The 223,017-nt window shown below is 71.8% G+C and carries 217 protein-coding genes, 5 tRNA genes, 5 pseudogenes and 1 riboswitch (1 of these 228 only partly in view); of the genes and pseudogenes, 110 read left to right on the forward strand and 117 right to left on the reverse strand.

Annotated elements, in window-relative coordinates:
• Window positions 1-180 precede the first annotated feature (180 nt).
• The 3 genes from ACFYPS_RS13740 to ACFYPS_RS13750 all read right to left on the reverse strand — a co-directional run bounded on the left by ACFYPS_RS13740 (window position 181) and on the right by ACFYPS_RS13750 (window position 2,903).
• Window positions 181-537, reverse strand: coding sequence for a DoxX family protein (locus ACFYPS_RS13740; RefSeq protein ID WP_354967232.1), 357 nt, complete (start codon window positions 535-537; stop codon window positions 181-183).
• Between the two features lie 206 nt (window positions 538-743).
• Window positions 744-1,973: an IS110 family transposase gene (locus ACFYPS_RS13745; RefSeq protein ID WP_354967231.1), complete on the reverse strand. Its 1,230-nt coding sequence runs from the start codon at window positions 1,971-1,973 to the stop codon at window positions 744-746.
• Between the two features lie 528 nt (window positions 1,974-2,501).
• Window positions 2,502-2,903: a GntR family transcriptional regulator gene (locus ACFYPS_RS13750; RefSeq protein ID WP_210916389.1), complete on the reverse strand. Its 402-nt coding sequence runs from the start codon at window positions 2,901-2,903 to the stop codon at window positions 2,502-2,504.
• A gap of 371 nt (window positions 2,904-3,274) precedes the next feature.
• On the opposite strand from ACFYPS_RS13750, the gene ACFYPS_RS13755 reads away from it, so the two are divergent.
• Window positions 3,275-3,493, forward strand: a complete 219-nt coding sequence (locus tag ACFYPS_RS13755) for a flavin reductase (RefSeq protein ID WP_210916388.1) — start codon at window positions 3,275-3,277, stop codon at window positions 3,491-3,493.
• Window positions 3,490-3,663 carry a hypothetical protein gene (locus ACFYPS_RS13760; protein WP_354967230.1) on the forward strand — a complete coding sequence of 58 codons (174 nt, stop codon included), beginning with the start codon at window positions 3,490-3,492 and terminating at the stop codon, window positions 3,661-3,663. The genes ACFYPS_RS13755 and ACFYPS_RS13760 overlap by 4 nt, the downstream gene beginning before the upstream one ends.
• Window positions 3,664-4,660: 997 nt before the next feature.
• Here the strand turns inward: ACFYPS_RS13760 and ACFYPS_RS13765 are convergent.
• Entirely contained in the window at window positions 4,661-5,995 is a 1,335-nt protein-coding gene (locus tag ACFYPS_RS13765; RefSeq protein ID WP_354967229.1) for an MFS transporter, read from the reverse strand.
• Here ACFYPS_RS13765 and ACFYPS_RS13770 point away from each other — a divergent pair.
• From ACFYPS_RS13770 to ACFYPS_RS13780, 3 genes are all read left to right on the forward strand, one after another.
• Window positions 5,985-7,205, forward strand: coding sequence for a DUF5937 family protein (locus ACFYPS_RS13770; RefSeq protein WP_354967228.1), 1,221 nt, complete (start codon window positions 5,985-5,987; stop codon window positions 7,203-7,205). The two genes, ACFYPS_RS13765 and ACFYPS_RS13770, sit on opposite strands and share 11 nt — an antisense overlap.
• Window positions 7,206-7,325: 120 nt before the next feature.
• On the forward strand, window positions 7,326-7,601 hold the full coding sequence (locus tag ACFYPS_RS13775) for a hypothetical protein (RefSeq protein ID WP_354967227.1): 276 nt from the start codon (window positions 7,326-7,328) through the stop codon (window positions 7,599-7,601).
• Between the two features lie 426 nt (window positions 7,602-8,027).
• Complete coding sequence (locus ACFYPS_RS13780; protein ID WP_354966566.1) at window positions 8,028-8,282, forward strand: hypothetical protein; 255 nt, start codon at window positions 8,028-8,030, stop codon at window positions 8,280-8,282.
• A gap of 80 nt (window positions 8,283-8,362) precedes the next feature.
• Here the strand turns inward: ACFYPS_RS13780 and ACFYPS_RS13785 are convergent.
• Together ACFYPS_RS13785 and ACFYPS_RS13790 are read right to left on the reverse strand one after the other, a co-directional pair.
• A pseudogene (locus tag ACFYPS_RS13785) lies at window positions 8,363-8,688 on the reverse strand (type II toxin-antitoxin system VapC family toxin).
• A complete protein-coding gene (locus ACFYPS_RS13790; protein WP_354966565.1) occupies window positions 8,685-8,939 on the reverse strand; it encodes a type II toxin-antitoxin system prevent-host-death family antitoxin in 255 nt (84 codons plus the stop codon). Before ACFYPS_RS13790 ends, ACFYPS_RS13785 begins: the two are co-directional and overlap by 4 nt.
• Before the next feature lie 327 nt (window positions 8,940-9,266).
• On the opposite strand from ACFYPS_RS13790, the gene ACFYPS_RS13795 reads away from it, so the two are divergent.
• Window positions 9,267-10,052, forward strand: a complete 786-nt coding sequence (locus ACFYPS_RS13795; RefSeq protein WP_387324664.1) for a hypothetical protein — start codon at window positions 9,267-9,269, stop codon at window positions 10,050-10,052.
• A 52-nt stretch (window positions 10,053-10,104) separates the two neighbouring features.
• On the opposite strand, the gene ACFYPS_RS13800 is transcribed toward ACFYPS_RS13795, so the two are convergent.
• The 4 genes from ACFYPS_RS13800 to ACFYPS_RS13815 form a co-directional block, all read right to left on the reverse strand.
• A complete protein-coding gene (locus tag ACFYPS_RS13800) occupies window positions 10,105-10,431 on the reverse strand; it encodes a hypothetical protein (RefSeq protein ID WP_354966563.1) in 327 nt (108 codons plus the stop codon).
• Window positions 10,418-10,732, reverse strand: coding sequence for a hypothetical protein (locus ACFYPS_RS13805; RefSeq protein ID WP_354966562.1), 315 nt, complete (start codon window positions 10,730-10,732; stop codon window positions 10,418-10,420). Before ACFYPS_RS13805 ends, ACFYPS_RS13800 begins: the two co-directional genes overlap by 14 nt.
• A gap of 84 nt (window positions 10,733-10,816) precedes the next feature.
• Window positions 10,817-11,149 carry a hypothetical protein gene (locus tag ACFYPS_RS13810; protein WP_354966561.1) on the reverse strand — a complete coding sequence of 111 codons (333 nt, stop codon included), beginning with the start codon at window positions 11,147-11,149 and terminating at the stop codon, window positions 10,817-10,819.
• Window positions 11,150-11,503: 354 nt separating this feature from the next.
• Window positions 11,504-11,842: a hypothetical protein gene (locus tag ACFYPS_RS13815; protein WP_387324668.1), complete on the reverse strand. Its 339-nt coding sequence runs from the start codon at window positions 11,840-11,842 to the stop codon at window positions 11,504-11,506.
• 285 nt (window positions 11,843-12,127) lie between these two features.
• Here ACFYPS_RS13815 and ACFYPS_RS13820 point away from each other — a divergent pair, with 285 nt between their 5' ends.
• From ACFYPS_RS13820 to ACFYPS_RS13840, 5 genes are read left to right on the forward strand one after another with little or no spacing between them, the layout of a single operon-like run.
• Window positions 12,128-12,544 carry a YbaB/EbfC family nucleoid-associated protein gene (locus ACFYPS_RS13820; RefSeq protein WP_354966559.1) on the forward strand — a complete coding sequence of 139 codons (417 nt, stop codon included), beginning with the start codon at window positions 12,128-12,130 and terminating at the stop codon, window positions 12,542-12,544.
• A gap of 3 nt (window positions 12,545-12,547) precedes the next feature.
• A complete protein-coding gene (locus ACFYPS_RS13825; RefSeq protein WP_354966558.1) occupies window positions 12,548-12,868 on the forward strand; it encodes a hypothetical protein in 321 nt (106 codons plus the stop codon).
• A gap of 9 nt (window positions 12,869-12,877) precedes the next feature.
• Window positions 12,878-13,366 (forward strand): hypothetical protein, encoded by a 489-nt coding sequence (locus ACFYPS_RS13830; RefSeq protein ID WP_387324672.1) that lies wholly within the window; start codon window positions 12,878-12,880, stop codon window positions 13,364-13,366.
• A complete protein-coding gene (locus ACFYPS_RS13835) occupies window positions 13,359-13,847 on the forward strand; it encodes a hypothetical protein (RefSeq protein ID WP_354966556.1) in 489 nt (162 codons plus the stop codon). Before ACFYPS_RS13830 ends, ACFYPS_RS13835 begins: the two co-directional genes overlap by 8 nt.
• Window positions 13,844-14,200, forward strand: coding sequence for a hypothetical protein (locus tag ACFYPS_RS13840; protein WP_354966555.1), 357 nt, complete (start codon window positions 13,844-13,846; stop codon window positions 14,198-14,200). The genes ACFYPS_RS13835 and ACFYPS_RS13840 overlap by 4 nt, the downstream gene beginning before the upstream one ends.
• Window positions 14,201-14,346: 146 nt before the next feature.
• Here the strand turns inward: ACFYPS_RS13840 and ACFYPS_RS13845 are convergent, their stop codons facing one another.
• On the reverse strand, window positions 14,347-14,904 hold the full coding sequence (locus ACFYPS_RS13845; RefSeq protein ID WP_354966554.1) for a TetR/AcrR family transcriptional regulator: 558 nt from the start codon (window positions 14,902-14,904) through the stop codon (window positions 14,347-14,349).
• A gap of 116 nt (window positions 14,905-15,020) precedes the next feature.
• On the opposite strand from ACFYPS_RS13845, the gene ACFYPS_RS13850 reads away from it, so the two are divergent.
• The 3 genes from ACFYPS_RS13850 (at window position 15,021) to ACFYPS_RS13860 (ending at window position 18,890) form a co-directional block, all read left to right on the forward strand.
• Window positions 15,021-16,421, forward strand: a complete 1,401-nt coding sequence (locus ACFYPS_RS13850; protein ID WP_354966553.1) for a carboxylesterase family protein — start codon at window positions 15,021-15,023, stop codon at window positions 16,419-16,421.
• 108 nt (window positions 16,422-16,529) lie between these two features.
• Entirely contained in the window at window positions 16,530-17,735 is a 1,206-nt protein-coding gene (locus ACFYPS_RS13855) for a low temperature requirement protein A (RefSeq protein ID WP_354966552.1), read from the forward strand.
• Between the two features lie 111 nt (window positions 17,736-17,846).
• Window positions 17,847-18,890 (forward strand): P1 family peptidase, encoded by a 1,044-nt coding sequence (locus tag ACFYPS_RS13860; RefSeq protein WP_354966551.1) that lies wholly within the window; start codon window positions 17,847-17,849, stop codon window positions 18,888-18,890.
• A 50-nt stretch (window positions 18,891-18,940) separates the two neighbouring features.
• Here the strand turns inward: ACFYPS_RS13860 and ACFYPS_RS13865 are convergent, their stop codons facing one another.
• A complete protein-coding gene (locus tag ACFYPS_RS13865) occupies window positions 18,941-20,101 on the reverse strand; it encodes a low temperature requirement protein A (protein WP_354966550.1) in 1,161 nt (386 codons plus the stop codon).
• Between the two features lie 187 nt (window positions 20,102-20,288).
• Between ACFYPS_RS13865 and ACFYPS_RS13870 the strand changes: the two genes are divergently transcribed.
• From ACFYPS_RS13870 to ACFYPS_RS13885, 4 genes are all read left to right on the forward strand, one after another.
• Window positions 20,289-20,630, forward strand: a complete 342-nt coding sequence (locus ACFYPS_RS13870) for a hypothetical protein (RefSeq protein WP_387324679.1) — start codon at window positions 20,289-20,291, stop codon at window positions 20,628-20,630.
• A gap of 149 nt (window positions 20,631-20,779) precedes the next feature.
• Window positions 20,780-21,013, forward strand: coding sequence for a hypothetical protein (locus tag ACFYPS_RS13875; protein WP_354966548.1), 234 nt, complete (start codon window positions 20,780-20,782; stop codon window positions 21,011-21,013).
• Window positions 21,014-21,114: 101 nt separating this feature from the next.
• Window positions 21,115-21,579 (forward strand): hypothetical protein, encoded by a 465-nt coding sequence (locus ACFYPS_RS13880; RefSeq protein WP_354966547.1) that lies wholly within the window; start codon window positions 21,115-21,117, stop codon window positions 21,577-21,579.
• A gap of 140 nt (window positions 21,580-21,719) precedes the next feature.
• Window positions 21,720-22,346, forward strand: coding sequence for a phosphatase PAP2 family protein (locus tag ACFYPS_RS13885; protein WP_354966546.1), 627 nt, complete (start codon window positions 21,720-21,722; stop codon window positions 22,344-22,346).
• 206 nt (window positions 22,347-22,552) lie between these two features.
• Here the strand turns inward: ACFYPS_RS13885 and ACFYPS_RS13890 are convergent, their stop codons facing one another.
• On the reverse strand, window positions 22,553-23,272 hold the full coding sequence (locus ACFYPS_RS13890; RefSeq protein WP_354966545.1) for an A24 family peptidase: 720 nt from the start codon (window positions 23,270-23,272) through the stop codon (window positions 22,553-22,555).
• Between the two features lie 725 nt (window positions 23,273-23,997).
• Here ACFYPS_RS13890 and ACFYPS_RS13895 point away from each other — a divergent pair.
• The 12 genes and pseudogenes from ACFYPS_RS13895 to ACFYPS_RS13950 all read left to right on the forward strand — a co-directional run.
• Window positions 23,998-24,534, forward strand: coding sequence for a hypothetical protein (locus ACFYPS_RS13895; RefSeq protein ID WP_387325148.1), 537 nt, complete (start codon window positions 23,998-24,000; stop codon window positions 24,532-24,534).
• Window positions 24,528-25,522, forward strand: a pseudogene (locus ACFYPS_RS13900) (hypothetical protein). The gene ACFYPS_RS13895 and the pseudogene ACFYPS_RS13900 overlap by 7 nt, the downstream one beginning before the upstream one ends.
• Before the next feature lie 37 nt (window positions 25,523-25,559).
• Window positions 25,560-26,213 (forward strand): SAF domain-containing protein, encoded by a 654-nt coding sequence (locus ACFYPS_RS13905; protein ID WP_354966543.1) that lies wholly within the window; start codon window positions 25,560-25,562, stop codon window positions 26,211-26,213.
• 2 nt (window positions 26,214-26,215) lie between these two features.
• Window positions 26,216-27,013: pseudogene (locus ACFYPS_RS13910) on the forward strand (ParA family protein); the annotation flags it as partial.
• Window positions 27,006-28,550, forward strand: a complete 1,545-nt coding sequence (locus tag ACFYPS_RS13915; RefSeq protein ID WP_354966542.1) for a CpaF/VirB11 family protein — start codon at window positions 27,006-27,008, stop codon at window positions 28,548-28,550. The pseudogene ACFYPS_RS13910 and the gene ACFYPS_RS13915, both read left to right, overlap by 8 nt.
• 4 nt (window positions 28,551-28,554) lie before the next feature.
• Complete coding sequence (locus tag ACFYPS_RS13920; protein ID WP_387324684.1) at window positions 28,555-29,457, forward strand: type II secretion system F family protein; 903 nt, start codon at window positions 28,555-28,557, stop codon at window positions 29,455-29,457.
• Complete coding sequence (locus tag ACFYPS_RS13925; RefSeq protein WP_387325150.1) at window positions 29,457-30,314, forward strand: type II secretion system F family protein; 858 nt, start codon at window positions 29,457-29,459, stop codon at window positions 30,312-30,314. Before ACFYPS_RS13920 ends, ACFYPS_RS13925 begins: the two co-directional genes overlap by 1 nt.
• A 24-nt stretch (window positions 30,315-30,338) precedes the next feature.
• Window positions 30,339-30,542 (forward strand): hypothetical protein, encoded by a 204-nt coding sequence (locus tag ACFYPS_RS13930; RefSeq protein WP_354966540.1) that lies wholly within the window; start codon window positions 30,339-30,341, stop codon window positions 30,540-30,542.
• Window positions 30,543-30,570: 28 nt separating this feature from the next.
• Complete coding sequence (locus tag ACFYPS_RS13935; protein WP_354966539.1) at window positions 30,571-30,993, forward strand: TadE family protein; 423 nt, start codon at window positions 30,571-30,573, stop codon at window positions 30,991-30,993.
• Window positions 30,990-31,457 (forward strand): TadE/TadG family type IV pilus assembly protein, encoded by a 468-nt coding sequence (locus ACFYPS_RS13940; protein WP_354966538.1) that lies wholly within the window; start codon window positions 30,990-30,992, stop codon window positions 31,455-31,457. The genes ACFYPS_RS13935 and ACFYPS_RS13940 overlap by 4 nt, the downstream gene beginning before the upstream one ends.
• 68 nt (window positions 31,458-31,525) lie before the next feature.
• Window positions 31,526-31,912: a hypothetical protein gene (locus ACFYPS_RS13945; protein WP_354966580.1), complete on the forward strand. Its 387-nt coding sequence runs from the start codon at window positions 31,526-31,528 to the stop codon at window positions 31,910-31,912.
• 14 nt (window positions 31,913-31,926) lie between these two features.
• Window positions 31,927-32,889, forward strand: a pseudogene (locus ACFYPS_RS13950) (LysM peptidoglycan-binding domain-containing protein); the annotation flags it as partial.
• Between the two features lie 556 nt (window positions 32,890-33,445).
• On the opposite strand, the gene ACFYPS_RS13955 reads toward ACFYPS_RS13950, so the two are convergent.
• Window positions 33,446-34,297: a Rieske 2Fe-2S domain-containing protein gene (locus ACFYPS_RS13955; protein WP_354966537.1), complete on the reverse strand. Its 852-nt coding sequence runs from the start codon at window positions 34,295-34,297 to the stop codon at window positions 33,446-33,448.
• 79 nt (window positions 34,298-34,376) lie between these two features.
• Here ACFYPS_RS13955 and ACFYPS_RS13960 point away from each other — a divergent pair, with 79 nt between their 5' ends.
• Window positions 34,377-35,177 carry a crotonase/enoyl-CoA hydratase family protein gene (locus tag ACFYPS_RS13960; RefSeq protein WP_354966536.1) on the forward strand — a complete coding sequence of 267 codons (801 nt, stop codon included), beginning with the start codon at window positions 34,377-34,379 and terminating at the stop codon, window positions 35,175-35,177.
• Between the two features lies 1 nt (window position 35,178).
• Here ACFYPS_RS13960 and ACFYPS_RS13965 read toward each other — a convergent pair whose 3' ends face one another.
• The 7 genes from ACFYPS_RS13965 to ACFYPS_RS13995 form a co-directional block, all read right to left on the reverse strand.
• Window positions 35,179-38,880 (reverse strand): discoidin domain-containing protein, encoded by a 3,702-nt coding sequence (locus tag ACFYPS_RS13965; RefSeq protein WP_354966535.1) that lies wholly within the window; start codon window positions 38,878-38,880, stop codon window positions 35,179-35,181.
• A gap of 84 nt (window positions 38,881-38,964) precedes the next feature.
• Window positions 38,965-41,829, reverse strand: coding sequence for a discoidin domain-containing protein (locus ACFYPS_RS13970; RefSeq protein WP_354966534.1), 2,865 nt, complete (start codon window positions 41,827-41,829; stop codon window positions 38,965-38,967).
• A gap of 153 nt (window positions 41,830-41,982) precedes the next feature.
• Window positions 41,983-43,650 (reverse strand): glycoside hydrolase family 13 protein, encoded by a 1,668-nt coding sequence (locus tag ACFYPS_RS13975; protein ID WP_354966533.1) that lies wholly within the window; start codon window positions 43,648-43,650, stop codon window positions 41,983-41,985.
• Window positions 43,651-43,749: 99 nt separating this feature from the next.
• Window positions 43,750-44,637, reverse strand: a complete 888-nt coding sequence (locus ACFYPS_RS13980) for a carbohydrate ABC transporter permease (RefSeq protein WP_354966532.1) — start codon at window positions 44,635-44,637, stop codon at window positions 43,750-43,752.
• A gap of 12 nt (window positions 44,638-44,649) precedes the next feature.
• Complete coding sequence (locus ACFYPS_RS13985; protein WP_354966531.1) at window positions 44,650-45,603, reverse strand: sugar ABC transporter permease; 954 nt, start codon at window positions 45,601-45,603, stop codon at window positions 44,650-44,652.
• A gap of 87 nt (window positions 45,604-45,690) precedes the next feature.
• A complete protein-coding gene (locus ACFYPS_RS13990) occupies window positions 45,691-47,070 on the reverse strand; it encodes an extracellular solute-binding protein (RefSeq protein WP_354966530.1) in 1,380 nt (459 codons plus the stop codon).
• 373 nt (window positions 47,071-47,443) lie between these two features.
• Window positions 47,444-48,445, reverse strand: a complete 1,002-nt coding sequence (locus tag ACFYPS_RS13995; protein WP_354966529.1) for a LacI family DNA-binding transcriptional regulator — start codon at window positions 48,443-48,445, stop codon at window positions 47,444-47,446.
• A 216-nt stretch (window positions 48,446-48,661) separates the two neighbouring features.
• On the opposite strand from ACFYPS_RS13995, the gene ACFYPS_RS14000 reads away from it, so the two are divergent.
• Window positions 48,662-48,859: a DUF4267 domain-containing protein gene (locus ACFYPS_RS14000; RefSeq protein WP_354966528.1), complete on the forward strand. Its 198-nt coding sequence runs from the start codon at window positions 48,662-48,664 to the stop codon at window positions 48,857-48,859.
• A 32-nt stretch (window positions 48,860-48,891) separates the two neighbouring features.
• Here the strand turns inward: ACFYPS_RS14000 and ACFYPS_RS14005 are convergent, their stop codons facing one another.
• Window positions 48,892-50,367 carry an FAD-dependent oxidoreductase gene (locus tag ACFYPS_RS14005; RefSeq protein WP_354966527.1) on the reverse strand — a complete coding sequence of 492 codons (1,476 nt, stop codon included), beginning with the start codon at window positions 50,365-50,367 and terminating at the stop codon, window positions 48,892-48,894.
• A 90-nt stretch (window positions 50,368-50,457) separates the two neighbouring features.
• Here ACFYPS_RS14005 and ACFYPS_RS14010 point away from each other — a divergent pair, with 90 nt between their 5' ends.
• On the forward strand, window positions 50,458-51,558 hold the full coding sequence (locus ACFYPS_RS14010) for a serine hydrolase domain-containing protein (RefSeq protein WP_354966526.1): 1,101 nt from the start codon (window positions 50,458-50,460) through the stop codon (window positions 51,556-51,558).
• A 38-nt stretch (window positions 51,559-51,596) separates the two neighbouring features.
• Here ACFYPS_RS14010 and ACFYPS_RS14015 read toward each other — a convergent pair whose 3' ends face one another.
• Window positions 51,597-52,517: a phytoene/squalene synthase family protein gene (locus tag ACFYPS_RS14015; protein ID WP_354966525.1), complete on the reverse strand. Its 921-nt coding sequence runs from the start codon at window positions 52,515-52,517 to the stop codon at window positions 51,597-51,599.
• Window positions 52,518-52,582: 65 nt separating this feature from the next.
• Here ACFYPS_RS14015 and ACFYPS_RS14020 point away from each other — a divergent pair, with 65 nt between their 5' ends.
• From ACFYPS_RS14020 to ACFYPS_RS14055, 8 genes are all read left to right on the forward strand, one after another.
• On the forward strand, window positions 52,583-53,725 hold the full coding sequence (locus ACFYPS_RS14020) for a polyprenyl synthetase family protein (RefSeq protein ID WP_354966524.1): 1,143 nt from the start codon (window positions 52,583-52,585) through the stop codon (window positions 53,723-53,725).
• 28 nt (window positions 53,726-53,753) lie between these two features.
• A complete protein-coding gene (crtI, locus tag ACFYPS_RS14025) occupies window positions 53,754-55,235 on the forward strand; it encodes a phytoene desaturase family protein (protein ID WP_354966523.1) in 1,482 nt (493 codons plus the stop codon).
• The gene (idi, locus tag ACFYPS_RS14030; RefSeq protein ID WP_354966522.1) at window positions 55,232-55,852 is read left to right on the forward strand and encodes an isopentenyl-diphosphate Delta-isomerase; all 621 of its coding nucleotides are present in this window, start codon (window positions 55,232-55,234) and stop codon (window positions 55,850-55,852) included. The genes crtI and idi overlap by 4 nt, the downstream gene beginning before the upstream one ends.
• Window positions 55,842-56,786, forward strand: coding sequence for a MerR family transcriptional regulator (locus tag ACFYPS_RS14035; protein ID WP_354966579.1), 945 nt, complete (start codon window positions 55,842-55,844; stop codon window positions 56,784-56,786). The genes idi and ACFYPS_RS14035 overlap by 11 nt, the downstream gene beginning before the upstream one ends.
• 75 nt (window positions 56,787-56,861) lie before the next feature.
• Window positions 56,862-57,656, forward strand: coding sequence for a polysaccharide deacetylase family protein (locus tag ACFYPS_RS14040; protein ID WP_354966521.1), 795 nt, complete (start codon window positions 56,862-56,864; stop codon window positions 57,654-57,656).
• A 154-nt stretch (window positions 57,657-57,810) separates the two neighbouring features.
• Window positions 57,811-57,883, forward strand: a tRNA-Glu gene (locus ACFYPS_RS14045).
• Between the two features lie 31 nt (window positions 57,884-57,914).
• Window positions 57,915-57,988 (forward strand) — tRNA-Asp (locus ACFYPS_RS14050).
• A gap of 99 nt (window positions 57,989-58,087) precedes the next feature.
• Window positions 58,088-58,161: transfer RNA gene (locus tag ACFYPS_RS14055), tRNA-Phe, on the forward strand.
• A gap of 412 nt (window positions 58,162-58,573) precedes the next feature.
• Here ACFYPS_RS14055 and ACFYPS_RS14060 read toward each other — a convergent pair.
• Window positions 58,574-58,900 (reverse strand): hypothetical protein, encoded by a 327-nt coding sequence (locus ACFYPS_RS14060; protein ID WP_354966520.1) that lies wholly within the window; start codon window positions 58,898-58,900, stop codon window positions 58,574-58,576.
• A 176-nt stretch (window positions 58,901-59,076) separates the two neighbouring features.
• Between ACFYPS_RS14060 and ACFYPS_RS14065 the strand changes: the two genes are divergently transcribed.
• The 3 genes from ACFYPS_RS14065 to ACFYPS_RS14075 are packed head-to-tail and all read left to right on the forward strand — an operon-like array spanning window position 59,077 to window position 60,511.
• Window positions 59,077-59,415: a metalloregulator ArsR/SmtB family transcription factor gene (locus ACFYPS_RS14065; RefSeq protein ID WP_354966519.1), complete on the forward strand. Its 339-nt coding sequence runs from the start codon at window positions 59,077-59,079 to the stop codon at window positions 59,413-59,415.
• A complete protein-coding gene (locus ACFYPS_RS14070; RefSeq protein WP_354966518.1) occupies window positions 59,412-59,888 on the forward strand; it encodes an SRPBCC domain-containing protein in 477 nt (158 codons plus the stop codon). Before ACFYPS_RS14065 ends, ACFYPS_RS14070 begins: the two co-directional genes overlap by 4 nt.
• Window positions 59,885-60,511, forward strand: a complete 627-nt coding sequence (locus ACFYPS_RS14075; RefSeq protein WP_387324698.1) for a dihydrofolate reductase family protein — start codon at window positions 59,885-59,887, stop codon at window positions 60,509-60,511. Before ACFYPS_RS14070 ends, ACFYPS_RS14075 begins: the two co-directional genes overlap by 4 nt.
• A 105-nt stretch (window positions 60,512-60,616) precedes the next feature.
• Here the strand turns inward: ACFYPS_RS14075 and ACFYPS_RS14080 are convergent, their stop codons facing one another.
• Both ACFYPS_RS14080 and ACFYPS_RS14085 read right to left on the reverse strand, forming a co-directional pair.
• Window positions 60,617-60,997, reverse strand: a complete 381-nt coding sequence (locus tag ACFYPS_RS14080; protein ID WP_354966578.1) for a VOC family protein — start codon at window positions 60,995-60,997, stop codon at window positions 60,617-60,619.
• A 69-nt stretch (window positions 60,998-61,066) separates the two neighbouring features.
• Window positions 61,067-61,975, reverse strand: coding sequence for a hypothetical protein (locus ACFYPS_RS14085; protein ID WP_354966516.1), 909 nt, complete (start codon window positions 61,973-61,975; stop codon window positions 61,067-61,069).
• A gap of 166 nt (window positions 61,976-62,141) precedes the next feature.
• Between ACFYPS_RS14085 and ACFYPS_RS14090 the strand changes: the two genes are divergently transcribed.
• The gene (locus ACFYPS_RS14090; RefSeq protein WP_354966515.1) at window positions 62,142-62,669 is read left to right on the forward strand and encodes an SRPBCC family protein; all 528 of its coding nucleotides are present in this window, start codon (window positions 62,142-62,144) and stop codon (window positions 62,667-62,669) included.
• A gap of 23 nt (window positions 62,670-62,692) precedes the next feature.
• Here ACFYPS_RS14090 and ACFYPS_RS14095 read toward each other — a convergent pair whose 3' ends face one another.
• The gene (locus ACFYPS_RS14095; protein ID WP_354966514.1) at window positions 62,693-63,397 is read right to left on the reverse strand and encodes a DUF2786 domain-containing protein; all 705 of its coding nucleotides are present in this window, start codon (window positions 63,395-63,397) and stop codon (window positions 62,693-62,695) included.
• A 126-nt stretch (window positions 63,398-63,523) separates the two neighbouring features.
• Here ACFYPS_RS14095 and ACFYPS_RS14100 point away from each other — a divergent pair, with 126 nt between their 5' ends.
• On the forward strand, window positions 63,524-63,964 hold the full coding sequence (locus tag ACFYPS_RS14100; protein WP_354966513.1) for a hypothetical protein: 441 nt from the start codon (window positions 63,524-63,526) through the stop codon (window positions 63,962-63,964).
• Window positions 63,965-64,020: 56 nt separating this feature from the next.
• On the opposite strand, the gene ACFYPS_RS14105 is transcribed toward ACFYPS_RS14100, so the two are convergent.
• Window positions 64,021-64,410, reverse strand: a complete 390-nt coding sequence (locus ACFYPS_RS14105) for a hypothetical protein (protein ID WP_354966512.1) — start codon at window positions 64,408-64,410, stop codon at window positions 64,021-64,023.
• A 155-nt stretch (window positions 64,411-64,565) separates the two neighbouring features.
• Here ACFYPS_RS14105 and ACFYPS_RS14110 point away from each other — a divergent pair, with 155 nt between their 5' ends.
• Window positions 64,566-65,909, forward strand: coding sequence for an ABC transporter substrate-binding protein (locus tag ACFYPS_RS14110; RefSeq protein ID WP_354966511.1), 1,344 nt, complete (start codon window positions 64,566-64,568; stop codon window positions 65,907-65,909).
• 66 nt (window positions 65,910-65,975) lie between these two features.
• Here the strand turns inward: ACFYPS_RS14110 and ACFYPS_RS14115 are convergent, their stop codons facing one another.
• Window positions 65,976-66,722, reverse strand: coding sequence for an enoyl-CoA hydratase/isomerase family protein (locus tag ACFYPS_RS14115; protein ID WP_387324703.1), 747 nt, complete (start codon window positions 66,720-66,722; stop codon window positions 65,976-65,978).
• The gene (locus ACFYPS_RS14120; RefSeq protein ID WP_354966509.1) at window positions 66,719-67,576 is read right to left on the reverse strand and encodes a 3-hydroxyacyl-CoA dehydrogenase family protein; all 858 of its coding nucleotides are present in this window, start codon (window positions 67,574-67,576) and stop codon (window positions 66,719-66,721) included. Before ACFYPS_RS14120 ends, ACFYPS_RS14115 begins: the two co-directional genes overlap by 4 nt.
• A 176-nt stretch (window positions 67,577-67,752) precedes the next feature.
• Between ACFYPS_RS14120 and ACFYPS_RS14125 the strand changes: the two genes are divergently transcribed.
• Entirely contained in the window at window positions 67,753-68,055 is a 303-nt protein-coding gene (locus ACFYPS_RS14125) for a hypothetical protein (protein ID WP_354966508.1), read from the forward strand.
• A 78-nt stretch (window positions 68,056-68,133) separates the two neighbouring features.
• Here ACFYPS_RS14125 and ACFYPS_RS14130 read toward each other — a convergent pair whose 3' ends face one another.
• Window positions 68,134-68,913 (reverse strand): class I SAM-dependent methyltransferase, encoded by a 780-nt coding sequence (locus ACFYPS_RS14130; protein ID WP_354966507.1) that lies wholly within the window; start codon window positions 68,911-68,913, stop codon window positions 68,134-68,136.
• A gap of 53 nt (window positions 68,914-68,966) precedes the next feature.
• On the opposite strand from ACFYPS_RS14130, the gene ACFYPS_RS14135 reads away from it, so the two are divergent.
• Window positions 68,967-69,356: a PPOX class F420-dependent oxidoreductase gene (locus tag ACFYPS_RS14135; protein WP_354966506.1), complete on the forward strand. Its 390-nt coding sequence runs from the start codon at window positions 68,967-68,969 to the stop codon at window positions 69,354-69,356.
• Between the two features lie 70 nt (window positions 69,357-69,426).
• Here ACFYPS_RS14135 and ACFYPS_RS14140 read toward each other — a convergent pair whose 3' ends face one another.
• Window positions 69,427-69,636 carry a BldC family transcriptional regulator gene (locus ACFYPS_RS14140; RefSeq protein ID WP_007073996.1) on the reverse strand — a complete coding sequence of 70 codons (210 nt, stop codon included), beginning with the start codon at window positions 69,634-69,636 and terminating at the stop codon, window positions 69,427-69,429.
• A 250-nt stretch (window positions 69,637-69,886) separates the two neighbouring features.
• The gene (locus ACFYPS_RS14145) at window positions 69,887-70,726 is read right to left on the reverse strand and encodes a hypothetical protein (RefSeq protein WP_354966505.1); all 840 of its coding nucleotides are present in this window, start codon (window positions 70,724-70,726) and stop codon (window positions 69,887-69,889) included.
• Between the two features lie 193 nt (window positions 70,727-70,919).
• Between ACFYPS_RS14145 and ACFYPS_RS14150 the strand changes: the two genes are divergently transcribed.
• Together ACFYPS_RS14150 and ACFYPS_RS14155 are read left to right on the forward strand one after the other, a co-directional pair.
• Complete coding sequence (locus tag ACFYPS_RS14150) at window positions 70,920-72,002, forward strand: Glu/Leu/Phe/Val dehydrogenase dimerization domain-containing protein (protein ID WP_354966504.1); 1,083 nt, start codon at window positions 70,920-70,922, stop codon at window positions 72,000-72,002.
• Window positions 72,003-72,300: 298 nt separating this feature from the next.
• Window positions 72,301-72,516 (forward strand): DUF3073 domain-containing protein, encoded by a 216-nt coding sequence (locus ACFYPS_RS14155; protein WP_074315844.1) that lies wholly within the window; start codon window positions 72,301-72,303, stop codon window positions 72,514-72,516.
• A 143-nt stretch (window positions 72,517-72,659) separates the two neighbouring features.
• On the opposite strand, the gene amcA is transcribed toward ACFYPS_RS14155, so the two are convergent.
• From amcA to ACFYPS_RS14180, 5 genes are all read right to left on the reverse strand, one after another.
• The gene (gene amcA, locus ACFYPS_RS14160; RefSeq protein WP_354966503.1) at window positions 72,660-72,896 is read right to left on the reverse strand and encodes a multiple cyclophane-containing RiPP AmcA; all 237 of its coding nucleotides are present in this window, start codon (window positions 72,894-72,896) and stop codon (window positions 72,660-72,662) included.
• Window positions 72,865-73,968, reverse strand: coding sequence for a cyclophane-forming radical SAM peptide maturase AmcB (gene amcB, locus ACFYPS_RS14165; RefSeq protein ID WP_354966577.1), 1,104 nt, complete (start codon window positions 73,966-73,968; stop codon window positions 72,865-72,867). The genes amcA and amcB overlap by 32 nt, the downstream gene beginning before the upstream one ends.
• Before the next feature lie 131 nt (window positions 73,969-74,099).
• Window positions 74,100-75,254, reverse strand: coding sequence for a phosphoribosylformylglycinamidine cyclo-ligase (purM, locus tag ACFYPS_RS14170; protein ID WP_354966502.1), 1,155 nt, complete (start codon window positions 75,252-75,254; stop codon window positions 74,100-74,102).
• Between the two features lie 62 nt (window positions 75,255-75,316).
• Window positions 75,317-76,855 carry an amidophosphoribosyltransferase gene (gene purF, locus ACFYPS_RS14175; RefSeq protein ID WP_354966501.1) on the reverse strand — a complete coding sequence of 513 codons (1,539 nt, stop codon included), beginning with the start codon at window positions 76,853-76,855 and terminating at the stop codon, window positions 75,317-75,319.
• A gap of 167 nt (window positions 76,856-77,022) precedes the next feature.
• Complete coding sequence (locus ACFYPS_RS14180) at window positions 77,023-77,376, reverse strand: sterol carrier family protein (protein WP_354966500.1); 354 nt, start codon at window positions 77,374-77,376, stop codon at window positions 77,023-77,025.
• A 160-nt stretch (window positions 77,377-77,536) separates the two neighbouring features.
• Between ACFYPS_RS14180 and ACFYPS_RS14185 the strand changes: the two genes are divergently transcribed.
• Entirely contained in the window at window positions 77,537-79,594 is a 2,058-nt protein-coding gene (locus tag ACFYPS_RS14185; RefSeq protein WP_354966499.1) for a hypothetical protein, read from the forward strand.
• A gap of 125 nt (window positions 79,595-79,719) precedes the next feature.
• Here the strand turns inward: ACFYPS_RS14185 and ACFYPS_RS14190 are convergent, their stop codons facing one another.
• The 4 genes from ACFYPS_RS14190 to purS form a co-directional block, all read right to left on the reverse strand.
• Window positions 79,720-80,475 carry a 2-phosphosulfolactate phosphatase gene (locus ACFYPS_RS14190; RefSeq protein ID WP_354966576.1) on the reverse strand — a complete coding sequence of 252 codons (756 nt, stop codon included), beginning with the start codon at window positions 80,473-80,475 and terminating at the stop codon, window positions 79,720-79,722.
• A 4-nt stretch (window positions 80,476-80,479) separates the two neighbouring features.
• Window positions 80,480-83,197 (reverse strand): phosphoribosylformylglycinamidine synthase subunit PurL, encoded by a 2,718-nt coding sequence (gene purL / locus ACFYPS_RS14195; protein WP_354966498.1) that lies wholly within the window; start codon window positions 83,195-83,197, stop codon window positions 80,480-80,482.
• A 106-nt stretch (window positions 83,198-83,303) separates the two neighbouring features.
• Window positions 83,304-83,987, reverse strand: a complete 684-nt coding sequence (purQ, locus tag ACFYPS_RS14200; RefSeq protein ID WP_354966497.1) for a phosphoribosylformylglycinamidine synthase subunit PurQ — start codon at window positions 83,985-83,987, stop codon at window positions 83,304-83,306.
• Entirely contained in the window at window positions 83,984-84,247 is a 264-nt protein-coding gene (purS, locus tag ACFYPS_RS14205) for a phosphoribosylformylglycinamidine synthase subunit PurS (protein WP_030332194.1), read from the reverse strand. The genes purQ and purS overlap by 4 nt, the downstream gene beginning before the upstream one ends.
• A gap of 354 nt (window positions 84,248-84,601) precedes the next feature.
• Here purS and ACFYPS_RS14210 point away from each other — a divergent pair.
• Both ACFYPS_RS14210 and ACFYPS_RS14215 read left to right on the forward strand, forming a co-directional pair.
• Window positions 84,602-85,284: pseudogene (locus ACFYPS_RS14210) on the forward strand (S1 family peptidase).
• 24 nt (window positions 85,285-85,308) lie between these two features.
• A complete protein-coding gene (locus ACFYPS_RS14215; protein WP_354966496.1) occupies window positions 85,309-85,872 on the forward strand; it encodes a YbjQ family protein in 564 nt (187 codons plus the stop codon).
• A 102-nt stretch (window positions 85,873-85,974) separates the two neighbouring features.
• Here ACFYPS_RS14215 and purB read toward each other — a convergent pair whose 3' ends face one another.
• Complete coding sequence (purB, locus tag ACFYPS_RS14220) at window positions 85,975-87,399, reverse strand: adenylosuccinate lyase (protein ID WP_354966495.1); 1,425 nt, start codon at window positions 87,397-87,399, stop codon at window positions 85,975-85,977.
• Between the two features lie 57 nt (window positions 87,400-87,456).
• Window positions 87,457-88,749 (reverse strand): acetyl-CoA C-acetyltransferase, encoded by a 1,293-nt coding sequence (locus ACFYPS_RS14225; protein WP_387324714.1) that lies wholly within the window; start codon window positions 88,747-88,749, stop codon window positions 87,457-87,459.
• 55 nt (window positions 88,750-88,804) lie between these two features.
• Between ACFYPS_RS14225 and ACFYPS_RS14230 the strand changes: the two genes are divergently transcribed.
• From ACFYPS_RS14230 to ACFYPS_RS14240, 3 genes are all read left to right on the forward strand, one after another.
• Window positions 88,805-90,169, forward strand: a complete 1,365-nt coding sequence (locus ACFYPS_RS14230) for a 3-oxoacyl-ACP reductase (protein ID WP_354966493.1) — start codon at window positions 88,805-88,807, stop codon at window positions 90,167-90,169.
• The gene (locus ACFYPS_RS14235; RefSeq protein ID WP_387324717.1) at window positions 90,169-91,134 is read left to right on the forward strand and encodes a MaoC family dehydratase; all 966 of its coding nucleotides are present in this window, start codon (window positions 90,169-90,171) and stop codon (window positions 91,132-91,134) included. The genes ACFYPS_RS14230 and ACFYPS_RS14235 overlap by 1 nt, the downstream gene beginning before the upstream one ends.
• A gap of 229 nt (window positions 91,135-91,363) precedes the next feature.
• Entirely contained in the window at window positions 91,364-91,984 is a 621-nt protein-coding gene (locus ACFYPS_RS14240; protein ID WP_354966492.1) for a DedA family protein, read from the forward strand.
• Between the two features lie 25 nt (window positions 91,985-92,009).
• Here ACFYPS_RS14240 and ACFYPS_RS14245 read toward each other — a convergent pair whose 3' ends face one another.
• Entirely contained in the window at window positions 92,010-92,651 is a 642-nt protein-coding gene (locus ACFYPS_RS14245; protein WP_354966491.1) for a response regulator transcription factor, read from the reverse strand.
• Window positions 92,648-93,793: a histidine kinase gene (locus tag ACFYPS_RS14250; protein ID WP_354966490.1), complete on the reverse strand. Its 1,146-nt coding sequence runs from the start codon at window positions 93,791-93,793 to the stop codon at window positions 92,648-92,650. The genes ACFYPS_RS14245 and ACFYPS_RS14250 overlap by 4 nt, the downstream gene beginning before the upstream one ends.
• 134 nt (window positions 93,794-93,927) lie before the next feature.
• Between ACFYPS_RS14250 and ACFYPS_RS14255 the strand changes: the two genes are divergently transcribed.
• Complete coding sequence (locus ACFYPS_RS14255) at window positions 93,928-94,608, forward strand: DedA family protein (protein ID WP_387324720.1); 681 nt, start codon at window positions 93,928-93,930, stop codon at window positions 94,606-94,608.
• A gap of 11 nt (window positions 94,609-94,619) precedes the next feature.
• On the opposite strand, the gene ACFYPS_RS14260 is transcribed toward ACFYPS_RS14255, so the two are convergent.
• Window positions 94,620-95,258 (reverse strand): TetR/AcrR family transcriptional regulator, encoded by a 639-nt coding sequence (locus tag ACFYPS_RS14260; protein WP_354966489.1) that lies wholly within the window; start codon window positions 95,256-95,258, stop codon window positions 94,620-94,622.
• Window positions 95,259-95,327: 69 nt separating this feature from the next.
• Between ACFYPS_RS14260 and ACFYPS_RS14265 the strand changes: the two genes are divergently transcribed.
• The 3 genes from ACFYPS_RS14265 (at window position 95,328) to ACFYPS_RS14275 (ending at window position 98,667) form a co-directional block, all read left to right on the forward strand.
• Window positions 95,328-95,780 carry an SCP2 sterol-binding domain-containing protein gene (locus ACFYPS_RS14265; protein ID WP_354966488.1) on the forward strand — a complete coding sequence of 151 codons (453 nt, stop codon included), beginning with the start codon at window positions 95,328-95,330 and terminating at the stop codon, window positions 95,778-95,780.
• 1 nt (window position 95,781) lies between these two features.
• Window positions 95,782-96,996, forward strand: a complete 1,215-nt coding sequence (locus tag ACFYPS_RS14270) for an acyl-CoA dehydrogenase family protein (protein ID WP_354966487.1) — start codon at window positions 95,782-95,784, stop codon at window positions 96,994-96,996.
• A 108-nt stretch (window positions 96,997-97,104) separates the two neighbouring features.
• Complete coding sequence (locus tag ACFYPS_RS14275) at window positions 97,105-98,667, forward strand: AMP-binding protein (protein ID WP_354966486.1); 1,563 nt, start codon at window positions 97,105-97,107, stop codon at window positions 98,665-98,667.
• Window positions 98,668-98,673: 6 nt separating this feature from the next.
• Here ACFYPS_RS14275 and ACFYPS_RS14280 read toward each other — a convergent pair whose 3' ends face one another.
• The 5 genes from ACFYPS_RS14280 to ACFYPS_RS14300 all read right to left on the reverse strand — a co-directional run bounded on the left by ACFYPS_RS14280 (window position 98,674) and on the right by ACFYPS_RS14300 (window position 103,835).
• Window positions 98,674-99,498 carry a hypothetical protein gene (locus tag ACFYPS_RS14280; protein WP_354966485.1) on the reverse strand — a complete coding sequence of 275 codons (825 nt, stop codon included), beginning with the start codon at window positions 99,496-99,498 and terminating at the stop codon, window positions 98,674-98,676.
• 13 nt (window positions 99,499-99,511) lie between these two features.
• On the reverse strand, window positions 99,512-100,042 hold the full coding sequence (locus ACFYPS_RS14285) for a SigE family RNA polymerase sigma factor (RefSeq protein WP_387324725.1): 531 nt from the start codon (window positions 100,040-100,042) through the stop codon (window positions 99,512-99,514).
• 51 nt (window positions 100,043-100,093) lie between these two features.
• Complete coding sequence (purD, locus tag ACFYPS_RS14290) at window positions 100,094-101,344, reverse strand: phosphoribosylamine--glycine ligase (protein ID WP_354966484.1); 1,251 nt, start codon at window positions 101,342-101,344, stop codon at window positions 100,094-100,096.
• A gap of 85 nt (window positions 101,345-101,429) precedes the next feature.
• A complete protein-coding gene (locus ACFYPS_RS14295) occupies window positions 101,430-101,711 on the reverse strand; it encodes a DUF559 domain-containing protein (RefSeq protein WP_354966483.1) in 282 nt (93 codons plus the stop codon).
• Window positions 101,712-102,545: 834 nt separating this feature from the next.
• The gene (locus tag ACFYPS_RS14300) at window positions 102,546-103,835 is read right to left on the reverse strand and encodes an adenylosuccinate synthase (protein ID WP_354966482.1); all 1,290 of its coding nucleotides are present in this window, start codon (window positions 103,833-103,835) and stop codon (window positions 102,546-102,548) included.
• Window positions 103,836-103,959: 124 nt separating this feature from the next.
• Here ACFYPS_RS14300 and ACFYPS_RS14305 point away from each other — a divergent pair, with 124 nt between their 5' ends.
• Window positions 103,960-105,036, forward strand: coding sequence for a hypothetical protein (locus ACFYPS_RS14305; protein ID WP_387324728.1), 1,077 nt, complete (start codon window positions 103,960-103,962; stop codon window positions 105,034-105,036).
• A 340-nt stretch (window positions 105,037-105,376) separates the two neighbouring features.
• Here ACFYPS_RS14305 and ACFYPS_RS14310 read toward each other — a convergent pair whose 3' ends face one another.
• Window positions 105,377-105,853 carry a hypothetical protein gene (locus ACFYPS_RS14310; protein ID WP_354966480.1) on the reverse strand — a complete coding sequence of 159 codons (477 nt, stop codon included), beginning with the start codon at window positions 105,851-105,853 and terminating at the stop codon, window positions 105,377-105,379.
• Here ACFYPS_RS14310 and ACFYPS_RS14315 point away from each other — a divergent pair.
• Entirely contained in the window at window positions 105,771-107,684 is a 1,914-nt protein-coding gene (locus tag ACFYPS_RS14315; RefSeq protein WP_387325155.1) for a chromosome partitioning protein, read from the forward strand. The genes ACFYPS_RS14310 and ACFYPS_RS14315 overlap by 83 nt on opposite strands.
• Window positions 107,685-107,735: 51 nt before the next feature.
• On the opposite strand, the gene ACFYPS_RS14320 is transcribed toward ACFYPS_RS14315, so the two are convergent.
• The gene (locus ACFYPS_RS14320) at window positions 107,736-108,164 is read right to left on the reverse strand and encodes a DUF3151 domain-containing protein (protein WP_354966478.1); all 429 of its coding nucleotides are present in this window, start codon (window positions 108,162-108,164) and stop codon (window positions 107,736-107,738) included.
• A gap of 248 nt (window positions 108,165-108,412) precedes the next feature.
• Between ACFYPS_RS14320 and ACFYPS_RS14325 the strand changes: the two genes are divergently transcribed.
• A complete protein-coding gene (locus ACFYPS_RS14325; protein WP_354966477.1) occupies window positions 108,413-109,612 on the forward strand; it encodes a hypothetical protein in 1,200 nt (399 codons plus the stop codon).
• A 52-nt stretch (window positions 109,613-109,664) separates the two neighbouring features.
• On the opposite strand, the gene fbaA is transcribed toward ACFYPS_RS14325, so the two are convergent.
• Together fbaA and ACFYPS_RS14335 are read right to left on the reverse strand one after the other, a co-directional pair.
• A complete protein-coding gene (gene fbaA / locus ACFYPS_RS14330; protein ID WP_089018268.1) occupies window positions 109,665-110,690 on the reverse strand; it encodes a class II fructose-bisphosphate aldolase in 1,026 nt (341 codons plus the stop codon).
• Between the two features lie 162 nt (window positions 110,691-110,852).
• On the reverse strand, window positions 110,853-111,236 hold the full coding sequence (locus ACFYPS_RS14335) for a phage holin family protein (RefSeq protein ID WP_354966476.1): 384 nt from the start codon (window positions 111,234-111,236) through the stop codon (window positions 110,853-110,855).
• A gap of 121 nt (window positions 111,237-111,357) precedes the next feature.
• Here ACFYPS_RS14335 and ACFYPS_RS14340 point away from each other — a divergent pair, with 121 nt between their 5' ends.
• On the forward strand, window positions 111,358-111,570 hold the full coding sequence (locus tag ACFYPS_RS14340) for a hypothetical protein (protein ID WP_354966475.1): 213 nt from the start codon (window positions 111,358-111,360) through the stop codon (window positions 111,568-111,570).
• A 1-nt stretch (window position 111,571) separates the two neighbouring features.
• Here ACFYPS_RS14340 and ACFYPS_RS14345 read toward each other — a convergent pair whose 3' ends face one another.
• Together ACFYPS_RS14345 and ACFYPS_RS14350 are read right to left on the reverse strand one after the other, a co-directional pair.
• Complete coding sequence (locus ACFYPS_RS14345; protein ID WP_354966474.1) at window positions 111,572-112,636, reverse strand: LCP family protein; 1,065 nt, start codon at window positions 112,634-112,636, stop codon at window positions 111,572-111,574.
• 2 nt (window positions 112,637-112,638) lie between these two features.
• Entirely contained in the window at window positions 112,639-113,118 is a 480-nt protein-coding gene (locus ACFYPS_RS14350; protein ID WP_387324733.1) for a SigE family RNA polymerase sigma factor, read from the reverse strand.
• 168 nt (window positions 113,119-113,286) lie between these two features.
• On the opposite strand from ACFYPS_RS14350, the gene ACFYPS_RS14355 reads away from it, so the two are divergent.
• Both ACFYPS_RS14355 and ACFYPS_RS14360 read left to right on the forward strand, forming a co-directional pair.
• Window positions 113,287-114,882 carry an LPXTG cell wall anchor domain-containing protein gene (locus ACFYPS_RS14355; RefSeq protein WP_354966472.1) on the forward strand — a complete coding sequence of 532 codons (1,596 nt, stop codon included), beginning with the start codon at window positions 113,287-113,289 and terminating at the stop codon, window positions 114,880-114,882.
• 143 nt (window positions 114,883-115,025) lie between these two features.
• Window positions 115,026-115,847, forward strand: a complete 822-nt coding sequence (locus tag ACFYPS_RS14360; RefSeq protein WP_354966471.1) for a DedA family protein — start codon at window positions 115,026-115,028, stop codon at window positions 115,845-115,847.
• 170 nt (window positions 115,848-116,017) lie between these two features.
• Here the strand turns inward: ACFYPS_RS14360 and ACFYPS_RS14365 are convergent, their stop codons facing one another.
• The 9 genes from ACFYPS_RS14365 to ACFYPS_RS14405 form a co-directional block, all read right to left on the reverse strand.
• Window positions 116,018-116,395 carry a helix-turn-helix transcriptional regulator gene (locus tag ACFYPS_RS14365; RefSeq protein ID WP_007454255.1) on the reverse strand — a complete coding sequence of 126 codons (378 nt, stop codon included), beginning with the start codon at window positions 116,393-116,395 and terminating at the stop codon, window positions 116,018-116,020.
• A gap of 57 nt (window positions 116,396-116,452) precedes the next feature.
• Window positions 116,453-116,992 (reverse strand): orotate phosphoribosyltransferase, encoded by a 540-nt coding sequence (gene pyrE / locus ACFYPS_RS14370; protein ID WP_354966470.1) that lies wholly within the window; start codon window positions 116,990-116,992, stop codon window positions 116,453-116,455.
• 168 nt (window positions 116,993-117,160) lie between these two features.
• On the reverse strand, window positions 117,161-117,970 hold the full coding sequence (locus tag ACFYPS_RS14375; protein WP_354966469.1) for an SDR family oxidoreductase: 810 nt from the start codon (window positions 117,968-117,970) through the stop codon (window positions 117,161-117,163).
• A gap of 9 nt (window positions 117,971-117,979) precedes the next feature.
• Window positions 117,980-118,645, reverse strand: a complete 666-nt coding sequence (locus tag ACFYPS_RS14380) for a hypothetical protein (protein ID WP_354966468.1) — start codon at window positions 118,643-118,645, stop codon at window positions 117,980-117,982.
• 72 nt (window positions 118,646-118,717) lie between these two features.
• Window positions 118,718-119,557, reverse strand: coding sequence for a hypothetical protein (locus ACFYPS_RS14385; protein ID WP_354966467.1), 840 nt, complete (start codon window positions 119,555-119,557; stop codon window positions 118,718-118,720).
• A 92-nt stretch (window positions 119,558-119,649) separates the two neighbouring features.
• Window positions 119,650-120,270: a DUF4178 domain-containing protein gene (locus ACFYPS_RS14390; RefSeq protein WP_354966466.1), complete on the reverse strand. Its 621-nt coding sequence runs from the start codon at window positions 120,268-120,270 to the stop codon at window positions 119,650-119,652.
• Between the two features lie 143 nt (window positions 120,271-120,413).
• A complete protein-coding gene (locus ACFYPS_RS14395; RefSeq protein WP_354966465.1) occupies window positions 120,414-120,794 on the reverse strand; it encodes a hypothetical protein in 381 nt (126 codons plus the stop codon).
• A 125-nt stretch (window positions 120,795-120,919) separates the two neighbouring features.
• Window positions 120,920-123,511 (reverse strand): ATP-dependent chaperone ClpB, encoded by a 2,592-nt coding sequence (gene clpB / locus ACFYPS_RS14400; protein WP_354966464.1) that lies wholly within the window; start codon window positions 123,509-123,511, stop codon window positions 120,920-120,922.
• 86 nt (window positions 123,512-123,597) lie between these two features.
• On the reverse strand, window positions 123,598-124,251 hold the full coding sequence (locus ACFYPS_RS14405; protein WP_354966463.1) for a helix-turn-helix domain-containing protein: 654 nt from the start codon (window positions 124,249-124,251) through the stop codon (window positions 123,598-123,600).
• 85 nt (window positions 124,252-124,336) lie between these two features.
• Between ACFYPS_RS14405 and ACFYPS_RS14410 the strand changes: the two genes are divergently transcribed.
• From ACFYPS_RS14410 to ACFYPS_RS14425, 4 genes are all read left to right on the forward strand, one after another.
• On the forward strand, window positions 124,337-125,473 hold the full coding sequence (locus ACFYPS_RS14410; RefSeq protein ID WP_354966462.1) for an epoxide hydrolase family protein: 1,137 nt from the start codon (window positions 124,337-124,339) through the stop codon (window positions 125,471-125,473).
• A 251-nt stretch (window positions 125,474-125,724) separates the two neighbouring features.
• Window positions 125,725-126,225, forward strand: coding sequence for a TrkA C-terminal domain-containing protein (locus tag ACFYPS_RS14415; RefSeq protein ID WP_354966461.1), 501 nt, complete (start codon window positions 125,725-125,727; stop codon window positions 126,223-126,225).
• A gap of 5 nt (window positions 126,226-126,230) precedes the next feature.
• A complete protein-coding gene (locus tag ACFYPS_RS14420) occupies window positions 126,231-127,436 on the forward strand; it encodes a cation:proton antiporter (RefSeq protein ID WP_354966460.1) in 1,206 nt (401 codons plus the stop codon).
• 211 nt (window positions 127,437-127,647) lie between these two features.
• Window positions 127,648-128,079 carry a hypothetical protein gene (locus tag ACFYPS_RS14425; RefSeq protein ID WP_354966459.1) on the forward strand — a complete coding sequence of 144 codons (432 nt, stop codon included), beginning with the start codon at window positions 127,648-127,650 and terminating at the stop codon, window positions 128,077-128,079.
• A 92-nt stretch (window positions 128,080-128,171) separates the two neighbouring features.
• On the opposite strand, the gene ACFYPS_RS14430 is transcribed toward ACFYPS_RS14425, so the two are convergent.
• From ACFYPS_RS14430 to dnaK, 5 genes are all read right to left on the reverse strand, one after another.
• Window positions 128,172-128,351 (reverse strand): hypothetical protein, encoded by a 180-nt coding sequence (locus ACFYPS_RS14430; protein WP_387324743.1) that lies wholly within the window; start codon window positions 128,349-128,351, stop codon window positions 128,172-128,174.
• A 165-nt stretch (window positions 128,352-128,516) separates the two neighbouring features.
• Entirely contained in the window at window positions 128,517-128,957 is a 441-nt protein-coding gene (locus ACFYPS_RS14435) for a heat shock protein transcriptional repressor HspR (RefSeq protein WP_203173989.1), read from the reverse strand.
• 30 nt (window positions 128,958-128,987) lie between these two features.
• A complete protein-coding gene (dnaJ, locus tag ACFYPS_RS14440; RefSeq protein ID WP_354966457.1) occupies window positions 128,988-130,169 on the reverse strand; it encodes a molecular chaperone DnaJ in 1,182 nt (393 codons plus the stop codon).
• An 85-nt stretch (window positions 130,170-130,254) separates the two neighbouring features.
• The gene (gene grpE / locus ACFYPS_RS14445; protein WP_354966456.1) at window positions 130,255-131,019 is read right to left on the reverse strand and encodes a nucleotide exchange factor GrpE; all 765 of its coding nucleotides are present in this window, start codon (window positions 131,017-131,019) and stop codon (window positions 130,255-130,257) included.
• A 48-nt stretch (window positions 131,020-131,067) separates the two neighbouring features.
• Window positions 131,068-132,936, reverse strand: coding sequence for a molecular chaperone DnaK (gene dnaK, locus ACFYPS_RS14450; protein WP_354966455.1), 1,869 nt, complete (start codon window positions 132,934-132,936; stop codon window positions 131,068-131,070).
• 220 nt (window positions 132,937-133,156) lie between these two features.
• Between dnaK and ACFYPS_RS14455 the strand changes: the two genes are divergently transcribed.
• The 3 genes from ACFYPS_RS14455 to ACFYPS_RS14465 are packed head-to-tail and all read left to right on the forward strand — an operon-like array spanning window position 133,157 to window position 137,958.
• Window positions 133,157-134,995, forward strand: coding sequence for an ABC transporter (locus ACFYPS_RS14455; RefSeq protein WP_354966454.1), 1,839 nt, complete (start codon window positions 133,157-133,159; stop codon window positions 134,993-134,995).
• Window positions 134,992-136,677, forward strand: a complete 1,686-nt coding sequence (locus tag ACFYPS_RS14460; protein ID WP_354966453.1) for a GTPase — start codon at window positions 134,992-134,994, stop codon at window positions 136,675-136,677. Before ACFYPS_RS14455 ends, ACFYPS_RS14460 begins: the two co-directional genes overlap by 4 nt.
• A gap of 57 nt (window positions 136,678-136,734) precedes the next feature.
• Window positions 136,735-137,958, forward strand: a complete 1,224-nt coding sequence (locus ACFYPS_RS14465; protein ID WP_354966452.1) for a hypothetical protein — start codon at window positions 136,735-136,737, stop codon at window positions 137,956-137,958.
• Window positions 137,959-138,038: 80 nt separating this feature from the next.
• On the opposite strand, the gene ACFYPS_RS14470 is transcribed toward ACFYPS_RS14465, so the two are convergent.
• On the reverse strand, window positions 138,039-138,662 hold the full coding sequence (locus ACFYPS_RS14470; RefSeq protein ID WP_354966451.1) for a phosphoesterase PA-phosphatase: 624 nt from the start codon (window positions 138,660-138,662) through the stop codon (window positions 138,039-138,041).
• Between the two features lie 96 nt (window positions 138,663-138,758).
• On the opposite strand from ACFYPS_RS14470, the gene ACFYPS_RS14475 reads away from it, so the two are divergent.
• The 7 genes from ACFYPS_RS14475 (at window position 138,759) to ACFYPS_RS14505 (ending at window position 149,086) form a co-directional block, all read left to right on the forward strand.
• A complete protein-coding gene (locus ACFYPS_RS14475; RefSeq protein WP_387324750.1) occupies window positions 138,759-139,415 on the forward strand; it encodes a hypothetical protein in 657 nt (218 codons plus the stop codon).
• 644 nt (window positions 139,416-140,059) lie between these two features.
• A complete protein-coding gene (gene pdhA, locus ACFYPS_RS14480) occupies window positions 140,060-141,235 on the forward strand; it encodes a pyruvate dehydrogenase (acetyl-transferring) E1 component subunit alpha (protein WP_354966449.1) in 1,176 nt (391 codons plus the stop codon).
• The gene (locus ACFYPS_RS14485; RefSeq protein ID WP_354966448.1) at window positions 141,235-142,224 is read left to right on the forward strand and encodes an alpha-ketoacid dehydrogenase subunit beta; all 990 of its coding nucleotides are present in this window, start codon (window positions 141,235-141,237) and stop codon (window positions 142,222-142,224) included. Before pdhA ends, ACFYPS_RS14485 begins: the two co-directional genes overlap by 1 nt.
• 5 nt (window positions 142,225-142,229) lie before the next feature.
• The gene (locus ACFYPS_RS14490) at window positions 142,230-143,684 is read left to right on the forward strand and encodes a dihydrolipoamide acetyltransferase family protein (RefSeq protein WP_354966572.1); all 1,455 of its coding nucleotides are present in this window, start codon (window positions 142,230-142,232) and stop codon (window positions 143,682-143,684) included.
• Between the two features lie 218 nt (window positions 143,685-143,902).
• Complete coding sequence (locus ACFYPS_RS14495) at window positions 143,903-144,040, forward strand: hypothetical protein (protein WP_199723474.1); 138 nt, start codon at window positions 143,903-143,905, stop codon at window positions 144,038-144,040.
• Window positions 144,041-144,377: 337 nt separating this feature from the next.
• On the forward strand, window positions 144,378-147,113 hold the full coding sequence (locus ACFYPS_RS14500; RefSeq protein ID WP_387324754.1) for a hypothetical protein: 2,736 nt from the start codon (window positions 144,378-144,380) through the stop codon (window positions 147,111-147,113).
• A gap of 140 nt (window positions 147,114-147,253) precedes the next feature.
• Window positions 147,254-149,086 carry an NHL domain-containing thioredoxin family protein gene (locus ACFYPS_RS14505; RefSeq protein WP_354966446.1) on the forward strand — a complete coding sequence of 611 codons (1,833 nt, stop codon included), beginning with the start codon at window positions 147,254-147,256 and terminating at the stop codon, window positions 149,084-149,086.
• Between the two features lie 54 nt (window positions 149,087-149,140).
• Here the strand turns inward: ACFYPS_RS14505 and ACFYPS_RS14510 are convergent, their stop codons facing one another.
• The 3 genes from ACFYPS_RS14510 to ACFYPS_RS14520 are packed head-to-tail and all read right to left on the reverse strand — an operon-like array spanning window position 149,141 to window position 151,399.
• Window positions 149,141-149,890 carry a 5-oxoprolinase subunit PxpA gene (locus ACFYPS_RS14510; RefSeq protein ID WP_354966445.1) on the reverse strand — a complete coding sequence of 250 codons (750 nt, stop codon included), beginning with the start codon at window positions 149,888-149,890 and terminating at the stop codon, window positions 149,141-149,143.
• A complete protein-coding gene (locus ACFYPS_RS14515; RefSeq protein WP_387325158.1) occupies window positions 149,874-150,836 on the reverse strand; it encodes a biotin-dependent carboxyltransferase family protein in 963 nt (320 codons plus the stop codon). The genes ACFYPS_RS14510 and ACFYPS_RS14515 overlap by 17 nt, the downstream gene beginning before the upstream one ends.
• Window positions 150,734-151,399, reverse strand: coding sequence for an allophanate hydrolase subunit 1 (locus ACFYPS_RS14520; protein WP_354966571.1), 666 nt, complete (start codon window positions 151,397-151,399; stop codon window positions 150,734-150,736). The genes ACFYPS_RS14515 and ACFYPS_RS14520 overlap by 103 nt, the downstream gene beginning before the upstream one ends.
• A gap of 106 nt (window positions 151,400-151,505) precedes the next feature.
• Between ACFYPS_RS14520 and ACFYPS_RS14525 the strand changes: the two genes are divergently transcribed.
• Window positions 151,506-152,183 (forward strand): hemolysin III family protein, encoded by a 678-nt coding sequence (locus ACFYPS_RS14525; protein WP_354966443.1) that lies wholly within the window; start codon window positions 151,506-151,508, stop codon window positions 152,181-152,183.
• A gap of 70 nt (window positions 152,184-152,253) precedes the next feature.
• Here the strand turns inward: ACFYPS_RS14525 and ACFYPS_RS14530 are convergent, their stop codons facing one another.
• The gene (locus ACFYPS_RS14530) at window positions 152,254-152,541 is read right to left on the reverse strand and encodes a DUF6458 family protein (protein ID WP_354966442.1); all 288 of its coding nucleotides are present in this window, start codon (window positions 152,539-152,541) and stop codon (window positions 152,254-152,256) included.
• Between the two features lie 112 nt (window positions 152,542-152,653).
• Here ACFYPS_RS14530 and ACFYPS_RS14535 point away from each other — a divergent pair, with 112 nt between their 5' ends.
• The gene (locus ACFYPS_RS14535) at window positions 152,654-153,193 is read left to right on the forward strand and encodes a histidine phosphatase family protein (protein ID WP_354966441.1); all 540 of its coding nucleotides are present in this window, start codon (window positions 152,654-152,656) and stop codon (window positions 153,191-153,193) included.
• Window positions 153,194-153,235: 42 nt separating this feature from the next.
• On the opposite strand, the gene ACFYPS_RS14540 is transcribed toward ACFYPS_RS14535, so the two are convergent.
• The 4 genes from ACFYPS_RS14540 to ACFYPS_RS14555 form a co-directional block, all read right to left on the reverse strand.
• The gene (locus tag ACFYPS_RS14540; RefSeq protein WP_074315731.1) at window positions 153,236-153,505 is read right to left on the reverse strand and encodes a DUF6458 family protein; all 270 of its coding nucleotides are present in this window, start codon (window positions 153,503-153,505) and stop codon (window positions 153,236-153,238) included.
• Between the two features lie 191 nt (window positions 153,506-153,696).
• A complete protein-coding gene (locus ACFYPS_RS14545; protein WP_354966570.1) occupies window positions 153,697-155,553 on the reverse strand; it encodes an acyl-CoA dehydrogenase in 1,857 nt (618 codons plus the stop codon).
• 137 nt (window positions 155,554-155,690) lie between these two features.
• On the reverse strand, window positions 155,691-156,818 hold the full coding sequence (locus ACFYPS_RS14550; RefSeq protein WP_354966440.1) for a PP2C family protein-serine/threonine phosphatase: 1,128 nt from the start codon (window positions 156,816-156,818) through the stop codon (window positions 155,691-155,693).
• Window positions 156,819-156,919: 101 nt separating this feature from the next.
• Complete coding sequence (locus tag ACFYPS_RS14555; RefSeq protein WP_354966439.1) at window positions 156,920-157,543, reverse strand: septal ring lytic transglycosylase RlpA family protein; 624 nt, start codon at window positions 157,541-157,543, stop codon at window positions 156,920-156,922.
• Window positions 157,544-157,730: 187 nt separating this feature from the next.
• Here ACFYPS_RS14555 and ACFYPS_RS14560 point away from each other — a divergent pair, with 187 nt between their 5' ends.
• From ACFYPS_RS14560 to ACFYPS_RS14570, 3 genes are read left to right on the forward strand one after another with little or no spacing between them, the layout of a single operon-like run.
• Complete coding sequence (locus ACFYPS_RS14560; protein WP_387324760.1) at window positions 157,731-158,282, forward strand: phosphoribosyltransferase family protein; 552 nt, start codon at window positions 157,731-157,733, stop codon at window positions 158,280-158,282.
• 33 nt (window positions 158,283-158,315) lie between these two features.
• Window positions 158,316-159,389 carry a questin oxidase family protein gene (locus ACFYPS_RS14565; RefSeq protein ID WP_387324762.1) on the forward strand — a complete coding sequence of 358 codons (1,074 nt, stop codon included), beginning with the start codon at window positions 158,316-158,318 and terminating at the stop codon, window positions 159,387-159,389.
• Between the two features lie 57 nt (window positions 159,390-159,446).
• Window positions 159,447-159,878 carry an ASCH domain-containing protein gene (locus ACFYPS_RS14570; RefSeq protein WP_354966436.1) on the forward strand — a complete coding sequence of 144 codons (432 nt, stop codon included), beginning with the start codon at window positions 159,447-159,449 and terminating at the stop codon, window positions 159,876-159,878.
• 25 nt (window positions 159,879-159,903) lie between these two features.
• Here ACFYPS_RS14570 and ACFYPS_RS14575 read toward each other — a convergent pair whose 3' ends face one another.
• Entirely contained in the window at window positions 159,904-160,782 is an 879-nt protein-coding gene (locus ACFYPS_RS14575) for an LLM class flavin-dependent oxidoreductase (RefSeq protein ID WP_354966435.1), read from the reverse strand.
• A gap of 56 nt (window positions 160,783-160,838) precedes the next feature.
• Here ACFYPS_RS14575 and ACFYPS_RS14580 point away from each other — a divergent pair, with 56 nt between their 5' ends.
• The 4 genes from ACFYPS_RS14580 (at window position 160,839) to ACFYPS_RS14595 (ending at window position 163,010) form a co-directional block, all read left to right on the forward strand.
• Window positions 160,839-161,033, forward strand: a complete 195-nt coding sequence (locus ACFYPS_RS14580; protein WP_354966434.1) for a hypothetical protein — start codon at window positions 160,839-160,841, stop codon at window positions 161,031-161,033.
• 34 nt (window positions 161,034-161,067) lie between these two features.
• Complete coding sequence (locus tag ACFYPS_RS14585) at window positions 161,068-161,499, forward strand: hypothetical protein (RefSeq protein ID WP_354966433.1); 432 nt, start codon at window positions 161,068-161,070, stop codon at window positions 161,497-161,499.
• Window positions 161,500-161,615: 116 nt separating this feature from the next.
• Window positions 161,616-162,320: a dihydrofolate reductase family protein gene (locus ACFYPS_RS14590; RefSeq protein ID WP_354966432.1), complete on the forward strand. Its 705-nt coding sequence runs from the start codon at window positions 161,616-161,618 to the stop codon at window positions 162,318-162,320.
• 45 nt (window positions 162,321-162,365) lie between these two features.
• The gene (locus ACFYPS_RS14595) at window positions 162,366-163,010 is read left to right on the forward strand and encodes a dihydrofolate reductase family protein (protein WP_354966431.1); all 645 of its coding nucleotides are present in this window, start codon (window positions 162,366-162,368) and stop codon (window positions 163,008-163,010) included.
• Window positions 163,011-163,149: 139 nt separating this feature from the next.
• Here the strand turns inward: ACFYPS_RS14595 and ACFYPS_RS14600 are convergent, their stop codons facing one another.
• Together ACFYPS_RS14600 and ACFYPS_RS14605 are read right to left on the reverse strand one after the other, a co-directional pair.
• The gene (locus ACFYPS_RS14600) at window positions 163,150-163,707 is read right to left on the reverse strand and encodes a DUF3592 domain-containing protein (protein WP_354966430.1); all 558 of its coding nucleotides are present in this window, start codon (window positions 163,705-163,707) and stop codon (window positions 163,150-163,152) included.
• A gap of 51 nt (window positions 163,708-163,758) precedes the next feature.
• Entirely contained in the window at window positions 163,759-164,148 is a 390-nt protein-coding gene (locus tag ACFYPS_RS14605; protein ID WP_354966429.1) for a hypothetical protein, read from the reverse strand.
• A 182-nt stretch (window positions 164,149-164,330) separates the two neighbouring features.
• Between ACFYPS_RS14605 and ACFYPS_RS14610 the strand changes: the two genes are divergently transcribed.
• Complete coding sequence (locus ACFYPS_RS14610) at window positions 164,331-165,035, forward strand: VOC family protein (RefSeq protein ID WP_354966428.1); 705 nt, start codon at window positions 164,331-164,333, stop codon at window positions 165,033-165,035.
• 199 nt (window positions 165,036-165,234) lie between these two features.
• Window positions 165,235-165,969: an alpha/beta hydrolase gene (locus ACFYPS_RS14615; protein WP_354966427.1), complete on the forward strand. Its 735-nt coding sequence runs from the start codon at window positions 165,235-165,237 to the stop codon at window positions 165,967-165,969.
• Between the two features lie 119 nt (window positions 165,970-166,088).
• Here the strand turns inward: ACFYPS_RS14615 and ACFYPS_RS14620 are convergent.
• Window positions 166,089-166,162 (reverse strand) — tRNA-Gly (locus tag ACFYPS_RS14620).
• Window positions 166,163-166,409: 247 nt separating this feature from the next.
• On the opposite strand from ACFYPS_RS14620, the gene ACFYPS_RS14625 reads away from it, so the two are divergent.
• Window positions 166,410-167,393 (forward strand): zinc metalloprotease, encoded by a 984-nt coding sequence (locus ACFYPS_RS14625; protein WP_387324770.1) that lies wholly within the window; start codon window positions 166,410-166,412, stop codon window positions 167,391-167,393.
• A gap of 78 nt (window positions 167,394-167,471) precedes the next feature.
• Here the strand turns inward: ACFYPS_RS14625 and ACFYPS_RS14630 are convergent, their stop codons facing one another.
• Window positions 167,472-168,029, reverse strand: coding sequence for a pyridoxamine 5'-phosphate oxidase family protein (locus tag ACFYPS_RS14630; RefSeq protein WP_354966425.1), 558 nt, complete (start codon window positions 168,027-168,029; stop codon window positions 167,472-167,474).
• Between the two features lie 99 nt (window positions 168,030-168,128).
• Between ACFYPS_RS14630 and dcd the strand changes: the two genes are divergently transcribed.
• Window positions 168,129-168,707 (forward strand): dCTP deaminase, encoded by a 579-nt coding sequence (gene dcd, locus ACFYPS_RS14635; RefSeq protein WP_089018323.1) that lies wholly within the window; start codon window positions 168,129-168,131, stop codon window positions 168,705-168,707.
• Between the two features lie 86 nt (window positions 168,708-168,793).
• On the opposite strand, the gene ACFYPS_RS14640 is transcribed toward dcd, so the two are convergent.
• Complete coding sequence (locus ACFYPS_RS14640; protein WP_354966424.1) at window positions 168,794-169,834, reverse strand: NlpC/P60 family protein; 1,041 nt, start codon at window positions 169,832-169,834, stop codon at window positions 168,794-168,796.
• Between the two features lie 12 nt (window positions 169,835-169,846).
• Window positions 169,847-169,982, reverse strand: a riboswitch (cyclic di-AMP (ydaO/yuaA leader).
• A gap of 230 nt (window positions 169,983-170,212) precedes the next feature.
• On the opposite strand from ACFYPS_RS14640, the gene ACFYPS_RS14645 reads away from it, so the two are divergent.
• Entirely contained in the window at window positions 170,213-170,692 is a 480-nt protein-coding gene (locus ACFYPS_RS14645) for a hypothetical protein (RefSeq protein WP_354966423.1), read from the forward strand.
• 48 nt (window positions 170,693-170,740) lie between these two features.
• A complete protein-coding gene (locus ACFYPS_RS14650) occupies window positions 170,741-172,195 on the forward strand; it encodes an N-acetylmuramoyl-L-alanine amidase (RefSeq protein WP_387324774.1) in 1,455 nt (484 codons plus the stop codon).
• A gap of 64 nt (window positions 172,196-172,259) precedes the next feature.
• Here ACFYPS_RS14650 and ACFYPS_RS14655 read toward each other — a convergent pair whose 3' ends face one another.
• From ACFYPS_RS14655 to ACFYPS_RS14675, 5 genes are all read right to left on the reverse strand, one after another.
• Window positions 172,260-173,258: an NlpC/P60 family protein gene (locus tag ACFYPS_RS14655; RefSeq protein ID WP_387324777.1), complete on the reverse strand. Its 999-nt coding sequence runs from the start codon at window positions 173,256-173,258 to the stop codon at window positions 172,260-172,262.
• 182 nt (window positions 173,259-173,440) lie between these two features.
• On the reverse strand, window positions 173,441-174,442 hold the full coding sequence (locus ACFYPS_RS14660) for a hemolysin family protein (RefSeq protein ID WP_387324780.1): 1,002 nt from the start codon (window positions 174,440-174,442) through the stop codon (window positions 173,441-173,443).
• On the reverse strand, window positions 174,435-175,748 hold the full coding sequence (locus ACFYPS_RS14665) for a hemolysin family protein (protein ID WP_354966569.1): 1,314 nt from the start codon (window positions 175,746-175,748) through the stop codon (window positions 174,435-174,437). Before ACFYPS_RS14665 ends, ACFYPS_RS14660 begins: the two co-directional genes overlap by 8 nt.
• Before the next feature lie 94 nt (window positions 175,749-175,842).
• Complete coding sequence (locus ACFYPS_RS14670; protein WP_354966419.1) at window positions 175,843-178,041, reverse strand: (Fe-S)-binding protein; 2,199 nt, start codon at window positions 178,039-178,041, stop codon at window positions 175,843-175,845.
• Between the two features lie 291 nt (window positions 178,042-178,332).
• On the reverse strand, window positions 178,333-178,596 hold the full coding sequence (locus ACFYPS_RS14675; RefSeq protein WP_354966418.1) for a cell division protein CrgA: 264 nt from the start codon (window positions 178,594-178,596) through the stop codon (window positions 178,333-178,335).
• Between the two features lie 221 nt (window positions 178,597-178,817).
• Between ACFYPS_RS14675 and ACFYPS_RS14680 the strand changes: the two genes are divergently transcribed.
• Genes ACFYPS_RS14680 through ACFYPS_RS14695 form a run of 4 tightly spaced genes read left to right on the forward strand, consistent with a single transcriptional unit; the run spans window position 178,818 to window position 182,089 of the window.
• Window positions 178,818-179,621, forward strand: coding sequence for a DUF881 domain-containing protein (locus ACFYPS_RS14680; protein WP_354966417.1), 804 nt, complete (start codon window positions 178,818-178,820; stop codon window positions 179,619-179,621).
• Entirely contained in the window at window positions 179,618-181,147 is a 1,530-nt protein-coding gene (locus ACFYPS_RS14685) for a class E sortase (protein WP_387324784.1), read from the forward strand. Before ACFYPS_RS14680 ends, ACFYPS_RS14685 begins: the two co-directional genes overlap by 4 nt.
• 4 nt (window positions 181,148-181,151) lie before the next feature.
• Entirely contained in the window at window positions 181,152-181,436 is a 285-nt protein-coding gene (locus ACFYPS_RS14690) for a hypothetical protein (RefSeq protein ID WP_387324787.1), read from the forward strand.
• A 2-nt stretch (window positions 181,437-181,438) separates the two neighbouring features.
• Entirely contained in the window at window positions 181,439-182,089 is a 651-nt protein-coding gene (locus ACFYPS_RS14695; RefSeq protein ID WP_354966414.1) for an aminodeoxychorismate/anthranilate synthase component II, read from the forward strand.
• Between the two features lie 30 nt (window positions 182,090-182,119).
• Here the strand turns inward: ACFYPS_RS14695 and ACFYPS_RS14700 are convergent, their stop codons facing one another.
• From ACFYPS_RS14700 to ACFYPS_RS14735, 8 genes are read right to left on the reverse strand one after another with little or no spacing between them, the layout of a single operon-like run.
• Window positions 182,120-182,824, reverse strand: a complete 705-nt coding sequence (locus ACFYPS_RS14700; protein WP_354966413.1) for an ElyC/SanA/YdcF family protein — start codon at window positions 182,822-182,824, stop codon at window positions 182,120-182,122.
• A 31-nt stretch (window positions 182,825-182,855) separates the two neighbouring features.
• Window positions 182,856-184,685 (reverse strand): Stk1 family PASTA domain-containing Ser/Thr kinase, encoded by a 1,830-nt coding sequence (gene pknB / locus ACFYPS_RS14705; protein ID WP_354966412.1) that lies wholly within the window; start codon window positions 184,683-184,685, stop codon window positions 182,856-182,858.
• Complete coding sequence (locus ACFYPS_RS14710; RefSeq protein WP_354966411.1) at window positions 184,682-186,097, reverse strand: protein kinase; 1,416 nt, start codon at window positions 186,095-186,097, stop codon at window positions 184,682-184,684. Before ACFYPS_RS14710 ends, pknB begins: the two co-directional genes overlap by 4 nt.
• Window position 186,098: 1 nt before the next feature.
• A complete protein-coding gene (locus tag ACFYPS_RS14715) occupies window positions 186,099-187,604 on the reverse strand; it encodes a peptidoglycan D,D-transpeptidase FtsI family protein (RefSeq protein ID WP_387324791.1) in 1,506 nt (501 codons plus the stop codon).
• Entirely contained in the window at window positions 187,601-189,091 is a 1,491-nt protein-coding gene (locus ACFYPS_RS14720) for an FtsW/RodA/SpoVE family cell cycle protein (RefSeq protein WP_354966409.1), read from the reverse strand. Before ACFYPS_RS14720 ends, ACFYPS_RS14715 begins: the two co-directional genes overlap by 4 nt.
• A 30-nt stretch (window positions 189,092-189,121) precedes the next feature.
• A complete protein-coding gene (locus ACFYPS_RS14725) occupies window positions 189,122-190,600 on the reverse strand; it encodes a PP2C family serine/threonine-protein phosphatase (RefSeq protein WP_354966408.1) in 1,479 nt (492 codons plus the stop codon).
• Window positions 190,597-191,082: an FHA domain-containing protein gene (locus tag ACFYPS_RS14730; RefSeq protein ID WP_088959602.1), complete on the reverse strand. Its 486-nt coding sequence runs from the start codon at window positions 191,080-191,082 to the stop codon at window positions 190,597-190,599. The genes ACFYPS_RS14725 and ACFYPS_RS14730 overlap by 4 nt, the downstream gene beginning before the upstream one ends.
• Before the next feature lie 6 nt (window positions 191,083-191,088).
• Window positions 191,089-191,877 (reverse strand): DUF3662 and FHA domain-containing protein, encoded by a 789-nt coding sequence (locus tag ACFYPS_RS14735; protein WP_074315673.1) that lies wholly within the window; start codon window positions 191,875-191,877, stop codon window positions 191,089-191,091.
• Window positions 191,878-192,084: 207 nt separating this feature from the next.
• On the opposite strand from ACFYPS_RS14735, the gene ACFYPS_RS14740 reads away from it, so the two are divergent.
• From ACFYPS_RS14740 to ACFYPS_RS14750, 3 genes are all read left to right on the forward strand, one after another.
• A tRNA-Leu gene (locus tag ACFYPS_RS14740) sits at window positions 192,085-192,170 on the forward strand.
• A 65-nt stretch (window positions 192,171-192,235) separates the two neighbouring features.
• Complete coding sequence (locus tag ACFYPS_RS14745) at window positions 192,236-193,351, forward strand: NAD-dependent epimerase/dehydratase family protein (RefSeq protein WP_354966407.1); 1,116 nt, start codon at window positions 192,236-192,238, stop codon at window positions 193,349-193,351.
• On the forward strand, window positions 193,348-194,154 hold the full coding sequence (locus ACFYPS_RS14750; RefSeq protein WP_354966406.1) for a WecB/TagA/CpsF family glycosyltransferase: 807 nt from the start codon (window positions 193,348-193,350) through the stop codon (window positions 194,152-194,154). Before ACFYPS_RS14745 ends, ACFYPS_RS14750 begins: the two co-directional genes overlap by 4 nt.
• Window positions 194,155-194,220: 66 nt before the next feature.
• Here ACFYPS_RS14750 and ACFYPS_RS14755 read toward each other — a convergent pair whose 3' ends face one another.
• Window positions 194,221-196,092 carry a S8 family serine peptidase gene (locus tag ACFYPS_RS14755; protein ID WP_387324798.1) on the reverse strand — a complete coding sequence of 624 codons (1,872 nt, stop codon included), beginning with the start codon at window positions 196,090-196,092 and terminating at the stop codon, window positions 194,221-194,223.
• A gap of 213 nt (window positions 196,093-196,305) precedes the next feature.
• Between ACFYPS_RS14755 and ACFYPS_RS14760 the strand changes: the two genes are divergently transcribed.
• Complete coding sequence (locus ACFYPS_RS14760; RefSeq protein WP_354966404.1) at window positions 196,306-196,905, forward strand: hypothetical protein; 600 nt, start codon at window positions 196,306-196,308, stop codon at window positions 196,903-196,905.
• On the opposite strand, the gene ACFYPS_RS14765 is transcribed toward ACFYPS_RS14760, so the two are convergent.
• The 3 genes from ACFYPS_RS14765 to ACFYPS_RS14775 form a co-directional block, all read right to left on the reverse strand.
• A complete protein-coding gene (locus ACFYPS_RS14765; RefSeq protein WP_354966403.1) occupies window positions 196,873-197,274 on the reverse strand; it encodes a hypothetical protein in 402 nt (133 codons plus the stop codon). The two genes, ACFYPS_RS14760 and ACFYPS_RS14765, sit on opposite strands and share 33 nt — an antisense overlap.
• A 216-nt stretch (window positions 197,275-197,490) precedes the next feature.
• The gene (locus ACFYPS_RS14770) at window positions 197,491-197,712 is read right to left on the reverse strand and encodes a DUF397 domain-containing protein (RefSeq protein WP_354966402.1); all 222 of its coding nucleotides are present in this window, start codon (window positions 197,710-197,712) and stop codon (window positions 197,491-197,493) included.
• On the reverse strand, window positions 197,682-198,563 hold the full coding sequence (locus tag ACFYPS_RS14775) for a helix-turn-helix transcriptional regulator (RefSeq protein WP_354966401.1): 882 nt from the start codon (window positions 198,561-198,563) through the stop codon (window positions 197,682-197,684). Before ACFYPS_RS14775 ends, ACFYPS_RS14770 begins: the two co-directional genes overlap by 31 nt.
• A 626-nt stretch (window positions 198,564-199,189) precedes the next feature.
• Between ACFYPS_RS14775 and ACFYPS_RS14780 the strand changes: the two genes are divergently transcribed.
• Together ACFYPS_RS14780 and ACFYPS_RS14785 are read left to right on the forward strand one after the other, a co-directional pair.
• Window positions 199,190-199,474 (forward strand): hypothetical protein, encoded by a 285-nt coding sequence (locus ACFYPS_RS14780; protein WP_354966400.1) that lies wholly within the window; start codon window positions 199,190-199,192, stop codon window positions 199,472-199,474.
• A 98-nt stretch (window positions 199,475-199,572) separates the two neighbouring features.
• On the forward strand, window positions 199,573-200,016 hold the full coding sequence (locus ACFYPS_RS14785; protein WP_354966399.1) for a hypothetical protein: 444 nt from the start codon (window positions 199,573-199,575) through the stop codon (window positions 200,014-200,016).
• Between the two features lie 7 nt (window positions 200,017-200,023).
• Here ACFYPS_RS14785 and ACFYPS_RS14790 read toward each other — a convergent pair whose 3' ends face one another.
• Together ACFYPS_RS14790 and ACFYPS_RS14795 are read right to left on the reverse strand one after the other, a co-directional pair.
• The gene (locus tag ACFYPS_RS14790) at window positions 200,024-200,827 is read right to left on the reverse strand and encodes a PASTA domain-containing protein (RefSeq protein ID WP_354966398.1); all 804 of its coding nucleotides are present in this window, start codon (window positions 200,825-200,827) and stop codon (window positions 200,024-200,026) included.
• Window positions 200,828-200,933: 106 nt separating this feature from the next.
• Window positions 200,934-201,632, reverse strand: a complete 699-nt coding sequence (locus ACFYPS_RS14795; RefSeq protein WP_387324805.1) for a PASTA domain-containing protein — start codon at window positions 201,630-201,632, stop codon at window positions 200,934-200,936.
• 122 nt (window positions 201,633-201,754) lie between these two features.
• On the opposite strand from ACFYPS_RS14795, the gene ACFYPS_RS14800 reads away from it, so the two are divergent.
• Window positions 201,755-203,173 (forward strand): hypothetical protein, encoded by a 1,419-nt coding sequence (locus ACFYPS_RS14800; protein WP_387324809.1) that lies wholly within the window; start codon window positions 201,755-201,757, stop codon window positions 203,171-203,173.
• 52 nt (window positions 203,174-203,225) lie between these two features.
• Here ACFYPS_RS14800 and ACFYPS_RS14805 read toward each other — a convergent pair whose 3' ends face one another.
• Window positions 203,226-204,704: a glutamate--cysteine ligase gene (locus ACFYPS_RS14805; protein ID WP_354966395.1), complete on the reverse strand. Its 1,479-nt coding sequence runs from the start codon at window positions 204,702-204,704 to the stop codon at window positions 203,226-203,228.
• A gap of 295 nt (window positions 204,705-204,999) precedes the next feature.
• Complete coding sequence (locus ACFYPS_RS14810) at window positions 205,000-205,581, reverse strand: YceI family protein (RefSeq protein ID WP_354966394.1); 582 nt, start codon at window positions 205,579-205,581, stop codon at window positions 205,000-205,002.
• Window positions 205,582-205,680: 99 nt separating this feature from the next.
• Here ACFYPS_RS14810 and ACFYPS_RS14815 point away from each other — a divergent pair, with 99 nt between their 5' ends.
• On the forward strand, window positions 205,681-206,199 hold the full coding sequence (locus ACFYPS_RS14815) for a MarR family transcriptional regulator (protein ID WP_354966393.1): 519 nt from the start codon (window positions 205,681-205,683) through the stop codon (window positions 206,197-206,199).
• A 304-nt stretch (window positions 206,200-206,503) separates the two neighbouring features.
• On the opposite strand, the gene ACFYPS_RS14820 is transcribed toward ACFYPS_RS14815, so the two are convergent.
• The 3 genes from ACFYPS_RS14820 to ACFYPS_RS14830 all read right to left on the reverse strand — a co-directional run bounded on the left by ACFYPS_RS14820 (window position 206,504) and on the right by ACFYPS_RS14830 (window position 212,095).
• On the reverse strand, window positions 206,504-209,197 hold the full coding sequence (locus ACFYPS_RS14820; RefSeq protein WP_387324814.1) for an ATP-binding protein: 2,694 nt from the start codon (window positions 209,195-209,197) through the stop codon (window positions 206,504-206,506).
• A gap of 140 nt (window positions 209,198-209,337) precedes the next feature.
• Window positions 209,338-210,486 (reverse strand): acyl-CoA dehydrogenase family protein, encoded by a 1,149-nt coding sequence (locus ACFYPS_RS14825; RefSeq protein WP_354966391.1) that lies wholly within the window; start codon window positions 210,484-210,486, stop codon window positions 209,338-209,340.
• A gap of 76 nt (window positions 210,487-210,562) precedes the next feature.
• Entirely contained in the window at window positions 210,563-212,095 is a 1,533-nt protein-coding gene (locus tag ACFYPS_RS14830; protein ID WP_354966390.1) for an acyl-CoA carboxylase subunit beta, read from the reverse strand.
• Window positions 212,096-212,283: 188 nt separating this feature from the next.
• Here ACFYPS_RS14830 and ACFYPS_RS14835 point away from each other — a divergent pair, with 188 nt between their 5' ends.
• Window positions 212,284-212,859, forward strand: a complete 576-nt coding sequence (locus ACFYPS_RS14835) for a snapalysin family zinc-dependent metalloprotease (protein WP_354966389.1) — start codon at window positions 212,284-212,286, stop codon at window positions 212,857-212,859.
• Between the two features lie 60 nt (window positions 212,860-212,919).
• On the opposite strand, the gene ACFYPS_RS14840 is transcribed toward ACFYPS_RS14835, so the two are convergent.
• From ACFYPS_RS14840 to ACFYPS_RS14860, 5 genes are all read right to left on the reverse strand, one after another.
• Window positions 212,920-213,831 carry a hydroxymethylglutaryl-CoA lyase gene (locus tag ACFYPS_RS14840; protein ID WP_354966568.1) on the reverse strand — a complete coding sequence of 304 codons (912 nt, stop codon included), beginning with the start codon at window positions 213,829-213,831 and terminating at the stop codon, window positions 212,920-212,922.
• A gap of 218 nt (window positions 213,832-214,049) precedes the next feature.
• A complete protein-coding gene (locus tag ACFYPS_RS14845; protein ID WP_354966388.1) occupies window positions 214,050-215,387 on the reverse strand; it encodes a biotin carboxylase N-terminal domain-containing protein in 1,338 nt (445 codons plus the stop codon).
• 72 nt (window positions 215,388-215,459) lie between these two features.
• On the reverse strand, window positions 215,460-216,059 hold the full coding sequence (locus tag ACFYPS_RS14850) for a TetR/AcrR family transcriptional regulator (RefSeq protein ID WP_387324819.1): 600 nt from the start codon (window positions 216,057-216,059) through the stop codon (window positions 215,460-215,462).
• Between the two features lie 71 nt (window positions 216,060-216,130).
• Window positions 216,131-219,022 carry a hypothetical protein gene (locus tag ACFYPS_RS14855; RefSeq protein ID WP_387324822.1) on the reverse strand — a complete coding sequence of 964 codons (2,892 nt, stop codon included), beginning with the start codon at window positions 219,020-219,022 and terminating at the stop codon, window positions 216,131-216,133.
• Between the two features lie 2 nt (window positions 219,023-219,024).
• Window positions 219,025-220,812 carry an HSP90 family protein gene (locus ACFYPS_RS14860; RefSeq protein ID WP_354966386.1) on the reverse strand — a complete coding sequence of 596 codons (1,788 nt, stop codon included), beginning with the start codon at window positions 220,810-220,812 and terminating at the stop codon, window positions 219,025-219,027.
• Between the two features lie 119 nt (window positions 220,813-220,931).
• On the opposite strand from ACFYPS_RS14860, the gene ACFYPS_RS14865 reads away from it, so the two are divergent.
• Entirely contained in the window at window positions 220,932-222,125 is a 1,194-nt protein-coding gene (locus tag ACFYPS_RS14865) for an MFS transporter (RefSeq protein ID WP_387324825.1), read from the forward strand.
• Here the strand turns inward: ACFYPS_RS14865 and ACFYPS_RS14870 are convergent.
• Window positions 222,122-223,017, reverse strand: partial view of an FAD-dependent oxidoreductase gene (locus tag ACFYPS_RS14870; RefSeq protein WP_354966384.1) — the 3' portion only. Its footprint extends 262 nt past the window's final position; only the last 896 of its 1,158 coding nucleotides appear in the window; the start codon falls outside the window, past its right edge — the gene reads right to left on this strand; its stop codon occupies window positions 222,122-222,124. The genes ACFYPS_RS14865 and ACFYPS_RS14870 overlap by 4 nt on opposite strands.

The raw sequence follows: 223,017 nt of genomic DNA on the forward strand, positions 1-223,017 counted from the left end.
GGTGGGGACCAGGTGCGCCGACGACCCGAGATCGCCGGCACCAGACACGGTGCCCGACGAGACCGCCGACAGGAAGAGTCTGCGCAGTGAGCGGACGGTGGTGAACCGGGACATCAATCAAGGCGCGAGGTCCACGCGGTGGACCAGCACCAGGCGACCGTCTCGCCGGCAATCCGTAGGTCAGGACTTCGACCAGGACGTGATGGAGTTGGGTCTCGTCAGCAATTCCTGCCGGCGCAGTAGCAAGATGGCCAGCGCCATGACTGCGAAGGCAAGAGCGCTGAGCGGATTGGTGCCTAGCACCGCGACGTTGGTGACGGTTGCGCCGAGGAGCAACACCAGCAGGCAGAGTGCGGCCAGTGCTCGCACACGTGGGATGACTAGGCCCACCCCGCCCGCTACTTCGAGTGTGCCGACCACGAAGCGCAGCCACTGGCCGGCACCGATGTCATGGAACATCTCGACCATGCTCGGATCGCCGGTGAGCTTGAGCAGCCCGCCCCCGGCAATGGCGAAGCCGAGCACGATCTGCAGCACCCAAGCTGTGATCATGGCGGCTCGGTGGGCTCCCGGGAGCGCGTTTTGCCTTGACATGGCCTCTCCTGTCCTCTGCTGGCACCTCAGTAGTGCCCCTCACCAGAGACGTCGGAGCCAGCGGCCCATCCCGGACATTTACCTGCCAGCAAGTACCGAGGGGTGACTGTCGACAGCAACGGTGACAGACATCCCATGAGGTTTGGGTGTCAAGCAGCGGCCGGTTGGTCGTGCTGTTCGTGGTGTTGCCAGGCGGTGGTTTCGTCGTAGGCGGTGCCGGTTTTGAGGCAGCCGTGGAGGATGCCGACGAGGCGGTTGCCGAGTTGGCGTAGTGCGGCGTGGTGGCCGAGGCCGCGGTTGCGTTGGCGGTCGTAGTAGGCGCGGGCGCCGGGGGAGGCGATCAGGGCGGCGAAGGCCTGTCGGCCGAGGGCGTCGATGAGCCGGTCGTTGTGCACGTAGCGGGCCAGGACGATCTTTTTCTTCCCGGACTGGCGGGTGATCGGGCTGGTTCCGGCGTAGTTGCGGCGGGATTTGGCGTCGGTGTAGCGGGTGGAGTCGTCGCCGAATTCGGCAAGCACCCGGGCGCCGAGGATGCGGCCCAGGCCGGGCTGGCTGAGGTAGATCTCAGCGTCCGGGTGCTGCCCAAAATGTGCCTCGACCTGCTGTTCCATTGCCTTGATCTGGGTCTGCAGTGTGCCCAGGATCGCGACCTGGGCGCGGACGGTGGCCGCGTAAGCCGCGGTCACCGCGGGCGGCTGGCCGAGCTGCTGGCTGCGCAACGCTGCCCGTAGCTTCTCGGCCTTGGCCGGCACATCACGGCGGCGGGCCCGCTTCAGCGCGGCGGTGATCTGCGAGGTCGTCAACCGGGCCGCCGTGGCAGGGTCGGGGGCCTTGCCCAGCAGGTGCAGGGCGTCCGTGGCGGTCAGGTCGTCGAACGCGGCCAAGGCGGCGGGGAAGAACTCCCGCAGCGTCTGCCGCAGCCGTAGCGTGTGACGGGTGCGTTCCCAGATCAGCGTCTGGTGCGCCCTGGCCACCACTTTGACCGCCTCGGCGCCGGCGCTGTCGCCGGCGACCGGTCGTAGCTGATGCCGGTCGGTGCGCACCATGTCAGCCAGGGCGTGCGCGTCACCGGCGTCGCTCTTGGCACCCGAGACGACGCGCCGTTCCCGGTACCGGGCGACCTGCAGCGGGTTGATCGCATAAATCTGGTAGCCGGCGGCGATCAGCGCCTGCACCCACGGGCCCCGGTCGGTTTCGATGCCGATCACCACTTGGACCGGCTCATCGTCGTCACCCAGCTGCTCACCCAGCAGCGCGTGCAGGCGGGCAATGCCGCTGATCCCCTCCTCGAGTTTCGCCTTGCCCAGCCGCCGACCCGCGTCGTCTTGTACCTCGACATCGTGGTGGTCCTCGGCCCAGTCGTCTCCCACGAACAGCACACCAGCCTCCCAAGTCCACAGCGGACCTCAGGCAGCCTTCGGGAGACCTCCGCAAGCTAATGAACAAGTGCTCACCCCGGCGAGCGGCGGGCACGACATCCCATCAGCGGTCTCGTCTCCCGACCACCGGCAGGGGCACGATCTGTCACTAGGGCTGCCAGAGCGCCCTGCAACCGGGAGTGCTCACCCGCCAGCGGCTACCGGACCCGAGTCTGCCGCAACCGACCCGGTAACTCTCATTAGCAACCGCCTCGGACGAGGACGCTCCTCGGCAGCCGAGTACGGCCAGTCGCCTGAGGTCGCGAACACGGAGAGATGACGCCAAACGACCCGCACAGAGCTTGTAAGCGAGGCGTCAGCCAACGAGGCAGCAAGAAGGCAGCGGCAGCGTCGACGCGGGTCGACCCTGAACGTGAATCGACGACGTCCGGCACCTGCTCATTGACGCGGGCCGGCACCGGCTGGCAGTGGCCGACAGATTGAGTCCGCATCCCCCCGGCGGGGCTCGCTAACGGCGGCGGGGATCGGTCAGCGGCCGACGCGGATGCGGTCGGCAGAGTACACCTGGCGCGAGCCGTCGGCGCGGAAGATCACGATGACCGGGATGCCCTCACCGATCTCCAGCTCGCGCCGTTCGGCGGGGGTGGGCATCCGAGCGGTGGCGGTGTCGCCCTTGAGGAGGGTCACCGTTTCGGTCGGCTCGTCGGCGCGGACGAATGTGCCGCGCGGTGGTTCCACGATCACGAGCCCTTCCGACCGGAGTAGCGCTACAGCCTGTCGGACGCTCGTGCGGCTCAGCCCGTACTCCTGAGCCAACCGCAGCTCGCTGGGAAGCGAGGCCCCGGGCGCGAGGTCGCCAGACGCGATCCGGTCTCGCAGAAGGTCTGCGAGCTGCCGGAACACGGCGCGATCCGCGCTGGGGTCGATCACGAATGTGACGCTACATGTCCAACAGTTCTACATCTTATTGTATCTACAGTCCTACGTCGTTACGGTGACATGAGCTGGGGCAACAGCCAACGGCCGGCTCCACCTGCCCGTGAGATCGAAGAATGCCCGAGGGGAGACCTGGTGCCTCGCGTGTCGTACGAGGAGTACTTGGTGGCTGTCGCGCTAACCCTGGCGAGGCGGCACCGGCCGGTCTGGTCATGGCAGCGATGGCGGAAGGTCTGCCGATGCGGGGGCGAGTTGCCCTGCCATGCGAGGCATCGAATCCCGATCAACCGGGGTCACTGGCCCTCAGAGGACGGCCGGCTATCCGCTCCGTCATCGGAACCGCCGGCCGAGCAGAGGGAGCCGAAGTGACCAACCACCTCCCGATCACGCCGGCCTGGACCTGCGGTGGCTGCGGTGCCGACTGGCCCTGCCACACCCGCCGTCGAGAGCTGCGAGCGGAGTACGACCGAGCCCCGGTGTCGCTCACCCTCTACCTGGCAGCCCAACTCGTCGAAGCCGCCCACGACCTGACCCACGTCCCCGCAGGCCACCTGCACTACCGCTTCCTCGGCTGGACTCGATGAGCATCCTGCGACCCAGTGACGAGAAGTTCCACTACAGCGACGGCTCGCACAAGTGGATCCCGCCAGACCCGGACTACGACCAGGAGGTCTGGGACGAGCAGGTCCGCCAGCACAAGCAACGCCACCTCAGGAACGAGCGTGCGAAGGTACGCATCCAGCGTCTCGTCTGATGCCAGCACTACAGCAGCGAAGTACAGCAACCGTGCCAGCCGAACCCGGCCGAGACGCACGCCAGCAGCCCGGATGACCTCGTACCGCACCCGATCCGGCTGGCTCGCCGGCAATCCATAGGTTCAGGTTTCGAGTCCCTGGCGGCCCACTTCTCCGCAGTTCAACGGCCCTTTGTGGGCCCGCTGGTGCCGCGATCTTGGCCGGTACAGCAGCGAAGGTCGGGGCGGGACGGCCGGCTGCCAGCCGATGTGGGAGGACTTTCTGTACGTCTATCAAGGCGGCCCGCAACGGGCCGCACGCGCCGCAGCCTGGGCGCGCGCCGGACGCCCGGCGGCTGGCGCGGAAAGCGGGAAGCCCGGAGGGCCGCCGCAGAACGACAGACCGTTGACCGATGAGGGGTGCGGCCGGCAGCCGGCCGGGCCGCGCGGCCACAAGCCCGCGCGGCGCAGGGAAGCGCACTCCGGCCACGTCGGCGAGCTGGCGTCGGTCGCGGGGTTGCGGTCAGGGCGCCTCCGGCGGGGGCGCCCCGGCTCCAGGATGGCAGGGGCTCTGTCGGCGGGTCGCGGTCCGTGGGTGGTTGCGGTAGGCCATCCCGCCGTCGTCGACCACGGAACGAGCCGAGCAGACCACCGCCCGGCACGCCAGCGTCCGAACCTGTGTCAAGGTCCGCTTGACGTGGCGTGCCGGGCGGCGGCCCGCTCCCCGCAGGGCGGGTTGACGGCGACGGGATGGCAGTTCGAGCCTGTGGCTTGCGACAACTAGGACTCGGTCGAGGCCTACTATGAGCGGCGAGCGGTACAGACGGCCTGTCAACGAATCAGCCGAACTGGCGGCTCGCCGGACGCAAAGTGACTGCCTTTGCACTTCAGCTTCCGTCTGGCGTCGCCGGCGGCATGCCGAGCGGACGGTGGCCTCGGCACGGTGGCGGAGGACTTCACGATCAGGGTGAGCCGGGACCAAGCGTTGGTGCTCTCAGGTCGAGTAGCCGGGAGAAGTCTAACCTCCGGCTTTCACAGATCTGGACGTAACAGTCTCACCGTGAACGCTCTTGATCAGGGGACCATCGACGGCCGGGCTCCCGCCATCTGCCACGGCATGACTCATGGACTGCCCACGCGAACGGTGCAGACGATGCCGTCGAGTGCCCAGGCGCACCGTCGCTGCGCCCAGCAGGGTCGCGGCGGCCAGCGGCAGCCACAGCGCCGCCGCGCCCAGGCTGAGCAGACCGGTGATGATGATGGGATCGACGGCCCGGGCCAGGCCGTAGCTGAGCTGCCAGCGGGCGAGCGCGCGCCCCATCAGGTGTGGCGGTGCTGACTCGATCACCAGCGGCACGCTGCTGCCGGTGTAGAGGATTTCACCCAGCGTGTAAGGCACGATGACCAGCGCGACGAGCACCGTGCCGGGGCCGCCGCCGGTCGCCCCGCCGAGCCAGAAGGCGAGGTAGGAGGCGGCGAGCAACAGGCCGGACCAGAAGAGCACGGTGCGGTGCGGCCACTTCGCGAGGCGCACTACCACGACCAGCTGCAGCGCAATCACCATGACGGTGTTGGCGACGAAGATGCCCGAGGGCCACGCCAGGGACGCGTGCAGGCCCTGCACCAGCAGCAGCGGCAGGGCGATCTCGAGGATGTCGGCGTAAAACGCGTACGGAATGCCGGCCAGGGCCAGGATGGTAACGGTGCGTAGGCCGGCACCGCGCGCTTCCTTCGTTGCCGCAGCCGGGGCGGGGGCCGGAACATCTTGGTGGGGCAGCGGCACCCGGGCGATCACCGCCGCGCCGAACGCGCACCCGAGCGCCGTCGCCAGCGCGAGCCAGCGGAGCACCTCCGGCCCGCTCGCGACCAGAACCGTGCCGAGCAGGGCGCCGGCGCCCAGGCCGGCGTTGCGCAGCGAGCGGCCCGCGGCCAGCGCCGCCGCACGCTGGGCCGGGCCGGCCAGCGCGGCGACCAGCGCGGAATTGGCGGGTGGAGCGATCTGCGTGCCGACGCCGATGAGCACCGCACCGATCGCGAATCCGGCGATGCCGGGCACCAGGCCAAGCAGCAGCGACCCCACCGCTCGCACCAGTAGCGCGGCGACGGCGGGGGCCCGCCGCGCTCCGCGGTCGATCCACCGTCCGGCGAGCGGGACGGCGCCGAGGCCGGCCAGCATGCCGACGGTCAGCGTCATACCGGCCTGCCACGCGCTGAGCCCGATCAGCACGGCGTAGATCACGATGAACGGGCGCAGCATCCCGGAGGTCGCTGCCTCGACTGTGGCGCTGAGCGCGTAGCGGCCGCCGCCCGGGATGCGTACCAGCTCACGAAGCGTCGTACGGGTGGTCGTCACGGCTCCGATCGTCCGGCCATACGGCTGCGAAGGGACCCGGGTTGGCCAGCGTCGTCAATCCATGCCTCGTCGATTGATAAACGACGTCAATCGGTCTGCCCGGGCGCGGACCCCTGCCATGATCAGTACTGTGGTTACCTCGGTCGACATCGCCGGCGTACCAGCCGATCGGATCCGGATAACGCCGTCGCCGCTCGCAGAGCTCGGCGCGGTGCTGCACGTGCTCGCGGAGCCGCAGCATCATCCGGACACCGCCGCGGCGGTTGCGATGATGGCGGCTGCCCTTCCCGCAGAGCTGGCTCCAGACCTCGAGGAATTTGGTCTGCTCTGGCACTCCGGCCGGGCCGACTTTCTGTTCCCGCCCGATCCACGGCCGAGCCTGCGCGAGGAACTGGACGACGTCGACCGCCTGGACGACGAGCGCTGGGTCGCTGCGGCGCTCGCCGCCCATCGGGCCGTCTCACCGGCGCCGCGAATGTGGTCGCCGCTGCGTGACCCGATCGTGCGGCAGCGGGCGCTGGCCGCGGCCCGCGCCCGAGGGCCGCGGCAGGCGGCGTGGGCCGAGCGGTTGCTCGCCGATCCGGCCGCCGAGCGCGAGCGGGTACGACGCTTTCTGCTCGCCTGCGAGTCCGCCTTCTTCGGCACGGTCTGGAAACGCGTCCGCCCAGCGCTCGCCGAGGAAGCCGACCGTCGACGCTTCGACCTGGCCCGCGAGGGTATCGGCGCCCTCGGCCGGATCTCGCACGCAATCGGGGTCGACACCGAGCGCGGCATTCTGACGATCGACAAGCTGCAGGACCAGACCGCAGACGGTCGCGGCGGCGGGATGACGCTCATCCCGAGCGCGTACGGCGCACCGCATATGACCGTCGTGTACGCGCCCGGCTGGCTGCCCGTGCTGCAGTACCCGGCACCGGGCTGGGACCCGCGCCCAGTGTTGCGGGTGGACGAGCTGGATGCTCGGCTGACCGCGCTTGCGCACCCGCTGCGGCTACGTTTCTGCCGCACGCTCGCCCGAGGTCCGCACACGACCGGCGAACTGGCCGACTTTTGGCGGGTGACGGCGCCGGAGGTATCCAGGCACCTCGCGGTGCTAAAGGCGGCCGGGCTGCTGATCTCGGCGCGCCGCGGCCGCTACGTGACGTACCGCCTGGACATGGAGGCCTGCACCGGCCTGGGGCAGCAACTGGCGGACGTCCTCGGCCGCTGAACAGCCAGGACGCGTACGTGGGCAGGAAGACGAGCTCAAAGCGTGGCCCGTCCAGTTCGGATGCCTATGACTGGCAGGGGGATCAATACAACGCCAAGTGAACACCTGTAGCCTCTTTTCATGCCGGACAACCTCCACAAGGCGTTGATCGAGAGCTTGTTGGCATGTCTGGCCTTCCTGGAGCAGAGCGACAGCGACACGGTGGACCCCGACTCCGCAATACGTGCGCTGGAGGATGTCGCCTACCCGCTCCAGAGCCTGTCCGATGCCGATCGCAGGTCCCTGCTAGCGATGTTCGAGCGAGTGGCCGCCGAGGAGACGGACACCGGGTGGCGCGAGTTCATCCGCCTTCAGCCCCGTGGCTTGGGCCTCATGGCACCCGATGAGGTCGAGTGACGGACAGGGCTGGGCCGTTGTAAGCAGCATCCGGGCCAAGTGGGTGACAAACTGGGTGACGATCACGACGGACACCCGTGGACGCACCGGGACGCTGTCGGATCGTCTCCGCAGCTCACTCGCCGTATTAGGCCAGCCGCTGGTAGTGCGGCAGCGGCCCTTAGTTCCGCTTCAACTCACCTCCGTCGAACGTCGCCAGGCGTCGGCGGGCCGCGTCTGGTCCGCCCCGTGGGGAGCGGTTAGCTTCTAAGTTGTGAAACTGACGGGTTGGTTGCGGGCGTTACTGGATAGGGGTCCCAGCGATCGTCCCGAGGAGTCCTCTGGCGCCGAGCCCGTCGCCCCGGAGTGCATGTCGCTGCTTGAGTTGGCCCGGTTGCTCGCTGGTCGGGGTATAGCGAGAGCGTTGCCAGTGCGTACGTCGAGGTGGTGACCTTCGCATCGGCTGACGAGATCGTGGCGATGCTGAAGGTGATGCTGGAGGAGGACTGGATGGGTCTTCCGGTCTGGGCGCGAAACCTCGCCTTCCGGCTGGCCTGCCTCCAGCGGCCGGCGGATGTCGAGCTGTTGCGGGTGGCGGCTAACGACCTACATGCCTTCGGTCCCGATTGGGATGACATAGCTGCGGAACTTCACCGTCGAGCCGGCCGATTGGAGGCTGGACAGGAGACCAGTCTTCCCTGACTCCTCTGCCAGCCGAACCAGACCGAGAGGCGCGCCAGCAGGCCGCACTTTGGCGTCAGGCGTTGATCGAGCCCGTCCGATCACACCTTGAGGACGTCCACGTCGTACAGCGCTATCGACGCGTCGCGGGAGGCCAGGGTCAAACTCTCGGTGATCGCCTGTGCCACCAGCATGCGGTCGAAGGGGTCGCGGTGATGCGGCGGCAGGCGGCCGGCGGCGATGGCGTGGGCGTGGTTCACCGGGATTTCACGGAAGCCCATGTCCCTTACCCGTTCGGCGAGGTCAGGCTGACCGGGGAGAGGAAGATGTCCGGCTCACGGCGTAGCCGGTCGAGAAACTCAGTGCCGAGAGTCGCGTCGCCGGTGATGGCCCAGAGCACGACGTGGGTGTCCAGCAGCAGGGTCATGCGCCGATGCCGAAGTCGGCGGCGATCTCGGCATTGGTCTGTGGAGAGTCCCAGCCACCGGAAAGGCCCAGTTGCCCGGCAAGGGAGCCGACCGCGGTGCGGTTGGCCCGACGCACCACCGGAACGACCTTCGCCACCGGGGTGCCGGCCCGGTCGATGATGATCTCCTCGCCGTGTTCCACCCGTTCGATGATGCGCGACAGGTGGGTCTTGGCATCATGCATGTTGTAGTGCACGGCCTCAGCCGACATGGCGCAACCCCCTCGGTTAGCTAAGAGCTTAGTTAGCCTGCGTGGCTCCATGCGCCAGCGGTTCGACTGCTCCGGTCGAGGTCCGGCGACGACGATCCGAACCATGGCGATGGAACTGGTGATGGCGGTTGCTCGTCCAATCACCTCAGGTCCGGGCCGCTCAACCGCCCGGCGGGCGTCGGGGCGGGGGAGAAGATGAGCGGGAGCAGGTACTTGATAGCTGTCGCGGCGGTCGGGCTGTTGCTCGGGGGCTGCAACGAGCCGGTCGGCTCGGAGACAGCGGCTCCAGGTGGTTCCCAGGCCGCCGCTACGGACCCTGCACCGGCCGTGTCGCCAGCGGCCGATCCTGTCGCGCTGATCGGTTCCTGGAAGCTGGCGGAGGTCGACGAAGGAGCGGGTGACATTCTGCAGCTCACACCCGACAAGCACGACGGCCTGCTGTTGTTCGACCGTTGCGGCGTGGTGATGGGGACGTGGCGGGCCAATGTCAACGGCCTCTTCGTCGCCGGCGCCTCCGGACGTTCGGTTTCCGGCAACGACGCCCGGAACTGCCGTCCCGGTCCTGAGCTCACCCCTGCCTGGCTGGGTCGGGCCGGCGCCTTCCGCGTCGAGGGCGACAGCCGCGTTCTGCTCGACGACCAGGGCGGGCACGTCGCCCGGCTGCTGCCCGGCGCTAAGCCCACCCCCGGGCCGAACCTGTTGCCGTCTCCGGCGGAGCTGCCCGTGGTGACCGACGAGGTCCGGCGTGCCTTCGCGCCGGCCGCCGCGCTGCCGGCGGCTCTGACGCCAGCGTCCCGTGAAACCCTGCTCGGTCGATGGGTGCCGGTTGATGCTCGGCCGGGCAGGTTCAGGTCCGGGGGGCCGTACGTGGAGCTGCGCGACGACGGCTCATGGCGCGGTTCCGACGGCTGCAACGGTGAGCGAGGGCGATGGGTCGCCGGACCGGCGGGCGACTTCCTCGCCACCAGCGGACCCACCACGGCGATTGGCTGTGAGAACGTTCCGGTGGGTTTCTGGCTCATGAAGGCGTGGCGGGCAGGGCTGGACGGCGACGTGCTCGTGCTCTTCGACGCCCAGGGCGGGGAGACGGGCCGGCTGCAGCGCGACGAATGAGGTCGCCGCTGTGCACTCGGGGTCCGACAGGGTCCAGCCCGGCCAGTGGCGCCTACTGCTGTTCCTGAGTGCCCAGGTCCGCGGCGAGTTCGGTCGCTTGGTCGGTGATGCGTTGCCGCTCGTCGGGGTCCAGGTCCTGTTCCCAGTCTCTGAACCGGTGGTAGCGGTCGAGGAGTTCTCCGCCATAGGCGTCATTCGCGGCGATCTGGCGTAGGTCGGCGTGGCCGGCGAGGACGTCGCGGGCCATCTCCTGGAGGTCGCCGCCGGCGGCTCCCTCGCGTAGCCGGGTGAGGCTGGCGTGGAGGAGCCTGGCCAGGCCCGGGTCGCCTTCGGTGAGGTCGAGGAACTGCTGCTCTGGTGGTGGTTCAGGTTGGGTCACGGACCACCGGGCTCGTGTAGGGCTGGTCGGGCAGGGGCACCTTGGACAGGTCGCCGCCCTGCTCGGCGAGGGTCTTGATGAAGCTGAAGAAGCCGAGGATCGCGGTGCCGGCGGCTTGGATCTTCAGCGCGGCGTCGTTGACCTTCTTGACCAGTTCGATGGCTTGCCAGGCGGCGACCCCGTAGCCGACGACGGCTCCGGCGCCGGGTTCGATGAGCGCCGTGCCTGCGGCGGCGCTGACGCCGATGATGATGGCTTTGTCGATCATCATCTTGACGAGGCCGTCGATCATGTCGGCCAAAAGCCAGATGGCGCGCGCCGCTTCGTGGTACTTCTCTTTGATCTCGATGAGGACGAGGTTCTGCAGAACGAGTGCCTTGGTGAGCTAACGGAAGTAGACGAAAGCCGCGTCACCGGCCTGGCCGTCCCACTGCTGATCCATGTGCGAGGCGGTCGGACTGACGTTCTGACCGAGGGCCTGCAGGCTCTGGCCGAGGTTGCCGTAGGCATCGCCCGCCTTGTAGAAGCTCTCCCAGTCTCCGACCAGGGCGTTGCTGATGGTGCCGATGACGTCGTAGCCGGCGCAGTCCTTGATGATCTGGTTGACCCAGTGCGAGATGGAGATCGCGTCCAGGACGCCGATCGGGTTGGCGAAGCCCTTGGTCATTGTGGGATCGGGTTCGCCGGGCTCGACGAGGAAGTCGGTCGGCTCTCTCACGGCAGGTTCCACCCGTCGGGTGACCACGGGGAAGCTCATAGCCGCTGCGGTCGACGGTCGGGTAGGTCGCGTCCAGCCGGGCCGCGCTGCCGGTGTCGGTGCGCCGGTAGTAGTCGGCGGTTTCCTGAAGTGCGTCGCGTGACTTGCCGAGCAGCTCCATCAGGTGGGTGAGCCGCTTGTTCATCTCGTCGACGAGCTTCTGGTGTGCGGGCCACGCTTCGTTGAGCAGGCCCTGACCGTGCCACGGCAGGTCGGTGTGCTTGAGCGTGTACGCCTTGGCGGTCTGGGCGTCGAGGGCGGCGTCGTTGAGGCGGGAGACGGCGCGCTCCAGGGCGCTGGGGTCGACCGAGAAGCTCACGACAGGCGATCCCCGATGATGCCCGTCACCACGAGCAGGACCGCGGCAACGAGCAACGCGAGAGCCATGATCCGACCGCGCCGTTTCGACTCCGCATTGGTGCTCGCTCGGTGGACGCCGAGGCCGGCCACGGCAGCCACCCCGAGGGGTGTCGCCACCGACATGAAGCGGAAGAACGACCAGACGCTGAAGGTACCGTCGTCCCCCACGATCGCCAGCTGGTAGACCAGGAAGCCGAGGCCGACCACGCAGAAGAAGAACAGCACCATCGACACCAGCGCGACGCTCTTGCGGAAGTCGTGCCACTGATCGAGCTTGTCCGGCACCGCCGTCACCGGATCCGTCCGCCCCGTCTCGCCCACGACCGCACCATGCCACAGCCCGACCACGCACCGCGACCCCGCCGTCACCCGCAGACATGAGAGGTCGGGGCCGAGCGCACCGGCACGCCTGGGTCTCGGAAGACGCCGCATGCGCTGCGGGCGTCCCGCGCGGCGGTGAACGATCGGGTACGGTCCGTTCCGAGCCGTTCACCAGTGGACAGTACGAGGGCCACGCGCACTGTCCACTGCGGCGGGTCGCTGCCGGGAAGCCGCCGGCCGGTCGGAGAGGAGCCCTTCATGACGGCCAGCGCAGACGAGTTCCGCCAGTCGATGGACGACGCTCTGCGTACCCTGCGCGAGTTGCGGGCCAGCCGCCCCGCGGAGGAGAGCGTCGAGACCCGCGGCGAGGCCAGTGCGGCAAACGGCCTGATCACCGTGGTGGCTGCTCCGGGCGGTCGGATCGAGTCGATCACCGTGTCGCCGCAGGTGCTGCGTGAGGGCGGCGACTACCTTGCCGAACAGTTGACGATCTCCGTCAACGCCGCCCTCGACGACCTGCGGGCCCGCACGGTCACCGACGCACCGGACGTGCCGGATCCGTCCGTGCTGCTCGAGCGCCTCGAAGGCGTCCAGCAGCAGTCGGTGCGCCAGATGCAGTCGTTCCTGAGCACGCTCACCGCCGCTCAGACCCGAATCGCGCGGTCAGGAGGCTGACCGATGTCCTTGGAGATCGATCCGGATCAGGTCCAGGCGGCCGGCACCCGGCTCGTCGACGTGGGTGAGCGCCTGGCGACGGCGATCGAGGGGCTCGACGCGCGGCTGAAGGGCTTGGGCGAGCCGTGGGGCGGAGACATGCTCGGCACCCTCGTCGCCGCTTCCTTTCCGGTCATCTCCGGCTATCTGCTGGAGTGCTGCGCCGCGATGGCCGACGAGTACCAGAGCAGCGGCGAGGATCTGATGGCCTTAGCGGACGACATGACAGCCGTCGAGGAGGAGCTGGTCGGCCGCTTCCGCGCGCTGGCCGGGGAGTTGGGCTGACCGTTGGGCATGACGATCCCGGGTGAACTCGCCTCGCTGCTCGCCATGATCGGGTACGACTGGCCGGAGGGCGACGAGGCGAAGCTCTTCGATCTCGGGCAGGTCTGGATGGACTTCGCCACCACCGTCGACGAGATGGGCCGGAAGGCCGATGAGCTGGCCGCAGAGGTGACCGGCGCCAATCGGGGGGAGGTCGTGGCCGCCTTCAACGCGTACTGGTCCGGCGGCGAGGGGCCGGGCGGCGTGCTGGCCGGAAACACCACCGCCACCACCGTGCTGGGCGCCGGCTACGTGGTGGTCGCCGCGGTCGTACTGGCGCTGAAAGTCCAGATCATCGTTCAGTTGATCATCCTCGCCGTCCAGATCGCCCAGGCGGTCGCCACGGCGGTGGCCACCTTCGGTGCGTCCCTGCTCGAGATCCCGATCTTCAAGATGATCACCAGCTTGATCGTCGACCAGCTCATCGACATGGCCCTGCAGGCGATCCTCGGTGGGTAAGCGCAACCGCAACCGACACCTGCGCGATGCGGCGGTGCCGCCCGAGGTGGAGTCGGCGTTGGTCAAGCCGGTCGCCCAACTTGCCAGGACCCCTCGGGTACGCCGCGAGTACCACGTCGGCGACGAGCAGCGACCCAAGCACCGGGACACTGACCGGAACCTGGCCATGGGCAGCGCGAGCCGCGCTCCGGCCAACGGCCAGACCGCGCTGGACCGCTCGGTGCAGATCAAGGAAACCAACGAGCGTCGCCGAATCGGCGTCGACCACGAGACCGGCGAGATCGTCATCCTGGACCGGCACCGCCGCATCGAGCCGAGCAATCCCGGCGAGGACGTCGTCGAGATCTACCACGGCCACGTCCGCGGCTGGGATGACCACAGCTCGGACGGCCTGAACGACGACATGCGCAACGCGCTCAAGCGGAGCGGGCTGGTAGACAAGAAGGGCCGGCCGACCGCGCCGCCGAAGGACGAGGAATGAGCACACAGCGCAGCTACTACGAGCCGGCACCGGCGACCCACGACGGCGCCACGGCCGCGCTCGCCGCGGGTGACATCGACGCTCTCACCGACTCGATGGTCGGGCTGGCCCTGCACGACGCGGACTGGCGCTGGTGCCAGGACTTCTACCTGCGGCTACTGGACCACCCGGAGGAGGACGTCCGGGCGACTGCGGCGATCTGCCTCGGTCATCTGGCCCGCATCCACCATCGGCTCGACACCGACCGGGTCATGCCAGCCCTGCGCGCCCGGCTGCGCGACCCGGCCATCGGCGGCACGGTGGAGGACGCCATCGCCGACATCGAGCAGTTCCTCGGCCTGCCGCCGGGATAGGCGACCCGTTCGTCAAGCCGCACACGTTCCGGTCAACGCGCGAGTTGAAGCCTTCTGACACAGGTGGCACCGAGCACCGTCTTGCCGCGCCTCGGGTCCGCCGTGGCTCTCGCTGGCCTGACCTGGCTTCTAGTCCACCTGGACGCTCAGAGCAGGAAGTCGTACAGGTCCCGGGGCACAGGGGTCGTCGCCTGCTTGGCCCAATCGGTGGGTAGCCCTCGCGCGTCAAGCGCCGCGATGTCGTTGAGCAGCATCCCGAAGGCAATGAACGTCTTGACGCGCAACGGGTCGAGGCCGCTGATGGCGGCGACGCGCGACCAGAGCCGGCCGAAGGCGTCGCGAACCGCGTCGCGTACGTCGGGATCCCCGCAGGCGGCGAATCCCTGCATCTGCAGCATGAGCCGCTGGCGGTCGACAAGCAGCTGCTTGTACTCCGCACCCATCAGCATGAGCGCATCGACACCGGTGGCGTCGCCCGCGGCGGCGACCATGCCGTCGGACATGGCGTCAAAGGCCGCGGTCACGACGTCGATGAACAGTGCGCGTTTCGTGCCGAAGAGCCGGAACACGTACGCCTCGCTGATTCCGATCTCGCTGGCGATCAGCTTGACCGATGTGCCGTGCAGGCCGGCGCCGGCGAACGCCGCGGCGGCCGCCTGCCGGATCTGCGTACGCCGCTCTTCAGCCGTGGCCCTTCCCGACATGGCACCCCCCACTTGTGAGTAGTAACTCACCATAGGTCGCCGGGTTCAGCTTGCTGTGAGTGGGTACTCACAATTACGTTGTGAGTGGTCACTCACAACGCGCCTGAGGAGGAACGATGGACGACAGCACGAGCGTCGTCGAGACCACGAAGGGTGCGGTACGGGGCCGGAGCACCGGCGGTGTCAGCGCCTTTCTGGGTATCCCCTACGCCGCGCCGCCGCTCGGACCGAACCGGCTCCGGGCGCCACAACCGGTACAGCCGTGGACCGGGGTCCGCGACGCGACCGCGTACGGCCCGACCGTGCCGAAAAGCGACTACCCCGCGCCCGTCGTCCCACTGCTTCCCGAAGTTACGATTCCGGGCGAGGACTGCCTCAACCTGAACGTCTGGACACCCGGCACATCGCCGTCCGACCGTCCCGTCTTCGTGTGGATCCACGGTGGGTCGTTCACCAGCGGCTCCGGGGCGAACGCCGAGTACGACGGGACCGCCTTCGCCCGCGACGGTGTGGTCTGCGTGACCATCAACTACCGGCTCGGCGCGGACGGCTTCCTCGAACTGCCCGACGCCGACACGAACCGCGGGCTACGCGACATGATCGCCGCCCTCGAGTGGGTACGCGACAACATCGCCGCGTTCGGCGGCGACCCCCGTCAGGTCACGCTCGCTGGCGAGTCGGCAGGCGCGATGGCCGTCGCGCCGCTGATGGCGGTGCCCGCCGCCCGCGGCCTGTTCGCCCGCGCTGTGCTGCAGAGCGGCGCAGCCTCGAACGTGCTGACCGTCGATCAAGCCGCCCTGGTGGCAGAACGGCTCACGGCGGGACTCCGCATCCCGGCGACAAGAGAGGCCGTCGCCGGTGTACCGATCGACCAGCTCATCGGCGCCGTCACGCAGCTGGGACTGCACGTACGGGCCCCCGGCACGGCTGCCGGATGGGGTGACATCGCGCGGCTGCTGCCCTTCGCCCCCGTGGTCGATGGCGACCTGCTCCCACACCCGCCGATGGAGGTCGCAACCACCCAGGTGCCGGCATTGATCGGCACCAACCGGGACGAGGGTCGGCTCTTCTTCGTCCCAGGTCGAGCCATCGACGTCATCGACGAAGCCATGCTCGCGGGATTCGCCGCGAACAACGGGATCACCGATCTCGCACCGTTCGTCGGCACGACGCCCGGCGAGACGTTGGTCAACGCCTACACCCACGCCCGTTTCGTACGGCCAGCGACCCAGCTGGTCAGGGCCAGGGGTGCGGTGCCGACATGGAGCTACCGATTCGACGGGCTCGACCTCGAGGACAACGACGGCCTCGGCTCCTGTCACACAGCGGAGGTGCCATTCGTCTTCGCCACCACCGGTCTACCGCAGATGCGACCGCGGATCGGCGCGCATCCGTCGGCTGCCGTGGCCGACACGATGCACTCCACCTGGGTCCGCTTCGCAACCACCGGCGACCCAGGCTGGGCACCCGGCACGACGGCGCACCTGGCGAGCCACCCTACGGGGAGTGTGGTCTAACGATATTCGGATCGGCGCCCTCGGACATAGGTTGATTTGCCGGGAGCTGTCCCGAACGTCCGCGCCAGGGCGGGCTCCGCCACGTGGTACGAATGCCTCAATAGGGGCATGAGCCACAGGACGGGCGAGCCGATGACGACGAGCAGGGCGGGCAAGCTGCTGCGGAAGCCCGAGGATCCGCAACGGGCGACGTTCCTGGAGCTGTTCTTCGACCTGGCGTTCGTCTACGTGCTCACCCAGCTCTCGCAGGTGCTCAGCCGGGACCTCACGTGGCGCGGCGCCTTCCACACGCTGGTGCTGCTGCTGGCGGTGTGGTGGGTCTGGTGCAGCACGGCGACGGTCCCGGACAGGTTCGACCCGCAGCGGCCGACGATCCAACTGCTGGTCATCGCGACCCTGGTCGGCAGCCTGGTGATGGCTGTCGCGCTGCCGGCGGTGTTCGGCGCGCAGGGCCTGGTCTTCGCGGGCGCGTACGTCGCCGTCCAGGTCGGTCGCAGCCTCGGCCTACTCATCGCCCTGCGGGGTCACGAGTTGCAGCGCGGTGCCCTACGGGTGCTCATCTGGTTCTGCGCATCCGCCGTGCCGTGGATCGCGGGGGCGCTGGTGCACGGCACGGCCCGCGAGGCACTGTGGACGCTGGCGGTGGCCATGGACTACCTGGCGGGGAAGCTCCGCTACCTCACCCCAGGTCTGGGCCGCTCACCGCCCGCGGAGTTGCCGAGCGCGGCCGAGCACCTGGCCGAACGCCACCGACAGTTCTTCATCATCGCGCTCGGTGAGTTGATCCTGGTCTCCGCTTCGACCCTCGGCGGCAGCGGCTTCGCGCCCGACCGGACCGCGGCGTTCGTGGTATCGATCGCCACCACGGTGCTGCTCTGGCGTATCTACATCTACCGGGCGGGCGAGCTGTCGGCCGCGGCCATCGCGGGCTCCGCCGATCCGGCCCGCCTCGGCCTGTCGGCGTTCTACGCCCACCTGGTCATGGTGGCCGGCGTCGTCGTCACCGCGGTCGGTGCCGAACTCGTCATCGCCCATCCAACCCGGCACGCCCAAACGGCCTGGATCGCGGTCATCCTCGGCGGACCCGCGCTGTTCCTGGCCGGGCGTGCCCGCTTCGAGTACGCGGTCTTCAGCCGGGTGTCCCGGGATCGACCGATCGGGCTGCTCGCGTTGGCCGCGCTGGCACCGGTGATGCTCCTCGTACCACCGCTCGTGGCCGCCCTAGCCGCCACCGCGGTCCTGGCCGGGGTCGCCGTCTCGGACGCCGCCGGCGCGCGAGGGCGTCCACCTGAGCCGCCGTCGCCACCCGGATAACCCGAAGCGCGCCCGGTTGGCCACCGTCGTGTGGATGCCACCACACCCGGCCGGAAAGATTCCGCGAGGATCCCCGCATCGCCGCAATGTGACAACGACGACAGGAGCTTCATGGACCAGTTGAGCCGCCGCGCCCGCGACCTCGGGATCGTCGTGGGGGCGCTGCCCACGGGGCGGGACAACGCGATCACCGACGTCGACGGAGTCCTGGTCGGGCACACCACCATCGACGACGGCGCCGACCTGCACACCGGCGTCACCGCCGTCGTACCGAGTCAGCTCGGCCCCGGACGATGGACCCTGCCGGCCGCCGTGTTCTCCGGCAACGGCCACGGGAAGCTGGTCGGCTCGACACAGGTGGACGAACTCGGCGTGCTGGAATCACCGATCGTCCTGACCGCCACGCTGTCCGTCTTCCGGGCCGCGGACGCGCTGCTGAGCCACCTGATGGACCGTCGCCCCGAGGGTCTGTCATTCAACCCCCTGGTTGGCGAGACCAACGACGGCCACCTCTCCGACATCCGCCGCCGCCCGATCAACGAGGGACACGTGCTCGCCGCCGTCGCGGGGGCGTCCGGCGGGCCACCGGTGGAGGGCTGCGTCGGGGCCGGCACCGGCACCACGGCGCTGGGCTTCAAGGGCGGCATCGGCACGTCGTCGAGGACGGTGCGGGTCGCCAACCGACCGGGGACGATCGGTGCGCTCGTCCAGTCCAACTTCGGCGGAGTGCTCACCGCCCTCGGCGTGCCGCTGCCGGTCGGTGAGCTGATCCCGGACGCCGACCGGGCCGAACCACCCGGCAACTCCTGCATGATCGTCGTCGCCACCGACGTACCCCTGGACGCCCGGCAGCTCGGACGACTAGCCCGGCGGGCGGTCTTCGCGATGGGCCGGGTCGGGGCGTCCTACAGCAACGGCAGCGGCGACTACGCGATCGCGTTCAGCACGGCGGAGCCGGACCAGCAGCCCATCCCCGACGGGGAGATCAACCCGGTCTTCGCGGCCGTCCTGGATTCTGTCGAGGAGGCGCTGCTCAACTCGCTCTTCACCGCCTTCACCACCACCGGTGTGGCCGGTCATACCAGTCGTGCCATTCCACACGGGGCGGTGGTCCGGCGATTGGCGGCGGCCGGCCGGCTGGCGACGCCAGCCTGATTCACGCGGTGGAGTTGACGCCGGCCGGACAGCGAGTGGGGTACCGATCGTCAACGGGCTCGGGTGCGAGCGGCGGTGACGATGCCCGCACGGTCCAGGACGGCCACCACGATCAGCACCCCGGTGGCGGTCGCGCTGGCCGCGACCAGCGGCAGTCGCAGGACGATCGCCGCGCCGGACAGGACGAACAGGCCGATCACCCGCGGCCAGGAGAGTCGCCGGTGGATCGCCAGGGAGAACAGGATCCGCCCGACGAGGAAGAGGGTGGGCCCGCTCAGGATGACCACGACGGCGGTCGTGTCACCGATCTCGGTGGGGTGGGCGATGCTCAGTTCGGCCCCGACGGCGGTGACCACTATGCCGGCGATCATCACCAGGTGCAGGTAGCTGGTGGCGACCCCTAGCCGGGACGGGTCGGCGTTCTCGATGGCCGGGCCCAGACGCTGGCCGGCCGGCGTCACGTAGAGCAGACCGATCAGCACAGCGGTGGTGAAGACCAGCAGGAACGCGGCTGTCTCCGGGAGGTTGAGGCGGGTGCGGGCGTACGTGAGGCCGGCGACCAGGACGAGTTCGCCTAGCGCGATGATCATGATCTGCTGGTACCGCTCGGCGAAGTGCTCACCGGCGAGGTGCAGCTCCTCCTGTCGGGCCCGACCCAGCCGGGGCGTGGGCCAGCCGAGTCGTGGGCCGATGAGGTCGATCGCGAGAGCGAGCACCCAGAGCGGCACCCGCCACTCCGGCAGGAACGCGCCGGCCAGCCACGGTACGGCGGAGACGCCGTACCAGCAGAGGATCCGCAGCGCCCGGCTCTGCCGCGGGTGACCGCGCAACATGAGGCCGGTGACCGTGCCCCGGGCAAGGTGAACCGCGACGTACGCGCCGGCGAAGAGCAGGCCTCGCCCGTCCAGCGCCTGCGGGATCGCCACCCCGGCCAGCAGGCTGCCCAGCGTGGCGCCGATCAGCAGCCCACGCAGCGCCTGAGTCTCCGGGTCGTACCAGTCGGCCAGCCAGGTGGTGGTCACCCAGATCCACCAGACCCCGGTCAGGAGCAGCGCGGTGCGCAGCGCGCCCACCAGGGTGAGGTCGGCGAGGAGGTGCTGGGCCAGTTGGCTGAGGGCGAGGACGAACGCCAGGTCGAAGAAGAGTTCCAGGAAGGAGGCGCTGAGCGGGACGTCCCTTCCTCGCAGCAGCCGTTCGGGCCTGCTCACCATCAGCGCTCCTCCCGGCGGCATGCCCTGCGTCCGTCGTACCACCCGGGACCGGCCGCCGCGGCGAAAGCCGGCAACGGGCGCGGTCGGGTGGGGAGGAAAGGTCGCCGGTTCGCCACCTGTCGCCCGATCCGGGCGGCTGGTCTGCTGGTGGTGCAGCTCAGGTCCACCAGAGAAAGCAGGGTTTTCCATGTCGACTCTCCGCCGTACCCTCGCCGTCACCGCGACGCTCGCCGCGGCCGCCGCCACCTCGGTGTTCACCGCGTCGCCGGCGATGGCCAGCACGCCAGCCAGCTGCTCCAGCGTCCGCCAGATCGGCACGACGCGGGTGCTGACAGTCGGCGGGATGGAGGCCGCCTCGGTCAAGCAGTACTACGGCTGCGGCTACAACTACGCCTACATCTACGTCTGGGAGCAGTACCGCAACACCCACTCCAACTGGGACCTGTACGTGCACGTGATCGACCACAGCGACAGCGGCTCCGACTACGGCGTGGGCGAGCTGAACAACACGACCCGCGCGGAGCTGTGAGGCGCGCCCGCGAACACGGCCGCCCACTGCACGCACGTCACCGGTTACCTGAACTCGACGGGCGGCTCGACCAGCAAGGTCTGCTGACGCCCCCAGACCATGCACGTCGAGCCGGCGTCCCCGCCGCCCGGACGCGCCGGGAGCAGGAGGTGCTGACCGTGCTCTGCCGCCCGTTCGTCGAGGGTGGGGTGCCATTCCCCGAGCCACCTCCGGTGCGGGCGATCGCGGCCACCCTGCACGTCACCGAGAGCGCCGTGAAGAAACACCTGTCGCGGCTGTACGACAAGTTCGACCTCACCACAAACGACGACCGCCGCCGCTCGCGGCTGGCCGGCGAGGCCGTCCGTCGGGGTGCGGCCGGTCCAGCACCGGCCGCACCCTGACCTTGCGGCAGGGGCTGGTCGCCCCGCCGTGTCGTTGATCCGGTTGTAGCCTGCCCCACCAGGGACGACGGTGGGAGCACCGACCGTCGAGGGGGACGCCGATGACCAGTCAGCGGGAGACCGTGCAGGTCGACCACGACCTGTTCCGCGCCGTGTACGACTCACCCGCGTCGCTGCCCGGCCGACACCGGTGGACCACCCCGGAATCGGACGTCCGGCGGCTGGAGAAGCTGCTCGGCATGCCGGCGCGCACCATCGGCGCCCCGCTCTGGGTCAGCGGCGACGAGCCGGACTGCCCGAAGTGCGGCCGGCGGATCACCTGGTACGACATCGTCTCGTCGGCGCTCTCCGGCCTGCACGACAAGAACATGATCGCCACCGTCATCCTCGGCGAACGCAAGTACGTCAACACCGAGATCCCGGACGCCATCCCCGGAGTGCGCTGCGCCGACTGCCACACGACCATCGACGGCCTGCGCAGCTTCAAGTGCCACAACTGGGCGTACGCCTTCGAGGCGCTGGAGGCCGTCCGCGAACGGATGGCCGGCGGCCTCGGGCCGACCTGAGGCCACCAAGCAGAGCGGCTGTGCGGTCGCTGGACGAAGGTCGGTAAGCCGTCCCGACCTTCGACTCCTGCGCGGCCGCCTGCTGCGTTCCTACCCTTTCTCCCAGATGAACGGGGTATGAACATCTGGTGAGGTGATGCATGGTCGACACCGGCAACATGGACGTTCCGGAGATCAGCGCCGAGTGGTACCGCGACGTGATCGGCGTCGCCGCCGACAGCCCGCCCCCGGTGCAGTGGTTCGTCGGGCACGCCACCGAGGGGATGATCCTGCTGCTCGGCGCGCTGCTGCTGGTTGCCGCGCTGAGCCGCCTGTCCGGCGGCCCGCACGACCGGGCACTCGCCCTGGTCGCGCCGGTGCCGACCCTCCTGGCGTACGCCGGCAGCGAATGGCTCAAGACCGTGGTGGACGAGGAGCGACCGTGCCGGACGGTGGGCCGGGCCATCATCGCCGGCAGCTGCCCACCACCGGGCGACTGGTCGTTTCCCAGCAATCACGCAACCCTGGCCGGCGCGCTGGCGATCACCACGCTGTTGCTCTCCCGCCGACTCGGACTGGTCGCGCTGCCGCTGGCCGCGCTGGCGGCGATCTCGCGGGTCTTCGTGGGCGTGCACTATCCGCACGACGTGATCGCTGGGCTGCTCCTCGGCGCCCTGGTCGCCGCGCTGGCCACCCCGGTGCTGGCCCGCCCGACCACCGAAGCGCTACGCCGCCGCGCCGACGCCCGTCGCCCGGTCCCCGACCTGGCGGGCCGGCCCCGCCCCTGATCCCGCCCGCCCCGCGTCGCCCGGGCGCTACGCCCCGCGCACGCCCTCCCGAGCGTGACGACGTCCCACCCGACGGCATCTGGCCGCCGAAGATCGTGCTCGATCCTGGTTGTAGTGGTCTCAGGCGCGGCAGAGGCAACTACATCGTGAATCGAGCACGATCTTGAGCGGCGGGCGGCGGGCGGCGGGCGTCCCACGGGCGGCAGTCAGGTGGCTAGCAGGAGGGTGCCGAGGGTGCCGAGCAGGAGGAACGGGCCGAACGGAAGGTGGGTGGACCAGCGGGCCCGGCGGGCGGCCAACAGGCCCAGGCTGACCAGCGCGGACAGCCCGAACGCGAGAAGCAGCCCGAGCAGCAGGAACGGCCAGCCGTACCAGCCGAGCAGCGCGCCCACGCTGAGCGCCAGCTTGGCGTCGCCCAGCCCGAAGCCGCGGCGGCCGAGCAGCAGCGTGCTGCCGGCGAAGAGCACCGCCAGCCCCGCGCCCGCGGCGACGGCTCGCAGCCAGGGCCCCGGCTCGGGGTCGCCGAGCGCGGCCGCGCCGAGCAGCAGCCACGTCCCGGCCGCCGCCGGCAGGGTGAGCCGGTCCGGCAGGCGGTGCACGGCCAGGTCGACGAAGACCGCCGGGACCGTCCAGCCGAGCCACCAGGCCAGCGCCGGCAACGCCCCACCTGGCGGACCGGCCAGCGCCAGCAGCAGCACCACGGCGAGCCCGGCGATCGCGGCCAGCTCGACGGTTCCCGGCGGCGGGCCGACCCGGGCGCGGCAGCGACCGCACCGGCCGGCCGGGCCGAGCGCGGGCCAGGGCCGGGTCAGCCCGACCGGCGCCCCGCACGCGTCGCAGCCGGTCCGGCTGGCGGTGCCCGACGGTACGGCGTGACGCAGGACGGCCAACCGCAGGAGCGGGCTGACCGCCACGGTCGCCAGCACGGCGGGGAGCCAGGCGCTCGTGGCACCGGACGGCGGGGGTGCGGGGTGCCGATCGGGTGGATTCTCCTGACCCGGTACGGCCGCCGGAGGGCCGGTCAGCGGCATGTCGACGCCCGCACGGCCCGTGCGTCGAGCGCGAAGGCGAACACGGATCGTGACTGAACGATCGCTTGGGTGTAGCGGATGGCGCAGAAAGGGACGTGGGCAGCCGGTCGTCCGACGGCCTCCCGGGCCGGGCCCGGGCCAGCCATCCCGCCGGCCGGTGCGGCTCCTCGATCGGACGCCGGCTCCGCCCGGATGCCGGGATGACGCCGCGATGTCCCACTCTCGGGACCGGCGGAGCGGTCCCTGCCGACCCGTTCGGCCCGGAGTGGGCAGGCCGTGGCCCGCCCGTCGGTCGGCCGATGCTCGGAGCGCGGCACAGACACCCCTCACCACCACCTGTCATCACGCAGAGTGTTCACTTGAATTGCCTCTGTTGCATCGGCGAGCGTCAGCCTATGCTCGCCCCTTGGGTGTGACGCAAGCCTCACTGCAACAACCGACCGACACAGGACCATCCATTTGTAAAAGATCCGTAACGGTGAATGCAGAAGCGCAATGAACGGCTCCGGATGTGCTGATCCGGGCGCGCTTCCGCATGCCCGGCGGCGGTGATCCGTCGCCGCACCGGGCGACCACGAGGAGGCTCGACGGTGCGCGGACGACAGCTCAGGCGAGCAGCAATCTGCCTGCTAGCGGTCGTGGCGGCGGTGTCAGTCACCGCCTGCGGCAGCGGACGGGAGGCCGTCGAACGGCCGGCGCCGGCCCGGAGCGACGGACAACAAGCGGACCGGGAGGTCGAAAGGCGGGCTGCGGAAAAGGCGGCGCTCGACGCGTACTCCGGTTATCTCGCCGCCTCGCGTACGGCGAGTCGACGCAGTGATCCGCGCGCGCCGGAACTGTCCCGGTATCTCGCCGATCCACTGCTCACTCGGGTGCGAGTGTCCATTCGCGAGGCAAAGGAGCACGGCGCGATGCGTACCGGGGCGGTGAAGTCCGACCCGACCGTGACCTCGATCAGCCTGGACTCGGCCCCGGCCACGGTGGAGATCCAGGACTGCCTGGACGCGAGCGGTTACCGGCTGGTCTACGCCAAGGACAAGCGGGTGGTCCCGGGCAGTGGCGGCGGCAGGCACCTGGCCACCGCCACCGCGACCCGCTATCCCGACGGCCGCTGGCTGATCAACTCCAGTGCCGCGCACCGGGACCAGCCGTGCTGACCTGGGGAGGAAGGGGCGCCCCGGCCCGTACCGCCCGGGCCGGGACGCCCCGCCGGGCACTCACCGGGATCGGCCTCGCGCTGCTGCTGGTGGTCGGTGCAACCGTGCCGGCCGGCGCCGCCCGGCGCGCCGACCCCGGGGCGGAGTGCCCGCTCGACCAGCCGGACTGCAGCGTCTGGGACGACGAGCCCGGCACGCCGGGCGGTCCCGGCGGCGGCGGCGACAACGGCGGCGGGGACTCCGGCGGCGGGGACTCCGGCGGCGGGGACTCCGGCGGCGGAGGTGGTGGCGGCGTCTGCCAGTGGGGCGGGCGGACCATCCCCTGCTACGACGACCTGCTCGGCCGGTTCAACAACGGCGACGGGTGCTACTACAAGCTGACCGAGGGGGACGTCGAGCCGCCCGAGGGCCAGCAGTGGTATCTGCAGACCTGCAACGGCGGCGACCTGGGTGCCCAGGACATGGTGCTGCTGGATGGGCCACCGCCCGGCTACGGCGCACCGCCCGACCCGGAGGAGCTGGCCCGCCGCGCCCTGGCGTCGATCAAACTGTTGCCGGCGCGGCTCAGGGTGGCACCCCGCAAGAGCGTCGGCCCCGGACTGGTCGGCCTGCCGGTCTGGATGTGGGCGACACCGAGCGCCAATTACTTCGGCCCGCTGCACGCCTCCGCGTCCGACCGTGGGCTGACCGTCTCCATCGAGGCGAAGGTCGACCGGATCGTCTGGGACATGGGCAACGGCGACAAGGTCACCTGCCCGGGCGCCGGCACCCCGTACGACGCGAAGGGCAAACACGCCGGCCAGCCGTCCCCGGACTGCGGCTACGACAGCGGCTACCCGAAGGCCGGCACCTACCGGGTCGGCGCCACCACGTACTGGACGGTGCGGTGGTGGACCAACGGCGGCGTCCAGGGCGAACCGATTCCGCAGACCGGACCAGCGGCACCGTGCCGATCCAGATCAACGAACTCCAGGTGGTGACGCGATGAGCGGGCGGAACGAGTGGCTTTCGACGGAGCTGGTCCGGTGAGCCTCGCGACACGCAACGGAACCCCGGTGGACGCGCCGGTCAGCCCGCCCAAGGTGGTCCGGCAGCGCCGGATCCGCCCGGGGCTGCTGGGTCTGGCTGTACTCCTGATCGCGCTGGGCGGGCTGGGCGCGGCGTTCGCGGTCACCTCGGTCCGGGCTACCGGCAGCTACCTCGCGGTGGCCCGGCCGGTGGAGGTGGGGCGGGAGATCAGCGCCGCCGACCTGATCGCCGTGCAGGTCGCCGGCGGTCAGGGACTGCGTCCCGTGCCCGCCGGGCGGCTGGACGAGGTGGTCGGCAAGCGCGCCGCCGTGGCGCTGGTCCCGGGCACCCTGCTCACGCTGGGGCAGGTCACCGACGACGCGCTGCTAGGCCCCGGCCAGCAGCAGATCGCGCTCGGCCTCAAGACCGCGCAGGTGCCAGCGCGTGAACTGCACCCCGGCGACAAGGTCCTGCTGGTCAGCACCCCGGACGACAACGCCACCGGAGCGGCTGCCGCGGGCACCCGCTTCTCCGCCACCGTGATCGACATGGTGAGCCCGGCCAACGACGACAAGGTGCTGTACCTGACGCTCACCATCCGGGACGTGCCCGCGGTGGTGGCGCTGGCCGCGCAGGAGCGGATCGCCGTCGTGCTGACCGAGGCGGCCTGAACATGGCGATCATCGCGCTGGTGTCCGCGAAGGGTTCGCCCGGCGTGACCACCTCGGCGCTGGCCTGCGCGCTGGCCTGGCACCGACGACTGGTGCTCGCGGAGTGCGACCCGGCCGGCGGGTCGATCCTCGCCGGCTACCTGGGTGGTCAGCTGGACGGGCCGCGCGGCATCGGCGAGCTGGCCGTCGGGGAGCTGCGCGACGGCAGCCTGGAGACCGCCTTCTGGTCCCAGCTGGTCGACCTCGACGCGCCCCGGCGGGAACGGCTGCTGCTGCCCGGGCTGGTCGACCCGACGCAGGCCGGCAGCGTCACCCCGCTCTGGCAGCGCTTCGCCGACTACTTCAACGCCCTGGACCGCGGCACCCCCGGCTACGACGTGCTGGTCGACTGCGGCCGGCTGCACGTCAACGGCCCGCCGTGGCCGGTGCTGCGGGCCGCCTCGGTGGTGCTGCTGGTGACCCGGGCCGAGCTGCCGGATCTCTCCGGCACCCGGGCGGTGGTCACCGCGATCGAACGGGACTTCGCCGAGCACCGGGTGCCGCCGGGCACCCTGCGGCTGCTGCTGGTCGGTGGTGGGCAAGGTCGGGCCGAGATCAGCCGCGCGCTGAAACTGCCGGTGATCGCCCGGCTGCCGCACGATTCGCGTACCGCCGGGGTGCTCAGCCTGGGCGGGACGGTACGCGCCGGACGGCCGCTGCTGCGCGCGGCGGCCGCGCTGGAGGTGCCGGTCGGCGCGCTGCTGGAACGGCGGCGCGCCCGGCTGGCCTGGCCGGTGCAGCAGGGAGTGCCGGATGCGGTTGGAACCGGTCTCCGCCGACCCGCGCCAACAGCCGCCCGGCGTCACCTCCACGACGCCGCCGCTGGCCGCGCCGAACGGCCGGCACCATTCGGTGCCACTGCCGGCGCCGCCTCCGGCACCCGCGGCCAGCCCGCCGCCGGAGCCGCCACCCCGCCCCCGGATGGACTTCCAGGTGGTCCGGGAGCTGCGCCGGGAACTGACCGAGCGGCTCACCCTGTGGCAGCGCGGCCGTGAGTTCACCGTCGACGAGGAGGACACCGAGCGGGCCCGGCTGGCCGTCACGGTGGTCGCCGAGTACGCGGACGCGGTCCGCCGGGCCGGCACGCCGATGGCCGCCGGTGAGGAACGCCTGCTGCTCGACCAGGTGACCGCCGAGCTGGTCGGGTTGGGTCGGCTGCAGACCCTGCTGGTCGACGACACCATCGAGGAGGTGCACATCCTCGGCTGCGACCAGGTACGCATCACCCGGCACGGCGGCGGGGTCGACTGGGCGGAGCCGATCGCCGACAGCGACGCGGAACTGGTGGAGATCCTCCAGGCGGCGGCACGCCGTGCGGGCGCGACCGAGCGGTCACTGTCCACCGTGAAGCCCACCCTCGACCTGCAACTGCCCGACGGCAGCCGGCTGGCCGCGGTGTTCCTGGTCAGCCACCGCCCGTACGCGGTGATTCGCAAACACAACACCCTGGACGTGAGCCTGGACGACGTGGCCGGCGCCCGGGGTGACCTGGACGAGATGATCGACCCACTGCTGCGCGACTTCCTCCGCGCGGCGATGCGCGCCGGGCTGAACATCATGGTCGCCGGGCTGGCCGGCGCCGGGAAGACCACGATCATCCGGGCGCTGATGAACGAGATCCCGCCCGACGAGCCGTACGTGCTGCTGGAGGAGAGCCGGGAGCTGCTGCCGGCCCGCCGCCGGGAGCGGCACCGGGCGGTGATGAGTTTCGAGGCCCGCGAGGGGCACGGCGAACGTGGCTTCGACGGCCGGCCGGCCGGCGAGGTGACGATCGCCGACCTGATCCCGCTCTCGCTCCGGATGGGCGTACTGCGGATCATCGTGGGTGAGGTGCGGTCCCGGGAGATCGTGCCGATGCTCCAGGCGATGACCACCAGCCGGGGCTCGATGTGCACCATCCACGCCCGCACGTCCGCCGGCGTCGGTGAACGGATCGTCGAGCTGGCGCTGGCACACGGCCGCGAGATGACCGTCGACCAGGCCCGCCGGATGGCCGGCAACGCCCTGGACCTGATCGTCTACGTCACCGTCGAGGACGAGACCGCGATTGGCGGCCGTAAGCACCGGTTCGTCTCGCACGTGGAGGAGGTGATCGGGGCTGGCGAAGCCGGGCGCATCACCACCACCACGGTCTTCGGGCCCGGCCCCGACGGCCGCGCGGTCCCCCGGCACCTGCCGGAACGGGTCCGTGAGCAACTGCTGCGGGTGGGCTACGACGCCCGGCTGCTGACCCGGTGGATCGAGGCTGGCACCGGTGCCTGGCGCCGCCCCCGGCAGACCCGACTGGCCCGGCGGTGATCCGGTGCGGGACAACCTGGAACTGATCGCGGTGGTCTCCGGCGCCGCCTGTGTCGCCGGTCTGCTGCTGGCCGTGGTCGCGCTGATCGGCACCCGGCGGCCCGCCGGCCCAGGCCCGGGCGCCGGACCGGGTCTGAGCCGGCTCTGGCGCGGCTCCGGCGCCACCCCCGGCGAGCGACGGGCCTACCAGGCTCTGCTGATCACCGCGTTGGTCGCCGGCGCGCTGGCCTTTCTGCTGACCGGGCTGCCGGTGGTGGGTCTGCTGGTGGCGGTGGCGGTGCCCGGCACCCCGTGGCTGTTCGCGGTGGGCAAGGCCGAGCAACGGGCAATCGCCCGGATCGAGGCGGTCGGCGAGTGGACCCGCCGACTCAAGGACGTCTCCGGCACCGGGCAGGGCCTCCAGCAGTCGATCATCGGCACGATCGGCAGCGTGCCACCCGGCATCGAGGACGAGGTCCGGCTGCTCGCCGCCCGGTTGCAGGCCGGCTGGATGGCCCGCTCCGCGCTGCTGGCGTTCGCCGACGACATCGGTGACCCGGTCTGCGACCAGGTGGTGGCGGCGCTGATCCTGCACCTCAGCGACCGGGGCGAGCGGCTCGGTGACGTACTCGGCTCGATCGCCGGCGCGGCGGCGGCGGAGGTCGCCACCCGCCGGGAGATCGAGGCCAAGCGCACCCAGCCCCGGTTCGCGGTCCGCTTCCTCACCGGCATGACCCTCGCCACCCTGGCGTACGGGCTGATCAACACCGAGTACATCGAGCCGTACGGCACACCGGTGGGTCAACTCGTGATGGCCGCCCTCGGTGCCGCCTTCATCGGCCTGCTGGCCTGGGTGCGGTCGATGAGCCAGCCGCAGCGGCCGGCCCGGTTCCTGCCGTCGCCGGACCCGCAGGAGGTGATCGCGTGATCGTGAACTGGCACCTGGCCATCGCGGTGTGCGGTGGAGCTGCCGTGGGGCTGGGTCTGTTCCTGGTGGTCCGCGAGCTGGTGCCGGCGACCCCGGCGCTCGGACCGGCACTGCGCCGGTTGCACCAGCCGGCCGGCACCGGCCGGGTCGCCGCTCCCGCGTCCCGGCAACTGGACTGGTTGACCGGGCTGGCCCGCTGGCTGCGGCCGCCGCACCGGCAGCTCGCCCTGATCGGCCAGACCTCCGAGCAGTACGCGCTGTCGGCGCTGATCGGGCTGGCCGTGCCGACCCTGCTCGGGGTGGCGCTGTTCGTGCTGGGTATCTCGCTACCGCTGGTCGTACCGGTGCTCGGCAGCCTCGGCATGGCGCTGATCGCCGGGCTGCTGGCGCACCGGTCGGTGCTCGCCAAGGCGGACGCCGCCCGGGACGAGTTCCGCCAGGCCGTCTGCACGTACCTGGATCTGGTGGCGTTGCAGCTCTCCGCCGCGCACGGGCCCGTGCAGTCGCTGGAGCGGGCCGCGGCCGTGTGCGACGGCTGGGTCTTCGACCGGATCCAGGAGTCGCTGCGGATCGCCCAGATGCAGATGCACGCGCCCTGGGACGAGCTGCGCGACCTCGCCGACAAGATCGGCATTCCGGAACTGGGCGACGTCGGCGCGATCATGCGCTCCTCCGGGAGTGAGGGAGCGCAGGTGCACGAGACCCTGCGCAGCCGGGCCGACTCGCTACGCGACCAGATCCGCACCGACAACCTCGCCCGCGCCGAGGGGGTGACCAGCAAGCTCGACATTCCGGGCGCACTGCTCGTCTTCGTGCTGCTCGGCTTCGTCGTCTACCCGTTCATCGCCCGCGTCTGACCCCACCCCGAGAAGGAGTACGCCATGTCCATCATCAGCTACCTGCACGTCGTGATGACGACGCGTCTGGCCGAGCTGCGCCGCGACGGCGAGCGCGGCGACAGCCCGGTGCCGACCGCGGTGATCATCTTCGGTCTGGTCTTCGTGGCGACCATCGTCACCGGCCTGGCCCTGGGCAAGGCCAACGACTGGATGAAGGCCATCCCGAACCACACGAACCCGAAGTAGCCGGCGTGCGCCGAGTCGCGTTCCCGAGGTGGCGCCGGGTGATGGCCGACGCCCGGCGCGCCACCTCGCGGCCGGCGACCGGGAGCGGGGAGCCAACCCGGTGGAGCTGGCGGTGGTGATGCCGCTGATCCTGGTGCTGCTCTTCGCGTCGCTCCAGGTCGCGGCCGTCTTCCTGGCCCGCTCCACGGCGTTGAACGCCGCGCAGAGCGGGGTCAACGCCCAGCGGCTGTACGACGCTCCGGACGACGCCGGGGTCGCCAGCGCCACCCGCTTCCTGAACGCCACCGGCGGCTGGCTGGTGGGCTGGGCAAAGACCGGCCCAAGCTGCGTGACCACCGACACCGAGGTGACCTGCACGGTGCGCGGCCGGTCCCTGTCGGTGGTGCCCGGCGTGGACTTCGCGGTGCGGCAGACCGCGCACGGGACAGTGGAACGGGTGACCACGCCATGAGCCGCGGCGTCGAGCGGGGCTCGGTCTCCATCGAGGTGGCGGTGCTCGCACCCGCGTTCATCGCGCTGATGGTGCTGGCCGGCGTGGCCGGGCGTAGCGCGGTGGCGGCGGAGGCGATCGACGCCGCCGCGCACGACGCGGCCCGCGCCGCCTCGATCTCCCGGAATGCCGACACCGCGCGGACCGCGGCGCGGGAGGCCGCCCGCAAACAGCTGGACTGGCACGGGCTGGCCTGCAGCAACGACCTCGACCCGACGTTCACCGGTTCGGTCGCCGGCAGGTCCACCAGCTTCGACGCCGCCTTCAGCAGCCCGCTCGGTGCAGACGCCACGGTGACGGTGGAGATCAGTTGCCTGGTGTCGTTCAAGGACATCTCGCTGAGCGTCGTGCCCGGTATGCCGACCGACAACCGGATCACCGCGGACTTCACCTCTCCGCTGGACCGCTACCGGAGCCGGCAGTGACCGCGTTCGCTCCCCGGCCTCCGCACACCGGTGAGCACGGCCGGGTCAGCATCTTCCTGGCGGTGGCGATGACCGGCGTACTGGCCATCGTGGGCCTCTCCTTCGACGGCGCCGGGCAGCTGCGCACCCTGCAACGTTCCGACAAACTGGCCGCCGAGGCGGCCCGGGCCGGTGGGCAGGCCATCGACCGGGCCACCGCGATCGAGGGCGGGCCGACGCGGCTCAACCGGCCGCAGGCCCGCGTCGCGGTCGCCAACTACCTGGCCGCCGCCGGCACCACCGGCCACACCGTGAGCTTCCCGGAAGTCGCCGGGGAGACCCTCGTCCGGGTTCGCGTCACGATCACCTACCGCCGTTCGATGCTCGGGCTGTTCGGCTTCGCCCGCACGGTCAGGGTCACCGGCGAGGCGACCGCGCGAGCCATCACCCGCGAGCCATCACCGCAGGAACCGTAGGAAGGAAGGCAGCCATGCCCGCATCGGGTGGGTCCGTCGTACGGCGGACCGGACGGATCCTCACCGGCTTTGGCGCGCTGATCGTGCTCTGTACGCTGCTGGCCGGCGCGCCGGTCGCGCTGCTCGCCTTCGCGGGCAACCCTCTGCCCGACCACCTGCCGAGCCTCGCCGAGGTGGGCACCGCGCTGACCAGCAGGGATGACGGCCAGCTCTTTCTGCGGGCGTTGGCGCTGGCCGGCTGGTTCGGCTGGGCCACGTTCGCATTCTCGGTCCTCGTCGAGCTGGTTGCACAAAGCGTGCGTCGGCCGGCGCCGAAGCTGCCCGGGATGAGCCGGCAGCAGAAGGCCGCCGCCGCCCTGGTCGGCTCGGTGGCGCTGATCCTCGCGGCCAGCCCGGCCGCCGCCAGCGCCGCCGCCGTCTACGCCGGCACGCCGTACGCCCACCCGGACTCGCCGGCCGTCGCCACCCTGGCCGGTCCGGCGTCGGCGTCGGCGTCGGCCGCGAGTGACGAGGCGTCTCCGGTGTACCGCGTGGCCCGGGGCGACTACCTCGGCGAGGTGGCCGAGCGTTACCTGGACGAGTTCGCCGACTACCGACGGCTGGCCGAGCTGAACCGGCTCGACGACCCGGACCGGATCCGTCCCGGCCAGTTGCTCCGATTGCCCGCCGAGGCCACCGACCAGGGTGCCCGCTCGCACGCCACCGGCCGGCTGGTCGCCCGGCCAGCGCCCAAGCCGCCAGCGCCCCGCCCGGCACCCGAGCGGGCCGCACCGGAGCGGGTGGCACCCACACCGCCCGGTGGTACGGAGTCCGCCGGTCAGCCTCCCGCGATGACCGTCGGCGCCGCCCGGCCCGGCGCTACCGACCCGGTCAACCGGCCGCTGGCGGTCTCCGCTGTGCTGGCCGTGGCGAGCATCGTCGGCGCCCAGATCGGCGCGGTGCTCGGGCTGCGCCGCCGTCCGGCCACCGCCGGTGCGGCCCCTCGGCTGGCCGCATCCACCCGCACGCCCCGGGGCGCCGCGGGCCGGAGCATCGGCAGCACAGCTGGGACCACGACCCGGGCCGCCCGCATCACCGCCGGACCGAGCGGCGGAATGGCACCGACCGGCGCGCCCGGGCGGGCCGGCGACGAGGGTTGGGGCGGCTACGACGAACACGGTGGCCTGCTGGCCGGCGGGCCCGGCCTGGACTCCGTTCCGGACGGACCGCAGGTTGGTCGGCACCGGCGCGGCTGACCGGCGCCCGCCCGTCCCGGTCGGTCCCCACCATGGTCGCCGCCGTGTGGCGGTCAAGCGACGGACTCCCGACGTCCGCCAGGTTGGTGGTCACGCCGGGCTGGCGGCACGTTGGGTCCCGAGAGCGTTATGCCTCACAGGTATAAATATGACTCTGAGGTATATCCGCTGAAAGCAACACCGTCCCCGCAGCGCGGACACAGGGCCAGGCGGCGCAGGGTGAGCAGCGATCGGCAACCCGGCAGCCTGGCCCGAGCGCCGGGCACCAGGCCCCGGGCGGATACCCGTTCGCCGGATGTCAGGGCAGGCGGGTCTGCAGCACGCCGTTCTCGATCCGGGTGGGCAGGATCTGCTGGTCGTTGCCGGACGGCCCCTGCACGACCTCGCCGCCGTTCAGCCGGAAGGCGCTGCCGTGCCACGGGCACACCACGCAGGCGTGGCCGCCGATCTCCTCCACCTCACCCTCGCCGAGCGGCCCGCTCTGGTGCGGGCAGCGTTCCAGCATCACGGTGACATCGTCACCGTGCCGGTAGAGGATCACCGAGACGTCGTCCACCTCGCGGGTGACCAGTGTGCGTTGCGGCAGCGCGGCCATGTCGACCAGCGAGTGCCAGCCGTCGCTAATCAGGTGCATCTCGGAGATGCTCTGGTTGACCTGCGCACCCTGCTTGTACGCCAGGTGACCGCCGATGTACGCACCGAGGCTCACGGCGGAGAGCCCGAGAAAGCCGAGGGTACGGCCGACGCCGTGCCGCCCGGACATCCGTGCGGCGAGCGAACCGGCGTAGAGCGTCACTCCCACGGTGTTCGCGACGGCGTGCACCAGGCCGACCCGGCGCTGGTCCCGGGAGAGTGCCGCCCAGTCGTTCAGCCCGGCGACCGCCGCCGGCAGCGCGCTGACGGTGCCCAGACCGACCAGCACGGTGGCGGGACGGCGCTGCCCGGGCATCAGGTCCAGCACCGCGGCGCTGATCCAGGCGCCCACCGGCACCTGCACCATCGCCGGATGCAGCGGATGCCCCAGCGTCACTCCGTGCAGCAGGTCCCGCAGCCGCCGCGGACGCAGCGTGCCGAGGACCGCCCGCTGGAGCCGGTCACCCACCCGGTCCAGCCTTGAATCCTGCTCAACTCTCGTCAATAGCGCTCGCACCCGTACCGACTTCCCGGCGAACGCGGTCGCAAACCGGTCGGCGGTGACAGACCTGCGGCGCGGCGGGCATGCTGGGCCGATGGGTGTACGGGTGGAACGCGCCGGGCCGGTGACGACAGTGGTGCTGGACCGACCGGCAGCCCGGAACGCCGTCGACGGGCCGACCGCGCGAGCCCTGGCCGACGCCTTTCGAGCCTTCGACGCCGACCCCGGCGCGGCGGTGGCCGTGCTCTGGGGTGCCGGCGGCACGTTCTGCGCCGGCGCCGACCTCAAGGCGATCGGCACGCCGAGCGGCAACCGGGTCGAGCCGGAGGGGGAAGGCCCGATGGGCCCGACCCGGATGGCGCTGAGCAAGCCGGTGATCGCGGCGATCTCCGGGTACGCGGTGGCGGGCGGCCTGGAGTTGGCGCTCTGGTGCGACCTGCGGGTCGCCGAGTCCGACGCGACGCTCGGCGTGTTCTGCCGCCGCTGGGGAGTGCCACTGATCGATGGCGGCACGGTCCGACTGCCCCGGCTGATCGGTGAGAGTCGTGCGATGGATCTGATCCTCACCGGCCGACCGGTGCCGGCCGATGAGGCGTACGCGATGGGGTTGGTCAATCGGCTTGTGGCGCCCGGCCAGGCGCGGGCCGCGGCCGAGGAGCTGGCGGCGGGGATCGCCCGGCACCCGCAGACCTGCCTGCGCAACGACCGGGCGGCGGTGCTGGCCGGAGCGGGCCAGCCCGAGTCGGAGGCGATGGCGACCGAGCTGGCGTACGGGATGGTCTCGCTGGCCACCGACGCGGAGGCCGGCGCAGCCCGGTTCGCCGCTGGTGCGGGCCGGCACGGCACGATGCCGCCGGGAGGGGGGAACCTCCCGGCGGCATCCGGTGCGGGCTAGATCAGTTGCGGTTGATGGTGAAGGTCGACGTGGTGTTGCGGATGTCCTGGTAGTTGTTGGTCAGCCGCAGGTTGTTGAAGGTGACCGAGCCGACCGCCGGGCCCTGACCGGGTTCCGGCATCTCGTTGGCCCAGATCGCGTAACCGGACTTCGCGTCGAACGCGTCACCGCTCTTACGGACGCCGCTGATCGAGACGTTGGTGAAGACCGTGTCGGTGATCGGGTTCTCCGGCTGCGGTCCGTTGTACTTGGTCTGGAACATGATCCCGGTGTACGTCGGGTCGACGATGTCCACGTCGGACACCCGGATGCCGCGGAACTCCTTCGAGGCGGAGAAGACCCAGATCGCGGGGAATGTCTGCGCTCCCCAGAAATGCCCACCCGCCCGGATCAGCGAGATGTTCTGGAACTGGGTCGGTGGGCTGGCGCCGAACCCGATGAACGGGTAGCCGAAGTCCAGTGAGCTGATGGTGAGCCCCGAGTACGTCAACATGTCCGCGATGTACAGGTTGCGGAAGATGTTGTTGTAGCCGCCGTAGACCGCCAGCCCGGCCGCCCGCCAGGTCAGCGTGGCCGAGAGGTTCTCGAACACGTTGCCATTGTTGGAGGTCGACGCACCCTGGTCGGTGGCCGAGAAGAGGGCGAACGCGTCATCGCCGTTGGACCTCCCCTCGGTGTTGGTGATCAGGTTGTTGGTGCTGCCGTTGGTCAGGTTCACACCGTCGGCGAAGGTGTTCCGGAAGCGGCTGTTGCGGATGGTCAACCCGCTGACGCTCACTCCCCAGTACGCGCAGACGGTGTGCTCGACCCAGACGCTGTCCAGGGTCATGTTGTCGACGTCCTTCAACTCGCCCCAGACCTTGCCCGGTCCGTCCTGCCGGACGGTGTAGTTGCCGAAGAAGGCGATGTGCGAGAAGGACGACCCGCTGGCGGAGGACTCCACCCGGAAGCCCGCATCGGTGTTCGACTGGCTCGTCGGCGTCTGGAAGCGGGTGTACCACATGCCCGCGCCGACCACCGAGATCGGCTTGCCGTACACCTGAAGCTTCTGCGCGGTCTCGTACGTGCCGGCCGGCAGGTAGACGCCGATCAGGTTGCCAGTGGTGTCCATCCGAACCGCGTCCAGCGCGTTCTGCACGTCCTGGTGGCTGAAACCGGTCGGCACCCGGTACCGCGCCGGGTCCGGGTTGGCGCGCGGCGCGACCAGCTCCAGGTTGACGAAGTCGATCGCGTACGTGGTGGTGTTGGCCGGGTCCTTCTGCAGACGGATCCTGCTGCCGGCCGGGATGGTCGAGTTCAACATCACGTTCGCCTCGTCGTACAGGTGCCGGGGCGGGCCGGCGCTCGGCGAGTCACTCGGGCTGGCCTCCGCGCCGTACAGCCAGATGTGCTTGGAGGTCAGGTTGATCGGCTTGTGCAGGGTGCCGTTGACGTAGATGTTCAGCGTCGAGTCGATGCCCCCGCCGCCCGGCGAGTCGGGGATGGAGAAGCGGGTGACCAGCGTGTTGGTCGCCGCCCGGGTGGTCCACTCGACGTACGAGCCGGTGCTGTTCAGGGTCACCGCACGACGTCCGGACGCCTCACCGCCGAGATTGCCGATGTCCCGGTTCGGCCCGACCTGCCCGGCGCCACCGCCGGTCGTGCCGTCCTCGGCCTCGTACATGTCGTAGCCGAGGTTGGCGCCGCGCCCCACGAAGAGCGGGCGGTCACTGGTGTTGTTGGTCTGCTTGACCGGCAGCTCGTTGCCGTCGGCGGCGAGCACCACCCGGACGGTGTACTTGCCGTTCGCGGCGGTCCAGGTGCCGAGACTGATCGGGCCGACCGTCGCCCCGGCGTTGATCACACCGGAGTACGAGCCGGTCAGGGTACGGACCACGGCGCCGGACTCGTTGAGCACGGTCAGGGTGACGCCGTGCGCGCCGGACGCGGACGCCTGGTTACCGGCGTTGCGGATCGAGACGGAGAAGTTCACCGTGCTGCCGGGGGGCGGGTTGCCCGGTGACCAGTCGACGGCCGAGGCGACCAGGTCGGAGCTGGCGACCGCGCTGACCACCAGCGGGCTGGGGTTGGTGTAGCTGTTGTTGGTGTCGTCCTGCTCGACGACGGTGTTCGACTCGTCGACCTTCGCGCTGAGCGGGTAGCTACCCGAGTCACGCGTGCCGATGGCGGCGCTGACCGTGGTCGAGGCGCCGGCGGACAGGCCGCCGACCGACGCGGTGCCGACCCGGGTGGCGCCCAGGTAGAAGTTGACGTTGGTGGCGCCGGAGGCCGCCGAGCCCGCGTTGCGCACGGTGGCCGAGAGCGTGATGGAGCTCGTCTCGACCGGCGCGGACGGGGTGAACGACATGCCGGTCACGGTCAGGTCCGGGTTCGGTGCCGGGGTGCCGATGACCTGGAACTCGGCCACCTGTCCGGCCGGGGCGCCGGTGTTCGAGGCGATCGAGAGCCGTACGTCGGCCGCCGCACCGGAGACCGGGATGGTCACCGTGTTGCCGCTGGCCGGGTTGAAGCTGTAGTTCGCCGCGCCGACCAGGGTGGTGAAGGTCGACGAGCCCTGGTCGCGGCCGAGCACGGTGATGTTCTGGGTACGCGCCCCCCAGGCCGCGTCCGGGTTCAGCTTCAGCACGATCTGGCTGAGGCTGGCGTTCGCGCCGAGCTGCACGGTCAGCGTGCTCGGGTTGCCGTTGCCCTCCCAGTAGGTGGCCACGTTGTTGTCGTTGGCGTTGGTGGCCACGAACGTGTGCACGTACCCGGAGGCGGTGATCGGCTTACCGACCGCCAGGTTGGTGCCGACCGGCGGGTTGCCGGTGCCGGTCCGGGTCACGGTGTTGCTGTTCGCCGACTGGTTGCCGGCCGCGTCCTTGGCCCGCACGTAGTAGGAGACCGTGGCGCTGTCCGGCTGGCTGTCGGTGTACGTCAGGGTCGAGGCGTTGACGCTGCCGCGCAGTCCGCCGTTGGCGTAGACGTCGTAGCCGGTCACCCCGACGTTGTCCGTGGACGCGGACCAGGTGAGCCGGATCTGCCCGCTCGAGGGCTGGGTGTACGAAAGGTTGCCGGGGACGCTGGGGGCCTGCGTGTCGGGGCTGCCGACGGCGCCGTAGACCTCGACCTCGGAGAACTGGGCGGCCGGCCAGCCGGTGTTGCCGGTGACCTGCACCCGCACGTAGCGGGTGCTGGCGGCGGTGAAGCTGACGGTCGCGGTGTTGCCGGTGGCCGGGTTGAACGTGTAGCCGGCCGACGCCTTCAGGGTGGAGAACGACGAGCCGTTGGTGGAGCCGAGCACCGACAGTGTCTGGGTGCGGGTCTGCCAGGCCGACGCGGGCGGCAGTTTGAGCACGACCCGGTCCACGCTGACCGTGGCGCCGAGGTCAGCCTGAATCCACTGCGGGAACGCGTTGTTGGCGCTCTCCCAGTAGGTGTCCGCGTTGCCGTCGTTGGCGTTGCCCGCCACGTAGTTCTGGTTGTGGGTGCTGGCGGTCATGGTGGCGGAGAGTCCGGCGAGCATGGCCACGCGCGCGGCGGCCGCGGACGGGTCGGCCACCGGTGCCGCGCTGGCCGTGGGGGTGACGACCGGGGCGGTGACGAGGAGCGTCCCGGCGAGTACGCCGGCGAGCAGCCGCCGGTGGCCGGTGCGGGTGGTTCGGGGGACGGAACTGGGCGCGCCGGTTGGCGGCGTGCCTCGTCTGGTGCCGTTACTGGACATGGGGTCGCTACACCTCTTTCGGGGGTGGGTGGGGTGTGGTGCCCGGAGCCGGTGCCCCCGCCCCGGCTGGGCGGGGCCGCCGACCTAGCTGGAGTGGACCTCGAACTCGCTGAGCTGACCGGCCGGCCAGCCGCTGTTGCCGGTGACGGTCAGCCGCAGGTACCGCTGGCTGGTCGGCGCGAACGTCACGGTGACCGTGTTGCCGCTGGCCGGGTTGAAGGTGTAGCCGGCGGACGCCTTCAGGGTGGTGAACGACGAGCCGTTGGCGGAGTTGAGCACCGACAGCGTCTGGGTGCGGGTCTGCCAGGCCGATGACGGCGGCAGCTTCAGCACGACCCGGGACACCGACCGGGCGGTTCCCAGGTCCACGGTCACCGACTGTGGGAACGCGTTGTTGGCGCTCTCCCAGTAGGTGCTCGGGTTGCCATCCACCACGTTCAGCGCGGCGTACACGTCGACGTGGCTGGTCTCGGTGACCGGCCGCCCGGCCGCCAGGTTGCCGGTGGGTGGCGGCGTGGTCGGGGGCGGAGTCGTCGGGGGCGGCGTCGTGGGCGGCGGCGTGGTGGGCGTGCCGCCGTACACCTCGACCTCGGAGAGCTGTGCGGCTGGCCAGCCCGTGTTGCCGGTGATGCTCACCCGGATGTAGCGGCGATCACCGGCGGGCAGGCCGATCGACACGCTGTTGCCCGTGCCGGGGTCGAAGACCCGGCCGGCGGAGGCGGCCAACGTGGCGTACGACGACCCGTCGGTGGAGCCGAGCACCGACAGGGTCTGGGTACGGCGCTCCCAGCCGGCGGGCAGCTTGAGCACCACCCGGTCGACCGACCGTGCCGAGCCCAGGTCGACGGTCACGGTCTGTGGGAAGGCGTTGTTGGCGCTCTCCCAGTAGGTGGCCGCGTTGCCGTCCACCGCGTTGCCCGCGGTGTAGCTCTGGTTGGTGCTGGTGGCGGTCGCCGGCCGGTTCAGCGCCAGGTTCCCCCCGGTGGGCGGTGGGGTGGTGGGTGGCGGAGTGGTGGGTGGCGGGGTGGTCGGCGGGGTGCTGGGTCCACCGCCCCACTGCGGGTCGGGCCACGGGCCGCAGTACGGGGTCGGGGTGTACCAGCCGGAGTTGCCGGCGCCCTGGGTGATCTGGAAGCCGCCGCCCACGCAGTTGTGGATCGGGTTGCTCTGCGCGATGTTGGTGGCCCGCACGTTGGTGAACGACACCTGGCTGGGCGCCTGCACCTGGAGGGCGTACGTGCCGGCGCCGTCGATCCGTACGTTGTTGAGGTTGATGCCATTGGTCTGGCCCTCGATCCAGTGCAGCGCCGCGTACGAGCTGTCCAGGATGTCGGTGTCGGTGATGTTGATGGTGGGCTGCTGGAACGCCTCGTTGAGCGCGGAGAACCAGACCGCCCCGACGCCGAAGTTCCAGTTGTAGTCCGAGTTGCCGTTGCGGATCAACGTGTTCCGGGCGATCGTCCAGGTGCCCTGGACTCCGGTGGCGCCCTGCACGCCGGGGTAGCGGTTGGCGACGTGGATGCCGCCACCGTTGGTCAGCGAGTCGGCCGTCACGTTGTCGGTGATCTTGATGTCCCGACCGCCGTAGCTGACCAGGTGGTTCGCCAGCAGGGTCACGCCGATGGTGTTGTGCGTGAAGGAGTTGTTGACGTTCGGCACGCTCTGCGCCCACATCGCGAGCGCGTCGTCGCCGGTGTTGCGGACGAAGGTGTTGGTCACCGTCGAGTTGGTCACGCCGGTGTGGAAGTTCACCCCGTCGGCGGTCTGGTCCAGGATCCGGCTGTTACGGATGGTGAAGTTGTCCATCGGGCCGTCCATCCAGGCCCCGACCTTGGTGTTCTCCAGCCAGAGGTTGTCCACCACCGAGTTGGTCATCGCCCCGCCCAGCGCGTTGACCTGGTCGTCGTCCACCCGTTCCCGGATGTCGCCGATGATGGCGAAGTCCCGCAGCGTCACGTTGCGACTCGGCCCGCCGGCCTCGTGCGGGCGGACCGCGCCGGTGTACCCACCGCCGGGGACGTACTTGCCGTAGATGCCGGCGGCCCGCTTGCGGTCGGTGGGGTGCCGGCCACCGAGCACCGAATACCACGGGCCGGCGCCGCGCAGGGTCACCCCGTCGACCACCACGTGGTCCCAGAGGGTGAAGGTGCCGGTCGGGATCCAGACCGCCCGGCCCTGGGCCTTCCCGGCGTCGACCGCCGCCTGGAACTTCGCGGTCGAGTCGGTCGCGCCGCTCGGGTCGGCGCCGAAGTCGGTGACCACGTCGAGCACACCGGTGGGCTTGTCGAGGGGCCCGCCGACCAGCTCGAAGTCGGCCAGGTCGATGGTGAAGCTGGGCGACTGGGCGGTCGAGGAGACCTGCAACCGGATCTTGGCGCCGGCCGGGTAGGTGCTGCCGAACATCGCCCGGGTCTCGTCGTAGAAGTGGTGCGGGTTGGTGTCGCCCGGGTTGTTGTTGAACGGGTAGCCGCCGTAGTACCAGCCGTACTTCGAGGTCACCGGAACCGACTTCAGCAGGTTCCCGTTGGCCCGCAGGTCGATGGCGGCGTCCCGGCCGGTGCCGGCCGGGCTGTCCGGCAGGCTGTGCCGGAAGGTGACCGCGTTGGCGGGGGCGGTGAGGGTGAACTCGACGTACTCGCCGACGGAGTCGAGGGTGACCGCCTCCCGGCCGGACGCCTCGGACGGCAGCGTGCCGTAGCGCCGGTCCGGGCCGATCTTCGTGCCGGTGTGGGCGGCCTTCTCGGCCTCGTGCTCGACGAACGGGACGGTGGCGCCCCGGCCGGGGATGTCGAAGGGGGACAGCCCGGCTGCCGAGGCCGGGGTCGCGGTGCCGGTGATCGCGAGGGCGGTCACCGATGTCGCGGCGAGCAGGGTGGCGACGATGGCGGCCAACGCTACCCGGGTCGGGTGTCGGAAATGGTGCGGGGTGCCGGTGGTGTGGTTGGCCATGAGCTGCGCTCTCCCTTTCGTCAGGCAGGCCAGATCCCCCCGTGTCCGTGCGGCGTGGCGTCCCCCGTTCCTCCTTCCTCCTCGTCGTCCGGCGCGGGGCCGGGATGGTGGTGTGGTGCCGGCGGCCGGGACGGGCCGCCGGCACCACGGCGATCAGGTCAGGCCAGGCCCGTCCGCCGCCCGCGGCTCGTCCGCAGGTTGGGCGGTACGCAGCCAGACGGCGGTGTCCGACGGCACCAGACCCTCGTCGAGCGGCCCGCTGGCCAGCAGCAGGTCCCCGTCGCCGGGCAGCGGCACCGGGGCGTCGGTGAGGTTGACCAGGCAGCGGAAGCCACCGCCACGGCTGAAGGCGAGCACGCCGTCCGGTGCGGGCAGCCAGCTCATCTCGCCGTCGCCGAGCGCCGGGTCGGCCCGCCGGATCTGGATCGCCGCCCGGTACAGCTCCAGCATCGAGGCGGCGTCGCCGGTCTGCGCCCGGGCCGTCCGGTCCTTCCAGTCGGCCGGCTGGGGCAGCCATGGCGTTGCGGCGCCGTCGGGGCTGAACTCGAACGGGGGCTCGTCACCGGCCCACGGCAGCGGCACGCGGCAGCCGTCCCGACCGGGGTCGACCCGGCCGGAGCGTTCCCACATCGGGTCCTGGCGCAGCGCGTACGGGATGTCCTCGACCTCCCAGAGCCCCAGCTCCTCACCCTGGTAGACGTAGGCGGCGCCGGGCAGCGACAGCGACAGCAGCGCGGCGGCCCTAGCGCGGCGGGTGCCCAACTCCAGGTCGGTGGGGGTCCCCTCGCGCTTGGCGGCGAAGCTGAACGTGGTGTCCGCCCGGCCGTAGCGGGTCACGTGCCGGGTGACGTCGTGGTTGGAGAGCACCCAGGTGGCCGGCGCGTTGACCGGCGCGTGCGCGCTCAGCGTCCCGTCGATGCTCTCGCGTAGGGCCGAGGCGTCCCAGGCGCAGCCGAGGAAGTCGAAGTTGAACGCGGCGTGCAGCTCGTCCGGGCGCAGGTAGTTGGCGAACCGCTGCCGATCCGGCAACCACACCTCACCGATCAGGGCCCGCTCGCCGGGGTACTCGTCGGCGACGCGCCGCCAGCCCCGGTAGATGTCGTGCACCCCGTCAAGGTCGTGGAACGGGTGCGGCAGGTCCGGGTGGACCTCGGGCAGCGTCCCGTCCTTGACCAGCAGCCCGGCCGAGTCGATCCGGATGCCGTCCACCCCCCGGTCGAACCAGAACCGCAGGATGTCCTCGAATTCGGCGCGCACCCTGGGGTGGTCCCAGTTGAAGTCCGGCTGCTCGGGGGCGAACAGGTGCAGGTACCAGTCGCCGGGGCTGCCGTCCGGGTTGGTGGTCCGGGTCCAGGTCGGGCCGCCGAACTCACCGACCCAGTCGGTGGGCCGCTGGTCGCCGTTCGGGCCCCGGCCGGGACGGAACCAGAACAGGTCCCGCTCCGGCGCGTCGGGCCCGCCGACGAGCGCGGCCTGGAACCAGGGGTGCACGTCCGAGCAGTGGTTGGGTACCACGTCGACGATGGTCCGGATGCCCAGCGCGTGTGCCTCCGAGATCAGCGCCTCCGCCTCGGCGAGCGTGCCGAAGACCGGGTCGATGTCGCGGTAGTCGGACACGTCGTAGCCGGCGTCGGCCATCGGGGAGGGGTACCAGGGACTGAACCAGATCGCGTCGATGCCGAGCGCGGACAGATGATTCAGCCGGGACCGGATACCGGCGATGTCGCCGATGCCGTCGCCGTTGCCGTCGGCGAAGCTACGCGGATACACCTGGTAGATCACCGCTCCACGCCACCACGGACTGCTGTCTGCTGTGGACACGAGCACCTGCTTTCTGTTTCAGTACGTCGGCGGGTTCGCCGGACCTGAGAGTGTGTCGGGCGAACGGCTGTTGTTCGCCACGGGAGGTTGCGCTGGTCGCTATCCCTTGAGGCTGCCTGTGGTCAGACCGGACATGATGTTCCGCTGGAAGATCAGGAAGACGATGACGGTCGGGACCGCGGCGATGACCGACGCGGCGATGACCACGTTCATGGGCGTACCACCCGCGAAGGCGTAGATGCCGACGCTGACGGTCCGGGTCTCCGGCGACGGCATGACCAGCTTCGGCCACAGGAAGTCCTTCCAGACGGCCGTCACGGCGAAGATCGACACTACGCCGAGGATGGGACGGGACATCGGCAGGATGATCGACCACAGCGTGCGCAGCGGCGTCGCCCCGTCCACCAGGGCCGCCGCCATCAGCTCCTCGGGGATCGAGTCGAAGAACCGCTTCAGCAGGAAGATGTTGAACGCGTTCGCGACCAGGGGCAGCCAGATCGCGAACGGCGAGTCGAGCAGGTTGATGTGCAGGATCGGCAGGTCGATCACGGTCACGTACTGCGGGACGATGAGCACCATCGCCGGAATCATCAGCGTCGCCAGCATCAGCGCGAGGATCACGTTGCCGAACATCGGCCGAAGCTTGGACAGGGAGTACGCGGCGGCGGTGTCGAGGACGAGCTGGAACACCACCGCGCCGGCGGCGTAGTAGAACGTGTTGAACAGCAGCTTGGCGAGGTCCAGGTTGTTCCAGGCGTCGATGTAGTTCTGCGGCTGCGGGTCCTTCGGGAACAGCGACGGCGGCGTCTGGGCGATCTCCTGGCCGGACTTGAGCGCGCCGGTGACCATCCAGTAGAGCGGCCCGAGGAAGACCAGCGTGAAGCCCACGACGACGACGGTGAGCAGAGCCCAGTAGATGAACCTGCCGCGCCCACGGCGGAGCTGCGCGTGAGAGATGAGGGTCCGGGTGCCGGAGTCCTGTGCCATGTCTCGCCCGTCCTAGTCCTGTTTCGCGCTCAGCCGCAGGTAGGCGGCGGAGAAGCCGGCCAGCACCACGAGCATGAGCACGCCGAGCGCCGCGGCGCCGTTGAGGTCGTTCTGGAAGAAGCCGTGCTGGTAGATGAGGTACGCCACGGAGGTCGCGGAATCCTCCGCGCCCGCGCCGTTGGCGAGGATCAGTGGCTCGATGAAGAGCTGCATCGTGGCGACGATCTGGATCATCGCCAGGAGCGCGAGGATCAGCCGGGTCTGCGGGATCGTCACGTGGCGGATCCGCTTCCAGATCCCGGCGCCGTCGAGCTCGGCAGCCTCGTAGAGTTCGCCCGGGATGTTCTGCAGCGACGCCAGGTAGATCAGCACGGCGCCGCCCATGTTCATCCAGGTCGACGCGAGCACCATCGCCGGCATCGTCATGTCGGGGGACTGCATCCACTGCGACGTGGGCAGGTGCAGCGCCTTGAGGATCGCGTTGAAGAGACCCGCCTCGCTGGGGTCGTACGCGTAGAACTTGAAGAGGTACAGCGCCGAGGCTGGTGGCAGCATCACCGGCAGGTAGACCAGGATCCGCAGGTATCCCTTGGCGTGGCGGAACTCGTTGAGCAGGATCGCCACGAAGAACGGCACCGCGTACCCGAGGACGAGCGCGAGCACCGTGAAGTAGAGCGTGTTCTGCCAGGCGGGCCAGAAGCTGGGGTCGGCGATGATGCGGGAGTAGTTGTCCCAGCCCACCCAGGTGGTCTCGCCGCGCCGCGTGCGCTGGAAGCTCATCACGATGCCGCGGATCATCGGGTACCAGGAGAAGACGACGAAGCAGAGCACCGCCCCGATCAGGAACGCGTGACCGGTGAGGTTGTCCCGCACCTTGCGGCCGAGGCTCGTACGCTGCGGCCCCGTGTAGGGCGGCGTGGGACGTCCCGGCTTTCTGGTGGTACCCGGGACGGTGGTGATCGCCAAGGCAACTCCTGGGTGAGTCAGTGACCGGACGGTGTGGCGCGGATGGGGTGGGGGCCGGGTCGGCGTACCGGCCCCCACCTGACCGGATCAGCTCTCGGCAGCCAGGAGCTGGTTGACCTTTTCCTCGGCCGTCTTGAGCAGCGCGTCGATGTTCGAGTTCGGGTTCGTCAGCACCCCGGACATCGCGGCGTCGAGCACCGCGTAGACCGCCTGCGCGTTGCGCGGCTCACCCTTGATCGGCACCGGGGTCGCCTCGAAGATCGCGAAGTTCGCGGTGTCGACGTTCGCGTTGGCCTTGCGCAGTTCGAGTTCCTGCTTCTGCGCCTCGCTGCCGTTGGCGAAGAGCAGCGGCTGGGGCAGACCCACCGGGTAGTTCTGCGGCTTGGCCCGGACGTAGTCGAACTGGCCCTTGCCCGGCGTCAGCTTCTGGTACGCGATCCACTTCAGACCGGCCTTGACCTGCTCGGGGGTGAGGTCCTTCTTGAAGAAGTAGCCCTCGCCGCCACCGAGCGTGCCCTTCGCCGCGCCGTCCTGACCCGGCAGCGGGCTCATCGCCCAGTCCTGGAACTTGCCCTGGAACTGGCTGACGATCGCCTGGGTGGCGTCCGGCGCGCCGATGAACATGCCGACCTTGCCCGCACCGGCGTTGGTCAGCAGGTCGCCCCACTGCAGCAGCTGCCGGGCGCCCATGCTGTTGTCGCCGTACCGCATGTCCTTGATGTTCTGCAGGACCTGCTTGCCCATCGCGTTGTTGAAGTCGGCCTTCTTGCCGTCCGGCGTCAGCACCTGGCCGCCCTGCGAGTAGAGCAGGGACGTGAAGTGCCAGCCGCCGGTGTTGCCGGCGCTGTACTCCGAGTAGCCGGCGATGCCGTTGCCGAGCGCGGAGATCTTCTTGGCGGCGGCCCGGACCTCGCCCCAGGTCTTGGGCGGGCTGTTCACGTCGAGCCCCGCCTGCTGGAACAGGACCTTGTTGTAGACCAGGCCCATCGAGTAGTTCTTCACCGGGACGGCGTAGAGCTTGCCGCCGTCGGTGAAGACCTCCTTGAGCGCCGGGTCGACGCTGTCCCAGGTCGGGATGGCGTCCTTGTTGGCGTACTGGGAGATGTCCATCGCCTGGCCGGAGTCGAGCACCTGCTGGAGATCGGTCATGTACCCGTAGAACACGTCGGTCACGGTGCCGCCGGCGAGACGGGCGGTGAAGTCCGGCGGGTTGTTGCACTGCTCGCCGACGCTCACGCTCTTGATGACGATGTCCGGGTTCTGCCGCTGGAACTCGGCGACATCATCGTTCCAGTTCTTCAACAGCTCTTTCTGAGCGCCGACGGGTTGGCAGTCGACCGTGATGGTGACCTTGCCGCCTGCGTTCGTGTCCTTGTCGTCGCTCTTCGTGGAGCATGCCGTGAGGCTGAACCCCAGGCCGGCCACGAGCGCTAACGCCGCAGCCTTTCGGTATTGCGGTACGGACATCTGTCCATCCCTTCGGGAACGGGTGTCTCCATGACGTTCGATGAGCTGCGGTGATGCGACCTGACCGCCGGTAACTGCGCCGGAGCCACGTGTGAGTGGAGTCACTGTAACGAGGCCGACTCATTTCGGCAAGGTATCGATGCTGTAGTGAAAGGACACGACTTTCTAACGGCAAATGTCGACAGGACTTCGAAACGGGCCCGAGATGATGACCTTTGGTCCCTTATGGCCCGTCAGCAGACCAGGCCGTCGCTGCGGTATTCGAGCAGCAACGAGAACGGCCGCCGACCGCGAGAAGCGGTCGACGGCCGGGAGGTCGTCTCAGCGATCCGGGGGCGGGGCCGGGACGGTCAGTCGGCGGCCCGCCTGCCGATCAGCGGCCCGGGGCGGGGGCGGTGGAACCACGCACCACCAGCTCGGGCTCGAACAGCAACTCGTCCTGCAGCACGCCGACACCCTCGATCTGGGTGACCAGCAGGTCCACCGCGGCCTGCCCCATCGTCTCGATCGGCTGCCGCACGGTGGTCAACGGCGGGTCGGTGCAGGTCATGAAGGCCGAGTCGTCGAAGCCCACCACCGACACGTCGGTCGGCACCACACGACCCAGCCGGCGCGCGGCCCGGATGGTGCCCAGCGCCAGCACGTCGCTGGCGCAGATGATCCCGGTGACACCACGCTCGACCAGCTTCGTCGCGGCGACCCGCGCCCCCTCCATCGAGAAGCTGGAGCGCTCGACGCACTCCGTGTCGTCGGTCCAGCCCGCGGCGCGGATCATCGCGTCGAGCTTGCGCCGGGACGGCACGTGCCCCTCCGGGCCGAGCACCATCCCGATCCGGTCGTGCCCCAGCGAGCGCAGGTGCCCGTACGCCTGCTCCACCGCCACCGCGTCGTCCGTGGAGACCCGGGGGAAGCCCAGCTCGTCCACCCCCGCGTTCACCAGCACCACCGGCAGGCCCCGGTCGGTAAGCCGTCGGTAGTGGTCGTGCCGCGCGTCGGCCAACGCGTACGAGCCACCGGCGAAGATCACCCCGGAGACCTGGTGGTCGAGGAGCATCTCCACGTAGTCCATCTCGGAGACGCCACCGATGGTGCGGGCGCAGAGCGCCGGGGTGTAGCCACGCTGGGCGAGGGACCCGGTGACCACCTCGGCGAGCGCCGGAAAGATCGGGTTCTGCAACTCGGGCAACACCAGCCCGACCAGCCGGGCACGCTCGCCGCGCAACTTGGTCGGCCGCTCGTAGCCGAGCACGTCCAACGCGGTCAGCACGGCCGTCCGGGTCGCCTCGGAGACCCCGTCCCGGCCGTTGAGCACCCGGCTGACGGTGGCCTCGCTGACGCCCGCCTTCTTGGCAACTTCAGTCAACCGCTTGGTCACGGCCGCAATCGTACGTCACAGAAATGAAAGAAATGAACAGGGAACTGCCGGGCAGTTGCTTCTCCGCTGCGGCGGGTGGCCCTGCTCAGAGCCTTGGCCTTCAGTTGCCACTTGATGCTTCATCGGGGATGCCGGCGATCTGAGTGACGAGGAAGTCGAGCCGTCCCTCCTGGCCGTCCGGGGGATGCGGCCACTGTCCGACAGGACAGCCATGCCGTGCAACGCGCTCCAGGTGACTTGGCTGGAGCGACACCCCACCTGTTGGGTTGGTTCATGCTGGTCGCCACCGTCATACCCGTCGGCGACGCGCTGATCGTGCTGCGCAGCAACGGTCCCAAGGTTGCCGTCTACGGCATCCACGGGATCACGGCCGTGGTGATGCTGGCGATCAGCGTGCTCCTGCTCGTCGCGTAACCGGTTGTCACCTGGGCGACGTCGGGCACACGTCACCGCAGGTTGCGCAGGGCGTCCTCGATGGCCCGGTGGAAGGTCGGATAGGCGTAGATCATGTGCCGGAGCTGGCTCAGCGGCACGGCCGCGTGCACCGCCACCACCAGCGCGGAGAGCACCTCGCCGCCGGCCGGGCCGGCCGAGGTCGCGCCGATCAGCACGCCCCGGTCGGCGTCCGCGATCAGCTTGATGAACCCCTCGTCGCCGACCCGGTGGATCCAGCCCCGGGTCGAGCTGCCCAGCTTGGTGTACCCGATCTGCACGTTGATGCCGCGCTCCCGGGCCTGCTGCTCGGTCAGCCCGACCGCGCCGACCTCGGGGTCGGTGAAGGTCACCCGGGGCAGCGCGCGGTAGTCGGCGCGCGGCACACTGCCCGCGGATCCGCTCGACGCGCTGGAGCCCAGCGAGCTGGCCGCGCCCATCGCGCCGCCGACCACGCTGGCGGTGCCGCTGGCGTCCGGCCCCGCGTTCGCCTGCCGAGCCTGGGCCAGCACGTCGGCGATCACGATCGCCGCCTGGTACATGGCGATGTGGGTGAACGCCCCCTCGCCGGTCACGTCACCGACCGCCCAGATGCCATCGGTGACGCGCAGCCGATCGTCCACCGGCAGGTAGCGCTGGGCGGCGTCCACCCCGACCGTGTCCAGCCCCAACTCCTCCAGGTGTGCCCGGCGGCCGGTCACCACCAGCAGCCGGTCCGCGGTGAACTCCGCCCCGCCGGCGCCGTGCAGGGTGAACCGGCTCCCGTCGTGCTCGACCCGCTCGGCTCGTACCCCCGTGTGGATCTCCACGCCGTCGGCGCGCAGCGCCGCGGCGGCCACCTCGGACGCCTCCGGTTCCTCGACGGCCAGCACCCGGTCCAGCGCCTCCACCACCGTGACCCGCACCCCGAACCGTGCGAAGACCTGGGACAGCTCCAACCCGATGGCGCCACCGCCGAGCACCAGCAGTGACTCCGGCAGTTGCTCGACCTCGATCGCCTGACGGTTGATCCAGTACGGAGTGTCGGCCAGACCTGAAATCGGCGGCACCGACGCTCGGGTGCCGGTGCCCAGCACGATCCCGTGCCGGGCCTGGAACACCTGGTCGCCGACCCGGACCCGGCCCGGGCCGTCGAGTCGGCCGCTGCCCCGGACGAACCGGCCACCGCGGTCCGTGAACCGCCGCACCGCGACCGTGTCGTCCCAGGTGTCGGTGGCCTCCTCGCGGATCCGCTTCGCCACCGGCGCCCAGTCCGGCTGGACCTGCGCCGTCCCGGCCAGCCCGTCGACCCGACGCGCCTCGGCGAGCGCGTTGGCCGCTCTGATCATCATCTTGCTCGGGATGCAGCCCCAGTACGGGCACTCCCCGCCGACCAGGTCCCGTTCGACGCCGACGACGCTCAGGCCGGCCTCGGCGAGCCGCCCGGCCACCTCCTCGCCGCCGACCCCGAGCCCGACCACGACCACATCCACCAACTCCGGCTCCGCCACCCCGACAGCATCCCCCAGCGGCCCGGCCCCGACCACCGAGGCCGGGAAAAGCCGGCGCGCGCACCGGGCCGGAGCGCCTACGGTGGCCGGATGCACGCGCGCTTCGCCCCGGTCCGGGACTGCTTCCACGACCTGCTGGCCGCCGGTCGGGAGACCGGTGCCAGCCTGACCGTCTGGTACGACGGCCATCCGGTGATCGACCTGGTCGGCGGCTCCCGCACAACCTCCGGATCCAGCGATGGGGCCGACGGTCCGGCCGACGGCGACCCGTGGCGACCGGACACGCTGGTCAACGTCTACTCGGTCGGCAAGCCGGTGGCCGCGCTCTGCCTGTTGATGCTGGCCGACCGGGGTCGGGTCGATCTCGACGCGCCGGTCGCCCGGTACTGGCCGGAGTTTCGCACCCCGGCCACCGTGCGTCAGGTGTTGTCGCACACCGCCGGGCTGCCGGCCTTCCCGGTGCCCCGACCGGCCACCGCGATCGTCGACTGGGCGCTGCTCACCGGCGACCTCGCCGCCGCCGACCCCGAATGGGCGCCCGGCTCGGTGGCCGGGGAGCACGCCTGGACGTACGGGCACCTGGTGGGCGAACTGGTCCGCCGGGTGGACGGCCGTTCGGTGGGCCGGTTCCTGGCCGAGGAGATCGCCGGCCGGTGGCTGCTCGACCTCGGCTTCGGGCTGTCCGAGGCCGACCAGCGGCGCTGTGCGGACCTGCGCTACGGCGACCCGGAATGGCCGGTCCGGATGCTCGGCGAGCCCGGCTCTCTCCGTGCCCGCTCGATGGACAACCCGCCCGGCGGACGGGACCTGGCCATGCTCAACAGTCCGCTCTGGCGGGGCGCCGAGGTCCCCGCGGTCAACCTGCACGCCACCGCGTCCAGCCTGGCCCGGCTCTACGCCGGCCTGCTGGCGGGCGGTGTCCTGGACGGCGTCCGGCTGGTCAGCCCGGAGCTGGTGACCGAGGCGACCCGGGTCCAGTACGACGGGCCGGATCTGGTGCTGGACCGCCAGGTCCAGTGGACGCTGGGCATGCAGTGGGAGCCGGACGGCAGCTGGGGCATGGGCGGCATCGGCGGCAGCAGCGCGTGGGCCGACCCGGAGCGCGGATACACCTTCGCGTACGCCACCGCGCAGTTGGCCGAGCACGACCGGGTCGACGAACTCGTCGAGGCACTGCACTCGTGCCTGTGACCGGATGTTAGGAAGGGCCCCTTGTACAACACCAGGCGTTAATAAGGTGCCCTTCCTTTCGGGCCGGGGATGGTGACCGGGGTGCCGGCGGGGGTGAGCAGGGCGCGGGCGGCCACCGCCATCCGGCGCCGCTGCGGCACCAGGGCCCGCCGGGCGAAGACGTCGTATCCCTGCGCGGCCACTTCGTCCAGCATGCCGCCGTAGAGGGCGTACGCGGTGCGCATGCAGGCCTGCGAGGCCGGCGCGAGCATGGTGATGCCGGGCGCGGCGGCAGCGTAGTGCGCCTGGGCCCGGGTCACCTCGTACTCGATCAGCTCGCGGATCCGGGGCGTGCCGCGACCCCGGGCGCGGGCCTGGGCCAGCTCGTCGTTGGTGACGTCGAACTTCGCCAGGTCCTCGTCCGGCAGGTAGGTGCGGCCCCGGTCGAGGTCCTCGGCGACGTCCCGGATGAAGTTCGTGAGCTGGAAGGCGAAGCCGAGCTGCCGAGCCGGCTCCCGGGCCTCGGCCGGGTCGGAGCTGCCCAGGATAGGCAGCATCATGGTGCCGATGACCGCCGCCGAGCCTTCCATGTAGTCGAGCAGGTGGTCGTAGGTCGGGTACGCGGTGACCGTCAGGTCCATCGCCATGCTCTTCAGAAACGACGCGAAGTCGTCCCGGTCGAGGTTGAAGACGGCGATCGTGTGCAGCACGGCCGGCAGCAGCGGGTCGTCGACCGACGCGCCGTGCAGGCCCGCCACGAAGCGGCTGGCCCAGTCGTCCAGCCGGGCGGCCCGCTCGGCCGGCGGCAGGTCCTCGGTGCCGTCCACGATCTCGTCGGCGTAGCGGGTGAATCCGTAGAGGGCGTGCACGTGCCGCCGTTTCCAGGCGGGCAGCAGCCTGGTGGCGAGATAGTAGGTGCGACCGTGGCGTCTGTGCAGTTCACGGCACTGGTCATAGGCAGCGGTGAGATCGGCGTCCACCGGCCCTCCTCATTTATCGACGCACCAATCGACGCAACTCGTAACTCTAGGGTACGCTCGGCCGCATGGCCAACGACGCAGTTGCCGGTAGCGCGATCCGCGTGACGCCGGCACGGCCGGGCGATGGGGCCAATCCAGTCCGCGCCGTGCTGGCCGCGTACACCCAGGACCTGATCACGGCGGTGGACGACACCCTGACCACCTTCCTCAACGGCGAGGTCGACTCGCTCGCCGAGATCGACGCCGCGATGGGCGACTTCGCGGCCTCCGCGCGAGGGGCCGTGCTGGCCGGAGGCAAGCGGATCCGGCCCACCTTCGCCTACTGGGGCTGGCGCGGGGCGGTCGGCGGCAGCGAGCCACTCCCCCCGGTGCTACCCGCGTTGGCCGCCCTCGAGCTGCTGCACACCTTCGCGCTCGTGCACGACGACGTCATGGATTCCTCCGCCACCCGCCGAGGCCGGCCCACCACCCACGTCGCCCTCGCCGCGCAACATGTCGCCGCCGGCCGCCGGGGCGACCCCGGCCGGTTCGGCGAAGCGGTCGCGGTGCTCATCGGCGATCTCTGCGTGGTCTGGGCCGACCGGCTGCTGGCGCACGCCACCGTGGCGCCGGCCCGGCTGTTCGAGGTCCGCCGGTGCTACGACCAGATGCGGGTGGAGACCATCGCCGGGCAGTATCTGGACGTGCTCGGCGAGAACGACGTGGTCAACTGGTCGACCGACCGGGCGCTGCGGGTGGCCCGCTACAAGACGGCGAGCTACACCGTCCAGCGACCGCTGCTCTACGGCGCCTGCCTGGCCGGGGTGCCCGCCGATGACCCGCTGGCCACCGCGTACACCCGCTACGGCCTGGCCGTCGGCGAGGCGTTCCAGCTCCGCGACGATCTGCTCGGCGCCTACGGCGACCCGGCCGCCACCGGCAAGCCGGCCGGTGACGACCTGCGCACCGGCAAGCCGACCACGCTGCTCATGCTGGCCCGGCAGTTGGCCACCCCGACCCAGCTCAAGGAGCTGGACCGGGCCCGCGAGGGCCGGGTCGACCGGCTGGCCGAGCTGATCGCCGACACCGGGGCGGTGGCGCGGGTGGAGCGGATGATCGCCGAGCGGGTGGGTGACGCGCTGGCCGCGCTCGACGCCACACCCGTGGACCGGACGGCGCGAACCGCGCTGACCGGGCTGGCCACCGCCGCCACCAACCGGCGGGCCTGATGAACGACTTCTCCAAGGAGGTGGCCACGTGCGGACGGTGACAGGACGGACGGACCGGGTGGTGGTCGTCGGCGCCGGGTTGGGCGGGCTGGCCTGTGCGCTGCACCTGGCCGGCAGCGGCCGGCAGGTGACCGTGCTGGAACGTGAGCCGGTGCCGGGCGGGCGGGCCGGGCGGCTCGCCGCGGACGGCTACGAGTTCGACACCGGCCCGACCGTGCTCACCATGCCCGAGCTGATCGCCGAGGCGCTCGGGGCGGTCGGGGAGGAGCTGGGCGACTGGCTCGACCTGACCCCACTCGACCCGGCCTACCGGGCGTACTACCCGGACGGCTCGACCCTCGACGTGCTGACCGACACCACCCGGATGGCGGCCGAGATCTCCCGGGTCTGCGGCCCCCGCGAGGCCGACGGCTACCTGCGCTTCGTCGACTACGCGCGGGAGCTGTGGCGGCTGGAGCGGGCCGACTTCATCGAGCGCAACCTGGACGCGCCGACCGACCTGATCACCGGCAACCTGCTCAAGCTGCTCGCCGGCGGAGCCTTCCGCCGACTCCAGACGAAGATCAACCAGTTCTTCCGGGACCCGCGCACCCAGCGGATCTTCTCCTTCCAGGCGATGTACGCCGGGCTCGCCCCGCACGACGCGCTGGCCATCTACGCGGTCATCGCGTACCTCGACTCGGTGGCCGGGGTCTACTTCCCGCGCGGCGGCATCCACGCGGTGTCCAAGGCGATGGCCGGCGCGGCCGAGAAACACGGCGTGCAGATCCGGTACGACACCACGGTGACCCGGGTGGAGACCGCGAACGGCCGGGCCACCGGCGTACTCACCGCCGACGGCGAGCTGGTGCCGGCGGACGTGGTGGTGCTCAACCCCGATCTGCCGGTCGCCTACCGGGACCTGCTCCCCGCCGCCCGCCAGCGGCGGCTCACCTACTCGCCGTCCTGCGTCGTCCTGCACGTCGGGTCCCGGCAGGGATATGCGAAGATCGCCCACCACAACATCCACTTCGGGCGCGCGTGGAAGGGCACCTTCGATGAGGTCATCCGCCGGGGCGAGCTGATGACCGACCCGTCGCTGCTGGTCACCAACCCGAGCCGGACCGACCCGTCGGTGGCCCCGCCGGACCGGCACACCTACTACGTGCTCGCCCCGGTGCCCAACCTCGACCGGGCCCCGTTCGAGTGGCGCGGCGACCTGACCCGGCGCTACGGCGACCAGCTGGTCGGCACCCTGGAGGAGCGCGGCTACGTCGGCTTCGGCGCCGGGGTCGAGGTGCTGCGGGCGATCACGCCCGCCGAGTGGGCGGAGCAGGGCATGGCCGCCGGGACCCCGTTCGCCGCCGCGCACAGCCTCTTCCAGACCGGTCCGTTCCGCCCCTCGAACCTGCACCGCGACCTGTCGAACGTGGTCTTCGTCGGTTCCGGCACCCAGCCCGGGGTCGGCGTGCCGATGGTGCTGATCTCCGGCAAGCTGGCCGCCGGCCGGATCACCGGGGAGGGCCGGTGAGCAGCCGCGAGGAGCACCTCGTCGAGCTGGTCGACGACGCCGGCCGGGCTCGTGGTGAGACCACCGTCGCGGCCGCGCACCAACCGCCGGGGCATCTGCACCGGGCCTTCTCGGTGCTGCTGGTGGACCCGGACGGTCAGGTGCTGCTCCAGCGGCGGGCAGCGGTCAAGACCCGGTTCCCGCTGCGCTGGGCCAACTCCTGCTGTGGCCACCCCCAACCGGGCGAACCGCTCGCCGAGGCGGCCAACCGGCGGCTGCGCGAGGAACTGGGCACCGGCCCCGTCGAGTTGACCGAGGTGGGCGTCTACGTCTACTACGCCGAGGACCCGGCCACCGGGCGGGTCGAGTTCGAGTACGACCACGTCCTGCGCGGCGAGTTCCGCCCCGCCGCCCCGCTGCTACCCGACCCGGACGAGGTGGCCGAGCTGCGCTGGGCTGACCCCGCCGCCCTGGAGGCCGAGCTCGACCGTGATCCCCGCTCATACGCACCCTGGCTGGGCGGGGTGGTGAACCGGCTGCTGCGCCCCTCGGAGCCGACGTCCGGCGTACCCGGCCCGGCGGTGACCCCGTCCGGATCGTCGGCGGATGACGCGGCGGAGCGGTCAGGTGGTCGATGAGGCACTGAGCGCGGGCGCGGTCGCACGTCGGCTGGGGGTCGCGGTCACCACGCTGCGCACCTGGCACCAGCGCTACGGGCTCGGTCCCAGTGAACACATCCCGGGCCACCACCGCCGGTACACGCCGGCCGACCTGGCCCGTCTCGAAATCATGCGACGGCTCACCGCCGAGGGGGTGAGCCCCGCCGAGGCGGCTCGTTGGGCCCGCCAGGCGCCCGATCCCACGCCCGCCGACGCCGTCGCCCGGAGCCGAATCCGCCCCCCGGGTCGCGACGGCGGCGGAACCATCCCGGTAGGCCGCGCCGGCCCGGCCGCCAGAGGACTGGCCCGGGCCGCCATGCGGCTGGACGCGGCGGCGATCAGCGAGACCATCGCGCAGGCCCTGGCCGTCGGCGGAGTGGTCGCGACCTGGGATCACTTGCTGCGCCCGGTCCTCGTCGGCATCGGTGACCGGCACGCCGCCACCGGCGGCCTGATCGAGGTGGAACACCTCGTCTCCCGCTGCGTGTCGGAGGCGTTCGCGGCGAGCAGCCGGGCCGCCGCGGCCAGCGGACCGGCCCGGATCCTGCTCTCCTGCGCCGATGAGGAGCAGCACAGCCTGCCGCTCGAAGCACTGGGCGCCGCGCTCGGCGAGGCCGGGCTCACCTACCGGATGCTCGGCGCCCGGGTGCCGGTGGCCGCCCTCGTCGAGGCGGTGACCCGGACCGGGCCGGCCGCCGTGGTGCTCTGGTCGCACACCCGGGCCACCGCGGACCCGGCTCAGCTCAGCGCGCTGCTCGCCGCACCCCGCCGCCCGCTGCTGGTCCTCGCTGCCGGCCCCGGCTGGCGGGCCGAGACTCTGCCCTCCGGGGTGGTGCGGCCGGCCGACCTGACCGAGGCGGTCTCGCTCGCCGTCGCGGTCCGTGACTCGCTGGACCAGGCGAGAGGGGCCTGACCGGGGCTGTCGGCCCTCAGCGGCGTCCACTAGCGTCGGGGCGTCCGCCTACCCCGACCCCCCGGGAGCGAACAGATGCAAGCCCGCGCCCTCCTGGCGTCCGCCCTCACCGTGGTGCTGGCCCTGGCCGGCTGTGCCCAGCCGGACGGCACCCTCGCACCCGTCGGCGCGCCGCAGCCGGTCGAGTCGACCATGCCGCCCACCCCGAAACCCACTCCGTCGCCACACCCCACCCTCGCCAAGCCGCCGAAGCCCATCCTGCGGCCCCTGCCGGCCAAGCTCCCGGCCGGCCTGCGGCGCAGCACCGGCGTACGCCCGGTGGCCCTGACCTTCGACGACGGGCCCAGCCCGGCCTGGACGCCCAAGGTGCTCAACCAACTGCGGGCGGCCCGGGTGACCGCCACCTTCTGCCTGGTCGGCCGTGAGGTGCAGCGCCACCCGGAGCTGGTCCGGCGCATCGTCCGGGAGGGGCACCAGCTCTGCAACCACAGCTGGCGGCACGACCTTGAGCTGGCTCGCCGGCCGGTTGCCGAGATCCGGGCCGACCTGTCCCGGACCAACAAGGCCATCCAGGCGGCTGCCCCGGGCGCGAAGGTTCCCTTCTACCGTCAGCCGGGCGGCCGGTGGACGCCGGAGGTGCTGGAGGTGGCGAAGGATCTCGGCATGCGGCCGCTGCACTGGAACGTCGACCCGCAGGACTGGGACAAGCCGACCGCTGCCACGATCACCAAGCGGGTCCACTCCGCCGCCCGTCCCGGCGCCGTCGTGCTGCTGCACGACGGCGGCGGCAACCGGGCCGCGACGCTCGCCGCCTGCCCGCACGTGATCGCCGACCTGAAGCGACGCTTCGGCGTCACCCGATTGCGCTAGACCGGCCCTGACCTGCGGTTATGCGTCGAACTGAGGCTCCGGCCATACCGGTTTTGTCGACCGACCACGCATCACGTATGCTTTCTAAGCCTCCGGCGGGGCCGGATGGGAGCAAGTCCGCTTGAAGTTGCGAATGTGCAATGATGGCGGGGCCGCCCTCATCGTCTAGCGGCCCAGGACGCCGCCCTTTCAAGGCGGTAGCACGGGTTCGAATCCCGTTGGGGGCACGACCGGCGCAAGCCGGAGCAACACAAGCTAGGTCCTGTGGAGCAGTTGGAGTGCTCGCCGCCCTGTCAAGGCGGAGGTCGCGGGTTCAAGTCCCGTCAGGACCGCAGCGCCGACGCCGCGCCCAGCGCGGCGTTCTGCGTATCGGAGCGTGCAACCCTGCCAGCGGCCCACCCTGTTGGCGGGTAGCATGAGCCGAGCGATACGGCCAGGTAGCTCAGTTGGTACGAGCGTCCGACTGAAAATCGGAAGGTCGGCGGTTCGACCCCGCCCCTGGCCACATAGCCTTTCGCCGGGCTACAGAAGCGCCGATCAGCGGAGACGCCGGTCGGCGCTTTGCTTACCACCCCGCCAGCCCGTCTGTCCGGTCTGACCATCGTTGACCCCGGAATCCCGCTGGTGGCCGACTCCTGTCGCACGTGGATTGCACGGACGAGCCGGCGCGGCCCGGTTGCGGGCCGCCTTGATGATTTGACCTTCCACGACCTGCGGCACACCGGGCAGACCCTCGCCGCGCAGACCGGCGCGACACTGGCGGATCTGATGAGCGACTCGGGCACTCGTCCATGGCGGCGGCCCGGCGGTACCTACACGCCGTCGACGGCCGTGATCGTGAGAGCGCTAAAGCCCTGTCAGAACTCGCGGCGCACGGTGATGTCGCACCGCTGCCCCGGCACATTCACCATGCGCAGCTAGCGACGGAGCAGCGAAAACACTCCCGCCGCCGTCAGCACCAACAGCAGTGAACCCGCGAACAGGGCGCGTCCAAGCGGAAGGGGCATGGAGATGAAGAACGGTGCCTGCTGGACCAGAAAGCCCGCACCGATCATGGCCTGGGCCATGCCCACCCGCACGGGCTGGGACCGCTCTCCCGGCTTCAGGCGTGCGAGCCGAACCCAGGCTGCGGGAAACCGTCGTGACACGGCCACACGCACCCCGAGTACAACCGAGCCCAGGCTGAGGACCACGACCCCCACGCGCAAGGCGATCGTGCCCGGGTCCTCGTCATACAGGCTCATGCGCCCATCATCGGAGGGGCGTCAAGCGCGCAATTGCAGGACAGATCGCACGGCAGCCTCCGCCAACTTCCTGCCCTGGCATGGCCACCGTCGACGGCCCGATCGTGAGCCTCAGTTCGGAGCTGTAAACACTTAGCCCTTGCGCTAAGTGTCGGGCCGAGGCAATACTTAGCCACATGGCACAGTATGCGGCGGAGCTCGACGGCGTGTTCGTCGCGCTCGCCGATCCGACTCGGCGCGCTGTCGTCCGTCGCCTCGGTCGCGGGCCCACGAGCGTCGGCGATCTCGCGCGCGAGTTCCCGATGACCCTTCCCTCGTTCATGAAGCACGTGCGGACGCTCGAGTCGACCGGGCTGATCCGCACCGTGAAGTCGGGCCGGGTGCGCACCTGCGTGCTCAACCACGAGCGCCTCGTCCTTGTCGACGACTGGCTCGCGGAGCAGCGCCGGATCTGGGATGAACGCACCGACCGCCTGGAGCAGTTCGTCACCAATCTCAAGGAGAACCAGCAATGAACCCGGACCTCGACCTCAGCCTGGAGCGGGTCATCCGCGCCCCTCGGACAACCGTGTGGAGCGCGTGGACTGACGCGTTCCGCCTCGAACAGTGGTGGGTGCCCGCTCCGGCCGTGTGTCGTGTCGACCGCCTGGAGGTTCGGCCGGGCGGCGCGTTCGTGACGCGGCTGAGCGACGACGGAACCACGTTCGTTCCGCACGTCAACGCGTGCTTCCTCATCGTCGACGATCTCGAGCGCATCGTGTTCACGAACGCCATCGACAGCGAGTGGCGACCCACGAGCCCGGCGCCGGTGCTGATGACCGCCGAGATCACGCTGAACGATCATCCAGAGGGCACGCGATACCAGGTCGTCGTCCGCCACGGCGATCCCGCCGCTCGCGCTCGTCACGAGGAGGTCGGCTTCTCCGAAGGCTGGACGTCGGTCACGGAACAGCTCGCTGGGCTCGCCGAGAGCGCGGCCCTACGATGAAGATCGCCCTAACGGAGTTCATCACGCTCGATGGGGTCAGTCAGGGGCCAGGCTCGGCCACCGAGGACACGAGCGACGGCTTCGCGAGAGGCGGCTGGCTGGTCCCCTACATGGACCAACTGTTCATCCAGCGCGCCTCTGATTGGCTCGACCTCGCCGACGGCCTGCTGCTCGGGCGCCGGACGTACGAGGCGTTCGCGCGCGACTGGCCGCAGATCACCGCGCCGGACGATCCCTTCACCGGGCGGATGAATTCGCTGCCTAAGTACGTCGTGTCGAACACTCTCACCGCGGGGAGCTGGAACCCCACGACCGTGCTGCGGGGCGACCCGGTCCAGACGGTCAGGGCACTGAAGGCGCAGCCGGGGCGGGAACTCCAGATCCACGGGAGCGCACTTCTGGGCAACTCGCTGCTGTCGGCGGGCTTGGTCGACACACTGCGGCTCGTCGTCGCCCCTACGGTCATCGGGTCCGGGCGCCGACTGCTCGCCCACCCGAGCGAGTCTGTCGGCCTCCGGCTGCTGCATCAGGAGGTGACGGCGAAGGGTCTACTGCTCCTCGAATACGAGACCGTCGGCGACGCACCCAGCGGAGAATACGAGGGGGTCGCCGCCTTCGCGTAGACGCGCTTCCAAGTATCTGACCACGTCCTGCTGCACGCTGGCCGTACATCTGCCGTCCCCGGGAAGGACCGGGCCTCTGGAAGGCATGATCCTGACGCCGAGGGATCAGAGCGGCTGGACGATCTGGATCGGGTTGCCGTCAGGGTCGGCGGTCCATGCGATCAGCAGGCGACCGAGCCATTCGTGGGGGGACGCCAGCGCGGGAGCCCCGCTCTCGGTGACCTGGGCGTACGCGGCGGCCGTGTCATCGGTCCACAGGATCACGGCGGCCCGCTGCCCCTCGGGCACCGGGTCGAGGCCGTGGTCATCACGGGTGGAAGCGACCGACGCGATGCCGATCTTGTAGCCGTCGAGCACGAGATCGACGTGAATCGGCTCGCCCTCGGTCGGGACCCGGAACGTCTCGGTGAACCCGAGACGCGAGTAGAACCCGACGGCGCGCGGAACGTCCGCACTGAAGAGGATGATCTGCGGCGTACGGAACATCGACACGGCCGGACGTTATCAGCGCTCCCGCGTCACCGCAGTGGAGGCGAGTCGCCGGGCTGAGCGCCGTCAGCCGTCCCGGTGCCCTTGCTGACGGTGCTGCGCCATGCCGCCCTGGATCGCCTCCCACACGCTGCGCCCGGCCTGCCGCAGGGTCTCCCCCGCCTGCTCGGCGAGCTGCGCCGCACTCTGTGCGGCGGCCTGCGCCCCACCTGAGACGCCACCGGCACCGTCCTGACCGCCGCCGCCACCTCCCGACGGTCCGGGACCGGGGGCCGCCGATCCGCCGCTCTGGTCGCGGGCCTGCCGCTCAGGTCCCGCCCCCTCGGCACCCTGCCGCTGAGCCCCCTGCCCCTCGGGTCCCTGGCCGGCACGCCCCTGGCCGGCAGGCCCCGGGCCCTGCGGCCCCTGCCGCTCAGGTGGGCGGCCCTCCGGGCAGCGTCCGCCCGGACCGGCGGGCTCGGCGCGGCCCGGCTCGCCCAAGCCGGGACGGCTGGGGCCCGGTCGGGGCCGGTCGGCGGCCGCGCCGCCCTGCCGGCCCTGGTCGAGTACGTCGCCGGAGCGCTGCGCCGACCCGGTGACCTCGGCCGCCCCCGAGGCCAACTGCTGGGCGCTGCGGTTGACGTCGTCGATCGCCACGCCGGCCGTCCGGGAGATGGCGTCGATGATCTGCGGGTTGTTGTCGATCGTGTCCAGCGCCCGGCCGAGAATGGCCACCAGTTGCTCCAGCCGCACCCGCAGCTGCGCCTCGGCGTGCACCCCGTTGATGTCCAGCTCCACGCCCTGCAGGTGCACCCGTACGCCGGCGTCGAGCTGAAGCAGGTTGGCCAGCCGGGCCCGCAGGGACAGATCGGCGTCCAGCCCGTCCACGGCCAGCCGGATCGAGTCGACCGAGACCTTCGGAATGTCGAGCAGGACGTCCGGATCCCCACCGCCGTCGGCCCGGCCCGGCTCCCGCTGCTGCGCGCTCTCGCTCATGCTCTCCCGCTCCGCCGCACTCTCGCCCGGCTCGTCCGGGCCGTCCGGCGCGCTTACCCGCTTTCCCGCGGGGCATCCCGTCCGTGACGGACCGGCGACCGACTGTCCGGAACCGGGCACTTCGCGAAGCTGCACACCCGAGCATGAGCCGGTATGGTCCGGGCCTATGGGACAGGGGATGACTGATCCGGCCGACATCCGGCAGGACCTGGAACGGTTCTCCTTACGGTGCACCCTCCTCGTCCCGGGTCCCGCCGAGCACGCGTTCGCGGTTTTCACCGACGACCTGGCCGAGTGGTGGGTCACCGAATACACCTGGTCCGGCCCGGAGGCCCTGGCCGAGCTGGGCATGGAGCCGCGGGCCGGCGGCATGCTCTACGAGATCGGCCCGTACAACTTCCGCGCCGACTGGGGCCGGGTGCTCACCTGGGATCCCCCGCGACGGCTGGTCTTCGTCTGGCAGCTCGGCCCGGACCGGGTGCCGGTGCCGGACCCGGCCCGGGCGAGTGAGGTGGAGGTGCTGTTCCTCCCCGACGGCCCCGAGCGGACCCGGGTCGAGCTGGAGCACCGCCACTTCGACCGGCACGGCGAAGCGGCCGAGGGATACCGCAAGGCGCTCACCGCCGGCTGGCACGAGCTGCTCACCCGCTACCTCGCCACGGTGTCGCGCCGCGACCCCACCACCCCCGCCTGACCGACAGCCCTCACTCCGGCAGGTCAGCGCCCGAGTTGTCGTTCGGTGGCCGAGCCGCCGAGGTCCCGGCCGCCCAGGTCCGCGCGGCGTCCCGCCTCCGCCCCGGGCCCGAAGCCGGTGCCGGCCAGCCGGCGTGGCGGCGCGGTGCGCAGCCGGGGGTACTGCTCGGCGAGTCGTCGCTGCACCCGGTCGGAGCGGTCGGCCAGCACGAGCGCCACCGACGGTGTGCCCGAGCCACTGGCCGCCGCCGTCTCGGCCATCCAGAGCCGTCCCCCGATCACCTGCGCGAACCCGGCGAGCCAGGACCGGCGGAAGGCGGCCGGATGCTCGCCGGCCGGCACCGCCGTGCCGGCCAGGCCGTGCGCCGCCTGCACGAGCAGCGACGTGAAGAGCAGGTCGACCCGTTCCAGGTCGCTGGCGAAGCCGAACAGGTGCAGCGCGAACCCGTTGCCCTGCCGACGGCGTACGCAGCGGCAGCGCAACGGTTCGGCGACCGCGGCGAGCAGGCCGACCTTGTCCCGGGCGTACGGGGCGACGATGTCCACCACGCGGTCGCCGACCGGGTCGGTGGTCGGGTCCCGGGCGGCGAGCAGCGCCCGGTCCACGCCGTAGCGGGCGATCAACTCGGTCGCCTTGGCGGTGAACGCGGCGGACTCCGCGGGCGTGCAGGCCTGGTCCTCGGCCTGGGCCAGCAGCTTGCGCACCTTGCTGAGCATCGCCTCGGACATGCCCCCAGAGCTATCACATCCACCGTCCGGCACGGGGCCGCGCCGGCATCGATCGATACGTATCATCGTCACGATCAGCTCCACCATCCGATACGGATGGTCAGACCAACTGTTCCGGAGGCATGCATGTCATCCCCGAGCGCCCGACTGCTCGCCACCGCCACGGCCGCCGCGCTGTTCTCGATCGGCGCGCCCGCCGGGGCCGCGCAGGCCGCCCTCGCCCCCGCCCCCGCCCCCGAGGTGAACCTCTACGCCCCGCTCGCCACCTGTTACGGCGGGGCCGTCCGCTCCTACTTCCAGACCGGCGGCTACGGCGGTCAGGCCGGCACGTACCGCACCACGAGCCGCTGCGGCGACATCAACGTACGCAACGCCAGCGCGTACGGCACCGAGGCGTGCGTGATATTCGTCGACAAGACGGGTGCCTGCAACTACTGGACCTACCTGCCGGCCAACTCAGGCTGGACCGTGGTGGCGACCAACGTCCGCGACGGGGTCAACTTCCGGGTCCGCTTCGACAACCTGCGCTACGAGTACGAGCCGCTGGTCGCTTACCACGCGTTCTGAGCGACCCACCCGTCGCGACGTCCGGCCCCGGCGGGCGTCGCGACGGGGCGACACCGTCAGGCGGCCCTGCTGCGCAGGGTGGCGATCGTCGACCCGGCGAGGGTGAGCAGGCAGTCGGGGAGCAGCCCGTCGGCCTCCGCCGCGCCGAACAGCGCCTCCCCGGTCGGCACATCCCGGTTCGCGTACGCGCTGACGAAGCGTGCGACCCACCGGGTGTCGTAATCCGCCTGGTCGATCCCCGGGAAGTCCAGGGCGCAGCCGCTACCGGGCGGCGCGTCACCGAGCATCGTCGCGGCCAGGCACCAGGCGACCCCGTAGGCGCCGCTCAGGCCGGCGCGTTCGACGACCGCGTCGAATGTCCCCACCACCGCGTCGCCATCCCCTGCGAGCGCCGAGCGGAGCACGGCGGCCGCGTCATCGAACGTCTGCTGTGGTAGGTCCGTCACTCAGCGCACAGTAGGAGAGGCGGTCAAGGGCCCCGCCGACCGTCACTCTCCGTGTTCAAGGCGGGCGACCTGCGCATTACGCCACCTCCACAGTCCCGCCGCCGGCCCGGGCACGCTAATGTGCGCAGCGGACCTTCGCCGGAGGAAGGACGACCATGCTCGTATCACGCCGCTCGCGGGTGGCCTCACTGGCCGCCTGCGCGACGATCCTGCTTGCCACAAGCGCCTGTGGGAATGACAAGGCCGAGGAGAAAAGCGCCCAACAGGTGCGCCTCTATGGCACGGACGGCAACATGCTCAACTCCTACCCTGCGGAGTTGAAGGAACGTGCCAATCTCGTCGATGGGATGAAGGGAACGACGCCGCTCACCCCGCTACCGGAGGACTTCAAGAGCCGGCTACGGTCCGTCGATCCGGCGCTGACGGACTACCTCTACTCCGCCGAGACGTACGACGCGGTCGTGATCGGGGTGCTCGCCGCCCAACTGGCCGGGAGCACCGACCCGGCGGCCATCGCGAAGCAGATCGTCGGCGTGACCAACAACGGTCAACGCTGCGAGGACCCGGTGACCTGCCTGGCGCTGGCCCGCGCCGGGCGCGACATCGAGTACCGCAGCGTGTCGCTGACCCGGGCGGGCTTCACCGACAAGGGCGAGCCGGCCACCGCGAGCTACGCGACGCTGACCTTCGACGGGCAGCAGATCAACGACGGCAAGACCGAGTTCGTCGGGGCGGGCACCGAGTCGGCGGCGAGCACCAAGACGCCGCCGAAGCCGAAGAAGCAGCCCTCGGGAAAGAACCCCGACCAGGAGCCGCTGATTCTGGGCGGCCTGCTGCCGAAGACCGGTGACCTGGCGCTCTCCTACGCGCCGATGGCGGCCGGCGCGGCGCTGGCGATCAGAGAGGTCAACGCCGCTGGCGGCGCGCTGGGCAAGCCGGTGACCTGGGTGGACGGCGACGACGGCACCAACCCGGCGGTGGCCAAGGCGACCGTGGCCAAGCACGTGGCGGACGGCGTCAGCCTGATCATCGGCGCCGGCGCATCCGGTATCTCCCGGGCGGTGCTGCCGGACGTGGTGAAGGCCGGAATGATCCTCTTCTCGCCGTGCAACACCGACGCCGGCCTGACCGACGTGGAGGACAATGGCCTCTACTTCCGGACCGCCCCGCCGGACAGCCTCCAGGGCCGGGCGCTGGCCGACGTGATCCTCCGCGACGGGTCGCAGAAGATCGTCATCGTCGCCCGCAAGGACTCCTACGGCGAGGGCCTCCAGGCCACCGCCCGCGACGAGCTGCAGAAGGCCGGCATCGCCGAAGACCGCATCAAGCTGCTCACCTATGAGCCGCCGGCCGATGCCAAGGCTCCTCCGGTCGACTTCACCGGTGGTGCGAAGGAGATCAAGGACTTCGGCGCGGACGCCGTGCTGGTCATCGGCTTCGGCGAATCCGCCCAGGTGATCCGGGCGCTCGCCGACAGCGGAGTGCAGATCCGGCACTGAGCACCGACCGCGGACCTCGACGGCCGCACCGGCATCCCGCCGGTGCGGCCGTTTCCGTCCGGGGGGTCAACGGGGCCGGCGGCGCTCCAGAAACTCGGTCATCCGGCGGTGCTTCTCCTCGTCCTCGAAGAGCACCGCCTGGCTGACCAGGTCGAGCTGCGGGTGCGCGGCGGCCGGCGCGTCCACCGCCAGCTTGGTCAGCCGCAGCGCCAGCGACGAGCCCTGGGCCATCTCGTCCAGCAGCCCGTGCGCCACCGCCAGCAGGTCACCGGGCTCGTCCACCACCCGGTTCACCAGACCGATCCGCAGCGCCTCCGTGGCATCCACGCGCCGGCCGGTGAAGAGCAGCTCCTTGGCCCGGGCCTCGCCGATGAGCGCGGGCAGCCGGTGGGTCGCGCCGGCGCCGGCCAGGATTCCCAGCCGGACCTCCGGCTGGCCGAAGACGGCCCGCGCGGTGCACACCCGCAGATCGCAGGCGTACGCCAGTTCCGCGCCACCGCCCAGCGCCGGACCGTCCACGGCCGCCACGCTCGGCATCGGCAGCGCCCTGATCCGGGCGAAGGCGGCCGAGTTGATCGCGGCCAGGGCGTCCGTACGGCCCCGCTCGCGGAGCTGACCGATGTCGGCGCCACCGGCGAAGATGCCCGCCGCGCCCCCCGTGAGCAGCAGCAGCCGGGGGTGCGCCTCCAACTCGGCACAGACCTGGTGCAGCTCGGTGATCAGGTCGGCGTCGATGGCGTTGCGCTTCTCCGGCCGGTCCAGGGTGACCACCAGCCGGTCCGGCCGCTCCTCGATCCGCAGTCCCCCGCTCACTGCTTGGCACCGCCGTCCCACCGGTAGAAACCGTGCCCGGACTTCTTGCCCAGCCGTCCGGCGGCCACCATCTCGACCAGCAACGGCGGCGGCGCGAAGCGATCCCCGTACGCGGCCTGGAGGGTGCGGGCGATGTCCAGCCGCACATCCAGGCCGACGAGGTCGGTCAGCTCCAGCGGCCCGACCGGGTGCCGGTAGCCCAGCACCATCGCCTTGTCGATGTCGGCCGGGCTGGCCACCCCGTCGGCGACCATCCGGATCGCCTCCAGGCCGAGGGTGACCCCGAGCCGCGAGGTGGCGAAGCCCGGCAGGTCGCGTACCACGACGGGGTCCTTGCCCAGCCGGGCGGCGAGCGCGACGGCCGCGGCGGTGGTCTCCTCGGCGGTGGCCGGGCCGACCACGATCTCCAGCAGCGCCATCGCCCAGACCGGGTTGAAGAAGTGCAGACCGAGGAAACGCTCGGGCCGGTCCAGACCGGCGGCCAGGTCACCGATGGCGATGCTGGAGGTGTTGCTGGCCAGCAGCGCCGGGTGCAGCGCGGCGGCGTCACGCAGCACCGCCCGCTTCAGGTCGAGCCGCTCCGGCACCGCCTCCACGATCACCTCGGGCGCGGGGGCGACCTCGGCGAGAGTCGGACGCAGCGTCACCCGCTGACGGTTCGCCGCGGCTTGGTCGGCGTCCAGTTTCCCGCGCTGCACGGCCCGCTCCCACAGCTCGGCGAGCCGGTTCAGCGCGGTCGCGCCCCGGTCGGGGTCCACCTCGACCAGCTCGACGGCGTGCCCGGCGCCGGCCGCCACGTACGCGATGCCGAGCCCCATCGTGCCCGCACCGACGACCACGAAACGATCGCTCATCACGCCTCCCTGTCCCGCCCGGCGGCGCGCGGGGTCCCCGCCACGCCGGCCCGGGTGATCCGCCTGGTCCGCTCGCTCATGGTGCGACCCTATTCAGCACGTGGAGCCGGCCCATGCGTGGGGGAGCGTGGGATCGGGTACAGACGGCCCGTCAACCGAGGGAAGGACCAGTCGACATGAGCCAGGCACCGGAGAGCGTCACCGACCCGGGCAGCACCGACGGGGAGACCGTGGAGACCCGGGGAGACGAGCGGGTCGACCTGCTGCGCGCCGACACGAACAACGACGGCCAAACGGACGTGTGGGTGGTGGACACCGACGGCGACGGCAAGGCCGACCTGTTCCAGTTCGACACCGACGGTGACGGCAAGGTGGACATCACCATGGTCGACATCGACGAGGACGGTACCCCCGACGAGGTGGTCGATGGCGACGGCGGCCTCCCGCCCGAGCAGCTCCCCCCGACCGTCCAGGTCTGAGCCGTAAGGAAGGGCCCCTTGTTATCGCCTGGCGATAACAAGGGGCCCTTCCTAACACTGGGCGGGCGTGCCGGGCGGTCAGTTGGCGAGGCGCAGGGTGGCCAGGTAGTACGGGGCGTCCCGGTCGTCCACATCGGTCAGCCGCCAGGCGCTGCCCCGCACCAGCTCGGCGAACTCGTCGGCCGAGCAGACCAGGTAGTCGAACCACTCGGTGCCCAGCTCCCGGTAGCGCAGGCGGAGCCGGAGCTGGCCGCCGAGCCTGCCCCGGCGGCGGTTGCGCTCGTGGTAGCCGGTGTGCAGCGGGTCGCGGGTGCCGTACGGGTCGGTGCCGTGCGCGATGATCTGCGCCCCCGGCCGGGCCAGCGCGGCGAGAGCGGCCAGGAACTGCGGTGCCCGCTCCCGCCCCTCGAACAGCCCCAGGTTGTTGCCGAGGAGCAGGAACGTGTCGTACCGCTGGCCGTCGGCGACGTGCGTGTCCACGGTGCCGTGCACCAGCCGTTGGACCCCGCGGCGCCGGCTCACCGTCAGCGCACCCGCCGAGGTGTCCAGCCCGGTGACCGGTACGCCGCGCTCCTGCAGCAGCAGCGCGATCCGGCCGGCACCGGTGCCGATGTCCAGCGTCTCGCCCCGGACCCGGTCCACCGCCCGGTGGTCGTACGGCTGCCAGTCCGCTGGCCCGTCCAGGTAGTGCGCGGCCGGCGCACCGTTGATCAACCCGTCGTCCCGCTCGATGATCTCGATGACCGGCCGGGGCAGCCGCCCGCCGACCAGCGGTCGGGGGCCCACCCCGGTGGCCACGGCGAGCGTGTCCCGCAACAGTTCGCCGATCACGTCACCGACTTTAGGCTCCCCCGTCATGACGTCACGCTATCCGGCCACTCAGCGGCCCGCAGCGGCCGTATCCTGGCGGCGTGACCATGCTGGACCGGCTGTCGGTTGAGAAGTACATCCTGCTCACGACCTTCCGCAAGGACGGTCGGGCGGTGCCGACGCCCGTCTGGTCGGTCCGTGACGGCGAGACATTGGCGGTCTGGACCCGGGCCGACTCCGGCAAGGTCAAGCGGATCCGCCGCAACGGCGACGTGACCGTGGCGCCGTGCGACGTGCGGGGTCGGCCGCACGGGGCGGAGGTGACCGCCCACGCGACGATCTGCGACGGCGGCGACACCGGCCGGATACGCGACCTGCTCAAGCACAAGTACCGGCTGATCGGTCGACTGAGCCTGCTCGGCAGCCGGCTGCGCCGGGGTGAGGGTGGCACGGTCGGCATCCGGGTGACGCTGGCCGAGGAAAAGGGCTGAGGCCGGCCGGGCATGGAAAGGGGCGGTGGATCGCGATCCACCGCCCCTTTCCCGGAAAACTACTGCCGGCTCAGTCGCCCTGCCGCTGCTGCGGGATCTGGCCCTGCAACAGCGCCCTGACCTCCGACTCGCGGTATCGACGGTGACCACCCAGCGTGCGGATGGCGCTGAGCTTGCCAGCCTTGGCCCACCGGGTCACCGTCTTCGGGTCGACACGGAACATCGACGCCACCTCGGCCGGCGTGAGTAGCGGCTCTGGTTCGTGCGTTCGCGATGCCATCGGTCACTCCTCCACATGTATAGACATCGGCCGGGGTCCCGCCGGCCGACGCGTCTCCCATGGTCCGGCTAGTCCCCGATGTCCGACATGGGCCGAACGGATGAAGGTCCCTAGACGGACGGATGAACCATGCCCGATTTTTACGACTTTTACACGGAAGAAAGTACCTTATTCGGACTCATGATCACGGTTCGTGATGCGTCAACTACGAGCGCACCTCGCCTTGGGAGCGCTGTGCGGGTGATTTGCCTCAGTTGCACCGCTCCAGCAGCTGCACCGCGCGCCACCGTGCCACCAGCTTGTCGTACGCGGCGGACGCCTCGTCGGCCTCACCACGGGACAACCCGGCGAGACCGCCGGCGACCAGCTCAGGGGAATCGTCCGCGGCCAGCGTCTCATCGGAGAGCAGGTCGACCAGACCGCCGTAGTCCAGCTCCACCACCGAGCGCGGGTGGAACTCCTCCAGCCAGCGGGCCGCCTCCTCCACCGCCTCCGTGATCGGCGCCTCGCCCACCGACTTGCGCAGCACCGAGAGCGCCCGCGACGAACGGCGGCGGGCCTTGGATATCTCGGTGCGGTAGCGCAGCGCGCGGCGGCCCGGCTGGGTGACCAGGTCCCGCTCCGCAGGGTCGAAGAGCACGAACCAGCGCAGCGGCACGCCCCAGGTGGCGATCTGCTCGTGCACCCGGGGCACCCCGTGCTCCAGCACCCGGGCGCCGCTGCGCCAGTCGTCCACGACCGCTCTGGCCTGCCCGGCCAGCACCTGCGGCACGAAGGCGTCGGCGAGCACCGAGGGCACCCCGTCCCGGGCGCTGAGCGCCGCCTCGGCGACCCGGATCCGCAGGTTCCATGGGCAGACCAGCAGGCTGTCGTCCGTCTCCAGGACGTACGCCTCGTCCGGCGGGTCCGGCAACCGCGTCCAGCCCGCACCCAGTGCCTCGATCACCGCCGTCCGCTGCCGGCCGGGGCCCTCCACCGGGGCCACCGCCCGCCCCTCGGAGACGTAGCGACGCCAGTAACTCTGGCGGTCCCGGTCGAAGGCGGTCAGCGGTTCGTACACGCGCAGGTAAGAAGCGAAGAGCGACGGCACGGCGCGATCCTCCCACGAACCGCACCCCTACGCGGTCAGCGGCCGGACCACGCGCGCCGCAACGTGAGACGGCGGCGGCGCGTCGGGCGACGCCACGGCGGCCGATACTAGGCTCGACCACACCGGCAGCATCCCCGCCGGGGTCCACCAGGTCCGCGTCCCACAAGGGCGCACACCACTCCAGGAGCAAGCCATGGGCGTATTCGCGAGCACCGACGACCCGGTATCGACCGGTCACGAACAGATCGTGTTCTGCCAGGACAAGCAGAGCGGCCTGAAGGCGATCATCGGGATCTACTCCACCGCGCTGGGGCCGGCGCTGGGCGGCACCCGCTTCTACCCGTACGCCAACGAGGACGCGGCGCTCGCCGACGTGCTCGACCTGTCCCGCGGGATGGCGTACAAGAACGCTCTCGCCGGGCTTGACCTGGGCGGCGGCAAGGCGGTCATCTGGGGCGACCCCGAGCAGATCAAGAGCGAGGCGCTGCTGCGCGCCTACGGCCGCTTCGTGGAGTCGCTGGCCGGCCGCTACTACACCGCCTGCGACGTCGGCACGTACGTGGCGGACATGGACATCGTGGCCCGGGAGACCAGCTACGTGACCGGCCGCAGCGTGGAGCACGGCGGTGCGGGCGACTCCTCGATCCTGACCGCCTGGGGCGTCTTCCAGGGCATGCGGGCCGCCGCCGAGCACGTGTGGGGCACCCCGAGCCTGCACGGCCGCCGGGTGGGCGTGGCCGGCCTGGGCAAGGTCGGCAAGTACCTGACCGGGCACCTGCTGGAGGACGGCGCCGAGGTGGTGGCCACCGACGTCAACCCCAAGGCGCTGGAGTGGGCACGCACCAACCACCCGCAGATCACCCTGGTGGACGACGCCGCCGCGCTGGTCGCCGCCGACATCGACGTCTACGCCCCGTGCGCGCTGGGTGGCGCGCTGAACGACGAGACCGTGCCGGCGCTGCGGGCCAAGGTTGTCACCGGGGCCGCGAACAACCAGCTCGCCCACCCGGGCATCGAGAAGCTGCTCGCCGACCGGGGCATCCTGTACGCGCCGGACTACGTGGTCAACGCTGGCGGCGTGATCCAGGTGGCGGACGAGATCGAGGGCTTCAACTTCGACCGGGCGAAGCTGCGCGCCACCCGGATCTACGACACCACCCGTCAGATCCTGCACCTGGCCGATGCCGAGGGCGTGCCGCCGGCGGTGGCCGCGGACCGGCTGGCGGAGCGGCGGATGGCCGAGGTCGGCCGGCTGCGCACGATCCACCTGCGCTGAGCGTTCCCGGAGGCGGACCGACCGGATCCGCCTCCGGGCCCCGCGCCGGTCCGCGATCGGTAGGCTGGGGTCGGGTCAACTTCAGGGTGTTTGTCCGGTGTCACGGGTGCTCTCCGCTCCGCTCCTTACCAGGTACACTGGGTGACGGCCGGTTCGCCGCGACTCGCAGAGCCGGCTGACGGTAACCCGAGGTGCCGAACGATGGCATCCCCATGTACCGTAAGAGCCACGAGAGATGCCTGACGTCATCGGGGCCCGCCTTCGGGCTGCCCCGCATTCTGTGCGAGGGGGTCGAGCCATGGGGCGCGGCCGTGCTAAGGCCAAGCAGACGAAGGTGGCCCGGGAGTTGAAGTACCACTCCCCGAACACCGACCTCACCGCCTTGCAGCGTGAACTGGCGGGTGCTGGTAAGTCTGAGCACCACTTCGACGACGACTCTAAAGAGTTCGTCGACGACGATGATGAGGATCACGCGGACGACGACCCGGATCCCTGGATCCGTCCGACCCGCTGACCTCTCGACGTAGCTGAGCACGCGGTGACCCCCGCGTGCTCACGCATGTGCCCGTCGGGAGCGACACCGGTGCCGACGATCAGGGGCCTGTCCTGGCCGGAGACCACTCCGGCCGGCCGACAGGCCCCTGATCGCGGTCACCGTCAGCGCGGGCGGTTGTTCCAGTTGTAGAAGGTCGGGATGTTCTCGAAGTGGTTCCAGGCGCAGACGGCGCTGGTGCCGCCTCCGCCCGGCACCTCCGCCCGCAGCCGTCGCGCGTCCTCGGCCTCCTGCAGGAGCGCGACGAGCCCTGGGGCCGCGTCCCGCACCCGCTCGGCGACGCCGTCCGGAGCGTCATCCGCTCCGCGCTCAGGGCGCCGGTGACTGGTGGTCTCGGGCATGCTCCAACACTCCCTCCAATAGGCGGATCTTGCTGTTGCGGCAGTGCTCGGTCTCCGTGCCGTCGAACCGCCCCAACTCGAAGTAGCGGTTGGCGGCATGACCGCCGCCGCAGAACCCGAAGTACGAGCAGGAGGCCCGACACGCCTCCACCCCGGCCAGGAACTCGCCCACCCACGGGGTCGCCCCGGCGCCGGTGAGAATCTCGGCCAGCGGGGTGGTCAGCACGTTACCGCTGCTGAAGTCGCCGTAGCGGGGGTCGGTGAAGCCGGCGAGTTCCGGGGAGAGCACGGTCACCGAACCGTCGTGCCCGATGGTCGGGATCGGGTCCAACCGGCGGGGCAGCACCGCGTCCGCCGAGTCATCGAGCACCGCCGCCGCGTAGCGCAGTGACCACTCGATCTCGCGCAGGTGGATCCGCGGCTCCCGGCGCCAGACCGCCACCAGCTCCGCCCAGAACGCGGTCACCGCCGCCCGGTCGTGGCGGTTGTCCCGGGTGTTGACCCCCTCGGTCTCCTCGATGTTGATGCCCAGCACGTCACAGCCCAGGCCGAGGAAGTAGTCGTACAGCTCGGCGGCGAGCCCCGGCTCCGGCCGGGACACCACGGCCAGCGCGGAGAAGGGCAGGCCGTGTCGGCGCAACGCGTCCACCCCGCGCAGAATCCGGTCGTACGCGGGCTGACCACCCCGGTTGACCCGGTCGCCGTTGCGCTCCCGGGGCCCGTCAACGCTCACGCTCACCCGCACGTCATGCTCCGCGAAGAAGGCGCACCAGTCATCGTCGATCAGCGTGGCGTTGGTCTGCACGTGGTGCTCGACCTCTGGCCCGAACGGCGCGATCAGGTCGCCCAACCATTCCCGGCCGGCCGCCAGCGGCTCTCCGCCGTGCCAGACCACGGAGAAGCGGCCGGCCGCCGCCCACGGGTTGACCACCGCCGCCACCGCCTCGGCCACCGACACCGGCATCCGCCGGTCGGCGGCCCGGAAGGGCAGGTAGCAGTACGCGCAGTCGAGGTTGCAGAGGGTGGTGGGCTGCATGACGACGTACGACGGGACCGTGGCCAGGCCACGCATCCCGCTGAACGACCGTCCCCGAGCAGCCATCGCCCTCCTCCACCTAGCCTGAGGGGTGCCCTTCAGGCTAGGCGGCGTTGGCCACTCGGGTGAAGCCCTGATCAGGTGCCCGTACGATCACCAGAGCGTGATCAGCCGCGGGTGTGCTGGCCAACCATCTGCACCTTGCCGGTGCCCTCGATGATCTCGCCGGCCTGCCACGCCTCGACCCCACGGCCGGTCAGCGTGGCCAGCGCCCGGTCGGCGTCCTCGGCCGAGACGATCGCGAACATGCCGACACCCATGTTGAAGGTCGACTCCATCTCCGGGTCGTCGATCCGGCCCTTCGACTGGATCAGGTCGAAGACCGGCTGCGGCTTCCAGGTGGACCGGTTGACCACCGCGTCGACGTGCTCCGGCAGCACCCGGACCAGGTTGCCGGGGATGCCACCACCGGTGACGTGGGCCAGCGCCCGCACCTCGGCCTCGGCGATCAGCTTGAGGCAGTCCTTGGCGTAGATCTTGGTCGGGGTGAGCAGCTCCTCACCCAGGGTCCGCTGCCGGCCGAAGTCGTCGATCACGATGTCCAGCCGCATCCGGGCCGCGCCGAGCAGCACGTGACGGACCAGCGAGTAGCCGTTGGAGTGCAGGCCGGAGGAGCGCATGGCGATCACCACGTCACCCACCTCGACCCGATCCGGGCTGAGGATGTCGCTCTCCTCGACCACGCCGACGCCGGTCGCCGAGATGTCGTACTCGTCCGGGCGGAGCACACCCGGGTGCTCCGCGGTCTCCCCGCCCAGCAGCGCGCAGCCGGCGTACCGGCAGCCGTCGGCGATGCCCGCGCCGATCTCGGCGACCTTGTCCGGGACAACCTCGCCGGTGGCGATGTAGTCGAGCAGGAAGAGCGGCTCGGCACCGCAGGCCACCAGGTCGTCGACGACCATCGCGACCAGGTCGATGCCGACCGTGTCGTGGATGTCCATCTGTTGGGCGATCACCAGCTTGGTGCCCACACCGTCCGTGGAGGAGGCCAGGATCGGGTTCTTGTACTTCGTCGTGTCCAGACGGAACAGGCCCGCGAAGCCGCCGAGGTCGCCCAGTACCTCGGGGCGACGGGTCTGGCGCACCTTCGACTTGAGCAGTTCCACCGCGCGGTCGCCCGCGTCGATGGAGACACCGGCGTCGGCGTACGAGACCGAGCGTTTGCGCGCCTGACGGCTGGCGCCGGCCGTCCAGAGCTGGCGGTCGCCGCCGGCGCCGGTCGGGCTGCTTCCTGCGCCGCTGCGCTCGGACACGTGCGTCACGGTTCTCCCCTTTGTGGTTCTCGGTGCCGCGCCGGCGGTGGCCGGGCCGCGCCAGTTTGGTGCTACGGGCGGTTTGCGGTCACGCCACCTGGAGTGGCGACGAGCGGGCCGTCGGTGTGCGGGGCCTCCGGTGCCGAGTTGGCGACCCGTCGGCCCACCCCTTCGAGCACGTGCTTGCCGATCAGGTTGCCAGCCGGCAGCTCGATCGGGTACTCCCCATCGAAACACGCCCGACACAGCCGGGTCTTCGGCTGCTCGGTCGCGGCGATCAGGCCAGGAAGCGAAACGTAACCCAGCGTGTCGGCACCGATGGACCGCCGGATGCCGTCGTTGTCCAACCCGTTGGCCAGCAGCTCCGCCCGGGTGGCGAAGTCGATGCCGTAGAAGCACGGCCAGCTGACCGGCGGGGAGGAGATCCGGACGTGCACCTCCAGCGCCCCCGCCTCGCGCAGCATCCGCACGATGGCCCGCTGCGTGTTGCCGCGGACGATCGAGTCGTCGACGACCACCAGCCGCTTGCCCCGGACGTTCTCCCGCAGCGGGTTGAGCTTCAGCCGGATGCCGAGCTGGCGCAGGGTCTGCGACGGCTGGATGAAGGTGCGCCCCACGTACGGGTTCTTCATCAGGCCGGCGCCGTAGGTGATGCCGGACGCCTCGGCGTAGCCGATCGCGGCCGGGGTGCCGGACTCGGGCACCGGGATCACCAGGTCGGCCTCGACCGGGTGCTCCTTGGCCAACTGCCGGCCGATCTGCACCCGCGCCGCGTGCACGTTGCGCCCGGCGATCGTGGCGTCCGGGCGGGCGATGTAGACGTACTCGAAGAGGCAGCCCTTCGGCTCCGGCGACGCGAACCGGGTCGAGCGCAGCCCGTCCTCGTCGATCGCGATCAGCTCGCCCGGCTCGACCTCGCGCACCACGCTGGCGCCGACGATGTCCAGCGCGGCGGTCTCGCTGGCCACCACCCAGCCGCGCTCCAACCGGCCGAGCACCAGCGGGCGTACGCCGTGCGGGTCGCGGGCCGCGTAGAGCGTCGTCTCGTCCATGAAGACGAAGCTGAACGCGCCCCGCAGCTGCGGCAGCACCTCCAGCGCGGCCGCCTCGACCGACAGGTCCGGACGGCTGGCCAGCAGCATGGTCACCAGCGAGGTGTCGTTCGTCGAGCCGTCCGCGACGAGGCCGCGCTCGGCGACCTCCTTCTCAAGCTCGGTGGTGTTGACCAGGTTGCCGTTGTGGGCCAGGGCGATGGTCGTGCCGGAACTCGTCGACCGGATCGTCGGCTGGGCGTTTTCCCAGTTCGAGGCGCCGGTCGTGGAGTAGCGGGCGTGCCCGATCGCCAGGTGGCCGCGCAGGCTGGCCAGGGTGGGCTCGTCGAAGACCTGGGCCACCAGGCCGAGGTCCTTGTAGACCACCACGCCGGAGCCGTCGCTCACCGCGATGCCCGCCGCCTCCTGGCCGCGGTGCTGCAGCGCGTAGAGACCGAAGTAGGTCAGGTTGGCGACCTCTTCACCGGGGGCCCAGACGCCGAAGACGCCGCAGGCATCCTGGGGGCCGGGTCGTTGGGGGTCAAGGTCGTGGCTCAGCCGGCCGTCGCCTCGGGGCACTACCGCTCCCTCATGCTGGTCTGGACCGGCTTGGCGGGGATCACGGGTGGATCCACACTCCTCTGCCGGGACCACTGTCGTCGCCTGACAGTGTACGCGAATCGCCGTCAATACAGAAAGTCACGATTTCCCTGCCGAGCGTCACGGAGAGCTGGACATCCGGGCAGCTAGAGGGGCAGATATGCCGAGAGGTCCGCCCGGACTCCGCTCACCTGGATGCGACCCTCGGTGACCGCCTCGACCCAACCAATTCGCCCGGTGGCCAGCGCCAGCCAGGTGTCCGGGGCCATCTCGACCACGTTTGGCGGGTTTCCCCTGGTGTGTCGAGGGCCAGGAACGCACTGGATCGCACCGTATGGTGGGACGCGCACCTCCACCGATCGGCCGGGGGCGCGCTCCGCGAGGCCGGCCAACAACGACCGGACCGCCTCCCGGACTACCGGCCTTTCGGGCGTACGCCCCTCGTCGAGCGCCGACAATACCGCCGCAACGGCGGCGGACTTTCTGTACGGAGAGGACACGACGGGACGATACGACCCGCGGGCAGAGTGCCCGACGTTGGCCCTGGGTCGCGCCGATCCAGTCAGACAAGGCATAGTTGCCGACGGCGTATTCGTACCGTGATAATCCCCGGCCCGGCGCCCCGCCGGTCAAGGGAAGTCAGTCCGGAAGGCGGTGGACGTGTCAACACACCGACGTGCCTGGAAGCAGCGGGCCGGTGTGGTCGTAGCGCTGGTTGCCGGCGCTCTGCTCGCCGTCCCCGCCACACCAGCCCTGGCCGCAAGTGTCGACGTATCACCTGGGTCGGTCACCGTGAGCGCCGGCAGCGACGCCACGATCACCGTGCGCGTCACTCCCGATGACAGCGACCGTAACGCGAAGATCAGCCTCTCCGGGCTACCGTCGGGCGTCAGCTGCGCCAGCGGGTGCGGCGACGTCGATTTCCCCGGCCTTGGCAATCCCCAAGCGAAGTCGGTGCTGGTCAGGATCGCGGCCAACGACAACGCGGGCGACGCGACCGCCACCGTCACGGTGGCCGTCGAGGCCGACTCCGGCCCGGACACCAAGACCTTCTCGCTGACCGTCAAGGGCAAGGCCGCGCCACCACCGCCGCAGGCGCAGACCGTGAAGTCGGTCTCCGGCAAGGTGATCGTGCAGGCCAACGGCGACGCCGTGCCGAACGCCGTGGTGATGCTCCTGGACAGCGCGGGCAAGCGCCACGACACCACCAGCGACGGCAGCGGTAACTTCCGCTTCACCGGCACCACCGGCAACCCGATCGCGCCCGGCAGACTCGAGCTGGGCGCCAGCTTCGACAACGTCCTCGGCCGGAAGACCATCAACGCGGGCGCCGGGCAGTCCGTCACCGGCCAGCGGGTCAGCCTGGCCCTCAAGGTCGAGGTGACCCCGAGCCCCACCCCGTCCGCCAGCGCCGAGGCCACCCCCACCGAGGAGCCGGTCGAGGAGGGCACCGAGGAGGAGGCCACCGAGGAGGCCAGCGCGGGCGCCCCGGCGAACGCCTCCAACGAGGAGGACGGCGGCGGCCTCAGCTCGTACCTGATCATCCTGCTCGGCGGTCTGCTCGTCGCCGCTGGTGTCGGCACGATCGTGCTGCTCTGGATGAAGCGCAAGGAGAACGGCGACGAGGACGACGACCCTGCCGGTGCCGGCGCCGTGCCGGCGGCCCGGGGCGGGTTCCGCGGGGCCGACGACCAGACGCGGGTGGTCAACCGCCCGCTCGGCGCACCGGACCCGACGATGGTCGGCGGTGCGGGGCTGAGCGAGGCGCCGACGATGATGCACCGCCCGGTGGTCGACGACGTCCCACCGGACCCGTACGGCGCGCCGGCGCAGCCGTACGGCGCGGCGGGCCAGCAGAGCTGGGGCGGCACCGGCTACGGCGACGAGCCGGCACCCGGCGGGTACGGCGCGGGCGGCTACGGCAACGCCTCCGCCTCGGGTGGCGGCTACGGCACGGCGGCAACCCCCGAGGGTGGCTACGGCGCAGCCGGTGACGGCTACGGTGCGGGCGCAGCTGGCGACGGCTACGGCGCTGGCGCGGCTGGCGACGGCTACGGCGCGCCCGGCTCCGGTGCGGGCTATGGCGGCGCACCGTCCTCCGGCGGCGGCTACGGCGGCACGCCGTCCTCCGACGGCGGCTACGGGAGCCGCGACTACACGGCCCCGGCCGGTGCGGCCGGCTATCCGCCGGCTCCCGCTGGCGGTGCGGGCTACGGCGAGCGTTTCGACGAGCCGACCGGCCGGTACACCGGCGACAGCACGCAGTACCCGGCTCCGGCCGACCCGTACGCCACCGGCGTCTACCAGCCGGAGCAGGGCCAGGGGTACGGCCAGTCCGACCCCGCCCCGTACGGCGGTCGGGCGGCAGAGCCGACCGGTGGCTACGGCCAGCAGGCCGGCGGGTACGACCAGGGTGGCTACGGTCAGCAGCCCGCTGGCGGGTACGACCAGGGCGGCTACGGCCAGGAGCCCCCGGCCCAGCGCGGCGGCGGCTACGACGACCGCGGCTACGACCAGAGCGGCTACGGCCAACAGGCCGCTGGCGGGTACGACCAGGGCGGCTACGGCCAGGAGCCCCCGGCCCAGCGCGGCGGCGGCTACGACGACCGCGGCTACGACCAGGGCGGCTACGGTCAGCAGTCCGGCCGGGCTCGGCCGGCGGACAGCCCGCCGCCGACTGAGCGGGGGGGTCGACGCCTCGACTGGCTGGACGACTGACCCGGCACGCACTGCCTACGGCACAGCGAAACGGCCGCCCGGAGATCCGGGCGGCCGTTTCGCTGTCGGAAGGTTCACTCGTGGACAGTGAGGTCGGGGTGTAACGGCAGGCCGACGCCCGGCGGTCAGGCGGCGGAGAACACGCCCTGGCGGAGCACCGGAACGACGTCCGACACGCCGACCTGGACGGCGACGTCGACGTCCTCGGCGAAGCCACCCTCGGTCAGCTCCCGGCCCGAGACGCTACCTCTCACCGCGGCGGGCACGTCCGGAGTGCTCGCCAGGGCGGCGAGCGCCATGGCCGCCTCCACGGAGAGCCCACCCGGCACGCCGGAGAGGCCGTCGAGCACGCTGGCCGCGCCGAGCTGGTCCTCCACCGACGGGCGCAGCGAACCGTCCGGCCACCGCTCCCCCGACGCGATCACGCCGATCGGGGCGTCCGTCGTGCCGTACCCCTGGCGGCGCAGCCAACGCCCGACGGCCCCGGCGTTGCGCAGGCACGCCGCGACCACCGGCAGCCCGGTGGCGCTGGCGGCGGCGCTGATCGCGGAGCCGTTCGGCGAGGGCAGCACCAAATCCGCCACCACCGGCGCGGTGCTCAGCGCGGCGGGCGAGAGCGACCACGGATGCTCCGCTGTCACCCGCCGACGGCCCACCGCGGCCACCGCGCCGACCCGCAGCGCGTACTCGGCGGCCTGCTCACCCCACGGGAACGGGTGCACCCGCATGCCCCGGCCGACCGCCACCTCCACCGAGGTGGTGAACGAGAGCACGTCCACCACCACCAGCGCGGCGCAGACCCGACCCAGCTCCGCCGCCCCGGTCAGCCCCCAGTCGAACCGGGCACCGGAGCCGGGTTGGCCGTAGACGGCGGCCGCCAACGCCTCAGCGCTCGTCAGGCGACGGCTCGGTGACACCGGAGTCAGCCTCGGACGACTCACCGGGCCCGGCGGGCTCGGTGTGCTCGACCGGGCTCTCGGCAGCCTCGGCGACCGGCTCGACGGCACCGGCCTGCGGAACCGGGCCGGCCGACGCGATCGGCTCGGAGACCACCGCCGCCACATCAACGGGCTCGGCAGCAACCAGCTCGGCCTGCGCGACCGGCAGCGGCACGGCCTCGACCGCCCCCGCCACGCCAGCAGCCGGTGCGGGCACCTCGACGGCGGCGGCGCCGCCGAAGAGGCGCGGCAACGTCTCGGTGTGCGCGGCGCGCAGCTCGTCCAGCCCGATCCGGAACTGGCCGTGCACCTCCAGCGCGCCGCCGGCCGGGTCGGTGACGCCGATCAGCTCGAACGGCACCCAGCGCTCGGCGCAGAGCGCCGCGAACGCCTTGTCGTGGCCGCGCGGCACCGACACCAGCGCCCGTGCGGCCGACTCGCTGAACAGGTACACGAACGGCATCGAGCCGCCGGCGAAGTGCTCCGGCACCGCGATCCGAGCGCCGACGCCGCGGCGCAGGCAGGCCTCGACCAGGCTCTGGGCGAGGCCACCGTCGGAGAGGTCGTGCGCCGAGGTGAGGTGGCCCACCCGGGCGGCCTCGGCCAGCAGGTCGGCCAGCGCCTTCTCGCGGGCCAGGTCGACCTGTGGCGGGATGCCGCCGAGGTGCTCGTGCGTCACCCAGGCCCACTCCGAGCCGGAGAGCTCCACGTTGGTCTCACCGAGCAGGTAGAGCTGGTCGTGGTCGCCACCGGCGCGCGGGACGAAGCCCATCGGGACCCGGTCGGCGACGTTGTCCAGCACGCCCAGCACGCCGACCACCGGGGTCGGGTGGATGGCCGCCGCGCCGGTCTGGTTGTAGAAGCTGACGTTGCCGCCGGTGACCGGGATGCCCAGCTCCAGGCAGCCGTCCGCCAGACCGCGTACAGCCTCGGCGAACTGCCACATCACGCCCGGGTCCTCCGGGGAGCCGAAGTTGAGGCAGTTGGTCACGGCGATCGGCTTCGCGCCGGTCACCGCCACGTTCCGGTACGCCTCGGCCAGCGCCAGCTTGGTGCCGTTGTACGGGTCGAGCCGGGCGTACCGGCCGTTGCCGTCCACGGACAGCGCCACGCCGAGCCCGGTCCGCTCGTCGATCCGGATCACGCCGCCGTCCTCCGGCTGGGCGAGCACGGTGTTGCCCAGCACGTAGCGGTCGTACTGCTCGGTGACCCAGGTCTTGTCGGCCAGGTTGGGCGACGCGATCATGCGCAGCACGGTCTCCCGCAGCGCCTCCGGGTCGGCCGGGCGGGGAAGCGTCTCGGCCCGGTCGGCCTGGAGCAGGATCAGGTCGGCCGGCTCACGCATCGGCCGCGCGTAGACCGGACCGTCGTCGACCAGCGAGCCCGGCGGCACGTCGACCACCAGGTGGTCCTGCCAGGTGATCAGCAACCGACCCGGGCTGCCGTCCGGCTCCGGCGCGGTGACCTCGCCGATGGCGGTGGCCAGCACGCCCCACTTCTCGGCAGTCTTGAGCACCGCGTCGAGCTTGTCCGGCTCGACGACCAACAGCATGCGCTCCTGGGACTCGCTGGCCAGGATCTCGTGCGGGTCCATCGACGGCTCACGCAGCGGCACGCGCTCCAGCCAGACCCGCATGCCGGTGCCGGCCGCGGCGGCGGTCTCGGTTAGCGCGCAGGTCAGCCCGGCGCCGCCGAGGTCCTGGATGCCGACCACCAACTGGCCGTCGTACAGCTCCAGGCAGGCCTCGATCAGCAGCTTCTCGGTGAACGGGTCGCCGACCTGCACGGCGGGGCGGCGCTGCTCGCTGCCCTCGTCGAAGGTGGCGCTGGCCAGCACCGAAACACCGCCGATGCCGTCCCGGCCGGTCTTGGCGCCCATCAGCACGACCACGTTGCCGGGGCCGGCGGCGGCCTTGTTCTGCAACCGGTCGACCGGCAGCACACCCAGGCAGAGGGCGTTGAGCAACGGGTTGCCCTGGTAGGAGGGGTCGAAGACCAGCTCGCCACCGATGTTGGGCAGGCCGAGGCAGTTGCCGTAGCCGCCCACGCCGGCGACCACGCCGGTGAGGACCCGGGCGGTGTCCGGGTGGTCCGCGGCGCCGAAGCGCAGCGGGTCCATCACCGCGACCGGGCGGGCGCCCATGGCGAGGATGTCCCGGACGATGCCGCCGACACCGGTCGCCGCACCCTGGTACGGCTCGACGAAGCTCGGGTGGTTGTGCGACTCGACCTTGAAGGTCACCGCCAGCTCGTCGGAGACCTGCACCACGCCGGCGTTCTCGCCGATGCCGGCGAGCAGCCGGTCGCTGTGCGGGGCCTTCTCACCGAATTGGCGCAGGTGCACCTTGCTCGACTTGTAGGAGCAGTGCTCGCTCCACATGATCGAGTACATCGCCAGCTCGGACTGGGTGGGCCGACGGCCGAGGATCTGCCGGATGCGGTCGTACTCGTCGTCACGGAGCCCCAGCTCGGTGTACGGCTGGAGCTCTCCCGGGGTGCCACCGGCGCGCGGCACGGTGTCCACGCCCTCGGTCCAGTCGACGGCGGCCGGCTGGGCGGGAGCGGTCGCCGGGGCGGCGGGCTGCGCCGGGCTCGGCTCGGTCGGCTGCGCCGGGGCGGAGTACGCCTCCGGTGTGTCCCGTACCGGGTCCGGATGGGTGGTCATGACCTCTCCTCGCTGCGCTCGTGCCCGCCCGACCGGCGGTTGAGCTGACCGATGATCGTGCCGCCGGTCACCGCCCCACACTTCGTTCGCGGTTCACTCCTCGCGCTCACGCCGGCGCCCCCACCAGGTGCTTGAGGACCGAGGTGAAGAAGCCGAGGCCGTCCAGCGAGGGGCCGGTGAGCGCCTCCACCGCGTGCTCGGGGTGCGGCATGATGCCGACCACGTTGCCGGCGGCGTTGGTGATCGCGGCGATGTCACGCTGCGACCCGTTCGGGTTGCCGCCGACGTAGCGGGCGACCAACCGACCCTCGGCCTCGAGCTGATCCAGCGTGGCGGTGTCGGCGACGTAGCAGCCCTCGCCGTTCTTCACCGGGACGAGCACCTCCTGGCCGGGCTGGAACGCGTTGGTCCACGCGGTGCCGGCCGACTCGATGCGCAGGATCTGGTCCCGGTTGCGGAAGTGCAGGTGCTGGTTGCGGGTGAGCGCCCCGGGCAGCAGGTGCGCCTCGCAGAGGATCTGGAAGCCGTTGCAGATGCCGAGCACCGGCAGACCGCCCTGGGCGGCGTCCACGATCGTCTCCATCACCGGAGCGAACCGGGCGATGGCGCCGCAGCGCAGGTAGTCGCCGTAGGAGAAGCCGCCGGGCAGCACGACCGCGTCCACCCCGTGCAGGTCCGGGTCACCGTGCCAGAGCCGGACCGGCTCGGCCCCGGCGATCCGGACGGCTCGGGCCGCGTCCCCGTCGTCGAGCGAGCCGGGGAAGGTGACCACACCGACCCGGGCGGTCACGAGCGGGCGTCCGCGGTCTCGTCGGCCTCGACCAGGCGGACGGTGAAGTCCTCGATGACCGGGTTGGCGAGCAGTTTGTCGGCGATCTCCCGAGCTCGGTCCAGGTCCGGTTCACCGGTGAACTCGATCTCGATCCGCCTGCCGATCCGAACCGAGGCGACGTCGCTGACGCCGAGCCGGGGCAGCGCGTTTGCGACGGCCTGGCCCTGCGGATCGAGGATCTCGGGCTTGAGCATGACGTCGACGACGACGCGAGGCACTGGGCACTCCTGACTGTGTACGCAGTTGGGTGCCGACCCACAACGGGCGAGCGCAGCCAGCGTACCTGGCAGATACCGCCGCGGCCGCACCGGCCGGCTGCAGTTCAGGCAGTGCTCGGCACAACCGGCGGCCGGGACGGGCCGCCACGCGGGACACGCGGCCTCACCAGGGCATATACGGCGCTGAGGGTGGCCGAACCGTTACATTGGTTAACCTCGATCGAATTCTTGAAAACAGTCGCCGGGGGCTCTACTGTATCGACATCGTTCGATGTCAGCGACGGCGGGGACCCCCGCTGTCGCCCTCCCGCACCCGGCGACCCCGGGGTCCGCCCCGCCCAAGGAGTCCACCCGATGCGCATCCGTCCCCTGCTCGCCCTGCTCGGCATCGCGCTCGCCGGCGTCCTCGGCGCCGCGTCCGGCGCGACCGCCGCCCCGGCCGGCCCGCAACCCATCATCGGCGGCGGCACCGTCTCGTCCGCCCCCTGGGCCGCCGCCGTGATGAGCAACGGCTCGTTCACCTCCTCCGGCAGCGTCATCGCCCCGCAGTGGGTGCTCACCGCCCGGCACTGCATCAGCGGCACCATGTCGGTCCGGGTCGGCAGCGTCTACCGCTCCTCGGGCGGGGTCACCCGTACCGTCAGCGCCACCTACACCCGCAACGACCTGGCCCTCATGCGCCTCTCCAGCGCGGTCAGCACCTCGGCGGTGAGCCTGGCCAGCAGCAACCCGCCGATCAACTCGACCAACTCGATCTACGGCTGGGGCATGACCTGCTACAGCGGTTGCTCGGCGTCCAGCCAGCTCAAGACCGCCACCGTCCGGGTGACCAGCAACAGCGCCACCGACGCGTACGGCGGCCAGGCGATCCGCAGCAGCAGGATCAACGGCAACGCCTGGCGGGGCGACTCGGGCGGCCCGCAGTTCTACAACGCCAGCAGGTCGGGGTGGCCTCGACGGCCGACGGCTCCAGCATCCAGAACTACGGCAGTGTCGCGTACAACCGGGCCTGGATCACCTCGGTGGCCGGTGTCTGACGGTTAGCGCCCCACGCGGCGTGGATGGCAGGCCCTGCGCCGGCCGTCCGCGCCGCGTCGTTTTGCAGCATCCGATCAGGTGAACAATGCGCACGATCGGGTCACGCCGCTCCTGACAGCATCGGAATCGTGCTGGTCGTGACGACGGAGCAACTGCCCGGCTACGAGATCCGCCAGATTCTCGGTGAGGTGGTGTCATCGATGGCCAGGACGCGCAACCCGTACCGCGAGGGGGTCAAGAACCTGCGCGGCGGCGCGTACGACCCGATGGCCCCGGACAACCTGACCCGCTGGCGCACCGACTCGGTGGCCCGGCTCGGCGAGGAGGCCCTGCGGCTCGGCGCCAACGCGGTGATCGGCATGCGGTTCGACAGCCGGGACTGCGGCGAGATGTGGATGGAGATCTGCGCGTACGGCACTGCGGTGATCGTCGCACCCGTCATGCCGGACGTCATGCCCGCCGACCAGCCCGCCATCGCTGCGGAGACCGCGCAGCAGCCAGCAGTCGTGGAGGCACCGGGCGGCATCGCCGAACCAGCCAGCGCCCCCAACCTCCGCACCGCGCCCGAAACCCCCACCGGCGATTGACCCAACCGCCCCGGCCCAGCCCGGTAATCATGAAGTTAGTGCCCTTCGCCTCGGCGTGTCGGGGCAATAACTTCATGATCAACCAGTGAAGGGTCCAGGGGGTTAGAGGATGGGGGGCGGGGAGTAGGTGGCGGCTTCGGGGTGGGCCGTGACCACCTCGGTGATGCGGCGGGTTACCGCTGCCACCTGGGCGGAGGCGGCGCCGACGAAGGCGGTGCGGTCGGCGACCAGGGTGTCGACGTCGGCGCGGGACAGGTTGAGTCGGCCGTCCGCCGCGAGCCGGTCGAACAGGTCGTTCTCCGGCGAGCCCTTCTCGCGCATGGCCAGCGCCACCGCGACCGCGTGCTCCTTGATCACCTCGTGCGCGACCTCCCGGCCGACGCCGCGTCGGACCGCCGCCACCAGGATCTTCGTGGTGGCCAGGAAGGGCAGGAACCGCTCCAGCTCCCGGTTGATCACGGCGGGGTACGCGCCGAACTCGTCGAGCACGGTGAGGAAGGTCTGGAACAGCCCGTCGGCGGCGAAGAAAGCGTCCGGCAGGGCGACCCGGCGGACCACCGAGCAGGACACGTCCCCCTCGTTCCACTGGTCACCGGCCAGCTCGCCGACCATCGACAGGTAGCCCCGGATGATCACGGCGAAGCCGTTGACCCGCTCGGACGAGCGGGTGTTCATCTTGTGCGGCATCGCGCTGGAGCCGACCTGACCCGGCTTGAAGCCCTCGGTGACCAGCTCCTGGCCGACCATCAGCCGGATCGTGGTGGCCAGCGACGACGGCGCGGCGGCGGTCTGCGCCAGCGCGGCCAGCACGTCGAAGTCCAGCGATCGTGGGTAGACCTGCCCGACGCTGTCCAGCACCCGGGAGAAGCCCAGATGCTCGGCGACCCGGCGCTCCAGCTCGGCCACCTTGTCGGCGTCGCCGTCGAAGAGGTCGAGCTGGTCGGCGGCTGTGCCGACCGGCCCCTTGATCCCGCGCAGCGGGTAGCGGGCGATCAGTTCCTCCAGCCGCTCGTACGCGATGAGCAGCTCCTCTGCCGCCGACGCGAAGCGCTTGCCCAGCGTGGTGGCCTGCGCCGCCACGTTGTGTGAACGGCCGGTCATCACCAGCTCGGTGTGCTCGTGGGCGAGCCAGGCGAGCCGGGCCAGGGTGGCCACCACACGATCCCGGATCAGCTCCAGCGAGGCGCGCACCTGGAGCTGCTCGACGTTCTCGGTGAGGTCCCGGGAGGTCATCCCCTTGTGCACGTGCTCGAACCCGGCGAGCGCGCTGAACTCCTCGATCCGTGCCTTCACGTCGTGCCGGGTGACCCGCTCCCGCTCCGCGATGGAGGCGAGGTCCACCTGGTCGAGCACCCGCTCGTACGCCTCGACCACGCCGTCCGGCACGGCCACACCGAGATCGCGCTGCGCGCGGAGCACGGCCAGCCAGAGCCGCCGCTCCATCCGGACCTTCTCCTCCGGTGACCAGAGGGCGACCAACTCGGGCGAGGCGTACCGGTTGGCGAGCACGTTGGGGATCGTCGTCACGTACCTCATTGTCCCGCACGTGCCGGCCAGCACCCGGACCGGGCCGAGGATGCCCGCTCAGCGTTCGAGGATGGCCGTCACGCCCTGACCTCCGGCGGCACAGATTGAGATCAGCCCGCGTCCGCTGCCCTTCTCGGCCAGCAGCTTGGCGAGGGTCGCCACGATCCGCCCGCCGGTGGCGGTGAACGGGTGCCCGGCGGCCAGGGAGGAGCCGTTGACGTTCACCCGGTCCCGGTCGATGGCGCCGAGCGGGGCGTCCAGGCCGAGCCGGTCCTTGCAGAACTCCGGCGACTCCCAGGCGGCGAGGGTGGCCAGCACCTGCGAGGCGAACGCCTCGTGGATCTCGTAGTAGTCGAAGTCCTGGAGCGTCAGCCCGGCCCGGGCCAGCATCCGGGGCACCGCGTACGCGGGGGCCATCAGCAGCCCCTCGTCACCGTGCACGAAGTCCACCGCCGCCGCCTCCGACCAGCTGAACCAGGCCAGCACCGGCAGGTTGTGCGCCTTCGCCCAGTCCTCGCTGGCCAGCAGCACCGTGGACGCGCCGTCGGTGAGCGGCGAGGAGTTGCCGGCGGTCATGGTGGCCTGCTCGGCGTCCGGGCCACGGGTGCCGAAGACCGGCTTGAGCGTGCCCAGCTTGTCCAGGCTGGTGTCGGGGCGGAGGTTCTGGTCGCGGGTGAGGCCCAAGTACGGCGTCATCAGGTCGTCGAAGAAACCCCGGTCGTACGCGGCGGCCAGCCGCTGGTGCGAGCGCAGCGCCAGCTCGTCCTGGGAGCGCCGGTCGATCTGCCAGCCCAGCGCGGTGCGGGCGGCGTGGTCTCCCATGGACAGCCCGGTACGCGGCTCGGCGTTGCGCGGGATCTCCGGCTTGAACGGCTGGAGCGGGCGCAGCTTCGCGGCGATCTTGAGCCGTTCGCCCAGGGTGCGGGCGGAGTTGAGCTTGAGCAGGGTCCGGCGCATCTCCTCGTTGACCGCCAGGGGCGCGTCGGAGGTGGTGTCGACGCCACCGGCGATGCCCACGTCCAGCTGCCCGAGGGCGATCTTGTTGGCGACCAGGATGGCCGCCTCCAGGCCGGTGCCGCAGGCCTGCTGGATGTCGTACGCCGGGGTGTGCGGATCGAGCCGGGACCCGAGCACGACCTCCCGGGTCAGGTTGAAGTCACGGGAGTGCTTGAGCACCGCCCCGGCCACCACCTCGCCGACCCGCTGCCCGGCCAGCCCGTACCGGGCGATCAAACCGTCCAGCGCCGCGCCGAGCAGGTCCGCGTTGGACGCTTCCGCGTAGCGGGAGTTGGAACGGGCGAAGGGGATTCGGTTGCCCCCGATGACCGCGACCCGCCGGATGCTCTGCACGATCCGCCTCCTCGACATGTGTTGCTCGAACCCTACTCGCCAGTAGGCTACGCCCATGACCGACAGGTACGCGAGCTTCGTCCAATCGGCCGCCGGTCGCACGCTGGTCAAGCGCCTGGGGCTGCCCGACCCGCCGCGACTGCGCCGACACCACCCCGGCGACCCGCTGCTGCCCGGGCCGGCGCTGCTCGGCGCGGCCACCGGCGGCCGGCTCGCCGAGCCGGTCGCCAGGATCCTGACCACCGCCGGGGTCGAGCTGGCCGACCCGGCCGCCGCGACCCACACCGACACCCCGCAGCGGTACGGCGCACTGCTCTTCGACGCGACCGGAATCACCGACTCGACCGACCTGCGCCAGCTCTACGACTTCTTCCACCCGCAGGCCCGGGCCGTGCTGCCCAGCGGTCGGGTGATCGTGCTGGGCACCCCGCCGCGGGAGTGCCCGACGCCCCGTGCGGCGACCGCCCAGCGGGCCCTGGAGGGGCTGGTCCGCAGCATCGGCAAGGAGTTCGGCCGGGGCGTCACCGCCCAACTGGTGTACGTCACGAAGAACGCCGACGCGGCCACCCAGGTCAGTCTGGAGTCCACGCTCCGATTTCTTCTGTCCGGCCGGTCCGCGTACGTCTCGGGGCAGGTGATCAGGGTCGGCACCGGCACCGCGAGCGCGCCGGCCGACTGGGACCGCCCGCTGGACGGGCAGGTCGTGCTGGTCACCGGCGCCGCCCGGGGTATCGGTGCCGCGCTGGCCCGGGTGCTGGCCCGCGACGGCGCCCAAGTGGTGGCGCTGGACATTCCCGCCGCCGGGGACGCCCTCGCGGCGGTGGCGAACGACATCGGCGGCACCGCCGTCCAGCTCGACCTGACCGCGCCGGACGCGCCGACCCGGCTCGCCGACCACCTGGCCAGCCGGCACGGCCGGGTCGACGTGGTGGTGCACAACGCCGGCATCACCCGCGACAAGACGCTCGGCCGGATGGACGCCGACCGGTGGGACCAGGTGATCGACGTCAACCTCTCCAGCCAGGAGCGGATCAACGACGTGCTGCTGGAGCGGAAGCTCATCCCCGCCGGCGGGCGGATCGTGTCGGTCTCCTCGATCGCCGGGATCGCCGGCAACCGGGGGCAGACCAACTACGCCACCAGCAAGGCCGGCGTGATCGGTCTGGTCGACTCGCTCTCCCCGGCCCTGCACGACCGGGGGATCAGCGTCAACGCGGTGGCCCCCGGCTTCATCGAGACCCGGCTGACCGCGCGCATCCCGCTGGTGGTCCGCGAGGCGGGTCGGCGGATGAACAGCCTGGCCCAGGGCGGGCTGCCGGTCGACGTGGCCGAGACGATCGGCTGGCTCGCCTGGCCGGCCAGCGGCGCGGTCAGCGGCAACGTGGTCCGGGTCTGCGGCCAGAGCCTGCTGGGGGCGTGATGGGCGCGCGGAGGAAGCCGGACGACGACGTCTCCCTGCACGAGCTGATCGACGGCCCGACGGAGGCGCTGTCGGCGGAGACGCTGGCCGCGGCAGGCTTGCCGGAGTCGGGCGGCCGTACCCGGGTCGAACTGCCCCGGATGCCGGAAGCCGGGGCGCTCTACCGGCGGGCGTTGCTCGGCGCGCTGCCCGGCCTCGGCGGCGGGCGGCGCGGGCCCGGCCTGCCGGCGGTCGAGTTGGCCGCGAGCGGGGTCACCGTCGACCGGGCGCACCTGGCCGACTACGACCGGGTCTGCGGGTTTCGGCTCACCGACCGGCTGCCCGCGACGTTCCCGCACGTCATGGGCTTCCCGCTGGCCCTGCGGCTGATGACCGCGCCGGAGTTCCCCATTCCGCTGACCGGCGTGGTGCACGTGGGCAACCGGATCACCGTGCGCCGCCCGATCACCGCCGACGAGACCCTCGACTTCACGACGTACGCCCAGGACCTGCGCCCGCACGACCGGGGGCGGCAGGTGGACGTGGTGCTGGTCGGCTCGGTCGACGGGGAGGAGGTCTGGCGCGGCGTGTCGACGTACCTCGGTCGGGAGCGCAAGCCCGGAGGCGGTGAGCGGCGCCACCAGAGCGGACGCCCCGAGGCGCCGGTCGCCACGGCCCGCTGGCGGGTGGAGCCCCGCGTCGGCACGCGGTACGCGCGCGTCTCCGGGGACCACAACCCGATCCACACCTCCCTGCTCGGGGCGCGGCTGTTCGGCTTCCGCCGACCGATCGCGCACGGCATGTGGAGCAAGGCGCGCTGCCTGGCCGCACTGGAGAACCGGTTGCCGGACGCCTACACCGTCGAGGTCGCCTTCAAGTTGCCTGTACCGCTACCGAGCACGGCGAGCTTCGCCCTGCTACCGGACGGCGGGTTCGCCCTGCACGACTCGCGCGGTCGACCACATCTGGCGGGTCTCGTGAGCTGACGCCCCCGCCGAGTCGGATTCGGGCTTGGCAGGACCCGACCCTGCCGCTGGCCGACCCCCGCAGCCGGTGGTACTGACCTCGGACGGTCCCACCGCTGGCGACAAGACCCCGCACGTCCCACTGCTCGCCCCACCGGCTCTGGCCCGCTCGGTCTGACGCTCGTGGCCACACTCGGGTGATCCGGCGACTCGGCCACCCCGCCGGGTCGCACCCGGCGAGCATGAAGGCATGGATTCCGCGCTCGACCTGCTCCGACAGCTGGTCACCTCACCCTGGGTGTACCTGCTGATCTTCGGGCTCACCGCGGTCGACGCGTTCTTCCCCGCGGTGCCGGGCGAGGCGGCGGTGATCACCGCAGCAGTGCTCGCCGCCAACGGCGGCCACCCCAACCTGGCCCTGGTGATCATCAGCGCCGCCCTCGGTGCGCTCGTGGGTGACCACATCTCGTATGCCGTCGGGCGGGGCGGCGGCGCGCACCGGCTCGCCCGGTTTCCCGCCGGCAGCCGCCGGCAGGCAAGCACCAAGTGGGCCCGACGCGCGGTGGACCGGCGCGGCGGGGTGATCCTGACCACCTCCCGGTACGTGCCGGGTGGCCGGACGGCGGTCACCCTGACCATGGGCGCGGTGCGGTATCCCCGCCGGACGTTCCTGCTCTACGACACGATCGCGGCGATCACCTGGGCGCTGTACTGCGGTCTGCTCGGCTACTTCGGTGGACTGGTCTTCGAGCGCCACCCCATCAAGGGAATCCTCGCCGGGATCGGCCTCTCGGTGGCGATCACGTTCCTGCTGGAGTTGATCCGCTGGCTACGCCGCCGGGCGCGTCGCCACCCCACCCCCCGCCAGTGACCGGGCCGGGGTGGGCTGCCACCGCTCACAGCAGGTCCGCGTCGTGCACCAGGATCGCCAGCTGCACCCGGTTGTCCGCCTGGAGCTTCGCCAGCGCCCGACTGACGTGCGCCTTCACAGTGGCCTCGCTCATCGTGAGCCGCCGGGCGATCTCCGCGTTGCCGCGCCCGCGCGCCACCTCCCGGACGATGTCCAGCTCGCGGTCGGTGAGCCGGGTGAGCCGCTGGCGGGCCGCGTCCCGACGGGCGGGACCACGCTCGGCGAACGAGCTGATCAGTCGCCGGGTCACCGTCGGGGCGAGCATCGCGTTCCCGGCCGCCACCGTGCGGACGGCTGCGGCCAGCTCCCGGGGAGGGGTGTCCTTGAGCAGGAAGCCCACCGCTCCGGCCCGCAACGCCCGGTGCACGTACTCGTCGAGGTCGAAGGTGGTCAACATGACTACCTTGGGGCCGGCGGCGACCACCTCGGGCGCGGCGGTCAGCCCGTCGATGCCCGGCATCCGCACGTCGAGCAGCATCACGTCGGGGCGTAACCGGTGGGCCTGCTCCAGCGCGCCGGCACCGTCCGCCGCCTCGCCCACCACCACGATGTCCGGCGCCGCCTCCAGAATGAGCCGCAGCCCGGTGCGGACCAGTTGCTCGTCGTCGACCACCACCACCCGGATCACGCCGCACCCGCCACCGGGAGCAGGGCACGGACCAGGAACCCACCTTCCACGGGCGCCGCCTCCAGGCGGCCGCCGAGCAGCTCCACCCTCTCGCGCAGCCCGAGCAACCCGTGGCTGGCACCGGGCAGGGCCCGCCCGCCCGTGGACGGGCCGTTGCGGACCGCCACCTCCAACCCGCCCGGCAGGTAGCGCAGGCAGACCGTCGTCTCGGCGTCGGCGGCGTGCTTGCGCACGTTGGTCAGCGCCTCCCGCACCACCCGGTACGCGGTGCGTCCCACAGTTGCCGGCAGCGTCGTCGCCACGCCCTCGTCCCGCCGGGACACCCGCAGCCCGGCGGCGCGGGACTCCCCGATCAGTTCGTCCAGCGCGTCGAGTGCCAGCTCGGGCACCGGGGTGGCCTGTCGCAGCACGCCCAGCACCTCGCGCAGGTCGGTGAGCGCCTGCCGACCCGTCTCGCGGATCAGCGCGGCGGCCTCGACGGTCTCGGGGTGGGTGGCGGTCACCTCCAGCGCCCCGGCGTGCACCACCATCAGCGACACCCGGTGCGCCACCACGTCGTGCATCTCCCGGGCGATCCGGGTCCGCTCCTCGGCGCGGACCCGGTCGGCGCGGGCCTCCTGTTCGCGTTCAAGCCGCTCGGTTCGGTCTCGCAGGGCGGCGAGCGTGTCCCGACGGGCCCGCACCCAGAGGCCGACGACCAGGGGAAGCCCCACCAGGCAGGCGGTCAGCAGCAGCACGTTGCCGAAGGTGGCGGTGGTGAGTCGACGCACACCGCCCACTGCCAGCCCGACCAGCACGCCACCGGTCAGCACCAGGGCGACCCCGACGAGGTACCTGGTGAGCCGGCGGCCACGCAGCCGCAGGCCCGCCTGGTACGAGGCGACCACTCCGGGTGCCGCGGCGGCGAGCACCAGCCAGCTGACCGCGGCGGCCAGGAACAGTGGCCAACGGCGGGTCCGAACCAGGCCGACCGCCCAACCCGAAGCCAGCGCCACAAGCAGTGCGACGACCCCCGGCAACGGCGAGCGGACCCCGATCGCGCCGGTCGCGCTGGCCCATACGGCGGCGGCGACCACGACGGCGAGCAGCAGCGGGGCGTACCGGTCGACGACCCACCGCAGGACGACGGCTTGGGAAACCACGCAGCGAGCGTAGGGCTCCACTGCCGGATCGTGCCGTCCGCGCCCGACAGACCCGGGTGCGGTGGGGGAAGACCCCTACCCGCCGTCCGGGCCGGACGCTACCTAAGTCGTGTCGCTCGGCTGACCACTGGCCGATGGCGGCGGCCGCCGCCGGCACCAGCATCGGGATCATGGACCTGCTCGACCTGCTGCACCAGACAATGTCCTCGCCGTGGGTGTACCTGGCGATCTTCGCGATCGCGGTGCTCGACGGCTTCTTCCCGGTGGTGCCGAGCGAGACCGCAGTGATCACCGCCGGGGTGTTCGCGGCATCCGGCGCGCCATACCTGCCCGCGGTGATCCTGGTTGCCGCCGCCGGGGCTCTCGTCGGCGACCACGTCTCGTACGCCATCGGTCGGCGCGGTGGCGGCCGGCTGATCGACCGGGTGCCGTCCGACGGACGGCGCCGGGCCGCCATCGAGTGGGCCCGTCGGGGGATCGCCAACCGGGGCGGCCTGATCCTCACCGTGGCCCGCTACGTGCCGGGCGGTCGAACCGCGGTCACCCTCACCATGGGAGCCGTCCACTACCCCCGTCGACGCTTCCTGGCCTTCGACGCGCTGGCCGCCGGCTCGTGGGGGCTCTACTCGGCGCTGGTCGGCTACCTCGGCGGGATGGCCTTCGAGCAGGACCCGGTGCGCGGCCTGCTGCTCGGTCTGGGTCTCGCCCTGACGGTGACCCTGGTCGTCGAGGTGGTCCGCTGGCTCCGCAACCGTCGCCGATCCGCGGGACCGGCTCAGACGGCCGAGCCGGTGGGTCGGACACCGGTGCGGTGATGTCCGGGCGGTCAGTCGGCCGGCGGACGCCAGGTGACGCCGTGCAGGAGTTGGCCGGCGCCGAGCCAGGCCACGTTCATCATCCGGGTGGCGGTCTTCTCCGGGTCGGCCTCCGGGTGGTCGGCGAGCCAGTCGGCCAGCGACTCGGTCGCGCCCACCAGGGCGTACGCGACGACCTCCAGGTCGACGGCGGTGACCTCGCGGCCCTCGGCGCGCAGCGCGTGGTCCAGCATCCCGGCGACCACCTCGACCAGCCGGGCCCGCATGGTGGTGAGCTCGCCGGCGAACGGCTGCTCGCCCCGGGCCTGCCGGTAGAGCACGGCCCAGCCGTCGCGGTACGCGCCGACGAAGCCGAAGAACGCCCGCAACCCTCGCCAGAGCCGTTCGTCGGCCGGCAGGTCGGGCGCGGCGGCGCCGGCGATGGCCTGCATCATCCGGGTGCCCTCCCGGTGCAGGCAGGCGACGAAGAGCTCCTCCTTCGTGCCGAGATACGCGTAGACCATCGGCTTGGAGATGCCGGCGTCCTCCGCGATCTCGTCCATGCTGGCGGCGTGGAAGCCACGCCGGGAGAAGACCTTCACGGCCGCGTCGAGCATCTGCTGCTCACGGACGGCCCGTGGCAGGCGCTTGAAGGCGGGAGCGGTGGACACCTTGCGAGCATACCTACTCGTGCGTAGGGTTACGCGCGAGTAGCCAAATCTTCCCGGAAGGCGCGTCTCATGACTGACTTCGACCCGGCCACCTTCGCCAACGTGGGCCCCAAGGAATTCGCCCAGCTGGTCAAGTCCACCCCGGACGACAAGATCGCCCAGGTGATGTCCGGTGATCTGCGCGGCAAGGTCCTGGGCGAGGTGTTCGACCGGATGCCGTCGCTGTTCCGCGCGGACCGGGCCGGCTCCACCAACGCGGTCATCCACTGGGTCATCACCGGTCGCCCGGACGGCGGCAGCGACACCTACGAGGTGGTCATCGCGGACGGCAAGTGCGACGTGAACGAGACCCCGCAGCACGACCCGAAGCTGAGCCTGACCATGGGCCCGGTGGAGTTCCTGAAGATCGTCTCCGGTGGCGCCAACCCGGTGATGATGTTCATGACCGGCAAGTTGAAGGCGAAGGGCGACCTCGGTCTGGCCGCCAACATCGCCAACCTGTTCGACATCCCCAAGGCCTGAGATGGCCGAGTTCTCGCTCGACCTGACCGAGGAACAGCGGGATCTGCGCGACTGGGTGCACGGCTTCGCCGCCGAGGTCGTGCGCCCGGCCGCCGCCGAGTGGGACGCGCGGGAGGACACCCCGTGGCCGGTGATCCAGGAAGCCGCCAAGGTCGGCCTCTACGGCTTCGAGTTCCTCGCCACCTGCTGGGCCGACCCGACGGGGCTCTCCCTGCCCATCGCCAGCGAGGAACTCTTCTGGGGTGACGCCGGCATCGGGCTGAGCATCTTCGGCACCGCGCTCGCCGTCGCCGCCATCTACGGCGCGGGCACCCCCGACCAGATGGTCGAGTGGGTGCCACAGTGCTTCGGCGACGTCGACTCGCCGGCCGTCGCCGCGTTCTGCACCAGCGAGCCGGAGGCCGGCTCCGACGTCGGCGCGATGCGCACCCGGGCGGTCTACGACGAGGCCACCGACGAGTGGGTGCTGACCGGGCAGAAGGCGTACGCCACCAACGGCGGGATCGCCGGGGTGCACGTGGTCACCGCCTCGGTCGACCCCACGCTCGGCTCCCGGGGCCAAGCGGCGTTCGTCGTACCGCCGGGCACCCCCGGCCTGGCCGCCACCCGCAAGCTGCGCAAGCTGGGGCTGCGCGCGTCGCACACCGCCGACGTCTTCCTCGACGACGTACGCGTGCCCGGGCGCTGCCTGCTCGGCGGCCGGGACGCCCTGCTGGAACGCCTGGACCGGGCCCGCTCCGGGCAGCGGGCCAGCGGGCAGGCCGCGATGCGCACCTTCGAGCTGTCCCGACCCACCGTCGGCGCGCAGGCGCTCGGCGTGGCCCGGGCCGCCTACGAGTACGCCCTGGAGTACGCCAAGGAGCGGGTCCAGTTCGGACGGCCGATCATCGAGAACCAGGCGGTCGCGTTCGCGCTGGCCGACATGCGGATGGAGATCGACGCGGCTCGGCTGCTGGTCTGGCGGGCCTCCTGGATGGGCCGCAACAACCGCCCGTTCACCGCCGGCGAGGGGTCGATGTCCAAGCTCAAGGCCGGCGAGGTCGCGGTGTCGGTCACCGAGAAGGCGGTGCAGTTGCTCGGCGGAGCCGGCTTCCTGCGCGACCACCCGGTGGAGCGCTGGTACCGGGACGCGAAGATCTACACCATCTTCGAGGGCACCTCCGAGATCCAGCGGTTGGTGATCTCCCGGGCGATCTCCGGAATGCAGATCCGCTGATCACAGCGGTTGGGCAGCCCGGCGGATCCGGTGCATGATCGACAGCAGAGTCCGAGGATGGGCCCCTCCGGGGGCCCATCCGTGCACCACTGAAGGAGGCCCAAGGGCATGGACCTGCCGTTCGTCGTCGCCACGCTGACCCGACGCGGCCTGCTCACCCCCGGCCGACCCATCCGCGTCGCCGCACAGCTCAACGCCCTGCGCACCTGGGGCTGGAGCCTCGCCGGTGAGCTGCGCCAAGCCGCCGCCCGGGACCCCGGCCGCCCGGCGGTGCTCGACGAGCACGGCACCCAGCTGACCTATCAGGAGCTGCTCGACCGGGCCGAGCGGCTGGCCCGCGCGCTGCGCGCCGCGCTCGGCGTACAGGCCGGCGACCGGATCGGTCTGCTCTGCCGCAACCACCACGGCCTCATCGAGACGATCGTGGCCGCGACCCTGCTCGGCGTGGACTCGGTCCTGGTCAACACCGGCCTGTCCGCCGCGCAACTGGCCACCGTCGCCGAGGAGCAACGACTGCGGGTGCTGGTGCACGACGACGAGTTCGCCGAGCTGGTCCTCGGGCTCCCGGCCGAGCTGCACCGGGTCGACGAGCGCGCCCACGCGGAGCTGATCGCCGGGGCACTGCCGGGCGAGCTGCGCCCACCGGAGCGGGACGGCCGGATCATCGTGCTGACCTCCGGCACCACCGGCTCGCCCAAGGGCGCCCGCCGGCCCACCCCGAACGGCTTCGGCCCGCTGGTGTCCATCATCGACCGGATCCCGCTGCACACCCGGGACACGGTCATGATCGCCGCACCGATCTTCCACACCTGGGGGTACGCGGCGCTCCAAGTGTCCTTCGCGCTGCGGGCCACCATCGTGCTGCACCGCCGCTTCGACCCGGCCGCCACGCTGGCAACGCTCGCCGCGCACGGGTGTGACGCCCTCTTCGCCGTACCGGTGATGCTCCAACGGCTGCTGGAGGTGCCGCCACCGGACCCGCGGCCCGCGCTGAAGGTGGTCGCGGTCAGCGGCTCGGCGCTGCCCGGCGGGCTCGCCCCGGCGTTCATGGATGCCTACGGCGACGTGCTCTACAACCTGTACGGATCGACCGAGGTCTCCTGGGCCTCCATCGCCGGTCCGGTCGACCTGCGGGAGGCACCCACCACCGCCGGCCGACCCCCGCACGGCACCCGGTTGGAGATCCTCGACGACAACGGCGAGCCGGTGCCCGGCGGCCGGGTCGGCCGGATCCTCGTCGGCAACGAGATGCTGTTCGAGGGGTACACGTCAGGCGCGACCCGGGAGACCCACGACGGCCTGCTCGACACGGGCGACCTCGGCCGGGTCAACGCTGACGGCCTGCTCTTCGTCGACGGCCGCGCGGACGACATGATCGTCTCCGGTGGTGAGAACGTCTTCCCGTCCGAGGTGGAGGACCTGCTCGCCCGGCTTCCGCAGGTTCGTGAGGCCGCGGTGATCGGAGTGCCCGACCCGGAGTACGGCCAGCGGCTCGCCGCGTTCCTCGCCCTGCACCCCGGCGAGACGCTCGACCCCGAGGCGGTCCGCGAGTATGTCCGGCACTACCTGGCCCGCTTCTCCGTACCCCGTGACGTGATCTTCGTGAAGTACCTGCCGCGCAACGCCACCGGCAAGGTGGTCAGCCGCGAACTGCGCCGCTACTACGGCTGAGCCCGGTCAGGGATAGAGCGTCAGGCCGGGCGTGGTGGCGATGGCCGTCAACTGCTCCATGCTGATCAACCGCGGCGGGGCGGGATCCAGCGAGCGGGGACCGTCGGGATTCTTGTCGAGGTTCTCTACCATGGTCAGGAAGTTGCTGGTGCTCACCAACACGTGGGTGCCGTCGGTTCGCCACACCTGCGCCGAACGCTGGTCCACCCCCTTGTGCATCGGATTCAGCGCTGTGCTGGTAGTGAGAAGGCTGCCATCCGCAAGACGGGTGCTCGTGCAGCTGCTGCCATCCGTCACGGCATCGCATCCCCGCGGCTCGTCGACACCCGCCGGGCCCAGCGTCACGGACAGATCCTCGACCTGCTCTCCCCTCCTGACTTCCGGGCTGGTCCCGTAGGACGGCGTGCTCGGGGAGTAGCGGAACTGGACCAGGTCACAGGTGGGCTGCCGATTGGTGATTGTCAGCCCGGCCGGCAGGTGCTCCTCCAGGGCCCGTCGCAGCACGCCGGTCAGCCGGGCCACGCCCTCGTCGGGTGGCTCGGTCGGGCGGGCGCGCACCGTGTCGTACGTCTGAAGTGGCGGTTCGGGCCGATTGGACGGCCGTTTCCATTCCGCACAGAGCGACGGGCCGGCGGACGGTGAGCCGCCCGGCAGCTTCAGAGTGTCCGGAACCGGCCCGACCACCAGTGCCGATGTCAGCGCGAGCGCGACAACCGCCGTCCCCGTACCCGCCATCGCCCAAGCACGGTGGCGGCGGTGCTGCCGGTCGTCGGCGATCAGCCGGTCGACGTCGATTCCGGTGGGCGGCGACGACGCCACCGCCGCGCGCATCTGGTCGGAGAGTTCATCCATCGGTGCCTGCCTCCTCGGCTCGCGCCGACGCACCGACGAGGCGCCCCCGCAGCGCCTCGATCGCCCGCGCCGACTGGCTCTTGACGGTGCCCGGGGTACAGCCCAGTTCGCGCGCGGTCTCCTCGACGGACAGGTCGCAGAAGTAGCGCAGCACGAGGACCGCGCGCCGGCGTGGTGGCGGCTCGGCCAGCAGGGCGAGGATGGTCAGCCGGTCCGCCGTGCCCTCGGTGCCGCCGCCCGTCGCCGGACGGTCCGGCACCTCCGCCCAGGCGGCCTCCCGCCGCCAGGGCCGGCGCCGCTCGTCCAACCAGACCCGCAGGAGGGTACGGCGGACGTATGCGTCCGGACTGTCCATCCCGGACACACGGCGCCAGTGCCGGAGCAGCTTCACCAGCGTCGCCGACACGAGGTCGTCGGCCGTGTGCCAGTCACCGCAGAGCAGGTACGCGGTGCGGCGCAGCGGCTCCAGCCGCGCACCCACGTGCTCGCGGTAACCCTCGATGTCGGCCGGCAATCCAGCCACCTCCTCGCCTCACGGTTCAAACGGAGGCGGGACGGGCGAGGGTTGCCCGAATCAGCCGGGAATTCTGATCCGGCCGTCGATTGCAGCGGCGGCGATGTCGGTGCGGTGCTGCGAGCCGGCCAATTCCACCCCGTCCACCAGGGCGTACGCGGCAGCCCGTGCGGCGGCCAGGTCGGTGCCGGTGGCCGTACCGCAGAGCACCCGGCCACCGGCGGAGACCAGGGCCCCGTCGTCGGCTCGGCGGGCGGTGCCGGCGTGGATGATGCCCGGCCGGTCCGCGCCGGTGATCACGTCGCCGGTACGCGGCGCGGCCGGATAGCCCTCGGCCGCGAGCACTACGGTGACCGCGGCGCCGGACCGCCAGCGCAGCGGCGGGTGCCCGGCCAGCGTGCCGGTGGCCGCCGCGTGCAGCAGCCCGCCCAACGGCGTCTCCAGCAGCGCCAGCACCACCTGGGTCTCCGGATCGCCGAACCGGGCGTTGAACTCGATCACCCGGGGGCCCGCAGCGGTCATCGCGAGCCCGACGTAGAGCAGGCCGCCGAACGGGGTGCCGCGGCGGCGCAACTCGCCCAGGGTGGGGTGGACCACGTCGCGCATGACCTCGTCGACCAGGCCGGGCGAGGCCCAGGGCAGCGGCGCATACGCGCCCATGCCTCCAGTGTTCGGGCCGGTGTCGCCGTCGCCGATCCGCTTGAAGTCCTGCGCGGGCAGCAGCGGCAGCGCCGCCTCGCCGTCGGTCACCACGAAGAGGCTGACCTCCGGCCCGTCGAGGAACTCCTCGACCACGACCCGGCCACACTCGCGGGCGTGCGCCAGCGCGACGGACCGGTCGTCGGTGACCACCACGCCCTTACCGGCGGCGAGCCCGTCGTCCTTCACCACGTACGGCGCGCCGAACTCGTCCAGCGCCCGTCCGGTGCTCTCGTCATCCGTGCAGGTGTAGGCCCGCGCGGTCGGGACACCGGCGGCGGTCATCACGTCCTTGGCGAACGTCTTGGAACCCTCCAGCCGGGCAGCCTCGGCCGACGGCCCGAACACGGCGATGCCCTTGGCGCGTACCGCGTCGGCGACCCCGGCGACCAGCGGCGCCTCCGGCCCGATCACCACGAGGTCCGCCGCGGTCTCCACGGCCAGCGCGGCCACCGCGGCCGGGTCGGTCGGAGTCACCGCCCGCAGCTCGGCCACGCTGGCGATCCCCGGATTGCCCGGCGCCGCGATCAGCGCGGTAACGGCCGAATCGTTGGCCAACCCGAGCGCGAGCGCATGCTCCCGCCCCCCACCACCCACCAGAAGAACCCGCACGACCCAGGATCCTACTGTCCCCCACCCCCACCCCCGTTGATCATGGGGTTGGCGGGCCCATTGGCGATCCACTGAGCCGCCAACCTCATGATCGACGAGAGCGGGCGGCGGCGAGGGCTTGGCGGACTGTCCAGGGGATGTAGTCCGGCTGGAGGGTGTCCGACCAGGTGAAGCGGAGGACGGTCCAACCGGCGTTGACCAGGCGGTTCTGACGGCGGCGGTCGGCGAAGGCCGCCTGCGGCGAGGCGTGCGCGTCCCGGCCGTCGGCCTCTGCGATCACCCGCGGGGCGCGCCAGCCGAGGTCGCCGATTCCGAGCAGATAGCCGTCGACGTCGCGGATCTCTAGCTGCAACGCGTCGGGCGGCACTGCCGTCGACGCAGCGGAGTCGGGTACGGGTCTCCAGCGGCGACTGCGCCCGCCCGTCCGCCTCTGCCAGACAGACCCGCGCCGCGACCGCACCCCGCCGGCCGCAAATCAGGCTCGGGATCATCGCCAGTTGCGCTGAGGTGAGCCGGCCCTGGTTCAGTGCTGAGTCGAGGACGGAGACCGCTGGGTAACGATCGACTTGGAGAATGACGTCGGAGACGTTCTGGAGCGGGGAGGTGGCACGGACACCCGCGACCACGGTGATGTCGCCGGGACCGACGGTCAACTGGTGCACGACGAGCCACGGCGCCAAAGCGCGCTGGGATCGTGGCCGGTCAATCGCAACCGAGACGTGAACCTGCGAAGCCCGGCGAAGCCCCGCGATGCCGTACAGCTCCAGTGCGGTGTCGAAGACAGCGAAGGCACCTGGGCCAAGGCTTGTCACTGCTGCCCGAACCCGCGCCCGGTGCAATGCCGCGTCACTCAACTCGGCGGTCGGCACGAAACAGCTCCGGACGAGGCGTTGCCACCTGCCGGATCGGCAAAGCTGTCGGACCTGGTCCCGGGTCAGGCCGGCGCGTAACGCTTGCGCCAGGGTGACCATCCCATCCTGCTCGGCCGCGACGTCGCGAAGAAGCTGGTGTGGTCCCACCGCCCCACTCTGCCCACGCACCCCACCCCACCAAAGCCCCTGTGGATAACCCCCACAACCCTGTGGAGAACCAGTTCCCACACAGTTGACCAAGAGGTTCGCGTCAGTTTGGAGCCGGATCCTGACGCAAACCTCTTGATCAGCGGGGTGAGAGGCCGGGGGGCCGGGGGCCCGGGGTGGGGTTAGGGGAGGAGGGGGTGGAGGAGGACGTTTTCGTCGCGGCCGGGGCCTACGCCTACGACGCTGACTCTGGTGTTGCAGAGTTCCTCTACGCGGGCGATGTAGCGGCGGGCGTTCTCCGGCAGTTCGTCAGCCGTGCGGGCCTTGGTGATGTCTTCCCACCAGCCGTCGAGCTCCTCGTACACGGGCGTGGCGTGGTGGAAGTCCGTCTGGCTCATCGGCATGTCGTCGACCCGGACGCCGTTGATCTCGTAGCCGACGCAGATCGGCACCTTGGGCAGCCCGGTGAGCACGTCCAGCTTGGTGATGACCAGGTCGGTGACGCCGTTGAGGCGGCAGGCGTACCGGGCGACCACCGCGTCGAACCACCCGCACCGGCGTTCCCGCCCGGTGGTCGTGCCGTACTCCGCGCCGATCTTGCGGAGGTGCTCGCCGCTGGCGTCGAACAGTTCGGTCGGGAACGGGCCCGCGCCGACCCGGGTGGTGTACGCCTTGCTCACCGCGATCACCTTGCTGATCGCGGTCGGCGGGATGCCGGCACCCACGCAGGCGCCACCGGCCGTCGGGTTGGATGACGTCACGAAGGGGTACGTGCCGTGGTCCATGTCGAGCATGGTGGCCTGGGCGCCCTCGAGCAGCACCGTCTCGTGCCGGTCCAGCGCGTCCCAGAGCATCGCCCGGGTTTCGGCGATGTACGGCTTGAGCCGCTCCGCGTATCCCAGGTACTCCTCGACGGTCGCCTCGAGGTCGATCGCCTTGCGGTTGTAGACCTTGAAGAGGATCTGGTTCTTCTCGCGCAGCGCGAGTTCCAGCTTCTTGCGCAGGATGCCCGGGTCGAGCAGGTCCTGGAGCCGGATGCCGATCCGGGCCACCTTGTCGCCGTACGCCGGGCCGATGCCCCGGCCGGTGGTGCCGATCCGGGACGAGCCGAGGTACCGCTCGATCACCCGGTCCAGCGCCCGGTGGTGCGGCATGATCAGGTGCGCGTCGCCGGAGATCCGCAACCGGGACACGTCCACGCCCCGCTCGGCCAGCCCGTCGATCTCGGTGAGCAGCACCTTCGGGTCGACCACCACGCCGTTGCCGATGACGATCATCGCGCTCGGCGAGAGCGCGCCGGAGGGCATCAGGTGCAGTGCGTACTTCTGGCCGTCCGGGGTGATCACCGTGTGGCCCGCGTTGTTGCCACCGGAGTAGCGCACGACGTAGTCGACCCGCTCACCCAGCAGGTCGGTAACCTTGCCCTTGCCCTCGTCGCCCCACTGAGCGCCGAGGAGCACGATCGCTGGCATCTTTTCCGCCTCCAGAAGGCTCGGGTGCCAGGTGGCGACCGGTTGGCGAGCCCGGGGTGTCAGGTTAACAAGTAGTGACGGCGCGGCCGGCAGGGGTCGCGGCGAGAGGCAGGAGGCTCCTTCGGTGTACGACGTGGTGCTGCTCACCCTCGGTTCGGAGCGGGACGCTTCCGGGGGGTGCGGCAGCGGCGGGACCTGCTGCGGCGGTGCGACCGGAGCCGACACCGACCCGGTAACCGGCGGTGACACGACCGGCGGTGACACGACCGGCGGTGACACGACGGGTGACGGCGGTGGGGCGCGGGGCGATGCGGACGGGTGCGCCACCGAGCGGCCCCGGGTGCCGGTGCTGGCCTGCGCCGACGCCCTGACCGCCCGGGGCGCCCGGGTGCAGACGGTCACCGCGCGTTCGGACGCCGAGATCGACGAGGCGCTGTCCCGTCTCGACGGTCCGCCGCGCCCGGACGGCCTCACCTGGCCGGACCCGGACGGCAAGACCCGGCTGGTCGTCGCCACGGCCAGCGACGGGCAGTTGCGCGCAGTGCTGCGCCGGCTGGTCCGGCGGTACGCGCCAGCGCCGAGCCGCCGCCCGGCGGACCTGCCCGCTGATCGAACCCTGCCCGACCTGCCCCCGGTTGCCGTACTCCCGCTCGACCCGGCGCGCGGCGGCACCCACCGGGACCTGGCCGCGCAGCTCGGGCTGCCCCGCGACCCCGCTGCGGTGGCCGCCGCGGTGCTGGACGGCACGCCGCGCCGGCTGGATCTGCTGCGAAACGACGGCGGCTCGGTGACCCTGGACGGCGCCCTGTTCGGCGCCGCCGACGACGCCGGCCGGCCGCTGCACTGGCGGGCCCGGGTCGAGGTGGACGACACCGTCCTCACCGACGGTGACGAACTGTTGCTGGCCTGTGCGATCGGTAACGCCGGTGGGTACGCGATGCTCGACGACGTGACGCTGCTGGCCGCGCCGGACCCGGCCGACGGCCAGGTCGAGGTCGCGGTGGCCGTGCCGGTGGTCGGCCGCTCGGCGCTGGGCAGGAAGCGGGTACGCCTGGAGGTGCGGCGTGCTCGCGGGCGGGCGGTGTCGGTGCTGCCCCGGGAGGGAAAGGTGCCCTACCTCGACGACGGTGTCGAAGGCGAGCTGACCCGGAAGCGGTCCTGGTGGATCGAACCGGGCGCCTGGGCGATCTGGGCGATCTGACCCCGGCTGCGCCGACCGACCCTCGTCGGCCGGTGGGCCTATCCTCGCAGGAGGACTGGGGAGGAACCGTAATGGACGAGAACGCCGACCGGGCGCAGCTGCCCGGCCAGCAGCCGGTGCCGGAGCGGGACATCGAACCACTCTGGCCACCGGATCCGGCCGACCCGGGAGCGGATGCCGCGGCACCGCCATGGGCGTCGATCTCCGAGCAGCGAGGTGGCCCGCCGTCGGCCGCACCGCCGTCGACCGTGCCGCCACCTGTGGCCGCGCCGCCGATGGGCCGTCCTCCGGTACCCGGGCAGCCCGGGGCAGCGGCGCGGACTCCACCGTCACCGTCCGACTATCCGTCGCTCACGGGTGCCGTGCCGGCGCCCGGCGGCTGGGGCGTCACCGGCCCCTCCGGCGGCGCGTCGGGCTGGGCCCCGGCCCGGCCGAGTTGGCCACCGCCGGCCGACCCACCGACCCCCGACGCTCCCGGCGGGACGGCTGACGACGCCCGACCGACGCCGTCGACCACCGGTGCCGCGCCCAGCACCCCGGCGACCGGCCCAGCCCCATCGACCGGCCCTACCCCGGCTACCAGCCCGGCCCCGGCTACCAGCCCTGCCCCGGCGACCGGCGCGGTGGTCGGGGCCGCCGGTTCGGCGACCGGCTCGACCAGGCCCGCGAGCAGCAGCACCGACACACCCGGCGGCAACGGTGGCCCGGCCAGCGCCGCGACACCGAGCACCGCGCTGACGGCCACGAACAGCCCGCCCGGGCCGGCAGGCAACGCGTCCGCGGCAGCCAGCTCCACGCCCGAGGCGGCCAGCGCCACGCCGCAGGCACCCGGCCCCGCGCCACAGGCAGCCAGCCTCGCGCCGCAGGCGGCCGGTCCCACGTTCGAGGCAGCCAGCGCCACTCCGCAGGCAGCCGGTCCCGCGCCGCAGGCAGCCACTCTGCCCGGGTCGGAGCCTTCCGCGTCGGGAACGGCACCGGGGCGGGCCGACAATCCGGGTCCGGTCGCCGTCCCGGCCCCGCCGATCGTGCCGGGTGGCGTCGACCTGGACCTGCCGTTCTCCCTGGACCGCCCGGCGGCGTCCGCCGCGCCCGCCGCCGGCCCGGATCCGGTCGCACCGGCAGCACACGAAGTCGCGACCGCGGACCCCACCACGGCTGGGCCGGCGGCGAGCCGGGCCGGCACCGGTGAGGACGGATCTGCCGGAACGGCACGGCCGGCGACCGAGTCGCCCTGGGCGTATCCGCCGCAGCGGCCGGCCGGCGCGACCGGGACGGCCCACGACGAGGCGGCCGCCGGAACGCCGCCGGTCCCCGCGCCTCCCGTCCCACCGCCACCGCACCCGGCCGCCCCGAACGCCGGGCCCGGCCAGACGCACCCCGGCCAGACGTATCCCGGCCAGACGTATCCCGGCCAGGCGTATCCCGGCCAGGCGTACCCGCCGGCGATCCCCGGTCAGGCCGGCCCGGCACCGATCCCGCCCCCGCCCGGCCCGACGCAGTTCGCCGAGCCGCCGCACGGCAGCCCGGCGCCGCAGCAGGCTGGCCCGGTGGCCCCGCCTCCGGGGCCGTTCCCGCCGTCGCCGGGCTGGTATCCGCCACCCTGGCAGCAGAGCGCCCCCGGAGCACCCCCAGCGCAGCCGCAGTCGTATCAGGAGGCCGCGGGGGTGACCCGGGTGCCGGCCACCGGCTATCCGGACGCCACCTGGGAGCCGGAGACCACCGCGGCGCCGACCGCGGAGGACTTCGCCCGGCGCCGACAGGTACGGCCGGCCGATCCGGTGGCCACGATGGGCGTCCGCGCGGTGGTCAACAAGATGGGGCTGCTCCGGCTGGCTCCCGGGCGGCACGAGCAGGAGCTCAAGCGGGACATCGAGATGGTGCGCCGCAACTTCGGCGGGCTGCGGCAGGTGACCGTGGTCAATCCCAAGGGCGGCGCCGGAAAGACCGTGGCCATCCTGCTGCTCGCGATGACGTTCGGCCAGAAGCGCGGCGGCTACGTGCTGGCCTGGGACAACAACGAGACCCAGGGCACTCTCGGGATGCGGGCCCAACAGGACTTCCACTCCCGCACGGTGCGCGACATGCTGCGCGACCTCGGGCAGTTCCAGGGCGCCCACGGGCGGGTCGGCGATCTGTCGCAGTACGTCCGCTCGCAGGGCGAGGGGATGTTCGACGTGCTCGCCTCGGACGAGTCGGCCACCGGCGGCGAGATGCTCACCGCGGCCGCGTTCGCCGAGATCCGCGAGGTGGTCAGCCGGTTCTACAAGCTGATCTTCGTGGACACCGGGAACAACGTCCGGGCGCAGAACTGGCAGGCCTCGATGGACGCCACCGACCAACTGGTCGTCACCATGTCCGCCCGTAACGACTCGGCGGAGACGGCCGCCCGGATGCTCGACCACCTCGAGCAGAGCGGCCGGCAACGGCTGGTCCGGCAGGCGGTGACGGTGGTGTCGATGCCACCGTCCCGCAAGGAGATCGACCTACCGGCCATCCAGGAGCACTTCGCGGCCCGGACCAGGGCGGTGCTGCTGGCGCCGTACGAGCGGCTCATCGACAGCGGCGAGCCGATCCGGTACGGGGGGCTCTCCTCGGCCACCCGGGACGCCTGGCTCAAGATCGCCGCCGCGGTCGCCGAGGGTCTGTAGCCCGCCGTCGGCCGGCCCGGACGTGTGCCGGACCGGCCGTCGGGTCGGGTGTCAGTTGCTGGCCAGCGCGTCCGCCGCCGCCGGGTCACAGTCGCGGAGGAACTGGGCGCAGCGGGCCGCCTCGTCGGCCTCGCCGATCTCGTCGGCGGCCCGGGAGAGCACGTACAGGCAGCGGAGGAAGCCCTGGTTCGGCTCGTGCGACCACGGCACCGGGCCGTGGCCCTTCCAGCCGCTGCGGCGCAGCTGGTCCAGGCCCCGGTGGTAGCCGGTGCGCGCGTAGGCGTACGCCGTCACCACCTGGCCCTGCGCGAACGACCGGGCCGCGAGCTCGGCCCAGGCGGCGCTGTAGGTCGGGAATCGGGCCGCCACCTCGGCGTACGCCTGGTCGCTGGCTGCCTGTTCGGCGGCGGCCAGGGCTGCGTCGGCCTCGTGGTTCGCGGGTAGGAGGGTGGCCGGTGGCTCTGGCAACAGGTTCTGCATCGTCCCATTCAACCCGCTGGACAGGGCGACACGCGAGCGGGTCGGCCGACGTGCTCCGCTGAACGGCTGAGGAGTTGGTCACGCCTGCGGCCTATGCCGCCGCCAGGTGTTTTCCACTACAACTAATGGTCCGGAGCCTCCCCAGGACCCGGTTACGCAGGAGCCCGGTGGCCACGGCCGCCGGGCTCCTGTCGGTTCCGCCCCGGCCCGGGGTTTGGCTGGTCCCGGCGGACGGGCAGGATGGCCGGGTGCCGACCCCACCTCCCGCGGACATCATCGAGCCGCACCTGCACGTCAACGAGGTCCAGACCCGCGACGAGTTCGACCAGCAGCTGGCCACCGGCCGCCTGACCGGCCTGACCGTGCAGGGGCTCCGCCTCGACCTGGCCCCGGTGCCCGACCTGACCGGCGTCGAGGTCACCGGCACCCTCTTCGTCGGCTGCCGGTTCGCCTCCCGGGAGGTCGGCGCCGACCTGGTCCGGCGTGGGGCGAACGTCGTGCCGCCGTTCTCCGGGCTGCCGTACCCGACCCAACCGGCGCACCTCTACACCCCGGAGGAGCTGGCCGCCGGGTTCGCCGAGGGCGGGTTCACCGGGATGTACGACACCCGGGTGTACGAGCACTACCGGGCGCACGGCGGCGCGCTGCCGGACGTCAAGGAGGCGCTCGGTCAGCGTCTGCACGACCACGGCGTGGACAACGCGTTGACCGACGCCACCCGGGCCTGGCTGGACGAGCACGGGCCGCAGTCGGTGGTGGGCATCATGGGCGGGCACGCGGTGCGGCGCGGCAGCCCGGCGTACCGGATGGCGGCCGTGCTGGGTTGGGAGCTGGCCCGGGCCGACCGGCTGGTGGTGACCGGCGGCGGTCCCGGGGTGATGGAGGCGGCGAACCTCGGCGCCTACCTGGCGGACCAGCCGGCGGCGGAGTTGACCGCGGCGATCGACCTGCTGGCCACCGCGCCCGACTTCACCGACCACCAGCGGTACACCGCCGTGGCGCTGACGGTCCGGCAGCGGTACGCGGGCGTGCCCCGGCAGCGCGGCGCCGACGCGGGATGGGCGCGGGCCGGCGGGCTGGCCATCCCGACCTGGCTGTACGGGCACGAGCCGGCGAACCTGTTCGCGGGGCGGATCGCCAAGTACTTCTCGAACGCGATCCGGGAGGACACCATCCTGCGGCTCGCCCGGGGTGGCATCGTGTTCGCCCCCGGGCGGGCGGGCACGGTGCAGGAGGTGTTCCAGGCGGCGACCAAGACCTACTACGGCACCGACGGTGTCAGCGGCGCCTACGTCTTCCTCGACCGGGCGTACTGGACCCGGGAGCTGCCGGTGGAGGCGCTGTTGCGCCCGCTGCTGGCCGCGTCCCCGTTCGGCGACCTGTCGTCGACGATCCACCTGACCGACGACGTCCGCGAGGCCGTCCGCCTGCTCACCGCGTCCGCCTGACGAAACGACGACGGCCGGCTCCCCGAGGGGGCCGGCCGTCGGTGGGACGTCGTTACTTGGACATCGTGGTGCCGGTGGAGCGCAGGTGCTCGCACGCCTCGACGACCCGGGCGGCCAGGCCGGCCTCGGCGGCCTTGCCCCAGGTACGCGGGTCGTACTGCTTCTTGTTGCCGACCTCGCCGTCGATCTTCAGCACGCCGTCGTAGTTGCGGAGCATGTGGTCCGCGACGGGCCGGGTGAAGGCGTACTGGGTGTCGGTGTCGATGTTCATCTTCACCACGCCGTAGTCCAGCGCCTCGCGGATCTCGCTCAGCAGGGAGCCCGAGCCGCCATGGAAGACCAGGCTGAGCGGCTTGTCCTTGCCGTACTTCGCGCCGACCGCGTCCTGGATCTGCTTGAGGATCTCCGGCCGGAGCTTGACGTTGCCCGGCTTGTAGACGCCGTGCACGTTGCCGAAGGTCAGGGCCGCCATGTAGCGGCCCTTCTCGCCGAGGCCGAGCGCCTCGACCATGGCCAGGCCATCCTCGACGGTGGTGTAGAGCTTGTCGTTGATGGCGTTCTCGACGCCATCTTCCTCGCCACCGACGACGCCGACCTCGATCTCAAGGACGATCTTGCCCTTGGCGGCCTCGTCGAGGAGCTGGGAGGCGATCTGCAGGTTCTCCGCCACCGGCACGGCCGAGCCGTCCCACATGTGCGACTGGTACAGCGGCTGCTCGCCCCGCTTGACCCGCTCCTGCGAGATGCCCATCAGCGGCCGGACGAAGCCGTCCAGCTTGTCCTTCGGGCAGTGGTCGGTGTGCAGCGCGATGTTGACCGGGTACTTCTTGGCCACCTCGTGCGCGTACGCGGCGAACGCCACCGCGCCGGTGACCATGTCCTTGATCGAGGGGCCGGACAGGTACTCGGCGCCACCGGTCGAGACCTGGATGATGCCGTCGCTCTCCGCGTCGGCGAAGCCCTTGAGCGCCGCGTTCAGCGTCTGGGAGGAGGTGACATTGATCGCGGGGTACGCGTACCGGCCAGCCTTGGCGCGGTCCAGCATCTCCGCGTAAGCCTCGGGGGAAGCGATGGGCATATCGAACGCTCCTTACTTACCACTCTCGGCCGTGCTGGCCGCTGTTGTTCACGGGTGCGCCGGACCGCGCTGTCCTCCGCCCGGCAGTATCCCGTAGGTGAGGTGCGCCGAAACAACCGACCCGGCCCTGGCCCACCCGTCGGGCGGTGGCAAGGGATCCGGTCACCGGTTGCCCAGGCGGTCCGGCACGATGACGCTGATCAGCCAGGTGACCACGGTCATCACGATGGCGCCCCAGAACGCCGCCCAGAAACCGTCCACCTGGAACGGCAGGTCGAGCCCGCGGGCGATCCGGTCGGTGAGCAGGAACAGCAGCGCGTTGACCACCAGCGCGAACAGGCCCAGGGTCAGCAGGTAGAACACGCAACCGACGACCTTGATCACCGGTTTGAGCACCGCGTTGATCACGCCGAAGATCAGCGCGACCACGATCAGCGTGAGCACGGTGTTGCCACCCGAGCGTCCGTGCACCTCGACCCCGGGCACGATCAGCGTGGTCACCCACAACGCGACCGCGGTGATCGCCAGCCGGATGAGGAAGCCCACGGCCCCATCCTGGCACCGGGCCGCGCCGCCCATGGGTGATTCGACCGACTCGACTTCCGCGCGGCGCCGGCACAGCCCGTACGGTGGGTGGGAACCGTGCACCGAGCCCCCGGGAGGAACGATGGGTCAGCCCGATGAGGACTTCACCCCCGGCGACCACCTCGCCCCGGACGAACGCGACCCCGAGGCGGAGCCGGCCGACGCGGTCGAGCAGGCCGCGGTGGTCGGCCCCGCCGACGTCGACGGCGAGCCGCACCGCGGCCTGGAGGTCGACGACTGGGACGCGATGGAGCAGGCCCGGGTGGTCACCGGGGACGAGGACGACTACCGCTGAATCAGCGGCCGGCGTCGACCAGCTTCGGGTGACGGGCCGTCCATTCGTCGAGCCGGTCCTCCCGCAGCGCGGTCAGGAACTCCGGGGCGAGCTTCGGGTTGAGGCGCAGGTACCGGTCCTGCCCTGTCGGCTCGACGACCGGCAGGCTGAGCCCGACCGGCTCGACCGATCGCAGCGCGGGGACGAGCCGCAGCAGGTCCAGCACGGCGGCCCGGTCGGGTGACACCACGAGGTCCGGGCCGACGGCGGCCAGCAGTCTGGTGAGGCGTACCGGATCGGTGAGCACGCCCTGGTCGGTGGCCTGGCGGACCAGACCGGCAGCGAAGAGCCGGGCGTTCCGGTCCCGGTCGTGGCCGCCCTCGGGCAGACCGTAGCGCTGGCGGAGCAGGTCGACCGACGCGGCGCCGCCGAGACGCTGACAGCCCGCCGGGAAGACCCGCTTCGTGTGGACGGAGAGCACCCGCTCGGGCAGACAGACCGGCACTCCGCCCACGGCGTCGGTCAGCGCGCGCACGGTGGGGTACGTCAGCACCACACCAGCGTCCACCCGGATCCCGGTCAACTCGGTCACCGTACGCCGAGTCAGCTCGTAACCCTTGGTCATCTCCGGCCGGGTGAACCCGGCACCGAACGGAAACGCGGCGTTCAACTTGTTGGTGCCGTAGCCCGGGATCGGCACCCCCAGGTCACGCGGCAGCGAGATCAGGTACGGACGACTGTGGTCGGCCGGGATGTGCACCAACAGCATCGCGTCAGTTCGCGACACCTCCCGCCGGTCGCCGTCGAGGCCGAGCAGCAGGATGTTCAGCGCGCCCGTCGGCACCGGCCGACCGGACTCGCCGATCAGATCGGCGGCGGGCGGCGGTCCGGCGCGCTCCGGAGTCAGCAGGGGCACCCCGATCCCCAGTGCACCGAGCAGCGCCAACGCCGCACTGCCGGCCTGCCACCGGCGGCGACGACGCCGCCGCCGGGTCACCAGGCGGTCGATCGTGGCCCGCAGCGGACCGGTCGGCGGGGTCATCGGTTCGTGCCGGGCGAAGGCGGCACGCAGGTCATCCTCGATCATGTTCACGCCTCCACGTACTCGGCCCGGAGCGTGGCCAGGGCCCGGGAGATGGACGAACGTACGGTCCCGACGGCGCAGCCGAGGATGTCGGCGATCTCGGCGTCGGGCAGGTCCTCGTAGTAGCGCAGCACCAGGGTGGCCCGTTGCCGGCGCGGCAGCCGGGACAGCCAGGACCAGATCTGGTCCCGGTCGACGGCGGACTGGGCGTGGTCGACGGGTGCCGCCAGCGCCTCATCGGGCTCCCCGCGCAGCAGCACCCGGCGCATCCAGGAACCGCGCTTCCAGTCGACGTACTGGTTGGTGAGCATCCGGCGCACGTAGCGCTCGGGTGAGTCCGCTCGGGCGACCCGTCGCCAGTTGAGCTGGACCCGGACCATCGTCTCCTGCACCAGATCCTGCGCCTGGTGCGGATCGCCGGTGAGCATCACCGCGTACCGCAGCAGCGGGGCCAGTCGCGTGTCCGCGAACTCCTCGTACGTCACTGCACCTCCCGGGGCTCCTGCCTCAGATGACGGAAGCGGGGCGATCGAACGTTGCGGTGACGCCGATCAACCTTTCGGCCGGTCTTGGCATTCGGGGCGGCGGCCAACCTTAGCGATTCCTTAGGATCCGCAGGCTCCACCTGAATCCCCCACTGGAGGAACCCCCACATGCTCACCCACTCCACCCGGCGTTTGCTCGCCGGACTGGGCGTAGCAGGCGCGTTCGTCGCCGCCTCCGCCAGTCCGGCCATCGCCGATCCGGCTGCCGAATTCGACCTCTACTTCCAGGACGTCACCGTCGCGGCCGACTCGCCCGGCGTCGTCCGGGGGCCGAAGCTGTTCGGCTCTGAGCCGACCGTCCTCAACGAGGTCACCGTCCGCTACGACTACCGCTCACTGGCCGACAAGATCACCTTGGCCGGCGACACGGGCAACGACTGCTCCGCCGACGATGCCGGAGTGCTGGTCTGCACGGAACCTTTCCCGGTGGTCGTCGACGAGCTGTACGGAGGATTCCTCGGGGACGTCATCATCGCCCCGACCGACAAAGCGGCTACCGGCGACGCCGGCGAGCTGAAGGTCAGCCTCCAGACCGCCGGCAAGGACGTCGCCAACTACGTCTCCCGCATCCGCGTCGGCGAGGGCGTCGACCTGGCGGGCGGACCCGAAACCCAGGTCAAGGCAGCGCCCGGTGCCGCGTTCCAGGCCCCGCTGACTGTCCGCAACGTCGGCAAGACCGACATCGAGGGTGTGGTGGCGTTGTTCGACAACGACTACGGCATCCGGACCAAGGAGCGGTTCGACAACTGCTACTACGCCGAGGACTTCCTGTTCGCCTGCGAGTTCGACGAGAAGATTCCGGTCGGTGAGGGCGCTACGACGACCCTGAACTACGAGCTGGCCAAGGACACCTACGCACCGAGCACCGAGTTCGGCGACATCTGGTTCATGACCACGGGAGACTTCGAGGACTTCGCCGGCGTCCGCGAGGAGGCCGGCGCCAAGGCGGCCCGCCTGGGTACGGGCAAGACCTTGTCGCTGACCCAGGCCCCGGGTGCGAGCCGCGCCATGCAGACGGACACCGACCCGAGCAACAACCACAGTGCGCTGCGGGTGGAGGTCACCGGCAAGAACGGTACGGACCTGGAGGCCGTCGGCGCCAAGTTCACCGGCGCCAAGGGTGCGGTGGTGACCGCCGCCCTTGGTTTCCGCAACAACGGCCCGGCCACCCTGGAGTACATCCGCACCGAGACCGACGTCACCTTCGTCGACGTCACGGTGCCGACCGGCACCACCGCGGTGGAGGTGCCGGCCGAGTGCGCCCCGCGTACCGGTGAGGACGCGGAGTGGGAGGACGCCGGGACTCCCGGCGCTGCCGAATACCGCTGCTATCCCGGGCCGTTCGCCCCGGCCGGCGAGGAACTGACCGGCGAGTTCAAGTTCCGTATCGACAAGGTCATCGCCAACGCCACCGGCGCGGTGAAGGTCAACGTCCCGTGCGAGTGCGAGGGCGGCTTCTACGCCGACCTGAAGCCGGCCAACGACACCGCCAAGATCCTGGTGAACGCGTCCGGCGACCAGGGCGACCAGGGCGACCAGGGCGACCAGGATGGCAGCGGCGGCCAGGGTGGTGACGACGGTGGCGCGCTGCCGATCACCGGCCAGTCCACCGGCCTGATCGCCGGCATCGGCGCGCTGCTGCTCGCCGCGGGCGTCGGCGGCTACCTGGTGGCCAAGCGCCGCCGGACCCGCTTCGTCGCCTGATCCAACCCGCACCACCGGTGCCCCGCCGACCATCCCGGTCGGCGGGGCACCGTCGTTGCGACACCCTTCGCCTCGGGGGATGCGCCAGCGGGTGGTGTGGGTACGGTCCGGCGCGGCAAGAGACGCGGTCTTCGGTACCCTTTGTGGCCGTGGACACAGCTGAGAAGACCCGCACGCTCGCGGAGAGCGTCGCCCTGAACCCGCTCGATCCCAAGGAGCTGTTGCAGACCTTCGGGCTGATCGGCGTCTGGGTGATCCTCTTCGCCGAGACCGGCCTGCTGGTGGGCTTCTTCTTCCCGGGCGACTCGCTGCTGTTCCTGGCCGGGGTGGCCGCCTCGCCCGTGGCGGACGCCATCTTCGGCGACGGCACCCGACTCTCCCTGGCCGGCCTGCTGATCGGCGGTCCGATCTGCGCGATCGTCGGCGCCCAGGTGGGGCACTGGCTCGGCGCGCGGTACGGCCGGCGGATGTTCGAGCGGCCCAACTCCCGGCTCTTCAAGAAGGAGTACGTGGAGAAGGCGGAGTACTACTTCCAGAAGTTCGGCCCGGCGAAGGCCGTGGTGCTGGCCCGCTTCATCCCGATCGTCCGGACGTTCCTCAACCCGGTCGCCGGCGCGCTCGGCATGCCGGCCCGGCAGTTCCTGCTCTGGAACATCGTCGGCGCGGTGCTGTGGGTGGACGGCATCCTGCTGATCGGCTACCTGCTGGCCGAGCAGATCTACCAGGCCATCGGGGACAAGATCGACCACTACATCCTGCCGGTGGTGGCCCTGATCATCGTGATCTCGGTGCTGCCGATCTTCTTCGAGTTCCTCCGCGACCGGCGGGCACGCAAGCGTGGCGAGGCGGTCGCGGTGGTCGCGGCGGCCAGCGCCGTCGGCGCGGTCGAAGCAGTCCGCGAGACGTTCGACCACGACGAGCACCCGCACGGCCGCCAGCGTCCGGAGCACGGGCAGGAGCGCTGAACCCTGGGTACGACGACGGCCGGCCCCCTGGTGAGGGGGTCGGCCGTCGGCATGTCGGACCCGGCCTCCGGCGGTGCGGCCGGGGACGAGCAGGCGTCACCGAGCGGTGGCGCCACCCCTGGCTCGCCACCGAACACCATCCCGGCGCGGGACGGCGTGCAGCGCCTGCTTCAGCGGGCCTTCTTGGTGGCCCGCTTACGCGGCGGGGTCAGCAGGTCGGCGATCGTCGCGATCGCACTCGGGACCAGCCGGTAGTACGCCCAGACACCGCGCTTCTCCCGCTCCAGCAAGCCGGCCTCGGTGAGGATACGCAGGTGGTGACTGACCGTCGGCTGAGAGAGGCCGAGCGGCGCCGTCAGGTCACAGACGCACGCCTCGCCCTCAGGGGCCGACTGGATCAGGCTGAGCAGCCGCAACCGAGCGGGATCGGCAAGGGCCTTGAGGACCCCCGCGAGACGCTCGGCATCGGCACGTTCGATCGGCTCACCGGCAAGCGGCGAGATCTGAGGCATAGTCATTTCGGCCAACGCAGTTCCCACGTATTCCATCCTTCCACCAGCAGCATCGATCCGCCTGCATATCAGCAGATCCGAATCGGCAAACTTTTACGCCACAAGGCCGAGGTCAGCCAACGTATAGGCCGCCCTGTACGGCAATCCGGCGGCTCGCACCGCGTCGCCGGCGCCTCGATCAACAATAACCGCCACGCCCACGACTTCAGCCCCGGCCTCACGAAGCGCCTCGACCGCGGTCAACACACTTCCGCCTGTCGTGGACGTATCCTCCACCGCCAACACTCGGCGGCCGACCACCTCCGGTCCCTCGATGCGCCGTTGTAGACCGTGCGCCTTACCCGCCTTGCGCACCACAAAAGCGTCCAGGGCCCGACCGGTCGGAGCAGCGGCGTGCAGCATCGAGAGCGCGATGGGGTCCGCGCCCAGGGTGAGCCCGCCGACGGCGTCGTACTCCCAGTCGGCGGTGAGGTCGAGCAGCACCCGGCCGACCAACGGGGCGGCCCGGTGATGGAGCGTGACGCGACGCAGATCGACGTACCAGTCTGCCTCCCGCCCCGAGGAGAGCACGACCCGTCCGTGGACCACAGCCAGGTCGGTAATGAATTTACGCAGGTCGTCGTGGTCCCCCATGGCGATAGAGGTTACTGCGCAAGTCTGGACGCCGCGTGTGGGGTCCACCCTGATCAGCCCGCTGGGGGACAGATGGTTGGCGATGTCCGACTACGCTCAGCAATCGGCCCGATCGCGGTGAGCCAACGTACCGGCACTGGCGCCGGGAGACCGGGCGGCCCTGGGTGCTCAGCGCTCGTCTCGACCGATCCTGCCGCGGGTGTCCCGGGCGACCGCCTGGAGCAGCCTTCGCGGCGCGTGCCGCAGGCCGGCAACGGCCACTTTGTACTTCCACGCCGGAATGCTGACCAACTTGCCTTTGCCCAGGTCACGCAAGGCTTCGTCGACCACATCCTCGGCCCGCAGCCACATCCACTCGGGCGTCTTCGACATGTTGATGCCGGCCCGCTGATGGAACTCCGTACGGGTGTAGCCGGGGCAGAGGGCCATCACCCGGACCCCGAACGGCCGTGCCGACTGGCCGACGGACTCACTGAAATTGGTGACCCACGCCTTGCTGGCCGAGTAGGTCGATCCCGGCATCACCGCGCCGAATCCGGCAACCGAAGAGACATTTATCACTGCCCCATCGCGCCGTTCGGTCATCGGCCGCAGCGCCGCCAGGGTCAGCCGCATGACCGCGTGCACGTTGAGCCGCAGCAGGCGGGCCTCGTCCTCGGCAGAGGAGCGCAGGAACGGTTTGTTGAGGCTGATCCCGGCGTTGTTGACCAGCAGGTGCACGGGGCCGCCGTCCGTGAGCCGCTGCTCCACCACGGCGCAGCCGTCGTCGGTGGACAGGTCCGCCGAGATCGTCTCGACCTCGCGGCCGTGTCGGGCACCCAGCTCGGTGGCCAGTTCGGTCAACCGGCCCGCGTCCCGGGCGACCAGCACCAGGTGCCAGCCGTCAGCGGCCAGCCGGCGGGTGAACGCAGCGCCGATGCCGGCGGTGGCGCCGGTGATCAGGGCCCGTCGCTCGGCGATCGCGGGGTCGAGCGTCACGGGCGGTCCTCACCTGGGCGGGTACGGGGGCGCGGTCTGCGCCGGCGGGGGCTGGTGCGGGGCGGGTGGGAACCCGGGCGGAGCGGACGGCACGGTAGGCGTTGTCGGACGGTGCCGACCGAACCAGGCGTTGGCCGCCGGCAGGGCCAGCAGCGTAGCTACCACAAGGTAACCGAGGCCCTGTCCAACCGAAAGTCCGGCGTTGAGCGGGATCCACCACGACGGGTACGCGTCACCGATCAGGCCCAGCAACTCGGCGGTGGCCCGCTCGCCGGCGCCCAGCCGCAGCGGCGCGGCCCGTTCACCGATGAGCACCGCCACGCTGCAGCAGCCGGCGAGCAGGCCGAGCCCGCAGACGACCCAGGTGGCCACCCGGACGCCGGCACGACCCGCCAGCAACCCGACGGCCAGACCGGCGAGCACCGGCGTGGAGAGCGCCGCCACCACCGCCGAGACTGCCGCGGACACGCGCAGCAGGGTCACCACATCGTCGACCTGCTGCGGACTCGCCGAGGTGTCCCGGGCGGCGGAGCGGAACGCGTCGACCGTGCGGCCGAGCACCGCCAGGTCGATGACGGTGTACGCGAGTGCGGCGATCGCCATCACCAGCAGCACGGCCGCGGCCAGCAAGACCACGGCCGGCCGGCGCGCCGGTGCCGATTCCGGGTACGACACGACGAATCCCTCCGGTAGGCGTCGGGTTGCAACCTACTCGGAGGGATCGTCGGCGTCGTGGTTATCGAACGGTCAACTCGTCGACGGCGGGGTCGGCCCGGGACGGTCGGCCGGCGGCGTGTCGTCCGGTCGGTCCGTGCCGGACGGGCCCGACGAGGGCGACGGGCCGGGCGGCGGCGGGTAAGCCGGCTCCGACCCGGTCGTCTGGCCCGGCGTCGACGGGTAACCCGGCTCGCCACTCGACGGGTTGCCCGGCTGTCCGGGGGCCTGCGGGTAGCCGGGCTGGCCCGGCGCCTGCGGGTAACCCGGGTAGCTGGCGCCCGGGGTCGGCGGCTCCCAGCCCGCGGTGGGCTTGCGGAAGTACTCGTTGGCCTTCGGAAGCGCCAGCAGGATCAGCGCCGCGAGCAGCGCGAGCAGGCTGATCACGCCGAGCAGGAGGCTGACCGGGGTGATCCAGGAGGGCAGCGCCTCGTCCAGCCGGCGCTGGATCTCCTCGCCGCTCGGCATGTCGCCGCCGGTGTCCACGCCGGTGGTGAAGCTGCCGGCGGCCCCGCTGAGCAGGGTGCCGCCCACGCAGCAGACCATGATGCCGCCGATGATCCAGGTGGTGATCCGGGCGCCGTTGCGACCCTGGTTGTTGAGCAGGGCCAGCACGGCCAGGGCGACCGCGAGCAGCAGCAGCACGATGCTGCTGCCGATGCCGAAGGCGAAGAAGAAGTCCGCCACCTGCTCGGCACCGTTCGCGGAACTGCCCTCGTACGCCTCGCGGAGCACGTCACGGGTCTTGCCGATGGTGGCGAGGGTGAGGATCAGACTGATCACCTGGCACGCCAGGAACAGGAAGAGCAGGTAGCTGGAAATCGTCACGATGGATGGCCGCTGGCGGGCCGGCGTGCTCTGGGAATCGACCACGATTCTCCTTCCCTAAGATCGCGCCCACACCGTATCGGCAACTGGCCACTCTGGCATGCCGTGGCCAACCCGGCGCGCCCGTCGGGACCGGCTCAGCGCTCTTGGGTGGTGGGTCGAATCGTCAGCTCGGCGGGGTCGAGCAGGTCGCCGCCGGCGACCCGCCAGCCCTCTTCGCCGTACGCCTCGAAGGAGAGTCGCGCGCCGCCGCCGGACTCGTAGTCGTGGTAGCGCATCGTCCCGGCCGCCGGCAGCCCGGTCTCGCCGGTGGCGGTGTACCGCGCCTGCCCGGTCTCGGCCCAGGTGTAGCGCCGCCCGCCGAGGTCGATGGTCGGGGCGCCCGGGGTGACGGTCGCGCCGGGTTCGGCGGTCCAGAGCACCAACTCCAGGTCGGGGCCGTCCTCCACGGACAACCGGTGGCGGGTGCCGGAGGCGTCGTCGAGCAGGTGCTGCACCCAGCTCCAGTCCCCCTCGACCAGGCGGATCGTGCCGCTCACCGCGTACTCCCGCTCGCGGATCCGCACGCGGTCGCCGGGGGCCAGACGGTGCGGGCCACCGCGCAGCGACTCCGCCGCGCGGCCGCGCGGCGGCCGCCCGCCGGGCACCGCACCGCCGGGCCGGGTCGCCGCCCGTCGCCGGGCCCGCACGATGATCACGAACACGGCCACCGCGAGTACGGCCACCGCCGCCACCAGGTACGTCACCGACCCGTCCACCGACCACCTCCCCAGGTACGTCGGCGCAGACGGTAACAACCCCCGACACCGAAGCGACTCGCGTCGTGACGGAAAGCTCAGCTACTCACGGCGGCCGGGGCGTTGCCGCGCGTGGCCGTCTGCACTGTGGACAGAGCGGTGGATCACGCTGCGGCGAGTCGTTGGGTGGCGTATTCGCCGAGGGTGGAGCGCCCCATCACGCAGCCGACGAAGGTGGTGAACTCCGTCGGGTCGTCCCGCAGTGACGTCCAGGTCGCCCGGGCCGCCGTCGGGTCGATCCGCTCCAGCAGCGTGGCCGCGTACGCCCGGCCGGCGGGTGAGCCCTCGGCCAGCACCCGGTCGAGCTGCCGGCGTACCTCCTCGGGGTGGTCGTCGAGGGCGGCCTCGACCCGCTGGTACGCCTCGGTCACCGGCAGCAGCGTGCCGGCGAAGCCGACGCCACCGAAGGCAAGCGTGTCGGCCGCGACCAACTCGTCAACGGCCGAGCCCAGTTCCCGTTCCCACTTCTTCCCGATGCCGAACATGCCCCCATCCTTTCCCCGCCCACCCCCGCTCCACCCTGTTGATCAAGAGGTTTGCATCATGAGAGGACATCTCGATGACGCAAACCTCTTGATCACCGCGGGTTGGGCCGGGAGGCGGGGTGGGGTCAGGCCGGGGTTACCGTCAGGGTGTTGGTGGGGGTGGTCAGGTCGACCTTGACGGTGTCGCCGTCGCGGATCGTGCCCGAGAGCAGGGCCTTGGCCAGCTGGTCGCCGATCGCGGTCTGGACCAGGCGGCGTAGCGGGCGGGCGCCGTAGATCGGGTCGTAGCCGTGCTCGGCGAGCCACTGGCGCGCGGACTCGGTGATGTCCAGCGCCAATCGACGGTCCGCGAGACGCTTTCGCATCCGGTCCAGCTGGATGTCCACGATGGAGCGCAGATCGTCCCCCCGCAGCGAGGCGAAGACCACGATGTCGTCCAGCCGGTTGAGGAACTCCGGCTTGAAGTGCGACCGGACCACGGCGAGGACCCCCTCCCGGCGCTGCTCATCGGCCAGCGTCAGGTCGCTGATCACCGACGACCCGAGGTTGGAGGTGAGGATCAGGATCGCGTTACGGAAGTCGACCGTGCGGCCCTGACCGTCGGTGAGCCGACCGTCGTCGAGCACCTGGAGCAGCACGTCGAAGACGTCCGGATGGGCCTTCTCCACCTCGTCCAGCAGGATCACCGAGTACGGCCGACGGCGCACCGCCTCGGTGAGCTGGCCGCCCTCCTCGTAGCCGACGTAGCCGGGCGGGGCACCGACCAGGCGGGCCACCGAGTGCTTCTCGCCGTACTCGCTCATGTCGATGCGGACCATCGCCCGCTCGTCGTCGAAGAGGAACTCGGCGAGCGCCTTGGCCAGCTCGGTCTTGCCGACACCGGTCGGGCCGAGGAAGAGGAAGCTGCCGGTCGGGCGGTCCGGGTCGGCCACGCCGGCCCGCGCCCGGCGCACCGCGTCGGCGACCGCGCCCACCGCCTCGGCCTGGCCGACCACCCGGCCGCCCAGCGACTCCTCCATCCGGAGCAGCTTGGCCGTCTCGCCCTCCAGCAGCCGGCCAGCCGGGATGCCGGTCCAGGAGGCAACCACCGCGGCGATGTCGTCCGCGCCGACCTCCTCCTTCAGCATCGCGCCGTCGGCCTGGAGCTGGGCGAGCTCCTCCTCGGCCTGCTTCAGCTCGACCTTGAGCGCGGGGATCCGGCCGTAGCGCAGCTCGGCGGCGCGCTCCAGCTCCCCGTCGCGCTCGGCCCGCTCGGCCTCGCCGCCCAGGCGCTCCAGCTCCTCCTTGGCCGTGGAGAGCTTGGTGATGTGGCTCTTCTCCGTCTGCCAACGCTCGGAGAGCACGGTGAGCTGCTCGCGCTTGTCCGCCAGTTCCTTGCGCAGCCGCTCCAGCCGCTCGGCGGACGCGGCGTCGGGCTCCTTGGCCAGCGCCATCTCCTCGATCTCCAGCCGGCGAACCGCCCGCTCGATCTCGTCCACCTCGACCGGCCGGGAGTCGATCTCCATCCGGAGCCGGGACGCGGACTCGTCGACCAGGTCGATCGCCTTGTCCGGCAGGAACCGGTCGGTGATGTAGCGGTCGGACAGCGACGCGGCGGCGACCAGCGCGGCGTCGGTGATCCGCACGCCGTGGTGCACCTCGTAGCGCTCCTTGAGCCCGCGCAGAATGCCGATGGTGTCCTCGATGGTCGGCTCCCCGACCACCACCGGCTGGAAGCGGCGCTCCAGCGCCGGGTCCTTCTCGATGTGCTCCCGGTACTCGTCCAGCGTGGTGGCGCCGACCATCCGCAGCTCACCGCGGGCGAGCATCGGCTTGAGCATGTTGCCGGCGTCCATCGAGCCCTCACCCTTGCCGGCACCGACGACGGTGTGCAGCTCGTCGAGGAAGGTGATGACCTGCCCGTTGGAGTTCTTGATCTCCTCCAGCACGGACTTCAGCCGCTCCTCGAACTGGCCGCGGTACTGGGCGCCGGCGACCATCGCGCCGAGGTCCAGTGAGACCAGCTTCTTGTCGCGCAGCGACTCGGGCACGTCACCGGCCACGATCCGCTGGGCGAGCCCCTCGACGATGGCGGTCTTGCCGACGCCGGGCTCGCCGATCAGAACCGGGTTGTTCTTGGTACGTCGGGAGAGCACCTGGATCACGCGGCGGATCTCCGAGTCCCGGCCGATCACCGGGTCGATCTTCCCGTCGCGGGCGCTGGCGGTCAGGTCCACGCCGTACTTGGCCAGGGCCTGGTAGGTCTGCTCCGGGTCGGCGGTGGTGACCCGCCGGTCCCCACCCCGGACACTCGGGAAGGCGGCGACCAGGGTCTCCTCGGTGGCGCCGACCGACGTCAGCGCGCCGGACACCGCGCCGCCGACCCGGGCCAGGCCGGCGAGCAGGTGCTCGGTGGAGGTGTACTCGTCGCCCAGCGGCCGGGCGATCTGCTCGGCGGCGCCGATGGCGTTGACGAACTCCCGGGCCAGCGTGGGCTCGGCGATGCTGGAGCCCCGCGCGGCCGGCAGGGCGTCGACCGCGCGCTGGGCGGCCCGGCGCAGCTCGGCGGGGTCGGCCCCGACCGCGCGCAGCAGGCCGGCGGCGGTCGAGCCGTCGGTGTCCAGCAGTGACAGCAGCAGGTGCCAGGGCTCCACGGTGGCGTGGCCGCGCTGGTTCGCCAGGGCGACGGCACCGGTGATGGTCTCGCGGCTCTTGGTGGTGAGGCGTTCGGTGTTCATGGGCTCCCCCGGATCGGCGTTGTCCATTGGGTTGGACCCAACCAGAGTTGAGCGTATTCCGCTCAACCCTAACGCTGTGACGCCCATCACTCCCGGCGACGCCAGCGCCAGTCGAACTCCCCGGCCGCCGGTGGCGGGCCGGGCAGCGGGTCGGTGTCCGGCCCGGTCGACAGTCCGGCCAGCAGCACCGCGAGCTGACGGCGGCGCAGCTGCCCGGTCCGCTCCGGATCGGGTACGCGCACCGCGGCGCACGCCTCCAGCAGCAGCCCCAGGTCCTGCACGACCACGTCGGGGCGCAGCCGCCCGCTGGAGCGGGCCCGCTCGAACAGGGCGGTGGCCAGCTCGCTGGCGCGCATCGCGTCCCGGCCCATCTCCTCGGTCGGAGTGAAGGTGCCGGCCAGGTGAACGGTGAGCGAGTGCACGTCGGCGTCGACCACCCGGGCCAGGAACCCGGCGAACGCGGCCCAGTCGTCCGGCTCCGCCATGGCGGTCTCGGCTTCGGCGATGTAGTGGCGCAACCCGTCGTGGCAGAGCTGGCGCAGCAGGTCCTCCTTGCCCGCGTACCGCCGGTAGAGCGCGCTGATGCCGACGCCGGCACGTTCGGCGACGGCGGCGATCGGCGCCTTCGGATCGTCGAGGAAGACCGCGCGGGCGGCCTCGAGGATCACCTCGTTGTTGCGGGCGGCCTGGGCACGGCGGCCGGCCAGCGGCGCGTCCGTCTTTCCGCGGGGAGGTGGCATGCCACCAGAATAGCAGTGGAACGGACCGTTCCGGTCTGCTACTGTGGTAGCGGAACGAAACATTCCGTTCCGAAGGAGTACCGAGATGACCGGCACCGCGATCCGCCCGTTCCGCGTCGAGGTCCCGCAGACCGCCCTCGACGACCTGGCAGCCCGGCTCGGCCGCACGGTCTGGCCCGCCGACCTGCCCGGCGCCGGTGCCACCTACGGGATGAGCACCGACCGGGTCCGCGCCCTCGTCGACCGGTGGCGGGACGGGTTCGACTGGCGCGCAGTCGAGGCCCGACTGAACGGGTACCCGCAGTTCGTCACCGAGATCGACGGCGAGCAGATCCACTTCCTGCACGTCCGGTCGTCCCGGCCGGACGCCACCCCGCTGGTGCTCACCCACGGCTGGCCCGGCTCGGTGCTGGAGTACCTGGACGTGATCGCCCCGCTCACCGAGCCGACCGCACCGGACGCGCCGGCCTTCCACCTGGTCATCCCGTCGCTGCCCGGCTTCGGGTTCAGCGGCCCGACCCGCAGCGCCGGCTGGAACCGGTACCGCACCGCCCGCGCCTGGGCCGAGCTGATGAGCCGACTGGGGTACGACCGCTACGGCGCGGTCGGCAACGACGCCGGCTCAATGGTCGCGCCGGAGTTGGGCCGGATCGACGCGGCGCACGTGCTCGGCGTGCACGTCACCCAGCTCTTCTCGTTCCCCTCGGGCGACCCGGCCGAGTTCGCCGGGCTGTCCGAGGCGGACCAGGCGGCGCTCGAGCACCTCCAGTGGTTCTACGAGAACAAGTTCTCCTTCAACCAGGTGCACAGCCAGCAGCCGCAGACCCTGGCGTTCGGGCTGGCCGACTCGCCGGTCGGGCTGCTGGCCTGGAACGCCCAACTCTTCGACGAGAGCCTCGACGCCGACTTCATCCTGGCCAACGTGGCGCTCTACTGGTTCACCGGCACGGCCACCTCGGCGATCCGGTTCTACTGGGAGGACGCGCACGCCGGCGACGCGCCTACCGGGCCGACCACCGTGCCGACCGCGCTGGCCATGTTCCCCGGTGACTTCCAGTCGATCCGCCGCTTCGCCGAGCGGGACCACGCGAACATCGTCCGGTGGACGGCGTACGGAACGGACGTCGAGGGCCGCGGCGACGTCGGCGGCCACTACGCCGCCCACCAGGCCACCGACGTGCTGGTCGCGGATGTCCGCGAGTTCTTCGCCAGCCTTCGCTGACCGTGGCGCGCCCGGGTGCCCACCCCGCTCTGCCGGGGTGGGTACCGGCGCATCCCGAGTGGTAGGTCCACTCCGCTTCCCGGAAGTCGGGGCGTCCGGACTGCCGGGACACCGCGACATCGCCGAAACCGAGTCGATCAACGAGGGCCTCAGATCGAGCGGGAGCCATCGATCTTGGAAGGAGGTGGCCCCTGGAGGGGCCGAACTCGACCAAGATCTGGGCTTGGTTCACTAGGCGGTAGCCTTGGCGGGTGCGAGTACGAGTCGAGCAGACCGCCCTTCCCGGGATCGGGGTACGTCACGATCTGGTGACCGAGTCCGGACGCCGCCTGGGCGTGGTCTCCCACCGCAATGGCCGCCGGGATCTTGTCCTCTACGACCCCGACGATCCCGATTCCTGCCAGGCGGACATCCCGCTGACCGACGACGAGGCGGAGGCGCTGGCCGACATCCTCGGCGCGTCGCTGATGCTCGGCCAGCTCTCCGGGCTGCGCGAGCAGGCCGCCGGTCTGCTCACCGAGCAGATCGCCATCACGGCGGGGTCGCGGTACGTCAATCGGAAGCTCGGTGACACCAAGGCGCGTACCCGCACCAGCGCCTCCATCGTGGCGGTGTTGCGCGACGGCGAGGTGATCGTCTCGCCGCTTCCCACCTTCCGCTTCGCAGCCGGTGACGTGGTGGTCGTCGTGGGGACCCGCAAGGGTCTCGACGGTGTCTCCGCCATCCTCGCCGACAGTGACCCGGACGGCTGAGGCGGATGCACGACTCCACCACACTGCTCGTCGAGGTCGGCGCGCTGCTGTTGTTGCTCGGTGTCCTCGGTCGACTCAGCCGCCGCGTCGGTCTTTCGCCCATCCCCCTCTACCTGCTCGCCGGGCTGGCGTTCGGGCACGGTGGGCTGCTCCCGCTCGCGGCCAGCGAGGAGTTCTTCGCGGTCGGGGCCGAGATCGGCGTCATCCTGCTGCTGGTCATGCTCGGCCTGGAGTACTCGGCCAACGAACTGGTCGGCAACCTCCGGTCGGCGGCCCCGGCCGGGCTGATCGACGGCGTACTCAACGCACTGCCCGGCGCCGCGTTCGCCCTGCTGCTCGGCTGGGACTGGGTGGCCGCCCTGGTGCTCGGCGGCATCACCTGGGTCTCGTCCTCCGGAGTGATCGCCAAGGTCCTCGGCGACCTGGGCCGACTCGGTAACCGGGAGACCCCGGTGATCCTCTCGGTCCTGGTGATCGAGGACCTGGCGATGGCCCTGTACCTGCCGCTGGTCACCGCGGTGCTGGCCGGCACCGGCCTGCTCGGCGGCGGCATCGCGCTCACCGTGGCGGTGGGAACGGTGCTGCTCGTGCTGGTGCTCGCCATCCGGTACGGCCATCTGATCTCCTCCGCCCTGTCGGCGAAGGATCCGGAGGCGCTGCTGCTCGGCGTACTCGGGCTGACCCTGCTCATCGCCGGTCTCGCGGCGAAGCTCCAGGTGTCGGCGGCGGTCGGCGCGTTCCTCGTCGGCATCGCGCTCTCCGGGCCGGTGGCACACCACGCCACCGAGCTGCTCTCCCCGCTGCGGGACCTGTTCGCCGCGGTGTTCTTCGTCTTCTTCGGGCTGGTCACCGACCCACGGGACATCCCACCCGTGCTGCTGCCGGCGCTCGCGCTGGCCGTGGTCACCATGGCGACGAAGACGCTCACCGGTTACCTCGCGGCTCGCCGCGTCGGCATCGCCGAACCTGGTCGATGGCGGGCCGGCCTGGCACTCGTACCCCGCGGTGAGTTCTCCATCGTCATCGCCGGGCTCGCGGTGGCCGCCGGCAGCGTCGAGCCGCGGTTGGCGGCGCTGGCCACGGCGTACGTCCTGATTACCGTGGTGACCGGGCCGATGCTGGCCCGACTGCCCGACTTCCCGTGGTTCAAGCGGTGGCTGCGCACCCGTGCGGCGGCCGAGCGGCGGGAGCCGGTTCCGATCCACGACTGACGCGCCACCGCCGTTGACATGGTCCCGATCGACACGTCAACGGCGGTGGGCGGGCCCTCCGACCATCCGGTGGACCAGGCCAGGCCAACGGTTGCTGAATTGCTCCCTGCGGGGACTACCGCAGCACCCGACGGCGGGTTACCGTTTCGCCCCAGCAGCCAAGGTCCGCGGGTGGCCAGTGCCAACGCGGGCGAAAGTGGAAGGTTGGCCGGTGAGCGTGCAGGAGTCGACGTTCCACGGCTTCGCCAACCCCGTCGATCCGACTCCGGCGGAGTTGCGAGCTTGGGCGTACCAGCCCGATTCGGTGCCCTTGGCTTCGATGCCGCCGGATTGGGACCTACTGGTCTCCGGCGACCGGCTCATCCTGACGCTCTTCGAGTTGGCGATGGACCCGACCTGCCCGGCCCGCCGCTTCGCGCTGCACTGCCTCTACATCTACGCGGCCGACGGCATCCGGACGAACTTCCGCGCCCACCCCAAGCGCCGCTTCCGCAAGCTGGTCGAGCAGGCCGAGCGCGACGGCGACGAGCTGATGAAGATCTGGGCACACAACGGCCGCGTGCTGCTGGCCCGACCGGATCTCTTCGTCTACCGGGACTGGTGCGAAGGCGGCCTGGTCCGCGAGAACCGCCGCCTCGGCTGACGCCGCCCCACCGCGGGCGTCACTGCGTCCCGGCCCGCACTCAGGACGACGAACGGGCCGGGACCCCCCGTGGGTCCCGGCCCGCACGTCGGTTACCGGTCGGTCTGCTTTCGCTGGGTCTCGGCCCGGGCCTGGTCGACGCCGTGGTCGACCTGGTCGGCGAACCGCCCTTCGGTGATCCGGTCCCGAAAGCTTCCCTCGGTCACCTTGTCGAACTTCTCGCGGACGGTGTCGGCCAGGTCTTCGAGCCGGTCCTCCGTCTGCTGAGCCATTTGCTGGGCCATCTTCTTCGCCGGCTCCGCCATCGCTCCCCCTGCTATGCCGGTAGGTCCGAATTAAGCCGATAGAACCCGTATCGACAGGCTAGCCGGAACGGCCCGGCCCGCGCCGGGAAATCCGGTGCGGGCCGGGCCGAAGAAAGGAACCGGAAGAGCAGGTCAGCGATCGGGCGTACGGCGGGGTCGCCAGACCACCAGGGCGGTGGACGTGCGGTTGGTGGGCACCAGATCGCGGCCCGGGAAGCGGGCCAACGACTCCAGCTCGGCCACCCGGCGGTACGCGGCGTCCAGCTCCGCCTCCAGCCGGGCCACCCGCTGCTGCGCCTGCTCCAGCAGCCGCTCCAGCCCGATGATCCGCTTGACTCCGGCGAGGTTGATCCCGTCGTCCTGACTGAGCCGCTGCACCTCGCGCAGCAGCACCACGTCACGGACGCTGTAGCGACGCCCGCCGCCGGCCGCCCGGCCGGGCTGCACCAGGCCGAGACGGTCGTACTGGCGCAGGGTCTGCGGGTGCATCCCCGCCATTCGTGCCGCCACCGAGATCATCAGCACCTTGGCCTCGTAGGCAGGGTCACTCGAACCGAGGAATTCGCCCGACATCCCGCTCACCTCCGCGTCCATCCCACCGGACTAACTGACCCGACGCACCCGAGCGTCGAGATGTTCCCTGGCCGCCGGCGGACTCTGCTCGGCGAACGCCTCCAGTGCCGTCCGCGCCTCGTCCGACAATCGAGCCGGCACCACCACGTCCAGCGTGACCAGCAGGTCGCCGGCCTGCCCGTCGCGGCGGACCACACCCTTGCCCCGGGCCCGCAGCACGCGCCCGCTCGGCGTGCCGGGCGGGACCCGCAGGGTCACCGCGCCGTCGAGCGTCGGCACCCGCAGGTCCGTGCCGAAAACGGCCTCCGCGAAGGTGACCGGCACGGTCAACGTCAGGTCGTCACCGGTACGACCGAACAGCTCGTCCGGCCGGACCTTGACCTGCACGAACAGGTCACCGGCCGGGCCACCGCGCTCACCCGGCTCGCCCCGCCCGGCCAGCCGGATCCGCTGGCCGTCGGCCACCCCGGCCGGGAAGCGCACGTTCAGCGTGCGGGTCTTGGTGACCCCACCGCTGCCGTGGCACTCCGGGCACTTCTCCTCGACCACCGTGCCGACGCCCTGGCAGGTGCGGCACGGCTCGGAGAAGCTGAACGACCCCTGGTTGCGGGTGGTCACCCCGGCGCCGTGGCAGGCCGGGCAGGTCCGCGGCTGGGTGCCGGGCTTGGCGCCGTTGCCGTGGCACGTGTCGCAGACGCCCGGGGCGCGCAGCGTCAGCGGCAGGGTCACGCCCCGCACCGCGTCGCCGAAGTCCAGCGCCACCTCGGCTTCCACGTCCCGACCCCGGGCCGGACCGCGCGGCGCGGACTGCCCACCGGCCGAGCCGCCGGAGAAGATCGAGCTGAACAGGTCCTGGAAGCCGGCCCCGCCGAAGCGACGGTCGCCCCCCGCCCCGCCGCCGAACATGTCGGAGACGTCGAACGGCATGCCGCCCGGCTGGCCGGCGCCCCGTGCGTTACGCCGGAACGCGCCCGAGCCGAACAGCGAGCGCATCTCGTCGTACTCCCGGCGGCGGCTGCTGTCCGAGAGCACGTTGTACGCCTCGGAAACGGCCTTGAACCGCTCCTCGGCCTTCGGGTCGCCCGGGTTGTGGTCCGGGTGCGACTCCCGAGCCAACTTGCGGTACGCCTTCTTGATGTCATCCGCGGAGGCGGCCTTGTCCACGCCGAGCACGGCGTAGAAGTCCTTCTCGAGCCAGTCCTTCGAACTCACCGGTCCACCCCCTTCCGACCTTCGTGGCCCGGCCGTCCCGCCCACCGCATCGCGGCGGGCGGGACAAACCGGTCACCGTCTCGCACTATTCCGGATCCGCGACCGCTACCAGCGCGGGGCGCAGCAGCCGCTCACCGAGCTGGTAGCCGCGCCGCATGACCTGCACGCAGGTCGGCTCGCCGACCTCGGCCGAGGTCTGGTGCGCGACCGCCTCGTGCCGGGTCGGATCGAACGGGTCGCCCTGCTCGCCGAAGGCGGTCAGGCCGAACTTGCCCAGCGCGGTGGTGAGCTGTTCCGCCACCGATCCGAACGGCCCGACCAGGTCGCCGTGTTCCCGGGCCCGGTCCAGGTCGTCCAGGATCGGCAGCAGTGCGGCCAGCACCGAGCCGGTCGCCTGCTCCTGCACCAGGCTGCGGTCCCGGTCCACCCGCTTGCGGTAGTTGGCGTACTCCGCCGACACCCGCTGCAGGTCCCGCGTCCGCTCGTCCAGCTCGGCCCGGAGCGCCTCCAGCTCGGCACCCAGCGGCGAGCCGGTGCCGGTGCCGGCACCGTCGACCGGCTGCGCCGGGGCGTCCACCACCGGCGGACTGGACGGCGCCGACCCGTCGACCAGGGTGGCCTCGATCTCGATCTCGTCGACCACGACCTCGGCGTCCTCGACCAGGCCCTCGGCCGGAACGTCGCTGCCCGCGTCGGCGGCGGCCCCCTCGGGCTCCGTGGTGTCGCTGAGCTTGCGGTTGTTGCGGATGACGACCCGCTCCCCGTCGCCGGTGGCCGGCTCGGTGGGCGCGGAGCCACCCGGCGCCGACCCGGTGTCGCCCGGGTCGGCGGCTCGTGGCTTCTGCGTCATGCGGCTACCTCATCCCCTTCGCAGTGGATACGTGTCGGAGGCCGACGGTCACTTCTTGCCGTCCTCGTCCACGATCTCCGCGTCGACCACGTCGTCGGCGCCACCGGCAGCGCCGGCCTGCGGGCCGGTCGCCCCGGTCGCACCCGGGCCGGCCTCGCCACCCGGCTGCTGGTCCTGCTCGGCCTGCTGCGAGTAGAGCAGCGAACCGGCCTGCTGGGAGACCTGCGCGAGCCGCTCGTGCGCCGACTTGATCTTTTCGATGTCCTGACCGCCGAGGGCGCCACGCAGCTCGCCGAGCGCCTCGTTGAGCTGCTCCCGGGTCTCGCTGGGCAGCTTGTCGCCGCTCTCGGCGAGGAACTTCTCGGTCTGCCACTGGAGCGCCTCGGCCACGTTGCGGGTCTCGGCGTCGTCGCGGCGGCGCTTGTCCTCCTCCGCGTGCTCCTCGGCGTCCCGGCGCATCCGCTCGATGTCGTCCTTCGGCAGCGAGGAGCCGCCGGTGATCGTCATCTTCTGTTCCTTGCCGGTGCCCAGGTCCTTGGCGTGCACGTTGACGATGCCGTTGGCGTCGATGTCGAACGCGACCTCGATCTGCGGCACGCCGCGCGGCGCCGGCGGGAGGCCGGTCAGCTCGAAGGTGCCGAGCTTCTTGTTGTAGGACGCGATCTCCCGCTCGCCCTGGAACACCTGGATCAGCACCGACGGCTGGTTGTCGTCCGCCGTGGTGAAGACCTCGGAGCGCTTGGTCGGGATGGTGGTGTTGCGCTCGATCAGCTTGGTGAAGATGCCGCCCTTGGTCTCGATGCCCAGGCTCAGCGGGGTCACGTCGAGCAGCAGGACGTCCTTGACCTCGCCCTTGAGCACGCCGGCCTGGAGCGCGGCGCCGACGGCGACGACCTCGTCCGGGTTGACGCCCTTGTTGGGGTCACGGCCGGTGAGCTGCTTGACCAGGTCGGTCACGGCCGGCATCCGGGTCGAGCCGCCGACCAGGATCACGTGCTCGACGTCGGAGATCTTGATCCCGGCGTCCTTCACGGCCTGCTCGAACGGGCCCTTGCACCGGTCCAGCAGGTCCTGCGTCATCCGCTGGAACTCGGCGCGGCTGAGCGTCACGTCGAGGTGCAGCGGGCCGGCGGCGCCGGCCGTGATGTACGGCAGGTTGATGTTGGTGGTGGTGGCGGCCGACAGCTCGATCTTGGCCTTCTCGGCGGCCTCACGGAGCCGCTGCAGGGCCATCTTGTCCTGGCTTAGGTCGATGCCGTGCTCACCGCGGAAGGTCTTGACCAGGTGGTCGATGATCCGCTGGTCCCAGTCGTCGCCACCGAGCTGGTTGTCACCGCTGGTCGACTTGACCTCGACGACGCCCTCGGCCAGCTCCAGCAGCGACACGTCGAAGGTGCCGCCGCCGAGGTCGAAGACCAGGACGGTCTGCTCCTTGGAGCCCTTGTCCAGCCCGTACGCCAGGGCGGCCGCGGTCGGCTCGTTGACGATCCGCAGCACATTGAAGCCGGCGATCTCTCCGGCCTCCTTGGTCGACTGGCGCTGGCCGTCGTTGAAGTAGGCCGGAACGGTGATCACCGCGTCGGTGATCTGCTCACCCAGGTACGCCTCGGCGTCCCGCTTGAGCTTCATCAGCGTCCGGGCCGAGATCTCCTGCGGGGTGTACTTCTTGCCGTCGATGTCGACGGACCAGTTGGTGCCGATCTCCCGCTTGACCGAGCGGATCGTCCGGTCCGGGTTGGTCACCGCCTGGCGCTTGGCGACCTCACCGACGAGCACCTCGCCGTTACGGGCGAACGCGACGATCGACGGAGTCGTCCGCGAGCCCTCAGCGTTGGCGATGACGGTGGGCTCACCGCCCTCGAGAACGCTGACGCAGGAGTTCGTCGTGCCGAGGTCGATACCGACCGCACGTGCCATCTTCGCTTCCTCGCTTCGTAAGGTTGTGCAGGTGACGGGCACCGCCCGCGGACTGCCTGGCGGGCACCGCCCGCAGCGGGCCCACCACAAGTTGAGTGAACTTGACTCAATAGTGCCACGCCCCGGCCAATCGTCAAGTTGAGTTGAGCCGACCCGACGCAACCCAGCCGTTATTACCGTCCGGTTGTCTTCTCTTGCATCGGTCGGGCACGCTTTAGCGGTGACGACGCACGGCGATTCCGCCACCCATTCCGGAGCGCCCGCCGTCGCAGCCCGCACCGGCCCGCCGGACGCCGCGGAGGAGCCGCCCGCCACCACCGGGGACGACAGCCTCCCCGGCGCGCTGCCGGGTCTCCGGGCCGCGATCGGCGCGACCCGGTATCCGCTCGCCCTGCCTTCCGCCGGGCCGGCCCGGCACACCGCCAGCGCCCTCACCGACCAGCTCGACGACTACCTGCTGCCCCGGCTCGCCCGGCTCGACGCGCCACTGCTCGTGGTGGTCGGCGGTTCCACCGGCGCGGGCAAGTCGACCCTGGTCAACAGCCTGGTCAAGGCCCGGGTCAGCGCGGCCGGCGTGCTCCGGCCGACCACCCGCTCACCGGTGCTGGTCTGCAACCCGGCCGACGCGGCCTGGTTCCGGCAGGGTGAGCTGCTGCCCGGGCTCACCCGCACCACCGAGCCAAGTGAGGACCCGCGCTCCCTGCACCTGGTCACCGCCCCGGCGCTGCCCGCCGGGCTGGCCTTCCTCGACGCGCCGGACATCGACTCGGTGGTCGACGCCAACCGGGCACTCGCCGGCCAGTTGCTCGCCGCTGCCGACCTCTGGCTGTTCGTCACCACCGCCGCCCGGTACGCCGACGCGGTGCCGTGGGAGCTGCTGCGCAGCGCCCGGGCCCGCGGTGCGGTGATCGCCATGGTGCTGGACCGGGTGCCCGCGGAGGCCACCGACGAGATCTCCGCACACCTGGCCGAGATGCTCACCGCACAGGACCTCGGCCGGGCGCCCCTGTTCGTGCTGCCGGAGACGTGGGTCGACGGTCAGGGGCTGCTGCCCGAGGGTGTCACCGCGCCGCTGGCCGACTGGTTCGCGCGGCTGGCCGGCGACGCCGACGCCCGGGCCGCGGTGGTCCGGCAGACCCTGGACGGGGCGCTGGCCGCGCTGCACCCGGCCGTCGAGGAGCTGGCCGACGCCGCCGACGAGCAGGTCGCCGCCGCCGACAGTCTGGACGAGCGGGTCCGGGCCGCCTACCGGGGCGCCGAACGGACCGTCGAGCAGGGCCTGCGGGACGGCCGCCTGCTCCGTGGCGAGGTGCTCGCCCGCTGGCAGGAGTTCGTCGGCACCGGGGAGCTGTTCCGCACCCTGGAGGCGCGGATCGGGCGGCTGCGGGATCGGATGGTGGCCGCCGTCACCGGTCGGCCGGCACCCGCCGCCGAGCTGCGCAACGCCATCGAGTCGCAGCTGGTCACGCTGCTGCGCGGGGTCGCTTCGGAGGCCGCCGAGGCCGCGTACACCGCGTGGAAGGCGCACCCGGCGGGAGCCGGGCTGCTCAACCCGGGGCTCGCCCACCCCGGCGGCGACCTGCCCGAGCGCGCCGAGCGGATGGTCCGGGACTGGCAGCGCGGGGTGCTGGAGCTGGTGCGGGTCGAGGGCGGCGACAAGCGGATCGTGGCCCGCACCGCCGCGTACGCGGTGAACGCCACCGGGCTCGCCGTGATGATCGCCGTGTTCGCGTCCACCGCGTTCATCCCGACCGGGCTGGAGGTGGCCACCGGGGCCGGCACCACCGTCGCGGCCCAGGCCGTACTCCAGGCGATCTTCGGCGACCAGGCGGTGCGTACCCTCGCCGCCAAGGCCCGTGCGGACCTGCTGGACCGGGTGCGGACGCTGCTCGACGCGGAGGCCGACCGCTTCCTGACCCGCACCGCCGAAGCCCGCCCCGCCGCGGACGCCGGCGACGGGTTGCGCAGGGCCGCCGGCCGGGTCGAGCTGGCCCGGCACCGCAGCGGCCTGGCAACCGGCGACACACCGCCGGCCGCCGACGAGGATGGCTCCCGGTGAGCAACATCGCCGGCCGGGTACGCGAGGCGTTCCGGGGTGACCAGCGGATCGACCCCGATGCGCTGATCGCCCGCCTGGACGCGGTACGCCGGTTCCTGACCGCGGTGGACGGCCTGCTGCCGGACTCCGAGCTGGTGCCCGCGCACACCCTGGTCGAGCGGGCCGGCACCCGGCTCACCCTGTCCCGCGACCACACCGTGGTCGCCCTGGCCGGCGCCACCGGCAGCGGCAAGTCCAGCCTGTTCAACGCGCTGGCCCGGCTGGAGCTCTCGCCGGTCGGGGTCCGCCGCCCGACGACCGGCGTCACGCACGCCTGCGTGTGGGGCGCGCTGGAGGGCGCCAACCGACTGCTCGACTGGATCGGTGTGCTGCCCCGGCACCGCTTCGTCCGCGAGAGCGCGCTGGACGCGGACGACGAGACCGCGCTGCACGGGCTGATCCTGCTCGACCTGCCCGACTTCGACTCGGTGCAGCGGGCCCACCGACTGGAGGTGGACCGGCTGCTCGGCCTGGTCGACCAGGTGGTCTGGGTGGTCGACCCGCAGAAGTACGCCGACCGGGTCATCCACGACAGCTACCTCCGCGAGTTCCACCGCCACCGGGACGTCACCCTGGTCGTGCTCAACCAGGCCGACCGGCTGCCCCCGGCCGAACTGCCCCGGGTCCTGGACGACCTGCGCCGGCTGCTCGATGCGGACGGGCTGACCGGCGTGCCGCTGCTGGCCACCACCGCCATCGATCCGGCCGGGATGGTGGGGCTGCGCACCGCGCTGGAACGGACGGTCGCCGAGCGGCAGGCGGCGCTGCGACGGCTGGCCGGCGATGTCGACACGGTGGTCGCCGCGCTGGACGAGCTGGTCGGCTCCGCCCGACCGGCGGGCGGACCGGACGACACCGCCGTCGACGGGTTGAACCGGGCACTGGCCGGCGCGGCCGGAGTGCCGGCGGTGACGGAGGCGGTGGAGCAGGCGTACCGGCACCGGGCCGGCGCGGTCACCGGCTGGCCGGTGGTCCGGGGCTGGCGGCGGCTGCGACCCGACCCGCTGCGCCGCCTGCACCTGCCCGGCCCGGCCGGCGATCAGGCCGACCCGGCGGAGAGCCTGGTCGCGGCAACCTCGGTACCGGACCCGACGGCCGCCCAGCGCTCGGCGCTCGGTCTGGCCATCCGTGCGGTGGCCGATCGGGCCGCCGCCGACCTGCCTGCCGCCTGGCCGGCGGCGGTCACCGCCGCCGCCCGGTCCCGCCTCGGCGACCTGCCGGACGCGCTGGACCGCGCGATCGCCGGCACCGACCTGGGCCTGGGCCGTCGACCCGTCTGGTGGCGGCTGGTCGGCGGTGTCCAGTGGCTGGTCACCCTGGCCGCCGTGGTCGGGCTGGGCTGGTTAATGCTCGGCTACGCGCTGCGGGCGCTCGGCCTGCCCGCACTGGACAACCCGATGGTCGGGCAGGTGCCACTGCCCACCCTGCTGCTGCTCGGCGGGCTGCTGGCCGGGCTGCTGGTGGCCGCGCTGACCCGACCGGTGGTGCGCTGGGCGGCCCGGCTTGCCCGAAGCCGCGCCGAGCAGCGGCTGACGGCCGAGGTCGCCCGCGTGGGCGAGGAGTACGTGCTCGCCCCGGTGCGGATCGTGCTCGCCTCGTACGCGCAGGCACGCGACGCGCTGCGGGATGCCGCCCGCCGCTGACGCTCAGCACGGCTCGCTACCCCTCTGCACATCCCCCGAGCGGCGTAGGGTCGGAGCATGGCCACGCCTCAGACCCCCTACGACGCGGTGCTGCACGCCGCACGCGACGTGACCAAGCTGGAGTCGGCGCTGGACGCCGAGATGCTCGGCAGCGCCCTCCTGGGCAGCGTCTACGCGATCGCGGAGACCGACCGCGACACCGCCGTACGGGAGTTCGTCACCGGGTTCCTCGCCGCCACCGCCCGCCGCCGGATCGCTGCGGCGACCACCATCCGGCAGGTCTTCGCCACGCTCATCCCCGACGCCGAGGGCACCGAACGGGTGCGCCCGGGCAGCCAGGCGCCAGCCTGGACGGGTCAGCTCGGCCGGGTGCACCTCACCGGCAGCTGGGCGTACGGCGACGTGTACGGCGATCAGACCTCCTACCTCGCCACCTTCGCCTACGACGACGCGGCCGGCGGCCCCGAGCACGCGCTGGTGGCCCTGGTCGACCACAACATCGGGATCACCAAGGACATCTTCGTCGGCGGGCCGGCGGAACGGATCCTGGACCAGGTCCGCCAGATGTGCGCGGACGACGAGCTGACCTGGTTCCGTACCGAGGATCCTGCCCAACTGCGTGGCGAGGTGGCCCGCCACCTCGCCGTCACCGACGAGCTGAGCGAGCTGCCCGGCGAGGGCTCACTCGCCACCGATCGGGCGCTGGTCGGCGCCCGGCTGGCGCTGCTGCCCACCGCCGCCGCCCCAACCAGCCCGGCCGAGGTCGAGCCGCTCTCCGCCGCCGAGCGCACCGAGCTGGTCCGGCGGTTCCTGGCCGCGCCGGAGGCCGCACGGTTCGGGCTCGACGCCGTCGACGGCGCGGAGCTGGCCTCGCTGCACTTCTGCCTGAGCCTGCTGCTGGACCATTCGGCGACCTTCCCGGACGCCGACCCGATGCGGTGGAGCCCCGCGGTGTCCGGGCTCTTCCTGCTCGACTGGGTACACCGCCGGGCGGTACTGGACATGGACGACGCGGCGATGCTGCCCCGTGTGCTGCGCGCCTGGGCCCGGTACGCGTCGCGCCAGCGTGGACTTTCCGAAACGGCCGCGACGCGCACCGACGAGGCGATCGAGGAGATGGTGGCGGAGTTCGCCCGCCTCTACTCGACCGGTGAGCGGCGTAGCCCGGCCACCGCGGCGGTGGCCCAGCTGATGGCCGACGGGGTCGACCCGGACGACCCGGCCGCGCTGGACGCCTGGATCGAGGCGAACCGGCACCGTCTCGCCGACGACGGCGCCTGACGGCATTCCGGGCGGGCGGGCACGTCGCCGCCCGCCCGGACCCCGCCGGCACAGCGGACCCGGTCACCGCGCCGGCCCGGTCAGCGCAGCAGACCGAAGACCACTCCGGAGATAATTGCGCCGAGCACGCCGCCGGCCAGCACCTGCGCCACGGTGTGGTCCCGTAGCCGCACCCGGGCCCAGCCGACCACGCCCAGCAGTGGCACGGCGACGAGCAGCTCGGTCCCGAAGGTCAGCACCAGGATGATCAGCGTGCCGGCGGCCACCGCCGAGTGGATCGACATCTTCCACCAGTGGCTCACCGACACGGCGACCACCAGTCCGGCCAGCCCGGCCACCGCCAGTGCCAGCAACGGACGGGGTGCTCCGAGCACCGCGAGCAGGGCCAGCCCTGCGGCGACCGAGCCGAGGCCGACCAGCAACGGCACCCGGCGCTGGTCCCGGCGACCGATGTGGTGGTCCGTGAGCCGGCCACGGCGTACGCCGCCGACGATGTAGGCGAACGGAATGCCGGTGACGAAGAGCGTGGCGAGCAGACCCCACGCCAGGCCGTGACCAGGGTTGCGGGAGCTGTGCCAGCTCACGGTGACCATCAGCACCGACACCAGCACGGCGGGCGCGGTCAGCTCGGTGACCAGCCGGGCGATCCGCAGCCCCGGCCCCTGCCGGGCGGTGACCGGGCGGAGTTCCGCACCGCCGCCCACGCCACCCCCTCCGGTACGCCCCTATCGCCGACCGCCGCCGGCACCGGGTCGGTCGCGCCTGACCGTCACCGTACCGCCGGGGACACCGTGGAGTACGTGTGTCCGGCCAGCGGCGTTGGACTGGCCGTGGGGGTGGGTCGGTCGGCCGGGAACGTCGGGGATGTCGCGACGGTCGGGTGGGGCCGGCTCGGCGATGAACTGGGCGTGGCGGGTGGCGTGGTCGTGGCGGGTGTCGTGGTCGTGGTGGCCGGCTCGGACAGGGTGCTGGTCGGCACGGCGGTCGCGGTCGGGGAGTCGGTCACGGTGGGGGTCGACGGCGGGGTCGGTGTCGGGGTCGGTGTCGGGCTCGGGTCCGGCGGGCGGGTCGGCGAGGGTGCCGGGGACGGGCTGGTCGGGGGCGAGGCCGGGGGCGTACCCCCGGTGGGCCTCGGCGAGGGCGGGGGCACCACGCGGACCGGCCCCGGATCGGCCTCGGTCGGGCCCGGGTCCGTCCGGTCCTGGTCACGTCGGGGAGCCGTGGGTAGCCAGCCGGCGGTGGCGGTCGGACCGACGTCGGGCGTGGCGGGTGGCGGGAGCGCCGGTTGGCTGGTCGCCGGCACCGGGATCACCACCGGCCCGACCGACGGGGTCGGGATGAACGGGGTGCTGCTGTCCGGCAGCGCGGTGCTGCCCGGCGTGGCCGAGCCCGCGCTGATGGCGGCGAGGATGGGCATCGACGCGGTGCCGGCCAGCAGCGCGACGGTGAGCAGGTAGCCCCGGGAGGGGCCGCCGGCGCCGGGAGCGCGGTGCGCGCCGACCACCCGGCGGTAGCCGTCGGCCGACCGCTGCCGACCGAGTGCGGGCGTGCCGGGACCGTCACCTGGCTCGTACACCACACACCCCTTGTCGTCAGCCGTCGGAGGGCGCGGATGGACGTCGCCGGCTGGAGAACCCCGGCAAATCACCCGATCGGCGCGATCCTGCGGGAAACAGCCTCGCCCAGTTACCGTCCGTCAGCCAACCTCCACTGCGTGTCGACACGCGGAGACGGGCCGAACGGTGACGAACCATCGCCGTAACGCCTGGTTGGCACCGTCGGGCACGATGGCGACAAACGACCTCAAACGGGGGGCGGTCGGAACGTGGGGCGGGCGTACTGTGGGCGCGCTCACCTGCTCTGCGAATATGGAGCACGACGGCAACGCAGCCGTGACCTCCGCGCACCCTCGCGGCAGGCGCGGTTGAGCGCCGGCGCTCCCGAACCGGGTTCGGCCAGAATCCGGCTCATGCCGCGCGGCAACCCCCACCGGGGCTAGGCGCGGCCGCCAGGAACCGGTCCGGCAGCAGCCGGACAGGCGCACGAGTTGCGCGGCCGGGTGACCCCCCGGTGCCGACGCAGACACGACAGGGAGAGACGGATGGCAAAGGGCGACCCCGGGGGCACCACCCGCAGCAGGCGGGCAGCACCCCGCTCCAGGAAGAGCGCGGCCGGCGACCCCGAGCTCGTGCAGCTGCTCACCCCCGAAGGCGAGCGGATCGAGAGCGTCACCGGGCCGGACGGCAACGAGTACCGCGTCGACTTCACCGACGAGGAGTACCGCGGGCTCTACCGCGACCTCGTGCTGGTCCGCAAGCTCGACGCCGAGGCGACCGCGCTCCAGCGCCAGGGCGAACTGGGCATCTGGGCCAGCCTGCTCGGCCAGGAGGCGGCGCAGGTCGGCTCCGGGCGGGCGCTGCGCACCCAGGACATGGCCTTCCCGACCTACCGGGAGCACGGCGTCCTCTACTGCCGCGGCATCGACCCGATCATGCCGCTCGGCCTGTTCCGCGGCGTCGACCAGGGCGGCTGGGACCCGAACGAGTTCAAGTTCAACATGTACACGATCGTGATCGGGGCGCAGACCCTGCACGCGACGGGCTACGCCATGGGCATCACCATGGACGGCAAGACCGGCACCAACGACGGTGAAGCGGTGATCGCCTACTTCGGCGACGGGGCCACCAGCCAGGGTGACGTCAACGAGGCGTTCGTCTGGGCCGGCGTGTTCAACGCGCCGATGGTCTTCTTCTGCCAGAACAACCAGTACGCGATCTCCGAGCCGCTGGAGCGGCAGACCCGGATCCCGCTCTATCAGCGGGCCGCCGGCTTCGGCTTCCCCGGCATCCGCGTGGACGGCAACGACGTGCTGGCCACGTACGCGGTCACCCGCACCGCGCTGGACAACGCCCGGCACGGGCAGGGCCCGAGCCTGATCGAGGCGTACACCTACCGGATGGGCGCACACACCACCTCCGACGACCCGACCCGCTACCGGATCGCCAGCGAGGTCGAGGCGTGGAAGGCCAAGGACCCGATCGCCCGGGTCAAGGTCTTCCTGGAGAAGCAGCAGATCGCCGACGCGGACTTCTTCGCCGAGGTCGACGAGCAGGCCCGCCGCGAGTCGGTGCACCTGCGCGAGCGTGTGCTCGCCATGCCCAACCCCGAGCCGGTGACGATGTTCGACCACGTCTACCCGAACGGGTCTCCGCTGCTCGACGAGCAGCGCGCGCAGTTCAGCCGGTACATGGAGTCGTTCGAGGGGAGCGCCCACTGATGGCCACGGAGACGCTCACCCTCGGCAAGGCCCTCAACACCGGCCTGCGCCGCGCCCTGGAGAACGACCCCAAGGTCGTCATCATGGGCGAGGACGTCGGCAAGCTCGGCGGCGTCTTCCGGATCACCGACGGGCTCCAGAAGGACTTCGGCGACCAGCGGGTGATCGACACCCCGCTGGCCGAGTCCGGCATCATCGGCACCGCGGTCGGTCTGGCCATCCGTGGCTACCGGCCGGTCTGCGAGATCCAGTTCGACGGCTTCGTCTATCCCGCGTACGACCAGATCGTGTCGCAGGTGGCGAAGATGCACTACCGCTCGCGCGGCAAGCTCAGCATCCCGATGGTGATCCGCATCCCGTTCGGTGGCGGCATCGGCGCGGTCGAGCACCACTCCGAGTCGCCGGAGGCGTACTTCGCGCACACCGCCGGCCTGAAGGTGGTGTCCTGCGCCAACCCGCAGGACGCGTACGTGATGATCCAGCAGGCCATCGCCTCCGACGACCCGATCGTCTTCCTGGAGCCCAAGCGGCGCTACTGGGAGAAGGGGCAGGTCGACCTGGACGCGCCGCTGTCCGACGCGTACCCGCTGCACTCGGCCCGGGTGGTCCGGCCCGGCACCGACGTGACCGTGCTGGCGTACGGGCCGATGGTCCGGACGTGCCTGGAGGCGGCGACCGCCGCCGCCGAGGACGGCCGGGAGCTGGAGGTCATCGACCTGCGCTCGCTCTCCCCGCTGGACCTTGCCGCGGCCTACGAGTCGGTGAAGCGCACCGGCCGTGCGGTGGTGGTGCACGAGGCGCCGTCCAACATCGGCCTCGGCGCCGAGCTGGCCGCCCGGATCACCGAGGAGTGCTTCTACTCCCTGGAGTCGCCGGTGCTGCGCGTGACCGGCTTCGACACCCCCTACCCGGCCGCCCGGGTGGAGGAGGAGTACCTGCCCGACCTCGACCGGGTGCTCGACGCCGTCGACCGCACCTTCGGCTGGTGAGCGGCATGTCCCGGATCAAGGAGTTCAACCTGCCCGACCTGGGCGAGGGGTTGACCGAGGGCGAGATCCTGTCGTGGCTGGTCAAGGTCGGCGACACCATCGAGCTGAACCAGCCGATCGTCGAGGTGGAGACGGCGAAGGCGGCCGTGGAGATCCCGGCGAAGTGGGCCGGCCAGGTCCAGGCGATCTTCCACCCGGAGGGCACCACGGTCGAGGTCGGTACGCCGATCATCGCGATCGACACCGACCCGGGCGCCGGCCCGCTGGACGCGCCGTCGACCACGGCCACGCCCGGTGGTGACCTGCCCACCCCGTCGGCGGCCTCGCTGGCAGCCGTCGAGGTGGCACCGGCCGAGGGCATGGTCGAGCCCGGTCTGATCGGCGGCCCCGCCCCGGGTGGGCGGACCGCGGTCCTGGTCGGCTACGGCCCGCGTACCACCGCCGCGAAGCGCCGCCCCCGCAAGGGTGGCGTCCCCGCGCAGGCCGCAGTGGCGCCCACGGCCGCTCCGGCGCCGGTCGCGCCGGCTCCGCAGCCGGTGGCCGCGCCGACGCCGGTCGCTGCGGTGACCGGCGGGCTGGTGCTGGCCAAGCCGCCGGTGCGCAAGCTCGCCAAGGACCTCGGGGTTGACCTGAGCACGTTGACCGGGTCGGGTCCGCTGGGCTCGATCACCCGGGAGGACGTGCAGCAGGCGGCGAGTGGCGCCGTGGCCGAGCCGATCAGGGCGGCGGCGGTGGCGACGAGCGCGGCCAGCTTCGGCGCGGACCGCGAGCAGCGCATCCCGGTCAAGGGGGTACGCAAGCTCACCGCCGAGAACATGTCCCGCTCGGCGTTCACCGCCCCGCACGTGACGGAGTTCCTGACCGTCGACGTGACCCGGGCGATGAAGGCGCTCGACCGGCTGCGCGGCCGGCGGGAGTGGCGCGACGTCCGCGTTTCGCCGCTGCTGCTGGTGGCGAAGGCCGTACTCCTGGCGGTCAAGCGGCACCCGATGGTCAACTCGACCTGGGCCGGCGACGAGATCGTGGTCAAGGAGTACGTCAACCTCGGCATCGCCGCGGCCACCGAGCGTGGCCTCATCGTGCCGAACGTCAAGGACGCGGGCCGGCTCTCGCTACGCGAGCTGGCGGACTCCCTGAACGACCTGGTGCAGACGGCGAAGTCCGGCCGGACCTCGCCGGCGGACATGTCCGGCGGCACCCTGACCATCACCAATGTGGGGGTGTTCGGGGTGGACACCGGGACGCCGATCCTGCCGCCGGGTGAGTCGGCGATCCTGGCCTTCGGCGCGGTGCGGGAGATGCCCTGGGTGCACAAGGGCAAGGTCAAGGCGCGCCAGGTCACCACGCTGGGGTTGAGCTTCGACCACCGGATCATCGACGGTGAGCTGGGCTCGAAGTTCCTGCGCGACATCGGCGACTTCCTCGCCGATCCGGAGGCGGCGCTGCTCGCCTGGACCTGATCGTCCGAACGCCAGCCACGGCCGGTGTGCCACGGGTTAACGCCCGGCACACCGGCCGTGTCCGTTGGGCGACGAAACCGTCGGCGAAACACCCCTCAGACCTTTGATTGTTAGGCAGGTGTCCCAACTCACCTAACAATCGATGGAAGTTAGCCGGGTTCTGCGGTTCAATAGATGCATCAGGGGCCGACAACCGAATAGCCAGGAGGACACCCCCAATGAGCATGATCGAGCGAATCCGCAGTCACCGCGACGCCACCCGCCGCGCCCGTGCCATCGAGCACGCGCTGCGCTCGGCGAACTCGCCGGCCGTCCGCGAGGAACTCCTCATCATCGCCCAGCGTCACATGGGCTGACGCTCCACCGACATTCCTCACCTCCTTCAGATCGATGGCCCGCCCGGCCGACCGGGCGGGCCATCGGCGTTTCCTCCCCTCCCGGCACCGGGATTCCGCCGTGCGGCAGCGCCCGGTACGGTGGGCTTCGGTCGCCGCCCGCCGGGCCGGCACCGGCGGAGCCGATAGAAGCTGCTCGACACCGACCGGCCACGCGGAGTGACGACCGGTGCTCCTTGGACGCCCCGTGTGGTCACCGGATACGGTGCGGGGAGCCCGGCACGCCGGTGACGCCGGCAGCCATGCCGAGGAGACCGATCGGCACCGGCGGCCGACATGTGATGGAGGAGGCGCACCGATGACGTCCGAGGGCCCGCACCGCCCCGGCCAGGAGCCGGACGAGGTGTCACCGGGCGCCGGCGGACCGGCGCCGTACGGCGACCGCCCGGCGCAGCCGGACAACGGCTACAACGCCGCCGGCCCCGACCTGGGCTGGGCACCCCCGCCGCCGGCGCGGCCGAACCCGCCGGCCCCGGCATGGGCCGCTCAGTCTGAGCAGCAGCCGAACCCCGCCTGGGGTGCCGCCGCCGCGCCGCAGCCCACCGAGCCGGCGCAGCCCGCCTGGGCAACCGGCGGTGGCGCGAACGAGCCGCCGCAGCAGCCCGGCACCTGGACCGGCGCGGGTGGCGCACCCGACCACACGCAGCCCGCCCCGTGGGCCGCCCAGCAGCAGGGCTGGACGCCAGCCGAGCAGAGCGCACCCGGGTGGACCCCCGGGGGCGCCGAGCAGCCCGAGTGGGCGCAGGCCCAGCCGGCCGCGCGGGGTGCCGCGCAGGTGCCGCCCGCCACCGCAGCCTGGCCGGCTCAGGACGACCCGGCCCGCTCCGGCGGCTGGAACGCCGACGCCCAGCAGGACGACCCGGCCCGCTCCGGCGGTTGGAGCGGAGCGGCGCAGGCCAACCCGCCCGCCGGCGACTGGCGCGGCGGCGAGTCGCAGCAGGCAGAGTCGGCGCAGGGCGCCGGTTGGGCCACCGGCGCCGCCGGTCAGGGCGATCAGCCGATGTGGACGCCGGCTGAGCAGTCACCACAGACCTGGGGCCAGCCCGCCGAGTCGACCGAGCAGGCGGCCCCCGGGTGGGGCCAGGCCGAGGCGGCCGCCTCCCGGGGCTCGGCTCAGGTGCCGGCTCAGGCGCCGGCGCCGAACTGGCCCGGCCAGGACGACCCGGCCCGCTCCGGCGGCTGGGCCGGACAGCAGCAGCCGGCGCAGCCCGGCGGGTGGGGCGACGGCACCGACGTGAAGCAGGACGAGGCCGCGCAGCCCGCCGCCTGGGGTGGCGCCGAGGGTCGTCCGCAGCAGCCGGACTGGGTGCTCTCGCCGCAGGACCAGCCGGCCGAGCGGCCGGAATCGGCGGAATGGACCGCGGACGCCACCGGCACCCCGGCCCGGGCCAGTGCCAGCGTTCCCAGCAACGACGGGACGCCCGCCTGGGCCGCCGCCCCCGACAACGCCGCCCAGGGCAGCGCCGGCGTGCCGGACGCCCAGCCGTGGGCGCCCGGCGAGGTATGGGGTCGCGCCGAGGCGGAAGCCTCGCAGTCCCGCGGTGAGTGGGAGGCGGGCCGGGGCGACGAGTCGCCGGTCTACCAGCCCGCTCCCGCACCGGGCATCTCGCCCGCGAACGCCGTGCCACTGCCCCCGCAGGAGCAGCGCGTGCCGGGGGCCAGCCTGGCTGCCGCACCGCCGGCCAACTACGGGCCGCCGGCCCAGTACGGCGCTGCCTCCGAGCAGCCGGCGTACGCCGAGCGGGAGAACCCGGACGCCGCCGCGCAGTACGAGGCGGAGCCGGCCGGCTGGGGCCGGGCCGAGGAGGCTCCGGCGGCCGGCGCCGTGGTGCCCGCCCCGCGGGTCTCCCCGGAGGCCGGAGCAGGCCGCGCGGTAGTACCGGCGCCGGATGCCGAGTCGGCGGCCGGCCGGGCGTCGGCGAGTGCATCGGTTCCGTTGGCCAGCCGGGTGATGCCCCCCACCGACCAGGCCGTACGACCGGCCGGCGCGCCCGCGCCGCAGCCCCGGGTGTACGGTCGCCCGCCCCGCCCCGAGCCGGAGAACGAGCCGGAGCAGGCGGCGCCGGAGGCGTTCCAGGCCGCCCCGGGTCCCGAGCGCCCGAGCGCACCGGACTGGCAGAACGGCCCCGACCGGCAGGTCACACCCGACTGGCAGACCGGCGCCGAGCGCCCAAGCGCACCCGACTGGCAGAACGGCGCCGAGCGCCCGGGCGCACAAGACTGGCAGAACGGCCCGGAGCGACAGGGTGCCGCCCCCGCGTGGGGCGGCGAACCTCCGGCCGAGCCGCGCTTCGACGACCGGGACGTGCCGGCCGCTCCGAACGGATTCGGTGCGGCGGCGTCCCCGCCTCCGGCCTTCCCGCCGGGTGTGCCGTCGTTCGTCGACACCCCGGGCAGCAACCGGCCGATGAACGGGGTCCGGCCGCAGGCCGGCGCCGAGCGCACGGCCGAGCCGTTCGGCGCCCCCGGGTCACCGGTCGCCGGCACCGCCGGAATGAACAGCGCGCCGGGCTTCGGCGGCCCGAACTTCGGCGGCCCCGGCTTCGGGGGGCAGTCCACCGAGCCGGCACCGGGCGGCGGCTTCCCGCCGCCGGCCTTCCCGCCGGCGCCCCAGCAGCCTGCACCATCGTGGGGCCAGGCAGCCGGCGAGTCGGACCAGGGCCGGTTCGACGCGTACAAGCCGGACGCCGACCAGCCGCAGGCGGAGCCACCGGTGCCGAAGGTGCGCAACGGCCGCGTGCTGGCGGCGGTGCTGATCGCCGCGGTGCTCATCCTGGCGGTGCCGCTCGGCCTGCTGATGCTGCTGGGCAAGTTCGGCGGGGACGACACGCCGGCCTTCGACCCGGCGGTCGGCACCTGCGTGAAGCAGTCCGGCCAGGGCGCCTCGGCGGTGGACTGTGGCGAGGCGGGCGCGTTCACCATCGTTTCCAAGGTGGATGCGAAGGACAAGTGCGCCGATCCGGCCCAGCCGCACGTGGTGCTGCCCGGCGACGGCACCAACCGGGTGCTCTGCCTCAAGCCGGCCACCAAGTAACGCGAACCGACGGCGGGGCCACGGGTGACCGTGGCCCCGCCGTCGTCGTCCCACCAGCGGGGATGAGGCGTACGCGCCCGGATCTGGGCGGCTCGCCCCCTCCGGCCGGTGACGGGCCGGTGATCAGGCACGATGGGGGCATGAGTGCACGAGTACGGGCTCCCGAGCTGCGGGGTCGGGGCTGGCTGAACACCGGTGGACGCGATCTCAAACTCGCCGACCTGCGCGGCAAGATCGTCCTGGCCGATTTCTGGACCTTCTGCTGCATCAACTGCCTGCACGCGCTCGACGAGCTGCGTCCGCTGGAGGAGAAGTACGGCGACGTGCTCGTCGTGATCGGTGTGCACTCGCCGAAGTTCGAGCATGAGAAGGACGCCGACGCGCTGGCCGCCGCCGTGGAGCGGTACGGGGTGCACCATCCCGTACTCGACGATCCCGATCTGGACATGTGGCAGCAGTACGCGGCCCGGGCCTGGCCGACCCTGTCGGTGATCGACCCGGAGGGGTACGTGGTGGCCACCATGGCGGGCGAGGGGCACGCCGAAGGGCTGGCCCGGTTGATCGACGAGCTGATCGCGACCCATGAGGCCAAGGGCACCCTGCACCGGGGCGACGGCCCGTACGTCCCGCCGCCGGCACCGGAGACCACGCTGCGTTTCCCAGGCAAGGCGGTGGTGCTGGCGGACGGCAACCTGCTGGTCTCCGACTCGGCCCGGCACTCCCTGGTCGAGTTGGCTCCGGACGGCGAGACGCCGGTGCGCCGGATCGGCTCGGGTGAGCGGGGCCGGGCCGACGGGCCGGCCGGCGCGGCGACCTTCTCCGAGCCGCAGGGGCTCTGCGTGCTGCCACGGCAGGTCGCCGAGGTGGCCGGCTACGACCTGGTGGTCGCCGACACGGTCAACCACCTGCTGCGCGGCGTACGCCTGGCGTCCGGCGAGGTGGTCACGGTGGCCGGCAGCGGCAAGCAGTGGCGCGCCTCGGTCGACGACCACGCGCACGACGCGCTCGCCGTGGATCTCTCCTCACCGTGGGACCTGGCCTGGTACGACGACAAGCTGATCATCGCGATGGCCGGCATCCACCAGCTCTGGTGGTTCGATCCGATCAAGCGGACCGCCGGCATGTACGCCGGCACGACTGTCGAGGCACTGCGCGACGGCCCGCTCGCCGAGGCGTGGATGGCGCAGCCGTCCGGGCTCTCCGTCTCCGCCGACGGCACCCGGCTCTGGATCGCCGACAGCGAGACCAGCGCCGTTCGGTACGTCGAGAACGGGGTGCTGGGCACCGCCGTCGGGCAGGGCCTGTTCGACTTCGGTCACGTGGACGGGCCGGCGGAGTCGGCGCTGCTCCAGCACCCGCTGGGCGTGTGCGCGCTGCCGGACGACTCGGTGCTGATCGCGGACACCTACAACGGCGCGGTGCGCCGCTTCGACCCGTCGACCGGTCAGGTGTCCACGGTCGCCGACGGGCTGGCCGAGCCGAGCGATCTGGTCCTCACCCCGGCCGGCGAGGTGCTGGTCGTGGAGTCCGCCGCGCACCGGCTGACCCGGCTGGCCCCGGGTTCGCTGTCGACGGCCGGTGCCAGCACGGTGGACGGCCCACGGCACCGCACCGAGCGGAAGCCCACCGACGTCGCGGCCGGTGAGGTCACCCTCGACATCGTCTTCACCCCCGCGCCGGGGCAGAAGCTGGACGAGACGTACGGGCCGTCGACCCGGCTGGTGGTGTCCGCGTCCCCGCCCGAGCTGCTGGTGGAGGGCGCCGGCACGGGCACCGAGCTGTCCCGCCGGCTGGTGCTCAACGGCGAGGTGACCGGCGGGGTGCTCCAGGTGACCGCGCAGGCGGCGACCTGCGACGCGGACGTCGAGCACGCGGCCTGCCACCTGACCCGCCAGGACTGGGGCGTTCCGGTCCGCGTGGTCGACGGCGCCGCGGCCCGGCTTCCGCTGGTGCTGCGCGGCCTCGACTCCTAGCTGTTAGGAAGGGCCCCTTGTACAACAAAATCCGATAAGAAGGGGCCCTTCCTTTCACGCGAACGGGGTTAGTGGGACACCGGCGTCGATCAGCGTGGCGCGGACCAGCTCGGTGGCGGAGACCGCGCCGGGTGTGTCGCCGTGTACGCAGATCGAGTCCGCCGGGCAGGGAATGACGGTGCCGTCCACCGCCACCACGGTCCGTTCGGTGGCGATCCGTATCGCCCGGGTGGCCACCTCGTCGGGGTCGGTGATGAGCGCGCCGGGGGTGCCGCGGGGCACCAGCACCCCGTTGGGCAGGTAGCCGCGGTCGGCGAAGGCCTCGGCGACCACCGGCAGGCCGGCGCCGACGGCGAGCTGGGCGAGCGTGGTGCCGGGCATGCAGAGCACGGGCAGCTCGGGGTCGTGGCCGGTCACCGCGGCGACCACCGCCGCCGCCTGGGACTCGTCGATGGCGGCCGCGTGGTAGAGCGCCCCGTGCGGCTTGAGGTAGCGGACCCGGGTGTTGAAGAGCTGGCAGAACGCGCTGAGCGCCCCGAGCTGGTAGGTCACCTCGTCGCGTAGCTCGGCGAAGTCGTACGCGATGTGCCGCCGGCCGAAGCCGGCCAGGTCGCGATAGCCGACCTGCGCGCCCACCGCCACCCCGCGCCGCGCCGCGCCCTCGCAGACCCGCCGCATGGTGGACGGGTCGCCGCCGTGGAAGCCGCAGGCGACGTTGGCGGACGTGACCAGGTCCAGCAGCGCCTCGTCGTCGCCGAGTCGCCAGATGCCGAATCCCTCGCCCAGGTCAGCGTTGAGGTCCATGGAATCTGACGGTAGTACCTGGCCGGGCGTGCGCGAGCGGGGTCGCGTCGCTGACCACCCCGATGACCGGGTATCCGCCGGTGGTCGGGTGGTCGGCGAGGAAGATGAGGGGTTGTCCGTCCGCCGGCACCTGCACCGCGCCGAGCACGATGCCCTCACTGGGCAGTTCGCCGGCGACCGCGCGGGGCAGCGGCGCGCCGGTGAGCCGCGCGCCGACCCGGTTGCTCACCGGGCTGACGGTGTACGGGGTGCCGAGCAGCCGGTCGAACGCGGTCGGGGTGAACCAGTCGTAGCGGGGACCTCGGTGCAGGGCCAGGTGCAGCTCCGGTGCAGGTGCGGGGCCCACGGTCACGTCCACCGGCGCGGGCTCGCCGACCGGCTCGCCGAGCGGCAGCCGGTCGCCATCCCGCAGCGGGGACGGCCCCAGCCCGGAGAGGGTGTCGGTGGCCCGGCTGCCGAGCACCGCCGGCACTTCGATCCCGCCCGCCACGGCCAGCCAGCTCCGTACGCCCCGACGCGCCGGGCCGATCCGCAGCACCGTTCCGGCCGGCACGGTGAGCGGGCGTCCGGTGTCGCCGGGTCGGTCACCGGCACGGATCGGCACTTCGGCTCCGGTGACCGCCACGGTGGTGGCCCGGGTCAGCCGCAGCACGCAGCCGGTCAGGGTGATCTCCAGGCCGGCGGCCCCTTCCGGGTTGCCGACCAGCCGGTTGGCCAGCCGCAGGGCCGCCGGGTCGAGGGCCCCGGACCGGGGTACGCCCAGGTGTGCCCAGCCGGGCCGGCCCAGGTCCTGCACGGTGGTGAGCGCGCCGGCGCGGAGCACCTCGATCTCGGCAGGACGGGTCACGCCGCCGCCAACCGGACCCGGGTGCCCGGGCCGAGCCGGGCCGGCGGGTCGGCGTGTACGTCGAAGAGGACCAGCTCGGTCCGGCCAACCAGCAGCCAGCCGCCGGGGGACGCGCTCGGGTAGATGCCGGCGTACGGGCCGGCCAGGGCGACCGAGCCGGCCGGCACGCGGGGGCGCGGGGTGGCCAGGCGGGGCAGCGCCAACTCGGCGGGCAGCCCGGTCAGGTAGGGGAACCCGGGGGCGAAGCCGCAGAAGGCGACCCGGAACGGGGTGCCGGTCAGCCGGCGCGGTACGGCCGGCACGTCGACCCCCCAGTGCTCGGCGACCGCCGGCAGGTCAGGCCCGTCGAAGTCGACCGGGACGACGACCTCGTCAGAGCCCCGCTCGCGCATCCGTTCCGCCGCGCCTGCGGTGTGGTTGACGGCCGTGGCGACCGTTGGTGCCCACCGGGACAGCAGGTCGGCCGTGGCGGCCGGGTCGGGCAGGCCGTCGAGCAGGACGGTGCTGGCGGCCGGCACGATCTCGACGGCGGCCAGTTCGCCCCGCTCGCGGCGGCGCCACAGCTCGGCCCGCCACGCGTCGACGAGGTCGGTCTGAGTCGCGTCGGCGGGCGCGGAGAAGTCGAGCAGCAGGGCGTGCGCCCCGGCGGGTCGGATCCGCATCCGTTCATCCTCGCCGATGTCGTGCCGGCGGGTGTTCACGGGGACGGTGCCGGGCGTCACCAGCGCGACTACTTGCAAGTAACCTACGGTGCCGTAACCTGATGTCGTGACCACCTCCGCCCCGCTTCGACTGAAGCCGGTCGACATCGGTAAGCCCCGGATGCGCGGCTGGCTGCACACGTACGCCTTCTTCGTCGCCCTGGTCTGCGGCATCGTGCTGTGCTCGATCGCCGCCACCCGGCCGGGGTGGGCACCCCTGGTGAGCTGCGTCATCTACAGCCTGACCGTCTGCGGGCTCTTCGGCACCAGCGCGCTGTACCACCGTCGCGTGTGGTCCGAGCGCGGCTACCAGGTGATGCGCCGGATGGACCACTCGATGATCTTCTTGTTCATCGCCGGCACGTACACCCCGTTCTGCGCTCTGCTGCTCGCGCCGCGACCGGCCACCGTGATGCTGGCCCTGGTCTGGGGTGGTGCGCTGGCCGGCGTGGCGCTCAAGGTGGTCTGGCCGCACGCCCCACGCTGGGTTTCCGCGCCGCTCTACCTGGCGCTCGGTTGGGTGTCGGTGGCCATGCTGCCGGAGATCCTGCACGGGGGCGGCGTCGCGGCGCTGGTGCTGCTGATCGTCGGCGGCGCGATCTACAGCGTCGGCGCGGTCTTCTACGCGTTGCGCCGGCCCAACCCGTGGCCGACCGTCTTCGGCCACCACGAGTTCTTCCACGCCTGCACCCTGCTGGCCGCGCTGTGCCACCACATCGCGATCTACTTCGCGCTGTTCGCCTGACCCCGACCGGCACAGGACGCGAGCCGGGGCCCCGCGACGCTGCGGGACCCCGGAACGCGTGATCGTGGGGTCAGACCGGCCGACCCGGCCGGCGCACCTCGCGGTACTCCCGCATGACCCGGTCGTCCTGGACCGGCACCACGCGGTCGGCCACGACGCGGTCCTCCCGGACCGGCGCGGCGACCACCGTGCGGCGGCGGCTGTTCCAGAAGTAGAGGGTGGCGAGCAGGCCGGCGACGCCGGCCAGCATCAGCACCCAGCCAACCACGGCCAGGTTCAGCCAGCCCAGGTCGGCCTCCACGGCGAATGCGAAGATCGCGCCCAACGCGATCAGGAAGATGCTGCCACCAATGCCCATGTCTCGCTCCTCGGCTCCAACCTGGCGTACGTCGCGCCGCGGCCGTCGGTAGGGGTGCGGCACCCATCGACTTACCCCGGCACGGAGATCGCCAATCGGGCAAGCTGGGGGTATGACGGACGCCCATCCCGAGACACGGACTCTGGTGCTGCTCCGGCACGCGAAGGCCGAGCAGGGCGGCGAAGGGACCGACGACGCCCACCGGCCGCTCTCCGCGCGGGGGCACGCCGACGCGGCGGCGGCCGGTGCCTGGCTGGCCCACAACGGGCTGCTGCCGGACGTGGTGATCTGCTCGACGGCGCTACGGACCCGGCAGACCTGGCACGGGGTGGCGATGGGGATGACCGGTTCGCCACCGGAGGGCGGCCCAGCCGGTCCCCGCCCGACCGTCCGCTACGAGCCCGGCGCGTACGACGCCCATCCGGAGGAGTTGTTGGCGCTGGTCCGCACCATCGACGCGGCGGCACGGACGGCGTTGCTGATCGCCCACAATCCGGGCATCTCGCTGCTCTCCGCGCTTCTCGACACGGAGGGGGCGGACACGGAGGGGTTGCGGACCACCGAACTGGCGGTGCACCGCGGCGCGCTGAGCTGGACGGAGCTGGCCCCGGCTCGGGCACCGGTCATCGCACGGCACGTCGCACGCGGCTGAGCCACCCGCCGATGGTCGACGGGTGGCCCGGGCGTACGCGGCTCAGGAGGGTGGCGCGGTCGGCGGCGGCGGGTCGGGCGGCGGCGGCATCATCGCCGTCGGGTGCGAGAGCCGATTCTCCTCGACGATGAGGGTTCGGGCCCGCTTACGCCGGTCCTGCCAGAACCAGAGCGTGGTCAGCAGTACGGCCAGCCCCGCCAGGATGAACACCCAGCCGACCGCGCGCAGGTCTATCCACCAGACGTTGGCTCGTATCGCGAACGTCAGGATGGCGCCGATCGCGATGAGAAAGATCCCGCTTCCTACACCCATGTGCGCTGCACTCCCCCGTGCGGTGGCTCTGGGCGTTCCCTGTCGTGACCACGCGACGGTTACCCGCCCCGCTGCCGGCCTACCGGGGTCGGGCCACCGAATAGCGGGCAGCGCGACGGCCGGCGGGGCAGATGCCCCACCGGCCGTCGGTGTCGGATGACGCTCGGAACCTTCAGGCGTGCCGGGCACGCTCAGAAGGCCTCCTCCGGCAGGTCCATGATGTCGAGGTCCGCACCCTCGATGATGCGCCGGTCCGCGCCGATGCGCGGCAGCACCTCTCGGGCGAAGAACCGGGCAGCCGCCACCTTGCCGGTGTAGAACGCCTTGTCGGTGGCGGAGACCTCACCGGCCAGCGCCGTGAGCGCCACGTCGGCCTGCTTCTGGAGCAGCCAGCCGACCACCAGGTCGCCGATGGCCAGCAGGAACCGCCGGCTGCTGAGCCCGACCTTGTAGAGGGCGCGGGTGTCGCCGCCCTGCGCCTCGCCCAGCCAACCGGTCAGTACGCCGAGCATGTTCTGGATCTCGGCGAGCGCCTTGCCGAGCGCCTGCCGCTCCTCCTTGAGCTGGCCGTTGCCCGCCTCGGAGGAGATGAACTCCTGGATCTCGCCGGCGACCGCCATCAGCGCCCTGCCGTTGTCCCGGACGATCTTGCGGAAGATCAGGTCCAGGCTCTGGATGGCGGTGGTGCCCTCGTACAGGGTGTCGATCTTGGCGTCCCGGACGTACTGCTCCAGCGGGTAGTCCTGGAGGAAGCCGGAGCCGCCGAAGGTCTGCAGCGCCTCATGCCCGAGCAGCTCGTACGCCCGCTCCGAACCGACACCCTTGACCAGCGGCAGCAGCAGGTCGTTGACCCGCTTGGCCAGCTTGGTGGCCTTCTCGTCGCCGGCCGCCTCGGCGATGGCGATCCGGTCCTGCCAGGTGGCGGTGTAGAGGACCAGGGCGCGCAGGCCCTCCGCGTACGACTTCTGCAGCAGCAGCGAGCGGCGCACGTCCGGGTGGTGGGTGATCGTGACGCGCGGCGCGGTCTTGTCGGCCTGCTGGATCAGGTCGGCGCCCTGCACCCGGTTCTTCGCGTACTCCAGGGCGTTGAGGTAGCCGGTGGAGAGGGTGGCGATCGCCTTGGTGCCGACCATCATCCGGGCGTACTCGATGATCATGAACATCTGCCGGATGCCGTCGTGCTTGTCGCCCAGCAGCCAGCCCTTGGCCGGCACACCGTGCTCGCCGAAGGTCACCTCGCAGGTGTTGGAGACCTTCAGGCCCATCTTGTGCTCGACGTTGGTGGCGTAGACGCCATTGCGCTCGCCCAGCTCGCCGGTGGTCTCGTCGAAGTGGTACTTCGGCACCACGAAGAGCGACAGCCCCTTGGTGCCCGGGCCGCCGACACCCTCGACGCCCACCGGGCGGGCCAGCACGTAGTGGACGATGTTGTCGGTCAGGTCGTGCTCGCCCGAGGTGATGAAGCGCTTCACGCCCTCGATGTGCCACGTGCCGTCCGGCTGCTGGATGGCCCTGGTGCGGCCGGCGCCCACGTCCGAGCCGGCGTCCGGCTCGGTGAGCACCATCGTGGAGCCCCACTGCTTGTCGATGAAGAGCTTGGCCCACTTCTTCTGCCGCTCGGTGCCCTCGACGTGCAGCACGTGGGCGAAGGACGGGCCGGAGGCGTACATCCAGACCGGGGCGTTCGACCCGAGCACCAGCTCGGCGAGGGCCCACCAGAGAGCGCGCGGCGCGTTGGTGCCGCCCAGCTCGGGCGGCAGGTCCAGCCGCCAGAACTCGGAGTCCATGAATGCCTGGTACGACTTCTTGAACGACTCCGGGAGCGGGGCGGTGTGCGTGGCCGGGTCGAAGACCGGCGGATTGCGGTCACTGTCCGTGTAGCTGGCGGCCAGATCCTCGCGGGCGAGTCGGTCGACCTCGGCGAGGAAGCTGCGGGCGGTGTCGGTGTCGAGTTCCGAGTACGGCTCCTGGCCGAACGCCCGGTCAGCCCCGAAGACCTCGAACAGGTTGAATTCGAGGTCCCGGAGGTTGCTCTTGTAGTGGGTCATGCTCACTGGCCCCGCTTCCGGACAGGTGTTACCGATCAGTAACCCCGACTCTATTACTCGCGGGTAGCTAGCGACAACCCAATCACCCAAGTGACAGGCATTACACACTTCCGAGGCGCGCCCGCGTCCGGCCGGGTTCAGCCCTCGGCGGCGCCGACCTCCCAGCTCGGCACGGCCGCCGCCGCGCCGGTCCGCTCGCCGGCGTACTCCATCAGGACCAGGGCGATGTCGTCGTCGAGCCGGCCGTGCACCCACTCGACCAGGGCCGTCTCCAGCGAGGCCAGCCCGTCGGCGACCGTGCCGTGCCCGAGCAGTCGCCAGGCCCGGTCCGCCGTCGGGAAGAACTCGCCGTCCCGCCGGGCCTCACCGAGACCGTCGGTGAACAGCAGCAGCCGGTCGCCGGGCTCGAGGCGTTCCACCCGCGGGCGCACCACCGGCATGAACCCGAGCGGAGGCGCCGGCGCGGGTGGCTCCAGCGGGATCACCGCGCCCCGGCGCAGCAGCAGCGGCGGCGGGTGCCCGCAGTTGACGATGGTGAGCGTGCCACCACGCTCCTCTACCAGTGCCGCCGTCACGAAGTCCTCGTCACCGACGTTACGGGCCACCGCGCGATCCAGATCGGCCACCACGGCGCGCAGGTCGGCCCGCTCGTACGCCACGTGCCGGTAGGAGCCGAGGACGATGCTGGCCAGCCGGACCGCGTCCAGGCCCTTGCCGCGCACGTCACCGATGATCATGCGAACCCCGTAGGGCGTGTCGATCGCCTCGTACAGGTCCCCACCGATCTCGGCCGTCGCGGTGGAGGAGATGTAGCGGCCGGCCACCGACAGCGTGCCGACCTGCGGGCCGAGCGAACGCAGCACCGCCTGCTGAGCCACCGAGGCGAGCTTGGTCAACTCGCCGATCTTCACCGCCTGCCGCTGCCGTACCCAGGCCACCGCCATCGCCAGCCCGGTGACGAACGCGACCCCGACCACGTTGACCGAGGTGACCAGCGACATCTCCGGCTCGATCAGGGCGAAGCCGGCCCCGATCAGGGTCGCCGCGGCGCCCACCCCCAGCACCACCTGCCACGCGGCCAGCGCGGCGGCCAGGACCGGGGCGGCCGCCAGCAGCGCGACGTAGTGCGCGGGCCGGCCGTCCGCCAGCTCCACCGCCGAGACGATCGCGAGCAGAACGAGGGCCGCGCCGAGGCCGGCGCGGGATCCGGGGCTCAGCGGGCGACGGCCCGACTGGAGGAGTCGCGTGGGTACGAGGGACAGCATGCCTGATCCACGTGAGCGGGTGAATGAACCTGACCCGTCGTCCGAGGAGGTTCTGTCCGGCTGGCGGGGGTGTCCGGCCGGAACGGCATCGCCCGCCCCGCTCAGCCGAGGACCTCGTACCTGACGGTGAGCGCGCCCACGTCCACCGAGGCGATGGTCGCGAACGCGGCCCGCGAGAGGTCCAGGCAGCGGCCGTCGATGAACGGGCCACGGTCGTTGATCCGTACCACGACCGACTTGCCACTGGCCGGGTTCGTCACCCGGACCTTGGTGTTGAACGGCAGGGTCTTGTGCGCCGCGGTCAACTCGTTCGGGTTGAACGACTCGCCGTTGGCGGTGAGCTGCCCGTCGGAGTAGAAGGAGGCGCCGCACGATCCGCTCTCCAGCACCTTCGCGGCCACGGTCTTCTTCTTCGCGGTCGGGCTCGGCTTCGGTGGTGCAGCGGTACGGGTCTTGTTCCGGGAGGCGGCCTGCGGCGACCGGCTGGCCGTCACGCTCGGCGAGGCGCTGGCACTCGGGGAGGCGGCCGGGGAGCTGGCGGCAGGGCTGCTGGCGGCGATGGTCGGGGCGAACTCGATGGTGGCCTGCTCCGGCTGCGCGGAGCCCGAGGTCAGCTGCACGGCGCCGACGGTGCCCCCGACGGCGAGGGCGACGGCGGCCGCTGCAGTGGCCGCGATGCCCGCCGGGGAGGAGAAGATGCGGGTACGGGAGTGCCTGCCTGCCACCGGCCCGGTCCTTTCGTCGACTGAACAAACCGGGTCGGACCGTAACGAGAGAAGTACTTCCGAAGTCAACGTGATCATTGTGGTATGCCCGTATTTGCACTGGTACGTGTAGCCGATCATCCGAGCCGGGATGGGCCGGCCGGCCCGGGTGCCCGCACCCCCGACGCGGGTGCCGCAGGATGGACCGATGCCAGCCGAGCTGACCGAACGCCTCGCCGCCCTGTTCCGGTGGATCGACCCCGGACCGGGCACCAGCCACCTGGTCAGCGACATCTCCGGTTGGTGGCGCGACCCGGCCGTACTGGCCGAGCTGGGACCGGCCCTGGTGGCGCCGTACCGGTCCGCCCGGCCGACCGTGGTGCTCGCCCCCGCGGTCACCGGGCTGCTGCTCGGGCCCTTGGCCGCCACCGCCCTCGGAGTCGGCTTCGTGGCCGCGCACAAGCCTGGCGACGGGCGGCTGCCGGCCGGGCCGCTCACCTGGGCGCAGAGCCCGCCGGACTACCGGGGCCGGCAGGTCGACCTGGCCGTACGGGACCGGCACCTCGGCCCCGGCGACCGGGTCCTGGTGGTGGACGACTGGGTGCGCACCGGAGCGCAGATCCGCGCCCTCTACGACATCTGCGCGGCGCGCGGAGCCGAGGTGCTGGGCAGCGCCGTGGTGGCCATCGACTGCCCGCCCGACGTCGCGACAGAGCTCCGGATCACCGGCCTGATCAGCGGCGCCGATCTGCCGTCTTGACCTGAACCGTGGTTCATCTCCGACGATCGACGCATGGACGACGGGATCCTCGACGAGGCGTACGAACGGCTGCATCGCACCGGCCCCGAATACGAGGGCTGGCTGACCAACCACGGGCCGATGGCCGTCGAGGCGCTGGCCCGGCACGGGCACCAGCAGCGGGTGCACCGCTGGCTCGACGACTACCTCGGTCGCCTCAACGAGCTGCCCCGTGGGCTGCGCCCGATCGACGACTGGCGGGCGGCGCTGGGCGACGCGAAGCGGGCCGGTGACTGGCTGGCGTACTTCGACCGGGAGCTGCGCGAACGCCCGTGGCGGGAGGTGCTCGGCACCTGGTGGCCGCGGCTGCTGCCCGGCATCGCCGCCGGCGCCACCCACGGCGTGATCCGGGTCGGGCACGCCGTGCGCGCGCTCGACCCGGCCGGCGCCAACCCGCAGCGGCTCGCCGAGCTGGGCCAGGCCCTCGGCTACTGGGCCGCCCGCTGGCAGCCGGTCCCCGGAGAAGACCGACTGCTCCACCCGGCCGCGTCGGTCGGCTCCGTCGCTGCCGAGGCGGGCGGGACGGGCACCGACGCGATGGACGTGGATGCCGCGCTGGCCGGCCTGCCCCGGATCGACGACCAGTCCGGGGGCATCCTGGCCCGGCTGGGCCGGCTTCCGGGCGTACCGGGATGGGAGCCGGCACTCGCGGCGCTGCGCCCCGCGCGAAGCCCGGCCGAGGCGGAGCGGGGGCTCGCCGCGCTGGTGCACCGGGCCGGCCTGGACTACCTGCGCTTCGGGCACGCCGCGCCGGTCATGCTGGTGCACGCGGTCACCGCGCCGACCGCGGTGCTGCGTACCCTGCCGGCACTCGATCGGGCGCTCTGGGCGCCGAGCCTCGCCGCGGCCTGGGCCGCGACGGCGGCCGTGACCTCGGTGTACGCCCCGACGGACGGGATGGCACCGCCGACCGTGCCGGCGGCGACCCCGGCGGAGGTCTTCGCCCGGGCAGCCCGCCACGGTGACGAGCACGTGGTCAAGCTGGCCGACGCGGTGCTCGACGCGCACGCGGCCACCGGCGACGAGCGGCTGCTCACCGCCGCGGGCTACGCCGGCCAGCTGATCTGACCAGGGGCCGGCATATTGCGGCGGCGGTACGGGTCGAGCTGGCCTAGCCTCGGCAGGATGTGGCCTCGGATCGGTGAACTGCGCACCCTCGCCCTCGGCACCCCCGGCGAGCTGCGGGCGACCCTGAACACCCTGGTGCTGGCCGGCGTGAAGACCGCCACGGCCGGCCGGCTCGCCGAGTACGCGGAGGAGGGCGAGGAACTGGAGCGGGTCGGCGAACGGCTGGCCCTCGTTGACGACGACGATGCGCTGGCCGGCGTCGTGGAGATCACCGGCATCGAGGTGGTCCGTTTCGCCGACGTGCCCTGGGACTTCGCCCGCGCCGAGGGTGAGGGTGACCGCTCGATCGAGGAGTGGCGGGCCGGACACTCGGCCTACTGGGCGCGACTCGGCACCCCGGTCGACGACGACACCCCGATCGTCTGCCTCCGCCTACGGCTGGTGTCCGGCGGCGAGGGCGGGGTGGCTGGCGGCGACCTCGGCACCTGACCGGTTGTCGCTGGCGGCGCGATCCTCAGCCGCGCAACTCCGGCAGCAGCCGGGTCGCCACGTCCACCAGGACCGCCTCATCGCCGGCGTACCAGCTGCTGGCCCTCGGCCAGTGCGTCACCACGTCGGTGAAGCCGAGGTCAGCGGCCCGGCCGACCTGGTCGGCGAAGAACTGCGCGCTGCTGAGCGAGAAGACCGGCGCCGCGTCCAGCGAGAGATACCGGTCCAGGGTGGCCGGATCACGGCCGGCCTCATCCAGCGTCCGGTCCATCCGCGCGGACAGCGCCGACACGGTGCCCCACCAGCCCTCCACGTCGTCGGCGTCGGTGCCGGTGGTCACCCAGCCCTGGCCGAACCGGGCCACCAGCCGCATCGACCGCGGCCCGTTGGCGGCCACCACGAACGGCACCCGGGGCTGCTGCACGCAGCCAGGATTGTTACGGGCGTCCACCGCGGCGAACCAGTCACCGCGCCAGGTGGTGCCGTCCTCCCGCAGGATCAGATCCAGCAGTTCGGTGAACTCGGCGAACCGGTCGACCCGCTGACGCGGTGGCAGCGTCTCGCCACCCAGCACCGCCGAGTCGAAGCCGATACCGCCCGCGCCCAGGCCGAGCAGCAGCCGACCGTCCGAGACATCGTCGACCGTGGTGATCTGCCGGGCGAACGCCGCCGGGTGCCGGAAGTTCGGCGACGCAACCAGGGTGCCCAGCCGGATCCGGGAGGTCACCGTGGCGGCCGCGGTCAGCGTGGTCATCGAGTCGAACCACGGGCCGTCCACAAGGTCCCGCCAACCCAGGTGGTCGTACGTCCAGGCGTGGTCGAAGCCCCACTCGTCGGCCTGCCGCCAGCGACGCTGCGACTCCGTCCAGCGCTGGTCCGGCAGGATCACGATGCCAATTCGCATGATCGCCAGCCTAGCCGGGGGCACCACGGGCGCCCGGCTTTCGCTACCGTTCTCCGATGGACCTACGGTCGCGTCGGGCCGACACGGTACGAGCATTCGGCACCATGTCGCTGGTGGCTGGCTTCCTGACTTCGCTGCTCACCATGCCATCCGACTACGACGGGCTCAGGCCGCAAATCCTCGCCGCCCTCCTCGTCCTGACGGGCACCGGTCTGCGGATCGAGGCGGCGATCATCGACCGTAAGTCGTAGTCCCGCCGTCGCTGGCGGCCCGTACCCTCCGGTCATGATCGCCCAGCCAGCCGCTGCCCGCCCACCTCTGGGTCGCCGGTCACGCACACTCTTCACGGCGGCGATCGTGATCGCGGTGATCGCGCCGTCAATGGTCTTTCGCGAGCTGATGGAGGCCCGGTTCGGCCGCGGGCCGCTGGCCGACCTCAGCGCGATCGCGGTGCCCGTCGTGGTGACCGCCTGGCTGGCGCCGCACGCCTCCTACCGCCGCCGCGATGCCCTGCTGTGGCTGGTCGGCCCGGGCATCTGGATCTTCGCGGTGATCGCCTGGCGGCTGGCCTTGCTGCCGTACCGCGACTGGAAGCCCCGCCCCGAGGAGGTGCCCCGCATGCGCTGGCTGAGTGGCCCGGAGTACGCCGGGATGTGGGACCTGCCGACGGATGACCGCCAACCGGACCGGTCATCGGAGAGCAATCCCGCGCACTGACCTGTCGCGCTGTGGTCCACGTCACACTGCCTTCCTGTAGGGAGTTCTCCGGCGGCTCCGACCCATCGGTGAGCGGGCACCCGAACGGGTGTCGCCCGAGGAGAGGACAACGCGAGATGACGAAGGTGACCGCACAGGTGTCGGTGTCGATGGACGGGTTCTACGCCGGCCCGCAGTTCGCCGGCGAGGGCGACTGGATGGACTCGGCCGAGAGCGCCGGATTCTTCCGGGTCACCCGCTGGGTGACCGACGCCGGGGCGTGGCGCGAGCGACAGGGCTTCGCCGGTGGTGAGCGGGACACGAACTCGGACGTGGTCGCCGAGTCGTTCGAAGCGGCCGGCGCGTACGTGATGGGGCGGCGGATGGCCGACGGCGGTGAGGTGCCCTGGGGCGAGGAGCCGCCGTTCCGCGCGCCCGTCTTCGTCGTCACGCACCGCCCCCGCGAGCCCCTGCTGCGCGGCGGTGGCACCAGCTTCACCTACGTCACCGATGGCGTGGCCAGTGCGGTCGAGCAGGCGCGTGCCGTGGCCGGCGGCAAGGACGTGGCGGTGGCCGGCGGCGGCAGCCTCGTACGCCAGGTCCTCAAGGCCGGCGTGCTCGACCAGTTGGAGCTGCACGTCGTACCGGTCGTGCTCGGCACCGGCCTCCGGCTGTTCGACGCGGACCTCGACCTCGGCGAGAAGGAGGCGATCGAGCTGACGCCCACCCGGGTCATCCACACGCCGCAGGTCACCCACATCCGGTACGAGGTGCGCGGTCGCGCCCCGCTCGTCCTCGACGACCGGGGCCGCGGCGGCGGCCCGACGGTGACCACGAACTGAACCGCGCCGACCGGATACGGGACCATCAACCCAAGAGGAGATCCCATGCCGCAACTGTTGCGGGTGCAGTGCTTCAACGTTTCGCGCGACGGGTTCGGCACCGGTGAGGGGCAGGGCCTGGAACGACCCTTCGGCCACGCGGACCCCACCCCGCTGTTCTCCTGGCGTGCCGCCACCGCCAGCTTCGTGTATCGCACCGAACCGGGCGGCACTCGCGGGCTGGACGACTACCTGACCCGCGACGCCGAGTGCAACATCGGCGCGGAGATCATGGGTCGCAACAAGTTCGGCCCACAGCGCGGCCCCTGGGAGGACCACGAGTGGCAGGGATGGTGGGGTGACAACCCGCCGTTCCACACGCCGGTCTTCGTACTCACCCACCATGTGCGGCCGTCGTTCACCCTGGCCGACACCACGTTCCACTTCCTCAATGCCAGCCCCGCCGAGGCGCTGGCCCGGGCGAAGCAGGCAGCCGCCGGTCGGGACGTACGCCTCGGCGGTGGGGTGGCGACCATCCGCGAGTTCATCGAGGCCGACCTGGTCGACACGATGCACATCGCCGTCGCGCCCGTCGACCTCAATCGGGGCGAGCGCCTGTGGGACAGCCACACCGATCTTCTCGACCGCTTCCACCTCGAGTCGGTGCCCAGCCCCAGCGGAGTCACCCATCTCCTGTTCTGGAAACGATGACCGCCAACACGATCACAGCATGCTGACCCGTTGCCCTGAGCACGGTCGCCTACCGGCGGGACAGCACCAGCATCCAGTAGCCGTCGGATGTCAGTGGCCGTGTCAGGATCGTGTCAGGGGGTGACAGGCCCGGCGCCGCTCAGTGCCGGCCGACCCGCTTGTGCTTGGAACGGCTGGTGAACCCGGCGCCGCCACTGTTGGAAGCGCCGGGCCGCCGCGGCGCCGTGCGCCGGGGGAACCATCTCCGGAACGGGATGCGGGAGATCGTCAGCAGAACCGCCACGACCAGGATCACGAACCCGGCCGCGCCGATGACACCTTGGATGCGGCCCCGGTGTCCACTGAGCGCGTCGAAGTCGGTGACGAAGTCGCTCGGATCGGTGGGGTTCACCCAGATCGGCACGACATCGCCGGGTGGCAGACACACCTCGAAGCAGCCCAGCTCCTGCTCGTACGTCCGGCCGGCCATCTCGTACCGGAGATACATGGTGGTGGAGCTGCCACCCCGCTTGCTCTCCCGGTCGTAGACGACGGCCCGCGCCGGCACACCTTCGGCCCGCAGTTCGGTCTTCCAGTCGTCGAGTGCGTACTGGGTGTGCAGCGGCAACCAGAGCAGGGCACCACCGGCCACCACCAGCAACACGCATCCGACGGTCACCCAGACCGGGCGCCTCAGCAACATGATCAGGCGGCTCACCGGCTCATCGTGCCGCTCCGACGCAAGGATCACGCCCGCTGTCGCTCGAAGTCAGATGATCTGCGTCAGTGCCAGATGACAGGAGAACAGGAGCGCCGCTGTCGCGATCGGCCACGGCCACCAGCGGCGGGGTCGGGGAAGCCGGATCAGCGAAGTCACGAGGCAGAGCGCTCCCGCGAGCCCCGTCGCGGCGGCCACGATCCAGAAGGTCCGCAGCTCCGGATGCCAGCAGGCTTCCAACCCGTCGACGGCGGGATCGCACGGTTCGGGACCCGGGCCGGTGAGCGCACGCACGAAAAAGCTCAGGTTGAAGGCGAACACCAGCAGGAGCGGAAAACCGACGATCGCGAGAGGGATCGCCACCCCGAGGCGCAAGGCGCGAGTGCGGGCACGGATGGTTACCCGCTCAGGGCCTGCCGGACGGCCATCTACGGTGGTCACTCCGACATCATGGTCGCCGGCACGCCGCTCGTCGTCATCCGACCGTTCGGCATTACGAGATCAAGTTGTCAGGTCCGCCGGCCCGGGTGCATCTCCGGACCAGCACGACCGGCGCCGCCCTGTCGAGCCGACCTCACCGAAACCACGTTGTTGTTCTGCTGGCCCGTGTCTACGGTGCAGTGATGCTCTCGCGAATGCTGACGGTGACCTTCGATGCGCATGACCCTGCTCGCCTGGCGCAGTTCTGGGCCGGAATGCTCGGCCGGGAGGTCGTCGAGGACGCCGATCGTGCGCTCCTGCCCGGCGACGACACTCAGCTCAGCCTCCAGTTCGTCCCGAGCCGCACGAAGAAGGTGGGGCCGAAACGCCTGCACCTTCACCTGACCAGCGCCAGCGACGCCGCCCAGCAGCACACGGTGGCGCGGGCACTGGGGCTCGGCGGCGGTCACCTCGACGTCGGGCAGCGCCCCGAGGAGGGGCACATCGTCCTTGCCGACCCCGAGGGCAACGCGTTCTGCGTCATCGAGTCCGGCAACGGCTTCCTCGCCGGGTGCGGCCTGCTCGGGGAAATCGCCTGCGACGGCAACCGGGAGGTCGGCCTCTTCTGGAGCGAGGCGCTGGGCTGGCCGCTGGTGTGGGACCAGGACGAGGAGACCGCGATCCAGTCACCGCACGGCGGCACGAAGGTCGCGTGGGGTGGCCCACCCGTGGCCCCCAAAACGGCGAGGAACCGGCAGCGCTTCGACCTCGCCCCGGCCGGTGGCGATCAGCAAGCCGAGGTCGATCGGCTGGTCGCCCTCGGGGCCACTCGGCTCGAGGTCGGTGCGGACGGCGCCGTCCTACTGGCCGATCCCGACGGCAACGAGTTCTGCGTCAGAGGACGCTGACCGCAGCGCGGCGCCCCGCGAGCCCCCGCAAAACCGGTTGGCGGACCGCGGCGACACTGCTACTTTTCCGGAGGCCGTGCGAGAGATCGAGGAGGTGGTACCCGTGAACGTATCGACATGGGTGCTCCCCTCCGGGGTCACGGTCGGGCGATAGGTCGTCCGGGAGCGCCGTTCACGAGCACTCCCGAAAGGCACGACCATGCGATTCACTTCCGAGCAGCGCCTCGACGACGGCGTCCTCGAACGCGAATTCACCCTCGGCGAGATCCCCGGCATCCTGTGGACGCCCGGATCCGCATCCGCACCGGTCCCGCTGATCCTGCTCGGCCACCCCCCGCTCGGACTGCGCAAGATGTACCCCCGTCTGGTGGCTCGGGCCCGGCACTCTGCGGCGGAGGGCTTCGCCGCGGCCACCATCGAGCTCCCCGGCAGTGGTGACCGGCCCCGTTGGGCCGCCGTCGAGCAGGCCCGCGCCGACCTGCGCCGGGCGCTGGAGGCCGGCGAGCCGGTCAGCGACGAGATCATCGACGCCCTCATCCTCCCGCTCGTCAACAAGGCGGTCCCGGAATCGCAGGCCGCCCTGGATGCCCTCCTGTCGCTGCCCGAGATCGGCGGCCCGGTCGGGTACTCGGGGGGAGTGATCTCCGTCGGCATCCGGCTCGCGGTGGTCGAGCCGCGCATCGTGGCCGCCGGCTTCTTCGCCGGGAGTTTCGTGCCTCGCACCATGTTCGAGGAGGCCCGACAGGTCACCATTCCGCTGCATGTCCTACTGCAGTGGGATGACGAAGGGAACGACCGGCAGGCGGCCCTGGACCTGTTCGACGCCTTCGGCTCCAAGGAGAAAACGCTGCACGCCAACATGGGCGGACACACCGGTGTCCCGCAGTTCGCAGGAGAGGACGCGGCCGGGTTCTTCGCCCGGCATCTGCGCTAGCCGCAGGCCCGGCCCGCCGTCAGGCCATCGGGCCGTACCGGCCGGTCGTAGCACGGTCGCTGACCTTGGAATATCGAAGGCCCTGGCTGGGACTTGTGTCCTGGCCAGGGCCTTGATCGTGGAGCGGGTGACGGGAATCGAACCCGCACTGTCAGCTTGGGAAGCTGATGTTCTGCCATTGAACTACACCCGCGAGCGGCACCACTGTACCTGAGTCACCCAGCCAGTGCACCCAGGTACCCCGCCCCCACGTGACGGCCGACCACCCGCCCCACCGCGGAGAACCACCATTGCCCCCCTGAGCCACCGTGCACGGAAAGTAGTTTCCTTATGACAAGATATGGCCATTCTCAAATGCATCGATGAGTTGTAACGTCTGCCACACCTTGCCAGCCACGGCGTGACACACCCCCTGCCACGTCGCCAAAAAGAGGTGGCCCATGGGACTTCGTCCCAACCTGCTGACCCGGCGTGCCGCCGGTGTCGCTTCGACGACTCTCGCGCTGCTGCTCAGCACCGCCGCGGTGGGCGTCGTTCCGGCTGCTTCGGCGTTCTCCGCAGCCCCCGGTGGCGCCTGCGTGGAGCCGACCGGCAGCCACGCCAACGCCCGGATGAAGCCCGGCGCGGCGGCGAAGCACGACCCGAACGAGCTGACCGCGAAGCAGGTACGCGAGCGGGACGCCGACCTGGCGGCGGCGCTGCGCGAACGCGCCAACTTCCGGGTCGGTGCCGGTGCCACGGCACTGGCCACCGTCACCATCCCGGTGGTGGTGCACGTGATCCAGGAGAACAGCACGCGTGCGGGTGGCAACATCCCGGACTCGCTGATCACCGCCCAGATCAACGTGCTCAACCAGGCGTACTCCGGTGCGACCGGCGGTGCCGTCACCGCCTTCGCCTTCCGCCTCGACAAGATCAACCGGGTGACGAATCCGTCCTGGTACCCGATCGTGCAGGGCTCGTCGGCGGAGCGGTCGATGAAGTCCTCGCTGCGGGTGGGCGGCAAGAACACGCTCAACATCTACCTGGGCGAGTTGAGCAACGACCTGCTGGGCTGGGCGACCTTCCCGCAGCGGAACCTGAGCAGCATGGACGGCGTGGTCGCGTTGAACGAGTCACTGCCGGGCGGAACGGCCACCAACTACAACCAGGGCGACACCGGCACCCACGAGGTGGGCCACTGGCTGAACCTCTACCACACCTTCCAGGGCGGCTGCGGTGGCTCGGGTGACAGCGTCAGCGACACCCCGGCCGAGGCGTCGCCGGCGTACGAGTGCCCGACCGGGCGGAACACCTGCTCGGCGGCCGGGCTGGACCCGATCACCAACTTCATGGACTACACCTACGACTCGTGCATGTACCAGTTCACGCCGGGCCAGGCCAGCCGCATGCTGACCGTGTGGAACGCGTACCGCGCCGCGTAGCTTTCCCGCGTACCACCGGTGCCGGCTCCGTCACGACGGAGCCGGCACCGGCGTCTTTCCCCAGGACCCCGGCCCCGGTCAGGCGGCCGAGCGTTGGACGTCACGGTTGCGGCGGACCGGGCGGGTCTGCGGTACGGGGGCCGGGCCGGCCGCCGCAGGCGGGGCGTGCGGATCGAGCCAGACCTGGACCGCCGGCCGGCCCTGCGCGCCACCCGTGATGCCCATGCCGTGCTGGTCGCGGCGGGTCAGCATCGCCACGTCGACGGTGAACTCGAACAGCCGCCAGTCGACCTGCGGCTCGGCCCGGGCGCTCTGCGCCAGCCGCGCCACCCGAGCCGGATCGGTCACCGGCCAGGCGTGCCCCGCCACGTACGCCTCGTCGTCGCTCTCCTCCGGCGGGAACGAGTGCAGCGCGTAACGGCCGTCCCGTTCGAGGTCACGGCGCTTCGGAGAGTCGATGACGAAGCAGAACAGACCCTCGTCGGTGATGACCGGGGAGACCGGGTGGACCCGGGGCCCGCCGTCGGCGCGGACCGTGGCCAGATAGCCGAAGCCCGGCCCGTACTGCTGAAGGAGAACGCGGATCCCGTCGGCGAGTCGGGGCTCGTCGGCGGCGAATTCGGACCAGGAAGCCATGTGGACATTCTATCGAACAAATGTACGATCAGCGACCTCGACGCGCTGGTCACCGGCACCGAATCCTGTCACTGCGGCAAACGCCGCTATGGTGGTCCGATGCTGCTCTCCGACCGCGACCTGGTCTCCGAGATCAAGGCCGGCACGCTGGGCCTGGAGCCGTTCGAGCCCACCCTGGTCCAACCGTCCAGCATCGACGTACGACTCGACCGGCTGTTCCGGGTCTTCAACAACCATCTCTACACCCACATCGACCCGGCAATGCAGCAGGACGACCTCACCTCGGTCGTCGAGGTGCCTGACGGCGAGCCGTTCGTGCTGCACCCGGGCGAGTTCGTGCTGGCCTCGACGCTCGAGGTCATCTCACTGGGCGACCAGCTCGCCGGCCGGCTGGAGGGCAAGTCGAGCCTGGGCCGGCTCGGTCTGCTCACGCACTCCACCGCCGGCTTCATCGACCCGGGCTTCTCGGGGCACGTGACGCTGGAGCTGTCCAACGTGGCGAACCTGCCGATCACCCTCTGGCCGGGCATGAAGATCGGGCAGCTCTGCATCTTCCGGCTCTCCTCGCCGGCCGAGCACCCGTACGGCTCGGTGGTGTACGGCTCGCGTTACCAGGGGCAGCGCGGGCCGACCCCGAGCCGCGCCTGGCAGCACTGGCGCACCTGGCCGACCCGCTGAAGCCACTCGTCGGGCAATGCGCCCGCCGTGTTAGTAAGGGGCCCCTCCTATACCGGAGGCGTTAAGAAGGGGCCCCTGCTTACATCTCAGCCTGGGCGGCCGTAGCTGTGGATCGGGCCGTCGTCGACCTTCTTCATCTTGATCGGCTGACCGGCCTGCGAGGCGTGCACGACCCAGCCATTACCCACGTACATCCCGACGTGGTGGATGTCGCTGTAGTAGAAGACCAGATCACCGGCGCGTAGGTTGGCCCGGCTGACGTCCTTGGTCACCCGGCTCTGCTGGGCGGCGTTGTGCGGCAGCGACACACCGGCCTTGGCCCAGGCGGCCAGCATCAACCCGGAGCAGTCGTACGAGTTCGGACCCTCGGCACCCCACACGTAGGGCTTGCCGATCTGGGCGCAGGCGAACTTGACGGCCACACCGGCACCGCCGCCGGGGTAGCTGGCCGGGCAGGGCGCCGGACGCAGCGGACCGCCGCCACCGTTGCCGTAAACCTTCAGGCGCAGCTTCTGCAGGCGGTCGATCTCGTCGTTGATCTGCTTCTTCTTGGCCGCCAGCTGGGCCTCGGTCCGGGTCAGCTGGGCCACCATCTCGTCCAGTGGCGCCTTCTGCGCGGCCAGTTGGTCACGCAGGTCGGCCACCTGCCGCACGTCCTGCTGCTGGTTGTGCGCAAACCGGTCGAGCATCTCGAGCTGCCCGACCACGTCGCTCGGTGACCGGCTGCCCAGCACGGCGTTGACGGTGGAGACGTTCTCGCCCTTGTACGCGCGCACAGCCAGGGAGCTGACCTTGTCCATCGCAGCGTCGACCTGGCGCTCCAGCGGGGCGATCCGGGCGGCCAGCGCGTTGGCCTGCTTGCGCTTCGCGGCCAGGTCGGCCCGGGTGGCGTTGTGCCGTTCGATGATCGGTTCGAGCTTGTTCCAGTCGGCGTCGATCTGGCGCTCGATCTCGGCGACGGAGGGGTCGGCGTGGGCCGCCGTGGCGCTGCCCGTCAGGACGACGGCAACGCCGACCAGGGCGGCGAGGGCGGTGGTGAAGCGGGACCAGCGTGAGCGCGGCACGATCGACGTCGGGCCGGCTGACGCCGACCGCTCGGACGACGGCCGCGGGGCATGGTGAGCCACCGGGTTCCGTACTCCTTCTTCCCGACCGCCTACCGGGTTAGCTGACGGGTTCGGGCGGGAAGGTGGACGCCCTACCGCAGTGGCTGCGGATTCACCCCAGAAACCTGGGTCCCCGGCTCGCTCGGAAGCGACTCGGCGGTGTCGGTCCGTTACCGCCCGGGTGGGCGGAGCTGCTGTCGGCCCGACGAATGACCAGAGTAGAGACGACCGTTACCGATCCGCAACCGGTGGGGCCGTGACACTCCGTACCGATTGCCGGCGACGACGGCCGGGAACGAAGGTTTCCTTCCACGAACCTCGGTAGGTCGAAAGGTATTGACGGGAGCCCCGGGCGGGGCGAAGGTGACCTCACTTCGCCCTTCAGATCTAGGGGGTTCGATGCACGGTCCAACCCTGTCCACCGGCCGGCGCGCGCTGCTCGCCGCCGCCGTGGTCGCCGCCGCGACCGCGGTTCCCCTACCCGCCGGCCCAGCCGTGGCCGCACCCACCGCCGACCGCCAGCAGCAGTACGCCGCCGCGGCGACCGAGTACGGCGTACCGGCCGACGTGCTGCTCGGCGTCTCCTATCTGGAGTCACGTTGGGACAGCAACGCCGGCACGCCGAGTACCAGCGGCGGCTACGGCCCGATGCACCTGACCGACGCCCGGCACGTGGCCGCCCTACCGGGGCGCAGCCACCACGACGCCGGCACCGAGGACCCGCGCGGCGACGACTCCCGCCCCGCACGGGAGATGGCGCCCCGACCCGCCGAGGATCCCGCGCCGCCCGCCGCAGCGTTGCAGACCATGGACGCCGCCGCCGCACTGACCGGCGCCGCCCCCGAGTCGCTGCGCACCGACCCGAGCGTCAACATCTGAGGCGGCGCGGCACTGCTGGCCGCGTACCAGCGGGAACTGGGCGCACCGGTGGGGGCCGGCACCGACCCGGCAGCCTGGTACGGCGCGGTGGCCCGCTACGCCGGCGCGGACAGCGCGGACGCCGCGGCGGCCTTCGCCGACGAGGTGTTCACCACCATCGGCGCCGGCGAGTCCCGGGTGACCGACGACGGCCAGCGGATCACGCTGCCGGCCCGGGCAATCCAACCGCAGCGCTCCTGGCTGGACCGGCTGGGACTGCGCCGGCTCGCCCGCCCCGACGGGCTGGAGTGCCCCCGCACCATCTCCTGCGAGTGGATCCCGGCGCCCTACGAGGCGTTCGGCGCCGGGAACTACGGCAACCACGACCTCTCCGACCGACCCGGCCGGCAGAAGATCGAGTACATCGTCATCCACGACACCGAGGCGAGCTGGGCGACCACGCTGCAACTCGTCCAGGACCCCACCTACGTGAGCTGGCACTACTCGCTGCGCTCGGTGGACGGGCACATCGCCCAGCACGTGAAGACCAAGGACGTCGGCTGGCACGCCGGCAACTGGTACGTCAACGCCAAGTCGATCGGGCTGGAACACGAGGGCTTCGCCGCGCAGGGCACCTGGTACACCGAGGCGATGTACCGGACCTCCGCCAAGCTGGTCCGGCACCTCGCCCTGCAGCTGGGGATCCCGCTGGACCGCCAGCACATCATCGGCCACGACAACGTGCCCGGCACCGTCGCCTCCACCGTGCGCGGGATGCACTGGGACCCGGGCCCGTACTGGGACTGGACGCACTACTTCACGCTGCTGCACGCGCCGCGGCTGGACACCGGCATCCCGGCCTCCGGGCTGGTCCGGATCGGCCCCGACTACGCCACCAACCAGCCGGCGTTCACCGGCTGCGTCACCGCCGGTGTGCCGTGCGCGCCGCGCGGCTCATCGTCGGTGGTGCTGCGCAGTGCGCCGTCCGCGGACGCGCCGCTGGTCAACGACATCGCACTGCGCCCCGACGGCACCCCGAACACGATGGAGGTGTCGGACCACGGCACCCGGGCCTCCGCCGGCCAGACGTACGCCCTCGCCGGTCGGCAGGGCGACTGGACGGCGATCTGGTATCTCGGACAGAAGGCGTGGTTCCACAACCCGGCGTCGGCGCCGACCGCCACCTGGACCGTCGGCGTGGTGGCCACCCCGAAGCCCGGACGGGCCACCATCCCCGTGTACGGGCGGGCGTACCCCGAGGAGGCCGCCTACCCGGCCGGGGTGCCATACCAGCCGATCTCGCCGCTGCAGTACACCCTGGCGGCCGGCCAGCGGTACGCCGTCGGCGCGGTGCTGCCGGGCGAGTACTACCGGGCCACCACGTTCGACGGCTCCTCGCCGGGCGACTGGACGGTCATCCGCGGCCAGAACCGGTACGCGCAGATCCAGTTCGGTCACCGGATCATGTACGTCGACCTCGCCGACGTGCAGCTCCTGCCGTCTCCGGTGGACGCACCGCACTGAACCGTGTTGAACGGCACGAGGGCCCCCGGTCGTCCGACCGGGGGCCCTCGTCGTGGCTGCTGGATCAGCCGGGTCTGCGGAACCCGGCGACCGGCATGTTGTTGATGCTGGCCACCTGCACCGGTTTGCCGGCGCGTGGCGCGTGCACCATCTTGTCGTTGCCCAGATACAGGCCGACATGGTGCAGGTCGCTGAAGAAGAAGACCAGGTCACCGGGGCGGGCGTCGGCCCGCGAGATGGCCTTGCCCTCGTGCCACTGGTCACCCGTGTGGTGGGTCAGGTAGATCCCGGCCGCCTTGTACGCGTACTGGGTCAGGCCCGAGCAGTCGAACGAGTTCGGGCCGGTGGCGCCCCAGACGTACGGGTCACCGACCTGCTGGCAGGCGGTCTTGATCGCCTTCTGGGCGGCCGCGTTGGCCACCCCGTTGATGGTCGGGCAGCCCTCGGTCTTGATCGTCGTCTTCGGCAGCGAGGCCTCGAGCCGCTTGATCTCGCCGTCGATCTGCTTCTTCTTCGCCGCCAGCTCGTTCTGCTGCTTGGTCTGGGTGGCGATCAGCGCGTCCAGCTTCTGCTTCTGGCCGTCGTACTTGGCCCGGACGGCCAGCACGCCCTCGACCTCCTTGCGCTCCCGCGCGGCCAGCCGGTCGAGGACGGTGAGCTGCTCGGTGAGCGTGTCCGGCTTGGCGCTGATCAGCAACGCGCCGATGTCGTGGGAGGGACCCGACATGTAGTACCGGGAGGCGAGGTCACCGACCCGGTTGAGCGCCAGCTCGCTCTGCAGCGCCAGCGGCTCGATCTTCTTCTGCAGCTCGGACGACTTCTTCCGGTTGGTCTTCAGCTGCGACCGCACCTTGTTGTACTGCTCGATGGTGGGCTCCAACCGCTCCCACTGCTTGTCGATCTGCGCCTCGATCTCGTCGACCGTGGGCGCGGCCTGCACGGGCGCGGAGAGCACGCCAGCGCCGACCGCCGCGGCGGCGACCAGGACGAGTAGACGGTGGGCGACCCTGCGCAGACCGCCCGACCGAGCGGGCAGTCCCGGGGCGTGACGATGAGGGGGCATGGTTGCCACCGGCACCGACTCCTTTGCAACCGACCGCCGGGCGCCTCGCGTGAGGGAAGGGCCGAGGCAGACGACCCACAGCGGTCGGTGCCTCACATTAGGGAAGCGCAGCAGCGGAATCAAGGCGGGAGGCGTCACCGTCACTGTCGCGCAACCGCTTGCACACCAAGGGTATCGGCCGATCAGCCAACTATCGCAGTCAATACGTCGTCGAGCGTGACCACACCGAGCGGGCGCCGGCCGTCGCTGACCAGCACCATGTGCCTCCGCTCGCGGCGCATGGCCAGCAGCAGGTCGGCGAGCGTACGCTCCGGCGGCACCACCGCCAGCGGCCGGTAGACCTCCGCCGGCACCGCTGCCCGGCGAGCCTGCCCCGAGTACCCGAGCACGTCCTTGACGTGCACGAAACCGAGCACCCGCCGGGTGGACCGCTGCACCACCGGGAACCGGGACCGGCCGGTGCGGGTCGCCAGCACCTCCAGCGACGCGGGCGAGACGTCCTCGGCCACCGTCACCACCGTCGACCACGGCTGCCACGCGTCCGCCGCGGTCCGGGTGTGCAGGGCCAGGGCGCCGGTGATCCGGGCGTGCTGCTCCGCGTCGAGCAGCCCTTCGGTGCGCGCCTGGGAGACCAGCCCGGCCAACTCCTCCGCGGTGAACACCGTCTTCACCGCCTCGGACGCCTCGATCCGCCAGACCGCGAGGACCCGCCGGGCCGCCCACTTCATCGCCAGCAGCAGCGGCTTGGTGGCCACGCAGAACGCCAGCATGGCCGGGCCGAGCCAGAGCGCGGAGAGTTCCGGACCGGCCAGCGTGATGTTCTTCGGCACCATCTCGCCGACCACCGTGTGCAGGAAGACCACCACGCCCAACGCCAGCACGAACGCCACCGGGTGCACCGCCCGCTCGGGCAGGCCGGCCGCGTGGAACGGCGACTCCAGCAGGTGGGCCAGCGCGGGCTCGGCGATCGCGCCGAGGCCCAGGGAACAGACCGTGATGCCGAGCTGCGCCCCAGCGATCATCAGGGGGATCTGGTTCATCGCCGACAGCGCCCAGCGGGCCCGCTTCGAGCCGGCGGCCAGCGGCTCGATCACCGTCCGCCGGGACGCGATGAGCGCGAACTCGCTACCCACGAAGAACCCGTTGCCGAGCAGCAGCAGCACGGTCACCAACAGCTCAGGCATCGTCGTCCGGCTCCGCCGGGCGCAGCACCCGGACCTGCTCGATCCGGTGCCGTTCCACCTCCACCACGGTGAACTCCCAGCCACCGGCCTCGACCGTCTCGCCGGCCAGCGGGATGTGCCCGAGCCGGGCCATCAGGTACCCGGCCAGCGTCTCGTACGGCCCCTCGGGCAGCCGGAAGCCGGTCTGCTCGGCCAACTCGTCGGAGCGCAACACCCCGTCGACCAGCACGGTGCGCTCCCCGCCCGGCACGGTGAGCTCGACCGGGCCGACGTCGTCCACGCTGGCCGGATCGAACTCGTCGGCGATCTCCCCGACCAGCTCCTCGACCAGGTCCTCGATGGTGACCACGCCGTCCGTGCCGCCGTACTCGTCGACCACGATGGCCAGGTCGGCGCCGGCGGCCTTCAGTGCGGCCAGCACGCCGTCCAGGTCCAGGCTCTCCGGCACGTACACCGGCTCGCGGGCCACCGAGCCGACCGTGGTCGACGCCCGGGCGGCCAGCGGAACCCCCAGCGCGTCCGGCACCCCCGCCACACCGGTGACCAGGTCGAGGGTCTCCTCGTACACCGGGAACCGAGTCCGCCCGGTCTCCCGGGACAGCTCGAGCAACCCGGCCACCGTGGCCGTGGCACGCAGCGCGACCACGTCCACCCGGGGGGTCATCGCCTCGGCCGCCCGCTTGTCGCCGAAGCGGATGGTGCGGCGCAGCAGCATCGCGGTGTCCGGGGGCAGTGCCCCGGCCCGGGCGGAGATGGCCGCCAGCAGGCCCAGTTCCTCCGGCGAACGGGCACTCCGGAGCTCCTCCTGCGGCTCCACCCCGAGCGCCCGGACGAGCCGGTTCGCCGAACCGTTCAGTCCCCGGATCACCCAGCCGAACGTCCGGGAGAAGGAGTGCATGGGGCCGGCGGTGGCCAGCGCGGTCGGCATCGGTCGAGCCAGCGCCGCGTTCTTGGGCACCAGCTCACCGAAGAGCATGGAGATCAGAGTCGCCAGGGCCAGCGCCAGAAACGGGGTGAACCGCTCCGTGCTGTCCCCGGCCACCGGGCGCAGCAGCGGGGTGAAGACCCGGGCCAGGGCCGGCTCGGCCAGATAACCCGTGAGCAGCGCCGTGATGGTGATGCCGAGCTGCGCGCCGGAGAGCTGGAAGGAGAGCTCGCGCAGCGCCGTGCGTACCCTCAGGGCGGCCTCGTCGCCGGCGCCGGCCCGGCGGTCGATCTCCGCGCGATCGACCGTGACCAGGGCGAACTCGGCCGCGACGAAGAACGCGTTGCCGGCGGTCAGCGCAGCGAAGCCGACCAGGGGCAGCAGCGTGGCCAGGACAATCCCGTCGATGTTCGCCTCACCTCGGCGCGATTGTGCCACGGCGGGTGCCCAGCCACCGGCCGGGCCGGCCGACGGCTCAGCCGGCGACCGGCGCGGCCTCCTTGCCGCGCTGCGGCTGCTCCGGCTTGACCGAGCGGAGCAGCACGCTGGCCACGTCGATCACCTCGACCTGCTCGCCGGCGCCCTTGCCGTTCACCCCGTCGTTGAGCATCGTCGAGCAGAACGGGCAGCCGACGGCGACCGTCCTCGCCCCGGTGGCCATGGCCTCCTCGACCCGGTCCACGTTGATCCGCTTGCCGATCTTCTCCTCCATCCACATCCGGGCGCCGCCAGCGCCGCAGCAGAAGGAGCGCTCGCTGTTGCGCGGCATCTCGGTGATCTCGCCCTCGATGGCGTCCCCGAGCACCTCACGGGGAGCCGCGAAGATCCGGTTGTGCCGGCCCAGGTAGCAGGGGTCGTGGTAGGTGACCCCGCCGTCGACGGGCTGCACCGGGGTGAGCTTGCCGGTGGACACCAGGTGGGCCAGCAGCTGGGTGTGGTGAACCACCTCGAACTCGCCGCCGAGCTGGCCGTACTCGTTGCCGAGGGTGTTGAAGCAGTGCGGGCAGGTAGCGACGATCTTGCGCTTGGCCTTCTCCCGGCCCTCGAACGCCTCGTTGAGCGTCTCCACGTTCTGCTGGGCGAGCATCTGGAACACGAACTCGTTGCCGATCCGCCGCGCCGGGTCGCCGGAGCAGGTCTCGCCCTCACCCAGGATGGCGAACTTGACGCCCGCCTCGTTGAGCAGGGTCGCCACCGCGCGGGTGGTCTTCTTGGCCCGGTCCTCGAACGCGCCGGCGCAGCCGACCCAGAACAGGTACTCGAAGTCGTCCACCTCGCCGACCCGGGGCACCTCGAAGTCGAGACCCTTGGTCCAGTCCTCGCGGGTGTTCTGCGGGGCGCCCCACGGGTTGCCCTTGTTCTCCAGGTTGCGCAGCATGACGCCGGCCTCGGAGGGGAAGCTCGACTCGATCAGCACCTGGTAGCGACGCATGTCGACGATGTGGTCCACGTGCTCGATGTCCACCGGGCACTGCTCGACGCAGGCACCGCAGGTGGTGCAGGACCAGAGCACGTCCGGGTCGATGACGCCGCCCTCCTCGGCGGTGCCGATCAACGGACGGTCGGCCTCGGCCAGCGCCAGCACGTCGACGTGCGCGAGTTGCGCCGCGGTGGCCTTCTCCTCGCCGGTCAGGTCCTTGCCACCACCGGCCAGCAAGTAGGGCGCCTTGGCGTACGCGTGGTCGCGCAGGCTCAGCACGAGCAGCTTGGGCGAGAGCGGCTTGCCGGTGTTCCAGGCCGGGCACTGCGACTGGCAGCGACCGCACTCGGTGCAGGTGCTGAAGTCCAGCAGACCCTTCCAGCTGAACTGCTCGACCTGGGCGACACCGAACTGGTCCTTCTCCGGGTCGGCCTCCTCGAAGTCGAGCGGCTTGCCCTGGCTCGTCATCGGGCGCAGCGCGCCGAGGCCGGAGCCGGCCGGCCAGGCCGGCTCACGCTTGAAGAAGATGTTGGGGAACGCCAGGAAGCGGTGCCAGGCGACGCCCATGGTGACGTTCAGCGAGATGACGATCAGCCAGGTCATCGAGATGACGATCTTGATGAGGGCGGCGATGCTCGCCCCGTCCTGCCAGTCGGGCAGCACCGCGCCGACCGCGTGGCTGACCGGGGTGGCCCAGAGCGGGTACTCGAAGTGGTCGGTGGCGACCTTGAAGCCCCGGATCACGAACCCGAAGATCAGGACCAGCAGCACGATCCACTCGACGAAGTAGCCCTGCCACATCGTCGAGCCGGTGAACCGGGAGCGACCACCCGGCCGGTTCGGCCGGTTGCGCAGCCGGATCGCCATCAGCACCAGGATGCCGACCAGACCCAGCACGCCGATGATCTCGGTGGCCAGCCCGAAGACCACCCAGTGCCCGATGATCGGCAGCCCACCGGTCGGGGTGACCACCTCGAAGTACGCCTCGAGCACCAGCAGCGACAGCACGATGAAGCCGACCATCACGAACCAGTGCGCCGCACCCACCACGCCCCACTTGAGCATGCGGGTGTGGCCGGCGGTCTCCACCAGCATGGTCTTCGTACGGCTGACCTTGTCGGTGAACCGCTCCGGCGCGGGCTGGCCGAGCCGGATGACTGCCACCATCTTGAGGACCGCGCGTGCCGCAAGCCACACCGCCACGGCGGTGATGGCGGCCGCGAGGATCGTGGTGACGATCTGGACGCTGCCCATCGAGTTGGCCTCCCCGGTCTGCTGCCTGTCGAGCGGCTCGGCGACCGGGACCGGGTCAGGACGGAGCCGGCGTCGCGCCGCTGCCGCACCTGCGACCGGACCGGTCGATGACCTCGCTCCGCTCGGTCATGCAGTGCAGCCTACGCGCAAGGTTACCCAGCAGTAACGTGAGTCATCTCGCAGCGGGCCACGCCGCCCTGCGGACACCATAGGGTGCCCCGCCCGGTCCTGCCGGGCAGGGGCTCCGTGGGGTGACGTGAATCCTCCGGCGTGGCGACGCGCCGGGCCGGCTCAGCGCCAGCGGGAGAGCAGCGCCAACGAGGCGACCATCGCGCCGAAGCCCACCGCGAGGTTCCAGTAACCCCACGCCATGATCGGGTACTGCTGCTCGGAGAGGTAGTAGACCACCAGCCAACCGATGCCAGCGACGATCAATGCGACCGCGGTGATCGGCAGCCACACCGGGCTAGGCTTGCGCGACGATGCCGCCGTCGTCGGACGGACGTCCGTCGGCGGGGTGTACACCTTCTTCTTGCGGACCTGAGACTTGGGCACGACGCTCTCCAGAGGGGTGACGACCTCGTCCGGCCTGACAACCGGGCGCGGGGGCGACGGTCCATGGCCAATAATGTTCGAAAGCTAGCGTAGTCCGGAACGCCCGCCCGGACCACGAATGGGGTCAGGCCGGTGCACGGAGTGACCGAAAAAGGCGGGACTGTTCGCATCACCGGCCCGGCCGGGGCGGACCAATCCCCGAAACGCGGAAGGAACGCTCGGTGGAGTACACATCCGGCGCCGCCTCCTGGCAGAAGGTCCTTCGACGGGCCGGTGCCGGGCTGCTGCCCCGGCGACCGCGTCAACGCCGACCGGGCTGGTCGATCGGGGTGCCCCTGATCGCCGCCGCGGCGGGGCTGCTCTTCACCACCACCGCGACCACGGCCGGCGGCACCGCGCTACGAGAGGACCGTCGGCCCCAGCTCAACCAGCTCATCGAGGACCGCCGCGAGCAGGTGGCGGCGAGCGAGCGCCGGGCCGCCACACTGCGCGACGAGGTCGAGGAGCGGACCGACGCGCTGGCCGACTCGGACAGCCCGATCAAGGCTCAGCAGGACCGCGCCCAGGGCAGCCTCCAGGCCGCCGGGTTCACCAAGCTGACCGGCACCGGGGTGACGGTGGAGCTGAACGACGCGCCGCGACGCACCGACCAGACCCCCACGGACGCCAGCAACGACGACCTGGTGGTGCACCAGGGTGACGTGCAGGCGGTGGTCAACGCGCTCTGGGCCGGCGGGGCGGAGGCCATGTCAATCATGAACGTCCGCGTGCTGGCGACCAGCGCGGTACGCTGCGTCGGTAACACCCTGCTGCTCCACGGGCGGGTGTACTCCCCACCGTTCAAGATCGTAGCAATCGGCGATCCCGCTGCCCTCCAGCAGGCCCTCGCCAGCTCTGAGGGAGTCCGGTTGTTCAAGGACGCAGTCGACGACTACCAACTCGGATACAAGGAGACCGTCTCCGCGGTGACAGTCCCGGCATTCGAGGACTCGACCGCCCTGCGCTCGGCGACGGTGCCCCGGTGAGCGGCCCGGACGACCGGCGCGACGGGCGACACCGGGACCAGGCCGACGAACCGACGGCGTTCCTACCCAAGGTCGACCGGCCCGAGCGCGGAGCTGACCGGCCCGGCCTGGCCGGCAACTGGCCCGATCCGATGCTGCCCGCCCGACCCCGGGCGACGCGCCCAGCGGCCGTACCCGAACCGCCGGCCGCCCCCGGGCCTCCCCGGGGCGACGGGGCGCCGCCGCCGGCCGGCCGCGCCGACAACCTCCCGCGCGCCGACCGCCCGGCCCAGCCGAACGCCGGCCGGCCCGACCAGCAGCGGACCCCGACTCACCCGGGCACCGGAGCGCCTCCGCCGTGGCCCGGTGCCACCCCGGCCGGGTCGGGCCCGCACGGCGGGCCCGTCCGTCCCCCCGCAGCCACCGGCGGCCGACCGACCGCACCCGACCAGGGACCGGTCCGGCCGGCCGCACCCGACAACGCCCCCATCCGGCCGCCGGCGCCGCCGACCGCCCCGACCGCCCGCCCGCCGGCCGCCGGTGTGGACGCGCCCACCGCGTTCATCCCCACGGTCGGACCCACGCGCGCAACCGGCTCCCCGGCCGGGCCGGACCGCCCCGCCGACCCGGCCGCCACCGCGCTGATCCCGGCCGTGCCCGCCAGGCCCTCGTCCCGCCCGCCGGCCATGGACTCCACGGCGCTGATGGGTGCCGTCCCCCGCACCGCGGCCACCGACGAGCCGGCCGGCGCCGCGGACAGTCCCGCCGAACCACCGCGGCCCCGACGCGGCGAGCGGGTGGTCCAACTCCGGCCCCACCAGACCGGTGAGGGCTACAAGAGCGTCTACTCGGAGCTCACCCGCCCCTCGCTCGCGTCCCGGCTCCGCACCGGCGTCCGGCTCACCGGCGAGGTTCTGATCACCTTCGGCCTCGTGGTGCTGCTCTTCGCGGGTTACGAGGTCTGGGGCAAGTCGGCCATCGTCGACGCCCACCAGAACGACCTCAGCCAGCAACTCGCCCAGGCGTGGGGCCCGACCGACGACCCCACGGTCGTCCCGTCGGCCACCCCGAGCGTCAAACCGTCGCCGCCGGTTCGCGGCAAGCCCATCGCCGGCCTCTACATCCCCAAGCTCGACAAGAACTGGGTGGTGGTCGAGGGCGTCACCCAGGCCGACATCCGGTACGCCCCGGGCCACTACCCGGCCAGCGCGCTGCCCGGACAGGTCGGCAACTTCTCCGTCGCCGGCCACCGCAACCGGGCCACCTTCTGGCGGCTGGACGAGCTGGACGACGGCGACGCGATCGTGGTCGAGGGCAAGACCGACTGGTACGTCTATCGGGTGTCGCAGACCCGGATCGTCAGGCCGACGCAGGTTGAGGTGGTGGCACCGGTCCCCGGTGATCCAGACAAGAAGCCGACCCGGCGGATGCTCACCCTGACCACCTGCAACCCGAAGTTCGACAACTACCAGCGCTTGATCATCCACGCCGAGCTGGACCGGACCCAACCCAAGTCAGCGGGCCGCCCGGCGGAGCTGGGAGGCTGACCCGATGTACGCGTTCATCTGGCGCAAACTGCCGTTCGGCCTGGCCGGCAAGCTGACCGGTTCGGTGCTGCTCGCCGCCGCCGCGGTGGCCCTGCTCTGGTACGTGGCCTTCCCGTGGGCCGAGCCGCTGCTGCCCTTCGACGACGTGCAGGTCACCCAGGACTCCGGCGTACCCGGTGAACCGGGCAGCGGCGACGCGGTGACCGGGGAGACCCCGGCCGGCGACGAGCACGAGCTGCCGTACGACACCGACCGGAACAACTCCGCGCCGCCCTCGCCGAGCAGGTGACCATGCGCGTCCTGGTGATCGACAACTACGACTCGTTCGTCTTCAACCTGGTGCAATACCTGGGCCAGCTCGGGGTGGACTGCGAGGTCCGCCGGAACGACGAGATCGACGTCTCCGACGTGGGCAGGGTGGGTGCCGCCGGCATCCTGCTCTCACCCGGGCCGGGCAGTCCCGACCGCGCCGGCATCTGCCTGGACGTCATCCGGGAGTACGCGGGCGAGTTGCCCATCTTCGGCGTCTGCCTCGGCCACCAGGCGATCGGCGAGGCGTTCGGGGCGACCGTCACCCGCGCGCCCGAACTGCTGCACGGCAAGACCTCCGAGGTACGGCACCAGTCGGTCGGCGTGCTCACCGGTCTGCCCGACCCGTTCACCGCCACCCGCTACCACTCACTGGCCGTACTGCCCGAGACGCTCCCCGACGAGCTGGAGGTGACCGGCTGGACCGGCTCCGGCGTGGTGATGGCGATGCGGCACCGGACGCTGCCGATCGAGGGCGTGCAGTTCCACCCGGAGTCGGTGCTCACCGAGGGCGGCCACCTGATGCTCGCCAACTGGCTGGCCGGCTGCGGTCACCCAGAGGCGCTGGAGCGGGCCCCGGAGCTGGCCGCCGAGGTCGACGCCCGCCGCCGCGCCGCCTTCGCCACCGCCTGACGCCGGCCAGGCCGACTTCAAACCGGACGCTCAGCCCCGCAGCGCGTCCTGGACCGCGGGACTCGCGGGCGAGCGCACTGCCGGTGCCCGGCCCAGGGCTGCGTCCCAGGCCGCCTTGCCACTGGCGAAGTAGTCCCGGACCGACTTCTCGACCAGCAGGGCGGGGCCGCAACCGGTGCAGCGGGCCGTGACTCCGTCGACGTCGAGGCCGAGGTGCCGGCACAGCGTCACGGCCCGGGACACGTGGTAGGACTGGGTCACGATCAGGGCCCGCTCGACCCCGTACACCTCGCGCGCCCGGGCACAGCTGTCGTAGGTGTCCAGGCCGAACGGGTCGGACACCACGCGACGCGGGTCGACACCGAGCTCGGTCAGGTACGACGTCATCACGGCCGGCTCGTCACCCGACGTGCCACCCCCGTCGCCTGACACGAGGACCACCCGGGCCCGCCCACTGTTCACCAACTCGGCGGCGGTCTCCAGACGGCCGGCCAGCCGGTCCCCAGGTCGAGTTCGATCAGCCGCCACGGCGGTGCCGAGAACGATCACCACGTCGGCGGCCGGCGCGTCGGCCTCGTCGTACACGTGACCGCGCGCGGAGATCGTCGTCCAGAGCCACGGAAGGCTGGCGAGGAGCAGCGCGACCAGCCCCAGGGCGACCACCCGGGTCAGGCCTCGCCGCCACCGACGCTCGCGACCCGGAGGGCCGGTCACCGAAGCTTCGGCGGCGGTCACGCGGACGGTCCCGGAGCCCGAGCCACCGGGTCTACTGCTCGTTGAGCCGAGTGGGTGGGGGAGGGAACGGCAGCCCGGAACCGCCACCGTTACCGTCGCCCGGCTTGGTCGGCGTGGCGGTCGGCGTCGGCGTCGGCGTCGCTGGCGGACTCGGAGTCTCGTTCTCCGGCTCCGGCTGGGAGACGATGATCGTCACCGTCTTCCCCTGGGCCAACTGCGTGCCCGGCCTGGGGTTCTGGTCGGTCACCTTGCCGGCCTCCGCTGCGGGCACAAGGTCGCCGAGATCGACGTTGACCTTGTAGCCCGCCCGCTTCAACTCCTCCTCGGCCGCCTCCTGGGAGGAACCACGAACGTCCGGAACGCCACGGATGTTGCCCTTGGAGTAGGTGACCGTCACCTCGGTAGCCTCGGCCACCCGAGTCCCGGAGGTCGGCGACACGTCCAGGACGATGCCCTCGCTCTCCTTGTCGTCGCGCGGCTTGGGCTTGACCCTCAAGCCCAGGCCCTCAAGCCGAGCCTTGACCGAGTCGTACTTCGAGCCGACGAGGTCCTTCGGGATTACCACCTCGGGCTTGCCACCACACACCTGGACGGTCACCGTGCCGTTCTCCCGCAGCTGCGTCCCGGCCTCCGGAATCTGCGTGACGACGGTGTTCTTTTCGCAGGTGCCGTTCAGCACCTGGTCTCCGGCCTGCGGCTGGAAGCCGAGGCTGCGGATCTCGGCGAAGGCGGCCTCCTGGCTCTTGCCGGTGAGCGTGGGGACCGACTTCAAATTCTTGTCCGGCTGCTGACTCCAGAGCAGGGCGGCGACCAGGGCGATCACCGCCAGCACGCCAACGGCGCTGAAGGTCGCGATCAGCAAGGAGGACGCCTTGCGCTGGCGCGGGTCGCCGACCCGGGCCGGAATCTGGCGGGTCTGCGGCCCACCGCCGGCGGGCGGGTAGCCACCGCCGCCGCCGGCCGGAGCCATCGCCACGGTCTCCGCCTCGCGCATCACCGGGGTGGCCAGCACGGGACGGCCAGCGGCGGCGCGGAGCAGGTCGGCCCGCATCTCGCCGGCGCTCTGGTAGCGGTTGAGCGGATTCTTGGACAGCGCCTTGAGCACGATCGCGTCGACCGCGGGGTTGACGTCCGGGTTGATGTCGCTCGGCGTGGGCGGCGTCTCCCGCACGTGCTGGTACGCGACGCTGACCGGGCTGTCCCCGACGAACGGCGGGTGCCCGCAGACCAGTTCGAAGAGCACGCAGCCGGCCGCGTACACGTCGGAGCGGGCGTCCACGGCCTCACCGCGCGCCTGCTCCGGGGAGAGGTACTGCGCCGTGCCGATCACCGCGCTGGTCTGCGTCATGGTGGTCGCACCGCTGGCCAGCGCCCGGGCGATGCCGAAGTCCATCACCTTGACCTGGCCGGTCTGGGTGAGCATGACGTTGCCCGGCTTGATGTCCCGGTGGATGATGCCGTGCCGGTGGCTGAACTCCAGCGCCGCGCACATGTCGGCGCAGATCTCCAGCGCCCGGCGGGGCTGCAACCGGCCCTCGGCGCCGAGCACCTCCTTCAGAGTCCGTCCGTTGACGAACTCCATGACGATGAACGGCAACGTCTCACCGGTCGGCGCGGTCTCCTCGCCGGTGTCGTAGACCGCCACGATCGCCGGGTGGTTGAGCGAAGCCGCGTTCTGCGCCTCCCGACGGAACCGCATCTGGAACGTCGCGTCCCGCGCGAGGTCGGTGCGGAGCATCTTGATCGCGACGTCCCGACCGAGCCGGAGGTCGCGACCGCGGTGCACCTCGGCCATGCCGCCGTAGCCGAGCAGCTCGCCGACCTGGTACCTGCCACCGAGCAGGCGGGCCTGCGCTGTCATCGCGTCTGTCGTCCTTCGCTCGTCATCGTCCCGCCGTCGTCCGGCTGGAGCCGTACCTCAAGACGGTACGACGTCCGGGTCGCATCGTCGCGTCCGTCGAGCCGCAGCACGCCGGACGTCACGGTGTGCGGAGCCAGCGCACCGGGTTCACCGGCTTGCGACTGCTTCCGCAGGTTGTAGGAAATCACGCCGGAGCAGAGCAGGACCAGCACGGCCAGCAGGATGGCGAGGAGCACCATGCCGGGCCGGGACCGGCGCGGATCGGGTGCCGGCAGCGCTGGGCCGGCCTGCCGGGCGTACGCCTGCTGATACTCCTGCCGGACCGGTGCCTGCGGCACCGCGGCGGCGCCGCGCGGGTAACCGGCGGGGCTGACGGGCGGGCGTGCGTGCGGGACGGCCGGCGCGACGGCGGTGGGTCGGGGCTGCTGGGCCGGCGCGACGGCGGTCGGCCGCTGCCCGGCGACCGGCGGTCGGTGCGGGGCGCCCGGCGGGCGAAGCTGCTGCGCGGACGGCACCTGGGCCCGACCGGGTGCGGCGGGCGACGCCGGCGCCGCGGAGACCGGCCCGGAGTTGCCACCGGCCCTGGCCTGCTGGGAGAGCGCGGCCTTGAGCTGGCGGGCGACCCCGGCGAGGGCGGCGGCGCTGGGCCAGCGGGCTGCCGGGTCCTTGGCCAACGCCCGCTCCACCACGGCCCGGACCTGCGGCGGGATGTCCGCCGGCAACGGTCGGGGCGTCTCCCGGACGTGTCGCATCGCGATGTCGAGCGGGTTGTCGCCCTCGAACGGTCGCCGCCCGGCCAGGCACTGGTAGGCGACCACGCCGAGCGCGTACACATCGGAGGCCGGGGTGGCCACGCCACCGGTGGCCTGCTCCGGTGAGATGTACGAGGCGGTGCCGAGCACCGAGCCGGCGGCGGTGAGCTGGCCGACCATGTCGGAGCGGGCGATACCGAAGTCGGTCAGCACCAGCGTGCCGTTCGGCCGGACCAGCAGGTTGCCCGGCTTCACGTCGCGGTGCACGATGCCCTTCTCGTGCGCGGCGTGCAACGCGTCCGCGGCCTGCGCGACCAGGGCCATCGTCCGGGCCGGAGTGAGCCGGCCGACCCGGCTCAGCGTGGACGACAGGGCGTCGCCCTCGACGTACTCCATGACCAGGAAGGCGATCTGCTGGTCGTTGCCGAAGTCGTAGACGTCCACCACGCCGGGGTGGTTGATGGTGGCCATGGTCCGCGCCTCGCCGCGGAACCGCTCGGCGAAGTCCGGATCGTCGAGCAGCGCGGGGAGCAGGCTCTTCACCGCGACCGTCCGGCCGAGCACCTGGTCGGTGCCGCGCCAGACGTCGCCCATGCCGCCGCTGGCGATCCGCTCGTCGAGACGGTAGCGGTTGCCGAGCTGGACGCCGGGGCTGAGCATGTCAGCGACCCCCCGGGTCGGCGATGGCGGCCCGCATGATCTGACCGCCGATCCGGGCCGCCTCGGAGCTGCCGCCGCTGCCGGCCTGCTCCAGTACGACGCAGACCGCGGAGACCGGGGTGCCGTTCTTGTCGAGCGCGAACCCGATGAACCAGCCGTGGTCGGGCCGGTCCGGGGCGGACTGCGCGGTGCCCGTCTTGCCGCCGACCGTGTAGCCGCTGATCGCCGCGTTCCGGCCGGTGCCCTTCTGCACCACGCTGACCATCATGTCGCGGAGGTCGCCGGCGACCTGCCCGTTGACCGGCTGGCGCAGCTCCCGCGGCTTCGCGGTGTAGTAGCTGGTGGTCCGGTCCGGGGCGAGCAGCTGCCGGACCAGGTACGGCCGCATCTGGCTGCCGCCGTTGGCGACCGCCCCGGCGATCATGGCCCCCTCCAGCGGGGTCATCCGGACGTTGTTCTGGCCGATCGAGGACTGGGCCAGTGCGGCCGGGTCGGTGCTTCCGTCCGGGTTCTGCATGTCTCCGGTCCGGCTGGCCGCCGTGCGCAGCCCGTCCTCGCCGAGCTGGCCGACGGTGAGGTCGTCCTGCTCGAAGCCGAACTGCTGGGCCTTCTCCTTGATGGTGTCGGCGCCGAGCCGCACGCCGAGCTGGGCGAAGCCGGTGTTGCACGATTCGGTGACCGCGTCCAGCAGGGTGACCTGCGACTTCGGGCAGATCGACGGGTGGGCGTTACGGATCGGGCTGCCCGAAGTGGGCGGGGTGTAGCTCGACCCGGCCGGGATCGAGGTGGATTTGCTGATCCCGTTCTCCAGCGCGGCCGCGGCCACCACGATCTTGAAGGTGGAGCCCGGCGGCAGCGTCTCGGAGAGCGCGCGGTTCTTCAGCGGGCCGTCCGGGTCCTGATCCAGCTTGTTGAACGCCGCCGCCGCCTCAGTGCTGTCGTGGACGGTCAGCGGGTTCGGGTCGAAGCTGGGCATGGAGACCAGCGCCTGCACCGCGCCGGTGCGCGGGTCGATGGCGATCGCCGCGCCCTTCTTCACACCCACCTGGTTGTTGCGCAGCTGGTCGTACGCCACGTCCTGGGCCCGCTTGGAGAGCGTGAGCAGCACGTTGCCGCCACCGGTCTGGTCGCCGGTGAACATGTCCTTGAACCGGTCGCCGATCAACTGGTCGCTGGTGCCGGCCAGGAAGTCGTTCTCCACCCGTTCGATGCCCTGGTCCGCCAGGTTGACCGGCTTGTAGCCGAGCACGTGGGCGTACTTGGCGCCGCCCGGGTAGGAGCGCAGGAACTTCAGCTTGCCGGTGGTCTCCTTGCTGGTGGCCACCGCCGTGCCACCGGCCTCGATGTTGCCGCGCTTGCGCTTGTAGTCGGCGACCTGGACCCGACCGTTGTAGTCGCTGGTGCGGTACTCGTCGGCCTTGTACGCCTGGATCCAGTTGAGGTTCGCGAAGAGCAGACCGAACAGGACGATGACGACGACGCCGACACGGCGCAGGGGTGCGTTCACGGCTTGATCACCTCCGTGGGAGCACCGTGCAGCTGCTCCGGCGGGCCGCCGGTGGGCCGGGCAGCCTTGCCACCGCTCCCGCTGACCGGCCGGCGGGCTCCGTCGGAGACCCGCAGCAGCACCGCGATGAGCAGCCAGTTGGCCATCAGCGACGAGCCACCGGCGGACAGGAACGGGGTGGTCTGACCGGTGAGCGGGATGAGCTTGCTGATGCCGCCGACGATCACGAAGACCTGCAGGCCGAGGGTGAACGCGAGACCGCCGGCGAGCAGTTTGCCGAACGAGTCCCGCACCGCGAGCGCGGCACGCAGGCCCCGCTCCACGATCAGCAGGTAGACCACCAGCAGCGCGGAGAGACCGAAGAGGCCGATCTCCTCACCGATGCCGGCGAAGATGAAGTCGTTCTGCACCTCGGGCAGGATGTCCGGTTGACCGCCGCCCGGCCCGGCGCCGAAGAGCCCGCCCGTGCCCAGGGCGAGCAGGCCCTGGACGAGCTGGTAGCCCTTGTCGGTCGGGTCGGCGAACGGGTCCAACCAGATCTCGGCGCGCACGTAGAAGTTGGCGAACGGCCCGCCGATCGTCGAGCCCAGGACGTAGGCGAGGTAGGCGCCCCCGAAGAAGAGGATCAGACCGATCAGCAGCCAGCTGACCCGTTCGGTGGCGATGTAGAGCGTCACCACGAACATGCCGAAGTAGAGCAGCGAGGTGCCCAGGTCCTTCTCGAAGACCAGCACCAGGAGGCTGATCAGCCAGACCACGACCACCGGGCCCAGGTCGCGCCCACGCGGGAAGTCGATGCCGAGGAAACGCCGGCTCGCCAGCGACAGCACCTCGCGCTTGCGCACCAGGTAGTAGGCGAAGAACACCAGCAGTGCCAGCTTGGCGAACTCACCCGGCTGGATGGAGAACAGGCCGACATCGATCCAAAGTCTGGCGCCGTTCTTCTCGGAGATGCTGCGCGGCAGCACCGCCGGGAGCATCACCAGCACGATGCCGGCCAGGCCCAGGGTGTACGCGTACCGGGAGACCGAACGGTGGTCGCGCATGATGGCGAGCAGACCGGCGGCGAGGATCACCGAGAGGAGCGTCCAGGCCAGCTGGCGCCCGCCCTGCCCCGCGAAGATGGCCAGGCTCTCCCGGTCGGCCACGGGGGCCTCGCCCAGGTCGATCCGGCGCAGGAAGCCCACCCCGAGGCCATTGAGCAGCGCCACCGCCGGCAGCAGCGCCGGGTCGGCGAACGGGGCGAGGAACCGGATGACCAGATGCAGGCCGAGGAAGACCGCGCCGAGGGCGGCGGCGGGCATCCAGAAGTCCGGGGTGACCGTGTCCAGCAGGTTCGCCTCGACGGTCGCCCCGTACGCGGCCACCAGCACCATGGCGAGCAGCAGCAGGGACAGTTCGGCGTTGCGTCGGGACCGGGCCAGGCGTACGCCGGACTCCCCGCCCGTGGTGGCGGGCGAGGGTGCCGGTGTGGCCGCTACGGTCACGGGTGGAGTCCTCGGGATCTCAGCTGACGCTCACTCGGGAGACCGGCAACCGGCCGGGTCGAGCCCTGGCGTGGTCGAGTCGGAGGGCGTGGCGTCGGGTGTGGTGGTCGGATCGGTCACGCCGACAGCGGCGGTCGCACCGGTGGTCGGGCTTGCGCTGACGACCCCGGTGGGGGTCACCGACGCTTTCGCGCTGGGGCTGCCGTTCGGTGCCGGCGTCGTCCCGGCCGGCGTCGGGGTCGGCGTGGGCGTCGGCGTCGCGCCAACCACGGCGGTCGGGTCGGCCGGGCAGATCGGCTTCAGGTTGGGGTTGCTCGGGATGTCGCTGGTCAGCTCGGCGAGTTGGCGCTCGGCATCCGGCTCGCTCTTGGCCCGGATGCCCACCTTGACGGTGTCCTGCGCCGCCACGGTGAGGTCGTCCAGCCGGGTGCCGCTGGTGCGATGCACGGTGGAGAGGTCCATCCCGGCGATCTGACCCTGGATGCCACGGAAGACGGCGACCTGGCCCTCCTCGGTGGCGCCCACGTAGTACTGCTGTTGCGTGTAGGTCCAGCCGGCGAAGAGCCCGCCGCCGAGGATCACCAGCAGGGCCAGCGCCATGGCGGTGGCCCGCACCGGACGGCGCTTCGGCTCCTGCTCGTCGTCCGCCGCCGGCGGCTCCTCGGGCGCGGCCGGGCGCGGCGCGGACAGCGCCGAGGCCCGGGCGGCCGGGGTGGAGTCGTCGGCGGAGGTGGCCATGCCCCGGTCGCGGGCGGCGGCGCCGCCGACGATCGGGGTCGCCTCGACGATGTCCTGATCCGTGGCGTCCGCGATGATCACCGTGATGTTGTCCGGCCCACCGCCGCGCAGCGCGAGTTGCACCAGCCGCTCGACGCACTGCTGCGGGTCGGCGTACTCCCGCAGGGTCTCGCCGATGGTCTCGGCACTGACCACGCCCGAGAGGCCGTCGCTGCAGATCAGGTAGCGGTCGCCGGGCAGCACCTGGCGCACCGAGTACTCCGGGTCGATGTCCCGGCCGTCCAGGGCCCGGGTGAGCAGTGACCGCTGCGGGTGGCTGCTCGCCTCCTCGGCGCTGATCCGACCCTCGTCGACGAGCATCTGGACGTAGGTGTCGTCCTTGGTGACCTGCGCGAACTCACCGTTGCGCAGCAGATAGGCCCGCGAGTCGCCGATGTGGACCATCCCCAGCTTGCTGCCGGAGAAGAGGGTCGCCGTCAGCGTGGTGCCCATCCCCTCCAACTGCGGGTTGGCGTCCACCGTGTCGCGGAGTTGTTGGTTGGCGGTGCCCACGGCCGAACGCAACGCGTCGACGAGAGCGTCCCCCGGGACGTCCTCGTCGAGCGGCGCCATGGCACCGATGACGATGTTGCTGGCGACGTCACCGGCGGCCATGCCGCCCATGCCGTCGGCAACGGCGAGTAGCCGCGGCCCGGCGTAGACGGAGTCTTGATTGCCGTCTCGGATCAGACCGCGGTCGCTGTGGGCCGCATAGCGCAGGGTCAGAGTCATGGCCGTAATTCGAGGGAAGTGCGGCCGATCCGGATCGGCACGCCGAGGGGGACGGGGGTTGGTCCGGTGACCTTAGCGCGATCTAGGTACGTGCCGTTAGTCGAGCCGAGGTCCTCGACGAACCACTGCCCTTCACGCGGCACGAGCCGGGCGTGCCGCGCGGAGGCGTAGTCGTCGGTGATGACCAGGGTGGAGTCCTCGGCCCGACCGATGGTGATCTGCGCTTCACCGAGAGTGATTCGAGTGCCGGCCAGCTGGCCAGCGGTCACCACCAGCTGGTGTGCCGCCCTGCCCCGCTTCACCTTCGCTGGCTTGGCCGCTTGCCCCGTCGAGGCGCCCACCGCACGCGGCGCCGCCACCAGACGACCGGACCGGGCCCCCGCGAAGAGGTCCCGGCGGATCACACCGACCACCGTGAACACGAAGATCCACAACAGGATCAGGAACCCGAACCGGGCGACGGTGATGACCAGTTCCGGCAAGGCGGGTCAGCCGTCCACGCGGAAGGTCAGCGTCGTGGTGCCGAGCTGGACCATGTCACCCGGGTTGAGGGCGACCGCGGAGACCCGCTGGCCGTTGACCATGGTGCCGTTGGTCGACCCCAGATCGGTCAGCACGACCTGGCCGCCGTCGAAGTCCAGTCGGGCGTGTCGCCGGGAGATGCCGACGTCGGGCAGGCGCAGGTTGGCCTGGTCGCCGCGACCGATCACCGTCGACCCCATCTGCAGGGGATAGGTGCGCCCGTCGCCCGAGACCAGCCGCACGTTGCGGCCGCCACCCTGCCCGGGCGGCGGACCGTAGCCGCCACCCTGGTCGTACGCGGGGTAGGCGGGCGGGCCGGCGTCGTAGCCGGGTGCTGAGACCGGGGCGACCTCGCCGCCGGTGTAGACCTCGGCGGTGACCCGGAACATCCCCGTGTCCAGGCCCTCCCCCCGTTCGATCTCGACGATCACGTCGCCGTAGACCGTCCAGGCCTGCTCGCCGATGAACTCCGCCTGCGACTGGGCCAGCTCCTGGGCCAGCGCGGCGGCATACGGCGCCAGACGACTGTGGTCGAACGGCGAGAGATCGATCACGTAGCGGTTGGGCACCAACGTGCGCCCACCGGCCAGGATCGCCTTGTGCGCCTCGGCCTCCCGCTGCATGGCGTTGAGGATCTCCACGGGGTGGACCACCCCTTTGAAGACCTTGGCGAAGGCCCCTTCGACCAGGCCTTCCAGACGCTTCTCGAAGCGTTGCAGCACGCTCACCGGCTCCTCCTCGGGTCCCGAGGACATGATGGTATCCGGCCGGCGCGCGCGCAGCTCACACGCCGCTCGGCCGCCTGCTACCGGCCCGTTCGGATGGGCCGGGTCTCCCGTGCTAATCTTTCGTCCGCCACGAACGGTAACCGCTCGTGGCGAGCGCCGGGGACAGCGTAGTATCTCCGGGGCCTGCTGGAGACAGTGGGCTCGGGGCGGCTAGAGTGTTCCGGGTTGTGCCACGGGGATGTGGCGGAATGGCAGACGCGCACGGTTCAGGTCCGTGTGCCCGAAAGGGCGTGGGGGTTCAACTCCCCCCATCCCCACCAACGACGAGGGCTCCGCAGAATGCGGGGCCCTTCCGTCATATCGGGGCCGTGCCCGTCGTCACGCTATGCTCCGATGGTTTCTGCCTCCGATGGACCAGGAGTGGCGTGTGAGTGTCGCGTTGGTGACCGGGTCGGGTGGTCTGATCGGCTCCGAGGCGGTCCGGCACTTCGCCGGCCTCGGCCTGGACGTCGTCGGCATCGACAACGACATGCGCCGGTACTTCTTCGGCGAGGACGGCTCCACCTCGTGGAGCCTGGAGCGACTCAGCCGTGACCTGGGCACCGCCTACACCCACTTCGCGGTGGACATCCGGGACCGGGACGGCCTGGAACAGGTGTTCAAGAAGTACGGCTCCGACATCGCCGTGGTGATCCACAGCGCGGCGCAGCCGAGTCACGACTGGGCCGCCAAGGAGCCGTACACGGACTTCGACGTGAACGCCGGCGGCACGCTCAACATTCTGGAGAACACCCGACGACACGCGATCGACGCGCCGTTCATCCACTGCTCCACCAACAAGGTCTACGGTGACCGGCCCAACAGCCTGCCGCTGATCGAGCTGGAGACCCGGTACGAGCTGCCCGAGGACCACCGCTGGTACCAGGGCATCACCGAGGACATGTCGATCGACAACTCGCTGCACTCGGTCTTCGGCGCGTCCAAGGTCGCCGCGGACGTGATGGTGCAGGAGTACGGGCGCTACTTCGACATGAAGACCGCCTGCTTCCGGGGCGGCACCCTGACCGGGCCGGCGCACTCGGCGGCCGAGCTGCACGGGTTCCTGGCCTACCTGATGCGCTGCGTGATGGAGGGCCGGACGTACAACCTGTTCGGCTACAAGGGCAAGATGGTCCGCGACGCGATCCACTCGCGGGACGTGCTGACCGCGTTCGAGGCGTTCTTCCGGGCGCCGCGTTCGGCGGAGGTCTACAACCTTGGCGGAGGCCGGCACTCCAACACGTCACACATCGAGGCGTTCCGGATCGCCGAGGAGATCACCGGCCGCGAGGCGCAGATCAACTACGTCGAGCAGAACCGCACCGGCGACCACCAGTGGTACGTGAGCAGCATGGCCCGGTTTGAGGAGCAGTACCCGGAGTGGAAGATTACGTATGACGTCCCGATGATCCTGCGGGAGATCTACGAGGCCAACGTGGACAAGTGGGTGCCCCAGGCATGACCGCCCAGACCAAGCGCAACGTGCTCGGCGTCCTGGTCGACGCCACCGACTACGACGCGGCGACCGACGCCGTGGTGACCGCGGCGCACGAGCGGCGTCCGCTCGCGCTGACCGCGCTGGCCGTGCACGGTGTGATGACCGGGGTGCTGGACCCGGCGCACAACGCCCGGCTCAACTCCTTCGACGTGGTCACCCCCGACGGCCAGCCGGTGCGCTGGGCGCTCAACCTGCTGCACCATGCCGGGCTCACCGACCGGGTCTACGGGCCGACGCTGACGCTGCACGTGCTGTCGCGCTTCGCCGACGAGGGGCTGCCGGTCTACCTGTACGGCTCCACCGAGGAGACGCTGGCCAAGCTGATCCCGGCGCTGGAGCGGATGTTCCCGGCGCTGAAGATCGCCGGGGTGGAGCCGTCCAAGTTCCGCGCGGTCCAGCCGGGCGAGGACGCCGAGATCGCCGACCGAATCCGGTCCAGCGGTGCCCGCCTGGTCCTGGTCGGGCTTGGCTGCCCGCGCCAGGAGGTCTTCACGTACGCCATGCGCCCCCTGCTCGACATGCCGCTGATGGCGGTCGGGGCGGCCTTCGACTACCACGCCGGGCTGCTGCGCCAGCCCCCGTCGTGGATGCAGCGCGTTGGCCTGGAGTGGTTCTGGCGGCTCGGGCTGGAGCCGAAGCGGCTCTGGCGCCGCTACGTGATCCTCAACCCGGCCTACCTGGCCCGGCTCGCCGGGCAGAAGACCGGCCTGTGGAAGGCCCGCCCGCCAGCGCCCGCCACCGAGCGGCCGGCCACCTTCGCGGTCTGACCCCGATCCGTACGGCACGAGGCCCCACCCGGCGTTCCGGGTGGGGCCTCGGCCGTGGGAACCAGGTCAGAGGGTCAGGGTCCAGGTGTTGATGTAGCCGGTGTCCCCGGAGTAGACGTCCCGCACCTGCAGTCGCCAGGTGCCGTTCGCCGCCTCACTGGAGACGTTGGCGGTGTAGGTCGTGTTCACGTTGTCGGCACCGTCGAAGTAGCTGCTGTTCTTCAGCCGGTACGCCGAGCCGTCCGGGGCGACCAGGTCGACCACCAGGTCACCCCGGTAGGTGTGCACGATGTTCACCGCGACGGTCGAGGACGCCGAGGCGTTGCGGTTGCAGCCGGCGATCGTGATCAAGCTGGACACCGTGGCGCCGGTGTCCGGGATCGCGACGTCGGTGCCGTTGGTGCCGGAGCAGCCACCGCCACCCGAGCCGGTCACGGTCAACGTGTACGTGGCCGTCCGGGTGCCCGCCGCACCGCTGCCGGTGATGGTCACCGGGTAGCTGCCGGCGGGGGTGCTCGCCGAGGTGGCGATGGTGAGGGTGGACGAGCCGCCCGACGTCACCGTCGACGGGCTGAACGACGCGGTCGCCCCGGCCGGCAGGCCACTGGCGGAGAGGCTGACCGACTGGGCGGAGCCGGCGGTGGTGGCCGTACCGACGGTGGCCGTCACCGAACCGCCCGGCGCGGTGGAGCCGGAGGTCGGCGACACCGAGACCGAGAAGTCGTTGGCCGGCGGGGTGCCGTTCACGACGTAGAGCAACCGGTTCGGGGTGCCGGTGCCGACGTTGGTCACCACGTTCGGGGTGGAGTTGTTGACCAGGTTGTCCCGGACCTGCTGCGGGCTCCACGACGGGTTCGCCGAGAGCACGAGCGCGGCGGCCCCGGCGACGTGCGGTGACGCCATGGAGGTGCCGCTGATGGTGTTCGTCGCGCTGCTGCCCGTGTACCAGGCCGAGGTGATGTTGACGCCCGGGGCCAGGATGTCGACGCAGGTGCCGAAGTTGGAGAAGCTCGCCGCGGCGTCGTTGTTCTGCGTCGCGCCCACGGTGATCGCGGAGGCGACCCGGGCCGGGGAGTAGTTGCAGGCGTTCTGCCGGACGCCGAGGGCGTTGCCATTGCCGGCGGCGACCGCGTACGTGACGCCGGAGTTGATCGAGTTGGTGACGGCCGTGTCGATCGAACTGTTGGCGCCACCACCGAGGCTCATGTTCGCCACCGCCGGCTTGACCGCGTTCGCGGTCACCCAGTCGATACCGGCCACCACCTGGGCGTTGGTGCCGCTGCCCTGGCAGTTGAGCACTCGGACGCCGACGATCTGGACGCCCTTGGCCACCCCGTACGACGAGCCGCCGACCGTGCCCGCCACGTGCGTGCCGTGGCCGTTGCAGTCGTCGGCGGAGCCGCCGTCCACCGCGTCGAAGCCGGAGACGGCCCGCCCGCCGAAGTCGTTGTGCCCGTACAGCACGCCGGTGTCGATGATGTAGGCGCGGACGTTCGACGCCGTGTTCGGGTAGGTGTACGAGCTGTTCAGGGGCAGGTTCCGTTGGTCGATCCGGTCCAGGCCCCAGGACGGCGGGTTGGTCTGGGTGCCGGCGATCGAGACGGTGTGGTTCTGCTCGACGTACGCCACCGCCGGGTCCGCGGCGATCCGCGCGGCGGCCTTCGCGCCGACCCGGATCTCGAAGCCGCGCAGCGCCGCGCCGTAGGTGCGGGCCACCGTGCCGCCGTGCCGGCCGACCAGCCGGTCCGCGTTGTCGCCGACCGTGCCCCGGCTGACGGCGGTGTCCTTGAAGACGACGATGTAGCTGTCCGCGACGGCCGTGTCTCCGCCCGCCGCCCGGATGGCACCGGTCGGTTCGGCGGCCAGGGCGGGTGTGGCAGCGGCCAACAGGGTCAGTGTGGCCACCCCGACGAGTACGGACCTGTGGGCAAGACGCATCTCTTACCTCCCTCCGACCGGCAGCCGCCCGACGCGGGTCCCGCTCAGATTCGTGACGGCCGATCTTTCCGAGAGTAGGTCAACGTAGTGACGAAGATAAACATGTCGCATCGTTCATAACACGGAAAGGATGCCCCCTACGGGACGGCGTCCGGGACGAACGAGGGCTGCGCCCGGAGTCGCGGACGGCCGCGACCGGGCAGGCTGACCAGCATGGAGAGCCCCCTCGCCGCCCTGTTGCCGATCGCCGTCCTGTGGCTGGCCGCTGGCGTGGTCGCGGACGGCCTGCCCCGGCTGGACCGCGCCCGCGCGCTGCGCCGACGCGCTGGACACCTGCTCATCCTGACCCTGGTGGGCCTGACGCTCACGGTGACCGTCCTCGCGGCCGGGCTGCTCAGTGCCGGGAACACCCCGGCCGACCAGGCCGCCGCCGCCCTCGATATCGCCGGGCTCCCCACCCTCGTGGTCGCGGTCTGCACCGTACGCCGGGTACGCCGGCTCTGGGCCGGCGCGGGAGCGTTCGCCGCGGCGCCCGAGACGCCCGCGCCGCACGGTCTTCGGGCCGCCGCCGCGCACCCGTTGATCGGGTTGCCGTTGCAGGTCACCGGGGTACTGACGGTGCCCGCGGTGGTCGCGGCGAGCGGCACCGACCTCTTCGCCGAACCGGGCGTCACCGGTCCGGCGATCACCGTCGGCGCGCTCGGGATTCTGGCCATCGGCGTCCGGCACGCGCTCCGGCACAACCGGCTCGCCGAGCGGGCCCAGCCGGATCCGGCGAAGTCAGCGCGAGCGGCCGGGCCCCTGCACGTATAGCAGCTCCAGGATCGCCCGGGTCGCCTCGAACCAGCGGTCCAGCCAGCCCGGCGGCGGAACGCTGCCCTTCGGTGGCAGCTCCATCAGCAGGCCGCGCAGCAACGGGTGGTCAGCCAGCGACCCGGTGGGCTCCATCGGCCAGCCGCTCGGCGGGAAGGACGGCTCGACCAGTGGGTTCGGGTCGAGCGAGGGCAGCGAGAGCGGCGGGTCGCCCGCCTCGGTCGCCGGCGCCTCCCGCCCGCTCATCTCCTGGTCGGTCGAGACCACCTCGGTCAGTACGGTGTCCCGACGCGCCCCGCGGTACTTGCCACCGAACCGCTCCGGCTTGCCCGGACCGTTGGTGAGGTTGTCTGACCCGATCGTCGTCATCCGTCTCGCCTACCTCGCTGGGTTGCGGATCGGTGCGGCGGGTCGTCGACCAGCGCCGTACCGATTCGTTCAACGAGACGGACCCGCTGTGGCGACGGGAATCCCGGCGGAACCTCGCCGAGCGCGCCTCCGCGCGCGGAGCGGGAGCCCGCCGGCGCGGCACGCGAAGGCCCCCGTCCGGTCGAGACCGGACGGGGACCTCACGTGACCGCTCGGTCAGGCCGAGCCGAACACACCAACTCTGGTGCCGGCGACGAAGGCGTGCCAGTCGCCCGGGGCGAAAACCAGGGCCGGGCCGGCCTTGTCCTTCGAGTCCCGCACTCCGACCGCCCCGGTCACGTACGCCACCTCCACGCAGTTGTCACAGTTCGGCCCGCTCTTCGAGCTCTTGAACCACGTTGCCTGCGTCAGGTCCACGGGGAACCCCTTGGTCGCCATTTCCACAACGGCTCCTCTGCCAGTTTTGCGATGTGTGCGACGGACTCCTCCGGACGAATGGCCGCGGCGCGGATGTGATCGAAGATGAAGCTGTACTTCTGTAGTTCGTCGCTCTTCTCAAGGAAAAGCCCACCCGTGGCGTTCTCCGCGTACACGACATCCGGATCACCGGCCTCGGGGAAACTGAGGATCGTGAAAGTGCCGTCCATGCCGGCGTGCGCACCGACCTCGAAAGGCAGGATCTGCAACGTCACGTTCGGCAACTCGGCCACTTCGACCAACCGCTTGAGCTGGCCACGCATCACCTCGTCCCCACCCACCGGCCTGCTTACCACCGCCTCATCGAGCACCACCCACAGATCGACCGGATCGTCCTGGGTCAACAACGACTGACGGCCCAGTCGGACACGCACCCGTTGGTGGACCTGATCGGCGGTGAAGTCCGGCCGGGCGGCGCGGATCATCGCGCCGGCGTACTCCTCGGTCTCCAGCAGACCCGGCACCACCTGCTGCTCGTACGCCCGAATCGAGCTCGCCGCGGCCTCCAGCCCGACGTACGCGCCGACCAGCACCGTGCTGTACGGGTGCCACCAGCCCTTCTGCCGGGCCTCCCGGGCGATCTGCACGAGTTCGTCGCTCTCGGCACCGACCACGCCGTAGATCCGCAGCATGTCCCGGACGTCGCGCGGGGTGGCCGTGGTGTGCCCGGTCTCGATCCGGGAGACCTTCGACGCCGAGCACTCCAACTGCTCGGCGACGACTTCGATGGTGATCCCGGCGGATTCCCGCTGGCGGCGTAGCTCGGCACCGAGCCGCCGCCGTCGGATGGTGGGGCTGCGCCGCTCACTCATGGCGCTCCCCGGTCACTGCTTTCCGCCGCTGGCTGCTCGACCCCACTTCGGGCTACCTCCGGTCGACGCGCCACTGGCTGCCGCCCGCCGGGGGCGCGACCGTCGACCGGCGAGCGTTCGCGGCGAGGGGGTGGTGCCGGTCATCGGCCGGCCGCGACGGGCGAAACCGGCCCTCAGTGTGCCGTCCGGACGCGGATGGCTTCAAGCGCCGCTTTGTGGAAGGCACTCACGTATCGGCAAAAGTCGACGTGCAACTTGCATGAAGCACGTCACTGATGCACTCTGTCCGCATGGCACGGATCACTCAGCGTCTCCGTCCGGTCCCCCGGTGTGGTGATCCCACCGACCCGGGGAACCCGGGCACGACGCGGGCCCGGCCGGCGACACCGAGAGCTGCTCCGGGGTGAGGACCCCGCCGCTGCAAGCCAGCCGGCTGCGGCGGCGGGCGCGGTTCCCGGAAGCAACCGGGTGATGGTCGGGTGGCGGCACGCCACCAGCGGAGTACGGCCCGACCGCCACCACCCGCACCACCGGTCCACGAGGCGCGAACCCGTCACCGGGCCGAGACGTTTCCCCCGACCAGTCACCGCCGGCACGAATGCCGGCCGACCTCCCCAGGAGCCCATGTGCTTCCCCGCTCCGGTGACGTACTGCACGTGACTCGCGCGGCGAGTGTCCAGTTCCTCAGGCCCATCAAGTTCCGGGTGATCCGGGTGCTCGACTGGCCGACCTACGACGGTTGGCTCTGGCTCGACGGCTACGAGTTGAACACCGCGGGCGACGCGGTCAACCGTCGGTCGATCTTCGTCCAGCGGGGCGGGTTGCAACAGGTGCAGGCCGCACCGGAGCCCCGCCCGCACACCGTACGGAGCCGGCGACCGGTCGTCCGTACACCGGTCCGGGTGGGCTGACCGACGCGATCCGCCGCCGGTGGGCGTGCCGTCGCCATAGAATTGGTACGCCCACCCCGGCACCGTTCCACCCGCGCGTCCAGGGCCCTGAGCCTGGGATGGTCATGGTCAATCAGCCCGCCGTGCGGCGGCACCACCGCTCCCGTATCGCCTACGCTTTCGGACTGCTCGCCCTGCTCGGGGCCGTGACCACGTTCGTGGTCCTGGCCCGCGACCCGGCGCTGTCGTCCACCCGACTGACCACTCCGGTGCCCGCACCGGAGATCACCGTGGTCGACGCCGACCCACCGACGTACGACGAACCCGGCTGGTTCGACACCCATGCCCCGGACGACCGTGCCGACGCGGCCGACCCGACCGGCCCGGCCGCCGGGGCCGGTGGCGGCGGTCAGTCCGGCGGGCGGCAGGAGATCACCGAAGCCGGTCCGGCGCGGAACACCGCGACCGACGTCCGCCGCTCGCTGTTCTGGTCCGGGATCTTCGGCCTCACCATCTCGCTGGCCGGCCTCGGCCTGGTCGGCACCCGCCGCCGGATGTGGTGAGCACCGGTCACCGCGTGCGTGTCGCCGTGGGACTAGGCGTAGCCGGGCTGGTCCCGGTCGAGGGCTGGGCCTGGGACACGATCAGCAGCACCTCCTCGTCGGCGGGCAGCATGGTGCCGGCCTCCGGTTCGGTGCCCACCACCGTCCCCGGTGGCAGCTCGGACGGGCGGTACACCACCCGGTAGGCCAGCCCGAGCCGGTCCAGCAGCCCTTCCGCGGTGGCCTGCGGCAGGCCGGCGAGCGGCGGCACCGGCTTCTCGGCCGGCGCGGTGGTGGCCGCCGGGCTGCTCGGCGTCTCACTGGTCGGCGCCGCCGAGGTCGGGGCCGCGCTGGTCGGTGCGGCGCTCGTGGCACTGGGCGGCGGCAGCGACGGGGTGGACCCCGGGTCGCCATCCCCGTCGTCGTTCTGCGCGGCGAGCACGACCCAGAGCGCGGCGCCGAGCAGGCCGGCGAGCAGGAGCGCGAGCACCCCCCAGAGGATCGGCAGCCACCAGCGTCGGCCACCCTGCTCCTCGGCGTACCACTCCCCGGAGGGCTCGGCCGGTCGGGGCGCCCGGACCTCCGCCCGCCCGGACCACGGCGCCGGGGTCGCCCGCTCGGCAGGCATGGGCGCGGTCCGGTCGGGAGGCGTGCCCGGCTGCGTCAGCGCGGAGCGGTCGATCGGCATGGTCTGATCGGGCGACGCGGCGGGACCCGACGCGGCCCGGTCGATCGGCGCGGTCTCATCCGGCGACGCGGCCCGGTCGATCGGAGCGGTCTCGTCGGGGGACCCGGTGGTGGGGGTGGCGGGCTCCTGGCGGTCGTCGCTCATCGCACGTCCTTTCCCGAACCGGGCGGGCGGCATGGCCCTCGACCGCCAACCTAACCGCCCGCACCGTCATCGGCGCGGATCCGCGGCCCGAACCGCCCGGCCCTGGTCAGAAGGGGGGCTGCGTGCCCGGCAGGCTCGGCGGCGTCTCTCCGCACCAGATGCTGACCTCGTCGTTCCAGCGGGCCGGGCCGTCCTCGGCCGGCTCCTGCCGGCTGACCTTCCCACTGCGCCCGCTGCGGTAGCGCGGGTAGAGACCCTCGTCGACCAGTTCGTCGGCGGCCTTCGCGCAGCCGTCGCCGACCACGTCCGGCACCTCCGCGGGGGGCGGCGGACCGGCAACCCGCAGCTGCACGGTGGTGCCCCGGGTCACCTCCGTACCCACGGCGGGCGAGGTGCTCTCGACCGTACGACCGGTGCCGTTGCCGAAGACCAGCCGCCAGCCCAGCCGCTGCTTGCGCAGGACATCCCGGGCCTCCATGAAATCGCTGCCGACCACCGGTGGCACGGTCAGCCCGGTCCCCCTGGTCGCGCTGGCGGAGGTCCGGGGAGCGGAGGGCGTGGTCCGGCCGGTGCTCGGCCGCGGTGCGGTGGCCCGCCCGGTCGGCGCACCGGTCGTCGTCGCCACCGCCAACGGATCCGCCGGAGGTGCGTCGTCCCCGCCCGCCAACAGCCAGCCACCGGTGGCGCCGACCGCGGCGAGGAGCACGGCGACCAACCCGCCACCCAGCAGCACACTGGCCCGGCCCGCACCGCCGCCGTCCCGGCCGGCGACGGAATCCTGCCGACCCGGGTTCGCGTCCGTCATTGCGCCCACCGCCTCATCACCGGCGACCGTACCGGTCGTCGCCCAACCCGCTGCGTCCGCGGTCCACCCCGGCGGGTAGTTGCCACTCGCCGCGCCGACGACGGGACGTTACGCTGCCCGGCATGGCCAGACGGGGCTGGGGAGTATCGATCGTGACGGCGATCGGGGTCGCTGCCGGCGCTGGCGCCGCGCAGCTTGGCTTCGGCTACGGGCTCGGTGTCATCACCTGGACGCCCACCGATGCGGGGGCCACCGACACGGCCTGGGCGGACGGCCTCGCCTGGGCCACGTGGCTCGCCGCCAGCTCCACTGTGCTCGGAGCGGTGTGCGCGCAGCGCCTGCACTCCAGGGCCGTGCCGCCGGCGGCCGAGGCGACGGTGAGCGGCCCGGGGTCGATGCCTCCCGCCGCACCGGCGCCGGAGAACGGGTCCGCGCCGGCAGAGCGGTCGGAGCCGGTGACGCCCGGAGCCGCGCGTGCGGCTGCGGTCGAGGGAACCGGCCCGACGGGCGCCACGGAGGGCGCGTCGTCACCGATGGCCGAGGTGCTGCCCAGCCAGCGTGGGAGCCTGCTGCGGCGGGTGTCCCTGGCGCTCGGCGCCGCGGTCGGCGGGCTGGTCACCGTACTTCTGGTCGCCGTACCCGCGCGGGTCGCGGTGGGCGCCGACACCGGTGCGCCGCAACGGGTGGCGGCCGTACACGCGGGACTGGGCATCCTGATCGGGGTGCTCGTCGCGCTCTGGGCGCTGCGCTCGCGCGCCGCCGCGGTGAACGTGACCGCCACGGCCGCCTGGCTCTGGCTGCTCGCGGTGGTCTCGGTGATCGACGGGGTACGCGTCGGACGCGGGCTGACCGGCGCCCAGCTCGGCACCTGGCAGCTCGACCCGGACCACCCGCGGTACTGGATCGGGGACCAGCTCTACTGGCCCGGTGCGCTGCTGGCGCTCGTTCCCGCGCTGCTGGTCGGCGCGCTGGCCGCCCGGCGAGCCGCCCGGTCGACCGGGCACCGGGTCGGCGCGGCAGCCTCCGGCGCGGCCGGTCCGCTGCTCGTCGCGCTCGCCTACCTGACCACCCTGCCGCGCTGGTCGGCGCTGGGCCCCGCGCAGCTGTCCACCCAGCTGATCGCCCCGTACGCGGTGATCGCCGGCGTCGGCGGCTCGGTGCTGGTCGCCGTCCTCGCCGAGCGGGCCAACCGGGTTCGGTCGACCGACCCGGACGCGCCCGTTCCGGTCGGAGTGGACGCGAAGCGGGCCGCCGAGCGCGACTCGACCCGGGCCGGCGAGCCCGACGCCGATCCGCTGAGCCCCACGACCGAGGCCAGCACCGGACGTGGGACGGACGCGGCCCGTGCCGCGGCGTCGGCGAGCGGGACCGTTCCGCGAAAGCGGGACGCGACCCGCGCACCCCGAGTGCCGGCACCCCGCTCGGCCCCGGACGACTCCGAGTCGACCGGGTCCATGGACGACGAGCCGGTGGAGGGCGCCGCGTCGGGCAGCCGGCGGGGCCGGTCACCGCGGCGGCCCGGGCGACCCGGCACCGACTGAGTCCCGGACAGCCGCCGATGCGCTGACGGCCGGCCGGACCGGTGGTGCGGGGTCAGTCGACCGGCCAGGTGTGGACCGGCTCGTTGCCGCGCTGGAGTTCCGCGTAGCGCTGGACCATGTGGTGCAGCGCGGCGGCCCGGTCCATGCCCCGGTGCCGCTCCGCCGCCCAGACCGCCTCGGTCTGCCAGACGGCGCCGTTGCGGCCGGTCCGGCAGCGCTGCTCGATGATGCCGAGCAACCGGTCGCGCTGCGCCGGGGCGACACCGAACCCGTCCAGGCCGGCCGCCGCGGTTGGCAGCAGCTGCTCCAGCACCAGCTTGGTGACCGGCACATCGCCGAGCCGCGGCCAGTGCAGCACGGCGTCCAGGCCGCGTCGGGCGGCGGCGTGGAAGTTCTCCTCGGCGGAGCTGAAGGTGAGCTGGCTCCAGATCGGCCGGTCCGCCTCGGCCAGGCCGCGGGCCAGCCCAAAGTAGAAGGCCGCGTTCGCCAGCATGTCCACCACGGTCGGACCGGCCGGCAGCACCCGGTTCTCCACCCGCAGGTGCGGACGGCCGTTCATGATGTCGTAGACCGGGCGGTTCCACCGGTAGACCGTGCCGTTGTGCAGCCGCAGCTCGCCGAGCTGCGGCACACCGCCGGAGTGCAGCACCTCCACCGGATCCTCGTCCTCGCAGATCGGCAGCAGCGGCGGGAAGTAGCGGACGTTCTCCTCGAACAGGTCGAAGATCGAGGTGATCCACCGCTCGCCGAACCACACGCGGGGTCGTACGCCCTGGGCCTTGAGTTCGTCCGGGCGGGTGTCGGTCGCCTGCTCGAACAGGGCGATCCGGGTTTCGGCCCAGAGCTGACGGCCGTACAGGAAGGGAGAGTTCGCCCCGATCGCCACCTGCACCCCGGCGATGGCCTGGGACGCGTTCCAGTAGTCGGCGAAACTGTCCGGGGCTACCTGGAGGTGGAACTGGAGACTGGTACAGGCGGCCTCGGGGGCGATCGAGTCGGTGTGCGTCCGCAACTGCTCGACGCCGCGGATGTCGAGCTCGATGTCCTCGCCCCGGGCGCCGACGATCTGGTCGTTGAGCACCCGGTAGCGCTCATTGGTGGAGAGATTGTCCTCGACCAGGTGCCCCTCGGTGAGGGTGGGCAGGATGCCGACCAGGACGATCTTCGCGTCGGACTTGGCCGCACGCTCGTCGGCACGGGAGAGGCTGCTGCGCAGGTCGTGTTCGTAGTCGGCGAAGCCGGTGCCCTCGATCAGCCGGGGCTCGGCGTTGAGTTCCAGGTTGAACTGCCCCAGCTCGGTCTGGAAGAGCGGGTCGGCGATGTCGGCGAGGATCTCCTCGTTGCGCATCGCCGGCTCGGCCGCCGAGTCGACCAGGTTGAGTTCGATCTCCAGACCCGTCATCGGCCGGTCGGCGTCGAAGCCGAAGTCGTCCAGCATCAGGGCGAAGACGTCCAGGCATCGCCGGACCTTCTGCCGGTAGCGGACGCGATCCTCCCGGGTGAAGGCGCCCTGCGAGACGTCCCTGCCCATATGTCCTCCCGGCGGCCGGCGCGGTCGGGATCCTGCCGTCCCGGAAAGCGCATTGTGAACCATCCACGTTAGGAGCGCCCACCTGACCGGAGCCAGGGGCCGGTACCGATGATGCGAAACCGGCCCGCGCGGAAGCGCTCGTGGCGCCATCTGTACCCCGTCGGAGGCGTGCCGGACCCGCTGGAGATGCGAACAACCCGTGACACTTCACACGCAGGTGGCGACGGCTGCCGGAGACGACGACGGGCCCGCGCCGACTTGCGGCGCGGGCCCGGCGTACCGGCGATCCGAAGGATCAGGCCTGGCGGACGGCCTCGCCCTCGATCTCGATCTTGATCTTCTTGCCGACCAGCACGCCGCCGGTCTCCAGCGCGACGTTCCAGGTCAGGCCGAACTCCTCGCGGTCGATCTCGGTGCTCGCGGAGAAGCCGAAGATGTCCTGGCCGAACGGGCTGCGGCCGACGCCCTCGAACTCCACCTGCAGCTCGACCGGACGGGTGACGTCCTTGATGGTGAGCTCACCGGTGAGCACGAACTCGTTGCGGCGGTGGGACTTGACGCCGGTGCTGCGGAACTCCAGCGTGGGGTACTTCTCAACCTCCAGGAACTCGGGGCTGCGCAGGTGCGCGTCCCGGTCGTCCTGGGTGGTGTCGATGCTGGCGGCCTGAATGGTCGCGACGACCGACGACTGCAGCGGGTCCTCGGCGATGGTGATGGTGGCGGCCGCCTCGTTGAACTCGCCGCGGACCTTGCTCACCATCATGTGTCGGGCGACGAAGCCGACCCGCTTGTGTGCGGCGTCCAGCGCGTAGGTGCCGGCCGTCGGGATGGTGAGGCCGTCCCAGTCGCGGGTAACCGCATCGATGCTGCTGGTCATGCTGATGTCCTCCAGAAGAATGTTTAGTAGCCCAACGACTGCTTGAGCAACTATAGCCACAGCAATATTCCCTGTGTCAAGTACTGGTACGATGAACGAGTGACCAACGTGTTCGAGGATCCCCGGATCACCGCCGTCGGCCTGCTCTACGAGGTGCACGCCGGGCTCTCGGCCCGGTTCGCCGCCCAACTCGACGAGCAGGGCCTCTCAGTGGTCGAGTTCGAGGTGCTCACCCGACTGGCCCGCTCGCCGGGCAACCAGCTGCGGATGACGGATCTCGCCGCCCAGACCTCCCTGTCCACCAGCGGGGTGACCCGTGTGGTGGACCGGATGGAACGCGACGGGCTGCTCACCCGCCGCGCCTGCCCGTCCGACCGCCGCAGTTCGTTCGCCGTCGTTACCGCCGCCGGCATGCAGCGGCTGGACGAGACCCTGCCCGGGCATCTCCGCATCATCGAGCAGTGGTTCACCGGCCAACTGGACCCCGAGGCCCTGGCCGCACTGCTCGACGGCCTGCGCCGGGTGCGCGACGCCGTTCACCCGTGCGCCACCGCCGGCAGCACCGACACCGCCCCCGAGCAGGAGATCGCCGCCGCCGACGGAGCTGCCCGACCCTGACCGCCGGCGACCGCCCGTCCCTGCGGGCACGGCAAGCGGTCGGCGTACGGACCGGCCTGAGCACGTGTCGCGCCACCGGCAGAAAGACCGGCAGAACTGACCTTGGCAACCGGACCTACCGCTCGGAACAGACTTTCCGCCCCGATCTCGGTGACAGGCTTCGTGCACCGGGGATTCACCGGGGGGTGACGGCGCGGGCGAACAGCGAGGGGTAGCACCAAGGGGGCTTTTCGTCCGCGCCACTCCCGCCCGACCGTCCGCGATCATGCCGCCCCACGACGACCCGGTGGCCGGCCCGCCGCGACTACCCCACGGCCCGCCCGCCCCGGGCGGCCATCAGCGCGTAGAGCAGTCCCGACTCCTGCGGCAACAGCCGGATGCCACTCTCCTGACAGACCTGGTCGAGCCGGTCCAGGACCGCCGGGTCCGCGGTGCTCGCAGCCAACCCCACCAGCGCCTCCACCACGTCCCGCCGATCCTGAGCGGCCTCGGCGGCAGCGGCGAACCACTCGGCGGCCAGCTCCCGGTCACCCCCGTGCAGCGCCAGGTTCCCCTCGATCAACGCGCAGGTCCCCGCCTCCGGCCCACTCCGGGACAGCACCGCGTCGTCCGCGCGCGGTCGTGGCAGCCCGGCCCGCTCCACCCACGATCGCACCGGTACGGCCACCGCGACCTCGCCGATCCCCGCCCGCAGCTCGGTGAGCACCTCGTTCGCCTCCGCACCGCGACCGTCCTGGGCGAGCGCCAACCCGACCGTGCCGAGCACCCGGCGCCGATGCCCCGGATCACCCAGCTCGGACAACGCCGCCACGGCGCGTCGGCCCTGGTCGACGGCGTCGGCGTACCGGCCCTCCAGACGGGCGACCTCGGCGCGGTTGGCCCAGGCCAGCACCCGCAGCCGCTGCTCACCGCCCTCGGCGGCGAGCCGGTCGACGGCGGCCAGTCGCCGGCGCGCCGCAGCCAGGTCACCGACCCGGATGTCGTGCCAGGCGAGGCTGTTCTGGGCCACCGCGAGGTGCCGGGTCCGACCGTCGCGGGCCGCCAGCCGGAGCACCGCCTCGGCCTGCTCGCGGGCCTCGTCGTGCCCACCGACGGTGATCAGCAGCGCGCCGAGCACGGTCCGCGCCTCCAGTTCCCCGGTAACGTCGCGGGCCTGCCGGAACATGTCCAGCGCGGCCCGCGCCGTCGGCAGTTCGTCGGGACCCGCACCGTGCTCGACGGCGAGCCGGGCCACCCCGAGGCTGGCCCAGCCACGCAGGACGGGATCAGCTTGTGCGGTTCGCGGGTCGGCCAGCAACCGGCGCAGCCACTGCCGGCCGGCGACGTCGCGCCCCCGAAACCGCCACCAGCGCGTCAGGCAGGCCGCCAGGCGAAGCGCGGTCATCGGATCGTCGGTGGCCGCGTGGGCCAGCGCGGAGCTGATGTCGCTGCTCACCTGGTCCAGCCGGTGCACCGCATCGGGCAACCGGGGGCCAGCGAGGTCGGTGGCGGTCCCCGCCACCAGGCGGGCGATCACCTCCGCGTGCCGACGCCGGACGCAGGTCAGCTCGCCACCGCCGGCCGCCTGTTCGAGAGCGAAGTCGCGGACCGCGTCGAGCAGCCGGAACCGGAACGGCCCGGTGCCGCGCACGCTCAGCAGGCCCAGTTCGACGAGCCGGTCCAGCACCGGGACCGGGTCGATCGCCACCGTGCCGTCCTGGTCGGCCTCGTCGGCGAGCATCTCCTCGGCCAGCTCCACCGACCACCGGTTGCCGAACATGGCGAGCCGCCGCAGCGCGTCCCGCTCATCCGGCGCGAGCAACCGATAGCTGGTCGCTACCGCGTCCCGCAGGGTGACCGCCGCCACGGCCGGGGCGGCATCGGCGCTGTTCGCCGGGCGGGCGGCCGCATCCGGTCCGTCCCAACCGGGATGGACCGCCGGGTCGGCAGGCGTCGCCAGGTCGAGCACCCGGTCGCCGTACCGGTCGAGCAGCTCGGTGAGGTCGAGGAGCCGGCCCCGGGCGGCCATCAGCTCGATGGCCAGCGGCAGCCCACCCAGCCGGCGGACCAGCGCGGCCAGCGCGGGCAGCTCGTCGGCGGTGGGCGGCTCCCGACGGATCTGGGCGAGCCGGGCGGTGAACAGTGCGACCGCCGGCCACGACCCGAGCGTGGCCGGTCCGGACCGCTCGGCGTCCGGCGGCGGCACGTCGAGCGGCGCGACCGGCCAGACCCGCTCGCCGGGCAGCCCGACCGGATGCCGCCCGGTGACCAGCACCCGCAGCGAGGGCAGCACGCCGGTCAGCCGGTGCAGTGTCTCGGCCACCGGACCGGGTGCGCGCTCCACCGCGTCCATCACCAGCAACGCCGGACGGTCGGCGAGCCGGGCGGTGAGCTCCGGCAGCCGGGCCGCACCGAGTACGGCCATCGAGGCGGCGAGCACGTCCGGCCCGTCCGAGCCCTCGCCGATCAGCACCCCGGCGACGCCGCCCGGGTGGGCGTCGGCAGCGTCGTGCGCGACGGACAACGCCAGTGCGGTCTTGCCGACTCCGGCCAGCCCGACCAGGCTCACCAGCCGGGGACCGTGCTCCGCGGTCAGCATCGCCGCCAGCTCGGTGACGTCGCGGTCCCGGCCGATCAGCGCGACCGGCGGTGGGAGGGCGACCGGCGGGGCGGACCCGATCGGGTCGGCTGCCGACGTGGCGGGGCCGGTGACCGCGAGTGCCGCCAGGGTGACGTCCGGTCGGGGCGGCTCACCGCCGGCCTGACCGCGGGCCGCGGCCAGGAACGCCGCCCGGGCGGCCCCGGTCAGCTCCATAGCTCCGGCGAGCAGCTCGACGGTGGTGCGCTGCGGCCGAACCGATCGCCCGCGCTCCAGGTCACGCACCGTCCGCACGCCCACGCCGGCCCGGTTGGCCAGCTCCGCCTGGGTCAGGCCGGCGGCACGCCGGTGCCCGCGGAGCAGCTCCGCCAGCCCGCTACGACCGGCCGGGCTCCGCGACCGGTCATGATCCGGAGTCATGGGCACGAAGAGTACGGATCGACTCCGACCATCGGCAGTCGAGCGTCGGGCTGCCGACGCCCACTCGCCGATATCCGACAGCGACCGCACGGCCCTGCCGGAGGCGGCGGTCGACCGGCCGCCGGCGAATCCAGCTCCGCTCAGAGGCCCAGATCGCGCGCGATGATCATGCGCTGCACCTCGCTGGTGCCCTCGCCGATCTCCAGGATCTTGGAGTCCCGCCAGAACCGGGCCACCGGGGACTCGTTCATGAAGCCGTAGCCACCGTGGATCTGGGTGGCCTCCCGGGCGTTGTCCACCGCGATGGTGCTGGCGTGCAACTTGGCGATGGCGGCCTGGCGCTTGAACGGCTCACCGGCCAGCATCCGCGCGGCGGCGTCGTAGTAGGCCAGCCGGGCGGTGTGCGCCTTCAGTTCCATGTCGGCGATCTTGAACTGGATCGCCTGGTTGGCACCGATCGGCCGGCCGAAGGCGTGGCGCTCCTTCGCATACTTGATCGACTCGTCGACGCAGCCCTGTGCGAGACCGACGGCCAGTGCGGCGATGGCGATCCGGCCCTCGTCGAGGATCTGAAGGAACTGGGCGAAGCCGCGCCCCCGTTCGCCGAGCAGGTTCGCCGCCGGCACCCGGCAGTCGTCGAAGGTCAGCTCGTGCGTGTCCGACGCGGTCCAGCCCACCTTGGAGTAGCCCGGCGCCACGGTGAACCCCGGCGTGCCGTTGGGCACGATGATGGTCGACAACTCCTTCGAGCCGTCCGGGTTCGTACCGGTCACCGCGGTGACGGTGACGAGGGCGGTGATGTCGGTGCCCGAGTTGGTGATGAACGCCTTCGAGCCGTTGATCACCCACTCGTCACCGTCCAGCACCGCCCGCGTCTGGGTGCCGGCGGCGTCCGAGCCGGTGCCCGGCTCGGTGAGCCCGAAACCGGCCAGCGCCTCGCCGCTGAGCAGCTTCGGCAGCCAGGTCGCGCGCTGCTCGTCGGTGCCGAACCGGTAGATCGGCATGGCGCCGAGCGAGACCGCCGCCTCGAGCGTGATCGCCACGCTGGAGTCGACCCGGGCCAGCTCCTCCAGGGCCAGGCAGAGCGCGAAGTAATCGCCACCCATGCCGCCGTGCTCCTCACCGAAGGGCAGGCCGAACAGGCCCATCTTGCCCATCTGCCGGATCACCTCGTACGGGAAGGTGTGCTGCTCGTAGTGCTCGGCGATGACCGGAGCGACCACCTCGCGCGCGAAGTCCCGCACGCTCTCCCGCAGCGCCGTTTGTTCGTCGGTGAGCCGGAAATCCATCTCATCCTCCTGTGTGAACGGGGCCGCCGGGCGCTCGTGACGCCGGGACGGTTCGCGGTGCTGGTCCGGTCGAGGGTCAGACCGGGGTGACGCCGTGCCGGCGCCGGGAGAAGTGCCGATCCTTGGTACGCGCCGCGGCGAACCGGCGGACCAGCTCGGTACGCAACTCGTGCGGCTCGACGATGGCGTCCACCACCAGCTCGCTGGCGAGCCGGACGACGTCGATGTCCTGCTCGTACTCGGCCCGCTTGGCGGCGACGAAGGCGGCCCGCTCGTCCTCGTCCGGGATGGCGGCGATCTTGTTGGCGTAGACCGCGTTCACCGCCGCCTCGGCCCCCATCACCGCGATCTTCGCGCTGGGCAGCGCGATGGTGGCGTCCGGCTCGAACCCGGGGCCGGCCATCGCGTAGAGGCCGGCGCCGTACGCCTTGCGGACCACCACGCAGATCTTCGGCACGGTCGCCTCGGAGATGGCGGTGATCATCTTCGCGCCATGCCGGATGATGCCCTGCTTCTCCACCGCGCTGCCAACCATGAAGCCGGGCACGTCGCTGAGGAAGAGCAGCGGCACGTTGAACGCGTCGCAGAGCTGTACGAACCGGGTCGCCTTGTCGGCCGAGTCGACGAAGAGCACGCCGCCCTTGAACATCGAGTTGTTGCCGAGCACGCCGACGACCTCGCCGTTGAGGCGACCGAAGCCGATGGTCAGCTCCTTGGCCCAGAGCGCCTGGATCTCGAAGAAGGACCCCTCGTCGAGCAGGCCCTTGACGTACCGCCGCATGTCGAACGCCTGCCGCTCGCTGGCCGGCACCAGCGCGGCCAGGTCGGCCTTGGCGGGCGCGGCGACGGCCTCGGCGGCCGGCGGCGCCTGGGTCCAGTTGGCCGGCAGGTACGACAGGTAGGTCTTCACCACGTCGAGCGCGTCGGCCTCGGTCTTGCAGAGGAAGTGCCCGACGCCGGACTCGGCGGTGTGCACCTTGGCACCGCCCATGGCCTCCAGCGTGGTCTTCTCGCCGGTGACCATCTCGACCATCCGGTCGGAGCCGAGGTACATGCTGGCGTTGCCGTCGACCATGGCGACCACGTCGCAGAACGCCGGAATGTACGCCCCACCTGCGGCGCTGGGGCCGAACAGCGCGCACACCTGCGGGATCGAGCCCGAGGCGCGCACCTGGTTCCAGAAGATCTTGCCGGCGCCGCGCCGGCCGGGGAAGAGGTCGACCTGGTCGGTGATCCGGGCGCCGGCCGAGTCGACCAGGTAGACCATCGGCACGCCGGCGCCGTACGCCCGCTCGATGATCCGGATGATCTTCTCGACGGTGCGGGCGCCCCAACTGCCGGCCTTGACGGTGGAGTCGTTGGCCATCAGGCAGACCTGCCGGCCGTCGATGGTGGCGGTGCCGGTGACCACGCCGTCGGCGGGCAGCCCTTCGGCCAGCGCATTGGCGTAGAGGCCGTCCTCGACGAACGAGCCCTCGTCGACCAGGAGCGCGACCCGCTCCCGGGCGAAGAGTTTGCCCTTGGCCGCGTTCGCCGCGTGGTACTTGTCCGCGCCGCCGGACCGGGCCCGCTTGCGCAGCTGCTCCAGCGCCTCACCGTCGAGCGTCACGCTGACTCCCTCGCCGTACTGACCTGAACGATCGTTAGGCTATCGCATTCGCGCGACGCCCGGCGACCCATGGGCGGACCGGGCAGCCGGGTGGTGCCCGGAGGCTGCGGATTCAAACCAAACATTGAAATCTATTAATCTATGTCGCTAGGCTCCTGACACCCCCTCCTCCCGGATTGGAGTCAGCGATGACCTCACGACTCAATCGGCTCGCGGTCGCGTTCGTCGCGACGGCGCTCGCCACCCTCGGCGTCACGGTCGCCAACCCGTCGCCCGCGTCCGCCGCCATGACCATCTGCTACAACACCAGCCAGGCGGGAAGCTACGCCGGCACCGCCAACCAGGCCGCCTCGATCTGGAACAACGCCACGTCGAACCTGACGCTCTCCGCGAACTGCGGCTCCAACCTGCGGATCTACCGGATCACCGGCGGCGGCTCGTACGCCGTCCGGACCAGCCTCGGCAATGGCCGGGTCTACATCGACACCCAGCAGGCCGCCCAGTACAGCGTGCTGCGGATCATGACCCACGAGATCGGGCACATCCTCGGCCTGCCGGACAACTACAACGGGAACTGCTCGCTGCTGATGTCCGGCGGCAGCGCCGGCACCAGCTGCACCAACCCGTACCCGAGCACGACCGAGGCGAACCGGGTGAGCAACCTCTTCGCCGGCACCTTCGCCGCCACCGAGCGCAGCGCGGACCGCGCCGGAGCGGACATCTTCCGCGACAGCTGGCCGAGCATGCTCACCTCGGTGGGCTGATCGACCGGGTACGTCGGAGGGGCCGGCATCGTGCCGGCCCCTCCCCGCGTTTGTGAGCGGTCAGCTCGGCATCGGCGTCAGTCGGGTGCGGGGGCCGGCGCGCAGCACCCCGGAGGGCAGCTTCTTGCCGAGCAGGTGCTCGGCCAGCTCGGCCGCCTCGATCAGGGCGGCCAGGTCGATGCCGGTGTCGATGCCCATGTCGTGCAGCATGTGCACGGCCTCCTCGGTGGCCAGGTTGCCGCTGGCCCCCGGCGCGTACGGGCAGCCGCCCAGGCCGCCGACGCTGGCGTCGAACTCGGTCACCCCCAACTCCAGCGCGGTCAACAGGTTGGCCAGCGCCGTACCCCGGGTGTTGTGGAAGTGCAGCAGCACCGGCACGTGCGCGTTGCGGTCGCGTACCGCGGTCAGCAGCTCGCGGACCCGGCGCGGAGTGCCCATGCCGGTGGTGTCGCCGAACGCGACCCGGTCCGCGCCGTCCCGGACCACCCGATCCACGATGCCGGCCACCCGCTGCGGGTCGATGTCCCCCTCGTACGGGCAGCCGAAGCTGGTCGCCACGATCACCTCGACCCGCGCGGAGGCGCCGTGCAGCAGGTCGATCAGCTCGGCGATGTCGTCCAGCGACTCGTCCGTTGAACGGTTGACGTTGCGCCGGTTGTGCGTGTCGCTGGCCGAGACCACCACCTCGATCTCGGTGAACCCGGCGGCGAGGGCCCGCTGGGCGCCCCGCGTGTTCGGCACCAGGGCCGAGTAGCGCACCCCGTCGGCCCGGACCGCCCGCCGCCACACCTCGTCGGCGTCGGCCATCTGTGGGATCGCCTTCGGGTGCACGAACGACACCGCCTCGATCCGGCGTACGCCGCTGCCGGAGAGCGCGTCGAGCAGCCGCACCTTGGCGTCGGTCGGGATCGGGTCCTCGTTCTGCAGCCCGTCTCGCGGCCCGACCTCGCGGATCGACACGGAATCTGGCAACTGGCTCATCGGTCACCTCGCTGTGACGTCGGATCGGGGCGGGTTGTCGGCTGCACCGCGCCCTTTGCACTGCTTCAACGGACGCAACGGCGACTGTCCGGTATCCGGACGACCGCTGTCGCCTCCAGGTAAGCAGAGCAAAGGGCTCGGCTGCCAGTGCCGCCGGGTCGCCGGGACGGCGGCACTGGCAGGCCCGGCCACACTGGCAGCCCGGCGGATCAGCGCATGCGGGAGACGATGCCGGTGTCGTAGGCGCCGGAGAGGAACTCCTCGTTCTCCAGGAGCTCGGCGAAGAAGGGCAGGTTGTTCTTCGGGCCCTCGATCTGGAAGGCGGCGACCGCCGTCCGGGCCCGCTCGATCACCTCGCCGCGGGTGGCGCCACTGATGATCAGCTTGGCCATCAAGCTGTCGTAGAACGGGGTGACGGTGTTGCCCTCGGTGTAGCCGGAATCCACCCGGACCCCGTCGCCGGTCGGTTCCACCCAGGTCCTGACCACGCCCGGGCCGGGCAGGAAGCGCTTCGGGTCCTCGGCGTTGATCCGCATCTCGATGGCGTGCCCGCTCGGTGCCAGCGCGTCCGGATCGAAGGTCGGCGCCAGCCCGGACGCCACCCGCAGCTGCTCCTCGACCAGGTCGACGCCGTAGACGTACTCGGTCACAGGGTGCTCCACCTGGAGCCGCGTGTTCATCTCCAGAAAGAAGAACTCGTTCGTAGATGGATCGAGCAGGCACTCCACCGTGCCCGCGTTGCGATAGTTCACCGCCTCACCGGCGCGTACCGCGGCGGCCAGGAAACGCTCGCGCAGCTCCGGCGAGACCGCCGGGGACGGCGACTCCTCGACCAGCTTCTGGTTACGCCGCTGCACCGAGCACTCCCGCTCGCCCAGCGCCACCACCCGGCCGTCGGCCAGGCCGAGGATCTGCACCTCGACATGGCGCACCCGGGGGAAGTACCTCTCGATCAGCACCGAGCCGTCGCCGAACATCCGCTCGGCGAACGCGCGCACCTTGTCGTACTCGGTGCGCAGCGCGGCCTCGTCGACGGCCACGCCCATACCCATGCCGCCGCCACCGGCGGCGGCCTTGACCATCACCGGGTAACCGATCCCGGCGGCGGCCGTCACCGCCCTGTCCAGGTCGGCGGCCGGGTCGGTGGTGCCGGGCGCGACCGGAACGCCGGCCGCCGCCATCAGGTTCCGGGCGTTGATCTTGTCGCCCATCGCGGTGATCGCGTCCGCGCCGGGGCCGACCCAGATCAGGCCGCTCGACTCGACGGTACGGGCGAACTCGGCGTTCTCCGACAGGAAGCCGTACCCGGGGTGGATGGCCTGCGCTCCGGTCGACTTCGCGGCGGCGAGGATCGCCTCGGTGTTGCGGTAGCTCTGCGCCGGGTTCGGCGGGCCGATGAGGACCGCCTCGTCCGCCTCGGCGACGAACGGCAGATGGGCGTCGGCCTCCGAGTACACCGCGATCGCGCGGATGCCGAGCCGCTTGGCGGTACGGATGATCCGGCGGGCGATCTCGCCCCGATTGGCGACCAGCAGTGACTCGATCATGTTTCCTCCCGGCGTCCGGATGTTGGGACGGTTGTCAGGAAACCATGCCCGGTACGCCGGTGACGAGTCGGCTCAGGCGAGCAGCGCGGCCAGGGCGGCGTCGCGCAGCAGCTCGGCGCGGCGTCGGCGGTCCACCTCGCCACCGAGGAACGGAGTCGAGTTCATCAGGCCGAACGCGGCGTGCGCCAGCACCCGCGCCTCGCCGTCGGGCATGCCCGGGTGCAGCGCGGTGAGCACCGTCACCCACTCCTCGACGTAGAGCCGTTGCAGCCGGCGGATCCGCCGCCGCGGCTCGTCCGGCAGGCGGTCCAGCTCGTGCAGGTGCAGCGCGATCACCGCCGGGTTGGCCAGCGCGAACTCGACGTGGAAGTCGATCAGCGACTCCAGTACGCCGCGCGGGTCGTCCGGGTGCCCGGCGGAGCGTTCCCGCCCGCCGGCCAGCAGCCCCTCACTGACCGGGATCAGCGCGGCGGCGAGCATCGCCTCCTTGCCGGCGAAGTGGTGGTAGAGCGCCGGACCCGTGACCCCGGCGGCCGCGCCGATGTCGTCCATCGACACCCCGTGGTAGCCCCGGGCGGCGAACAGACCGACCGCGATCTCCAGGATCTCGTCCTTGCGGGACCGGCGCCGGCCCGCACCCGCCGCGCCCCGTGCCCGCTGCTCCACCGTCACGGGGCAAGCGTAGACCGCGAGCCGCGCGCGATGGTTACCGGTCAGTTGCGCAGGCCGCACCGTCGGTCGGGTCAGTCGTCCGGGTCGAGGTCGTGCTCCTCCCGCAGCGCCGCGGCCTCCTCCGGCCGGTCCAGCAGGTCCAGCGCGCGGGCCAGCAGCCAGGCGGTCTGGCGCACCGGCCGCGAGTCCGCCGGAAGGCCACCGAGCACCCGGCGCAGCAGCGGCTCCGCCTCGGCCGGACGGTCCAGGCGCAGCAGCAGCTCACCGATGAGGATCTCCACCTGCGCGGCCTCGCCGAACGCCTCGATCGACCGCAACCGGTCAGGCACCCCGACCAGCCGGCCCAGCGCCTCGTCCGGCCGATCCTCCCCGGTCAGCACCCGCGCACCGGCCTCGGCGGCCATCGCCAGCTCGTACGTCACCGGCGGCGACTGCTCCGGCTGCCCGGCCAGCGTCGCCGCCAAGCCGTCCACCAGCTCGATGGCGCGTACCGCCGACGGCCGGTCATCGGACCAGAACCAGGCGTACGCCTCCCGCCGGCGGGCCCGCAGCTCGTCGAGCGGCAGGTCGGCGAGCCGGTACGCCGTGGCGGCAGCCGCGAACCGCTCGGCGGCCACCGCGTCCCGGTCGGCGTCGTAGAGGATCCCGCCGGCCTCCTCCAGCACCTGCGCGCGGTGCGGGAGGTTGTCCGGGCCGTCCAGGTTGTCGGCCAACCGCTCCAGCAGTGCCAGCGCCGGGTCGATCTCGCCGAGCCCGGCGTAGACACCGGCCAGCAGGTGCCGACAGCGGTCCGCCTCCGCCTGGGCGCCGAGCCGGTCCAGACCGAGGACGGCCTCCTCGGCGACCTCGGCCGCCTCACCGAGCCGACCCACGATCCGGTACGCGTTCGCCAGCTCCCAGCGCAGGAAGGCGTCCCCCTCGGCGCCCCGCTCCACGCAGAGCGTCACCGCCTCGACGAAGTCGTCCACCGCGTCGGGGGCCCGCCCGGCGGAGAGCAGCGCCCGGGCCCGGGCGACCCGGACCGGCAGCTCCGCAGCCGCCGGCGCCACGGCCAGCGCCTCGTCGCAGGCGGCCACGGCGTCGGCCGGATCGTCCACCGTCCTGACGTACGTCAGGCAGGCCGCCGTGATCAGCTCGCCGACGCCCAGCTCACGGCCGATCCGGCGGGCCTCGTCGGCGGCCGCGCGGGCCTCGTCGACGCGGTCCGACTGCTCCAGCAGGTGTGCCCGGTGCAGCGCGATCCGGGCCGCCAGATGCCGGTCGCCGCCCGCGTCGGCGGGCACCCGGTCGAGCGCGGCGAGCGCCTCCGCCCAGCGTTCCCGGTGCAGCAGCGCCAGCGCCACCCGATCGTGCCCGGCGGCGCGCTGTCGCGCGTCGCCGAGCCGGTCCAACACCTCGGCCGCGGCTCGGACCAGCGCCAGCCCCTCCTCGGCGTCGTCGTCGGAGCGGGTCAGCAGCACGCCGAGCCGCCCGGCCACCACCTGGGCGGGCACCTCCTCGGCCGCCTCCCGGTACCGGCTCAGCGCCGCCCGGTTCATCTCGATCGCGCCCGCGATGTCGTCCTCGTCGCCGCGCTCGGCCGCCCGCAGCGCCAGCCGGTACGCGGCCGTACGCGGTGCGAGGTCGTCGGTGCCGAACCGGTCGTCGCAGGCGGCCAGCGCCGCCCGGAACGTGGCCCGGTCGTGCCGGCCCCAGCTCTCCTCGGCGAGGGTCAGGAGCTCGTCCGGGCCGGCGTCGGCGGGCAGGGCCACGGTGGTCTCGTCGCCGGCCCGCGCCCGGTCGGAGGTGGCCGGTGACGCACCCCGGTCCCGGTGGATGCCCGGCTCGTCCCCGGACGGGCGGGCCGGACGGCGGCGGACGCTGGCGGAGAGCGGCAGGTGCTCACCGCTCGCTCGCACGGCGAGCCGACTGGCTATCCACTCCGACTGGTGTGCGGTGCCGTTGCGGGCGTCGAAGCGGGCGGCCAGCGCGGTCGCGGTCTCCGCCAGCTCGTCGGCGAGCGTCAGCGCGGGCACCTCGCCGGCCGGCCGACCCTCGGCGGCACGGCGGTACACGGTCGGCGCGCCGATCCGGCCGGCCTGACGCAGCGCGGCGGCGGCGGTCGCCGCGAAGTGCATCGCGGCGGCCGGCGACGGCGGCCGGTCCAGCCAGTCCAGGTGCCGTTCGACCAGCTCCACCGCCCGCGCCTCGTTGCCGGTCAGCGTGCAGAACTCGATGTGGTCGCCGATGTCCCACAGGTCGGCGAGGTTGCCGCGCAGCCGGCGGTACGCCTCCCGGTGCGCGTCCCGCGCCGACTCACCCCACCCGGTGCGCAGATACGGCAGGAGCAGCGCGGTGAGGATCGCCTGCGGCTGCTCGTTGCAGGTGAGCCGACCGGCGAGCACCGGCTCGGCCAGCGCCACCGCCTCGGCGTCCCGCCCGGTGTCGGCGAGGTAGCCCACCTGGCTCGTCGGGTCACAGCCGGCGCAGTCGGAGAGTTCGTCGCGCGGGGTGGTCTGCCAGAGCCGGTACCAGTGCGCGGCCGCCTCCGCGTCACCGACGTGGTCGGCGACCCGGAACCGGTGCTTGTGGACGGTCTGCAGGCTGTGCCCGCCGGCCCGGTAGCGCCGTTCCATGTCGTCCAGCACCCCGTACGTGCGGTCCAGCGGCACGTCCGGGAACTTCAGCAGGCCGGACACCATGTACTTGAAGTGCCACAGCAGTTGGTGCAGGTGGCGCTGGTGGTAGGGCTGCGGATCCCGGTCGAACTCGGACAGGCACCAGGAGAACGTCACGAAGGACTTCGCCGACTCGCCGCCGTAGACGTACCCGGTGGTGGCCTGCATCCGGGTCACGAAGGCGAGATGCCGGTCGTCCGCGGCGTCCACCCGGCGCAGCAACTGCTCCAGCGCGGCGATCTGCCCCGCCCCGTACGGCATGTCGGCGATGCCGCGCAGCACCCGCCACAGGTCCTCGTCGGCCATGGTCACTCCCGTCCTGGCACGGCCCGGCCGAGCAGGCCGAGGAAGGAATCGTTCAGCAGCGCGGCGTCGGCCGCGCGGATCGGATGGTGGCCGAGCAGCAGCGCCTGCCCGTACAGCGCCTCGACGGCGAGCCCGACCAGCTCCGGGTCGGCCAGCATGGTGACCCGGCGGACCAGCGGGTTGCGGTGGTTGAGCACCAGCTGCGGGCGGTCCGGCGGAGCGGTGGCGGCGAGCGCGTCGAGCACTCCGCCCCACAGCTCGTCGGCCCGGTCCCGGCTGGCCGCGAGCTGGTCGTTGAACGCCGCCGACCGGCTGACCAGGTAGAGCGCGGGCAGCGAGACCGGGTCGTACGCCCGGATGACCACCTCGCAGCCGGAGCGCTCGACGGCCCGCTGCGCCGCGGTGAGGAACGGCCGCAGGGCCAGCTCCACCTGCGGGTCGAGACCGTCGAAGCGGGTGGTGAGGTCGCTCGGCTCCAGCCGCTCGATCAGCACCGAGCGGTCCACCGTCGGCAGCCGCTCGATCAGCTCGGTGTCGTAGGTGTAGCCGGCGTTGACCACCGCCAGGTCCTGTGCGGCGGCCACCGCGGCGAGCTGGCGGAACTCGTCGAGGCTCGCCGCGTAGCGGAGCACCCCGTAGCGCTCCCGGAACTCGGCGAGGGTGAGCGTGCCGACGTTGGTGTCCATCGGCCACCACCGGTCGACCAGTCGGAGCATCTCGTCGTCGTGCAGCGCCAACGCCTTCACGCCGAGGTGGTGCACCTGAAGGAACTCGGCGAGCCGGTGCGGGTCGTGCCGCGCCAGCCGGACCAGCCAGCCGCGTACCTGGTCGCCGAGCGCCTCCCGGGTGGCGGTCAGCAGGGTGTCCTCGTAGAGGGCCTCCCGGCTGGCGGTCGGGCGCAACTCGGTCGCGTCCACCACGCAGTGCGCGAAGAACGCCCAGTCGGGCAGGAGCCCGTCGGCGTGCTCGGTGAGCAGCATCCGCTTGAGGTAGACCCGGTGCCCGGCCCGGGCCGCCGGGTTCACCGGGGTGGGCAGGATGAAGGCGACACCGGTCAGCCCGGCCTCCGGCACGCTCAGTGGCACCACGTCGAACGGGTCGACGCCGAGCATCTCCCGGGCGTACGAAATGAGCGCCGCCCGGTCGACCGGCGCTCCCGCCGTGGTCGGCCAGGGTGGCTCACCGGTGGTGGTGACCACGTCGCCGACGCGGACGGTGACCGGCAGCAGGGAACCGAAGAGCCGGGCCAGGTCGGTGACGGTCGGGGTGCTGAACCACTGGTCGGCGTCGCGGCGGGGCACCAGCGTGACCGTCGTGCCCGGCTCGGGGCGGGCGGCCTCCGGCGGCGCCACGGTCACCGAGTAGCGGCCGTCGGCGTACCCGGTCCAGCGGACCGTGGGGTGGTCCCCGTGCCGGGTGAGCACCCGGATCTCGTCGGCCACCAGGAAGCAGGAGAGCAGGCCGATGCCGAACTGGCCGAGGAACTCGTGCCGGGAGAAGCCGAGCTCGTCGCGCTTGGAGCTGCGGCCGATGGTGGCCAGCAGCTCGTGCACCTGCGCCTCGGTGAGGCCGATGCCGGTGTCGTGCACCCGAAGCGTGCCGTCGCCGGTGCTGTCCGGCGGCTCGATGCGGACCAGCGCGGAAGCGTCCGGCTCGCTGGCACGCCGGGCGGTGATCGCGTCCACCGCGTTCTGCAGCAGCTCACGGACGTAGACCCGCGGGCTGCCGTAGAGGTGATGACTGAGCAGGTCGACCACGCCACGCAGGTCGACCTGGAAGGTGTGGTCCACGCCTGAGTTCTCCCCGGTCCGATGCCGGCGCCCACCGTACCGATGATCACCGACACGTGCGTCCCCCTTTCGCCCGGCGGTTTGACCCTCGACCCGGTCGAACCCGCACGGTCACCGCCATGACCTCCTCCGTTCTGGGCCGGGATTTCCGGCTGCTCTGGTCCGCCGCCGTCTCCTCGCGGTTGGGGGACGCGCTGCGTACGCCGGCCTTGGCGCTGCTGGCCGCGACGATGACCCACGATCCCCGGGTCATCGCGGCGGTCACCGTGGTCGCTCAGCTACCGCCGTTGCTCTTCGGCCTGCTCGGCGGTGTGTACGCGGACCGTTGGGACCGCCGGCGGACGATGGCCCTGGTGGACGGGGCCCGCGCCGTCGTGGTGGCGGCGCTGGCCGTGGCGGTTGCCTTCGACCGGGCCGGCGTCCTGGCGCTGCTGGTGGCCGCGTTCCTCCTCGCCGCGTTGGGCACCCTGTTCGACGCCGCCTCGTTCGCGCTGCTTCCCGCGCTGGTGCCGCCGGCCGCGCTGCCCCGGGCGAACGGCCGACTCCAGGCGGGCACGGCGGTGGCCGGCGGCTTCCTCGGCGCACCCGCCGCCGGCGTTCTCTTCGCCGCCGCCCCCGCTCTCCCGTTCACCGTCGACGCCGTCACCTTCGCGGTGGCCGCCCTGCTCGTCCTGGCCCTCACCCCGATACCCGCTCCGCACGCCGTGGCCGGAGTTCGGCGGGGGTCGGTCTGGGGCGAGATCGTCGAGGGGATGCGGTGGCTGCGTGGGCACCGGACACTGTGGCGGGTCACCCTGCTGGCCGCCGCGAGCAACCTGGCGATCAGCGGGCTGCTCGCGGTGCTGGTGCTCTACGCGCTGGACGTGTTGCGGGTGCCGCCGGCCGGGTACGGCCTGTTCGCCGCGGGGGCGATCGTCGGCGGCGTGGCCGGGGCGCTCGGGTCGGGTCGGCTCGCCGCCCGGCTCGGCACGGTGACCGCGCTGCGCGTGGTGCTCGCCGTGCAGACCGTCGCGTTGGCCGGGTTCGCGCTGGCCCGGCATCCGGTGCCGGGCGGGATCGCGCTGGCCGTCTTCGCCGCCGGCACCGTGGTGTGGAACAGCCTGTGCGCGTCGTACGGGCAGCGGCACGTGCCGAGCGGACTGCTCGGTCGGGTGGGTGCCGCCCAGCGGATGGTCGGGCTGCTCACCGCACCGGTGGGCGCGGCGGTGGCCGGGCTGGTCGCCGCGGCGTACGGAACCGTGCCGGTGGCGGGTGCGGCGGCCGGGACGTTCGCACTGGTCACTCTGGCGGCGTGGCGGACACTGCGGGACTAGCCCGGCGTTCGTTCCCGGTGGGACAGCCCGGACAGGCGCAGCGCGATCTGGCGCCGGGCCGGCGGTAGGGCACCGAGCAGCCGGAGCAGCACGTCGCGTACCGGCCGGCGGGCCGGGGAGAGGGTGGCCAGCCTGGTCAGCCCGGCGGCGAAGCTGAGCACGTCCTCGGCCATCGGGCGCTGCCGGGCGGTGTAGTCGTCCAGCAGCGTCTGCGGACCGCCGCCGAGCACATCGGCCAGCGCGGTGCCGAGCGCCACCGCATCGCAGATGCCGAGGTTCATGCCCTGCCCGCCGGCGGGACTGTGCACGTGCCCCGCGTCGCCGGCCAGCAGCACCGGTCCGGACCGGAACGTGTCGGCGATCCGGTGGTGCACCCGGAACCGGGATCCCCAGAGCACTTCGGTGACCCGTTCGGGTTGCCGCGTCGGGCCGCGCTCGTCGAGCAGCGCCTGGAGGTACGCCGGGTCGGGCTCGGCCGGCGCGGTCGGCGCGGCGGCGACCAGCCGCACCACCCCGTCCGGGAGCGGCGCCCAGATCAGCGGCCCGGACCGGGCGAGGAAGAGCGCCGCCTCGTCGCGGGGCAGGGCGCTGTCCACCCGCACGTCGGCCAGCACGAAGGACTCCTCGTCGCTGGGGCCGGTGAAGCCGATGCCGGCCAGCCGCCGGACCGTGCTGTGCAGGCCGTCCGCGCCGACCACGAACCGGGCGCGCACCTCGGCCCCGTCGACCTGCGCGAGCGCCCCGTCAGCGGTCCGGCTCAGACCGGACATCTGGCACGGCCGCCGGACCTGGACGCCGAGGTCGGCCAGGCGCTCGGTGAGCACGGCCTCGGTGACCGCCTGGGAGACCATCAGCGCGTAGGGGAAGCGGGACGGCAGCTGGTGGAACGGGA

It is taken from the genome of Micromonospora sp. NPDC005087, assembly GCF_042872965.1.
Taxonomy (GTDB): Bacteria; Actinomycetota; Actinomycetes; order Mycobacteriales; family Micromonosporaceae; genus Micromonospora.

Excerpts from the sequence above, each read along its gene's own strand:
- ACFYPS_RS13760 (WP_354967230.1), top strand. The coding sequence starts at position 3,490 with ATGAGCATCCTGCGACCCAGTGACGAGAAGTTCCACTACAGCGACGGC.
- ACFYPS_RS13775 (WP_354967227.1), top strand. The coding sequence starts at position 7,326 with ATGCCGGACAACCTCCACAAGGCGTTGATCGAGAGCTTGTTGGCATGT.
- ACFYPS_RS13790 (WP_354966565.1), bottom strand. The coding sequence starts at position 8,939 with ATGTCGGCTGAGGCCGTGCACTACAACATGCATGATGCCAAGACCCAC.
- ACFYPS_RS13820 (WP_354966559.1), top strand. The coding sequence starts at position 12,128 with ATGACGGCCAGCGCAGACGAGTTCCGCCAGTCGATGGACGACGCTCTG.
- ACFYPS_RS13825 (WP_354966558.1), top strand. The coding sequence starts at position 12,548 with ATGTCCTTGGAGATCGATCCGGATCAGGTCCAGGCGGCCGGCACCCGG.
- ACFYPS_RS13830 (WP_387324672.1), top strand. The coding sequence starts at position 12,878 with ATGACGATCCCGGGTGAACTCGCCTCGCTGCTCGCCATGATCGGGTAC.
- ACFYPS_RS13840 (WP_354966555.1), top strand. The coding sequence starts at position 13,844 with ATGAGCACACAGCGCAGCTACTACGAGCCGGCACCGGCGACCCACGAC.
- ACFYPS_RS13845 (WP_354966554.1), bottom strand. The coding sequence starts at position 14,904 with ATGTCGGGAAGGGCCACGGCTGAAGAGCGGCGTACGCAGATCCGGCAG.
- ACFYPS_RS13850 (WP_354966553.1), top strand. The coding sequence starts at position 15,021 with ATGGACGACAGCACGAGCGTCGTCGAGACCACGAAGGGTGCGGTACGG.
- ACFYPS_RS13855 (WP_354966552.1), top strand. The coding sequence starts at position 16,530 with ATGAGCCACAGGACGGGCGAGCCGATGACGACGAGCAGGGCGGGCAAG.
- ACFYPS_RS13860 (WP_354966551.1), top strand. The coding sequence starts at position 17,847 with ATGGACCAGTTGAGCCGCCGCGCCCGCGACCTCGGGATCGTCGTGGGG.
- ACFYPS_RS13865 (WP_354966550.1), bottom strand. The coding sequence starts at position 20,101 with ATGGTGAGCAGGCCCGAACGGCTGCTGCGAGGAAGGGACGTCCCGCTC.
- ACFYPS_RS13870 (WP_387324679.1), top strand. The coding sequence starts at position 20,289 with ATGTCGACTCTCCGCCGTACCCTCGCCGTCACCGCGACGCTCGCCGCG.
- ACFYPS_RS13880 (WP_354966547.1), top strand. The coding sequence starts at position 21,115 with ATGACCAGTCAGCGGGAGACCGTGCAGGTCGACCACGACCTGTTCCGC.
- ACFYPS_RS13885 (WP_354966546.1), top strand. The coding sequence starts at position 21,720 with ATGGTCGACACCGGCAACATGGACGTTCCGGAGATCAGCGCCGAGTGG.
- ACFYPS_RS13915 (WP_354966542.1), top strand. The coding sequence starts at position 27,006 with ATGCGGTTGGAACCGGTCTCCGCCGACCCGCGCCAACAGCCGCCCGGC.
- ACFYPS_RS13930 (WP_354966540.1), top strand. The coding sequence starts at position 30,339 with ATGTCCATCATCAGCTACCTGCACGTCGTGATGACGACGCGTCTGGCC.
- ACFYPS_RS13940 (WP_354966538.1), top strand. The coding sequence starts at position 30,990 with ATGAGCCGCGGCGTCGAGCGGGGCTCGGTCTCCATCGAGGTGGCGGTG.
- ACFYPS_RS13945 (WP_354966580.1), top strand. The coding sequence starts at position 31,526 with ATGACCGGCGTACTGGCCATCGTGGGCCTCTCCTTCGACGGCGCCGGG.
- ACFYPS_RS13960 (WP_354966536.1), top strand. The coding sequence starts at position 34,377 with ATGGGTGTACGGGTGGAACGCGCCGGGCCGGTGACGACAGTGGTGCTG.
- ACFYPS_RS13965 (WP_354966535.1), bottom strand. The coding sequence starts at position 38,880 with ATGTCCAGTAACGGCACCAGACGAGGCACGCCGCCAACCGGCGCGCCC.
- ACFYPS_RS13970 (WP_354966534.1), bottom strand. The coding sequence starts at position 41,829 with ATGGCCAACCACACCACCGGCACCCCGCACCATTTCCGACACCCGACC.
- ACFYPS_RS13980 (WP_354966532.1), bottom strand. The coding sequence starts at position 44,637 with ATGGCACAGGACTCCGGCACCCGGACCCTCATCTCTCACGCGCAGCTC.
- ACFYPS_RS13990 (WP_354966530.1), bottom strand. The coding sequence starts at position 47,070 with ATGTCCGTACCGCAATACCGAAAGGCTGCGGCGTTAGCGCTCGTGGCC.
- ACFYPS_RS14010 (WP_354966526.1), top strand. The coding sequence starts at position 50,458 with ATGCACGCGCGCTTCGCCCCGGTCCGGGACTGCTTCCACGACCTGCTG.
- ACFYPS_RS14020 (WP_354966524.1), top strand. The coding sequence starts at position 52,583 with ATGGCCAACGACGCAGTTGCCGGTAGCGCGATCCGCGTGACGCCGGCA.
- ACFYPS_RS14040 (WP_354966521.1), top strand. The coding sequence starts at position 56,862 with ATGCAAGCCCGCGCCCTCCTGGCGTCCGCCCTCACCGTGGTGCTGGCC.
- ACFYPS_RS14060 (WP_354966520.1), bottom strand. The coding sequence starts at position 58,900 with ATGAGCCTGTATGACGAGGACCCGGGCACGATCGCCTTGCGCGTGGGG.
- ACFYPS_RS14065 (WP_354966519.1), top strand. The coding sequence starts at position 59,077 with ATGGCACAGTATGCGGCGGAGCTCGACGGCGTGTTCGTCGCGCTCGCC.
- ACFYPS_RS14070 (WP_354966518.1), top strand. The coding sequence starts at position 59,412 with ATGAACCCGGACCTCGACCTCAGCCTGGAGCGGGTCATCCGCGCCCCT.
- ACFYPS_RS14075 (WP_387324698.1), top strand. The coding sequence starts at position 59,885 with ATGAAGATCGCCCTAACGGAGTTCATCACGCTCGATGGGGTCAGTCAG.
- ACFYPS_RS14080 (WP_354966578.1), bottom strand. The coding sequence starts at position 60,997 with ATGTTCCGTACGCCGCAGATCATCCTCTTCAGTGCGGACGTTCCGCGC.
- ACFYPS_RS14085 (WP_354966516.1), bottom strand. The coding sequence starts at position 61,975 with ATGAGCGAGAGCGCGCAGCAGCGGGAGCCGGGCCGGGCCGACGGCGGT.
- ACFYPS_RS14090 (WP_354966515.1), top strand. The coding sequence starts at position 62,142 with ATGGGACAGGGGATGACTGATCCGGCCGACATCCGGCAGGACCTGGAA.
- ACFYPS_RS14095 (WP_354966514.1), bottom strand. The coding sequence starts at position 63,397 with ATGTCCGAGGCGATGCTCAGCAAGGTGCGCAAGCTGCTGGCCCAGGCC.
- ACFYPS_RS14100 (WP_354966513.1), top strand. The coding sequence starts at position 63,524 with ATGTCATCCCCGAGCGCCCGACTGCTCGCCACCGCCACGGCCGCCGCG.
- ACFYPS_RS14110 (WP_354966511.1), top strand. The coding sequence starts at position 64,566 with ATGCTCGTATCACGCCGCTCGCGGGTGGCCTCACTGGCCGCCTGCGCG.
- ACFYPS_RS14120 (WP_354966509.1), bottom strand. The coding sequence starts at position 67,576 with ATGAGCGATCGTTTCGTGGTCGTCGGTGCGGGCACGATGGGGCTCGGC.
- ACFYPS_RS14125 (WP_354966508.1), top strand. The coding sequence starts at position 67,753 with ATGAGCCAGGCACCGGAGAGCGTCACCGACCCGGGCAGCACCGACGGG.
- ACFYPS_RS14130 (WP_354966507.1), bottom strand. The coding sequence starts at position 68,913 with ATGACGGGGGAGCCTAAAGTCGGTGACGTGATCGGCGAACTGTTGCGG.
- ACFYPS_RS14140 (WP_007073996.1), bottom strand. The coding sequence starts at position 69,636 with ATGGCATCGCGAACGCACGAACCAGAGCCGCTACTCACGCCGGCCGAG.
- ACFYPS_RS14150 (WP_354966504.1), top strand. The coding sequence starts at position 70,920 with ATGGGCGTATTCGCGAGCACCGACGACCCGGTATCGACCGGTCACGAA.
- ACFYPS_RS14155 (WP_074315844.1), top strand. The coding sequence starts at position 72,301 with ATGGGGCGCGGCCGTGCTAAGGCCAAGCAGACGAAGGTGGCCCGGGAG.
- amcA (WP_354966503.1), bottom strand. The coding sequence starts at position 72,896 with ATGCCCGAGACCACCAGTCACCGGCGCCCTGAGCGCGGAGCGGATGAC.
- amcB (WP_354966577.1), bottom strand. The coding sequence starts at position 73,968 with ATGCGTGGCCTGGCCACGGTCCCGTCGTACGTCGTCATGCAGCCCACC.
- purL (WP_354966498.1), bottom strand. The coding sequence starts at position 83,197 with ATGACCACCCATCCGGACCCGGTACGGGACACACCGGAGGCGTACTCC.
- ACFYPS_RS14215 (WP_354966496.1), top strand. The coding sequence starts at position 85,309 with ATGGCAGGCCCTGCGCCGGCCGTCCGCGCCGCGTCGTTTTGCAGCATC.
- ACFYPS_RS14230 (WP_354966493.1), top strand. The coding sequence starts at position 88,805 with ATGACCGACAGGTACGCGAGCTTCGTCCAATCGGCCGCCGGTCGCACG.
- ACFYPS_RS14235 (WP_387324717.1), top strand. The coding sequence starts at position 90,169 with ATGGGCGCGCGGAGGAAGCCGGACGACGACGTCTCCCTGCACGAGCTG.
- ACFYPS_RS14240 (WP_354966492.1), top strand. The coding sequence starts at position 91,364 with ATGGATTCCGCGCTCGACCTGCTCCGACAGCTGGTCACCTCACCCTGG.
- ACFYPS_RS14255 (WP_387324720.1), top strand. The coding sequence starts at position 93,928 with ATGGCGGCGGCCGCCGCCGGCACCAGCATCGGGATCATGGACCTGCTC.
- ACFYPS_RS14265 (WP_354966488.1), top strand. The coding sequence starts at position 95,328 with ATGACTGACTTCGACCCGGCCACCTTCGCCAACGTGGGCCCCAAGGAA.
- ACFYPS_RS14270 (WP_354966487.1), top strand. The coding sequence starts at position 95,782 with ATGGCCGAGTTCTCGCTCGACCTGACCGAGGAACAGCGGGATCTGCGC.
- ACFYPS_RS14275 (WP_354966486.1), top strand. The coding sequence starts at position 97,105 with ATGGACCTGCCGTTCGTCGTCGCCACGCTGACCCGACGCGGCCTGCTC.
- ACFYPS_RS14280 (WP_354966485.1), bottom strand. The coding sequence starts at position 99,498 with ATGCGCGCGGCGGTGGCGTCGTCGCCGCCCACCGGAATCGACGTCGAC.
- ACFYPS_RS14300 (WP_354966482.1), bottom strand. The coding sequence starts at position 103,835 with ATGCCAGCGATCGTGCTCCTCGGCGCTCAGTGGGGCGACGAGGGCAAG.
- ACFYPS_RS14320 (WP_354966478.1), bottom strand. The coding sequence starts at position 108,164 with ATGCAGAACCTGTTGCCAGAGCCACCGGCCACCCTCCTACCCGCGAAC.
- fbaA (WP_089018268.1), bottom strand. The coding sequence starts at position 110,690 with ATGCCCATCGCTTCCCCCGAGGCTTACGCGGAGATGCTGGACCGCGCC.
- ACFYPS_RS14340 (WP_354966475.1), top strand. The coding sequence starts at position 111,358 with ATGGGTCAGCCCGATGAGGACTTCACCCCCGGCGACCACCTCGCCCCG.
- ACFYPS_RS14345 (WP_354966474.1), bottom strand. The coding sequence starts at position 112,636 with ATGATCGAGGATGACCTGCGTGCCGCCTTCGCCCGGCACGAACCGATG.
- ACFYPS_RS14355 (WP_354966472.1), top strand. The coding sequence starts at position 113,287 with ATGCTCACCCACTCCACCCGGCGTTTGCTCGCCGGACTGGGCGTAGCA.
- ACFYPS_RS14365 (WP_007454255.1), bottom strand. The coding sequence starts at position 116,395 with ATGGAATACGTGGGAACTGCGTTGGCCGAAATGACTATGCCTCAGATC.
- pyrE (WP_354966470.1), bottom strand. The coding sequence starts at position 116,992 with ATGGGGGACCACGACGACCTGCGTAAATTCATTACCGACCTGGCTGTG.
- ACFYPS_RS14395 (WP_354966465.1), bottom strand. The coding sequence starts at position 120,794 with ATGTTCGGCATCGGGAAGAAGTGGGAACGGGAACTGGGCTCGGCCGTT.
- clpB (WP_354966464.1), bottom strand. The coding sequence starts at position 123,511 with ATGAACACCGAACGCCTCACCACCAAGAGCCGCGAGACCATCACCGGT.
- ACFYPS_RS14405 (WP_354966463.1), bottom strand. The coding sequence starts at position 124,251 with ATGCCACCTCCCCGCGGAAAGACGGACGCGCCGCTGGCCGGCCGCCGT.
- ACFYPS_RS14410 (WP_354966462.1), top strand. The coding sequence starts at position 124,337 with ATGACCGGCACCGCGATCCGCCCGTTCCGCGTCGAGGTCCCGCAGACC.
- ACFYPS_RS14420 (WP_354966460.1), top strand. The coding sequence starts at position 126,231 with ATGCACGACTCCACCACACTGCTCGTCGAGGTCGGCGCGCTGCTGTTG.
- ACFYPS_RS14430 (WP_387324743.1), bottom strand. The coding sequence starts at position 128,351 with ATGGCTCAGCAGACGGAGGACCGGCTCGAAGACCTGGCCGACACCGTC.
- ACFYPS_RS14435 (WP_203173989.1), bottom strand. The coding sequence starts at position 128,957 with ATGTCGGGCGAATTCCTCGGTTCGAGTGACCCTGCCTACGAGGCCAAG.
- grpE (WP_354966456.1), bottom strand. The coding sequence starts at position 131,019 with ATGACGCAGAAGCCACGAGCCGCCGACCCGGGCGACACCGGGTCGGCG.
- dnaK (WP_354966455.1), bottom strand. The coding sequence starts at position 132,936 with ATGGCACGTGCGGTCGGTATCGACCTCGGCACGACGAACTCCTGCGTC.
- ACFYPS_RS14465 (WP_354966452.1), top strand. The coding sequence starts at position 136,735 with ATGGCCACGCCTCAGACCCCCTACGACGCGGTGCTGCACGCCGCACGC.
- pdhA (WP_354966449.1), top strand. The coding sequence starts at position 140,060 with ATGGCAAAGGGCGACCCCGGGGGCACCACCCGCAGCAGGCGGGCAGCA.
- ACFYPS_RS14485 (WP_354966448.1), top strand. The coding sequence starts at position 141,235 with ATGGCCACGGAGACGCTCACCCTCGGCAAGGCCCTCAACACCGGCCTG.
- ACFYPS_RS14490 (WP_354966572.1), top strand. The coding sequence starts at position 142,230 with ATGTCCCGGATCAAGGAGTTCAACCTGCCCGACCTGGGCGAGGGGTTG.
- ACFYPS_RS14495 (WP_199723474.1), top strand. The coding sequence starts at position 143,903 with ATGAGCATGATCGAGCGAATCCGCAGTCACCGCGACGCCACCCGCCGC.
- ACFYPS_RS14500 (WP_387324754.1), top strand. The coding sequence starts at position 144,378 with ATGACGTCCGAGGGCCCGCACCGCCCCGGCCAGGAGCCGGACGAGGTG.
- ACFYPS_RS14505 (WP_354966446.1), top strand. The coding sequence starts at position 147,254 with ATGAGTGCACGAGTACGGGCTCCCGAGCTGCGGGGTCGGGGCTGGCTG.
- ACFYPS_RS14510 (WP_354966445.1), bottom strand. The coding sequence starts at position 149,890 with ATGGACCTCAACGCTGACCTGGGCGAGGGATTCGGCATCTGGCGACTC.
- ACFYPS_RS14520 (WP_354966571.1), bottom strand. The coding sequence starts at position 151,399 with ATGCGGATCCGACCCGCCGGGGCGCACGCCCTGCTGCTCGACTTCTCC.
- ACFYPS_RS14530 (WP_354966442.1), bottom strand. The coding sequence starts at position 152,541 with ATGGGCATTGGTGGCAGCATCTTCCTGATCGCGTTGGGCGCGATCTTC.
- ACFYPS_RS14535 (WP_354966441.1), top strand. The coding sequence starts at position 152,654 with ATGACGGACGCCCATCCCGAGACACGGACTCTGGTGCTGCTCCGGCAC.
- ACFYPS_RS14540 (WP_074315731.1), bottom strand. The coding sequence starts at position 153,505 with ATGGGTGTAGGAAGCGGGATCTTTCTCATCGCGATCGGCGCCATCCTG.
- ACFYPS_RS14545 (WP_354966570.1), bottom strand. The coding sequence starts at position 155,553 with ATGACCCACTACAAGAGCAACCTCCGGGACCTCGAATTCAACCTGTTC.
- ACFYPS_RS14550 (WP_354966440.1), bottom strand. The coding sequence starts at position 156,818 with ATGCTGTCCCTCGTACCCACGCGACTCCTCCAGTCGGGCCGTCGCCCG.
- ACFYPS_RS14560 (WP_387324760.1), top strand. The coding sequence starts at position 157,731 with ATGCCAGCCGAGCTGACCGAACGCCTCGCCGCCCTGTTCCGGTGGATC.
- ACFYPS_RS14565 (WP_387324762.1), top strand. The coding sequence starts at position 158,316 with ATGGACGACGGGATCCTCGACGAGGCGTACGAACGGCTGCATCGCACC.
- ACFYPS_RS14570 (WP_354966436.1), top strand. The coding sequence starts at position 159,447 with ATGTGGCCTCGGATCGGTGAACTGCGCACCCTCGCCCTCGGCACCCCC.
- ACFYPS_RS14575 (WP_354966435.1), bottom strand. The coding sequence starts at position 160,782 with ATGCGAATTGGCATCGTGATCCTGCCGGACCAGCGCTGGACGGAGTCG.
- ACFYPS_RS14580 (WP_354966434.1), top strand. The coding sequence starts at position 160,839 with ATGGACCTACGGTCGCGTCGGGCCGACACGGTACGAGCATTCGGCACC.
- ACFYPS_RS14585 (WP_354966433.1), top strand. The coding sequence starts at position 161,068 with ATGATCGCCCAGCCAGCCGCTGCCCGCCCACCTCTGGGTCGCCGGTCA.
- ACFYPS_RS14590 (WP_354966432.1), top strand. The coding sequence starts at position 161,616 with ATGACGAAGGTGACCGCACAGGTGTCGGTGTCGATGGACGGGTTCTAC.
- ACFYPS_RS14595 (WP_354966431.1), top strand. The coding sequence starts at position 162,366 with ATGCCGCAACTGTTGCGGGTGCAGTGCTTCAACGTTTCGCGCGACGGG.
- ACFYPS_RS14610 (WP_354966428.1), top strand. The coding sequence starts at position 164,331 with ATGCTCTCGCGAATGCTGACGGTGACCTTCGATGCGCATGACCCTGCT.
- ACFYPS_RS14615 (WP_354966427.1), top strand. The coding sequence starts at position 165,235 with ATGCGATTCACTTCCGAGCAGCGCCTCGACGACGGCGTCCTCGAACGC.
- ACFYPS_RS14625 (WP_387324770.1), top strand. The coding sequence starts at position 166,410 with ATGGGACTTCGTCCCAACCTGCTGACCCGGCGTGCCGCCGGTGTCGCT.
- ACFYPS_RS14630 (WP_354966425.1), bottom strand. The coding sequence starts at position 168,029 with ATGGCTTCCTGGTCCGAATTCGCCGCCGACGAGCCCCGACTCGCCGAC.
- dcd (WP_089018323.1), top strand. The coding sequence starts at position 168,129 with ATGCTGCTCTCCGACCGCGACCTGGTCTCCGAGATCAAGGCCGGCACG.
- ACFYPS_RS14645 (WP_354966423.1), top strand. The coding sequence starts at position 170,213 with ATGCACGGTCCAACCCTGTCCACCGGCCGGCGCGCGCTGCTCGCCGCC.
- ACFYPS_RS14655 (WP_387324777.1), bottom strand. The coding sequence starts at position 173,258 with ATGCCCCCTCATCGTCACGCCCCGGGACTGCCCGCTCGGTCGGGCGGT.
- ACFYPS_RS14660 (WP_387324780.1), bottom strand. The coding sequence starts at position 174,442 with ATGCCTGAGCTGTTGGTGACCGTGCTGCTGCTGCTCGGCAACGGGTTC.
- ACFYPS_RS14670 (WP_354966419.1), bottom strand. The coding sequence starts at position 178,041 with ATGGGCAGCGTCCAGATCGTCACCACGATCCTCGCGGCCGCCATCACC.
- ACFYPS_RS14690 (WP_387324787.1), top strand. The coding sequence starts at position 181,152 with ATGTACGCGTTCATCTGGCGCAAACTGCCGTTCGGCCTGGCCGGCAAG.
- ACFYPS_RS14695 (WP_354966414.1), top strand. The coding sequence starts at position 181,439 with ATGCGCGTCCTGGTGATCGACAACTACGACTCGTTCGTCTTCAACCTG.
- pknB (WP_354966412.1), bottom strand. The coding sequence starts at position 184,685 with ATGACAGCGCAGGCCCGCCTGCTCGGTGGCAGGTACCAGGTCGGCGAG.
- ACFYPS_RS14710 (WP_354966411.1), bottom strand. The coding sequence starts at position 186,097 with ATGCTCAGCCCCGGCGTCCAGCTCGGCAACCGCTACCGTCTCGACGAG.
- ACFYPS_RS14725 (WP_354966408.1), bottom strand. The coding sequence starts at position 190,600 with ATGACTCTGACCCTGCGCTATGCGGCCCACAGCGACCGCGGTCTGATC.
- ACFYPS_RS14735 (WP_074315673.1), bottom strand. The coding sequence starts at position 191,877 with ATGTCCTCGGGACCCGAGGAGGAGCCGGTGAGCGTGCTGCAACGCTTC.
- ACFYPS_RS14745 (WP_354966407.1), top strand. The coding sequence starts at position 192,236 with ATGCTCCGATGGTTTCTGCCTCCGATGGACCAGGAGTGGCGTGTGAGT.
- ACFYPS_RS14750 (WP_354966406.1), top strand. The coding sequence starts at position 193,348 with ATGACCGCCCAGACCAAGCGCAACGTGCTCGGCGTCCTGGTCGACGCC.
- ACFYPS_RS14755 (WP_387324798.1), bottom strand. The coding sequence starts at position 196,092 with ATGCGTCTTGCCCACAGGTCCGTACTCGTCGGGGTGGCCACACTGACC.
- ACFYPS_RS14760 (WP_354966404.1), top strand. The coding sequence starts at position 196,306 with ATGGAGAGCCCCCTCGCCGCCCTGTTGCCGATCGCCGTCCTGTGGCTG.
- ACFYPS_RS14765 (WP_354966403.1), bottom strand. The coding sequence starts at position 197,274 with ATGACGACGATCGGGTCAGACAACCTCACCAACGGTCCGGGCAAGCCG.
- ACFYPS_RS14770 (WP_354966402.1), bottom strand. The coding sequence starts at position 197,712 with ATGGCGACCAAGGGGTTCCCCGTGGACCTGACGCAGGCAACGTGGTTC.
- ACFYPS_RS14775 (WP_354966401.1), bottom strand. The coding sequence starts at position 198,563 with ATGAGTGAGCGGCGCAGCCCCACCATCCGACGGCGGCGGCTCGGTGCC.
- ACFYPS_RS14785 (WP_354966399.1), top strand. The coding sequence starts at position 199,573 with ATGGTCATGGTCAATCAGCCCGCCGTGCGGCGGCACCACCGCTCCCGT.
- ACFYPS_RS14790 (WP_354966398.1), bottom strand. The coding sequence starts at position 200,827 with ATGAGCGACGACCGCCAGGAGCCCGCCACCCCCACCACCGGGTCCCCC.
- ACFYPS_RS14795 (WP_387324805.1), bottom strand. The coding sequence starts at position 201,632 with ATGACGGACGCGAACCCGGGTCGGCAGGATTCCGTCGCCGGCCGGGAC.
- ACFYPS_RS14800 (WP_387324809.1), top strand. The coding sequence starts at position 201,755 with ATGGCCAGACGGGGCTGGGGAGTATCGATCGTGACGGCGATCGGGGTC.
- ACFYPS_RS14805 (WP_354966395.1), bottom strand. The coding sequence starts at position 204,704 with ATGGGCAGGGACGTCTCGCAGGGCGCCTTCACCCGGGAGGATCGCGTC.
- ACFYPS_RS14810 (WP_354966394.1), bottom strand. The coding sequence starts at position 205,581 with ATGACCAGCAGCATCGATGCGGTTACCCGCGACTGGGACGGCCTCACC.
- ACFYPS_RS14820 (WP_387324814.1), bottom strand. The coding sequence starts at position 209,197 with ATGACTCCGGATCATGACCGGTCGCGGAGCCCGGCCGGTCGTAGCGGG.
- ACFYPS_RS14825 (WP_354966391.1), bottom strand. The coding sequence starts at position 210,486 with ATGGATTTCCGGCTCACCGACGAACAAACGGCGCTGCGGGAGAGCGTG.
- ACFYPS_RS14835 (WP_354966389.1), top strand. The coding sequence starts at position 212,284 with ATGACCTCACGACTCAATCGGCTCGCGGTCGCGTTCGTCGCGACGGCG.
- ACFYPS_RS14845 (WP_354966388.1), bottom strand. The coding sequence starts at position 215,387 with ATGATCGAGTCACTGCTGGTCGCCAATCGGGGCGAGATCGCCCGCCGG.
- ACFYPS_RS14855 (WP_387324822.1), bottom strand. The coding sequence starts at position 219,022 with ATGGCCGACGAGGACCTGTGGCGGGTGCTGCGCGGCATCGCCGACATG.
- ACFYPS_RS14865 (WP_387324825.1), top strand. The coding sequence starts at position 220,932 with ATGACCTCCTCCGTTCTGGGCCGGGATTTCCGGCTGCTCTGGTCCGCC.